This is a genomic window from Clostridium tanneri, assembly GCF_033659955.1.
GTDB lineage: Bacteria > Bacillota > Clostridia > Clostridiales > Clostridiaceae > Clostridium_AM > Clostridium_AM tanneri.
Map to the genome: position 1 here is coordinate 1 of NZ_JARUJP010000008.1, position 169,837 is coordinate 169,837.

Genomic DNA, 169,837 nt, shown 5'->3' on the forward strand with positions numbered 1-169,837 from the left:
TTAAAAACTTGATAGATATTTAGTCTATCATTACGATATATAGATAGTAGTAAATAAGCGGGAGTGGCTCAGTGGTAGAGCGTCACCTTGCCAAGGTGAACGTCGTGGGTTCGAATCCCATCTTCCGCTCCAATAACATGCGGGTGTAACTCAATGGTAGAGTGCTAGCCTTCCAAGCTAGTTACGAGGGTTCGATTCCCTTCACCCGCTCCATTTATATTTTTAAAAGTATTTTATACAGTATTAGTTGTAGAATAGTTCGAAGTATAGAAATGTACTAGTATCCTGTGAGCGCCCATAGCTCAGTTGGATAGAGTGATGGACTTCGAATCCAGAGGCCGCAGGTTCGACTCCTGCTGGGCGCACCAAAATTAATTTCAAATATTGCTATATAATTGTTTGGAGAGGTAAACAGTTTTTGGATTTTCTAAAAGCTGTTTTTTTATGCGCGTAGGTACTTTCTGTATAGTTTTATTATATTTTAATTAATGGTTACTGTACTAATAACATACATATTGGTATCAAAGAAAATAGCCTTTTATAATTTTATTCTGCAATAATTATTGCGAAAAGTGAATGTAATACGTCAATATACCCGAAAAAGTGTTAAAAAAACAACAAATTCAGCACAAAATTGAATTGTATAAATTTTATATATGTGCTAAAATGTAATCGAAAGTTGAAGAAATTATATAATATTATTATATAATTTGATATAAATTGTGGATTTAATGTATTATTATGTATGAATTTAATTGTGAATTTTTTTTCATCACCTGTAAACGTTTCTTTATGTCGAAATTTATCAGCGTATAAATATTGGCAGCTTTTAGGTGTGTAATGTTAAATTCATGATGTTTTAAATAAACACATTAATAAGGTCAAATAATGTATATAATTATAAATATGAGTAGGGGGAAACAATTATGGAATTAAATTTAGAAAGAATTAAGAAAGCGCAAGAAAACATCAAAGGAGTGGCAAGAAAAACACCTTTATTCTATACAAGTACTTTCTCAAATCAATGTGATTGCAATTTATACTTAAAGTGCGAAAATAAGCAAAAAACTGGAGCGTTCAAATTAAGAGGTGCTTACAATAAACTAGTTAACTTAACAGAGGAAGAAAAGCAAAAAGGAGTTATAGCTTCTTCAGCAGGAAACCATGCACAAGGAGTTGCTTATGCTGCAACAGCATTTGGTGTTAAGGCTACAATTGTTATGCCAGTTACAGCTCCACAAGCTAAAGTAACCGCTACTAAAGGATATGGCGCTGAAGTAGTACAAGCTGGACAAGTATATGATGAGTGCTATGCAAAAGCCGTAGAATTACAAAAAGAGACAGGAGCAACTTTCTTACATCCTTTCAATGATTTAGATGTAATGGCTGGTCAAGGAACAGCAGGTCTTGAAATGTTAGAAGAATTACCAGAAGCAGATGTTATAGTAGTTCCAATAGGTGGGGGCGGATTAATAGCTGGTATTGCAACTGCTGTTAAATCTATAAAGCCTTCAATTAGAGTAGTAGGTGTTCAGCCAGAAATAGTAGCATCAACTAAAGCTTCTTTAGAAAAAGGACAGGTTGTAACATTACCAGGAGCTAAATCATTAGCAGATGGTATATCTGTTAGTACACCAGGAGATGAGTGCTTCAAGTATATACAAAAATACGTAGATGAGGTTGTTACTGTAAGTGAAGATGAAATTGCTTTAGGTATGTTCTCATTAATGGAAAGAAATAAATTAATAGCAGAGGGAGCAGGAGCTTCAACTATGGCAGCTTTATTAGCTGGTAAAATAGATGGAATTAAAGGTAAAAATGTAGTTGCTTTAATTAGTGGTGGAAATGTAGATATAGCTACTGTTTCTAAAATAATAGAAAGAGAATTAGTTCTTTTAAATAGAAGAATAAGATTTACAGTTGAGCTTCAAGATAAAGCAGGAACATTAGGTGCTTTAATATCTGAAGTAGGAAACATGGGCGGAAACGTTGTTACTGCAAGACAAAACAACAACTGGAATAAAAAAGGATTAGACTTTGCAGATGTATGTTTCGAGGTTACTGTACAGTCTCAAGAACATGGCGAAGAAATAATTAAGAGTTTAAAAGAAAATGGATACCTAGTTGAGGTTCATAAGTAATTTTTACATGTATCTTCCTATATAGATTAAATAGTTTATATAGAATGATAAAATTATTGGATAGATGCCAGTGCTTTTGCACTGGCATCTATCTTTTTTCGTTATTTGTTTAAGTTATAGATGGACTTCAAAGAATAATATATTAAAATAACCTGTTCAGTTCCTCTTATGTTAAAATTATACTGTACAAAACAATGGAGGGATAACAATGGGAGATTATAGAAAGTTATGGTCAGATTTAGGAATGGACTTAGAAAAACATGATCAGTTATGTGCAGTTTTACCAGGACTATTTTCAGATACATATTTAAATCAAGAAAATAGACCAGATGGAATGAACTATTTTAATTTTGTGTTTTCAGAGGTACATGGTTTAAGAATTCAAGAATTAGATGAACATAAGAAAAAGGGTGGTAAGGTAATAGGTACCTTCTGCGTATTTGTTCCAGATGAAGTTATATTTGCTGCAAATGCTATTGCAGTAGGACTTTGTGCTGGTTCACAGTTTTGGGTTGAAGATGGAGAAAAGGTTCTTCCAAGAAATTTATGTCCACTAATAAAAGCATTTATGGGTGCTAAGTTGAGTGGTACATGCCCTTATTTCGAATCCTGTGACATGGTTATTGGAGAAACAACCTGTGATGGTAAGAAAAAGGCTTGGGAAATTTTAGATGAATATGTACCAGTTCATGTTATGGACCTTCCACAAATGAAGAGAGAAAAAGACTATAAAATGTGGATGGATGAAATAAAGATTTTCATTAGCAAGATGGAAGAGTTAACAGGAAACAAAGTTACTGTAGAATCATTAAAAGAAGGAATAAAAATTGCAAATGCTAAGAGAAGAGCATTAAAAAGGTTATCTGATTTAAGAAAACATAAACCATCACCAATAAGTGGACTAGATGTTCTTTTAATATCACAAATTGCCTTTAATGATGATCCTATTAGATTTACAGAGAAGCTAAATGAACTTTGCGATGAATTAGATGAAAGAGTAAAAAATTCAAGTACTAGTGATAAAAAGAGAATATTAATAACAGGAACTCCGATGGCAATACCTAATTGGAAGCTTCATTCAATAATTGAAAGCTTAAATGCAGATGTAGTTGTTGAAGAGACATGTACTGGAACAAGATATTTTGAAAATGAAGTGTCTGAAGAGGGAGATACTATCGAAGATTTAATTAAAAATCTTGCAGATAGATATTTAAATATAAACTGTGCTTGTTTTACACCAAATCACGGAAGAACAGATGATATAATTAGATATTCTAAGGAATATGATGCAGATGGAGTAATAGATTGCAATCTATCTTTCTGTCATACTTATGCTATTGAACACAATGAAGTTGAAAAGGCACTTAGGGAAAATAATATACCTAATATTCATATAGAAACAGATTACTCAACAGAGGATTCAGGGCAGATTAAGACAAGAGTAGAAGCATTTTTAGAAATGATTTAAAGTGAAAAGGCTGCAATTATTAAGCTGTGCTTAGTAAGCAGCCTTGTTTTATGGGAGTATTTAATAAAATAAGGAATAAGGGTGAGTAGAATGGAACAGGTCAGATACTATGTACTTTTTCCTTCTCATACAGAAGGTATGAAGTTAGAAGGGTTGCTTAAAAAGGAAAAAATAAAATATACAATAGTACCAACTCCAAGAGAGCTCTCAGCATCCTGTGGCATATCAATAATGTATGATATTCAAGATGAAGAAAAAATAAAGTGTATAATAAATAATAACAGTGTGAATACTTTGGGGCTTCACTCTGTGAATAAAAAATTTACTAATCCATATTTAGGTTAACAAGGTGGTGTTATTATGTTTTACGTAGGAATAGATATAGGTTCCACTGCTTCAAAGGTATGCATTTTGGAAAATGATGAAATAACAGATACTTTCGTGCTGCCTACAGGATGGAGTAGTGTAAAAACATCAGAGGAAATAAAAGAAAGATTAGAGGAACTCGGTATAAATGTGTCAAATTCTAAGGTTGTTGCTACGGGATACGGTAGGGTATCCGTTCCTTATGCTGATAAAACTCTAACAGAGATAACCTGTCATGGGAAGGGTGCATATTACCTTTTTGGCAAGGACTGCACAATCATAGATATAGGAGGACAGGACACAAAAGTTATTACTGTGCAAAATGGTAACGTAACTAATTTTACAATGAATGATAAGTGCGCGGCAGGCACTGGAAGGTTTTTGGAATTAATGGCTAATACTCTAGGACTAGACATAACTGAACTTTGTAGGATGGCAAAAGAAGGGAAAGAAACCACTATAAGCTCTATGTGTACTGTATTCGCAGAATCAGAGGTGATAAGCTTAATTGGAAAGGGTAAAAAACGAGAAGATATAGCTTATGGAGTAGTAGACTCTATAACAAGTAAGGTGAAAACCTTATGTCAAAAACATTCAGATAGCTTTGGATATTTTCTAACTGGCGGTTTAAGTGAGAATGACTATATAATTGAAAAGCTATCTGAAAAGCTTGGCACCACGGTAAAAACCAGTCCATTAGGCAGATATGCAGGAGCTATAGGTGCAGCAATTATGGCAAAAGGGGTAAGATAATTATTGACTTATTACAAAACTCATGGTATGATTAAAATAATAAAAATCAAATAAATTTTGTATTGTACCTTTAAAATAGTCCTGTGAGACTAAGAAGGCAGTGAGAGTTAGTATATATTTTATACTATTTATTAGTGTATTCATGCCTTCCTTTTTAAGGAAGGCATTTTTTATACCTTTAAATTTAGCCCAGAGAGGCTAAGAAGGAGGAAGCTATATGTTAAAAGGAACACATTTAATAGATCCTATGGACTACTCCATAGAAGAACTTGATGAAATTTTTCAGTTATCAAATCAAATTATTGCAAACCCAGAAGAGTTTTCAAATCTGTGCCATGGCAAAATACTAGCCACACTATTTTATGAACCTAGCACTAGGACAAGACTTAGCTTTGAAGCTGCGATGCTAAGACTTGGAGGACAGGTCATAGGTTTTTCAGAAGCAAATTCCAGTTCAGTTTCAAAAGGAGAAAGTGTAGCAGATACTGTAAGAACAGTAGCGTGCTATGCAGATATAATAGCTATGAGACACCCAAAGGAGGGTGCTCCAAAGGTTGCTTCAATATATTCTTCCATACCGATAATAAATGCAGGAGATGGTGGACATCAACATCCCACTCAAACCCTTACGGATCTTCTGACAATTAAAAGAATAAAGGGAAGGTTATCTAATCTAAAAGTGGGTTTTTGTGGAGACTTAAAGTTTGGAAGAACTGTACATTCACTTATAAAAGCTTTATCTAGGTATGAAGATAACAAATTCATTTTGGTATCGCCGGATGAATTGAGAGTGCCAGAATACACAAGAAAAGATCTTGTGAAAAGTAACTCTGAGTTTATGGAATGTGAAAAGTTGGAAGAAGTTATAGGGCAACTGGATATACTATATATGACAAGAGTTCAAAGAGAAAGATTTTTTAATGAGGAAGACTATATAAGACTTAAGGATAGCTATATATTAGATAAAAATAAAATAAATAAGGGAACTAGTGAACTAGTGATTCTTCACCCTCTGCCAAGGGTTAATGAAATATCTTACGAAATTGATGAGGATCCGAGAGCATGTTATTTTAAACAGGCTAAGTATGGAATGTACGTAAGGATGGCATTAATTGCTAAGCTTTTAGGACTTAGATAATAAGTTAAGGGGGAAGAACTGGTGTTAACAATAAATAGTATTAAGAATGGCATAGTAATAGATCATATAAAAGCAGGACAGGGTATTAAGCTCTTTAATTACTTAGGACTTCATGAGGTAGGGTATTCCGTTGCACTTATTATGAATGTGGAAAGTAAAAAGATGGGAAGAAAAGACATAATAAAGATAGATAACATTTTAGATTTAGAGTTTAATGTACTAGGGTTCATAGATCCTAATATAACTATAAATTTAATAGAAAATGAAAATATAAAGAGGAAGATTAAGCTAGAATTACCTGATAAGGTTGAAAATATTATAAAGTGCAAAAATCCAAGATGTATTACCTCTATGGAAAGGGATATATCCCATATATTCTATCTTGTAGATGACAAAAATGGAGAATATAGGTGCATATACTGTGATGAAATATATAAAGTTTCATTATAAGCCTACAAGAAGAGGAGGGAAATATATTTATGGAATTACTAATAAAGAATGGAAGAATAGTTGATTGGTCACAGGATTTTAATGGCGATATTTATATAAATAACGGTAAAATAGTTGAAATTGGAGAAAATTTAGATAAAAGTTGCAGCACTATAGATGCTAAAGGTTCCATAGTGTTACCATCTTTCCTAGACCTCCATAGTCATTTTAGAGAACCTGGTTTTACTAATAAAGAAGATATATATAGTGGAAGTGGAGCAGCAGTTCGAGGTGGATATACCATGGTAAACTTGATGGCAAATACTGATCCTGTATGCAGTGATATGGATACTATAAATTATGTTTTAGACAAAGTTAAAGAAGTAGGTCTTATAGATGCTCATCAGGTTGCCTCTATTACCAATAACCTTGCTGGAGATGATTTAACACACTTGGATAAACTAGATTCAAAGGTGAAAATGATATCTGATGACGGACGAGATATTATGAACAGCAAAGTAATGCTTGAAGCTATGGTAAAGGCAGGAAAAAGCGGAAGAATAGTAATCTGTCACTCTGAAGAGCATTCTCTTACAAGCGTAGATACTAGATTAGCAGAGAATACAATGGCATGGAGAAATATTACTCTAGCGCAGTTTACAGGTTGTCCGGTTCATATGGCACATGTTAGTACAAAAGAGACTATGGAATATATCATACAAGCTAAGAATAAGGGACATAACTTAAGCTGTGAGGTTACTCCCCATCATATAGCACTTGTAGACAATGACTACAGTGTTAACCCGCCAATTAGAACAGAAAGTGATGTTGATTTTTTAATAAAGTCAATAAAAGAAGGCTGGGTAGATGCAATAGCTACAGATCATGCACCACACACAATAGAGGATAAAAAAAGAGGAGCTCCTGGTATATCAGGAATAGAAACAGCTTTTGCTGTATGCTATACAAGTTTAGTGAAAAAAGGACATATAACACTAAGTAAACTTTCGGAATTAATGTCGAGAAATCCAGCTTATATAATGGGAGTTAACAAAGGACAAATAAAAATTGGCTATGATGGAGATATAGTTCTTGTAGACACAGATAAAGGCTACACTATATGTTCTAGTGAATTTAAATCAAAAGGAAAAAATACTCCTTTCGATGGAGCATCTGTTTATGGAAGAATTAAAAAAACAATTAAAGGTGGGAAAGTTGTTTTTTCACGGGAGTAAACTTGTAACAGGACTTGAAAATAAATAAGAATGGAGCTGCCTTGATTATGATTATAGATAAGTTATTTGAAAGTGTGCGAGAAAAAGGGCATGTCTGTGTTGGTTTGGATACTGCTTTAGATTATATACCCAATGAATTTTTAAATAAATATACTTCAATTGAGGATGGAGTATTTGAATATAATAGAACAATAGTAGATGCTACTTTAGATGTAGCAGCCTGCTATAAAATTCAAATAGCATATTATGAAGCATTAGGGCTTGAAGGTCTAAGAGCCTATAAAAAAACTCTAGATTACTTAAAGAGTAGGAAAGGCATCGTTATAGCAGACATAAAAAGAGGAGATATAGCTAAAACAGCTGAAATGTACGCAAAGGCACATTTTGAAGGAGACTTTGAAAGTGACTTTATAACGCTAAATCCCTATATGGGGCTTGACGGATTAGAACCATATTTACCTTATGTTAGTAATAAAGAAAAGGGGTTATTTGTCTTAGTAAGAACTTCAAATGAAGGGGCAAAGGATATACAGTATTTAGACACTAATAAAAACAAAAAGTTATATACTGTAGTCGGTGAAAAGATTCAGCAATTAGGAGATAAGTATATGGGAAGCTGCGGATTCAGCTCCTTAGGCGGAGTAGTAGGTTGTACCAATACTGAAGAGGCAATTGAGTTAAGGAATAAATTAAATAAGATGTTTTTCCTAATACCTGGTTATGGAGCTCAGGGAGGAAAAGCAGAAGATGTAGCACTCTATTTAAAAGATGGAAATGGTGGCGTAGTTAACTCATCTAGGGGAATACTACTTGCCTATAGAGATAAGGATAATGGAGAAAGAGATTTTGGAGACTACGCAAGAAAAGAAGTTATAAGAATGAAGGATGATATACTAAAAAGTCTTACTAAGTATTAATAAAATCTCTCAATATAAGGGTGGATAGGAGTTTATGAAGAAACTTAAGATTGATTATATAGATGGAATAGTTTATGAAAATGTCCAAATAACTGATGGAATATATAGATTAGTAGTGAAGGGAAACTTTAACGGAAATCCAGGTCAATTTTATATGTTAAGAAGCTGGGAAAATGAACCGCTTCTAGGTAGGCCAATAAGTATAAATGAAATTAGTGAAGAAAAGATAACATTCTTATATCAGGTTTATGGCGAAGGTACCAAACTTTTAAGTGAAGTAACAGAGGGGAATAAGATACAGTTAATGGGGCCTTTAGGAAATGGATTTGATATAGAAAAGATAAAGGGGAAAGTTGCAATTGTTACAGGAGGCATAGGAGTTGCGCCTATGTTATATGCAGCGGAGAGATTAGAGGATTGTGAAATAGACCTTTATGCTGGTTTTAGAGAAGAGACCTATGGTCTACAGGAATTTAAGAAATACGTGAAAAGCATACAGGTATCTACTGAGAATGGAAAAGAAGGACATAGGGGGTATATAACAGAAGTATTTTCCCCAGGAAATTATGATATGGTGTTATGTTGTGGACCAGAAATTATGATGAATAAAGTGGTGAAGGTCTGTAATGAAGCAAATGTAACCTCGTATGTTTCCATGGAAAAACATATGGCTTGTGGTATTGGAGCCTGCCTTGTTTGTACCTGTAAGACTAGAAATGGAAATAAGAGAACATGCAAGGATGGACCAGTATTCTTAGGAAGCGATTTAGAAATAGATTAATATTTTATATTAAAGTTTGATAATTATAGAATTATTTTCATTATTCAGCACATAAGAAGGAGGCATATTTAATGCTTGAAGTTGATATATGTGGTGTAAAGTTTAAAAATCCAGTTATTGCTGCTTCTGGCACATTTGGATTTGGACAAGAGTACAGGGAGTTATATGACGTATCTAAGCTTGGGGGAATAAGCTCAAAGGGACTTACTTTAAATCCAAAGGAAGGAAATGAGGGCATTAGAGTTTACGAAACAAGAGGTGGAATGTTAAATAGCGTAGGACTTCAAAACCCAGGGATAGACTATTTTATACAAAATGAACTCCCAAAAATGAAGGAACTGGATACTGTTGTTATAGCCAACTTAGGTGGAGGAACTATTGAGGATTACATAAAAGGGGCAGAAAAGTTAAGTTCTTCAGAGGTTGATGTAATAGAGCTTAATATATCTTGTCCAAATGTAAAATCAGGAGGGGTAGCCTTTGGAATAAAATCTGAAGTTGCCTATAAAGTTACAGAAGAAGTAAAGAAGTTTTGTAGGAAGCCGCTAATTGTTAAGTTATCACCTAATGCGGAGGATATTGTAGATATGGCTTATAGCTGTTGCGAGGCAGGAGCAGATGGAATATCTCTTATAAACACTTTTAAGGGAATGGCCATAGATATAAAAAGAAGACAACCTATATTTAATAATATAACAGCAGGACTTTCAGGGCCTGCAATAAAACCTATTGCACTTAGAATGGTTTATGAAGTATCAAGGGTTGTAAATATTCCCGTAATAGGTCTAGGGGGAATATGTTCTTGGCAGGATGCAATAGAATTTATAATGGCAGGTGCCCATGCAGTTCAAGTTGGTACTGCAAACTTTATTAAGCCAGACATATGTGTAGATATAATCCAGGGAATAGAGAGATACATGGAAAAGGAAGGCATAAGCAACATAAGTGAGATTAAAGGGATAATTTAAGTTAACTTATACACTTTTAGTAGAAATACAAGGAAAAGGACTAAATAAGTCGTTAACTGAAAAATTCGGAGGTAAGTATTATGGAAAATAATCAAAAGTTTATTATAGATATTTTTAAAGAATGTGAGGCATTATTAGAAGGTCACTTTCTACTGTCCTCAGGAAGACACAGCGATATGTACTGCCAATGTGCAAAGCTTTTACAGTATCCTGATAAGGCTGAAAAAGTTTTAAATATAGTTGCACAAAAGCTTAAAAATATAGATTTTGACATAATAGTTGGCCCTGCTATGGGTGGGGTAGTTGTTTCCTATGAATTAGCAAGACAAACAGGAAAGCCTGGAATATTTGCTGAAAGACAGGATAACATAATGACTATAAGAAGAGGTTTTGAAATTAAAAAAGGACAAAAGGTTATAATATCAGAGGATGTTATAACTACAGGAAAGTCTTCTCTAGAGGTTGCTAAGGTTATAGAAGCTCAGGGAGGAGAAGTAGTTGGAATCTGTTGTTTGGTTGATAGAAGAGGAGAGGGAAATGAACTTCCTTATCCTGTATATGATGCAATGAAGCTTCATATAAAAAGCTATGACAAAGAAGATTGTCCTCTATGTAAAGAGGGAATACCATACGTTAAGCCAGGCAGCAGAAAAATTAATTAATGTTAGCTACAAATTTTATATAGATTTATAGCTGAGTATTTTTCTTAAAGTTTTATTTGTGTTTTATTTGTGTTTTATTTGTATTTTATTTTATTTTTATTTTGGTCTCAAGTCTTAGGACTTGAGACATTTTTTTATGTTTTTGAAATAACAACTTTTACTTAATCACTAAATGAGTAAAAAGCTGAATTTAGAAAAATTTATTATTATTTTTCATTTTTTTGAGTTATAATAAATAATGAATTATTGGAAATAGTGTTAATATAGAGAAGTTAGAGAAGTAAATTCTTATATAGAACTTATGTTGAATTAATATATTTAAATGTATATAGGAGGAATTAGTTGTGGTGAAGCCAAGTATATTTAGTAAAGATTATGAAAAGCAGATGAAAAGAAGGAAAAGAAGAATAGTTTTTATAGGCTGTCTATCTATTATTATAATTGTTTTTGCTGTTATGTCTGTGAAGGGCATATTTGAAGAGGTAAGAAAAGATATGACAAAGAACTTAACCACAACGGATAAAAAGGATGTAAAAACTATAGACCCTAAGAATTCCGAAAAGGAAGAGCCTAAAAAAACAGAGACAAAGGAAAATGGTAAAGATAAGAAGCCAGAGGGCTATGATATACACCTAAGTGATGGGAAGACTATAACTGCAGTATATGAGGTTAAAGATAATAACAAGCTATTTAAAGAAATAGCACCAGCAGAGAATAATGTTAGTTACAGTATGAGTCCCTCAAAACAAAGCATGGTTGTGTTCGATAACAAGGTTCAAAGTATTATTTTAATAGATGTAAATGGTAATAAGCAGGATGTAACGAATCCACAATATACTTCAACTAGTGGAACGGTAATATCAAAGGATTCTCAGTTATCTAGTCAACCAGATTACATTTGGTGTTCTTCGCCCAAATTCATAGACGAAGATAACATTGCATATATAAGTCAACTGCCTTGGTTAGGAAAGACTACTAAATATATTTGGATTGAAAATTTAAAGGATAAAAGTCATATTCTTGTACAGGGGATAGAGGGCGAGGATATCACTCTAGGTGATTTGACAGATAAGGGAGTAACAGTTACTTCAGATGGGAGAACAGTTTTCTTAGATGCATCTGGGAATATAAGTGAATAAATGACTAAATATTTAGGGGACTTGGAGGATTTAATGGAGATAGGTTTATCATCAGCTAGTTTTTATCCCAATGTTAAAACTGAAGATAGTATACATTTAATGAAGGACTTAGGTTTTCATTGTGGGGAAATATTTTTAAATAGTCCTAGTGAGTATGAAGAGGACTTTATAAAGCAGCTTTTGCAAGAAAAGAATGAACAAAATTTTAATATTCATTCTGTACATGGATTTTCATCTTCTTTTGAACCTTACCTCTTTGATAGTTATAAAAGAAGGCGAGATGACATGTTTATATACTTTAAGAAGATATGTAAGGCAGCAAGGCTTTTAGGTGCAGAATGTTATACCTTCCACGGCATGAGACTGCAAAAGTTTGATTTCATAAATAAGGAGTTTATATCAGAAGTATATAATAAGCTAGTATACACTGCTAACGAGGAAGGAATTAAGCTTGCACAGGAAAATGTTTCTTGGTGCATGTCTTCAGAATTAGATTTTTTATATAGGATAAAAGAAAGTTGTAAGTATCCGATTCATTTTACTTTAGATATAAAGCAGGCATATAAAGCAGGTAATAATCCTGAAAAATACCTAGAAATTATGGGGGGGAATTTGATTAATTTCCACATAAATGATAGGGATAAAGATAACATTTGTTTATTGCCTGGAAAAGGGGATGTAGATTACAAAAAAATCTGTTGTAAATTAAAGGAAATAGGTTATAATAGAGTAGGAATTATTGAGGTTTACAGCGATAATTACTCTAGTTATGATGAGCTAATTTCGGCGAAAAATTTTTTGCATCAATCCATTATAAAATAAAAAAATAATTGTAAAAATTATGTTTTTTGGTATATAATTATTAATACAGAAATTTTAATTTACACTGAAAAAAGCCGCATATACTAAAAATTGTATAAGATTAAGTAGCATATGTTAATACTTTTAAATATATGTTATAATAATATGGTTAACATAAGCACGGACGATTAGGAGGAAAGTATAATGAACACTAAAATGGAAAAAATAGAAAATAATATTGTTAAACTAGAAATAACAGTAGGATCAGACAAATTCAATGAGGCTATGAAAAAGGCCTTCGCTAAGAATGGAAAACAATTCAATATACCAGGCTTTAGAAAAGGTAAAGCCCCAATGAACATAATAAAGAAATACTATGGTGAAGGAGTATTTTACGAAGATGCCATAAATTTCTGCTGCGATGATACATATCCAGAAGCATTAAAAGAACATAACATAAAACCAGTTGATTATCCTCAAATTGACATAGTTGAAGTAGGAGAGGGTAAGGACTTTGTTTATACTGCCACAGTTACAGTTCTTCCAGAAGTGCAACTAGGAGAATATAAAGCTGTAGAAGTAAAGAAACCTGTATATGAAGTAAAAGATGAAGAAATAGAAAATGAATTAAAAGCAATGCAAGAAAAGAATGCAAGAGTGGAAACCAAGGAAGAAGGAAGCATAGAAAAAGGCGACATGGCAGTAATAGATTTTAAAGGTTTTGTTGGCGATGTAGCTTTCGAAGGCGGAGAAGGAACTGACTATCAATTAGAAATAGGATCAGGTACTTTCATAGATAACTTTGAAGATCAATTAGTAGGTTTAAATAAAGGTGACGAAAAAGACGTTGTAGTTACTTTCCCACAAGAATATGGTAGAGAAGACTTAAACGGCAAAGAAGCTGTGTTCAAAGTTGCTGTTAAGGATATAAAGAAAAAAGAATTACCAACATTAGATGATGAGTTTGCTAAAGAAGTTTCAGAATTTGATACTTTAGAAGAATTAAAAGCTGATATGAAAAAGAAGATGGAAGAAGCAAATGAATTAAAAGCAAAGAGAGAATATGAAGAAGCAGTTGTTGATGCAGTTTCTTCAAATGCAAAAATTGATATCCCAGCTGTTATGATAGACAAAGAAATAGATAATATGCTTAAGGATTTAGAAATGAGATTACAATATCAAGGATTAGACCTAAAAACATATTATCAATACACAAATAACACTGAGGAAAAAGTTAGAGATTACATGAAAGAAACAGCTGAAAAGAGAGTAAGAACAGATTTAGTACTTGAAGAAATAGCTAAGGTAGAAAATATAGATGCTTCTGAAGAAGAGCTCTTAGCTAAGGCTACAGAAATGGCTAAACAATATGGAAGTAAGGATCTTGAAAAGACTGCTAAGTTAGTTCTTGAATCCCAAAAGAATTACTTAAAGCTAGATGTAGTTAATGAAAAAGTAATAAAAATGTTAGTGGATAATAGCAAAGCAACAGCATAGAATATATTAAGGGTTAATTGCCAGGAGTTTTTCTGGCAATTAATTTTAAAATTAATACTTTATTGGGTTTTCATCCTTATATAGGTTGATATAAATAATTTTCAAATGGGTAAAATCACTTATGTGATCATAAAAAGGAGGAGAGAGATTTATGAGTTTAGTACCAGTAGTCGTTGAACAAACTAACAGGGGAGAGAGATCCTATGATATTTATTCTAGACTTTTAAAGGATAGAATAGTAATGTTAGGCGAGGAAGTTAACGATGTTACTGCGAGTCTTGTAGTAGCTCAGCTGTTATTTTTAGAGGCAGAGGATCCAGATAAGGATATATATTTATACATAAATAGCCCAGGAGGATCTATAACATCTGGAATGGCAATTTATGATACAATGCAGTATATTAAGCCAGATGTATCAACTATATGCATAGGCATGGCTGCTTCTATGGGTGCATTTTTACTTGCAGCAGGTGCAAAAGGAAAGAGATTTGCTCTTCCAAATGCAGAAATAATGATACATCAACCACTTGGTGGATTCCAAGGCCAGGCAACAGATATTGGAATCCATGCAGAAAGAATACTAAAAATAAAGAAAAACTTAAATACTATATTAAGTGAAAGAACAGGGCAACCAATGGAAGTAATTGAGAAAGATACAGATAGAGATAACTTTATGTCAGCAGAGGAAGCTAAAAACTATGGTTTAATTGATGAAGTTGTCATAAAAAAGAAATAACCTTTAGAGAGGTGTAAAGATGGCCAAAATTGATGAAAAAAAACAATTAAAATGTTCATTCTGCGGCAAAACTCAGGATCAGGTTAGAAGACTTATAGCAGGGCCAGGTGTGTATATTTGTGATGAATGTATAGAACTTTGTTCTGAAATAATTACTGATGAATTTGAAGAAGATGTTCAGGTAGATATGAGTTCTCTTCCAAAGCCTATGGAGATAAAAACTTATCTCGACCAATATGTAATAGGTCAAGATGGAGCAAAGAAATCCCTAGCTGTAGCAGTTTATAATCATTACAAAAGAATTAATTCTAATGCCAATAGTGATGATGTAGAGCTGCAAAAGAGTAATATTCTTTTACTTGGTCCAACTGGATCAGGAAAGACTTTATTAGCTCAAACTTTAGCTAAATTCTTAAATGTTCCATTCGCTATTGCAGATGCTACAACTCTTACTGAAGCAGGCTATGTTGGAGAAGATGTTGAAAATATACTTTTAAAATTAATACAAAATGCTGATTACGATATAGAAAGAGCTGAAAGAGGAATAGTATATATAGATGAGATTGATAAAATAGCTAGAAAATCAGAAAATCCATCTATAACAAGAGATGTATCTGGAGAAGGTGTTCAGCAAGCATTGTTAAAAATACTTGAAGGTACAGTAGCTTCAGTGCCACCTCAAGGTGGAAGAAAACATCCTCATCAAGAGTTCATACAAATAAATACAAGTAATATACTATTTATTTGTGGTGGTGCTTTTGATGGAATAGATAAAATAATAGAAAGTAGAACAAGAATAAGTACTTTAGGATTTGGGGCTGAAATTCAGTCTAAAAAAGAAAAAGATGTAGGTAGGCTTTTAAAGGATATAATGCCTGGAGATCTTTTGAAGTTTGGTCTTATTCCTGAGTTTGTTGGAAGACTTCCTATAGTAGTTACTCTTGAGGCTTTAGATAGAAAAGCACTTATAAGCATATTAAAGGAGCCAAAAAACGCCCTTGTAAAACAATACAAAAAACTTTTCGAAATTGATAATGTTGAACTTGACTTCTCAGAGGAAGCGCTAGAAGCTATAGCTGATGAGGCATTAAAAAGAAATACAGGTGCAAGAGGACTTAGAGCAATTATTGAAGATACTATGAAAGATATTATGTTCGAAATTCCTTCAAGAGAAGAAATAGCTAAAGTAGTTGTAAATAAAGAAACAATTACTACAAAGGAACCAGAGCTTATTAAGGCTGAAGGTGAAAAGAGAACACCTATAAAAGTAAAAAAGTCTAGAGCTAGAAAAGGCTCAGAATCAGCATAGAAAAAAGGGTACCGGGAAATCGGTACTCTTTTTTGCACTTTAATATGAAAATAATTACTGATGCTTAGCCTTAATCCTTAATTCCTAATTCTTAATTGATAACTGGAATATGTTGCCCAGAAGATGTGCATAATACTAAACAGATAAGTAATAAAGGGAATTTTGGAGGGAGGTTTTCAAGCATGATGTATACTTGGATGATTATCCAGTTTGTTGTAACTGTTGTTATGGGACTATACTTTTTTAATACATTGAAAGGTCAACAATCTAAGAAGATAGTAATAGATAAAGAAAATAAAAAAGAGATGGAGAAACTAAAAAAATTAAGAGAAATAAAGTTAACAGAACCCCTTACAGAAAGAAGCAGACCATCTTCTTTCAGTGAAATAATAGGTCAGGAGAAGGGAATAAAAGCGCTTCAAGCAGCATTGTGCGGTCCTAATCCACAGCATGTTATAATATATGGACCACCTGGAATTGGTAAAACTGCTGCAGCTAGGTTAGTATTAAATTATGCAAAGCAAAAGGACTTTTCACCCTTTAATGATAAATCAAAGTTTATTGAAATTGATGCTACGACTATAAGATTTGATGATAGGGGTATAGCAGATCCATTAATTGGTTCAGTGCATGATCCTATATACCAAGGAGCAGGACCTCTAGGGGTTGCAGGTATCCCACAGCCTAAAGCAGGAGCAGTTACAAAGGCTCATGGAGGAATTCTATTTATTGACGAAATAGGAGAACTTCATCCTATAGAGATGAATAAGTTGTTAAAGGTATTAGAAGATAGAAAGGTTTTTTTAGATAGTTCATACTATAATTCATCTGATGATAACATGCCGGCGTATATAAAAGACATTTTTGATAATGGACTTCCAGCAGATTTTAGGCTTGTTGGTGCCACAACTAGAAATCCAGAAGAAATTACTCCTGCTTTGAGGTCAAGATGTGTTGAAATTTTTTTCAGGGCCCTTCTTCCGGAAGAAATCCAGATTATAGCTAAGAATGCAGTAGATAAAATAGGTTTTACAATAGAAGAGAAAGCAGAAGAATTGGTAGGACGGTACTCGCAAAATGGTAGAGATGTAGTAAATTTAATTCAGTTATCATCAGGAATAGCTCTAAACGATGGTAGAAATGAGATTACACTGAGCGATGTAGAGTGGGTTATCGAAAATGGTCAATACTCGCCAAGGCCTGAAAAGAAAATAATTGAAAAACCAACTATAGGATATGTAAACGGATTAGCAGTCTATGGCGCTAATATAGGAGCAGTAATGGAAGTAGAGGCTACAGCAAAAAAGGTTAGTTCTAGAAAGGGCAATATAAGGATAACAGGTATAATAGAGGAAGAAGAGATAAGCAATCAGAATAGGAAGATGATAAGAAAAAGTACCGCAAGGTGTTCAGTGGAAAATGTAATAACTGTAATTGAAAAGTTATATAATTTAAATTGTGATGAGTATGACATACATATAAATTTTTCTGGAGGAGTGCCAGTAGATGGTCCTTCAGCAGGAATAAGTATAGCTACTGCAGTATATAGTGCTATAAAAAATATTCCAGTTAACAATGAGGTAGCTATGACTGGAGAACTATCAATACATGGAGATGTTAAACCTGTTGGTGGAGTAAATGCAAAAGTCCAAGCGGCCAAAAAGGCTGGTGCAAAAACTATCTTAATACCAAGTGAAAACTGGCAGGAGAGTTTCTCAAAAATTCAAGATGTGAAAGTTATTCCAGTTAAAACTATTTATGAGGTATTTACTTTAGGAATATTATCAAAAAATAAGGATAGTTCATCAATACAGATAGAAACAAATTTAGATGTTTTAGCTGCTGAATCCTTAGATATATAAATCTTATAGTTATACTTAAAGTAAGCTGTTTTCTATATCGAGAAAATAGCTTGCTTTAAAAAGTTAACATCAATTAATAGAAGAATTGAAAAAAGTCCATTTTATGGTTATAATATATTAGTCTAATTATATCCTGAACATGAATTTACTTTTATTAAATTATTATTTGAAGTGAGGGGAGAAATATGGATAATGTTGAAAAAGTTCTTCCTCTAATTCCGCTAAGAGGTATTACTATATTTCCACATATGGTTTTGCATTTCGATGTAGGTAGAGAGAAATCTATACTTGCCCTTGAGGAAGCAATGCTTAGAGAACAAAAAATATTTCTAGTGGCTCAAAAGCAAGCAAAAATAGAAGAACCTAATGAAGATGATATTTTTAAAATCGGAACCATTTGTAATATAAAGCAGATATTAAAGTTGCCGGGAGACACTGTACGTATATTAGTGGAAGGTGAAAGCAGAGGAAGATTAGCAGAATATATTAAAAAGGAGCCTTTCTTTGAAGCTAAAATTGAAGTTTTAAAAGATGAGTTAATTGTAGAGAATAAAGAGGATGAAGCACTTATTCGAGCAATAAGAAAAAGCTTTGATGAATATGTAAAGCTATCAGGAAATGTACCAGTAGAGACTATAATTACATTGGATGAATTAGAGGACCCTGGAAGAATGGCAGACATAGTCAGTTCTTATTTAATGCTTAAGCAAGAAGCTAAGCAGGAACTTTTAGAAGCATATACTATAAGCGAAAGGCTTAAGATGCTTTTTGATATATTAAATAATGAAGTGGATATTTTAAAGCTAGAGAGAAAACTAGGACTAAGAGTTAAGACTAAATTAGATAAGGTTCAGAAGGAATATTACTTGAGAGAGCAGCTTAAGGCCATACAAGAAGAACTAGGTGAGGATGACGAGGATAAAAAGGAAATAGCAAAATATAAGAGCAAAATTAATAAGGCAAAGCTTCCAAAACCAGTTAAAGAAAAGGCATTATATGAACTTGATAGGCTAAAGAATAGTGGAACTTATTCTTCAGAAGGCGGAGTTATAAGGACTTATCTAGATTGGATTTTAGATTTACCATGGAATAATACTACTAAAGATAACTTAGACATAAAGGATGCTAGAAAGGTTCTAGAGGAAGAGCATTATGGATTGGAAGATGTAAAAGACAGGATAATTGAATACTTAGCAGTGAAGCAAATGAGTAACTCCTTAAGAGGACCAATACTATGTCTTGTAGGACCGCCAGGAGTAGGTAAGACTTCCATAGCTAAGTCTATAGCACATGCTTTAAATAGAAATTTCGTAAGAATGTCTCTAGGTGGAGTTAGAGATGAAGCTGAGATAAGAGGTCATAGAAAAACTTATGTTGGGGCTATTCCAGGAAGAGTTATTTATGGAATGAAACAAGCCAAGTCTAAAAATCCATTATTTCTATTAGATGAAATAGATAAAATGAGTAGTGACTTTAGAGGCAATCCAGCAGATGCTCTTTTAGAGGTTTTAGATACAGAGCAAAATAGTACTTTTAGGGATCATTATCTTGAACTGGATTTTGACCTGTCTAATGTATTATTTATTACTACAGCTAATAGTTTAGATACTATACCAAGACCTTTACTTGATAGGATGGAAGTTATAGAGGTATCAGGGTATACAAGTGAAGAAAAGTTTCATATATGCAAAAAGCATTTAATACCTAAAAGATTAAAAGAGCATGAAGTAGATGAAAGTAAAATTAAGTTCTCGGATTCATCCATATATCATATTATTGATCGCTACACTAGAGAGTCAGGTGTTAGAACTCTTGAAAGAAAATGTTCTACTGTAATAAGAAAATCCATGGCTGAAATGATAGAAAAAAACAAAGACAATATAATGATTACTATAAATAAGGTTAAGACATATCTTGGACCAGAGATATATAGCTATGATAGGGCAGAGGAAGAGGACAAAATAGGCGTAGTAATGGGTATGGCATGGACAGGATACGGTGGAGATACTTTACCGATAGAAGTATCTGTTATGAAAGGAACGGGAAAGCTAGAGTTAACAGGCCAACTTGGTGATGTAATGAAGGAATCAGCAAGGGCAGGTTATAGTTACGTTAGAGCTAATGGACATAAATATGGAATAGAAGAAGAGTTCTATAAGAGCAAAGATATACATATACATGTTCCAGAGGGAGCTGTTCCTAAAGATGGCCCTTCAGCAGGTGTAACAATGATTACCGCTATGGTATCTGCTCTTGGCGGTAAAAAGGTAAGACATAATGTTGCAATGACTGGTGAGATTACTTTAACAGGTAGAGTACTGGCTATTGGAGGCCTTAAGGAGAAAAGTCTTGCAGCTTATAGAGCTGGAATTGATACTGTAATAGTACCAAAAGACAATGAGAAGGATATACTAAAAGTACCAAAGACTATTAAGAGTAAACTTAAATATATACTTGCAGATAATATTGATATTGTACTAGACAATGCTTTGGTTAAAGATGAATAGGATTTTTATTAAAAACAAGTTAACACTAAAGTAAAACTTGTAGACGGAGATGAATATATGGAGATAAAACAAGCAGAATTTATAACTTCAGCAGTAGTAAGAACTCAATACCCTGAAGATGGTAGAGCGGAGATAGCCTTTGTAGGAAGATCTAATGTTGGGAAGTCTTCACTGATAAATACCTTAACTAATAGAAGAAAATTGGTTAAAGTAAGTGGAACTCCAGGTAAGACAAGATTAGTGAATTTCTTTCTAATAAACAACGAATTTTACTTTGTAGATTTACCAGGCTATGGTTACGCGAAAGTATCTAAGACAGAAAAAGAAAGCTGGGGAAAGGTAATCGAGACATACTTAGTACAGCGAGAACAGCTAAAGAAGATAGTACTTCTTGTGGATTGTAGACACAAACCATCAGCAGACGATATAACAATGTATAAATGGATAAAGTATTATAACTATGATACTATTGTTGTTGCTACAAAGATTGACAAATTAACAAGAACTGAACTACAGAAAAATTTAAGATTAATAAAAGATACATTGGAGTTAAAGGATAATGATCAATTATTAACTTTTTCCTCCCTAAAAAAGCAGGGAAAAGAAGAACTTTTGGAAGTTATTCAAGAGACATTAGATAAAAGTGCAAGATAATATAAAGACTATATTATAATAAGTGTTACAACTTAAGCAGGGAGAAAATAAAATGAATGGAATTAGTTTAGTTAAGGATGCTCTTGTATTTTTGTTTGTTTATATTCCTCCACTTATTCTGTTTATAAGATTTTGGAGAGAGAGACATAGGAGCAAGGTATTAGCAGTACTGTTAAGTCTTTTATATATAATATTTTCATTTTTCACTCAGAACCTGCTTCCATTTATTCTTGTAATTTTTAATATTATGTATTTGAAATCTTCCAATAGAGAGTGGGACGTATTTAGAAATGATTATATGTCCATAAATAATATTCAGTATAGTAGAAGGAGCATAAGCAGCAGAGTTAGAGAAGATTATGAAAGATTCAAGTTTAGTTTAAAGGAGTTTAGACTATTCTCAGCTATAAGACTAACAGCGATTTCATACTTGATAACAATTTTTATATCTATTTTTGAATCAATAATGTTGTCCAATTATAAGGTTGAAGCAGAACAGCAGGAAATAGTTACATGGATGGCAAACATGCCTTTAGGAAAGTTTTTAATTATAGTTCCTATTGTCATAATATTTGCCCCAGTTCTTGAAGAGTTTGTCTTTAGATGGTTATTCTTTGAGAAGATATTTAGACCAAGAATAGGAGTATATTTTGCAGCAATACTAAGCAGCCTAATTTTCGGATTTATTCATTTTAACTTAAAGGCATTTCCACTATTAATATGGATTGGAGTATATAATTGTTATTTAATTCATAAAAAAGGATATTGGTACTCTGTGTTTAACCATTTCGTGTTTAATGCTATAACTACCACGATGCTATTACTAGAAAAGTTAGGAACAATGAATTTATAAATAGAGTTAAAAAGAGTAAAGACATGTCAATATTATTATGACATGTCTTTAATTTATGGATAAAAACTATATTGCACTACTTATTTTTTACTTTTCTTATCTCTTTTGTGGTCTTTTTCATCGGAATTATTTCTAGCACTATCTAGGTTAGATTTTAAGAAGTCATATATTGCATCGTTATCATCAGAAGATAACTGTAGGTTTTTAACAGCTTTTAGTAATTCGTCTTGGATGTTTCCATTTTTTCCGCCATCTACTTCATCAAGCTTATCTGCTAAAGCTGAAAGTTGGGATTTAAGTTTATTTTCATCAAATTTATTTCCACCATTTTCATTAGCTATGTCATTTAAATCATAATTACGGAGCATAGAACTTAGTTGATTTACATTCATGTTATTTGCTCCTACCAATGTAGAAACTAATGATATAATTTGATTTATATCTATGCTTTTTAATAGTTCACCAAGATTTAGGTTGTCAACAAAGCTTTTGCTGCGATGTTTTCCCATTTTATCACTCCTTTATATTAAGGAGAGCTATCTAAGCTCTCCTATCAAGTAATTATACTATCTCCATCCAAATCTTCCTGCAGCACCTATTACTATTAAAACAGCAAGAACTATTAAGATAGATAGACGAGCAGCTCTAGTTCTTCTGAAAGCTAATAGTATTATGCCTATTATAGCAACTAATGCTAATAATTGATTTCTACGCATATCCTAACCCCCCTTTCTGGGCATTGGCTTTATTTAAGTCTCTTTACTTTATATCTTCTGTTTTTATTACTCTAGAACCTTTGTTTATATCCATACACTAATTTTATATTTTTAGCCTAACATCTTCTTCTTCTTCTTCCTTCTCCAGTTGTACCTGCAATAATTAAAATAGCAAGAACGATTAATAGAGCAAGATAAGCTCCTCTTCTTCTACCGAATAATAATAGAAGTAATGCTATTAAAGCAGCTAATGCTAGTAATTGTTGATCACGCATACTTTACCCCCCTTTCTGGGCATTGGTTTTATTTGAGTCTTTTTACTTTACATCATAGGTTTGATTAATCTTTTATCTTAGGCTTAGGTACCTGCTTGTCTTTTGTTTGCCTTATACTACATAGTATTCATCATTAAGAAAGTTGACACAGATTCTATGAAATTTTGTGTTAAAACATTTGTTGTATCTTTTGTATATAAAATACCTGTACTTTAGTTACTTCACAGTATATATTATGAAGTTTAGTAATACTTGACACAAAAAATGTTTTAAAACTGGTATAAAGTATATTGGTACATTAATTCTTTATTATTGATTAGTTATCTTCTTCCGGTTGTACCAGCTACGATCAAGATAGCAAGAACAATTAATAGAGCAAGATAAGCTCCTTTTCTTCTACAGAATATTAATAGCAATAATGCTATTAAAGCAGCTAATGCTAGTAATTGATGATCATGCATGCTCTAACCCCCCTTTCTGGGCATTGGTTTTATTTAACTCTTTTTACTTTACATCTTAAGTTTTAATTAATTTTTTAGCTTAAGGTACAGGTAATCGCTTGTCCTTTGCTCATAGTACATAATATTCAGTTTTAGGAAATTTGACACATATAATTATGGAATTTGCACTTGAAAATTTTTATCATATTTTCTTCAATTGCTGGAATCAAAAATATCGTCAGGTTATACTTTGAATAACTAGTAAAAAGTGTCTTAAAATTTATACAATAATATACTAAAAAAAACGACAAATAAAACGATATAAATATAGATTAGTATAATAATTACGCTGGGGGTAAAGCATTATGTCTAAGATATCTCATTTGATGGAAATGATAATTACACTTCAATATAAGGGTCTTACAACTGCATCAGAATTAGCAGATACTCTAGAAGTAGATAAAAAGACTATATATAGATATATAAGTAGCTTAAATAAGGCTAATATACCTGTTCATACTAGAAAGGGAAGATACGGTGGCTTCTTCATAGATGAAGAATTTTATATGAAACCATCAAAACTTAGTGAAGATGAACTGCAAAGTCTATTAATGGCTTCGGAAATACTTACAGAGGAAAATGGGTTTACAGGAGAAAAGCAGTTAAAAAGTGCTGTAGCCAAGATAAAGAATTTGTGTATAAATAAAGATAGTAATTTACAGCATTTAAATAATAGTGGAGATTTTAAGATAAGCGAAATCGGAAGTTTACAGGGCCTTGAGGATAAAATTTCAAAGATTAATTACGCAATGAGTAGAGGACGTACTTTAAGCCTTCAGTATTTGTCCATGAGCAAAAATAATTTAACCATTGAAAAGTTAGATTGTTATAATTTAATATTTAGAGAGGGAGGATGGCATGTAATTGGATATTGCCATAAAAAAGATTCTGTAGAAACTTTTAGACTGTCAAGGATTAAGAGCATAGAAATAACAAATGAAATATATATGAGACCTTACAATTTTTCATTAAAAGACTATTTAAAAGATAACGAAAAATTATTTAAGGGAGAAAAGATAAAGGTAACTGTAAAATTTCACAGGGAAGCTGCAGACTTTATAAAGAATGGAAGCTGGCACGTTAGTGAAGAACTACAGTCCTTAGAAGAGGACGATATACTATTTAATTTATATGTAGATGAAACTGATGAGTTAAAAAAGTGGATAATGGGTTTTGGGAAAAATGCAGAAATTATAGAACCTCAGTATCTTAGAGAGGAAATAAGAGAAGAATTAGAAGAAATGTGCAAAAAATATTAAAATTTTTGTATGAAGGTGAATAATTTTTAAGGAACGGGACAATATAATAAATGTAATTGGAGATAAAATCTCCATAAACATCAAATGATAAAAATCTTCATTTGATGTAATAACCCCCCATCCCCCTTGGGACCGTAAAACGGTCCCTTTTTATTTTTTACATTATTTAAAATACATGGAAGTAATTTTAAAGTAGAAATTATCTTTGCTATTTTCATCCTTAGTTAACAGGAGATTTATTGTGTAATTTTTTACTGTGTTACTATTTAGGTTAGAGACACCCTTAAAACTTAGAGTCCAGAGAACTTCAGATACTTCGCCATCTTGATTGCACTTATTCTCTGTAAAAATGCCATCTTGAAATACGTAACTATTGTTATCACCAGCTAACTTATCAATTACAGACAAACTTGATTTATCTAGTGTTGGCACAAATATATCTTTAGGCCTGTAGGATTCATTATGGGGAAGACCTTGTACAAATTTGACAAAGGAACAAATAGTATCTTTACCCATAAATACGTTATTAGTTTCATAATTATAATTCTTAAATTTATAATTAAGAAATATATAGTTTGATAGTGTTATATCGTCATTTTGGAGTTTTCCAGAGATAACTTTAGGCGTTTTGTTATTTTTACAGTCTATAAAGCCCAGTATGTTATTTGTGTTTGAAAATAGGTTTTCAAATTTGCCGTCATTCCAAATAAAAATATGTTGAATGGGAGTATCCTTATTAGACGACTGAATAAAAATTTCAGGAATCTTATCTCTAGAAACATCCATGAGGGTAACTCTCATTGGCCAATAGCTAGAATAGTGACCGATTGGGGGAGAGTTTTTGTCTGTTTTAATAGAAAAACTTTTATCTTTAGTTTTTACCTCAAGGTCATACTTTTCACCAATTTTTTTTACAGATAGTATGTCCTCTTTTCCATCACCGTTAAGATCTGCTTTTATTGCTGTGTCGTTTAAGATTTTATTGAAAGTTGGTGAATAGTTTTTAGAAACTAACAAGATTAATAGCAGTATCAAAATAATCAGTGTTAATAGTAAAAAATAGATATATTTTTTCTTTAGAAAAATTACCCTAAATTTCATATATTTCACCTCCAGTTAATTATATGAAATTATTATATATTTAATTATTATGCACAAAATAAATTTACAATACTTATCAACATAAAAATAAGTAATTTAATTGACAGTTACTAGAAGCGAAAGGAGGAAAATATGATTGTTAGAAGAAGAGGATTAGCAATGCTTTTACTAATATTATTATTAATCAATATTAGTGGATGTGGTAAGGGAAAAGAGACAGCCAAAGAAAAACAATTGAACATATATATTGATACTAAAGATAAAGGATCCTTAGATATCCTTAAATTCATTACTGAAGAATATAAAAAGGATAATGGAAAGGTGAAAGTAAATGTTAACAACCCTATTGGCGGAAAGATAGAAGAAGATATAAGTAAAGGCGGAGAATCAGATATTGTTTTCACTTCTAGAAATAATATGATGAAGCTAAGTAAAAAGGGTCTTTTAAGTGATATGGATAGCTATTATGATGAAAATAAAATAAGTGAAAGATATTATACTGTTGTAAAGGCATATGGAAGATTCAATGATAAATACTATGGAGTACCATTAATACCTTATACAATTGAAATTCTATATAACCAAAAGGCACTTGATAAGTTAAATATTAAGCCGCCATCAAATATAACTGATTTTGGAAGTATGTTAAAAAAGTTAGGTGAATCAGGAAAAAGAATTCCAGTTATAATACCAGAAGACTTAGATATAAATAATGGGCTCTTTTCTATAATAGTAAATAATAAGGTGAGTATGAGAAAGTTAGAGAGTATATATGATAGTGGAGCATCTGCCTATAAATCCTTAAACGAGATGCAGCAAGCATTTGATACATTATCAGATTTAAGTAAAGCTGGAGGTATAAATAAGAATACTTTTGAAATTGGAAATGATAGTACTGTAGATAAATTTGTGAAAGGAGATATGCCATTAATAGTAGCTACATCCCACTATGCTAAAAGCTTTAAGGATGAAAATATAAAGGTAATAGGAGAGAATATGGGGGATTCCTCAATAAATTTCAATATACCAGTTGTAACAGAATCAATTATGTCTGTTCCTCTAAACCATAAGAATGGAGAAGAAGTGACTAATTTTATAAAGTTTGCTCTAAGTGATGATACTCAAAAGAAACTGGTGGAAAAGGGGTTTATAACTGGAAATAAGAAGGTTAACAATTCTAAGGGTGGAGGCGTAAAAGGTAGTGTCATACAGCACTTACAGGAGAGTACTGAGGATGGTGTTGCATTTGTATATAACATACCAGAAAAGTTAAAGGGCAGCATATCTTCTAAGGTCGATGAAATATTATCAGGAAAACAAAGCAAAAAGGAATGGGAAGAAGCAGTAGATGAAGCTTATAGATAAAGAGCAGTTTATACACTAAACTGCTCTTTATCTATATAAACATATTTTTAGTTTTCTTTAGCGTCTTGTTTGCAAGAACTACAAATACCGTAAAAATATATTTGATTAGCTATTATATCATAGTCTGTAAGATCTTTAACTTTATCATTTAGGTCAGTAAAGCAAATACCTTCTACATCATTTACTTTTCCGCAATTTAGACATTGTATGTGAGAATGAGGACATACATTTCCATCATATCTAAAGTTACCTTCACCTACATTTAACTCTTGAACCAGGTTTACTTCAACTAAGGTTTTAAGAGCTTTATAAACAGTAGCTAAGCTCATTGTAGGATACTCTGGTTGTAGAGCTTTATATATTGTTTCAGCAGATGGATGTTCATTTGTAGATTGTAAATATTTGTACACAGCGATACGTTGAGGAGTAAGTTTTAACTTTTTTTCTCTAAAGATATTAGCTAGGTTATCCATATACACCATCCTTACTATATAATTAATTATATCATATAATAAAAATTATTAATTGTCAAAAGTATTTTATTGGAATTAATTCATAAACATATTTTTTAGAGTTTTACAGAAAATAATTAGACAGGAGTAACATTCATCAGTTTTACATTAGAAAAGTAAGGAGATGAAATTATTGGAGGTCAAACCCATTGTAGTAGTAAGCAAATGTCTAGGGTTTCAGGCATGTAGATATAACGGACAAATTGAAAATGATGAGTTTGTAAATAAGTTAAATGACTATGTTAGATTTGTACCAGTATGTCCGGAAATAGAAATAGGATTAGAAATACCCAGGAACTCCATAAGAGTAGTAAATATTGATGGAGATTTTAAAATTATTGAAACTAAAACAGGAAGGGACTTATCAATAATGATGAATGATTTTTCTAACACATTTCTAAATAACCTGGAAGAAGTAGATGGGTTTCTATTAAAAACTAGGTCTCCTTCTTGTGGAATTAAAGACGTAAAAATATATAGCAGTATAGATAAGGGAGCAGCAGTTAGAAAGGGAAAGGGTTTTTTTGGGGGAGAGGTAACAAAAAGATATCCTAATCTAGCTGTTGAAGATGAAGGGAGGTTGAAAGATTATAAAATTAGAGAACACTTTTTAACAAAATTGTATACAATGGCTAGATTTAGAGAACTAAAAAAGACAAATTCCATTGTAGAGTTAAAGAAGTTTCATAAATATAATGAGCTGCTACTCATGTACTACAATAAAAAGGGATTTAGAAAGCTGTCCGATATAATAAAGAAAGAAAGTGAAGAAAGCACAGAAAGAATTATTAAGGAATATGAGTATTATTTGGGACTAGTCTTGGCAAGGGTGCCCAGATATACATCAAATATTAGCTTAATGCTAAGCATTATAAAAGTATTCCAGGATAAAATCTCAGAAAGAGAAACCGTATTTATATTAGATGCTTTAGAAAAATATAGAAGTGGAAATATACCTTTTTCAGTTCCTTTATACTTAATAAAAGGATATTTAATAAGATTTGAGGTTTTTAGTTTTATTAATCAAAGTTTTTTTGAACCATACCCTCACAGCCTTGTGGAAATGAGGGATTCTGGGAAAATATTAACATAAAAATTTATAAATAAAAGTTTATTAAAATAAATGAAACTATATTTGACTAAAAAGTCTTCAATATTTTACGCTTATTTAAAAAAATAATTGTGCTGAAAAAAATAGATTGTGATAAATTCAATTTTTAGAAATAAAATTATATTTATATGGCATAACAATAAGGTTATTAGGGAAAGTCTATTAATAGCTAAGCAATATTCTAATAATTTTTTACAAAATCTCAATAAAACCTAATAAAATTATGCTAGCTTTGTTAAAATAATGATTTTCCAAAGAGAAACTTTAATAATCCATATTACAATACAAAAACCGTTGTGAATAATTGAATTCATATTTAAAAATAGTTTTAATAAAAACAATGTTTAGTTTAAGTTTTATATTTAAAAAGTTACAATATTCGAGTTTTTTCTCTTCACAAAACGACTTTATACTTGTAATTTCATACTTATGATATCAGAATTATGATGATTAATACAACAATTAGGTATAAAAATAAAATTATTGCGAAAATTACACTTGATTTAAACTGTAAAACATGTTAAGATTTTATCGAAATAAAATATATTTAATAAAAAATTTTTGTAGGGAGGTAAATCGTATAATGAGCAAAAATGAATTAAAAAAAGAAATCGGTCTCGTACCCGCCCTTGCAATCGTTATCGGTATGGTTATAGGTGGAGGAGTATTCTTTAAGCCTACAGCTGTATTTACTGCGACAGGCGCACCAGGACTAGGTATGATGGCGTGGGTTCTAGGCGGAATAATATCCGTAGCTGGTGGACTTACAGCGGCTGAAGTATCTGCTGCAATTCCAAAAACAGGTGGTATGGTAGCTTACTTAAATGAGACATACGGAGATGTTTGGGGATATCTTTTAGGTTGGGCTCAGACAGTAATATATTTCCCAGCAAATATCGCAGCTCTTGGAATAATATTTGCAACACAAGCAGTTTCATTATTAGCATTAGGCGACGGAATGATAATTCCAATAGCAATTATAACTACTATATTCTTAATATGCATGAACTCATTAGGATCAAAAACAGGTGGAGCTATCCAAACTGTTGCAACTGTTGCTAAGTTAGTACCTTTATTTGCAATAATATTAGTTGGTTTAACAAAAGGTGATGGTGGAGTAGTAAGATTATTCCCAATGACTGCTGCTGATCATCCGATAGGTACAAGTCTTGGATCAGCACTTGTAGCTACAATGTTCGCTTATGATGGATGGATAAACGTTGGAGCTATAGCAGGAGAAATGAAAAACCCAGGTAAAGATTTACCTAAGGCAATTATTGGTGGTATATCAGTAGTTATGGCAATTTACCTATTAATAAACGTTGCTTATCTATTCGTATTACCAGCAACAACACTAGCTGCAACTAAGACACCAGCTGCAGACGTAGCATCAGTAATATTCGGACCAGGTGGTGGAAAGATTATTACTATAGGTATTCTAATCTCAATATTTGGATCATTAAACGGATATATAATGACAGGAATGAGAATTCCATATGCTATGGCAGTTGAAAATAAACTACCATTCAGTAACTGGTTAGGAAAATTACACCCAACTTTCAAAACTCCAATAAACAGTGGTATATTAATAGGTGTTATCTCAATACTATTAATATTCTCAGGTAAGTTTGACCAGTTAACAGACTTATTAATATTCGTAATTTGGATATTCTATGTTATGACATTCTGTGCTGTATTTACTCTTAGAAAGAACAGACCAGAATTACACAGACCATATAAAGTTCCTCTATATCCTGTAATACCAGCTATAGCTATAATAGGAGGTTTATATATAATATTAAACACTCTATTCACTCAACCTATGAATGCAGGATTAGGACTTGTAGCTACTTTAATAGGATACCCAGTTTATAAATCAAGAAAAGATAAGTTTATAAAATCTGATGAAGATATAGCTTAATTTTAGATAAGTAAGGCTGTAAGAAGATAATCTAGATAGATTTCTTCTTACAGCTTTTTTTACTATTAAAAATCTTAAATTATAGAGAATTCCTTTAAAAGTTCATAGCACTCAACATTTAATTCTTTTTTAGAAGCTATAGCATCATCAATATCTACATCAATCATGAAATTTCCTCTGATACCAATTGCTTTTGAGGTGCTCTCTTTTACTAATAAAGTTATGGATTTTGCACCCATTCTACTAGCAAGTATTCTATCAAAGGCAGAAGGGCTACCACCCCTTTGTATAAAGCCGAGCATTGTAACTCTTGTATTAATTCCTGTTTTTTCCTCTATCTCTTTTTTTAGTTGCAATGGATCATACAAATTTTCAGCTAGTATAATAATATTATTTAGATTTCCCTTAGCTTTATCCTCAAGGAGTTTTTGGCAAACTGAGTTAACTTCTATTCCCTTTTCTGGTATAAGTGTAATTTTAGCGCCTCCTGCTATCCCAGCATATAGGGCTATATCTCCGCAATATCTTCCCATAACTTCAATAATAGTAGCCTTTTCATGGGAGATAGTAGTATCTCGTACTTTACTTATACAGTCTATAACTATATTTAATGTGGTATCAAAACCAATTGAATAGTCTGTATAACCTAAGTCGTTATCTATTGTTGCAGGTATAGCTACTATTTTAACGCCTAATCTGTTTAATCTTGACGCGCCTTTGAAGGAGCCTTCGCCCCCTATAACTATCAAACCTTCTATTCCAAGTATATCTAAAACATTTAGTGCCTTTTTTTGGCCATCATCTGTCATAAACTCCTGGGACCTTGCCGTTTTGAGGATAGTTCCTCCTTTATCAATAATATCTTCAACTACTGAAGGAGTTAAATGTTTAAATTCCCCATTAATTAATCCCTTGTAACCCCTTTCTATACCTATTACCTTAATGTTATTGTAAGCTGCAGCTTTTACAACGGCTCTTATAGCCGCATTCATTCCTGGTGCATCTCCACCACTTGTTAAAACTCCTATAGTTTTCAATTACTATCCCTCCATAGTATAAAAGTTCTATATACCCTTTATTTATTATTAATGAAAAAATAACATATAATAAATGGCTAGTGCCAAAAGTTTTCTAGCCTCGGATTTTGAAGGTGTTTCTATACTGATTAGGCGAAATACCATATTTTTTCTTAAATGCAGTATAAAAATAATTACTATTACTAAAACCAACTTCAGTAGATATTTCAGAAACTGTTAGGCTAGTTGTTTCAAGTAAAACCTTTGCCTTGTTAAATCTCAACTCAGATATATAAGTAGATAAAGATTTATTCTCTGTAGTCTTAAATATTGCTCTTAGATAGCTAGATGAGATATTTACATAGTCGGATATAATATCTACAGATAAATTTGGGTTATTATAATTTTCATTTATATAAGCTATGGTATTTTTTATAATATCATTTTTTTTGTTTGATTTTTTCTCATCTAATTGAGTAATAGAGCTTGTATATAAATCAATAAACCAGCTTTTTACCTCGGTAAAGGTTTCTAGTTTATCTAAATTGTTTAAGAAACTTTTAAGGTTAATGTTTGAACTCTCATTATTAATGTTGTACAAAGTATCAATTAGTTTTTTTGAATGTAATGCTAATTGAGATATTCCAAGGAGCATATTGCTGTAAGAGTAAGAACTTATTTTTTCTAGTATTCTGTCCAGTTCCTTTTCCATGTTTTTTATATTTGCTAGCTTAACTGCACTAAATAAAGCGTTTTCAATCTCATCTGGATACTGATACTCACTATTTAAGTTTAGGATGATTTTATCATAATTTAATATAGAGCCTGAGCCAAATTTTAATGTGTAATTTAAATAGTTCATAGCAACTTCATAAGAAGTAGATATTTTGTATAAATTATCAGCACAACATCCTATAGCAGCAGATAGAGAAATATTATAAAACAACATAACGTAGTTCTGAATTTCTTTTATAAGATTTTCAACTAAGTCTAAATTTTCAAGGCTTCCTCTGTCTGATGTGTTTAAAATAAGAGAAATATGTTTTTTACCTATAGATATACATTCACTATTATAAGCCTTTGAAGAAACATCCTGACATATGTTGCATATTCCAAACCTTAGAAGTTTTCTGTCTTCATGAGAATATTTAGAGTAAAACTCAGAAATTTGATCAATCTTAAATAAGATAACTAAATTAGTTCCTTCTGATACTTTAATATTTAATTCATCTAACCTTTCTTTTATGTCTTTGAAATTTGTTAAATTATTTAGTAAGAGACTTTCTATTAACCGATTTCTTAAAAATTTTCTATCCTCAAAGGAAAGTTTTTTTAAGGAAATATTCTCATTAAATACTGAATCTATAGCTAAAGATAAAAAATCGAATTCATTTGATTGTATTTCGCCTATCAGATTATGTTTTATAATTTTATTTTCAACATCTTTTACAATTCTCCCTATAGGCGAATATATTTTTTTAGATATGAAGTAGGAAACTATAATACCTATAAAAAGCAAGCTTATAAAGATTATTAACATTAGATGATTCATTTCCTCCATACTTCCTAGTAACGTATGATATGGAGCTACTGCTATAAGCTTTAAACCAAGTTTATCTGAAGAATTATAAGATATTACACAAGGCTCACCATTTATGTCTGATAAAAAACTACCTTTAGAATTATGTTCATTAAGTATAGTTTTTACGTATTCAAGGGATGAAACATTTTTAAGAAACATACTTGAATTTGAGTGGAAAATTATATTTCCAGTGTTATCAATAGCGAATATATCACACTTATCCTTAGAAATAGTTTTAAAGTATTTTTCAATTTCATCTACAGATAAATTTAAAATTATAGCTCCATCCGGCAAGTTATTTTTAGAATTCTTAGTATTAGAAAATGTGATAGAAAGAATATTTCTATCATATTTCAAGTTGTCCTTAGATAAAAAACTTACTTTTCTTGGAGTTAAACCTGTACTAAAGCCGTCAGAAGAATCACTGATAAGGGGTAAAAGACCCTTATCATAAAAGTTGTTGATGTCTACAGTTTCACTTATAGAGCTATACACCTTTCCACTATTATTATTGTAGACATAGACTGAGTGAATAGATGGCAAAGGAAAATTCAATTGAAGTATCTTCGAATTTTCGTTAGAACTATAATAATTATTTTTACCGTAATACATTAGGCTATATATATCTTCGTTTAGGTATAACTGATATAAAAACAGCTTGGACCAATTTAATATGTAGTCTGTATAATAAATAGCTTGATTTAGTGTTTTTTCAGAACTTCCTATGGAGTTTTCTATTAGTTGATTTTTATAGCTATTATATAGAACTGTGGTTGTTATAGAAAGTATCAGCGAAGTAAGTATTATGTAAGATAGGATTAGTTTTATAAAGGTACTTTTTAAATTAATCTTTTTATTTATTAAAAAACCTTTCATTATCTCTTTCCTTTCCTAAGTATTATTTATATTTAGGACTAATTTATACACATATCCTATTCATTTTTAAATAAAAAGTCATAAATAAAAGTAATAGATTTATATCTATGTACATAGTAATTGGGAAAGTTAAAGAATGTCTGTCTCAAAAATAAAAGTAATAATAATAAACTATACATTGATAGAATAATTATATCAGAAAAGTTAAATAATGGAACGGTATTTATATTATTATTTTATTCAAAAAACAAAGAAAAAATTAAAAGTAAAAGTTTGAAGCTTTAAAAAAATGAATTATTATAAACATGCAGAGGGAAAAAATGGCGTTTTTCTACGGTTGTACTAAATATCTTTCACATAAATTAATATATAGTTTCGATAGGAGGAGGGTAGTACAGCTTATAAATTGCATTTATAAATTGAAACTTAATTAAATAAGGGGGAATTTTAATGAAGAGGTATGGAAAAATTTTAGGAATACTTGCTATTACAGCGGTATTATCATCAACTTTTGCTGGTTGTGGAAATAAGGCAGCAGATAACAGTCAGCAGACATCAGGTAGTAAGGATGGAAAGACTAATGTAGCAGTTGTATTAAAAGCGTTAAATAGTGATTACTGGAAAATAGTTCAGGCTGGAGCAATGGATGCTGGTAAGGCTTTAGGAGTAGAAGTAAAGGTGCTTGGTCCAAATGATGAAACTGATATAGCAGGGCAAACATCTATTATGGAAGACCAAATAACTAAAAAAGTATCCGTATTGGTGGTAGCACCATCTCAACCAAGTGCAGCATTAGCTACCTTTGATAAGGCTGATGAGGCTAAAATCCCTGTTGTACTTATAGATACTGATGCAAAGTGGGATAAGAAGAAATCTTTTGTAGGAACAGGAAACTTAGCTGGTGGTAAACTTGGTGGTAAATTCTTAGCTGATAAAATTGGAAAGGGAGCAGAAGTAGTTATTATAAGAGGAGCATTAGGTGATGCAACTCATGATGAACGTGTAAACGGTGCCAAGACAGAACTTGAAGCTGCTGGAGTAAAAGTAGTAGAAGTACAACCTGCAAATAGTGATAGAAACAAAGCTATGTCCGTAATGGAAAACTTATTACAAACTCATCCTAATGTAAAAGGCGTTTTCTGTTCAAATGACGAGATGGCTTTAGGTGCTGAAAGAGCTCTTAAGCAAGCTAATAAAGCTAACGTAGCTGTAGTAGGATTTGACGGTTCTCCAGATGCTTTAAAATCAATAAAAGCAGGAGAACTTACAGCATCAGTTGCACAAAGTCCATATAATATAGGAAAACTAGGTGTTGAAACTGCAGTTAAGGCTGCAAAGGGTGAAAAGGTTGATGTTAGAGTTGATACTGGAACAAGTGTAATATCAAAGGAAAACGTAGACCAAGCTCAAGCAGACTTAGATAAGATTTTGAAAAAATAAGAATAACATAGCCATATTATAGCTTTTATAAAGCAAAGCAATTAAATTGAAAGATGAGCCCAACTAGTAAAAACTCCAACGGAGTTACAAAATGAAATTGCATCAAAATACTATGTTGGGCCCATTAAATAAGTTTTATAGCTTACAAAAATTGAGGTGGTTTGAATAATGGAAAAACCGTTTATTGAGCTAAGAGGTGTTTCTAAGATTTTTCCGGGAGTACGGGCCTTAAATAACATAGACTTAGATGTATATCCAGGAGAGGTACTAGGACTAGTTGGGGAAAATGGTGCAGGTAAATCTACATTAATTAAAATTTTAACAGGAGCTCATAAAAATGATGAGGGGCAGATATTAATAGAGGGAAAAGAAACTAAAATTAATGGACCTAAGCATGCCATGGAATTAGGTATAACAGCTATCTATCAAGAATTAAATATTGTTAAACAGCTTACTGTGGCAGAGAATGTATTTCTAGGCAGAGAGTTAAAGAATAATGGTAGATCTGGATTGCTTAATATAAAAGAAATGAGGAAAAGATCCTCAGAATTATTGAGAGAATTAGGTCAGGAGATTGATCCTAGAATAGGTATAGATAGATTGGGAATGGGAAAGCAGCAAATGGTGGAAATTGCTAAAGCCCTTAGTGTTAAAACAAAACTTCTTATAATGGATGAGCCTACCTCCAGTTTAAGTAACAGAGAGGTAAGAGAATTGTTAAGAACTGTAAAAAATTTAAAAAGTAAGGGTATAGCTATAATATTTATATCTCATAGACTTGATGAAATAATGGAGATATGCGATAGAGTTACCGTAATGAGAGATGGAGAAAAGGTAAAGACTCTTCCTATTAGTGAGGTTACTACTGATGAGTTAATTAAGCTAATGGTTGGAAGAAATTTAGAGCATCAATTTCCAAAGGTGAACACAACCTTAGGAGAAGAAGTTTTAAGAGTTGAAAATTTGAAAAGTACAGGAGTATTTGAGAGCATAAGCTTTAGTGTTAGAAGAGGGGAAATTTTAGGTCTAGCAGGACTTGTAGGGGCAGGAAGAACAGAGGTTGCTAGAGCAATATTTGGTGCAGACCGGATAAACTCAGGTGACGTATATATTCATGGTAGAAAAGTAAGAATAAAGTCTCCTGAGGATGCTATGAAATCAGGAATTGCATTTCTTACGGAGGACAGAAAGGGACAAGGTTTGATTCTTGGCAATACTGTTTCCTTCAATATGAACATTTCTTCATACGATAAAATAAAATCTAGGTTTCTATTGAACATGAAAAAGTCTAAAGAAAGATGCAAAGAAAATATCAAAAAGCTAAATATAAATCCTCCGTCAGAAAAGTTTATAGTAAGACAGTTAAGTGGAGGAAATCAACAAAAGGTTGTTATAGCAAAGTGGCTGAATACAAAGGCAGACATATTTATCTTTGATGAGCCTACTAGAGGAATAGATGTAGGGGCAAAGGTAGAGGTTTACAACGTTATGAATGAGCTAGTCTCTAATGGTTCAGCAATAATAATGATATCTTCTGAAATGCCAGAGATACTAGGCATGAGTGATAGAGTTATTGTTATGCATGAGGGAAGGATTACTGGAGAATTTGCTAGAGAAAATGCAAACCAAGAAAATATTATGAAAGCAGCTTCAGGGGGGGTGTAATTAATGGAACAAGAGAGAAAAAAGGATAGGTTTAACGTATCAGAAGATAAATCCTTAAGAGCAATTTTATCTAAATTTGGGTCTTTACTAGGATTACTATTGCTCTGTGTTATTTTAACTTTTGCTTCAGATCAATTTTTAACTTTTAAAAATATCATGAACATAGCAAATCAATCAGCACTGAATAGTTTAATCTCAGTAGGTATGCTGTTAACTATACTAACAGCAGGGATAGACTTGTCTGTTGGTTCTGTATTAGCTTTATCTATTTGCGTAATGGCAGTAGCAATAACAAAATGGCACCTTAATGCTATGATGGCAATTATACTATGTCTAGTAGTTGGCTCTTTTCTAGGGTTTATCAATGGGATACTGCTTACAAAATTGAAATTACCTCATCCATTTATATCTACGTTAGCTATGAAAAATGTGGCAGCAGGCTTGGCACTTATAGTTACAGGAGCATCACCGATATCAGGTTTTTCTAAATCTGTTCAATTCTTAGGTTCAGAGAAAATAGGTCTAATTCCAGTTAGTTTTATATTAGTTATAGCTGTGTACGCTATATTTCACATATTTTTGAATAGAACTGCTCAAGGAAGATATATATATGCAGTTGGAGGTAATCCAGAAGCTGCAAAGTTATCAGGAGTTAATGTATCAAAAACTCTAGTTCTAGTCTATTCTCTAAGCGGTTTTATGGCAGCCCTTTGTGGAATAGTTTTAGTAGGAAGAGTTAACGCTGCTTTTCCGCTGGCAGGATTAAACTATGATGCGGATGCTATTGCAGCCTGTATCATAGGAGGGGCTTCCTTCATGGGTGGTTCCGGTACAGTATGGGGTACACTAATAGGTTCTATGATTATGGCTGTACTTAGAAATGGACTGAATCTTCTAGGGGTACCAGCAGACGTACAGACTGTTGCTATAGGATTAGTTATAATTGGTGCTGTTTATGTGGATGTTTTAAGAACTCAGGCTCAAAAGAAGGCTAAGACAAATTCAAATAGCAACACAAATACTAATACACCGGTTAATGTAAAAGCATAAAAATTGGAATATTATTCATACAATAAAGAGTTTCTATCTAAAATTGAAAATAGCAAGGACGGGAGGAAAAAACATTGGAATTAAGAGAAAGAGCATTAAAATTTCATAAAGATAACAAAGGAAAAATTGCCTTAAGGTGCAAGGTGCCGGTAAAGAATAAGGAGGACTTAACTCTTGCATATACTCCAGGGGTAGCAGAACCCTGCTTAGAGATTGAGAAAAACTATGATTGTATATATGACTATACAGCAAAGGGAAATTGGGTAGCTGTTGTTACTAATGGAACAGCTGTACTGGGACTTGGAGATATTGGTGCAGCAGCAGGGCTTCCAGTTATGGAGGGTAAAGCTGTTTTATTTAAATCCTTTGGAGGAGTGGATGCTTTTCCAATATGCTTAGAAACTAAAGACATAAATAAGATTGTAGAGACGGTAAAACTTATGGAATCTGCTTTTGGCGGCATAAACTTAGAGGATATTAAGGCACCGGAGTGTTTTGAAATAGAAGATAAATTAAAGGAAATATGTAATATACCAATATTTCATGACGATCAGCATGGAACTGCAGTGGTGTCTTCTGCCTGCCTAATTAATGCCCTAAAAATTACTAATAAAAAATTTGAAGATTTAAAAGTGGTTATTAATGGTGCTGGTTCTGCTGGAATTGCTATAACAAAGCTTCTGTTAAAGATGGGAACAAAAAATATAATACTTTGTGATACTAAGGGAGCTATATATAAAAGCAGAACAGAGGGCATGAACAAATATAAAGAGGAAATTGCTCAAATAACAAATCCTGACCAAGAACAAGGTAATCTTGAAAAGGTGTTAAAGGGAGCAGATGTATTTTTAGGAGTTTCAGCAGCAAACTGTGTAACACAGGAAATGGTTAAATCAATGAATAGTGACTCAATAATAATGGCGATGGCAAACCCAAACCCAGAAATACTTCCTAACTTAGCAAAGGAAGCAGGGGCTAGGGTTGTATGCACTGGAAGATCTGATTACCCAAATCAAGTTAACAATGTCTTAGCTTTTCCAGGAATATTTAGAGGGGCATTAGATGTTCGTGCTAGCGAAATTAATGATGAGATGAAGATTGCAGCAGCCTATGCAATAGCAGAACTTATAAATGAAGATCAGTTAAGAGAAGACTATGTTATTCCAGAGGCCTTTGATTTGAGAATAGCACCAAAGGTTGCTTTATATGTGGCGAAGGCTGCTATTGAAACAGGCGTTGCAAGAAGAAAGGATATTACTCCAGAAATGGTTGAAGAGCATACAATTGAACTTCTTAGACAAGGTCTATAAGAGATAGATTTGTCTAAAAAGAGTATAAGTATAATTTGAGTTTTAGGAGGAATTAAGAATGATAAAAGTAGGAGTTGCTGGATACGGCGTTATTGGACAAAGATTAGCAGATGGAGTTGCCCTGCAAAGGGATATGGAGCTTGTAGGGGTTGCTGATGTTTCGCCTACTTTAGCGGTAAGAGCTTTAAAGGAAAAGGGTATGCCTTATAACTTATATAATGCAATGGCTGGAAACGAAGGATTATTCAAGGAAGCTGAAATACCTATAAGTGGAACACTAGAAGATTTGATTCAAAAATGTGATGTAATTCTTGATGCTACCAGTGCTGGTATAGGTGCTAAAAATAAGGAGCTTTATAAAAAATACAATAAAAAAGCAATATTCCAAGGTGGAGAAAATAATGATGTAGCAGATGTGTTTTTCCATGGCTATGCAAACTATGAGAAAGGTATAGGAAAGCAATTTTTAAAGCTAACATCCTGTAATACTACTGGATTAATAAGAGCAGTAGACTGCATAGATAGAAAAGTTGGTGTAAAAAAGGTTGCAATTACCATAATAAGAAGAGTTGCAGATCCAGGAGATTACCACAGAGGGCTTACTAACGCACTTCAAGTAGATAAGGCTCCAAGCCATCAAGCCTTAGATCTTATGACTATAATGCCTCATGTAGATGCTACAGGGATACTTGTTCATACACCGGTAACTCACGGCCATATAATTACTGTTGTAGCTACGCCTAAGGAAGATATATCAAAAGAAGAGCTATTAGATATCTTTAGTCAGCATCCAAGAATAAGAAATGTAAGACTTGCTGATGGATTCTTAGGAAATGCGTCTTTATTCAGGTATGCAAGGGACCTTGGAAACCCAAGAGGAGATATGTATGAAATAGCTGTATTTGAAGAGTCTGTTGTTAAGTCTGGTAAGGATATAATGTTTGCTATAAATATTCCACAGGAAGCGGTAGTTATACCAGAAAATATAGATGCGATAAGAGCAGCTATGGAAATGCAAAGGGATAGAATTGAAGCAGTTACAGAAACAAATAAGTATTTGGGGTTGGGAAAATGGATGTCAAAGTAGATGTTGGAATAAGGTCTATGGAGGAGTTTGATTATAAGGATAAAAGAGTTTTATTAAGGCTTGATATAAACTCTCCTATAGACATAGAAACTAAAAAGATTGTAAGTGAAAATAGAATAAATAAGAGTATTCCTACAATTAAATACCTTATAGACAGGGGAGCAAAAGTAGCTACAATTGCTCACCAGGGAGATACACTGGACTATCACAATTTAATACCAATGAGAGAACATGCAGAAAAGTTATCACAAAAGCTAGGCAGAGAAGTTAAATATATTGACGATGTTTGTGGTCCTGCAGCACAGGATGCAGTTAAGAATTTAAAATCAGGAGAAGTAGTTCTCCTAGGAAATCTTAGATATCTAACAGAAGAAATATCAACCTTTGAGGATGCAGTAAAACTTGAGGCTAAGGATATGCTGAATACCTATTTAGTAAGAAGTCTTGCTCCAATAGTAGACTTCTATGTAAATGATGCCTTTGCAGCAGCTCACAGAAATGCTCCTTCAATGGTAGCCTTTCAGGAATTACTTCCTACGGCAACAGGTTTGCTTATGTTTCAAGAGCTAAGTGCGCTTACAAAGGTTATGGAATGCCCGATCAAGCCTTCTGTTTTTGTACTTGGTGGACTTAAGATATCTGATGCCTTTGGAATGATGAAACAAGTATTAGAAAATGGCACTGCAGACAAAATATTATGCTGTGGAGTTACAGGCAATATTATGTTGATGGCTAAGGGCTATAACATAGGAGAGGTTAATGAAAAATTTATTAAGGATAGAAAACTAGATGTATTTATAGGCTCTGCAAAGGAGTATTTAGAAAAGTATAGTGAAAAGATAGTTTATCCTCTAGATTTAGCCTATGAAGAAGGTGGTATGAGAAAAGAGACTTCTATTGATAAACTTCCTTTAAACCATATGTTTATGGATATAGGTTGTGAAACTATAGAGTTGTTTAAGAAAGAACTCTCTAAAGCAGGGACTATATTTGTCAATGGACCAGCAGGAGTTTATGAAAATAAAATCTTTGAAAATGGAACTAAGGGAATATGGACTGCTATAGCAGAAGCAAAAGGATATTCTGTTATAGGTGGAGGAGATACTGTTAGTGCCGCACAGCGTTTTATTGATACGTCAAGGATAAATTATGTTTGTACTGCTGGTGGTGCTATGGTTAGGTTCTTATCTGGAGTAAAATTACCTTTAATTGAAGCAATGAAAAAGGCTTATACACGGGAAGTGGAGGTATAGTATGTTAAGCTTAGAAAAAAAGAAGGAGCTAGAAGGACTGGCTCTTAAAATAAGGATTGAGACTATAAGAACCATTGGCACCTTAGGTTTTGGACATATGGGAGGAGCTATGTCAGTAGTTGATACATTAGCAGTTCTTTATGGTGACGTAATGAATATAGACCCGAAAAATCCAAGCTGGGAGGAAAGAGATTGGCTTGTATGCTCAAAGGGACATGCCGGCCCTGCGGTATACTCTACCTTAGCATTAAAGGGCTACTTTCCTAAAGAAGACCTACTTACCCTAAATAAACCAGCTACTCATTTACCAAGCCACTGTGATAGAAATCTTACTACAGGTATAGATATGACTACAGGCTCTCTAGGTCAAGGTGCATCAACAGCTCTAGGAGTAACAATTGGAAACAGACTAAAAGGAAGAAGCAATTATATTTATCTAATTCTTGGCGATGGAGAAATTCAGGAAGGTCAGGTATGGGAAATGGTTATGTGTGCTGCCCAACAAAAGGCAGACCATCTTATAGCCTTTGTTGACTATAATAAGCAGCAATTAGATGGATTTACAAAGGATATAAATGATTTAGGGGATATAGTGGCTAAATTCCAAAGCTTTGGATGGTTTTCGCAAGAGGTTTGTGGCCATGATGTTGAGGAAATATACAATGCAGTTATTAAAGCTAAGGAGAATAAGGGAAAACCTTCGGTTATAGTGCTTAACACTATAAAAAGTAAAGGTTATTGTTTTGGTGAAGGCATTGTAAGTAACCACCATATTACAGTAAGCGAAGAACAGATGAAAGAAGCTATAAGACTTTTAGAAGATAAGCTGAAGGAGGTGGAGAAATAGTGGTTGTAAAATTAGCTGAAAAAAGAGTAAAAGAAGAAAAAGAAATGAGAACTATGTACTGTGAGACTCTTATGGAGTTGGCTGAAAAAGATGAGAATGTAGTTGTACTTGATGCTGATTTAATGAGTTCTATGGGAATGGTGTCTTTCCAGAAGAAATATCCTGAAAGAACCTTTAATGTTGGAATACAGGAAGCTAATATGATGGGAACAGCAGCAGGCATGTCTGCAGTGGGGCTGATTCCCTTTGCCCACAGCTTTGGTCCTTTTGCTACAAGAAGGTGCTTTGATCAAATATTTTTATCCTGTGGTTATGGAAAGTTAAATGTGAAAATAACCGGTAGTGATCCAGGAGTAACTGCTGCTTACAATGGAGGCACTCATATGCCTTTTGAGGATATGGGAATATTAAGAAACGTTCCTAATATAACCATTATTGAACCTGTAGATAGTACCATGCTTAAAGATATAATAGGACAGATTGCTTATAAATATGGTGTGTTTTATACAAGACTTCTGAGAAAAAGTGCCACAAAGATTTATGCAGAAGGATCTACCTTTGAAATCGGAAAGGCTATACCGCTAAGAGACGGCAAGGATGTAACAGTCTTTGCTACGGGCATAATGGTGGAAGAGGCCCTTAAAGCGGCTGAAGAGTTGGACAAAGAAGGAATTTCCGTAAGAGTTGAAAATATATTTACCTTAAAGCCTATAGACAAAGAAGCAATAATAAAATGCGCTGAGGAGACAGGAGCAATTGTAACTGCTGAAAATCACAGTATTCTTAACGGATTAGGTTCGGCAGTGGCGGAGGTTGTTGTAGAGAGTGTACCAGTACCTGTTGAAAGGGTAGGTGTAGAAGATAGATTTGGTCAAGTTGGACCGGTAGATTATTTAAAAGAAGAGTATGGACTTACCTACAACCACATAATTACAAAGGTTAGAAGAGTGCTAGAAAGAAAGTGTAGCAAATAGCTTATATTTAAAATTTATAGAGAGGTGACGTAAGGTGTTGAGAATTAGACAAAAGGAAGCTTTTAGTTATGGCTATAACTCTATAGCTGCAATTGATGAAAAAGAGCATAATACTATGATGGACTTTGGCATATTGAGAATTGCTAAAGGACAGGTAGAAATAGACAAAGACAGTAAAGAAAGGGCATTTCTTTTAATAAAAGGTGAAGTGGTTTTTGAATATAAAGAAAAAAAAGAAATAGCTGCAAGAAAATCTTGTTTTGATGAGGATCCATGGGTGCTTCATGTACCGAAGGATGTAGAGGTAAAAATTACTGGTCTTTCGGAAGATACGGAAATCTCTGTTACGAAAACCACTAATGACAAGGTATTTCAATCTAAATTATATACAAATAAAGAATGTAGAAGTGAAAATCGTGGAGCTGGAACAATGAAGGAGGCATCCACAAGAATTGTAAGAACTGTTTTTGATTATTCAAATGCAGATTATTCAAACCTAGTAGTAGGGGAAGTAGTAGATTATCCAGGAAAATGGTCGAGCTACCCTCCGCATTATCATCCACAGCCAGAGATATACTTCTATAAGTTTAACCCTGAAAATGGATATGGCTTCTCTGAACTAGGAGAGGACGTAGTAAAAATAAAAAATAATGATACTGTAAAAATATTAGATAACGCTACTCATCCTCAAACTACAGCACCAGGGTATGCAATGTACTACATCTGGGTTATAAGACACTTAGATGGAAACCCATATATAACTCCAACCTTTGTTCCTGAACATTTATGGGTTACAGAAAAGGACGCTAAAATTTGGCCGGATAAATAGAATTCAGTTAATAATATAAAGTGAATTTTAAAAAAATCAGCTTAAGTAATATACTCGTAAGAGTTTTTAAGAGGTGAAAATATGAAAACTATAAGACTTACAATGGCTCAGGCTCTTGTTAAGTTTCTTGATAACCAGTATATAGAGTTTGATGGCACTGTAACTAAATTTGTTAAGGGGATATTTACAGTCTTTGGACATGGAAATGTACTTGGACTAGGTCAAGCCTTAGAAGAAGATCCAGGAGACTTAATAGTTCATCAAGGTAGAAATGAGCAGGGAATGGCTCATGCAGCTATGGGGTTTGCAAAGCAAATGCACAGAAAGCAGATATATGCCTGCACCTCCTCCGTAGGACCAGGAGCAGCTAATATGGTGACAGCAGCAGCAACTGCAACTGCAAACAGAATTCCTGTACTTTTCTTACCGGGAGATGTATATGCAGCAAGGCAGCCAGACCCTGTATTGCAGCAGGTAGAGCATTTTCATAATTTAAATATAAGCACAAACGATGCCTTTAAAGCAGTAAGTAAGTACTGGGATAGAATAAGCAGACCGGAGCAGCTAATGACAGCAGCTATAAATGCTATGAGGGTGCTGACAAACCCTGCAGATACAGGAGCTGTTACATTAGCACTTCCACAGGATGTTCAGGGTGAAGCCTATGATTATCCAGAGTATTTCTTTAAAAAGAGAATTCACAGAATAGAAAGAAGGCCTGCAACAAAGGAAATGATTAAAGAGGCAGCAGAGCTAATTCTTAGGAAGAAAAAGCCTATACTAATCTGCGGTGGTGGGGTAAGGTATTCTGAAGCTGCAGAAGTATTTAAAGGTTTTGCAGAGAGATTTAACATTCCTTTTGGAGAAACACAGGCGGGAAAAAGTGCTGTTTTGTGGAGTGATAAATTAAATTTAGGAGGAATAGGAGCTACAGGAAACTTAGCAGCGAACACTATTGCTAAGGAGGCAGATCTTATAATAGGTGTTGGAACTAGATATACAGATTTTACAACCTCCTCTAAGTGGTTATTTCAAAATCCAGAGGTTGAATTTTTAAATATAAACATAGCTGAATTTGATTCCTATAAACTAGATGCAATTAAAGTTATTGCAGATGCTAAAGTAGCCTTGGAAGCTATAGGTGATGAATTAGGTAAGGTTGGATATAAATCATGCTATAAAGAGGAAATAAAAGAAGCTAAAGATAAGTGGCAGGCTGAATTAGATAGATTGTTTAATTTAGAATATACCGGTGAAACTTTTAAGCCGGAAGTGGCTGGTCACTTAGATCATGTACTAGAAGAGTTTGGAAAGAAAACAGGAGCTTATCTTACTCAAACTAAAGTATTAGGGATGCTAGATGAAATGCTGGATGATGACGCAATAGTGGTAGGTTCTTCAGGAAGTCTTCCAGGGGATCTGCAGAGGGTATGGAGACCAAAGACAGTTAACAGCTACCATATGGAATACGGTTATTCCTGTATGGGCTATGAAGTAAATGCAGCTTTAGGAGTTAAGATTGCAGCTCCAGAAAAAGAAGTGTATTCCCTATTAGGGGATGGTTCATATATGATGCTTCATTCAGAATTACCAACATCTATTCAGGAGAAAAAGAAAATAAATATTATAGTCTTTGACAACATGTCCTTTGGATGTATAAATAATTTGCAAATGGGTAAGGGCATGGGAAGCTTTGGAACTGAGTTTAGATTTAGAAATGAGGAAACAGGCAAGCTGGATGGTGATTTAGTTCCAATAGATTTTGCTATGAGTGCCACTGCCTATGGGTGCAAAACCTATAGGGTTAAAACTGTAGAAGAACTAAGGACAGCCATTGAGAATTCTAAAAAACAAACTGTATCCACCTTAATTGACATTAAGATACTACCAAAAACTATGACTCATGATTATGAATCCTGGTGGCGGGTAGGTATTGCAGAGGTATCCAATAAGGAAAGTATAAAGAAAGCCCGTGAAGAATTAGAAGAAGAAATGAAAAAAGCTAGAGAATATTAGGGAGATGGGTGGAGGAATAGTATGTTAGATAAAAATAAAGTAAGACTTGGGATAGCTCCTATAGCATGGACAAATGATGATATGCCTGAGCTTGGGAGAGAAAATACCTTTCAGCAATGTATAAGTGAAATGGCACTTGCAGGATTTACAGGAAGTGAGGTGGGGAATAAGTACCCTAGAGATATTCAAGTATTAAAAAAAGCTTTAGAACTAAGGGGTATAAGTATAGCCAGCGCTTGGTTTAGTTCCTTTTTAACTACTAAACCCTTTGAAGAAACTGCTGAAGCCTTTATAAAGCATAGAGATTTTCTAAAGGAAATGGGAGCAGAGGTAATTGTTGTAGCGGAACAGGGCCATAGTATTCAGGGAATGATAGATGTGCCTGTTATAAGTAGGAAGCCTCATTTTTCAGAGGAGGAATGGGTTAAGCTTGCAAGAGGCTTAGAGGAGCTTGGAAAACTTGCTAAAGAGCAAGATATGAATATTGTTTATCACCATCATATGGGTACAGGAGTACAGACTCTAGAAGAAATAGATAAGCTGATGGCAATGACAGACCCAGAGTTAGTTTATTTACTATTTGATACAGGGCATCTTACTTTTTCACAGGTAAATCCAGAGGTGGTTTTAAATAAGTATATAAATAGAATAAAACATGTACATTTAAAGGATATAAGAGAAGAAGTATTAGATAAAGTTTACAAGGAACAGATGAGCTTTCTTAATGCAGTTAAGCATGGAGTCTTTACTGTTCCAGGTGATGGAATGATTAGTTATGCCACTCTTTTTAAAATCTTAGACAAAAATAATTATGAAGGATGGTTTATTGTTGAGGCTGAACAAGACCCAGCCAAAGCGAATCCTTTAGAATATGCAATTAAGGCAAGAAAATTTATAAAAGAGCAAACTGGCTTATAGATAAAAGTACTGGGAGTTAATCCGAAAAAGATCTGATAAAAAATACCAGTAGCATTAGATGGGAGAGGTTAAAAATGTCAAATAACATTGTCCTTGGAATAATCGGTGCAGGAAGAATAGGAAAACTACATGGGGAGAATATAGTCAATAATTTTCCAGATATAAGGCTTAAGGCAATTGCTGATATATACGCAGATAAGATAATTGAATGGGCACAGGGAATAGGAATAGAAGAGGTTTATGAAGACTATAGGGATATATTAAAAGATCCTGAGATAAATACAGTTCTCATATGTTCTTCAACCAATACCCATTCAACTATAACTATAGAAGCTGCTGAAGCAGGAAAGCATATTTTTTGTGAAAAGCCTATAGATTTTGATCTTGAAAAGATAGTTGCTGCTCTCGATGCCGTTAAAAAGGCAGGAGTTAAGTTTCAGGTAGGTTTTAACAGGAGATTTGATCACAACTTTAGAAAGGTACATGAGCTTATAAAAGAAGGAAAAATAGGTGACCCTCATATCATTAAGGTTACTTCTAGAGACCCAGAGCCGCCACCAATTGAGTATGTTAAGGTTTCTGGTGGAATGTTCATGGATATGACTATCCACGATTTTGATATGGTACGATATCTATCTGGAAGTGAGGTAGAAGAGGTATATACAAATGCAGCAGTGCTTGTAGATCCTGCCATTGGGGAAGCTGGAGATGTAGATACAGCCTTAATTACACTAAAATTCAAAAATGGGGCTATAGGTGTTATAGATAACAGCAGGAGAGCTGCCTACGGATATGATCAAAGAGTTGAAGTATTCGGTTCTAAGGGAGGGGTAACGGTAAGTAATGATACTCCATCTTCAGCTGTCCTTAGCACTTCAGAAGGAGTGTTTGCTGATAAGCCTAAATATTTCTTCTTAGAAAGATATAAGGATTCCTTTGTGGAGGAACTAAGACAGTTCTTTAATGCAATCAAAAATGATACCAAAACTCCTGTTGAAGGCATAGATGGATTAAAGCCAATTATAATTGCAATGGCTGCAAGAAAGTCCTATGAAGAGAAAAGACCAATAAAAATAATAGAGTAATTCAAAAGTTAAATAAAACAGTAGATTAGCATAAAGTCCTTTATTCTAATTCTACTGTTTTTATTTAAAAATAAGGGGGAAATTGGGGATGGAATATAGTTTTGGATTTGGAAAGGGAAAGATGAACTTTGGCATAGATAGTGAAAATATTTTGGGCATATTAGAGCCTAACGAGGTAAAAATAGAGCTAACTGGTGCAGATGAGGTCAGAAGGGCGATGGAAAACCCTATTGCGTGCAGCAGATTAAAGAACATAGTAAAACCAGGAGAGAAAGTAGTAATAGTTACTAGTGATATAACCAGACCTATGCCAAGTAAAATAGTTCTACCTGTAGTAATAGAAGAACTAAATAGTGCTGGAATTAAGGATCAGGATATTACCATAGTATTTGCTCTTGGTAGTCATAGATCTCACACAGAGGAAGAAAAAAAATATTTAGTTGGTAAAGAGATATATGAAAAAATAAACTGCATAGACAGCAGTTCAACAGAGTTTGTGCATCTTGGAGTAACATCAGAGGGAACGCCGGTGGACATTAGTAAAATTGTTGTTAAAGCTGACAGAAGAATTTGCTTAGGAAATATAGAATATCATTATTTTGCAGGATACAGCGGAGGTGCCAAGGCCATAATGCCGGGAGTTTCAACAAGGGCAGCTATTCAGGCAAATCATAGCAAAATGGTGCATGAAAAAGCAACAACGGGGAATGTAAAAGATAATCCTGTAAGAATGGATATAGAAACTGTAGAAAAGTTTGTACCTATAGACTTTATAGTAAATGTAGTACTAGATAGTAACAAACAAATAATTAAAGCAGTAGCCGGTCACTATATAAAGGCTCATAGAGAAGGCTGTAAGTTTTTAGATAGTTTTTATAAGATAAGAATAAAAGAAAAAGCGGATATTGTTATCACAACACCGGGAGGATACCCTAAGGATTTAAACTTATATCAAGCCCAAAAAGCGTTGGACAACTCCAAGCATGCGGTAAAAGAAGGTGGGATAATAATATTAGTTGCCTCCTGCAAGGAAGGATTAGGAGAAAAGGTATTTGAGAACTGGATGTTAGAAGCAGAAAAACCTGAAGATATGATAGAACAAATAAAAAAGAATTTTCAATTAGGAGGTCATAAAGCAGCAGCAATTGCTATGATATTAAAAAGGTGTAAGGTATACCTAGTTTCTGAACTTGAAGAAGGATTTGTGAGAAGTATATTTATGGAGCCTTTTAGCGATGCACAAAGTGCTGTGGAAGCTGCTTTCAAAGAAACTGGGGAAGATTCTAAGGTAATTCTCATGCCTTTCGGAGGCTCAACCTTACCAAGTTTAGATTAAGTAGAAAAGGATAGGTTTAAAGAAATTTAAAAGTTACAGGCTATAGGTTAGTGTAGTCTGTAACTTTTATTTTAAGAGTATTTGTTGTAGAGTAGGATATTTTACACTATAGAGGATTAGGATGAAGTGAAAAATTTTACTAATTGTATTATAATGTAAGGGGTGTAGAAGTAGTATTTAGTTTTAATAAATTAAATAATTGGGGGAGAAATTAAATGAATTTATATTTTGTAAGACATGGGGAAACTAAGGAAAATCAGGGCGGAAGTTACTATGGAAGCCTTGATGTAGAACTTACAGAGCAGGGTATATTACAATCACATAGAGCAGAAGAGATACTAAGAGATATAAACTTTAAAACAGTATATATCAGTGAAAAAAAGAGAGCAGAGCAAACAGCTGATATTTTATTGAAAAATAAGCATTGCAATTTAATCAGAGATAGTAGAATAAATGAAACAAACTTTGGAGAGTTTGAAGGAAAAGCTTATGATAAAATAAAAGAGCTGTACCCTGCAGAATGGAAGCTCTGGTGTGAAAATTGGAGGGACTTTGCACCACCAGGGGGAGAGAGTTATTTACAGGTTTATGGTAGAGTTAAAAGCTTCATGGATGACATTTTAAAGCTTGATGAAGAAAATATTCTAATCGTAACTCACGGTGGAGTTATAAGGTCTATTTATTGTTACATATTAGGAGGCAACTTAGACTTCTTCTGGAGTTTTGGCTCTAAGAATTGTGATATAACTTTAATAAAATATGAGTATGGAAACCTATTTATAGATAGTATAACTCATGTGTAAGTTTTTTAAATCAAAAGACAAGCTTAAAAAATGATGGGGGAAACAAAAAATGAAAAGAATAATACAAAATCTATTATTAATGGTTCAATTTTTAACCAGAATTCCAGTTAACCTAAATTTACCTTGTGAGAAAGAAGATTTTAAAAGAGGAGCTATATTTCTTCCTGTAGTTGGATTTATAATAGGAGCTATTCAATGGGGTATATATGAGCTCTTTATAAGGATTTTACCATTAGAACCTACTATTGTAATAATACTGTTAGCTGGAATCATAGTAACAGGAGCGCTACATTTAGATGGGGTAGGAGATACCTGTGATGGTTTTTTCGCCTTTAAAGGCAATGATAGAATAATTGAGATAATGAAGGACAGTAGAATAGGAAGCTATGCTTGTATTTCAGTAATATTTGACTTGCTCTTTAAGTATGCTTTATTCTCATCAATAGCTCCAAGTTTTCCTATAGGAATTATAGTTGTACCTATTATATCAAGATTCACCACGGTTTTTATAATTACTATAGGTAAAAATGCTAAAAAGACGGGATCTGGCAACCTTTTTGTGGAGAATGTTGGAAAGCTTCAACTTTTTATCAGCTTTTTATTAACTACAGGAATTTTAATCTTAATGATGAATGCTATACATGTAATAATACTACTATTTGCTGGAGTGGTTTTCACTGCAATATTTAATGAGTTTTCTAAGAGTAAAATTGGGGGAATTACAGGAGATATTTTAGGAGCAAATAACGAATTGGTGGAAATACTAACATTAATTTTAATAGCAGTTATTTTAAGATAGTTACATATTCAATAGAAAATTAAGAGGATAAAAGCAGACTAAGAAATATAATAAAATGGTCTTGCAATTATTAAATAGTATTATAAGGAGATATGGACATGGGAAAGATAATCTTGGTTACTGGCGGCAGCAGAAGTGGAAAAAGTACCTTTGCAGAAAAGTTATTAGAGAACAAAAATGATGTGTTATATATTGCAACGGCTATAGTAACAGACAAGGAAATGGAAAAAAGAATTGAAAAGCACAAAAAACAGAGAAATCAAAAATGGGCAACCTATGAAGGCTTTAAAAATTTAGCGGAAGTTATAAAAAAAGATAGCCATAAATATATAATGATTGAATGTATAGGCACTATGGTAACAAACTTTATGTTTGACAAAGAGTACAACTTTGATACTATGTCACAGGAAGATATATCAGAGCTTAGTAAGAAGATAAAATCAGAGGTAGAAACACTGCTTTTAGCGGCAAAGGACAGTGACAAAGAAGTAGTTATTGTTACTAACGAAGTAGGTTGGAGTTTAGTGCCTGAATATAGACTTGGAAGAATATTTAGTGATATTTTAGGACATGTAAATCAATATATAGGAAGCTTCAGTGATGAAGCGTATTTGGTGGCCTGTGGGTTTCCTTTAAAGTTAAAGTAATAAGAAGGAGTTATACTATGTTGCGTATAACTCCTTCTTATTTTCTAAAGATTTGCTTATTGGGATAATATGTGGTCTTCCATTTGAAGGATTTTTTAATAAATGTACATCCATATTATAAACTTCTTTTATATTTTTTTTAGTTATTACTTCTTCAGGAGACCCTTGAGAAATAATTCTACCTTTGCTCATTAACAGTATTTCATCACTGTATTGAGCAGCTAGATTCAAATCATGAAGTACAGTTATGATGGTAATGTCTCTATTTAGAAACTTGATAGTATCTAGCAATTCTACCTGATGATATAAATCAAGGTGAGAAATTGGTTCATCTAACAGAATTATTTTTGTATCTTGAGCAAGTGCTCTAGCTATTAAAACTCTCTGCTGTTCGCCTCCACTTAGGGAGGAAATATTTTTTTCTCTTAACTGCCAGGTATTGGTCATCTCCATTGCATTTTTTACTAATTCCATATCCTTGTCATTTTCTGATTGAAGTCTGGATATGTATGGTGATCTTCCCATTAAAACTATATCCAAAGCAGAAAAGTCAAAGTCTAAAATAGTATTTTGAGGAACAGTGGAGACTTTTTTAGCTAACTCTTTATTTTTGTAACTTATAATATCTTTGTCCTCAATTAATATAGAATTCTTTTTAGGCTCTAAAATTTTAGATAAGTTCTTTATAAAAGTAGTTTTACCAGAGCCGTTAGGACCTATAATACTATAAAACTTATTTTCTTTAAAATTGATATTTATATCCTGAAGAATTTTCTTGTCTTCATAGCTATAATCTAGATTTTGAACCTGTACTGAATAAGCCTTAGGTTTAGTCACCTATTACACCTTCCTTTTATTTTTTATTAAAAGATAGATAAAGTAAGGGGCCCCAATTACTGAGGTAATAGCTCCTACGGGGATTTCAGCGGGTGATGCTAAAGTTCTAGCTAAAGTATCTGATAGTATCATAAACAGAGCTCCACCTACAGCTGAAAATGGAATTAGAATTCTATGATCAGGTCCTAAGAGTATTCTTATTATGTGAGGTATTATTAAACCTACAAAGCCTATAACTCCGCTAACAGATACGCAGGCTGCAACAACTAAAGAAGATATAATTAGCGTTATTTTCTTCAAGTTTTCAACTTCAATGCCTAAACTTTTTGCAGTTTCATCGCCAGTGAGCATTATATTTAGGTCTCTTGAAAAAATCATAAAAATTAATAAGCCTATAATTACAAATATAGAGAGCATTATAACTTGATTCCAACTTGCAGTTGAAACACTTCCCATAGTCCAAAATATTATTTTTTCAATGCTTTCACGATTAAATACCATTAGTAAGGATATTAGCGAAGACAAAAGAAAGCTTACAGATATACCAGAAAGCAATAAGGTATTTATAGGAACTTTATTACCAACTTTAGCAATGCTATATACTATTATAGTGGTTATAATTGCACCAGCAAAAGCCAGAAGGGTAGTAATGCCCAGTCCGCTGAAAGAGTTATCCATACCTGTAACTATTGCTAATGCAGCACCAAGAGCAGAGCCTGAGGATACACCTAATACATAAGGATCTGCCATTGGGTTTTTAAACATTGCCTGAAATGCCGCACCTACAATAGATAATCCCATGCCCACAATACCGGATAGTATAATACGGGGCAATCTTATGTTAAGTATTATTACAGTATGAGTAGATGAAAAGCTATCTACTGAAATCAAGTTACTTATAAAGGGAATGTTATGTAAAATAATTTGTAGAGATTCTAAAAAGGATATATTTGCAGTACCTAAGGTACTGCAAAGAATTGAAGAAGCAAAAAGTATAATAATTAATAATGTAAGATAAAGTTTGTAGTGTTTATTATTTGTTGATGATACCATAATAAAGCCTCTCATCGATAAAATTATTTAAATGCTTCTGGATGTATTATCTTAGCTAGCTGCTCGAAGCCTTCTGCCAGTCTAGGACCTTGTCTTTCTAAAATATCAGGGTTAATATCAAATAATTTATTATTTTTTACAGCTGTTAAGTCTTTATATCCGTTAGTATTTTTAATTCCAGTCTTAATATCATCAGGACTTCCTGCGATATAAGTAGAGCAAACTAAAATATCAGGATTTTTTTCTATGAGTTTTTCCAGGCTGTAAGCCCATCCTTCAGCATCATCAGCAGCATTTTTACCGCCAGCCATACTTATCATTTTGCTGATAAAGGTATTTTTTCCTGCAGTAAAATCTCCATCTTTACCATAGGATATAACGTAATATACGCTAGGAGTATTTTTACCAGTAACTTTTTCTTTAACTTCAGCAATCTTCTTTTCCATATTAGTTACAATTTCAGCTGCCTTTTCATTAGCATTTGCGATTTGTCCTACTTTTTTTATTGTAGTATAAGTTCCTTCAAAGCTTTCATCGCCTTGGATTATAACAACCTTAACATTTAAAGCTTCTAATTTTTCTACTGCTTCCTTTGGAAAGATTGATGAAGCGATAAGAATATCTGGCTTTAGCTCTACTATTTTTTCTATATTAGGATTTTGAATTCCTCCGATAGATTGAATACTTTTAGTTTCTTGAGGAAAATTACAAAAATCAGTCCTTCCAACTAGCTTATCCTTTTCACCTAAAGCAAATAATGTTTCTGTAATATTAGGTGCGCCTGAAACTATCCTTTGAGGTTCTTTGTCTATTTTTACATCTCTTCCATAGAAGTCTTTGAAGGTTAGTGGGTAAGAGGTAATTTTAGAGTTGTTATTACTAGAACCATTACTATTTTCTGAAGAGGAACTTTTATTTGAACAAGCACTTAGAGATATAACAAAAATGGAGCAAATTAGAAACGTAACAATCTTTTTAAAGTTTATCATATGTCATCCTCCTGAAATAAATTAAAAATTCTATCAGACAGAAATATACTACCTGAATATAATTATCTTAATAATAAAACCGCTATCAGCTAGATAACGGTTTACAAACAAAACTATTTGTTCACCAGCTTATCCACGTAAGCATGCTCAGTGAAAAATTTAGGCAGGTCTCCTGGCTCTGATTCATCGCATATTGATGCCTTCCCTGTTACCAAGTGACATAATATCAATATACTCCTCATTACAGTGGCGGGACCGCACGAGGCTTTAACTCGTTTCCCTTTTAAACTTATGATTTGCTCCATAAGTACCTAAATCCATATTATTTACTTTTAACTGAATTATAACATTGGGTTAAGTAATTATCAATAATATTTTACCAGCACCAATACTTTAATTCCTTGACGAAAGTTATAGAGTAATGTAATATCAAAATTAGGCAATAGAAAATATGGTAATTATAGAAAAAAGTTATAAAGCTTGATATATAAAATAATTAACATTAAACTTATATTAGGTAACAAAAATGTAACTAATAGACTTTAAAGTGCTATCTTGAATTTATTATAAAATAAAAATATAATAAATTTATAGTTAAAGTATATAATAAAAATGTTCTTATAAAAATGGTAAAGAGAGGTATATGCTATGGAAAAAGTAACAAAGGACATGACAATAGGAGAAATAATCAGAATGAACCCTAGATACGCAGAAGTTCTAATGACATTTGGAATGGGATGTGTAGGATGCCCAGCATCTCAAGCTGAAACTTTAGAGCAGGCTGCTCAAGTTCATGGTTTAGAGTTAGATAACTTATTAAGAGCTCTAAATGCACTATAGTAACAGTATTTAATTTCAGAAGAGTACTAACCTCCATTATTATTGATGGAGGTTTTATTTATTTCTATAGTTTTTTGCATTTAAAGTCATACTGGTTTACACATTGTTACTATATTACATAAAAGTAACTACTTGAATATAACTACATTAATATTTAGTATTTTAATTGTGGTATTTTCTAGAAATAAAAGAAGCTATTATAAAATATAAAGGGGATGACTATCTATGACAAGTAATGTATACTTTGCTAATCTTAGAGCTAGAAGTGAAAAAGAAAATAAAATAACTAAAATTCAAAGATTATTTGATAGAGCAGGATTTTCAAAGCTTTTAAATGAAGGGGACTTAACAGCGATTAAAATTCACTTTGGGGAATTAGGAAATGATTCTTTTATAAGTCCTGTTTATGTTAGACAAGTTGTTAACAAAATAAAAGAAAGTAAGGCTAAGCCATACCTTACAGATACAAACACATTATACTCTGGAAGCAGACATAATGCAGTAGACCATTTAGAAACTGCAGTAATGCATGGTTTTGACTACGCTGTGACAGGGGCTCCAGTAGTTATTGCTGATGGAATCTTAGGGGAAGATGTTAAAGAGATAGAAATTAATAAAAAGCATTTTAAAAATGCTAAAATAGCAGGGGGAATAACCGCTGCAGACAGTATGATTGTTATGTCTCACTTTAAAGGACATGAAATGGCTGGTTTTGGCGGTTCAATTAAGAATTTAGCTATGGGTTGTGCTCCAGCGTCAGGAAAAAGAGAACAACACTCTACAAGACCTTTTGTAAATGCTGATAATTGTGTAGGTTGTGAAAAGTGTGCAAAGGTATGCCCTCAAGCAGCTGCAATTATTGAAAATAAAAAATCTTATATAGATAGACAAAAGTGCATAGGCTGTGGTGAGTGTATGACAGTATGTTCTGTAAAAGCTATTGAATTGAACTGGGATGTGGAAATGAAAGAGTTCACAGAGAAACTTACCGAGTATGCTTATGGAGCGGTGAAAGGCAAGGAGGGCAAGGTAGGATATATTAATTTCCTTATAAACATAACACCAGACTGTGATTGCGTTCCATGGAGTGACGCACCTATAGTTTCTGATATAGGGATTCTTGCATCTGAAGATCCTATAGCCCTTGATCAAGCATGCTTAGATTTAGTAAACAAGGCAAAGGCGTTAAATAACTCATTATTAGAAAATGAACATCATCATCATGATGAAAATTGTGAGCATGATAAGTTTAAGTCAATGAGAAGCAATACCTGTGGAGATATTCAACTATCTTATGGAGAAGAATTAGGATTAGGAAGCAGAGAATATAATTTAATAGAAATATAATCTTAGCAAATAAGAATTGGGAGTGAAGTGAACTTTTTACCACTCCCAATTCTTATTTTTATGAAAAGTATTATCAGAAAGCATTTAACCCCAAATTTAATGTTAAGTAATAAAAATAATAAAATTCTAGTTTTTATGTATGATAATTTTTCTATTTCAAATAATAAGTTAGAGAAAAATCTGAACTTTAAATTTAGTAACCGCTAGGAGGGTTAATCTTATGGCTAAAGTTATGAAAACTATGGATGGAAATCAGGCAGCAACCTATGCATCCTATGCATTTACAGATGTTGCAGCCATATTCCCCATTACTCCATCAACCCCAATGGGAGAATTAGCTGATGACTGGTCCGCTCATGGCAAGAAGAATTTGTTTGGGCAGACAGTTAGAGTTTCAGAATTACAGTCAGAAGCAGGTGCTTCTGGAGCAGTGCATGGTTCTATTATAGCAGGAGCTCTAACTACCACTTATACAGCATCACAAGGATTGCTATTAATGATTCCTAATATGTATAAGATGGCTGGAGAACTTCTTCCAGCAGTTTTCCACGTAAGTGCTCGTGCTATTGCAACCCACGCACTATCAATATTTGGAGATCACCAAGACGTAATGGCTACTAGGCAAACTGGTTTTGCATTATTAGCTTCATCAAGTGTGCAGGAGGTTATGGATATTGCCCCTATAGCTCATCTTGCTGCTATTAAATCAAGAGTACCATTTTTACATTTCTTCGATGGATTTAGAACTTCTCATGAATATCAAAAAATAGAGGTTATAGATTATGAGGATTTAGGCAAGTTAGTAGATTATGATGCCATAAAGGAGTTTAGGGATAGAGCATTAAATCCAGAACGCCCAACTGTAGCAGGAACTGCACAAAATCCAGATATATACTTCCAAGGAAGAGAGTCATCAAATAGATTTTTTGATGCTGTTCCTGATGTAGTAGAAAATTATATGAGAGAAATAGAAAAAATTACAGGAAGAGTATATCATCCTTTTGACTACTATGGAGCAGAGAATGCAGAATACATAATTGTAGCAATGGGATCAGTATGTGATACCATAGATGAAACAATAGATTATCTTATGAAAAAGGGAGAGAAAGTAGGACGTATTAAAGTACATTTATACAGACCTTTCTCACCAAAATATTTCTTTGATGTTTTGCCTAAAAGTGTAAAGAAAATATCTGTTTTAGATAGAACAAAGGAGCCGGGATCAGTAGGAGAGCCATTATATCTTGATGTAACCAACCTATTCTATAATAGAGAAGATAAGCCTGTAATTGTAGGCGGAAGATATGGATTAGGTTCTAAGGATACAAGACCATCACAAATACTTTCAGTATTTGATAACTTGAAAAAAGATAACCCTAAGAATGGGTTTACTATTGGTATAGTAGATGATGTTACAAACACTTCACTGAAAGAAGAAGAAATTATAGATACTACACCGGAAGGAACAATAAGCTGTAGATTCTGGGGCTTAGGTTCTGACGGTACAGTAGGGGCTAATAAATCTGCTATTAAGATAATTGGAGATAACACAAATCTCTATGCTCAAGCATATTTTTCCTACGATAGTAAAAAATCAGGAGGAAGTACTGTTTCACATTTAAGATTTGGAAAGCAGCCAATAAAATCTCCTTATTTAGTTTATGATGCAGACTATGTGGCATGCCATAATAAATCTTTTGTATATCAATTCGATTTAGTAAAGGGACTTAAAAAGGGTGGAATATTTGTATTAAACTGTCCATGGACTGAAAAAGAATTAGAGGAAAAGCTTCCAGGAACCTTTAAGAAATATATTGCTGAAAATAATATTAATTTCTATACTGTAGATGCTGTGAAAATTGCTAGTGAAATAGGTTTAGGCGGAAGAATTAATATGATAATGCAAACTGCCTTCTTTAAATTAGCAAATGTAATTCCTATTGAAGATGCTATTAGATATCTAAAGGATTCCATTGAAAAGACCTATGGAAAGAAAGGTCCAAAAATAGTAGATATGAATAAGGCAGCAGTAGATAGGGCAATAGAGGCTCTTGTAAAAGTGAAAGTGCCAGATTCATGGAAAAATGCTGAGGATAGGGAAGTTGTAGGTGAAATCAAAAATGAATTCGTTAGAAATATTCAAAAACCTATGGCTAGAGCTGAAGGTGATGAGCTTCCAGTAAGTGCTTTCAAAGGAATGGAAGATGGAAGACATCCAATGGGAACTACTGCTTATGAAAAGAGAGGTATTGCAGTAATGTTGCCTCAGTGGCAACCGGAAAAATGTATTCAGTGTAACCAATGCGCCTACGTATGTCCACATGCTACTATAAGAGCCTTCTTATTAGATGAGGAAGAAATGAAAAATGCACCGGAAGGATTTGTAACTAAGAAAGCTATAGGAAAGGGGTTAGAGGGCTTAGGCTTCCGTATTCAAGTAGCTCCATTAGATTGTACAGGATGCGGAAACTGTGCAGACGTATGTCCTGCTCCAGGAAAGGCTCTAGTTATGCAGACTGCAGAACAGGAAATAGAAGCTCAGGCAGATAATTGGGAATATGTAAGCAGCAAAGTTACCAATAAAGATAATTTAATGGATAAGAAGACTTTAAAAGGAAGTCAATTTGCTAGACCTCTATTAGAGTTCAACGGAGCATGTCCAGGATGCGGTGAAACACCTTATATAAGATTACTTACTCAGCTATTTGGCGATAGAATGATGATAGCTAATGCTACTGGATGCTCCTCTATCTGGGGTGCAAGTTCTCCATCAATAGCATATACTGTAAATGCTGAAGGAAAGGGGCCATCTTGGGCTAACTCTCTATTCGAGGATAATGCAGAGTTTGGATATGGAATGTACTTAGCTGTCGGTCAAATGAGAAATAGAATAGCGGATTTAATGAGGCAGTACATGGATGGCGACGCAAAGGATAACATTAGGGAAGCTTTTGATGAATGGCTTAAGTGTAAGGAAGATGGAGAGGCATCTGCATCAGCTTCTACTAGAGTTATAGAGGCCCTACAATCTGAAAACTACAATGTTAATCCAATACTAAAAGAAATAATGGAGAAAAAGGATTTCTTAATTAAAAAGTCTCACTGGTTAATAGGTGGAGATGGTTGGGCTTACGATATAGGATACGGCGGACTAGACCATGTTCTTGCCTCTGGTGAAGATGTAAATATCTTTGTAATGGATACAGAGATATACTCAAATACTGGAGGACAGTCATCTAAGGCTACTCCAACTGCAGCAGTAGCAAAATTTGCAGCTTCAGGTAAAAAGGTAAGAAAGAAAGATTTAGGACTTATGGCTATGACTTATGGATATGTATACGTTGCTCAAATTGCTATGGGAGCAAATATGAATCATACAATGAAGGCAATACTTGAAGCAGAGAAGTACAAAGGACCATCATTAATAATAGCTTATGCTCCATGTATCAGTCACGGTATAAAATCAGGCATGGGAACTAGTCAAAGACAAGAAAAGAAGGCTGTAGAGTCAGGATATTGGCATTTATACAGATATAATCCAGTACTAAAAGAGGAAGGAAAAAATCCATTTGTCCTTGATTCTAAAGAGCCAACTGCTCCATTTAGAGAGTTTATAAATAGCGAAATAAGATACAGCTCATTAGCAACTGTATTCCCTGATATTGCAGAAGAAATGTTTACAACTGCTGAAAAGCACGCTAAGGATAAGTATCAAACTTATAGAAGATTGGCTGATATGCAGTACTAGTTTTAAAAGTTAATAAAATGTAGAAAAATAAGCATTATGTGAGAAAATAAATCATATAATGCTTATTTTAATTATACCAATACAATTATGTTTCAGTATCTTGTAGGTAATTTAAGCTTAAATATAAAAGTCCTTCAATGAACAGAAGGACTTTTAAAAAATCACTACAAGATTTATTTTTGATTATCATCAACATAGTCTTTTGCATTTCTCACTTCGTTATCACTAGGTATAGTAACATTTGAAACAGGCTTTGTTTCTTCAATATTTGCCCAAGAAGCAGTTTCATGTCTTTCTATAGGTGTTTCAAAAGAACAACTTTTAATTGTTTTTTTAGTCATTTATAACACTCCTTATTATCATTATTTTTACTTATCTTTCATCTAATAGTATTTTCAAAGTTTGCTAAAGCTATAAGTAAAATAATTAATAATATTTAATAGTTGTATGAGATATACAGTTGATTTTTGTAAAATAATATTACTAAATCTTAGTTAAGGGGGTCATTGTAAATGATAGTAATTTACCATGATGTTGGAGGAACACATTCTACTGCCACGGCAGCAAATATTCATATAAACAACTTACCTGTAGATAGAATACCAAATAAGAGTGAACTATTAGCATTACCGACCTTTGATAAAATACATAAGAATCAGCTAGGACACATGATATATATCGGAAAGGATGAATTTGGGAGCAAGGTATATACTGTAGGCCGTAAATATAGTCCTGAGCTATTGATACCAGCTATAAAAGATATTTTTAATATAGCAGGAGGAGAAGAAGAACTAAAAATAGTTGATACGCACCCAACGGTAAACATGTGGATGAAGATTGGAGGTTTTACTTCTAGGAAATTGGGTATAGTAAGCATAGGAAGGCCTATAGTAACCTACGGAACATTAAAAGCCTATAACAGTATTGCTGAAATAGTTAAGGGAGTAAAGAGCTCGATAAAAAAGGGCAAATAGTATAGGATAGAAAAAGCAGGTATGGTTTTGATTCTACCTGCTGAAAACTTACCTTAGTTATGTAAGGGATTAACCCCCTAATGTAACATCCTGTTTATCATACCATTTCAGAGCGTCATATATATGTGAAGGCTTAAAGTCTGGCCAATAATCATCTATTATGTAGAAATCAGAGTACACAGACTGTACTGGTAGAAAACCACTAAGTCTTCTTCTTCCTCCCCATCTTACTATCAAGTCTACTCTGGTTATATCCGACGATTTTAAGGTGCCCATTATATATTTTCTATTGGTAGTCTCTAAATCCATCACATCACTTAAATCCCACTCCCAGCCATAGTTAACTAAAAAGTTTACTTTCATAGATCCGTCGCCAAAAGTCTTTCTTTCGGTGAAAGGCAGTAGTTCTTTAGGAAACATAGGTGAGTCAGTATTTCCAACAACTAAGAGAGAAGCATCCTCTTTTGCAAGTATTTTAACTGCCTCTATACATGCTATTGTAAAGGCTCTAGTTTGAACTGAGGGACGTTTAGTATTGTCAGTAGTAAAACCATAATAGGTTAACTCCTTTACGCCGAGTCCTTTACAAATTTTAAAAAGTTCTAATCCGGGGTTTAATCCAGGGCCATAACCCTGTTCTTTATTTAAGCCATTTTTTACGGCCCAACGTCTATTTCCGTCTGGTATAATTCCAATATGATTTGGAATTCTCATATCAAGACACCTCCTCTAAATACAGCACTAATCACAGTATTACCATTAGTTAGAAAAATTATTCCAGTAATCACCAAGAGATAAATAGATAAGACTAATTAGGTTTAGGAAATCTTTACTAGCTATAATTAAGGTGACTTATTTAAATAATATTTGTATGGAGGTGTTATATTAATGTTTAAACACGATAAAAGCTTATTGCAAGATGTTAAAGTTGAAAGAGTAAACCCACAATATGCAGTATTACTGCAGGAACAACTAGGCGGTGCCAATGGTGAATTAAAGGCTGCCCTTCAATATATGTCTCAAAGCTTTAGAATAAAAGACCCAGCTATAAAGGATTTATTCTTAGATATAGCTGCAGAGGAAATGAGCCACATGGAGATGGTAGCACAAACTATTAATCTTCTTAATGGGCATGAAGTAAATGCTAGCCAAGTATCCGCAGGTAATATTGAAGCTCATGTACTTAGTGGCTTATCACCTATGTTAATAAACTCATCCGGTGATCCATGGACAGCACATTACGTAAATGTAACTGGAGATATCACGGCAGACTTACTATCAGATATTGCAGCAGAACAAAGAGCAAAGGTGGTTTACGAGTACTTATACCGTCAGATAAATGATAAGGAAGTAAGAAAAACTATAGATTTCTTACTAAATCGTGAAGAAGCACATAATGCTTTATTTAGAGAAGCTTTAAATAAAATGAAAAATGAAGCATCAAATAAGGATTTTGGAGTAACAGAAGATTCAAGACTATACTTTGATTTATCAACACCAGGAAAATTCTTTGAAAATCCAAATCCAACACCACCAAGCTTTGCAGAGCCAAGGAGGAATTAAGGGTTTATTTTAATCTCTGAATAATATAAATGGCGATTACATAAACTTTTACAGTATTACTTTTAGATCAAAATAACTATGTTAAAAGGAGAGATTTTTATGACAAAATATTTATGTATTGCATGTGGATATATTTATGATCCAGAAGTAGGAGACCCAGATAACGGTGTAGAACCAGGCACATCCTTTGAAGATGTACCAGATGATTGGGTATGTCCATTATGTGGAGTAGGTAAGGATCAGTTTGAGCCAACAGATTAGAATTGCTATTTTAAAAAAGTAAATAAAAAATATAATATTAATTATTTAAAGGCTCTTTATAATCTAAAGTAAAGAGCCTTTAAGCAGTTTTTTATAAGTATAGGTAGAATTAATGAATATCTTGATGATACTAGAGATATTTTTGTAAAGAGGATATAAAAGGTTCCAGTTTCTCTACAAAGGGTATGTGCCCGCAGTTGTCTATAACTAGCAATTTACTGTTTTTAATCTTTCTATTTAATGATTCACCTTGTTTTAAAGGGACTATTCTATCATCCCTACCCCAAATTATAAGGGTATCTGTGTCTATAAGCGGAATTTTATCTTTTATCAGCATTCTATCTCCTTGTATACCGAACTTATATAAGGTTTTAATAGGTATCCGAAGAAGGATGGAATATATTCTATCAAATAATTTTTTATCAAAGTTTTTTTGGTCATAGAAGCCTAGCCTAAAGCAGAATTTTAAAAAATAATAGTTTCTAAAGGAAATTTTCAATAGAAAAATCCCCAAAAAGCTGAACTTTTTCATAAAGTTAGGAAGCTTAAGTATGTCTGTACAACCAGTAGCATCTATTAAAATTAATTTAGTTATATTTTCAGGGTGATAGTATGACATATTTAAGGCAACTTCGCCTCCCATTGAATGACCCATTAAAGCAAATTTATCAAAGCCCTGGGATACCATGAATTTCACTGCTAGTTCTGCCATGTTTTTTCTAGTATAGGTCAAGTTTAGATGTTTATCGGAAAATCCGAAGCCAATCAGATCTAGAGCAAAGATAGTATAGTTTTTTGAGAGAATATTAATTAACTTATCAAACATTAATAAGGAATTAATAAAGCCGTGTACAAGAAGTAAAGGCTTACCTTTACCTTTTTTAACATAGTTTATTCTTATTCCATTAATGTAAATATAATTAATCTGCTGTATCTCATCCGCATGCTGTCCCAGGAATTGGTTGTTAATGGTAATGACCATGATAATATAGGATACAAGGGCTATAACTATTAGTAAAACCAATAACATATATTGAGCCAAATATATCACCATCTTTTAATATAATATAAGTCTAGTTGACCCAAAACTAAGGATAAATATTCGTTAACTTTAGATTAAAGTAATTAATCTACTTACAGTAGAGATTTATTTTATAGCATATAAGAGAAAAAAAAGGAAAAACTATAATGGGAGGGATTGATATGGATGCTATAGATTTAATGAAAGAAGAACATAAAAATATAAAAAGAGGATTAGCTGTTATTAGAAAAATGTGTATATCTATAATAGAGACTGGTGAAGTAGCTCAGGATGATTTCTATGAAATGATTGATTTTATAAGAAACTATGCTGACAAACATCATCATAATAAAGAAGAATCTATTCTTTTTAAGAGAATGGAAGAGGTAATAGGAGATATGGTAAAGGCGCCTCTTTCAGGGATGCTTGTTGAGCATGATTTAGGAAGACTTTTTACCACAAACCTTGAAGAGGCCTTAAAGAGAGTTAAAGAAGGAGATAAGGATTCAAGGGTAGATGTTATTGCAAATGCAGTAGGCTATACAGACTTACTTAATAGACATATAGAAAAAGAAGATAAGGCAATATATTCCTTTGCAAGAAGAGCTTTAAGTCCAGAAATACTGGAGGAAGTAAATAGTGAAGCAGGTGAAGTGGAGAAAATAGGGGAGGGAAAAAATACACAAGGCAATTACATGAGAATGTTAGATGAGTTAGAATCTAAGTGGAGTAAAAAAGGCTCCTAAAGACAGTGATATTTTTTAATACTGAAGAAATTGTACCATAAAGAATAGAAGTTTAATTCACTTATTAAAGCATAATTTAAAGCCGGAGAGGTACTATCATCCGGCTCAATAATTATTTTCTTACAATTTCAAAAGTAGATTCATTACGATTTGCATTATAAACAAAGTTATCATTAGCATCTTCTACGAAGGATTTAATCCAAGCATCTCTTAATTCATAGAAAAAGCTTATATCTCCACTTACAGCATCCCAATAACCTCTATGAAGACACATTTCATTTTTCCATTCTAACTTGTCTTCAGTATTTACAGTTGTAACATTAACTCTGTCACAAGGCATTCCTTCTAAGATATAGTTATTTAAGGCCTGGTAAAGTTCAGGAGCACTATTAACTTCATATTTTGCAGCTGCATCCCTGCCGCATTCACTACCCTGGCTAGAATAATGGTTAAGAGCTATATTTTTAACCTCTTCACCATGCTTATTTGTTAACTCAGTAAGTAATGCTGCCTGTCTTGTTTCAGCAATAGATATCTTGTTTTGAAGCCATCCATGAATATTTGAAACATCAATTAACTCTTCAATAGGCTTATCTTCTAAAGGGTGACCATGTCTTTCTTGTATTTGATTATATAAAGCTTCTACATCCTTGCCGTATTTTTCTGTATAGTTTTTTACTAAACCTGCCTCTAAGTTTTCATATAATCTTATTTTGTTAAATAACCAAGTATGAATTGGTGCTAAAAATCTACTCATAATTATGTTCTCCTCTCTTTTTTACTTAACTATAAGCTTTGTTTTTCTTATTTTATGAAATTCATTATACTATTAAACATTTATTTTTTCTGTAACAGAAGTTACCGATTATTTAATTTATTTCTAGTAAAATTAAGAGACGGATAAAAACTTTAGGTTTTAGATGATTACTATTTTCTAGTTTTAATTATTAAAAAATATTTTGCATTGGTAACACAGGTTACAGAAAATAGGAATCAAATCTATTAAAATAAAACTATAAGTAGTACATAAGAGAAATTAAAAATTATGATATAAGGTGTTTTTAAATATAAGGAGGGTTATAAATGAAAATAACAGGTAGTACATTAATAGGTGAAGTTTTAAGAATGAGCGATAAAGCAGCTGAGATATTAATGAATCATGGAATGGGATGTGTAGGATGCCCATCTTCACAAGCAGAATCAATTGAACAAGCAGTAGCAATTCATGGAATAAGCTTAGATGCTTTATTGGCAGATTTAAACAAGGAAATCTTAGGAGAGTAACCATAGGAAAATTTAAAATAAATGTTTAATAAAACCCTGTTGGGGATATATCTAAATAGGATATATCCCCAACAGGGTTTTAATTTATGATGCAGCTTAGGTGTAAGTAATAGAATTATGGTTATTGATATAATGGAATGATTAGGTTATACTTTTAAAAGTATATTAAGGTTATAGAATAGAGGAGGCTTTTGTAAATGAACGCAATAGTTGAAAACATCAAAAATAGAAGAAGTATTAGAAGATATCTACCAGAGCAGATAAGGGATGAGGAGCTAAATACCATAATAGAGGCAGGTATCTATGCACCTACTGCTCATAACGAACAGCCATGGCATTTTACTGTTATACAGAATAAAGAATTGCTTGATCATATCAGTATAACAACTAAAGGCTTTATGACTAATTGTGGTGTAGATTGGATAGAGAAGATGGGAACCAATGAAAAGCTTCACCTTTTTTACAATGCACCTACAGTTATCATTGTTTCAGGAAAAAAGGAGGCCTATTCATCATTAACAGATTGCTCAGCAGCAATTGAAAACATGATGCTTGCAGCTGAAAGTTTAAATATAGGTTCCTGCTGGATTGGTCTTGTAAGCTTCTTTTTTGAACAGGAAGAAGAAATGAAAAAACTAAACATACCGGAAGGATACACTCCTTATTATGCTGTTACCTTTGGATATAAGCAGGTGAGACCAACTAGAATTCCAGAAAGAAATAGAGACGTAGTAACCTACATAAAGTAGATTTAAAATTATATATAAAATCTTTTTAACAATAAAAAAGGAGCAGAATAAAAACTGCTCCTTTAAGTTTATAAAAACTAAGCCATTTCAGCAAAACCTTCACCAAGGACTTCATTTACTTCATTTACTGTAATAAAAGCTCTGCTATCGATGTTTCCTATATAATCCTTTAACTTTAGAAATTGCTTTCTATCAACTACGGTAGTTATAACTTCGCTCTCATCATTTTTATAAGCACCTTTTGCGTAGTATATAGTAGCACTTCTATCTAATTCCTGCATTATATAATTTTTGATAACTTCTCCTTCTTTGCTGATTATTGCTACCTGTTTATAAGTGTTAAGGCTTGCAATAACCTTGTCTATAACTGTAGAAGTAACAATAACACCTAATATTGCATAAAGACCTTTATCTACTCCCAATATTGCTGTAGCAGCCATAGTAATGACAATATCCGCAGCTAAAAGGGATTTACCTATGCTTACTTTAAAGTATTTATTTATTATTTTAGCAATTATGTCTGTTCCGCCTGTTGAAGCATTTTGATTAAATACAATAGCCATACCTAAGCCGCATATCAATATGCCAAAGATTAGCTGAACTAAAATATCATTACTTAATGGTTTAACATTAGGATGTACCTTTTCTAATAGTAAAACCATTCCAGAGATTGAAAAACTACAAAAAATAGTTCTTCCGCCGAAAACAGGACCAATTACTATAATTCCAATTGTAAATAATATAATCTCCATAACCATCATTAATCCACCTATTGGTAATTGAGGGAAGATGCTATTAATAATTATTGCAGCTCCACTTATTCCACCAGCAGCAATTTTGTTTGGAGCAAGAAAGAAATAGGTACCAATTGCAACTAATAATCCACCAAGTAAAATTAAAAAATAACTCCTTAAGTTTTTCATCATATAACATTCCTCCTTATTATATTTATTCATTAAAAAAGAGCATATGAATCCAAGAGAATAATCTCATCAGATTTATATGCTCTCATTACACACACAATAATAGGCCATTATGTGTGAATGTCTTTTCAAAAATTAAATATAACTTCATATATAAATATGTTACCACATGGAGTATTTACCTGTCAATAGCTTTAATTCTATTATGTTTGATTATTAACTTTTATCAGACTACTTGTATGAAATTATGTACTAGTCTAATATCTTTATAACTTCTACATCGTACTCTCCGTCTGGTGAAGCTACTGTTCTCTTTTGACCTACCTTTAATTTATATAGCGTACTTCCTAAAGGAGACTCGATGCTTATTTTCATGTTTTTAGCGTCTGCTTCAACAGAACTTACTAATGTAACTTCTTCTTCATCATCTATATCATAAAACTTAACTACTGCAGTTTTGTTTATACCAAAGACATCTGCTTCCTCTGAGTCCTCTATTATAACTGCATTTTTTAACTGCTCTTCTAACTCCATTATTCTAGTTTCATTCATGGACTGATCATCCTTAGCAGCAGAATAATCGGCATTCTCACTTAAGTCACCTTGAGCACGAGCATGTTTTAAAGCAGTTTTAATTTCTACCCTTTTAACTGTTTTTAAGTATTCTAACTCTTCTTCTAGTTTTTTCTTGCCAGCTTCTGTTAACATTACATTTTTCATAAAAACCACCTACAATCTTATATTTTAAACTTTTATAGTATATGTCATTTTTCGCTACTACATAATTATAATATTACTAAGCAAATAACACAATAAAATAGCTAAAAGTTGTATCTTTTAGCAGGCTAGTTTTAAGTAGTAATTTATTATTATATAAATTAATTATAGACAGTTTATGCCAAATTAATACTTTAAGCTAATATGTAAGTAATTTTAAATAGCTATATTTTAGTAAGCCTATAAAAATATAGCTGTAATACTCAGAAGCCTATAGTATATATTAAACTCTATAGGCTTCATATTATTTTATAAAATAAAGGCTAATTACTTGTTGTTAGTGAGTACTACCTAAAAGTTCGCCAACTATGAATTAATTGATCATTTTGTCCACGGGCAAATACATCTATACGGTTAGATGACCAAGAAACTGAAGCAGGTTCTGAGTTTAGATTTCCACCAAGGTTTTCCCAATTGCTCCACCTGGTTCCGTTCCAACTCTTGTATATCAATTGATTGTTTCTGCCTCTAGCAAAACAGTCTATTGTATTAGCTCCTCTAGAAGAGGCCGCTGGATCAGAAGTTAAGTTGCCGCCAAGATCTTCCCAGTTGCTCCATCTTGAACCATCCCACCAAATATGCCACATTGCATTATTTTGACCACGAGCAAATACATCTATACGATTAGGTCCCCAAGATACTGCTGCCGGAGCAGATGTTAGGACTCCACCTAATGCTTCCCAGTTGCTCCACTTAGAACCGTCCCACCATTTGTGGTATAGTTGATTGTCAGTTCCTCTGACAAAGGTGTCTAGCCTATTAGAAGCCCAAGATGCTACAGCCGGAGCAGAAGTTAGAACACCGCCTAGGCTTTCCCATTGGCTCCACCTTGAACCATCCCACCAAATGTGCCACATTGCGTTATCAGTTCCTCTGGCAAATACATCTATTCTATTTCTTCCCCAGGATACAGCATCTGGTGATGAGGTTAAAACGCCGCCAAGGTTTTCGAAATCACTCCATCTTGAGCCATCCCACCACTTATGATATAAAGCATTGTCAGTTCCTCTAACAAATACATCCAATCTATTAGCCTGCCAGGAGGCAGCGCCAGGACCAGAAGTTAATTTGCCACCAAGATTTTCCCATCTGCTCCAACCATCTGTTGGAGTTGGTCTAGGGGTTGGTCTAGGTGTAGGACGAGGACCTGGTCTTAGGTTATTTAACGCAAATCTTATAACAGTTCTTAAAATATTATTTAAACTATTGCGAGGTACCCCTCTAGCAATATAAGTTGCTAGAACTGTTCTATATCTTCTCTCGAAGTCTGTTAAAAGGGCATCTACTTTTTGATTCTGAGTTCCTGTCAAATTTGCTTCATTATCCAATACATAACCTATAACTAGCCTAAATAAGAAGGTTGAGGTTCTTCGGTCTATACCATACCTGTTTAGCTCGTTAAAGACATTAGGCTGCCTGGCAGCTAATAAACCTAATATTCTATTTATTTCTCCCTGTGGAGCTCGAACTCCATCTAAGTAATATTCTTCTTCAATATAATCTAGCTCATCTTCTGGTAATATTTCTTCAGGAATATAGGGTAGATCATCGTATAAATCATCATATAGATCTTCCGTAGTGTTCCTAAATTGATTTTTTAAAGGGTAATTATGTTGTGGATAGCCGAAGGCACAGTATTCACCGCATAGACGATGCATAGAGAAGGGGCAGCGATAACATTGGTTACATAACATTATTATACCTCCAAACATTGATAATTTTATATTATTCAAGAGATTACGAAATGTTACTGTTGTTTCTGTTATAGCACAAGAGGTTATTCAAGCTATTTTATATCTTATGTATATTAAAATAATCTCAATAATTAGTATAAACATTAAGGTGAACAATAGCTTTTTAAAAGTTGACATAAAATATCCCTCCTAACATAAGTCTATGTAGGAGGGACATGTTACAGGATTATTTTTTCAACTTGCTCTTGCTTTTTTTTCTTTTTTGAACAGAGTAACCGAACTTGCCTAAAGGTTTAGAAGGTAATGAAAAATACTCTCCATGAGAATAAGCTATTAAATCTGCTTTTTCCAGGCGAATTTTACCGTTGTCATCGATTAAGGTATCTTCTACATTAACTGCTAATACCTCCGCCAGGAAAAGATCATGACTTCCTAGTGGAGTTATATTTTTAACCCTGCATTCTATTGTTACAGGACATTCCTTTATACCAGGAACCTGAACCTTTTCACTATCCTCCAATGTTAAATCACATTCCTTAATTTTGTCTATATTCTTACCAGATCTAACTCCACAAAAATCAACAGTTTTAACTAGGTCTTTTGAAGGGAGATTTATTACGAATTCACCAAGTTCTTTAATATAAGCATAGGACAACCTTTCTGGTCTTATAGCCACTGTCACCATAGGAGGTCTTGTACAGGCAGTTCCAACCCAGCCTACAGTAAAAACATTTACTTTGCCTTCACTGTTTTTAGAAGTTATAAGTACGGCAGGTACAGGATTTAACATAGCACTACCCTTAAAGTTTATTTTTGTCATTTGTTTTCTTCCTTTCCCTAGTTTTTTAATCAAATATATTATACCAAAGAAGGTTGGAAAGTGTTATATAAAAGTTTTATACCAACCAAGTGACATATATTGTATTTTAAGTTATAATATGTTTATTATGTTTTTGGGGGGAGTTTATGGTAGTTAACGAGAAATCTAAGTTGATTTTAATGGTTCAAAGCTCAAAGAAGATATTTTGTTATTTTAACGTTTCACCTATGACTGTAAAAGAATTTGAAGATAGATATGGAGAGAATTCATGGAAAAATTCTAAACCTGTTCTTAAAGTTTATTCTGTGGAAAATGGTATTCCTAGAGAAATAAAAACAATTTTTATAGATGCCTTTGCAAACAATTGGTATATAGATATGGACAAAGGTGATTTGGATATATTTATAAAGATGGGGAGGGTGCTTCCAGACAATACTTTTGCAGCTTTCGCAGTATCTAATACTGTCACAACTCCTAGAGATTTAGAATCTGCAGATACCTCTGTATATTTCGTTGATCTTTCTCAAAAGGTTAACTTTAATTCAGAAGTAGCTCTTCCAAGATATGAAGAAGATAAAATAGATCATATTGAACATAAGGAACCTAAACCTTATCCATTTTCAAATATAAAAAAAAACACTTCTACTATCCTGAAATAATAATAGGAGAGAGGCACTACAAGAATAGTTTCTTCGATGATTACTTTGATGAAATGATGAAAAAGTATAAATTAAATTCTTCAGGAAACAAATAGTATATGTTCTTTGAGAAAATATAGACAAATTGTATAATGATATGGGGGTAAAATATGGTTAAAGGATATGTTTCAATAGTGCTTCACAGTCATATGCCTTTTGTAAGGCATCCAGAAATAGATGATGCCATGGAAGAAAGGTGGCTTTTTGAAGCTATCAGTGAGTGTTATATACCTTTAATAGATGTATATGATAACTTAATAAAAGACAATATTAAATTTCAAATTACTATGTCTATAACTCCGACTCTTATGAGCATGCTGCAAGATGAATATCTTCAGAGGAGGTATTTAGAATATCTAAATAAATCTATAGAACTCTCAGAAAAAGAGATAGTCAGAACTAATAGTAATAGTGAACTAAATAGATTGTCTTTATTTTATAATGATAGGTTTAATAAATTACTAACTATATATAAACAATATGATTATAATTTAATGAATGCATTTAAAAAGTTTGATAAATTAGGGTATCTAGAAATAATAACTTGTGCCGCTACCCACGGATTATTACCATTGTTGACAATTAATCAAGAAACGGTTAAAGCACAGATAGCTACAGGTGTGCAATCCTACATAGATTGTATAGGGCATGCTCCTAAAGGGATATGGTTACCAGAATGTGCATATAGTTATTCTTTAGACTCTATACTTAAGGAATTTGGAATACAGTATTTCATATCGGAAAACAAAGCAGTACTTAATGGATCTCCTAAACCTAAGTATGGAACACATGCACCAATTTCTACCCCTAATGGAATTTGTGCTTTTGCAAGGGACATGGAATCTTCTTATCAAGTGTGGAGTAATTTTACAGGGTATCCAGGTGACTTTAACTATAGAGAATTTTATAGGGACATAGGGTATGAACTACCAAATGAATATATTAAGCCATATATAAACAAGAGTGGTATAAGACTAGATACTGGCATAAAGTATTATAAGATTACTGGAAAAACCGATGATAAGGAATACTACAATAGGGAGAATGCTTTAATTAAAGTTAAAGAGCATGCAGATCATTTTGCATCCAGCAGACATAACCAAATTGACTATATTAGTAAACATATGGAGCAGCCTCCAACAATAACATGTCCTTATGATACAGAGCTTTTTGGACATTGGTGGTTTGAGGGACCAGATTTCATAGACAATTTCATAAGAAGGTCTTCAGAAAATTGGACTAACTATAGCCTAATAACTCCATCACAGTATCTAGATAAATATCCAATAGTACAGTGCAGCAGTCCCAATCCCTCCAGTTGGGGAGAGAATGGAGATTTTTCTGTATGGATAAATCCATCTAATCACTGGATATATAGGGAACTCCACAAATGTGCAGAGGCAATGATAAGACTTGCCAATACTTATTCTAGTCCTACGGACACTCAAAGAAGAGCACTTAACCAGGCTGCCAGAGAATTGATGTTAGCGGAATCATCTGACTGGCCATTTATTATTAAAAATAATACAACTGTAGAGTATGCAGTAAAAAGAGTTAATACTCATTTAGAGAGATTTAATAAGTTATATGAAGACATAACTAAAGATAGTATTGACATTAAATACGTTGCTAGTTTAGAGGAATTAGATAACATATTTAAAAATATAGACTATGAGGTTTATAGGGGAAATATTTATTAACATTATTACAAAAGGCATGCAGACCGTAGTCTGTATGCCTTTTGTAAGTTTGAATTGATTTATATTTAGTGTTTGAATTGAGAATACTTCATCATAATTATTTATTTTTTACTTTTTGCTACTTCGATATTTAATTTTCTTCCTTGGAATCTCTTTCCACTAACCTTATCTATAATAGGAGTTACAAATTTTTCAGGAACGTCCATGAATGTAAATTTATCGAATATATCTATATCACCTATTTCTCCAACATCTAAACCGGAATTGGTTCTCATGAATTGTAATAAAGTCTTAGGTGAAATTCTATCTATTCTACCTACAGATAAGAATAGTCTAACATTACCATTAGTAGATGCTAAAGCATTCTCGCTATAGTCAAAGCTGAGTTCTTTTTCAAACATCATCTTCATAAGAGCTGCAGCTACATCAACTAAATTATACTCCTCATCTAGCTCAGTTGCTACTGGAATAAAATTCTTGTAGTCATCTTCTTCTAGAGTTTGCTTAATATTTTTTATTATATTTTTATACTTTGTTTCAAAAATTTCATCAACAGTTGGTATTTCTTTTCTCTTTATCTTGCTCTTAGTAGCTTTTTCTATTTGTTTTAAGAACATATACTCTCTAGGAGTAACAAGAGAATAAGCAGTACCTTCCTTATTTGCTCTTCCAGTTCTTCCTATTCTATGAACATAGGATTCTATATCTTGAGGCAGTTCATAGTTTATTACGTGAGATACATCATCTACATCAATACCTCTTGCGGCAACATCTGTAGCTACTAAATAGTCTAAAGTACCTTCTTTGAATTTTCTAAGAGTGTTAAGTCTTTGATTTTGGTTCATATCTCCATGCATACCTTCAACATTATATCCTCTTGATTGCATAGATTCAACTAACTCATCTACACCTTTTTTTGTTTTACAGAAGACTATGGCACTGGAAGGTTCATCTACATCTAAGATTCTGCAAAGAGATTCAAATCTGTCTTTAGCTTTTACTTCATAATAATGTTGTTTTATTTTTTCAACAGTTAAAGCACTTTTTACTATTTTAATATGCTTTACATCTTTTTTCATATATTTAGAAGCTAATCTCTTTATCTGATCTGGCATAGTAGCTGAGAAAAGTAAGGTCTGTCTTTCACTATTTGAAGCCTTGATAATTTCTTCTATATCATCTATGAAACCCATGTTAAGCATTTCATCTGCCTCATCAAGTATTAAAAATTTTATTTCTGATAAATCTATGGTGTTTCTTTTGATATGATCTAATATTCTGCCAGGTGTTCCTACAACTATTTCTACACCTCTTCTTAAGGCTTTAATTTGTCTTTCAATTGGTTGACCGCCGTAGACAGGAAGAAGTTGAAGCCTTTTAAACTTTGCAATACGTGATAATTCGTCATTTACTTGAATTGCTAATTCACGAGTTGGAGTAAGAACTAAAGCTGATGTTTTATTATCTTTTTCTATTCCACTTACTACTGGAGCACCAAAGGCTAAAGTTTTTCCCGTACCAGTTTGAGCCTGACCTATCATATCATGACCTTCTAGCACTACTGGAATCGCTTCAGCTTGAATTTGGGAAGGTTCTTCGAATCCCATAGCATCTATAGCCTGTAGTACTTTAGTATGAAGCTGTAATTCATTAAATTTTATATTTTCCATTAAAATTCCTCTTTCTTTTTTATAATACAAAAACAAATTCTATCATAACATAGTATGTATATATTAGCAAATTTTATTTAAAAATCTTTAAGAAATTTTTGAGATTTATTGTAAGCTTTAGATATCTTTTTATTTTTAATGATATAAATTATAATAATGATATACTATCTATAAGGTAAGTGATTTGAAAAGTTCTCAAATAACATTAATATAGATTTTTATAATACATTTTGAAGGAGATAATTATATGTTTGATGCTAGACAGAAGGTTCTGCCTAATGGAATAAAATTAGTTACTATAAAGAAGGATACTCAATTAGCAGCTATACATGCAGGTATAAAAATTGGGTCTATTTATGAAGATATAAATTCAAAAGGAATTTCTCATTTTATTGAGCATATGCTTTTCAAGGGAACTAAAAATAGAACTAATGAAAAACTTAACGAAGAGCTTGAGGCTTTAGGAGGAGAGTATAATGCTTATACTGATAACACATCTACAGTATATAGTATAACAGCTTTAAATGAAGAACTTAAAAAGTCATTGGAACTGTTGTCAGACATGCTTATAAATTCTATATTTCCTGAGGAGGAAATTGAGAAGGAGAGAGATGTCATACTAGCGGAGATTAGAACAAGCAGAGATGATGTGGAAGACTACAGCTTTAAGAGAATAAATGAAATAGCTTTCAATAAAAGCCCTTTAAGATATGAAACTATAGGAGATGAAAAGACAGTAAGAAGGTTTAATAAGGAAAAACTTATGAAGTTTTATCATGAAAACTACGCTCCAAACAATTGTTATATATCTGTAGTGTCTTCCTTTGACCATGAAGAGGTATTAGATATTGTTTTAAAGTATTTTAAAGATTGGGAATGTAAGGAATTTAAGAGACAGCAAGTAATTGTTGAAAATAATATACCTTGTAAGAGAATTTCTTATAAAAAGGACATAGAGCAAAGTACCATAATATATCTTTTTACTTTTCATAACGTAAGTAAGGAAGAGGAGTTAGCTCTTAGGATACTGAATCACAAATTTGGCGAGAGCGCTAATTCTATATTATTTAGAGAGCTTCGAGAAGAAAGAGGACTTGCCTACGATGTTTATACTGATTTAGATTTAACTAATCAGGTTAAAACCTTATATATTTACACAGCAGTAAGCGAAGAAAATATCGATGAGACCTTAAATACTATTGATGATTGCATTCAAAGAATAAAAAAAGAAGAAATAGTTTTTGATGATAGCACCATAGCACTTATGAAAAAGGTTTTGAGAACGGCAGTTGCATTTACCCTAGAGGACGCTACAGATATAGGTAACTATGTATTGCATCAGATCATAGATGATGAGAATATATATAAGTTTTCAGTGGACATGGAAGATATAGAAAAGATTAAAAAAGAAGACATATATAATGTAGCTAAATTAGTGTTTAAGGATCCTACAATACACATACTTAAAAATGAATAATAAATGGAGATTATAAGTATGAATAAAAAAGTCATTACAAAAATTGAACTACAAAAGAGAGATAAGGAAAGAGTAAATGTTTATATAAACGATGAATTTTCCTTTGCCTGTAGTGCAGAGCTTATTTATGCTCATAACCTTTCAAAAGGAAAAATTGCTGATATGGAATACCTTCAAGAAATAATAGATGAAGATAACTACTTAAAGTGTAAAAATAGTGCACTTAAGAGCGTAGAGAGGGCTTATAAAACAGAGCAGCAAGTATATGACAAGCTTATAGAAAAGGGCTATGAGGAGAAGATAGTAAAACGAGCTATGAACTTTTTAAAAGAATATAAGTTTATTGATGATGAAAAGTTTATAAAGATGTATGTAAATGATAAGAGTCATTCCTATGGGAGGAATAGAATAAAGTATGAACTTGTAAAGAAAGGAATTAGTGAAAAGTTAATAAATGAAGCGTTGAGTGATTTTGATAAAGATTTGGAAGAAGAGGCAGCCTTAAAACTAGCTGAGAAGAAGTACAAAATACTCATTAAAAGCGAAACTAACTACAAGAAACTTTATAAAAAGGTATGGGATTATTTGTCTAGAAATGGATATAATTTAGAAGTGATTCAAAAGGTAGTAAAAAAGATAGTAAGGGAAGACTTCCAAGAGCAAGATGAATCGGAGAGGTTAAAGGAAAACGATGGATTAAGCTCAATAAGAGAACTAGCAGAAAAAAGATATAGAATAATAACAAAATCAGAAAGTGACCATAAAAAGATCTATAAGAAACTAAGTGATTATCTATTACGTAGAGGATATTCATGGGAAAGTATAAAAACAGTGCTTAAAGACATTTTGACTTATCAAGATCTTTAAATAAAATATCGCTATTAAATTTAAGAGGTGATAACTATAAATACTAATATTAATCCTGTAACGCTAATGTTAGTTTTAATATTTTCATATCCTCTATTAAGGGGATTTCTATTTAAGTTCTCCTCACAGGATTTAAAAGGGGACATTGATGAAGTAAATAGGAATATATCTTTTATAGTATCTATTTTTTTAGGTGTCTATTGTGGGAAAAGAATTTTTATAACCCATGATTATGGCATATATAAAGAAATATATAACAGAATACCGACAGACATACTTCAATATATAGAAAGTAACAGTTTTATTGTTTACGCTTTAATAATACCGTTAATGGTATTAATATGCTATAAGATAATAAAGCTTGTTTTTGAATTAATTAACTATTTAACTTTCTACCCTATTTTAGATAGCATAGAAAGATATCTAAGCTCAAAAAATAGTCTTTTTAAAAGAATAACAGGGCTATTTTTCGGAGTTCCTAAGGCTATATGCTATATACTTATAGTAACATTTGTACTAAACGTAGTATCTATGTTTAGTACAAATGGCAGATTAAATAAATATTTAGAGAACTCAAAGATATACAGTCGTATTTGCAAAGAGGTAGTTATACCTGTTACCAATTCCAATATAGCTAGACAGCTGCCAGACATAATTAATAATTCATTCAAGATAGTGGTTAGGGAAAATGATTCTAAGGAAACATCTCCAGGTAAAGCTATAAGCAAAGGAAGGACTATAGTTTATTATAATGGAGTTACCTTGGATCAGGGGGTAAAATCTAATAGTCAAGTAGATAAGCTTGCCAGAAGTGTTGTACAAGAAGATGGTAACACTAAAATCAAAGCTAGAGCACTATATAACTGGGTAGGTAGCAATATATCTTATGATCATGACAAGGCCAATAAAGTTTTAAATAATGATTTTGATGTTGAATCCGGTGCAATATCTGCTTTTAACTCTAGAAAAGGGATTTGTTTTGATTATTCTTGTTTATATGTTGCCATGTGCAGAGCCAATGGTATAAAGGTAAGACTTATAACAGGTGAAGGTTTTAATGGAGTAAGTTGGGTAAGCCATGCCTGGAATCAGGTTTATATACCAGAGGAGGATAAGTGGATTAACGTAGATACTACCTTCTATAAAGGAGGAAATTATTTTAACAGTAAGAGATTTGAATTAGATCATAAAGGTGCACAAATAGCAGGAGAATGGTAAAAAAATAAGCATGAAGATGGGAGTCTTCATGCTTATTTCTAATTTGACTTTAGCAAGTAGTTTTTTAATATGATGTTTATAGCTTTCTCACAATCACTGTCGTTATTATCCAAGCACCAGGCTGTATTAAAGTATACCAAAGCTTTTCTGTTATCCTTTAACATAGTATAGCAGTATGCAAGATTAAAAAAATATTTACTATCCATTTTTAAGTTAATAGCTGACTTTAGCAGAGGAATGGCTTTTTTATACTCTTTAAGCTTAATAAAACATACAGCAGAATTATAAAAGGAAGAAGCTTCATTATCCTTATATTTAATAGCTTTTTCATACATATCTATAGCTTTTTTATAATCTTTAGTATTATAGTAATCATTAGCCTTCTGAAAATAGCTCATTTAAATCCTCCTTGAGTGTCTTATATTCTTCTGTTAGATTTCCGTGAAAATCTTATAAAATATAAGATTTAATATTAAGATATTAACCACATTTTGGATTTTTATTCAACAAGTAGTAATCTGTTTCTATATAGCTAATATGAATAAATGAGCTAAGAGAGTAAGTTTACAAAGATATATTATCTAGGTTATATACTTAATTTAATGTTGAGCTTTTACTCTTACCCGTTTTTCAATAAATTCTACAGCTTCATACATTATATAAGCTAGGATAGCTAGTATTATTATACTAAGCATAACTGTGTCCAATTGAGAAATTTGACCTCCAAAGATTATTAGGAAGCCTAGACCATCCTTTGCTACCAAGAATTCTCCCATTATAACTCCGACCCAAGAGAGACCTACGTTTATCTTTAATGCTGAAACTAGAGTAGGGATAGAAGCTGGAAGTATAAGATGATTTAAAATTTGTAATTTGGAAGCCCCAAAGGTTTGAAGAAGCTTTATTTTATCTATATCTACTTCCTTAAATCCGGTTAACACAGTTAGAATTGTTACTACTATAGAAATTAATAGAGCTACCAAAATTATAGCTGCAGCACCGTTGCCAACCCAGAATATAATAATAGGGGCTAGAGCTACTTTTGGAAGAGCGTTAAGGACAACAATATATGGATCTAGAACTTGAGAAACAAAGTCAGACCACCATAAGATAATGGCAATTATAGTTCCTAGAATAGTTCCAAGTACAAAGCCAACTATAGTTTCCCAGCAAGTTATCCAAATGTGCTTGAATAAAGCTCCTTCAGCATATAACTTAATGAGAGCCTTCCACATTCTTGATGGAGTACTGGTGAGGAAAGGATCTACCCATCTAAGGTCTCCAGCGATTTCCCAAAGTGCAAAGAATAGTATTAGTATTATAAATCTTGTTGCTATAATCTTTCTTTTTCTTTTAGTTACTCCTTGAATATATAAATCATGTTCTCTAATTTCATCTTTCATTAAGTATTCAACTCCTTCCATATGTCATTAAAGTAAACTCTAAATTCAGGTTCTTCTCTACACTTTAATGGCGAATCGTGATTATTTGCAAACTGGATGTCAAAAATTTTTCGTATTTCTGCAGGTCTCTTAGATAAGACAATTATTCTATTTGACATTGCTATTGCCTCTGAAATATCATGGGTAACCATTATGGCAGTTTTACCCTCTTTTTTTATTATCTTAAATATTTCATCACTTATATTAAGTCTAGTCTGATAGTCTAAAGCGGAGAAAGGTTCATCTAACAATAGTACTTCTGGATTCAGTGCAAGGGTTCTTATCAAAGCCACTTTCTGACGCATTCCACCAGAAAGTTCATCAGGATAATGAGACTTAAAATCCCACAGACCATAGTCTTTAAGAAGTGTGTCTAAATTTTCTTTGTAATCCTTTATAGATTTATGCTGAATTTTAAGCCCTAAAACTATATTGTCCCACACAGTGAGCCATTCAAATAATTGATCTCTTTGGAACATATAACCCATTTTTGTTGAAACAGAGGATAGTTTTTCATTATCAACATGGATTTCACCAAAAGATGGTTTTAAAAGACCAGCAATTATATTTAGAAGCGTTGATTTCCCACAACCAGAAGGACCAACAATAGTTAAAAATTCTCCTTCTTTTACGTCAAAGGATATATTATTTAATGCCTTAGTCCAAGTTTTCAAGGAGTGATAGTTCATATGAATATTATTAATTGATACCTTGTTCAAAAGATCATCCCCTATCAAATTTTATTTAAAAATATTCTAGTTCATTATATGAATTAGGAGGATATATTGCTAATTTATAATTGTACAGTGTATAACCAAAAATTTGAAATAGACAAAGGCAGATATATGTTATAATATTAATATACAGGGTAATTTTAACAGGTCCTAATAGGAGAAAGCATATAGATTTAAATAAAAATTAATAAAAAGTTAGTTGAATCTTAATTAAAAGTTAATTAAATCTATAGGCTTACATAATAACCGTATATTTAAAAGGTATGGTTATTTTTTTCACTAAAAATTATATATTTAATAGTAAACAAGACATTTAACAAATGGTCTCAGGATTAATATAATGTTGTGATAGGTTTATACTTTCAATCGAACTGTTTTTATTAATTTGTAAAAAGGTGATAAGATTTATGAGAAAGTTATTTCATATAGGACTTGATATTGGGTCAACTACAGTAAAAATCATTGTGTCAGACAATAAAGATAGTATAGTATATAGCAGTTATCAAAGACATTTTTCTGATATAAGAAGCACTATAATCAGCGTTATAAAAGAAGCCTATAAGCATATTAAAGATGCGAATATCACGATAATGGCTACAGGTTCAGGTGGGCTATCTGTATCTAAATGGTTGGATATACCATTTATACAGGAGGTAATAGCATGCACAAATACCATAGAAAGATTTATTCCAATTACTGATGTTGCAATAGAACTTGGTGGTGAGGATGCCAAGATAACCTTTTTTGACGATGGAATAGATCAAAGGATGAATGGAACCTGTGCTGGAGGAACTGGGGCATTTATTGATCAAATGTCATCTCTTCTGCAAACAGATGCTCAGGGTTTAAATGATCTGGCAAAGGGGTATAAGGTGATTTACCCTATTGCTGCAAGGTGTGGAGTTTTTGCTAAAACTGATATTCAACCTTTATTAAATGAAGGGGCGGCCAAAGAAGATATAGCAGCATCAATATTTCAGGCAGTAGTAAATCAAACAATTGGTGGACTTGCTTGTGGCAAATCAATAAAGGGTAATGTAGCTTTTCTAGGGGGGCCTCTTTATTTTTTATCTGAGCTTAGAAAGAGATTTATTGAAACTTTAAAACTAACAGAGAAGCAAGTGATATTTCCTAGGAATTCTCAGTTATTTGTGGCTATGGGAGCAGCACTAGCTTCAAAAAAAGAATCTACTATCTCTTCTAGTGCCTTGGTAGAAAGGCTACCTAAACTAGAACTTGTTACCACTGGGGAAGTACAGTCCTTAAGACCTCTTTTTAAAGACGAAGAGGAGTTAGCAGAGTTTAGAAAACGTCATAGTAAATATGCTGTTAACAAAAAACGCTTAGAAGATTTTGAAGGAAATTGTTTTTTAGGAATAGATGCAGGGTCTACAACTACAAAGGCAGCACTTGTAGATGAGGTGGGAAATCTTCTCTATTCTTTTTACGGAAGTAATGAAGGGAGTCCGTTAAAGTCTGCAATAAATATATTAAAGGACTTATATGGCAGATTAACCTCAAAAGCAAAAATAGTTAACTCAGCAGTTACCGGGTATGGAGAGGGGCTTATAAAATCTGGGCTTTTAGTGGATATAGGGGAAGTTGAAACGGTAGCTCATTACAAGGCAGCAGAGTTTTTTAGGCCAGGAGTAGATTTTATCTTAGATATTGGTGGACAGGATATGAAATGCCTAAAGATTAAAGAAGGTGTTATTGATAGTATCATGTTGAATGAGGCTTGCTCTTCAGGTTGTGGGTCTTTTATAGAAACCTTTGCTCACTCATTAAAAATGAATGTTAGGGAATTTGCGGAAACAGCAATAAGCTCAAAAAACCCTGTAGATTTAGGATCTAGATGTACAGTTTTTATGAATTCCAAGGTTAAACAAGCACAAAAGGAAGGAGCTACTGTAGGAGATATATCCGCAGGTCTTTCCTATTCAGTAATTAAAAATGCTCTCTTTAAGGTTATAAAGATAAGAAACCCTAAAGAACTTGGAGGCAAGATAATTGTACAAGGCGGAACTTTTTATAATGATTCTGTTTTAAGGGCTTTTGAACTTATATCAGAAAGAGAGGTAATAAGGCCGGATATAGCAGGTATCATGGGGGCTTTCGGTGCCGGATTAATTGCTAGAGAGAGGTATTTAGAGGGATATAAAAGCACACTGTTAAGTTCTGATGAGTTGGATAAGTTTACTACAGAAGTAGATATGAAGAGATGCGGAAAGTGTGCTAACAATTGTCTTCTTACTATAAATACATTTTCTGATGGAAGAGCCTTTATTTCAGGAAATAGATGCGAAAGGGGAACCGGGTTAGAAAAAGCTGATGTAGATATACCTAATTTATATGATTATAAATATAGGAGAATCTTTAAGTATACTCCTCTTAAAAAGGAGGATGCTAAAAGAGGCCAAGTAGGAATACCAAGGGTACTTAACATGTATGAGAATTACCCTTTCTGGTTTACTTTTTTTACCCAATTAGGATTTAGAGTAGAGTTGTCTCCAAGGTCATCTAAACAAGTATATGAACTTGGAATTGAAACTATACCTTCCGAGTCAGCCTGTTACCCTGCGAAGATAGTACATGGGCATATAGTAAGCTTAGTTAAGAAAGGGGTAAAGTTTATATTCTATCCATGTATTCCTTATGAACAAAAAGAACAGGTAGAGGCAGATAATAATTACAACTGTCCTATGGTTACTTCTTACCCTGAGGTAATAAAAAATAATATGGACATTCTAAAGGAAGAAAATATAAAATTTATGAGTCCATTTTTGCCTTTAGATAACAAAAATAGACTGATAAAAAGATTATTTGACGAACTAAGAGAGTTTAATATACCAAAAAGTGAAATCGCTGAAGCTGTTAGGAAGGCTTACGAGGAAGATAGAGTTGTAAAAGAAGATATAAGACAAAAGGGTAAAGAGGTTTTAGAGTATCTTAATGAAACGGGAAAAAGAGGAATAGTACTTGCAGGAAGACCATACCACATAGATCCAGAAATTAACCATGGTATTCCTGATATAATCAGTTCCTATGGAATGGCAGTGCTTACAGAGGACTCTGTAGCATATTTTGGGGAAATAGAAAGACCTCTAAGGGTTGTAGACCAATGGGTATATCACTCAAGATTATATGCTGCTGCAAGCTTTGTAGCTACTCAGGAGAATTTAGATATAATACAATTAAATTCTTTTGGTTGTGGTTTGGATGCAGTAACTACAGATCAAGTACAGGAAATACTAAATAGTTACGAAAAAATATTTACAGTATTAAAAATAGACGAGGGAAGTAATCTAGGTGCTGTAAAAATAAGAATACGATCCTTAAAGGCAGCTTTAGAAGAAAGAGATGCCAGAGAATTTAAACCACATAAGATTACTTTACTTGATGAAAGAGTTCCTTTTACAAAGGAAATGAAAAAAAATCACACTATTTTATGCCCTCAGATGTCACCAATACATTTTCAATTTTTAGAAGAGGCCTTTAAAGCCTGTGGGTATAATTTAGAAGTGCTTCCTTCAGTAGATAAAAAAGCTGTAGATGAAGGATTGAAATATGTAAATAATGATGCCTGTTATCCGTCAATAATTGTGGTTGGACAATTAATTGAGGCACTTAAATCTAATAAATATGATTTAAATAATATTTCAGTTATGATAAGTCAAACTGGAGGTGGCTGCAGAGCAACAAATTATATAGGCTTTTTAAGGAAGGCATTAAAAGATGCAGGCATGCCTCAAGTTCCGGTAATATCCTTAAATCTTGTAGGTATGGAAAAGAATCCTGGATTTAAAATCACGCCTAGTCTTTTAAATAAAGCAATCATAGGTATTTTATATGGGGACTTATTTATGAAAGTACTTTACAAAATAAGACCATATGAAAAAATTTCAGGATCTGCAAATGTTTTATATGAAAAATGGATTGAAAAATGCAAGGAAAATGTGAGAAACGGAAATCACAAGCAGTTTAAAGAAAATGTTTACTCTATAGTAGAAGATTTTGATACTCTAGAAATTAATAATATAGAAAAGCCAAGGGTTGGAGTAGTAGGAGAAATACTTGTTAAATTCCACCCAACAGCCAATAACAATATAGTTGATATAATTGAAAAAGAAGGTGCTGAAGCGGTAGTACCAGATTTGATGGATTTTTTCCTATACTGCGCTTATGATGCTAAATTTAAATATGAATATTTATCAGGAGACAGAGTAAGTAAGGCTATTCGAGGAGCCGTTATTAAAGTTATCGAGTTCTATAGAAGATATATGAGAGCTGCACTATTAAATAGTCATAGATTTGATCCTCCAGTGGATATAGAAAGATTAGCAGAAGGAGCATCACCTATAGTATCCCTAGGCAACCAGACAGGAGAAGGATGGTTCCTAACTGCAGAAATGGTTGAACTAATAGAAAGTGGTGCTAAAAATATTATATGTATGCAGCCCTTTGCCTGCCTGCCTAATCATGTAACTGGCAAAGGAATGATAAAAGAGCTTAGAAGAAGATATCCAGGAGCTAATATAGCAGCTATAGACTATGATCCAGGAGCTAGTGAAGTTAATCAACTTAATAGAATAAAACTTATGCTTTCAGTGGCATTTAAAGCTATGGAAAGTGAAGCTGCAAGATTGGATAGAGAAGCTAGAGAGCAAATTGCAGCAGAAAAGATAAAAAAATAGGTAGATATAAAATCCATAATGTCTCAAGTGTATGGAATATAGTTACATTAGGGCGAGAAAATATGAAATAAGGTTTTGTTATTTAATAAAAAAAGGCTACAGTAAAGTTTGGAAAATTCCAAAAACTTTATTGTAGTTTTTTTCATTGTAGAAGTATATCAATAAGCTCTTTTATTTAGTCCAAATCCATGTCTTTTGTGGCATTATAAACATTATTAAGTATTTTTTTCAATACCTTTAATACATAAACACTTTCCTCATCTGTAAAACCACTTGAGTAAATTGCCATTATTTCTTCGAGAGCTGGGGTGACCAAATGAGCAATTTTTGTACCTTCTTCTGTAAGATACAGTTTATAAAATCTTTTATCCTCTAAATCTTTTTCTCTTCTTACATATCCATTCTTCATAAGAACCTTAACTGCTTTTGCAGTTGTAGCTTTGCCTATTTCTAATCTCTCACTTAATTCCTTTTGACTTATCCCTTGATTTTGTGATATAAGGTAAAAAAATTCATACTGTCCACTTCCAATTTCAATTCCTTCGAGTTTTTTGTTTATCAAACTTTGAGATCTTCTATTAATCGCACCTATGTATTTTCCAAAGGATTCATTTTTCATATCAACATCTCCTTTAAGTTGGTTGCAAAGGAAACTAATTTGAGTATAGCAGATATTAGTTTCCTTTGCAACTATAATGGTTTAAATTGTTTTTACTTCTCTATTTATAAAATTCTTAATAAAAAAGTTCAATATTTATATTGACAATATTTCAATATTATATATAATTTTGTATTGTCGCTCTAATTCCAAAAGATATTCATTTTAGTAATTACAGGTTTATCAAATTTTTTCACAATCAACATATCTATCATTAAGTTACAGACTAAATTACTTTAGAACAATAAAATTTCTCTAAATTAATATAATCTCTCATTTAATTTTATAGGAAATCTTATCCTTAATCAAAAAAAGTTTTAAAACTATTATTTTGTTTAGGAGGTTTTTTATGAAAATTAGAAAAGTTACTGCATTATTATCATTAGTAATCATGGCAATTTTTTTTACTTCATGTACAAAGTTAACAGGAGATAAAATAATAAATAATGATAATAAGACTTTGACGGTCCAATCAAATGTATCAATGGAAAGTAACAATGTGAATTCTCAAACCGGAGGCCAAATTGAAACAGTATTTGTAAAAGAAGGTGATACTGTTAAAAAAGGTCAAGTTTTAGTATCAGTAAATAGCGATTCTTTGGCAGCAAGAAAATCTCAGATACAAGCTCAAATAGAAACTGTAACTGCACAGCTCAGTGCATCACAAGCTGCTAGAAATGTTGTGGATTCTCAGCTCCAGGAGGCGCAAAATGGCTCAAGAGAGGAAGAAATTAACCAAGCTAAAATAACTTGTGATCTTGCTGAAACGAATTACAATAGAACAAAACAGTTATTCGACTCAGGATATGCAGCTAAGGAAGTTCTAGATAATGCTCAGTCTCAATTTGAAATTGCAAAAAATAAATATGAGTTACTTAAAAAAGGGACAAGACCTGAGGCTATAGCAAGACTACAGGCACAGGTAGAACAGGCAAGTGCAGCAGTTAATGCTGTAGAAGGACAACTTAAACAGGCTCAAGCTGCATTAGAGGAGCTTAATGTTAACATGAAAAATACTACAATTACAGCTCCGGCAGATGGGGTAATCACTGAGCTTAACGTGAAATCCGGTGATCTTGTGTCCTCAGGAATGCCGCTGATTGTTATCACAAATACTAATGACCCTTCAATAATGTGCAACGTAAGAGAAACTGATATTTCAAAAGTTAAATTGGATCAAAAGGTTTCTATAAAAATTCCTGGCTATAAGGACAAGAAATTTACTGGTAAGGTTGCTAGAATTAACAAAAATGCTGACTTTGCAGTTAAAAGAGCAACAAATGATAACGGGGAATTTGACATATTATCCTATGGGGTTAAAATTCAATTTGATAACTTAGATGTACCTCTTCGTGCGGGAATGACAGCTTTTGTTGACTTTGGAAAGTAAAGAGGTACTTGTTATGAAAGAAAAGATATTTTATGTTTTCAGAAAGTTGGCAGGATTTAAGCATATATTGATCCCTATAATTATGCTTTTAGTAATACCTACTATGTCCAGCTTCATTCTGGGGTACGAATTTAGTGCCCATCAGGTTAGTCGTGTTCCAACTATCATTGTAAATCATGATAACTCTTCAACAACTCAAAACCTTGTAGAGCAAATAAGAACAAATGAAACCTTTAATGTTATAGCATACAGTAATAATGATGATGATATTAAAAGGTTAATAGATGAGGGAAGAGTAGCAGCAGGAATACTTATACCTGAGGGTTTTTCAAGAGACTTATTAAATGGCAAGTCTCCTAAAATTATGACCTTTTATGATGGAGCACAATCTTCATTAGCTAGTTCTGCAAAAGGAAAAATTTCAGAAGTTTTAAGTACTATAAAAACAGGATATTTAATTAGCATAGGCGAAGGAAAACTTGGTCTAAAACCAAACGTAGTTAAAGAAAATATTATTCCGATGACATATACTTCAAGATTTATAGGGAATCCTGCAAAAAATATGCCTAATTTCATGCTGCAGGGAGTTTTATTAGTCATTGCTCAAATGGGAATTGCTTTAGTAGGTGTTATGATAATGGAAAAGGAGAATTATATACGCCTCTTTTTTAAAGGAATCCTTTGTGCTTTAGTAGGAGCGGTTTCTATTTCGCTAACTATTGGGATTCAATATAAATATTTTGCTTTTCCTTATCGAGGCTCTATTATTGCAGCGGTTATATTAACTATACTTTTCAGTATTGGTATGACAAACTTTGGAATACTCATGAATTTGCTTAAAAAAGGGGATAAATTAGCAGCAACGTCCTCCTGCGGCATAATAGGAACAACGCTTATGCTTTCAGGTTATACATACCCATTAATAGCTATGCCCAATGTTTTTTCAACTATAGCAAAGTATATTCCGTTTACATACTTTGCTATACCTATGAGAGATTTATCACTTATAGGGGGCAACATACAAGATGTTTTACCTAGTATTTACTGGCTTTCTAAATTTGTAATTATTATGTGGGGCATTACATTTTTAATATTTATGCTTCAAAGATTACCTAGACGTAAAAAAGCTGAAAAGCCAGAATACAGTGAGGTGGTAGAAATATGAAGTTACTAAAGTTGCTAAAGGAAGAGAAAAATAATGTTATTAGCTTTATTATGACTCCTATAATCGGAATACTTCTTGTAAGCTTTGTTTATAGTAAGGTTTTCGTAGAAAATATTCCTTTCGGAGTTGTAGATCTTGACAATTCGTCCTTGTCAAGAAGCATTGTTCAACAACTTAAAAATCACCCTGGGCTAAAGGTTAACTATTACACAGATTCTCAGGCTGAACTAGAAAATGCAATTAAGAAAAAGCAAGTAAATGGAGGCATTATAATACCTGAAGATTTTAGTAAAAATTTAAGCTTAAAGAAAGCACCTAATGCACTTATATTAGTAGATGGAACTAATATGATTATTGGAGGTAATGCATTAGGATATAGCAGTGCAGTTCTAGGTACGCTAAGCGCAGGTATACAACTAAATGTTTTACAAGGAAATAATCTGTTGCCCTACATAGCGAAAAGTACTCTTGGGACTTTTTCATATGTGGAACGTACACTCTATGATCCTCAATCTAGTTACATTAGAAATTTAGCTTATACTGTTGTACCATTTTCAATACAAATGGTTTTTTTAACGCAATTTATAATACCGCTTCTAATAGAAAAGAAAAAGATTTTTTCTTCTATTAAATTACGGTCAAAAGAAGGTATAGAAAACATTTTTAATATTTTAGGAAGAATATTATTGATTTCTATTGTATCTATTATATCGAGCTTTACTGCATTAGGTATTATTGGAAAAATGTATAGGCTTCCTCTTCGGGGGGACATAGTGATATATATTGTATTGATGAGTTTGTTTTTTATTAATCTTACAGCTGTAGGATTAGTATTTTCATCCTTTATTAATAATAATGTTTACTTTTTTCAATTTTATCTTATGTCTAACTTGGTTATGATTATGACCTGTGGGGTTACATATCCTGAATATATGATGCCAGGTAGATTTTCACAGGTTGTTAGAGCTTTATGGCCATTTATACATGTTGCAATACCATTGAAGTATTTAAATCTAAAAGGAGTAGGATGGGAGGTTATACTTCCTTATATAAATAGTGGACTTAAATATACTTTATTCTGGCTTCCTATAGGATTGGTTTTATACTCCGTTAGCGTAATTCGCAATAAGAAGGGCAAACTGATGGATATTAATGAAAATGACAATGATGTTGATAATGAAGTTAACATAGCTGTGTAATATAGCGTTAAAAGAACCAAGCGTACTATTTATGCTTGGTTCTTTTAACGCTATATTTTATTGTAAACTGGTACTATAATTTAAAAAATGACATGAAAGGGCTGCTAAGAAGAATGCTAATTATTTTACTATATAGTAGTAAAGCAATTCTATTACTCATATTATGTTATGATGAGTAAATATATGGAGGTCTAATATGTTATCAAATAGCGAATTTGTAAGACAATCCCTGGAGTTAAACCTATTCTTTATGAGAATTGCTAAAGAACACTCTATATTTTTAGAGGCAGCATTTACTACAAGAGATCAACAGTACATTGAACAGTCAGAGGCACTAAAAAATATATTCAGCCAGCTTCTTGTAGAAACTATTAGAATGTCTGAGGGTATAATCAGTCCTGAAGTTGCAAACTCTGGTGAATTAGTAACTGACCTAACTTTAGATGCAGAAAGAGAAACTCAATTCTATACTAATATTAAAATTAATCCGAACATAACGAGAATGGAAGCATCTCTTGCTATGAGTAGTCCAGGACAGATTTCTATGAATACTGTAAGAATGGTAGAAAATCTAAACAATAGGGCTATAAGAGCGGCACAGCAAATCGCAAGTTTCAAAAGTAATATACTTCAGAATGTTTTATGCTGCAGGATGTTTACAACAAACTATCCACTACTTCTTGACCATATTCTAAGAGAGGCTAAATTTTACCTAAGAATGCTTACCATGCTTCAGAGAAGGGAAGAGTTTAACATAGCAAGAGAAGCCGCATATCAGGAGACCTTCTGGAACAGGATTATGGCTGAACACTCTAAGTTTATCAGAGGACTTTTAGATCCTACTGAGGAAAAATTGTTTGATACTGCAAATAACTTTGGGAAAAAGTTTGATGAGCTTACTCAAGAGGCTAGGAGTCTGTCTCAAGACATGGCACTGCTACCAGAAGTAACTAACAGAAGCCTTAAGAATGCAATAGATATTAGAGATTTTAAAAAACAAGGTACAGAAGGACTAGTACAATGTAAGATTAAGTCTATTGCGTATCCACTTTTAGGTGATCATGTAGTTAGAGAAGCAAACCATTATATAAGAATATTGAAAGATTTTAAAAGAGGTAAGATAGAATAAATCCCATAAAAAATTTAAATATTAGACTATTTAATAGCCCTCTCAAAAAATGAAGGAACCAAGCATAAAGGATATGCTTGGTTCCTAGTGTTGGATTTCGATGTAAATAATATTTGATTCTAGAATCAGAACTTCCCATTGGAATTGATACGTTTTTTACAAATTATTTTATTTAATATCTTTTATTACTTTTTCACCAAATGTATTGTTTACAATCTTATCGAAAGGTGGCCTTTGAGGAATTAACTCTGATTTATAAGATTGAATTATATCCATAAGCTTACTTAAGTTTTCTTCCTTTAATATAGGTGTTGTTGCAAAGGCATCAATAGCTCTATAGTTTTTAGTAACAGCTACAAGAATATCTTCATCAGTACCAGGGAAGAAGGATTTTATTGATTTAGCTACTTCTTCATCGCTATGCTTTTGAACCCAAAGCTGGCCTTTGTAGATAGCCCTAGTGAACTTTTCTATAGTTTCTGGATTTTTTTCCATATAGGACTTTGTAGAGAAGAAACAAGTATAAGGAATGTTACCAGCTTCCTTTCCTACAGAAGCTACAACGTATCCAGCATTATCTTTCTTAAGCATACTTGCATTTGGCTCGAATAAAGCTGCATAATCTCCAGTACCACCTTTAAATGCTCCGGTGGTAGCAGCAAAGGCTATATTGGTAATAACATTTAAATCTTTTCCTGGTTGAAGTCCATGATTCTTAAGTACATATTCAAGAGCCATTTCAGGTACGCCGCCAGGTCTTCCTCCAACTACATTTTTTCCTTTTAAGGATTCCCATTTAAAGTCTTTTTCATCTGTTCGTGAAACTAAGAAAGAACCATCCTTCTGAGTTAACTGTGCAAAGAGAATAGGATAGTCTTCTTTTTGTTGATTGTAGATGTAGATTACCTGTTCAGGACCACAAAAACCGATATCTACGCTTTTACTTAATACTTGCTGCATGGTCTTATCAGCACCTTGACCAGTAGTTAGCTCAATATTTATTCCTTCCTCTTTAAAGAAGCCCTGACTTATTGCAGCATACATAGGAGCATAAAATACTGAACGGGTAACCTCATTTAATTTAACTGTTACCATAGTCTTGTCTTCTTTTTTCTGTCCGCAGCCAGCAAAAATTGTAGTAATGAAGATTAGAATTGAAAGAATTGATAAAGGCAAAAATCTGCTTCTTTTCATAAAATACCTCCAGAGAAATTTTGATTAGTTTATATTATGAAAAGAAGAGTAATTGTGTTAATGTTTTTCTAAATAATACAGGGGAATTTCTATAGCAGGTAGTTACTTTTAAAAAAAACACTATATTAAAATTTTATAGAAGAGGCCTAAATTATTTGAATTTAATATGGTTATAGAAATTCTACTGTTACTAATGTTAGAATTTCAAATATGAAAGTAGAAGAGGGGATGTTTACAATTGATTAGAGAAGAAATGACACCGAAAGAAAGAATGGAGGCCTTTTCTAGAGGCGAAGAAATCGATAGAATATTATGTGTACCTGATATGGGGGTTACTATGGTGCCTTTTATTGGGGTAACAGCTAGGGAGTATTATCATTCAGCAGAGCTTATGGCAAATTTGGAAATAGCTTTATTTAAAAGACTCCGTCATGATGGCGTAAGTATATCTACTAGTCTTAGAGGAGTTGCTGAGGCTATGGGGGCAAAGGTAGGTTATCCTGATTATGGCGTTTCCTATTTAATAGAACCAGCCATTAAATCTGTAGATGAGATAGAGTCTCTTAAAGTTGTAAATCCCTTAAAAGATGGGAATTTGCCAACTTTAATTGAGGCAATAAGACTTACCAGGGATGCTCTTATGGATGAAGTAGATGTTGGTGCTGCTATGTCAGGACCTTTTAGTGTTGCGGCTTCAGTGGTAGGAACAGAAAATTTGTTAAAGTGGATGGTCAAATATCCTGAAAGAGTTCATACCTTGATGGAGATAGTAGCAGAATCTAACAATAGGTATATAGAGGAAGTAGCTAAATTAGGAGTGTCTATTGGATTTGCAGACCCAGTTTCATCTAATAGTCTTATAAGTCCAAAACAGTTTAGAGAATTTTCATTACCTGCTCTTAAGAAAAATATTAATAAGATAAAAGAAAAAACAGGAAGTGCTCCTGGTATACATATTTGCGGAAAGAGTAGGGGCATTTGGGAAGATGTCGTAAATGCAGGTGTTTCTAATTTCAGTATTGATAATGCAGAGGATTTAGAAGAAGCCAAAGAGATAATGGGTGACAGAGTAGTTATTACTGGAAATGTGCCACCGGTAGAGGCAGTATACTCAGGAAGTAAAGAAGATATTTTTAGGTCAGTTAAGGAATGTATTAGAAAGGGACATGATTCTAAAAAAGGCTATATTTTAAGTACAGGATGTCAAATTCCAATGCATACACCAATAGAAAAGGTTGAAATGTTTATGGAAGCAGGCAAAACCTACGGAAAATGTCCTGTAGATTTAAAATATTAAATATATAGACAACCTCCCCTTTATAGTAAATTTGAACTTATAAACAAATTTACTATAAAGGGAGAGATTAGTATTGAATTCAAGTTTCTATGTTTGTTTAATGTTATCCAAATTCCTGTTTTTTTATATACATTTTTAAATTCTTAAGCATAGGCTATTCTATTTTTGCATTTGCTGCAGTACCTTTGTCATTTTATGCACTATAGGTGGAGCATCCATCTGAGGAGCAAATATTTCAATTAGACATAATCTTTCATTACACTGAACTTCTGCCTTTTTTATTGCTTCATCAAGTTCTCTATTTGTATAAACCTTTGCTGTAAAAGAGTCTCCTCCAAAGGCTGTTGTGAGCTTTGAGTAGTCCCATGAAGGTAAATCATTGTAATGGGTATTTTTCTCAGCTACGTTAAGATATTTTTCTATGGTATATTCTTTGTTGTTAATCAAGAATATAATAGGCTTACAGTTATTATGCAGCATAGAGCTGATTTCTTGAACTGTCATTTGATTAGAGCCATCCCCCACAAAGAGGATTACACGTCTATTTTTTGCTGCTAAACAGGTACCAAAGGCTGCAGGGGTTCCATAACCTATACTGCCCCATCCGCTCTGGGATATATAAGTTGCGCCTTTTGGCAGTCTTAACTGGGCTATTCCAAAGCCTAAAGTGCCAGTATCTGCAATAAGTATGTCACCTTCTTTAAGCATTTTTTGAAATCTTGAATAATAATACTTTGAAGAAACATCCTCATCTAAGGATATATTGTCATCACTGTAGAAAGAAGCTGCAGTTTTAACATAGTCAACTCTTTTATTAATCTTTGTCAAAAGCTCCTTTAACATATCCTGTATTAATATATTTTCATATACTGACATGCCAACCTTCACACTATAAGGTTGAATTTCTATGATATTTAAAGGATTTAACTTTGCAGTAAAAGCACCAGTATTGTGATCGGACCAAATAGTACCAATAGCTAAAATACAGTCAGAAGCTTCTACTGTGTTTTGAATTTCCTTGCTTCCAAGGTCTCCAGCATATAAGCCAATAAAATTTTTATGACTTTCGTCAAAGGAACCTTTACCCATCATCATAGTAGCTACAGGAAGGTTAACTTTATCTACTAACTGCTGAACTTGTGCCTGAAGACTATATCTTGACACATAAACACCAGAAAGAAGAACTGGGCTTTGTGCTTTTTCTATCATTTTATCTATATGCTGCAATGCAGCTTGCAAGGAACTTTGATCTGTTTGCTTCTTTTCTAGGCTAATATCCCTGCTCATTATAGTCTGGGTGGCAACATCATCTGGAATAAGCAGATATACGGGCTTCTTTGTTTCCTTTGCCTTTTGAATAGCTGTATTAATTTCAAAGACTGCATTTTCAGCAGTTATTGTTGCTGTATACTCTGTCAAGTTAGCATAAACTTTTCTAAAGACATCAAAGTCTCCATTTAATAGGGTATGATGCATTGGTTTATGCTGCTGCTGAACCTTTGTTTTAGGGCCTCCAACTATATGAATAACAGGCACATTCTCGGAATAGGAGCCTGCAATAGCATTGCAAGCACTTAATTCACCTACTCCGAAAGTAGTTATTAAGGCACCTATTTCCTTAACCCTTCCGTAGGCATCCGCTGCATAGCCAGCATTTAATTCATTATGGCAGTTGATAAAATTTATGCCTTCATACTTTTCTAGAATATCTAGAAGCGAAAAATTATAATCTCCTGGAACTCCAAGGATTTCTGTGATGCCTTCTCTTTTTAAACAATCATATAAATAATAACCAACAGTTTGCTTTAAATCAGATGAATTTTGAATGTTCTCAGCCATTTTTCCCCTCCGCAATTTTAAAAATACTTAGTTCAACCTAATGTATAGTAATTTTATAAGTATCAATTTGAACCTTAATTTATTATTACCAGTATTATTGAAATATACCATAAGGGTATTAGTATAAAAATGTCTTGACAGTTGAATAATTAACGTTATAATAATATTTAATAGTTAAATATTGATATAAAATGGCTGTGAAAAAGAGGAGTAGAAGTAGTAAAGTATTAAGAGAGGAAAGTCTATTAGCTGAGAGATTTTCTATACGGATCACTTTGAAGGTAGCTTTGGAGCTTCTTTGCTGAAGGTTTTAGTAGGTAAAGACGGTTTTCTTAACCGTTAATTGTATTAAGAGCCTGTATTTTTGCAGGAAAAAAGGTGGTAACGCGGGTCTTCGTCCTTTTATAGGATGAAGGCTTTTTTTATTTTCATGGGTTATTTAAAAAGGGGGCTTTTAAATGAACGTTAATATAAGACCAGTAGACTCAAAAGATGCTAAAGGTATAAATGAAATAAGAGTAATGGATGGGGTAAGAGAAAATATTCTAGGAATAATCAGTGAAAGAGTTTCACAGTCTGAAGCATTCATAAACAGTTTGAGTGAACATGATCATCTGCTTGTAGCTGAGATAAATGACAATAATATTAAAAAGGTGGTAGGGGTTGTAGGACTTAATATAAATAGAAACCCTAGAACAAGGCACACAGCATCTATTGGAATTATGGTACACAAGGAGTATCAAAGTCAAGGAGTAGGCAAAGCCTTAATGAATAGCATTCTTAATTTAGCTGACAACTGGCTTATGCTGGTAAGAGTAGAATTAGGTGTGTTTACAGACAATGAAAAGGCTATAAACCTTTATAAGAGTTTTGGATTCGAAATTGAGGGAACAAGAAAGTATGCTGCTATTAGAAATGGCAAATATACTGATGAATATATAATGGCAAGATACAAGAATATATAAATTAAGGAGGAATAAACATGTCAGAAAAAAGAGAAATGGCTACTACCTACAGTCCAAAAGAATTTGAGAGCAGAATTTATAAGAATTGGGAGGAGAAAGGTTACTTTACTCCAGAAGTGGATGAAAATAAAACTCCATATACAATAGTATTACCTCCACCAAATATTACTGGAAAGCTTCATCTAGGTCATGCGTTAGATGATACTATCCAAGATGTGATTATAAGAACAAAGAGAATGCAAGGATACAGTACATTATGGCTTCCAGGACAGGATCATGCAAGTATTGCTACAGAAGTTAAGGTTGAAAATGAACTTTTAAAGCAAGGTCTTAAGAAGAAGGAAATGGGAAGAGAAGCCTTCCTAGAAAAAGTTTGGGATTGGGCTGATGAATACAGAGGCAGAATAATGGATCAGGTAAAACAGTTAGGTTGTTCTGTAGATTCAACAAGAGAATGTTTTACTATGGAAGAGAAGGCAAATAGAGCAGTAAGAGAATTCTTTGTAAGACTCTATAATGACGGATTAATCTACCAAGGAAACAGAATAATAAACTGGTGTCCAAAATGTCAAACTGCTTTATCAGATGCAGAAATTGAGTACAGTGAGCAGGCTGGTCATTTCTGGCATATTAAATATCCAGTAGTAGGAACTGATGAACACTTAGAAATAGCAACTACTAGACCAGAGACAATGCTTGGAGATACAGCTGTTGCTGTTAACCCTAGTGATGAAAGATATGCACATTTAGTTGGAAAAACTATAATGCTTCCGCTAGTTAATAGAGAAATTCCAATAGTAGCAGATGACTATGTTGATGTGGAATTCGGAACAGGAGCAGTTAAAATAACTCCAGCACATGACCCTAACGATTACCTAGTAGGAAAGAGACATAACTTACCAGAACTTAACGTTATGCATGAAGATGGAAGAATGAACTTCCCAGGAACTAAGTATGATGGACTAGACAGATATGAGGCTAGAAAACTTATAGTTAAGGATTTAGAAGAGCAAGGTTTCTTAGTAAAAACTAAAGACCACGTTCACAATGTAGGCTGTCACGATAGATGTAACACAACTATAGAACCAATAATCTCAAAGCAATGGTTTGTTAAAATGCAGCCTCTTGCAGAACCAGCTTTAGAAGTTGTAAGAAGTAAAAAGGTTAAGTTTGTACCAGAGAGATTTGAAAAAACTTACTTTAACTGGATGGAAAATATTCAAGATTGGTGTATTTCAAGACAGTTATGGTGGGGACACAGAATTCCAGTTTGGTACTGTAAGGACTGTGGAGAGGTTATAGTTTCTGTTGATGTACCAACTAACTGCAGTAAGTGCAGCAGTGATAAATTAGAGCAGGATAAGGATGTATTAGATACATGGTTCAGTTCAGCATTGTGGCCTTTCTCTACTCTTGGATGGCCAGAGAAAACACCAGACCTTAAATACTTCTATCCTAACAGTACATTAGTTACTGGTTATGATATAATTTTCTTCTGGGTTGCAAGAATGATATTCTCAGGTCTATATTGTTTAGATGATATACCATTTGAAAATGTATTAATCCACGGTATAGTAAGAGACTCAGAAGGAAGAAAGATGTCAAAGTCCTTAGGAAATGGTGTTGATCCACTAGATGTAATAGAGCAATATGGAGCAGATGCATTAAGATTTGCACTTATAACTGGAAATGCTCCTGGAAATGACATAAGGTACTATCCAGAAAGAGTTGAAGCTGCTAGAAACTTTGCAAATAAGATATGGAATGCATCAAGATTTGTTCTTATGAATTTAGATGAAGAAATAATGAACAAATACAAAGACTGTAAGAACTACAGCGGTGCAGATAGATGGATTTTATCAAGAATGAATACTCTTGTAAAAGAAGTAACAGATAACATAGAAAAATTTGAGTTAGGAATAGCATCACAAAAGGTTTATGACTTTATCTGGGGTGAATTCTGTGACTGGTATATTGAATTAGTTAAGCCAGTTATGTATGGTGAGGATGAGGAAGCTAAAGGTGTTGCCTTTAACGTATTAAATAAGGTTTTAACTACAAGCTTACAACTACTACATCCTATAATGCCATTTATAACAGAAGAAATATATACTCACTTATACACAGATTACGAATCTATAGCTATATCAAAGTGGCCTGAGTATAACGAAAGTTTAAAGGATGAAAAAGCAGAAAAAGATATGGACTATGTAATAGAAGCTATTAAGTCCTTAAGAAATGTAAGAACAGAAATGAATGTACCTCCTTCAAGAAAGGCTAAAGTATTAGCTTTTGTAACTGAAAATGAGGCTGTAGACGCATTTAAAAATGGAGAAACATACTTCCAGAAGCTTGCTTCAGCAAGTGAAGTAGAATTCCTAGATACTAAAGAAGCTGCACCAGAAAATGTAGTTTCAGTAGTTACAAGAGGGGCAGAAATGTTTATGCCATTACTTGATTTAGTAGACTTAGAAAAAGAACTAGAAAGATTAAATAAGGAAAAAGAAAAGCTAGAAAAGGAAATTGACAGAGTAGAGAAGAAGCTGGCAAATGAAAGGTTTGTAGCTAAAGCACCTAAAGAAGTTGTTGAAGAAGAAAAGGCAAAAGGTGAGAAATATAAAGAAATGCTTCAGGCAGTTATAGTAAGACTAGAAAGCTTGAAATAACTATAATTAGCTTTAAAGTTAGTATAGACTAGGTAAGGATATGCTCATATCAGTTGTATATTTATAACAATTAAGTATACAGAGGATATGGGCATATTTTTATATGTAAGATTAAGTTATTTAAACTATATATATAATAGAAAGTAAATTGATTAAATACTAAATTTTTGATAGAATAAAGGAAAAAAGTGGGGATGTGAGATTTATGAATTATGAACAAGCCATTGATTACATAACGAATACAGCTAAATTTGGTATGAATTTTGGGTTAGAGAGAACAAAAAAGATATTAGAACTTCTAGGAGACCCTCATAAGAAGATAAAGACTATACATATAGCAGGTACTAACGGAAAAGGTTCTACTACTGCTATGCTTACAAAGATATTAATGCAGTCTGGCTATAAAGTTGGAATGTACACTTCACCTTTTATCGAAGTATTTGAGGAAAGGATTCAGATAAATAATGAAAATATTTCAAAGGAAGATTTAAGCTTAGCAGTTACAGAAGTCTCAAAGGCAGTGGATAAGGTTATAGAGCTAGGTTATGAACATCCAACAGAATTTGAAATAATTACTTGTACTATGTTTTACTACTTTAGTAAAAATAAAGTTGACTTTGCAGTAGTAGAGGTTGGACTAGGGGGAAGACTTGACTCTACTAACGTAATGGAGGCTTATTCAGAAGATAACTCTGGTGGAGTAGTAGCTACGGTAATTACTTCAATAAGTTATGATCATATGCAAATTCTTGGAGATACTCTAGAAAAGATTGCATGGGAAAAGGCAGGGATAATAAAGGATGGTGTTCCTGTAATAATGTATCCTCAGGAAACAGAGGCGGAAAAGGTAATAGAAAAAATCTGTGAAGAAAGAGGATGTAATTTAGTAAGAGTATCAACTAATTCTGTTGAATATTTACAAGAAAATAATGAGAAAGTAGATAAGAATACTGATACATATACTCAAAATTTTAAACTTACAACGGCTAAGGATAATTATGATATAGCTTTATCTCTTTTAGGAAAACATCAGCTTTTAAACTGTGCTGTAGCAGTTTCTGTGGTGGAGCAGCTAATGGAGAGAGAGATAACCGTTGATAAGAAAGATATTGTTGGTGCGCTGAGGGAAGTTAAATGGATTGGCCGATTAGAGGTTATGAAAAGGAAACCTTTAGTGGTAATTGACGGAGCCCATAATATAGAAGGTATCAGCAAGCTAAGAGAAAATGTACAACAGTATTTTAAGTATAATAAAATGATTTTAATACTTGGAATATTAGCTGATAAGGAAGTAGACAAGATGATAGCCACAATTGCTCCTCTAGCAGATAGAATTATTGCAGTGACACCTAATAGTTATAGGGCAGAAAGCGCCGATGAACTTAAGAAGGCAGTAGAAAACTACCATATTAAGTGTGAAGCAATAGAAAATTATGAAGATGCGTATAAGCTAGCTCTTTCATACTGTGAAGAAGATGATCTTTTGTTAATTTCCGGATCTCTATATATGATAGGGGATATGAGAAAAATAATAAAGAATCTATAAAAAGGGAAAAAGCTGTTCTAAGGATGTGTATACCTTATAGAGCAGCTTTTTTTATTAGTAAATTTTTATTTATTGCTTACAAGTTTTTCAAGAGCAGCAGCGAACTGATCTGGACAAGAAGTGGATTTTCCACCGCAGCTTATGCCTTTTAATCTTTCAATAGCATCATCAACTTCCATACCTTCTAGAAGTCGGGATAGACCTTGTAAGTTTCCCTCACAACCTCCTAAAAATCTAACATTAGAGATTTTATTGTCTACCACATCGAAGTTTATTTCTTTAGAACAAACACCATTAGTTGAAAAAATATACATAAAAACACCTACCCTGTAAAAATTATTTAAGTCAACATGAATATTATATATAAAATATAAATCTTTGTCATTAATATAATTCTAAATTTTAGAGAAAGGTAAAATAGGTAAGCTTCTGGTATTATACAGCTTAGTTCTTAAACTAATTTAAAAAATCTTTACTAATTGTTATTACCCATTTTAACAAATATTCATATTATATTTGTAAGGGGGTGATAAGGTTGGGGCATTTGTATGTATGTAATACTTCTTCAGATTATATTTCAAAGGTCAACCTAGATAGCTTTGTTGAAGAAAATAGAATTCACCTAAAATCGAATAGTATGAATAATAGGGTAGGTCCCCATGGAGTATGTGCAAATAATAATAAAATATTGGTTGCTAATAATTATAGCAATAGCATATCAGTTATAAATATATTAAAGGAAACTGAAGAAAATAGCTATTATATAGGGTTACACTGTAATGACGTTGTAGTTTTTGAAAACAACGCTTATATAATATGCGGAGACCTTAATAGCCTACTGGTCTTTGACATACTAGAAAATAGGGTTGTTGAGGAAATCCCATGTGGAAATCTACCACATAGTATATGCTTGAATAAAGAAAAAAAGCTTTTATTAGTAACGAATATGGAAGATGATAGTATAACATTAATCGATTGTAAAAATAATGGAAGTATAAAGCATATAAGAGTAGGAGCATACCCAACTAAGGCACTTTTCACAGTAGATGGACATCATGCTTTAGTATGTGAGAGTAACATTGGCTCAGATTTTAGAGGAAGTATAGCAGTGGTATCACTAAAGAATTATAAAGTTATAAATAGAATAACAGCAGGAAATTCCCCAATAGATATGTGTAGCAATGAAAATTACTGCTTTGTATCAAATTTTGGAGATGGAAGCGTAAGTATTATTGATATAAACCATTATAGGGAAGATAAGAATATAATTGTTGGAGGAATGCCGAGAGGAATAATAAAATTTGGAGAAAATATTTATGTAGGAGATAACTATAATAACCTACTAATAAGAGTAAATATTAAAGATGAGAATAAAAAATATATACCTATAGGAGGAGAACCTACAGGTATGATTTTGATTTGATAGTATAAAGAATTAAACTAGTCTTCTATTAGCATGTGCATGATTTTTCCGTATAATTCTGAAGAATTACTTTTCCACTTTTCACATAAATTTTTTGCTTGTTTATTGGAGGCAACATTAATTTTAATGTCTATAAGTATTGAGTCATTCTCAAGGGCCTTTAGATTGACAATAAAATTATTGTTCTGTTCAATAGTATAGTCGGCAGTTACAGTAACTTCCTTCTTTATGCTATCGATTTCCTTATTCAAATAGTCGTCTACTATTTGGATTTTAGAATCAGAAATTCTGTTTTTAAATAGAGACAGAACCTTTACACCCTTTTCAGTTATTAAAAATCTATGACTTCCTGACTCACTTGTATATCTCAAAAACTTAGATGAAAGTAGTTCAGTTAAATACTGTTGTAGAGTGAAGTAGTTTATAAAGTTATTTTCTAAGATGATTTCTGTTATCTGGTTATTTGAAACGGGGAATTTAATTTTATCAAATATATAAAGAAGCAGTAATTTATTCTCTGCTAATTCTAAGGTATCCTCAAACATTATATATCCTCCCTATATGATAAGTTCTTGAGTATATTATAACATAAAATATATGAAAATAAATAAAGCACTGAAATAGCACAGTGCTTTATTTATTTTCATTTTCATAGAAATAAGGGTAGGACAATTACAAAATATTAATAATAAATTTACTTAATTTCTGTAATATTTAGCACCAAAATATACTATATAAGTTTATAGGGATAAATATTTTGGGGGGAATAACTTGGAACTAAGAATAAAAAGAAAAATATTATTAGTACTTATATTACTTTTCTTAGGAACTACAACAGCTATTTTTATGAATCAAAGTGATACCAGCGTATTATTAAGATTAGATAAAAAACTGCCAATTTATTGTGTAGATACAGAGGATAAGAAAATTTCATTAACTATTGATGTTAGTTGGGGAAATGATAATACAGAGAAAATTTTGGACATACTAGACAAGTATAATATTAAAGCTACATTTTTTGTTGTAGGTGGATGGGTAGATCAATACCCTGATAGATTAAAGGAAATTTATAAAAGGGGACATGAAATAGGAAATCATTCTAATAAACATCCAGATATGACTAAGCTGTCTAGGGAAAACATTATTAAAGATATGCATATAAATGACGCTAAAATAAGAAATCTAACTGGTGAAGGAACTAAGCTTTTTAGATGTCCAGAAGGGGCATATAATGATTTGGTAGTTAAAACAGTGGAGGAAGCAGGATATTACTGTATACAATGGGACGTAGATAGCATAGATTGGAAGGAACAGGGTGCAGATATAGAATATAACCGAGTTATAAAAAACACAAAGCCTGGTTCTATATTGCTATTTCATAATAATGCTAAATATACACCAGAAAATCTGCCTAGGATTATAGAAAAATTCCAAAGTGAGGGATATCAATTCGTTAAAACTGGTGATTTAATCTATAAAGATAACTATAAAGTAGATTATAGTGGAAAGCAAATCAGCAATTAGCAAAAAAGATAAAGGATTTAATGACAGATTTTTGTAATTAATAGCCTTTCAACTGTAAGAATTATTGAAACAAGTAGGAAATTTGTATATAATGGAAATATATAACTTTAGGGAGGAGATATTATAGAATAACAAATGATATGGTATAAAAAACTATATCCTGTTTAAAATAGTTTTAACAAATTATTTTATCGGGAGGGCAAAGAATGAAAACAATAGCGATTATAGGTGGTAACAAAGCTTTTTACTCATATTTAGTGAAAGTTCTCAAGCTGTTAGATGTAGAAGTAAAATTTTTCACCAAGTATGCAGTAAAAAATGAAACGTACTATGATTATGTAGTCTTTAACTCCAGTAGTAATATTAAAGATGTTCTAATAAACGGAGGTTATTGTTTTGTTAATATGGAATCAATAGGTTATAAAAATAACAATGTTAATATATATGGCAACTTAATTACTTATGGTTTGGGAAGTAAAAATACAGTTACAGTTTCTAGCATGGAGGATAATAATAGCTTTGTATACTGCTTACAAAGGGAACTTAATTATAATGCATTGGAAAGGCTCGAGCCACAAGAACTTCCTGTTACCATGAATTTTAATGGTGATGACGAAATATACGCAGCTATGGTTGGGATTACAATAGGTTTAATTGAAGGGAAAGATATAGGTAGTTTAAATAAAGGAAAAAAGTTAACTATCTTTAGCTAAGGATTTTAATTTAAATATTTGTTAGTATATTTTCTATATTTTTCGAATAATTATATGTTGATAAGATAATTTAAAAACTAAGGGAAAGAGGGGTTACGATGGATAATTTAATGTTAAATAATAAGATTTACCTTGAAGGAGAAATAGTATCAGAACTTCAGTTTAGTCATGAGATGTATGGAGAAGGATTTTATACCTTTAATATCGAGGTTCCAAGACTAAGTGACGCTAAAGATACACTGTTTGTTACTGTATCTGAAAGGCTAATTAGCGGAATGGATATTAAAATTGGCTCTCAGATTATTGTAGAGGGCCAATTAAGGTCTTACAATAAGTTTGTAGATGGAGCTAATAGACTAATATTGACTGTATTTGCTCGTAATATAAGTATATGTGAAGAAAGAAGTAAAAATCCTAATCAAATTTTCATGGATGGCTTCATATGCAAAGAGCCAGTGTATAGGACAACTCCTTTTGGAAGAGAAATCTCAGATATGCTCCTTGCGGTAAATAGAGCTTATAATAAGTCAGACTACATACCAACGATTGCATGGGGGAGAAACTCAAGGTTTTGCAAAAGCTTAAAAGTTGGTGATAACATTAAAGTATGGGGAAGGTTGCAAAGTAGAGAATATCAGAAAAAGATTTCAGAAACTGAAGTAATTAAGAAAATTGCCTATGAAGTATCAATATCAAAGATGGAGAGAGTTAGTAGGGATTCATCTGATAACGGTGATGAAAATATCTGTTTTGATGGTTTTGATGAATTAGAGGAAACTACTATAATGATGAATGAGGAATCCACCAGCAGTACAAAAGAAAATTTAGAGGATAAACAGATATCATAGTAAATGTAATAGGCAGTGAAGGTTCACTGCCTATTTATGATAACTATTTTCTTAAATCGTCAAGTATTTGAGTCTTATCCTTTGTTTTATCATCTACTTCTTTTATTATCTTAGCTGGAACACCGGCAACTACAACTCCTTCGGGAACATCTGCTACTACAACGGAGCCAGCGGCTACAACAGATCCTTTACCAATCTTTACTCCTTCAAGAATAACAGCATTTGCACCTATTAAAACATCGTCTCCTATCTCACAAGGTGACTTACTTGGTGGTTCTAAAACTCCAGCAACTACAGCACCAGCACCAAGGTGAACTCTTTTTCCTAATATACCTCTAGCACCAACAACTGCATTCATGTCTACCATAGTTGCCTCTCCAATTTCAGCGCCTATGTTTACAACAGCACCCATCATTATAACAGCATTTTTTCCTATGCTTACTTTATCTCTAATGATAGCACCAGGTTCAATTCTAGCATCTATCTTTGTTACATCAACAAGAGGAATAGCTGAGTTTCTTCTGTCATATTCAACTCTGAAGTGGTCTATTTTACTTTTGTTATCCTCTAAAAACTTAGTAACCTCTTCTGATTCTCCAAAAAGCACGTAGAAATTAGAACTATTATAACATTCTATATTTCCTAAATCACAATCTGAGATGTCACCTTTAAGGTACACCTTAACAGGAGTAGATTTTTTAGCTTCTTTTATGTATCTTGCAATTTCATATGGATCGGTTAAGTTGTAATTCATATGTAGAACCTCCTTAGTTAAGCATTTTTGATTATTAATAACATTATAATAAATATATTTTGTGAATTAAAGAGGTAAAGTATAATTTTTAGTAACAAAATGGCGATAGGAAAAATAATCTAATAGTAGAGTGCTTTAGGAGGTAGTTAAATGGATTATGAAATTAAGGATTGTATCGATGCGGGAAGTGCCTATTGTCCTTGTCACTTAGCTGAAACTGGAGACTGTATACTTTGTTCACAGCTTTCAGGGAAGAATTTTTGTGATTGTATTAATTGGAAAGGCGTATGCATATATCAAGACTATATACTAAATAATGAAAAAGCAAAAAGCGGTAGAAAAAGTTATATGTGTAAGATAATGAAGAAGGAAGTTTATAAAGATAAATTATATATATTTACTATAAATGCACCTCACAGCCTAGTACAGGATTTAGTTCATCCTGGAAGTATAATTTTCATCAGAAATCCTCAAACATCAACCTACTATGATACACCTATATCTATCATGGAGGCAGATACGTCAGAGAATATCTTGAAGGTTGCAATAGAGCTAAGGGGAGTAAAGACAAAAAGCATATGCAAACTTAAGGAAGATGAAAAAATACTTATAAGGGGACCTTTCTGGAATGGAATTTTAGGATTGAAAAATGTATATAAGGCAAAGGAAGGCGTTTCTATTGTTGTAGCAAGAGGTATAGGCATTGCTCCAGCAGCGCCTGTATTAAAGAAGCTGTATTCAAACGGAAATAAAGTCATATCTATAGTGGATAAAACTCCTTTCAGAAATATTTTTGGTAAAGAATATTTTCAGATGTGTAATTCAGACATTTTGAAATGTAAGATGATAGAGAATGGAGAGCTAAGTGAAGAGTTTAAAAATTTAATTGAACAAATTCTAAAGGTAGAGAATGTGAATCTAATTCATTGCGATGGACCGGATATACTGATATATAAACTGCTAGACTTTATAGGAGATAGGGTTAACTTCTCCTGCTGTAATAATTCTAAGATGTGTTGTGGAGAGGGAGTATGTGGTACTTGCAGTACTAGATATAAAAATAGGGTAGTTAAAAAGCTATGTAAGGTACAAGTAGATCCAAAACATGTATTCAGAGAGAGAAGACTTATTTAGCAGGAGGATTTAGGTTGAAAATAATTTTTTCAAGATATAGTTAACAGATTAATGAGGTTAAGGAGGACATTAAATGAAGGTTATAGTTATTGGTGGTGGATGGGCTGGTTGTGCAGCAGCTATATCCGCTAAAAAAGCTGGAGCCCAAGTAGCTCTTTACGAGAAGACGGATATGTTATTAGGCCTTGGAAATGTAGGAGGCATAATGAGAAACAATGGAAGATATACCGCTGCAGAAGAATTAATAGCACTTGGAGCTGGAGATTTGATAAACATTACAGATAGTAATACAAGGCATAAAAATATAGATTTTCCAGGTCATGAGCATGCTTGGCTTTATGATGTAAATAAAATTGAACCTGCAGTTAGAAGATATTTAAAGGATATGGGCATTGAGCTAAATATGATAGCGAGAGTAATAGACATACAAAGAGAGGGAGATATAATAAAGGGTTTATATTTGGCAGATGGAAGTTATCAAGAAGGAGATGTATTTATAGAGGCTACAGGTTCCACTGGACCTATGGGGAACTGCTTAAGATACGGAAATGGCTGTTCTATGTGCGTATTAAGATGTCCATCCTTTGGACCTAGAGTTAGTATAAGTATGAGAGCTGGTGTAGATGACCTTCAAGGAGAAAGAGATGATGATATACTTGGAGCATTTAGCGGTTCCTGTAAACTGTGTAAGGAAAGTCTTGATGAGGACTTAGTAAAGGAATTAAATGAAAAGGGCTCTGTAGTTATAAAGGTCCCACCAGAAGATATAAATATGGATAAATTAAAGGCAAAGGTATGTCAGCAGTATGCTTTAAAGGAATTTGCTGAAAATGTAGTTTTACTTGATACTGGACACGTAAAGCTTATGACTTCCTATTACCCTCTTGATAAATTAAGAAAAATAAAGGGATTGGAAAATGCAAAGTATATAGACCCTTATGCAGGAGGAAAAGGAAATTCTATTAGATATCTTTCCGTTGCTCCAAGAACTGACGATATGAAGGTTAAGGGCATAAGTAACCTTTTCTGCGGCGGAGAGAAGAGTGGTCTTTTTGTAGGCCATACTGAAGCTATCTGTACAGGAAGTTTGGCAGGACACAATGCAGTAAGACATTTCCTGGGAATGCCTCCTCTAGTTCTCCCTAAAGCTACAGTTATAGGTGATATAATAGCCTTTGCAAATTATAAGATGATGACGAAGGAAGGCAGAAGAAATAGATATACCTTTGCAGGAGCGGAATACTTTAAGAGAATGAAAGAAATAGGACTATATTCCATAGACAAAAATGAAATAAGAGCAAGAATTGAAAAATTGAATTTGCTAGATATAATGAACCAAAAACTTGTTTAGGGTGATATATTATATAAAGAAGAGGTTTGAAATTTTAAAGTTCAAGCCTCTTCTTTATACTAGCACTTTAGAGTGAAAAATTATATAATTATAATAATTAATTTTTGGTATAGTAATATAAGAGATAACAGTAATGTTAGAAGGGGTGCGTAAAAATTATGGATAACGTTGAAAATGTAGTTTCAAGAAATGTTCAAAGTATAGAAATATCGGGAATAAGAAAGTTTTTTAATAAGGTTGCTAAGTATCCAGATGCTATATCACTAACACTAGGGCAGCCAGACTTTAATGTACCTGTTAAAATAAAGGAAGCTATGATTAATGCTATAGAGGATAACAAAACTACATATACCTCAAATGCAGGGATTGTAGAGCTCAGAAAAGAAATATCTTCATATTTAAAAACTCAACATATAAACTACCACCAAGATGAGATTTGTCTTACAATAGGTGGAAGCGAAGGATTAATGGATGTATTTACAGCGTTATTAAATCCTAATGATAAAGTTTTAATACCTACACCAGCCTATCCTGCTTATGAAAGTTGTGTAAAATTACTAGGTGGTCAAATCTTAAACTATAATTTAAACAAGGACTTCTCTATTGATTTTGAACAATTAGAAACTTTAATAAAGACCGAAAATCCTAAAGTAATGGTAGTATCTTATCCATCTAATCCTACAGGAGCCATCATATCGAAGGAGGATAACGATAAGTTATATAAAATTCTTAAGAATAATGAAATCATTATTATAAGCGATGAAATGTATAGTGCTCTTTGTTTTGATGATAATTATTACTCAATAGCACAATTTGATGATATAAGAAACAGGATAATAGTAGTAGGTGGATTTTCTAAGATGTTTTCTATGACAGGACTTAGATTAGGTTATGTATGTGCTGATTATAAACTTATGGAAGCCATAATGAAGGTTCATCAATACAATGTATCCTGTGCACCGTCAATAGTTCAGTGGGGAGCTTATGAGGGACTTAAGAGCTGTATGGAAGATGTAGATTATATGAAGAGCCAGTTTATTAGAAGAAGAGATTATTTATATGAAAGACTTATAAGTATGGGATTTGAAACAAATTTACCAATGGGGGCTTTTTATATCTTTCCATCTATAAAGAAATTTAACATGGAAAGCGAAGAGTTTTGTGAAAGGCTTTTGAAGGAAGCAGGAGTTGCAGCTGTTCCAGGTTCTGCCTTTGGAATAGGTGGAGAAGGCTACATGAGAATATCCTATGCTTACAGCATGGAGCAGTTAAAGGAAGCAGCAGATAGAATGGAAAGCTGGATAAAAAAAGTGGGAGTATAATCCCACTTTTTTCATTACTTAACTACATCATCCATGGAGTAGAAGCCTTTTCCTTTTCCATACATAAATTCACAAGCCTTAAGAGCTCCTACAGCAAATACTTCTCTAGAAATAGCCTTGTGGCTGATTTCGATAACCTCGCCTTGGCCAGCAAAGATAACGTCGTGGTCACCAACTATGCTGCCGCCTCTTATAGCATGTATTCCAATTTCTTTATGCTCTCTCTTAGCAATTCCTTCTCTTCCGTAGGTGAACTGAGTTTCTTCAGGAATAGAATCTTTTATTGTATTCGCAAGAAGAAGTGCTGTTCCGCTTGGAGCATCAACCTTTTGATTATGATGTTTTTCTATTATTTCTATGTCAAAGTTATTATATAATAATGCACTGATACTTCTTAATACCTTATTTACTACATTAATACCAATGGACATATTAGCTGAGCGAAACACTGGTATTTCTTTAGATGCTTCAGTAATTTGAGATAGTTGTTCATCGGTAAATCCAGTTGTGCATAAAACTACTCCAACATTTTTTTCTTTAGCGTACTTTAGTAAAGAATCTAATGCATCTGGTCTTGAAAAATCCAGGATTACATCAGCATCTACAGTACATTCGCCTATGCTGGAGAATACAGGATAACTAGAACCGTCAGTATTTTTATCTATTCCAGCAACTATACTTAAGTTGGAGAAATTATTTGCTAGACCGGATATAACTTTTCCCATTTTTCCATTACATCCACTTAATATAATTCTAACCATTCGAAAAACTCCTTTTTGATTTACTTTAATAGTCCGTAACTTTTCATTTCTTTCTTTAATACTTCAAGGTTTCCATCACTCATGTCGCATAATGGAAGTCTTAAATGTCCAACCTCCATACCCATTAAATTCATAGCGGTTTTTACAGGAATAGGGTTTGTTTCTATAAACAATGCATTTGTTAATGCTAAAGAATCTAACTGAACCTTTAAACCTTCTTTAACCTTGCCGGAAAGATATAATTCACATAAATCATGAACGTCCTTAGGAATTATATTTGCAAGAACAGATATAACACCTGCACCACCTAGGGATAGAATAGGAATTATTTGATCATCGTTTCCTGAATATATATCAAGTCTATCTCCGCATAAAGCTTTAATTTCAGCTATTTGACTTATATTTCCACTAGCTTCCTTAATAGCGATAATATTATCAAATGCACATAATTCTTTTAAGGTTTTTGGCAGAATGTTCATGCCAGTTCTTCCAGGAACATTATAAATAATTATTGGAGTTTTAACACTGGTAGCTATAGCTTTAAAATGCTCTATAAGTCCCTTTTGTGTAGTTTTATTATAATAAGGAGTTATTACTAAAAGTCCATCTACCCCTATGCTTTCAGCCCATTTGCTCATATTTATTGAAGCAGCAGTATTATTAGTACCTGTACCTGCTATTACAGGAATTCTCTTTTTAACTACATCTACTGTGAATTTAATAGTTTCTTTTCTTTCCTGTTCTGACATTGTTGAAGCTTCACCAGTAGTTCCGCATATTATTATAGCATCTGTACTAGACTTAATGTGCCACTCAAGCAGTTCTTCCAATTTTTTAAAATCTACACCTTGATCATTGAATGGGGTAATGATAGCAACACCTGAACCTTTAAATAAACTCATACAAACACCTCGTTCTTAATATTTTTATTTATAAATAATTTTATAAATTATTTACTTTCTTTAATTATATACTCGGCAATTTGAACTGCATTAGAAGCAGCACCTTTTCTTATGTTGTCTGCAACTACCCATAAATTTAAACCATTGTCTAAACTAAAGTCTCTTCTAATTCTTCCAACAAAAACTTCATCACGGCCGGCAGCGTCTACAGGCATAGGATAAACTAGGTTTTGAACATCGTCCTTCAGAATTATTCCTTCGGCATTACTGTATAGCTTGAATATGTCCTCTATTTCAAAGCTATTTTTTAGTTCTACATTTATACTTTCACTATGACCATATATTACAGGAACTCTAACTGTAGTAGCTGTAATTCTTAAAGTATCATCATGAAGAATTTTTTTTGTTTCATTAACCATTTTTATTTCTTCTTTTGTATATCCGTTATCTAGAAAAACATCTATATGAGGAAGTAGGTTTCCTGCTATAGGATAAGGAAATTTCTTTGGAGCAGTTCCTTTATAACCTTCTACTAAATCATTATATCCTCCTAGACCAGCGCCAGATACGGCTTGATATGTCGAATATATAATTCTATCTATACCGTATTTATCATGAAGTGGTTTTAATGCCACTACCGCTTGAATTGTAGAACAATTTGGATTAGCTATTATTCCTTTATTCCATTTAATGTCCTCTGGATTTACCTCTGGAACAACTAAAGGCACATTAGGATCCATTCTCCAGGCACTGCTGTTATCTATAACTGTAGCTCCATATCTTGCGAAAATAGGAGCATATTCCTTACTTACATCTCCACCTGCAGAAAATAGTGCAAAATCTATTTTTTTATTCTTTATATTATCTTCCTTTAATTCTTCGATAATCTCATCTTTATTTTTAAACTTTAAAGATTTACCAGCAGACCTTGCTGAAGCAAAGAAGTAAATTTTATCTATTGGAAAGTTTCTCTCTTCTAATACTTCAATAAATTTTCTTCCTACCATTCCAGTGGATCCAACCACTGCTACATTATAGTTCATTTAAATCCCTCCTGAAATTTTACTTGATTATATTATATAACTGCTTAGAGCAAAAATATATAGCTTTTTTATTAATACATTATTTGTGAATATATATAAGTAATAAATTTACCTAATCTATATAGGTATTAGTGCTTGTTTAATGCAAAATAGAAAGGATTAAAGGTGGGCTTCATTCTAAAATCAGAATATTGCGCATGAGTTCCCCTTGATCATGATACCTAAAGCTCATATACAAGACTTATTTGTTAAATTAATAATGTTACTAAATACAGTGAAATTAGTAATAAGCAAACCTATATGTATAAGTAGAATAATTCTATAAAAAAACTCTGGTTAGAATATATATTGGGTTTCAACTATTAAGTTATTAAATAGTTGAAGGTAAAAAATCTAAAGCTTAAATATTTAAAAAATTTTATATTTTACTCTACATTATAGTTTATAAATAATTAATGCAAAAAGTTCTATATTTAGTGAATAAAATTTGGACAAAATATCAGAATATTATATGATGTTATTTCGCAATTTATACAAATATGGTTATATTAGTAATAATTTGGCTTTCGAATTTTTAGTAAGTTGCTTGCGTAGTGAATCAATCATAATTTAAGGAGAGATTTATGTGAAATTAAAGAGAAGAATATCTATAATAATTATATTTTTTATGCTTGAGACTTTAACTTTATCTGGATGTAGAAGCAGTAGTGTACAAAGTAATTCTATTGAAAATGATAAATCCCAGTATTTAAATATGGCTTTATATGAAGATCCAAAGACTTTAGACCAGTCTAAGGCAGTAGACATATCTTCCTGTCAGGTTCTTGCAGAGGTAAATGAAGCATTGACAAGAGTTGAAAAAAATAAAGATGGTATAGATGAAACTAAGCCTGCAGGAGCAGAGCGTTGGGATATATCTTCAGATGGTTTAAAGTGGATGTTTTATATAAGAGACAACTACTGGTCTGATGGAAAAAAGGTTACAGCTAAAGATTATGAATACGGAATTAAAAGAACCTTAGATCCTAACACTCAGTCAGAAAACGCATTCTTATTGTATCCCATAAAAGGAGCTAAAAGTTATAATGAGGGAGGCAAGGGGAAAAAAGTATCTTCAAGCACAGTAGGAGTAAAAGCTTTAGATGAGAAAAAGTTAGAGATAACCTTGGAAGCTCCTAATGCATATTTCTTGAATCTAACAAGCTTAAATATAATGCAGCCACAGCGGAAAGATATAGTAGATATTAATGGAGAAAAATATGGATCAGAAACTAATACAATGGTTTTTTGTGGACCTTTTTTAATAAAAGAATGGAACCACAATGATAAAGTAGAATTAGTAAAAAATGAGGACTATTGGGATGCTAAATCTGTGAAGCTGGAAAAGGTTACGATGCAGATTGTTAAGTCGGAAGATTATTCACTTGATGAGCTAGCAAATGGATCTATAGATATAGCAAAGGTTACCAAGAGCCAGTGGAAGGATAAGCTTAATAAGACAGGAAAATTTGATAATATAAAGGCTCCAAAGCCAACTATTAATTATGAGCTTTTTAATCAAAAGGATAAGCTATTTAGCAATATTAAAGTAAGGAAGGCTTTTTCATCAGCAATAGACAGAGAAGAGATATCGAGAAAGTTGTGGAATGAGATTTATAGCCCAGCTTATGGATGGGTACCACCTTCACTTAAGATTGGTAACGATATTTTTAGACAAAAAGCCAATGAAGAACCAGTGAAGATCTTAAAAGAAGATATAAAAGATCCGAGAGCCCTGTTAATAGAGGGTCTAAGAGAGCTGGGGTTAGGAAAAGAACCAGAAAAAATCACAGTTAGATATTTACAACCAGGTATAGATGGAGCACAAAAGGAAATGGCGGAATTTTTTCAGCAGATGTACAATAAAAAGCTTGGTATAAATGTGAAGATAGAATATGTCCAATGGGAGGATTTTCAGAAAAAAGTAGCAGCAGGTGATTATCAAATCGCTAGCATGGTGTGGTCTGCAGACTACAATGACCCTATGTCAATGTTTGAGCCGTGGGTAAAAGGAACAAATATTATCTCTACAGGATGGTCTAATTCAAAATACGACACATTAGTAAAAGAATCCGCTTCATTAGGAAATGACAAGAATGAAGAAAGGTTTAAGTATTTTAGAGAAGCGGAAGACATATTGCTTTTAGAAGACGTTGTAATAGCACCTACAGTATATAAGAATAAGCAGTTATATAAGCAGAAATATATTAAAGGATTAATGTTCCCTTTGTTTGGCCCAGAAGTGGAACTAAAATATGCCTACATACAAGGCAGATGGAAATAATCTTTTCCTATGTATAAATGATCCTTACGCTGTAAAAGATAATAAAATATAAATAGTGGAGGGGTGGATCAATATGGGAAATACACCATTAAAAAAGGTAATAAAAGCAAAGCTAAAGTCCCATAGAGAACTTTCAGAGGTAGAAAAGTTAAGGGAAAAGCTTAAGTATGAAATTGCAGAAGAACTAGGACTTAGGGAAAAGGTAGATGAATATGGATGGAGTGGACTCACAGCAGAAGAAACAGGCAGAATAGGAGGGATGATGACAAGAAGAAAGAAAGAGTTAAATATCCCTAAAAATGAGGTTATTTTAAATAATTTAAAAAAGAATAAATAGAAAATATAACGAACTGTAAATATAAACTATACTAATTAAGCAAATTCCATATGGTGTAATTTGCTTAATTAGTAAATGCAAATTATTGACTTATTAATTAAAAATATATAATATTAATTGATGAATATAATTAGACAGTAAATTTATTGTTTTTGAAAGGGCATAAACATGGATTGTTATAAAGAATTTGCACATATTTATGACGAGCTTATAAATAATGATATTGATTATGAAAAATGGTCAGATGTAATATTAAGTATAAGTGATGAATTGGCAGTTGATAGAAAAAACTACTTAGATTTAGGTTGTGGCACTGGCAATATAACGGAAAAAATTGCGCCTAAGTTTGCTAATGCATGGGCGGTGGATTTATCCTATGATATGCTTACTGAGGCAGAAAATAAGCTTAGAGGTAAGGGCTTAAAGGTTAAGTTTCTTTGCCAAGATATAACAGAGCTTAACTTAAATAAAAAGTTCAACCTTATAACTTGTTGTCTAGATTCTACAAACTATATACTAGATAAAAATGACCTGAAAAAATATTTCTATAGTGTATTTAATCATCTAGAAGAGAATGGGGTTTTTATATTTGATATAAATTCCTACTATAAGCTTACTAACATATTAGGAAATAATGTGTATAACTATGATGATGAAAAAGTGACATACATATGGGAAAACTTCCTTCAGGATGAAATTGTGGACATGTATTTAACTTTTTTTGTAAAAGAAAATGAGCTATATAGAAGATTTGATGAGCATCACTCCGAAAGAGCTTACAGCTGTGAGGAAATTGAAAAGTTTTTAGAAGAAACAGGTTTTCAGGTTATAAGAAAAATGGATAGTTATCAGTCTGAAAATGTAGTAGAAGACACTGAAAGAATAGTTTATATAGTTAAAAAGAAAAGTGGGAAAGCTTTAGATTAAGTTACTTAATGTTAAGGAGGAAGATAATTATGGCAGATAAATTAGTAAAGGCTACTGCTAGTGATGGAAATATTAGAATAATAGCAGCAATAACTACTGAACTTGTAAACGAGGCAGTTAAAATTCACGATTGTGCACCAACTGCTGCCGCTGCCCTTGGTAGGATGGTTACAGCAGGAAGTATTATGGGCTCAATGCTTAAGTCGGAAAAGGATTCTTTAACTCTTAAAATATCCGGTGGAGGAGAAGCTAAAGGGGTAGTAGTTACATCCTACGCTGATTCTACTGTAAAAGGGTATATAGGAAATCCCTCTGTAGATTTACCTGCGAATAGTAAAGGAAAGCTTGATGTTGGTGGAGCTATAGGGAAAAATGGTAATTTAGTTATTATAAGAGACATGGGACTAAAGGAACCTTATATAGGTCAGGTACCTATATATACAGGAGAAATAGGAGATGACTTAGCTTATTATTTCACCGTTTCTGAGCAAACACCATCAGCAGTAGGCTTGGGGGTGCTTGTAGACACAGACTTAAGTATAAAAGCTGCTGGTGGATTTATAATTCAAATGATGCCTGGAGCTAATGACTTAGTTGCAGATTTAGTGACATACAGACTTCAAGAAATACCATCTGTAACAGAAATGATAGTAAAAGGAATGTCTGTAGAAGATATGCTTAATTATATATTCGAAGATATGGATTTAAAAATACATGAAACTATGACACCTGCTTATAAATGCGATTGTTCAAGAGAAAGAGTAGAAAGAGCTTTAATAAGTATAGGTAAAAAAGATTTAGAAGAACTATATAATGAAGGAAAAACAGAAGAGTTAAAATGTCACTTTTGCAATAAATCCTATGAGTTTACTAGTGAACAAATAGGTAATATACTTAAGGGCGTTAAATAGGAAAAATTGATATATTATAATGGTAAAATGAAAGTTAAATGCTTTAATTTTCAAGTAATAGACCCTTAAGACTTATTATTGTTGTCATATAGCAAAGGAATAACTTATAACAAATAAATAGAGATTATAAGTTATTCCTTTTTAAGTTGTCCATTAAAACTATTATTATAGATTTTAATTAATAAGTTTGTAGTAAAAGTGAGAAAAAAGCTGAAACACTAAGGAAATTAAGAATAAATTCAATGAAATGTAAAATGTGACGTTGACAATACTTAATTATTTTTGTATTATAATATTCGTCAGCAGCGACAGAGCAGCATCAAATAATAACTTTAATAAGTTTTAAAAAAGGTGTTGACAAAGTCGAAAGATGATTATATAATAATAAATGTCTTAAAGACAAAGCGTATGGGCGCATAGCTCAGCTGGGAGAGCACCTGCCTTACAAGCAGGGGGTCACAGGTTCGATCCCTGTTGTGCCCACCATACGCGGCCCAGTGGCTCAGTTGGTTAGAGTGCCGGCCTGTCACGCCGGAGGTCGAGGGTTCGAGTCCCTTCTGGGTCGCCAAATTTAGGCTGGATAGCTCAGTCGGTAGAGCAGAGGACTGAAAATCCTCGTGTCCCTGGTTCGATTCCTGGTCCAGCCACCACTACGCGGGAGTGGCTCAGTGGTAGAGCGTCACCTTGCCAAGGTGAACGTCGCGGGTTCGAATCCCGTCTTCCGCTCCAGATGGCGCTATAGCCAAGTGGTAAGGCAGAGGTCTGCAAAACCTTTATCCCCAGTTCAAATCTGGGTGGCGCCTCCAAAAAACACTGTTTAGTAATTCTAAACAGTGTTTTTGTTTTTTTTTTGTATAAAATGTAAATTATAAGAGGCATAAGTTAACTTATGCCTCTTATAATTTACTGTTGGGAGTATAACCTTTTGATTAATTCTTCTAATTTATTAGCTAAAATCTTAAGAGAGTCAGCTAGATTAGAATTCTCCTTTACAGAAGCTATTTGTTGGTTAGTGATTGTAAGCACCTGCTCAGAGTTTAGAGAGGATTTTTTTGCTGTTCCCACCATCTGATCTATATAAGCAGAAATCTCCTCAGATTCAGCTGCCATTTCTTCAGTTAAGGCTGTTAGGTCTTCTATATCCTCTACAACTTTATTAGTGGCTTGTAAAATATCTTTAAATATATAACCGGATTTATCTACTATGTCCTTACCATTTAATACCTCTTTAGTCTGTAAGGCAAAGGATTCTACAGCAAGATTAGTATCTTCTTGAATTTGTTTTATTAAAACCTCAATTTCGGCAGCAGATTGAGAAGATTGCTCTGCTAGTTTTCTGACTTCATCTGATACTACTGAGAAGCCCTTACCGTGCTCTCCAGCCCTAGCAGCCTCTATAGCGGCATTAAGGGCTAGCAAATTTGTATCTGCTGATATTTTTGTAATGACTTCTACAATCTGTCCTATTTTTCTAGAATGTTCGTCTAATTTTTTTACAACATCTGCAGAAATTTGTGCAGATGAAATTACAGAATCCATTTGCGAAATAGCTTGATTTATAAAGCTGTATCCTTCATTAGCCTGTTCAGACATATCCCTTGAGCTTTCGGATACCTTAGAAAAGGTCTCTGCTATTTGCTGTACTGCAAGGGACATTTCACTCATTGATTTAGAAGTTTCTTCTGCTCCTATTAATTGGGATCTAGCGCCATTAGCTACTTCTAGCATAGATGTTACAATTTCATCATTGGTTTTTACTGATGTATTAGTGCTATTTGATAATGTGGTTGAAGAGTTTAAAATCAGTTGTGAGTTCTCTGACAGTTGTTGGATTAAATCTTTTATAAGTGAATCAGTTTTCTTTTTTTCATTTTCCATTATTAAAGTGTATTTTTTCTTGCTCATTATTTGCAAGATAGTTGCCCCAGAAGTAAAAACTAGAAAGGAAGCATGCAGCGCTACCATACCGGAGGAATAATGTTTTTCTCCAAATATTACGTCTGGAATTAGGTAAAGACCAGTTATATGCTGTATTGCAAATAATATAGTCATAGTAACAATAAGGTTGATATCTTCATAATAAGCCAGTATGGCTATAACCATAAAAATAGAGAAATGATACTCAACCATTCCTATTCCGCCAGCGATTATAGACATACTTGAAAAAGTAAGGGTAAGCATATTAAAAAATGGAATTCTCCCATCGTTCTTTTTTCTATTATATAGATATAGGGTTATAACAAAGGTTAAAATAGGAATTACTAAAAATATGTTTAATATTATTTCGTGATTCTCTAGCATTGGATGATTAAAGATATTTAGTACCCTGTTGAAAAAATGTATAAAGAAAGATATTAACATTGATGAAAAGGATAGAAAGGTCATTAACGCATTTTTTTGTTTAATCATATAGTCCTCCTTTTGTAATTTCGGGTTCCTTAAAGTTTTGTTATTTACAAAGGATATTATTAAAAAGACGATATAATATCCTTGTAAATAATTATCGAATTTTGTCTAATTAACTTTAAGGTTAATTCTCTATTACAAAAAGACTTCCTCTATCTATTAGCTTGTCCTTTCTTAAATAAACTGGTTTTACATTATGCTTTTTTAAAAAACTTAAAACTTCATTTCCATAAGCATAGTAATTTAAATCTCCGTAAAAAGCTAAAGTATTTTCATTAAGAAGACCACAACAACCTCCAATAAATCCATAATTCAAATTAGGCAGCTCAATATCTCCGGGAGGGAGAAGAAGTACGTCTATATTTTCAGTTATTAATGCTTTTGCTATAGACTTATCACTAGTCATAACTGCCCTCTCTGTTACAATAGCTGTTGAACATTTGCTATATCCTTGTTTTACATTTATCAGCTTTTTACTAGTCATCAGTTTCAAAAGTTCAGGATCAGTGTATTTTATATTATGCATAAATAAATTTGATAAGGATACACTATTTAAAATAATGTCGTAAGGATAAATATCTTTCAACTCATTTCCCGATAACAATACAGAAAATCCTAAATTTTTTAGCAGAGCTATAAAGTTTTTATCTACATCCTTATGAACCATTATTTTGTTTTTACTAATAATATGTAAAAGCATATCAGGATGCCCGCAAACTGCCTCATAAAGGGCTTGTGAAGGAGGGCATATTATAATTTTATAACCTAAACTTGTAATATTATATTTTTCTTCTTCTGTTATTCTAAAATCTACAATCGCATATTTCATTATAGTATCCTTCCTTATGTTTCACGCTAATTTACTTAAAAATTTAATGTTAATTAGTGAGGAGTTCTATTGGCTAGAAAAACCCTTTTTTCTATTCTATATTTTTGTCATATAAGTTTCAAGTACAGAGGTTACATGTCGGGATTTGACAAAAAGATTTTGTATATAGATTTAGTTTAGACACATACTATTTTTAGAAGGGAGTGTGAGGGATGCTATTACTTACAGTAGTATATGATAGAGAAAAAGAAGATATAATACATGGAATAAATGATATAAAAGAGTATTTTAAAAGTAAAAATATAGTTATTGGTATTTCGGAAAGCATAGAGTCAAATACTCACTTCGTAAAAATATTTTGTGAAGAAGAAATCAGCGCAAAACTTCGTAACATGTTTAATATACATGTAGCAAATATTTTATATAATGTTGTAATAGATGAATTCTATAGAAAAGATATGATGAGTTTTTTATCGGATACATACTTTTTTCTTAAGTATGATGAATTAAAAGAGATAAAAGACAGTAGTGTGGAAATATTAAAAGGCGAAGGCGGCATAGTTGATGAGAGTTCAATCTATTGCATGAATAAAAGAAATAACATAATAGATAAGATAGTTGAGTGTATAGGTGAGAATAAAGAGATTAATATAAAGGGATTTATTACCTTTAGAATGAAAGACCTAAAAGATGATTTGGAAGCTATAATAGATAAAGTAGTAGAAAAGTATATGGTTGAAAAGGAATATAATGAATTTATTAAACTCTTAAAATACTTCGTAGAAATTCAGGAAAGTAAAATTGATTTAGTGAACATAGAAATTGATAGTCAAGGAAAGTATGTGGTAAAAGATAAGAACTCAAATGATATAACTGAAATGTTATTTAGTGACCTTAATGACTTAAGATACAGAGAAAATACCAATGCGGAGGATATGATAATAAGCATTCTTATTACTAACTCTCCAGAAAAAATAGTAATTCACTGTGTTGAAAACTGTAGGAATAATGAGCTAATAGACACAGTTAAAAAGGTATTTACCGATAGAGTAGAGTTTTGTGACAATTGTAAAAGTTGCAAACAAATAAGGCAAAGTATTCATAGAGTGTAATATTTTAATTTAAAAATATTCATTATTTTTAGTTAATGTGTTGACAGTTAGAAAATTTAATACTATAATTTAAGAAAATAATTCAAGAAAGCAATTAAGCAGAATAATTAAAGACTATGATAAGGAAAAGTAAATAGAATACTGCTCTAAGAGAGAAGGATCCATTGGGTGAGAGGTCCTTTGAGTAAGATTTATTGAAAACCACCTTTAAGTTGTATACTGAATTTTAGTAAGTATTTCCGTAAGCCTGCGTTAAAGGTTCAGAGATAATAGTTATACTTATTATCTGCTAACTTAAATTATATTTCTAAACATTTGTATTTAGAATATAGTTTTATTAGTCAAAGATATATTTACTATTAAATTTGGGTGGAACCGCGATATACACTCGTCCCATGTACTGGGATGAGTGTTTTTTATTTGCAAGTAATTAAATTACAATAAGTAACAGAAAAGGGAGGAAAAAACCATGGTAAAGATTACTTTAAAAGATGGAAGCATAGTTGAAGTAGAAAAAGGATCAAAAGTAGCAGAAGTAGCTGCTAAACTAAGTACCTCATTAGCTAAAAAAGCTTTAGGAGCTAAAATAAACGGAGAAGCAGCAGAGCTAATGACAGAAATAAATGATGATTGTAAGTTAGAGATTCTAACTTTTGAGGATGAGGACGGTAAGAAGACTTTAAGACATACTGCATCTCATATACTTGCTCAAGCAATTAAAAGATTATATCCAGAAGTTAAGTTAGCTATAGGACCAGCGATTGATAACGGATTCTATTATGACTTCGATGCTGATTTTTCATTTACTCCAGAAATGCTTGAAAAAGTAGAAGCTGAAATGAACAAGATAGTTAAAGAAGATCACAAGCTTGAAAAATTCGAACTTTCAAGAGAAGAAGCTATAAAGCTTATGGAAGAAAAGGGAGAAAGTTATAAGGTTGAATTAATAAAGGACTTAGAAGAAGGAGCAGTAATATCCTTCTATAAAGAGGGAGAATTCGTAGACCTATGTGCAGGACCTCACGTACCATCTACAGGAAAAGTAAAGGCTGTTAAACTTCTTTCAATAGCTGGTGCTTACTGGAGAGGCGATGAGAAAAATAAAATGCTTCAAAGAATTTACGGAACAGCCTTTGAAAAGAAAGCTGAACTTGATGAGCACTTAAAGATGCTTGAAGAAGCAAAAAAGAGAGATCACAGAAAGATTGGTAAAGAATTAGATCTATTTAGTATTCATGAAGAAGGACCTGGATTCCCATTCTTCCATCCAAAGGGAATGGTAGTAAGAAATACACTACAAAACTTCTGGAGAGAAATGCACAGAAAAGCTGCTTATGATGAAATAATGACTCCTATAATCCTAAATGAAGCATTATGGCATCAATCTGGACACTGGGATCACTATAAAGACAATATGTACTTCACAAAGATAGATGAAGGAGATTATGCTATAAAGCCAATGAACTGCCCAGGTTCAATACTTGTTTACAAAAACGATATACACTCTTACAGAGATCTTCCTTTAAGATATGCTGAAATGGGAGTTGTTCACAGACATGAAAAATCTGGAGCATTACATGGACTAATGAGAGTTAGATGCTTTACTCAAGATGATGCTCATATATTTATCACTAAGGAACAAATAAGAGAAGAAGTACTTGGTGTTATAAGTCTTATAGATAACTTCTATAAAGTATTTGGATTTGAGTACTTTGTTGAGCTTTCAACAAGACCAGAAGATTCAATGGGAACTGATGAAGAGTGGGAAGCAGCAACTAACGGCTTAAGAGACGCTTTAGAGGATATAGGACTTAAGTATAAAGTTAATGAAGGTGATGGAGCATTCTACGGACCTAAAATAGACTTCCACTTAAGAGACTGCATAGGTAGAACATGGCAGTGTGGAACTGTACAGCTTGATTTCCAAATGCCAGAAAGATTTGACTTAAATTATGTGGGAGCAGATGGAGAAAGACATAGACCAGTTATGATTCACAGAGTTGTATTTGGATCTATTGAAAGATTTATAGGAATATTAACTGAGCATTATGCAGGGGCATTCCCAGCTTGGCTTGCACCAGTTCAAGTTAAGGTTATGAATATAACTGATGGTCAAGTTGAATATGTAAAGAAAATTGCAGATGAGTTAAAGAAAAATGATATAAGAGTTGAACTAGACTTAAGAAATGAAAAAATCGGATATAAGATTAGAGAAGCTCAACTTCAGAAGGTACCATACATGCTTGTTATTGGAGACAAAGAAATGAACGAAGGAAACGTAGCAATAAGAAGCAGAAAACAAGGTGATATTGGTACAATGAGCTTAGAAGGATTTATTTCAAAAATAAAAGAAGAAATAGATAAAAAAATAAGCATAGTTGACTAATAAAATATTGACAATTTAATATTATAGGTTTATAATACTATTTGTTAAGAAGAAACAGCCGTTTCTCACCTTGCAGCACAGCTAGTAGGGTTATTGGAAGCATTTATTTACTAGTGTATTCTAAGGACGGCTTTGCCGTCCTTTTTTATGTTTAAATAAATTAATGTCTATAAATTCACTGGAGGTGAAAGTTATTAGTAAAGATCTTCTTTTAAATGAGGAAATAAGAGAAAAAGAAATTAGGGTTATTGGGGATGATGGCTCTCAGTTAGGTATCCTAGCATCTAGAGACGCACTTAGAATGGCAGAAGAAAAAGAGTTAGATTTAGTTATGATATCACCAAATGCTAACCCACCAGTTTGCAAAATAATGGATTATGGTAAATTCATTTATGAGCAAGCTAAAAAAGATAAAGAGGCTAAGAAGAAACAAAAAGTTATTAGTGTAAAAGAAATTAGACTTAGTCCAACTATCGAAGAACATGATATTTCAATAAAAGCTAACAATGCAAGAAAATTTTTGATTGCAGGAGATAAAGTTAAAGTAACTGTTAGGTTTAGAGGTAGAGAAGCTGATTATTCACATATAGGTAAAAAAATACTAGCTGATTTTTATACTAAAGTTGAAGATGTCTGCATTCTAGAAAAAGAAGCAAAATTAGAAGGTAGAAACATGATAATGATTTTATCATCAAAGAAAGCATAATTGAGAGGAGGAATTTATTATGCCAAAAATGAAAACTAAAAAAAGTGTTGCAAAAAGATTCAAAGTTACAGGAACAGGTAAGCTTAAAAGAGCAAAAGCTTTCAAGAGCCATATATTAACTAAGAAGAGCACAAAAACTAAGAGAAATCTTAGAAAGACTGGATATGTTTCAGAAACTCAAGAAAAAACAATGAAAACATTAATGCCTTACGCTAAGTAGTAGGCTCTAGAAGGAGGATTTTTAAATGGCAAGAGTAAAAAGAGCCGTAAACGCTCGTAAATATCATAAAAAAATATTAAAACTTGCAAAAGGATACTATGGTGGAAAAAGCAAGTTATTTAAAACAGCTAATGAAACTGTTATAAGAGCATTAAGAAATGCTTATGTTGGAAGAAGATTAAAGAAGAGAGACTTCAGAAAACTTTGGATAGCTAGAATAAACGCAGCTACAAGAATGAATGGTCTTTCATATTCTAAATTCATGAATGGTATAAAAACTGCAGGTATCGATATAAACAGAAAGATGCTTTCAGAAATAGCTATAAATGACCCTAAAGCATTCACTGAATTAGTTGAAATAGCTAAAAAGCAATTAAACGCTTAATATACATAAAAGATGCAGCGATGACGCTGCATTTTTTATATTTATGGACATATAAATTATGTAAACTCATCAAATATAGAAGTTTTTCAAATAACCAGCAATTATACTAGCTTTTACTTATAATATTATTAAACTTTTAATATGTAGACAAGTATTACCTATAGGATATACTTGTCATAAATAATTATTTTAGAACTACAGATAATATTTAATAAATAAAAATTATCATTAAATAAGGAAGGTATCTTAAGATGAAGGTAGCAATCAATCGGTGGTGCAAGGTCAACGAAATTCAAATATTAGTGTTAGGTTTTGCCGCAGTAATTTTTATCGGAGCAATTTTGTTATCCCTGCCAGTGTCCTCAAGAAGTGGACAGTACACTAATTTTATTGATTGTCTTTTTGTATCTACGTCAGCAACCTGTGTAACAGGATTAGTAACAGTAGATACAGGAACCCATTGGAGTAATTTTGGCCAGTTTGTAATCTTATGTTTAATTCAAGTTGGTGGACTAGGTTTCATGTCAATAGCTACGTTGTTTGCATTACTTATGGGAAAAAGAATTACTTTAAAGGAGAGGCTTGTTATTCAGCAGTCTCTTAATTCTTTTTCAATACAGGGCCTTGTAAAGATGTCAAAATATCTATTGAAATTTACTATATTAGTAGAAATTATTGGGGCTACTTTACTAGCAACGCAATTCATACCGGAATTTGGAGTAGCTAAAGGTATATATTATGGAATTTTTCACTCTATATCTGCTTATTGTAATGCAGGAATAGATTTAATAGGAGAATTTAGAAGTGTAACTCCATATGCAGATAATCCATTAATATTAATGACTATAGCATCATTAATTACAATAGGAGGTCTTGGATTCTTTGTTTGGCAGGAAATATATAGCTTTAGAACTACTAAAAAGTTATCTTTACATTCAAAAATAGTAATAATATCTACAGTAATTTTAATTGTAGGTGGGGCAATTTTAATGTTTATATTCGAAATGAATAATGTTAAAACAATAGCTAATATGCCTTTAAGAGATAAGATAGTAAACTCCATATTTGCCTCAGTGGTTCCAAGAACTGCTGGATTCAACTCAGTTCCTACGGCAGATATGACAGAGGGCGGAAAGTTCTTAACAATAGTACTTATGTTCATTGGTGGATCTCCAGGATCTACAGCAGGAGGAATAAAAACCACTACAGCAGCTTTACTTGCTATTACAGTAGTTTCTATTATAAGAGGAAGAGAAGACGCTGAAATATATGAAAGAAGAATAGGAAAAGAAATTGTGTATAGAGCGTTAGTTGTAGCAACTTTAGGAATGTGTATTGTCTTAGTAGCTACCATCATATTGTGTATAACAGAAAAGACTACCTTAGACTATATCGTGTACGAAGTTGTATCTGCTTTTGGAACTGTAGGTTTGACCCTTGGGTTAACACCGGAGCTTAGTACACCGGGAAAGCTTTTAATTGCTTTTATTATGTATTGTGGAAGGTTAGGTCCTTTAACAGTGGCATTGTCTCTTGCACAAAAGAGCATGCCTGGTTCTATAAAATATCCTGAAGATAAAATTATAATTGGATAGAGGTGGGTTTTATGAATAAAAAACAATTTCTTGTAATAGGTTTGGGGAGATTTGGAACATCTGTAGCTAGAACCCTATATCAGCTAGGTCATGATGTATTAGCAGTGGATACTAATGAGGAAAGAGTTCAAAATGTAGCAGAGGATGTAACACATGCTATTCATACGGATGCTACAGACGAAGAAAATTTAAAGTCATTAGGTATAAATAATTTTGATGTGGCAATAGTTGGAATAGGGGTAGATATACAAGACAGTGTTATGATAACTCTTTTGTTAAAGGAAGTTGGCATTAAGTATGTTATTGCAAAGGCAAATACAGAACTTCATGCAAAAATTTTATATAAAATTGGAGCAGATAAAGTAGTTTTCCCAGAAAGAGATACCGGTGTAAGAGTTGCTCACGACCTTGTAGGTGATAATGTACTAGATTATATTGAACTTTCATCAGAGTATAGTATTGCAGAAATTATGTCTGAGGAGAGTTGGTATGGTAGAACCCTAGGAGAATTAGATATGAGGTCAAGATACGGAATAAATGTAGTGGCTGTAAAGAGAGCAGATGACATAGATATATCTCCTACTTCAGATTATACCATCCAAAAAGGTGATGTAATTGTAGCAATTGGTAAGTACAAGTGCTTAAATAAGCTAGAGGTTATCAAAGGATAAGGGTGAATTATAATTGGAAACTATTCAAAGCAAGGACAATTTATTAATTAAAGAAATAAAAAAGCTAAAAGACAAAAAACATAGAACGGAAAGCGGAAGGTTTATAATTGAAGGTTTTAGGTTTGTTTCTGAAGCATTAGAGTCTGACTTTGAAGTTCCTATGGTTTTTATAAGTGAAAAAGCTAAAGATAGATGGAATAACTTCAATGTTGAAGCTAAACTTCAGAAAAATACTAAAGTATATGTTGTAACAGAGCAAATTTTAAAAGTTATCAGCAGCACAGATACACCTCAAGGAATTGTAGCTGTAGTTAATAATAAGAATATGGTTTTACAGAATAAATCAGGTTTTTATATATTAGTTGACAAAGTCCAAGACCCTGGCAATATGGGAACTATAATAAGAACTGCTCATGCAGCAGGGGCGCTAGGTATTTTAGTAACTAAGGGAACTGTAGATATTTATAATGAAAAGACTTTAAGATCTACAATGGGATCAATTTTTCATATACCTATTATACAGGATGATAACTTAGAGCAGTTACGTTTTTTAAGAGAGAATGATTTTAGGTTAGTTGTAAGTTCATTGGATACGAAAAGTAATTTCTATGATGCAAATTTAAAAGATAAGGTAATAATAGCAGTGGGCAACGAGGGAAATGGTGTAAGTGATGAAATAATCAGCTTATCGGATATTAAGGTGAAGATACCTATGCCTGGAGGAGCTGAATCCCTAAATGTGTCAGTGGCGGCATCAATTATGATGTTTGAAGTAGTAAGGCAAAAGCTAAGCTAACTTTTTATTGACAATTTATGAATGTATATGTAAAATAAAAAAATACGATATATAAAATTACATATATTAACTATGATAGAGAGAGTAAATATATAGTTTCTTTAAGAGAGTGAAGGTCATGGCTGGAAGCCTTCTCAGAATACTTTATGTTGAAGTTCACTCTGGAGTTCTGATTGTGAAATAATAGTAGCAGTTGGCGGTATAACCGATAAATTTACAAAGAGGATATTGTTTATTACAGTATCAATTTGGGTGGTAACGCGGATTTAAGAGTTCGTCCCTTATTTGGGATGAACTTTTTTTATTTGTTATAGTATTTTTTAAAAATAGAAAGGAGCAGATCAAATGAAAGAAAAATTACAGGCTATAGGTAATAGTGCTCTTGAAGAATTAAAGAGTGCTGAAAATAGCGCTCAGCTTGAAAACATAAGAGTTAAGTACCTTGGTAAAAAGGGAGAATTAACACAAATACTTAGAGGTATGGGAGCATTGTCTTCTGAAGAAAGACCTTTGGTAGGAAAAATAGCTAACGAGGTAAGAGCTTCTATTGAAAATGCTTTAGATGAATACGCAAGAGAAATAAAAAATAAAGAAAAAAATGAAAGACTTCAAAATGAAGTAATTGATATCTCAATGCCTGGCATAAAACAAAACTTAGGTAAGAGACATCCACTTGAGCAAACTCTAAATGAGATGAAGGAAATATTCATATCTATGGGATTCTCAATAGAAGAAGGCCCTGAGGTAGAGCTTGACTACTATAACTTCGAAGCATTAAATATACCTAAAAATCACCCAGCAAGAGGTGAGCAGGATACCTTCTACATAAATGATAATTTAGTTTTAAGAACACAAACATCACCACTACAAGTTAGAACTATGGAAAATCAAAAGCCTCCAATAAAAATGATAGCACCAGGAAAGGTTTATCGTTCAGATGCAGTAGATGCTACACATTCACCAATATTCTATCAAATGGAAGGCTTGGTAGTGGATAAGGGAATAACTTTTGCAGATTTAAAAGGTACTCTTGAGTTATTTGCTAAAAAGATGTTCGGTGATAAGCTAAAAACTAAGTTTAGACCACACCATTTCCCATTTACAGAGCCTTCAGCAGAAATGGATGCTACTTGCTTCGTATGTAATGGAGAGGGTTGTAGAGTATGTAAGGGTGAAGGTTGGATGGAACTTTTAGGCTGCGGTATGGTTCATCCAGATGTCTTAAGAAATTGTGGAATAGACCCTGAAGTATATAGCGGATTTGCCTTTGGTTTCGGAGTAGACAGAATGGTTATGCTTAAATATGGCATAGATGATATAAGACAACTGTATGAAAGTGATATGAGATTTTTAAATCAGTTTTAATTGAGGGCTATAGATAGGTTATAACTGAGTTAGCAGTTAAGCTTATCACCTATAAGGAAATTTTACTAGTTAATTAAATAAGGAGGATTTGGAAATGAAAGTTCCTGTTAAATGGTTAAAGGACTATGTTAATATAGATATTTCACCAAAGGAGTTAGGAGATAGACTAACTTTAAGTGGTTCTAAGGTTGAGGAAGTTGTAACTACCGGTGATGAGATAGAAAATGTTGTTACAGCTAAATTAGTAAAAATAGAGCAACATCCTGACGCAGATAAGTTATCTGTTTGTTTTGCAGATATAGGAGAGGCAGAGCCAATACAAATAGTTACTGGAGCAACTAACATGAAAGAGGGAGATGTAGTTCCAGCAGCCCTTCACGGCTCAACAATCCATAAAGGAGTAAAAATTAAAAAGGGTAAGCTAAGAGGAGTTGTATCGAACGGTATGTTCTGCTCAGAAGAGGAGCTAGGCATAGCTGGAGATGAGCCAGTTCACGGACTTATGATACTTCCTTCTGATACTCCTGTTGGAAAAGATATAAAAGAAGTTTTAGACATGACAAGTTCTGTAATAGACTTAGAGATAACTTCAAATAGACCAGATTGCTTAAGTATTGTAGGAATGGCGAGAGAAACTGCAGCAACATTAAATACAACTTATAAAATGCCTCCTTTAGATTATAAGGCTTTATGTAAGGATAATATTCAAGAGCAATTAAAAGTAGAAGTGAGAGATAACCTATGTAGAAGATACATGGCTAGAGGAGTAAAGAACATAAAAATACAGCCATCACCAGGCTGGATGCAGGATAGACTTTTAGAGGCTGGCGTTAGACCAATAAACAACATAGTAGATATAACAAACTTTGTTATGATAGAGCTTGGTCAGCCAATGCACGCCTTTGATGTTAGGGAAATAACTACAAAAACTATAGTGGTAGAGAGAGCTAAAGAAGGAGAGAAATTCACTACTTTAGACGGTGAGGAGAGAACGTTAAATTCAGATGTTCTTAACATAAAAAATGGAGAAACTACTATAGGCCTTGCAGGAATAATGGGAGGCTTAGACTCAGAAGTTAAGGAAGATACTACAGAGATTATCTTTGAAAGTGCCAATTTTGATGGCACCAACATAAGAGTATCTTCACAAAGACTAGGGCTTAGAACAGAGGCTTCATCAAAATTTGAAAAAGATTTAGATCCTAATTTAGCTGAAATAGCTATAGACAGAGCTTGTCACCTAGTTGAAGAGTTAGGTGCAGGGGAAGTTATGGAGGGAACTATTGATATATATCCTGAAAAGCTTCAGTCTCATACTGTAGAAGTAGATAGTAACTGGGTAAATAGATTCCTAGGAACAGAAATCTCAAAGGAAGATATGAAGGACTACCTAAACAGATTAGACTTAGTTACAGGAATAAAAGATGATATACTAGTCATTGCAGTTCCAACTTTCAGATCAGATGTAAATATAAAAGAAGATGTAGCTGAAGAAATAGCAAGAATATATGGATACAACAATGTTCCTACTACCCTTGAAAAGAGTGCCAGCACTAGAGGCGGAAAAAATAGAAAGCAAAGATTAGATGATAAAGTAATAGAAGCTTTAATAGGAAGCGGACTTAATCAATCTATCAGTTATTCCTTTGTAAGCCGTAAGGTTTTTGATAGAATACTTTTACCAGAAGATAACAGCTTAAGAAATGCTGTAGTTATAAGAAATCCTTTAGGAGAAGACTACAGCATAATGAGAACTACTACTATACCGTCTATGATGGAATCTCTTGCTAGAAATTATTCAAGAAATAATGAGTATGCAAGATTATTTGAAATGGGAAAAGTATATATACCTAATGAAGATTCAAATAAGCTTCCAGAGGAAAGAAACCTAGCTACAATAGGCCTATATGGTGATGTTGACTACTTTAATATAAAGGGAGTAGTTGAAAATATGTTAGAAGCTTTAGGAATTGAAAAGTTCTCCTTTAAGAGAGAAAGTGAAAACCCTAGCTTCCACCCAGGAAAAACTGCAGCTCTTTATATAAAGAAAGATTTAGTAGGAATTTTAGGAGAAATTCATCCAGATGTAGCTGAGAACTATGGAATAGATGAAAGATGCTACATTGCTGAGTTGAATCTAGATGTATTATATAGTAATGCAAATTTAGATAAAAAGTATAAGGCTCTTCCTAAGTATCCAGCAGTTACAAGAGATATGGCAATTTTAGTAGATGACAATGTACTTGTACAGGAAATAGAAGATATAATGTGGAAGCAGGGCGGAAACATAGTTGAAAGTATTAAGCTTTTTGACGTATATAAAGGGGAACAAGTACCACAAGGAAAGAAGAGTATAGCTTATGCCCTAGTTTACAGAGCAGAAAATAGAACTTTAACAGATGCAGATGTAAATAAGGTTCATGATAAAATTTTAAGAACTTTAGAGAATAGACTAGGAGCACAACTTAGATAATAGGGAAAAATCAGTAGGGCATTAGGTACCTACTGATTTTTTTATATTACTTAATTTGAATTTTTCTTTAATATTGTAATAAGGTAAAATAAATAGTTTAATATATGCAAACTTTATGGTAGAATAGTGGTAAGTAACTTGGAGTAAAGAGTAATTATCTAAGAGGGTGTTCACATGAATATTGTAACAGTTAAGATAAATGGTGTGGAATATAACTTAAAAGGTGAAGAACAAGAAGAATACTTGCATAAGGTAGCAGGCTATGTAGATAAAAAGGTAAGAAATATATTAGAGAATAATAAAAAACTAAGTACTTCTTCTGCGGCTATTCTTTCTGCTGTAAATATAGTTGATGATATGTTTAAAAAGCAAAAAGAATATGAGAGTTTTTTAGAGAAGCTTGAGGATATTGAAAAAATCAGGAAGAACTATGAAGCAGATATAGAATCTTTAAAGAAGCAGTTAAAACATATGGAAGAGTATAATTTAGAGCTTCAACAAAAATTAAAGAACAGTACCAATATTCAAGAGTTAGAGAGAAAAGAAGAAAAGATACGTAAGATTACAAATGAAATGGAGATAATGCAGGAGACTGCCCAAAGTTATATGAAGGCAAATACAGAACTTAAATCTGAAAATAAAGAGCTTAAGTTCCAGCTTCAATCGGCTAAGTATAAGGTAATAGACCTGCAGCACAAGCTTATGGAAAATCAAATAAGTCTTGTAAAAGAAAAAAAACAGAATAATCCTCTTTTAAATAGCAATGCAAAATAAACCCTGAACTAATTGTATCTTAATTAGTTCAGGGTTTATTTTATTTAAAGCATGAACACTTACATAAAGGTTGTAATACTATATACTATGTAAATTTAAAAAAAATTGTATCTTATGGTACTTGATATAATGTTTTTGTCTATAGTTTGTTAATGATCTAAAACTAACTGTAACTTATTATAAAAAAAACTAAACATTAGAGAGTGTGAATTGATATGAAAAAAGCGTTAATAACAGGTATAACCGGACAAGATGGTTCTTATCTAACAGAATTCTTGTTAAATAAAGACTATGAGGTTCATGGCATTATAAGGAGAGCAAGTAATTTTAATACAAAGAGAATAGATCATTTATTTGAAAACCCGGAGATAGGCAATAAGAGATTATTTCTTCATCATGGAGATTTAATTGATTCAAGTAACTTAAATCGATTGTTAGAAAAAATTCAACCAGAAGAAATATACAATCTTGCGGCACAAAGTCATGTTCAGGTATCCTTTGAAGTTCCGGAATATACCACAGATACCAATGCTACAGGTACTCTTAGAATATTAGATGCTATAAGAAAAAGTGGACTGTATTGTAAGTTCTATCAGGCATCTACTTCTGAACTTTTTGGAGGATTAGTAGATACTGCACCACAAAGCGAAAGAACTCCCTTTTATCCTAGAAGTCCCTATGCAGTAGCAAAGCAGTACGCCTATTGGATTACTGTTAATTATAGAGAGGCTTATGACCTATTTGCTTGTAATGGTATTTTATTTAACCACGAATCACCAAGAAGAGGAGAAACCTTTGTTACAAGAAAAATAACTAGGGCAGTAGCAAATATAGTGGCTGGAAATCAGGAAAGGCTTTCCCTGGGAAATATAGATGCTAAAAGAGACTGGGGATATGCAGGGGACTATGTGGAAGCTATGTGGTTAATACTGCAGCAGATTAAGCCTAGAGATTATGTCATTGCCACAGGAGAGGCCCATACAGTAAGAGAGTTTGTGGAACTAGCCTTTAAGGAAGTAGGTATAGATATAGAATGGAAAGATAACGGCATAGACGAAAAGGGAATAGATAAAAAGACAGGAAAGATTCTTGTAGATATAGATGAAAGATATTTTAGACCTACAGAGGTTGACTTATTATTGGGGAATCCATCGAAAGCGGAAAGAGAATTAGGCTGGAAGAGAAAGGTTGATTTTAAAGCTCTAGTGCATATGATGGTAAAAGCGGATTTAAAGGAAATAGCAGGTCTAAATTTATAGAGTTAGCAAGCAATTAATATAGGAGAGTATGTTAATGAATAAAGATAGTAAAATCTATGTAGCAGGACATAAGGGACTTGTAGGCTCAGCCATAGTCAGAAATCTAAGAGCTAGAGGATACGAAAATATAATTGGAAGAAGTCACAGCGAGCTGGATTTAACAAATGCTGATAAGGTAAGAGAGTTCTTTAAGGAGCAAAAACCAGAATATGTCTTTCTAGCAGCAGCAAAAGTTGGCGGTATAAATGCTAATAATAAAGCTCCAGCAGACTTTATTTATGAAAATTTAATGATAGAGTGTAATGTAATAAAGGCGGCTCATGACTCCAAGATTAAAAAGCTTCTATTTTTAGGAAGTTCATGTATATATCCTAAAATGTGTCCACAGCCAATAAAGGAAGAATATTTGTTATCTGGATATCTTGAAGAAACAAACGAGGGATATGCACTTGCCAAAATATCAGGATTAAAAATGTGCCAGTTCTTTAAAAAACAATATAGGGATAATTTCATAAGCGTTATGCCAACTAATCTTTACGGACCTAATGATAACTTTGACTTGCAGACATCTCATGTAATGCCGGCCCTTATAAGGAAATTCCATGAAGCTAAGATTAATAATAAACCTTATGTAGAGATATGGGGTACAGGCAAACCTCTTAGGGAGTTTTTACATGTAGATGATATGGCTGATGCCTGTGTTTACCTTATGGAGAATTATGATGGTGAAGAGCATGTGAATATTGGCACAGGAAGAGAAGTTACAATAAGAAAGCTAGCAAAAATAATTGCAAATATAGTTGGATATAAAGGTGAACTAAAATTTGATGACAGCAAACCTGATGGAACACCTAGAAAATTATTAGATGTTAATAAACTAAATAGTCTTGGTTGGAGATATAAAATAGAACTGGAAGAAGGAATAAAAGAAGTATACCAATGGTTTATTAAAAATTATCCAAAAGATAATTAGAAGAGACGCTAGAAAGGAGAAAACTACAAATGATTATAGTGCCAGTAGGTGGAGGGCTAGGCAATCAGTTTTTTCAATATGCCTTAGGAAGAAGATTAGCAATAGTAAATAAAGCGGATGTTAAATTCCAGATTCCAGTGTATAAACAGAATTACTATAGAAACTACTGCTTAAAATATTTTAATACAATAGAAAATATAGCAGACGAAAAAGAAATAGAAGAGATGAAAAAGCGATGTTATATATCTGAAAAATATTTTCATTTTAATAAAGAAATATTAAATCTGCAGGGAGATGCTTATCTACAGGGGTATTGGCAAAGTGAAAAATACTTTAAGGATATTGAAGAGGTAATAAGACAAGAGCTTACACTAAAAAATAAATCAAGTTTACCCAATGTGGAAATGGCTACTAAAATCCAAAACTGTAATTCCATAAGTCTTCATATTAGACGAGGAGACTATTTGTGGGTACCAAACTCTATAATTAAAGAACTTTATTCTTTAGAGTATTACCATAATGCCGCAAATATAGTTGCAAGTTCAATAGATGAACCTCAGTTCTTTATTTTTTCTGATGATATGGAGTGGGTAAAACAAAATCTTAAGTTAAAATATAAAATGACCTTTGTTGATATAAATGATAATGATAAGAATTATGAAGATTTGAATTTAATGAGTTTATGTAAACATCATATAATAGCTAACAGTACCTTTAGCTGGTGGGGAGCATGGCTTGGAAAAAATAATAGTAAAATCGTAATTGCCCCTAGAAACTGGTTTAATAATAAAGACATGAATACTTCGGATTTAATACCAGAATCATGGATAAGGATTTGATATATTTAAATATAAATATGAAAGGATGCTTTACTATGTTTGATGAAAAAATTTCGGTACTCATACCTTTTAAATCTGATGGTGGGTACCGTGAAAAAAACTGGCAATGGATAAAAAGAAGATATGAGGCTTTGCTACCTAATGCTGAAATATGTATAGGTAACTCAGATATAGAACCCTTTTCTAGATCTGCTGCAATAAATGATGCTGCAAGAAAAGCAACTAGAGAAACATTTATGATTGCTGATGCAGATATATCCTTTGACACAAAACAAATAGAACTTGGCATTGGTGCACTAAAAGATTATGTTTGGGTATTGCCTTTCGTGCATTCAAATTTTCTAAAGGAAGATCAAACAACTTGGCTGCTAAATCAAGAACCTTCTATAACTATGAGTGATATTGATTTTACTGGGTGTCATACTTGTACTGGTATAAATAGTCAGATAGTTATAGTACCTAGGCAATATTTTGAGAAGGTTGGAGGATTTGATGAACGGTTTAAGGGATGGGGATGTGAAGACGATGCATTCTTAATGGCCATGTATAAACATTGTGGTGCCAATACACGGCTAGATGGATTCAGTACATGGCACTTACATCATCCTCATGCATCTATGGATAACTACGGTAATAACTTGAGTATTTTACAGGATTTTTATCTAAAATAGTCTACCAAAAGTAGTAGTACCCTAGCAAGTAAAAAGATAATTTAGAATTTATAGGGTTCCAAACAGAAAAGTAAATATTTATTATTTAAAACCTAAGGATTTAAACTATATAAGGAAATGTATAAGGTAATTTTCTGACTTGGAACCTCTATATACACTATAGATTTTTTATGGTTAAAAGTAGATATCAACTTCTTTAAAGTTGATATCTCAAATAGAATATTCTAATAATTCGTGATATTGATTAAAAGTATTGCATAATAATATTTTAAGACTATAGTAATATATAAGCTTTTAGGGGGATTTGCTTATGAAGATACTACTTTGCGTAAGAGGAGATTATTATAGAAACTTTGCAGGGGATTCTGTGCAAGTCATAAAAACAGCAGAACACCTGAAGAAAATGGGAGTAAGTGTAGAGATAAATAATGGCCATATAGTGGATTACTCTGGTTATGATATAGTACATTTATTTAACTTGACCATGATAGGAGAAACATATAAATATTTTAAAATAGCTAAGTCCTATAAAAAAAATATAGTACTGTCTTCTGTATACTGGGATTTTAAAAAATACTATAATCATATTAATGATTTAGAAAGCATTAAGTTATGGGATAGGTGCAAGGTATATAGAACGGAGATATTAAGAGGATGTAAGATGGTATTTCCTAACAGTAAGGCTGAAGGAGAATTAATACAAAAAGAATTTGGGGGATGGGTTCCCTGTACTGTAGTTTACAATGGAGTAGAAGTGGAAAACGATGATGTACCCCTTTATAATTTCAAAGGAAGACATAATTTAAATAATTATGTCCTATGCGTTGGCACAATAGATAAAAGAAAAAACCAGTTGCTTCTAGCTAAAGTGTGCAGCGATTTGGGAGCTCAATTAGTTTTAGTTGGAAACATAGGAGATAAAAATTATTTTAATGAATGCATGAAATTTAAAAATGTAGTGTATCTAGGATTTATGGATAATTATAATGTGTATAATGCCTACAGGTTTGCTAAACTTCACGTACTGCCATCCTTTCTAGAGACTCCAGGTTTATCATCATTAGAAGCTGCAGCAAGTGGATGTAATATAGTATCAACAATTGAAGGTTGTGCTGAAGAGTACTTTAAGAAAATGGCACTTTACTGCAATCCCTATGATATAGACAGTGTCTACGAATCAGTTAGACTTGGAATGAAGCAAAATAAGAATTGTAGTCTAAAGTCCTATGTTACAGAAAATTATAATTGGGATAAATGTATAAAAGTACTCTATGAAAGCTATTTAAAAATAGGGGGAAACTAATACTATGCTTAGTAAAGTAATTTATTCTAAGGAAGAAAGCATTATTGATAACGATAACAGTGGCTTTTATGCCTCAGTTATAGTTCCTTGTAAAAATGAGGTTGACAGCATAAAATGGACAATAGATTCTATAAAAAACTCCCAAAATAATCTGTCCTATGAAATCATCATAGTTGATGATGGTTCTACAGATAGAAGCTGTAATTTTATAGATGAAAATAAAGAAGCTTATAAAAATATAAGAATTATAAGAACCGAAAATGGGGGAACAGCCGGTGCCAGAAACATAGGTGCAGAAGCGGCAGAAGGGAAATATCTATTTTTTTGTGATGCACATGTAAAAGTGCCAGATTATTGGATTGATAACCTAATAGAAACCCTGGAAAAGAATGATGCTGATGCTGTAGCTGCAACTATAAAGGTTATGGATGGAGAGGCTAGAGGATATGGTGGAACCTGGAATAATAAGCTTCAATTTACGTGGTTAGGAAAGCCTGAAGAAACAGTTGCAGAGATACCTTTTTTATCTGGTGGAGCTTTAGCAATTAAAAGAGATGTTTTTCAGGAGATTGGTGGATTTGATAAAAACTTTGAAGTTTATGGTGTTGAAGATCAAGAAATATCCTTAAAGCTATGGTTATTTGGTTATAAAGTGGTGATTAACTGCTCTGTTGAAGTAGAGCACCTCTATAAAGAGAAACGGTGTTACGAGGTAACCTATCTTAATGTACAATATAACTTCTTATGTATGGTGTATTCACACTTTGGTTATGATAATTTAGTTAAAGCAATAAGGGCAGCAAAAGAACTTCCAAGCTTTGATGAAGCCATGGCAAAGGTGATAGTAAATGATAATATATTTAAACAAAGAAGAGATTATTTTAGTAGAAGAAAATATGATGAAAATTATTTTATACAAAAATTCAATATACAATTTTAATGTTGAGTAGTGAAATTCTCCCTTTGTATAGGTGGGTAAGTTTTATCCGATGACTACCCGCTCTAATACTCCCTCTTCTCTAAGAGGGAGTATTAGAGCGGCCACGTCCCTGGATTCGTTCAACTAAGAATCAGATGGAGTTGAAACTCCATCTGATTCAAGTTTCCACTTCATTAAAAATATATTTTAAAATAGAATTATAAATTTATAAATGGGCTGTTGAACTAATTTGAACCGCCCCCTGTCAAGTAGACAGTTAGTGGTTCACTATTTTAGTGCGACAGCCCATTTTACTCTATGACTATAGTAGCTTTGTATAGCTTATGCCTTTTTCATTTGTGAACACTCCCAACTATATCCTAAATAAGCTAACACCAGTCGCGTAGTTATATTTAACTCTAATAAAAAGAGCTTAGCTTAACTGGTGCTCTTACAATATAATTTTGTAACCAATTCAATCCCAGTACATATATTATTATTGGGGATAACCTAATAATATATACAAAAGAGGGGATTTTTATGGCAACAGTTTTAAGTAAAGAACTAGATTTAACCTTAAATCAGACTAGTGAAGGCACAGAAGTTACTTCAATAGTGACTGCAACAGGAGTAGAACCAGATTATGATTTTGTGGTATTGGTAGATGTTTCTCTTGTTAGAAAAAGTGCACCAGAAGTAACTGAACACTATTTTGTAGCTCATAAGTACCCTGCAGGAAGTTGGACTGGCACTGATACTTTTCAACTTGCAATTACTCCTGCTATGTTAGATGCTGATACAGCAACTGCGAAGGCATATGGATCATATGCGAAAACAAGCTAGCTAAATATAAAGGGTTTGAAGATTTATACTTCAAACCTGAACATAAATTTTTCTAGGGGTGTTGTATATGCCATGTTTAGACATTCCAGCAACTAAAAGCTTAACAGTATCAAGTAAATATCCAAATAGTAATATTAATAATAAGTATATATATATTGGAAATGAATGTTCAGTCAAATATATATGTTATTTATACAATGATAAGTGCATATATGCGAGAAATGAATGTTTAGCTAAATATATAAGTTACTTATATTTTGATATATCTTCGATACCAGGAAATATAAAAAATATATATGCTACTTTAGTTTTATTTAAAAAACCTATATTATGTGATGAAATATTATATGATGAAGATGATGATTATGATTACAGCTCTAACAATTATGACAAGCATAAGTTTAATAATAGGTATATAATATATCCCTTATCAGAATATTTCAGTGACTATACAACTTATAAAAATAGACCTAAATATGATTGCTCACTTGAAAAAAGTTTTTTTATAAATGAAAAAAATATATGTGAAGAAATTGATATAACCCCTATTGTATCTAATTGGATAAGTGGAAAAATTCCTAATAAAGGACTAATGTTTAAGGGAGAAAAGAAAATCAAAAACTTAACAAAATTTTTTTCTGTACTAAATAGGGATATTAAGGAAATACCTTTTATTAAAATATATTTTGAAACAGAAAAGTGTTTTATTCCCTTTACTGAACTGAGCTGTACCTACTCCTTATTTCCTCAGATAAAAGAAAAAGAAACTTAATCTTATATTAAGTTTTTCAGAGGGGCTGTCCCACTAAAATAATTAGTGGGACAGCTTTTTGTGTAAAAAAAATAAATCTCCCACTGGGAAGAGATTTATATAGGGTACAAAGATAGAGGCACATAATATAAACAACCTACATAATAAAATTCAGTCATCTTCAGCCTAAAGAGACATAGAGTATTGGTTGAGAAAGATTAAAATCAGTTTGAAAAGCTAATAATATAAAGGTATAATAAAGAACGTATCATAAAACTTTTAAAGATAAATTTACATAGAAATTACTTAATAAAAAGCATATGACTAATATTAGGAGAGATAAATAATGAAAAAAATAGAACTTTTAGCACCTGCAGGTAGCATGGAAAGCTTATATGCAGCAGTGCAGGCTGGGGCAGATGCAGTATATCTAGGTGGAAATAAGTTTTCTGCTAGAGCATATGCATCAAATTTTGATAATGAAAACATGACTAAGGCATTGGAATACTGCCATTTATATAATGTAAAAATGTATGTTACTATAAATACAATTTTGAAGGAAGATGAAGTAAAGGAAGCATTAGAATATGCTAAGTTTCTATATAAGATAGGTGTAGATGCACTTATAATTCAAGACTTAGGATTTGCAAATTTAATAAGAAAAAACTTGCCTAATTTCGAACTACATGCCTCCACTCAGATGACTATACATAATGCTGAGGGGGCTTTATTTTTAAGGGAATTAGGATTTAAAAGAATAGTACTTTCAAGGGAATTGTCTTTAAAGGAGATATCCCACATATCCAGGGAACTAGGAGTAGAGACTGAAATATTTGTTCATGGTGCTCTTTGTGTGTGTTACTCAGGTCAGTGTCTAATGAGCAGCATGATTGGAGGAAGAAGTGGAAATAGAGGAAGATGTGCTCAATCCTGTAGACTTCCAAATACTATTATAGATAAAAGGACTATGACAGAAAGAAAGGGATATTTACTAAGCCCTAAGGATATATGTACAATTGAAGATGTAAAAGATATAGTAGAAAGTGGTACTTCTTCACTAAAAATAGAAGGAAGAATGAAAAGACCGGAATATGTGGTAGGTGTTGTTCAGGCCTATAGAAGGGCTATAGACAATGCTTTAGGTATTGAAAGAAAGTCAATGGAAGAGATAAACTTTAAGGTAGAGAAAGAAAAGAAGAAGCTTCTTCAGCTCTTTAATAGAGAAGGTTTTTCAAAGGCATATCTCTATGGTAATGTAGGAAGAGATATGATGGCATATACTTTCCCTAAAAACACAGGAGTAGAGCTTGGTAAAGTACAGAAGGACTTAACAGTTGTATTAAAAGAGAATATATCTATTAAAGACGGTATAAGAACTGAAGAAGAGGGCTTTACTGTATCTAAGATAATAAAAAATGGTAAAGAAGTAGAAGATGCCTTTAAAGGGGATAAGGTAAAGCTAATGCCACTGCAGTATAAAAGCGGTAGCATACTTTATAAAACTTCTGATGTGAAGCTATTAAATGAACTAGAAGAGGTTTATAAAAAGCCTTTTGAAAGAAAAGTTCAATTAAATTTATCAGTAAGGTTTAGAGTAGAGGAACCAATAGAATTGAGTTGCTGCTATGAAGGTGAGAGTTTAAAGGTCACAGGAGAGGTTGTACAAAAGGCATTAAAGAAGCCTTTGGATAAAAAAAGAGTTATAGATAGCTTAAGTAAGGCTGGAGATACACCTTTTAAATTTACAGATATTAGCTTTCAAGAATTTGATAATGGTTTTTTACCTATATCTGCCTTAAATGAGGTAAGAAGAAGCTTAGTGGAAAAGTTAAGTAAACATATACTAGATAAAAATAGTAGTAACATGGATTATAGCTATGAAAAACAGACTATTAAAAATGATATTGTAAGCAGCAAAAGTTTGAATGAAGATAATTTGAACAAAGCAGTAGAAATTAATAGCTATTCGCTGCCAGAAACTATCGTTTATGTAAGCAATGAAGAACAACTTAGAGCATTTATAGAATCTGACTTTAGATTTGTGGCAGTAAATCCCTTTAGTCTTTTAGACTTTAGTTCTTTAGACAAATTAAAAGAAAGAAAGGTATTTATAAAAATACCTAATATAATAAGAACTGAATTTGAACACTTAATTAAGCAAGTACAAGAAAACTTGGATAGAGTAGAGGGCGTAATTACAGCTAACCTAGGAGCTATAAGTAGATTAAGAGGTAAAACCAACATAATAGGAGACTATAAACTAAATATATTTAATAGTGAGGCTTTAGATTTCTACAAAGATTTTCTTATTGGCAGCTGTTTAAGTGTAGAGTTAAATAAAAAAGAAACGAGAAGCTTGGTTAAAAAGGCCAAATTACCTACGCAGACATTGGTTTATGGAAAAATTGAATTAATGGTCAGTGAGTATTGTCCTATAGGAAGTACTTTTGGTGGCAAATGTTCAACTAACAGTTGTAACAATGCTTGTAAAAGGGGAGAATTTGTGTTAAAAGATAGAAAGGGAGAAGAATTTGTACTTGGAACAGATAGATTTTGTAGAAGTTATATTTATAATAATGTGCCTATCAATTTAATTGACAATATAGGTGAATTAAGAGATATGAATATAAATTCTTTTAGAGTTGATTTTATAGATGAAAGCTATGAAAGAACTAAAAAAATCCTAGAAACCTTAAAAAATGAGGAATGGAAGGATGATTTTAGTCAGTTTACAAGGGGACATTACAAAAGAGGCGTAGAGTAAAAATCAGGGACTTTATAGCTTAAAGATAAAATGGAATGATTTAAATTACACAGGCAATCTGTATAAAGGTGGTAGAATAAATGAACGAAAAATCTCTGAAAATTTTAGAGTTCGGTAAGATTAAAGAAGGACTGAAAAGATACACAGTTACAAAGGCAGGTAAGGATTTAATAGATGAATTAAAGCCTTATGATAACATATATGAAGCAAGGGAACACTTGGAAGAAACAAAGGAAGCATTGAGATTGCTTGTGACAAAGGGAGCACCTCCTTTTGAAGGAGTTTACGATGTAAGAGAAGGAATAAGCAGGGCAGAAAAGGGATCTTCTCTTATGCCAGCACAGCTTTTAAGAATAGCGGCAATGCTTAGATCTGCAAGAAGATTTAAGGAATATGTAAGTCATAAAGAAGAAGAAGAAGCTTTCAGAGTAATTGAGGATATTTGTGAAGGCATTGTTCCACTTAAAAAGTTAGAAGATGAAATATTTTTAGCTATAGAATCAGAGGAGGAAATTTCAGATAGGGCCAGCTCAACTCTACATAATATAAGAAAATCTTTAAAAGATAAGAATTCCTCTGTAAGAGACAAGGTTAACTCTCTTATAAGAAGCTATTCTGCTTATCTTCAAGATACTCTATATACAATGAGAGGAGACAGATATGTTCTTCCTGTAAGAGCAGAGCATAAAGGAGCTGTACCAGGACTTGTTCATGACCAAAGCTCCAGCGGGGCTACCTTATACATAGAGCCTATGAGCCTTGTTAACTTAAACAATGAAATAAAGGAGCTTATGCTTAAGGAAAAGGCAGAAGTAGAGAGAATACTTGCAGAGCTTTCTGGTAAGGTTTATGAGAATAGAGTAGTAGTAAGAAACAACGCAAGCATTATATGGGAGCTAGACTTTATATTTGCAAAAGCCAAGTATGCCAGTGATACAAACTGCACAGCTCCGATAATAAATGATGAAGGTATAATTGATATAATAGAAGCAAAACACCCACTTATAGATAGAAAAATAGCTGTTCCAATGAGTATGTATTTAGGCAGAGAATTTACTTCTTTAGTTATAACAGGACCTAACACTGGAGGAAAAACTGTTACCCTAAAGACAGTGGGACTGCTGCATATTATGGCTTTAAGTGGACTTATGATTCCAGCTAGAGAACACTCTACTGTAAGCTTTTTTAAAGAGGTATTTGCAGATATTGGAGATGAACAGAGCATAGAACAGAGTCTATCAACCTTTTCATCTCACATGACTAACATAGTAAACATAATTGAAAAGGCAGATGAAAAGTCCTTAATATTATTCGATGAATTAGGAGCTGGGACAGATCCTACAGAGGGAGCAGCACTAGCAGTATCAATTCTTGAGCATTTAAGAAAAAGAGGCTGTAGAATAGTAGCTACAACCCACTATAGTGAACTTAAAGCCTATGCATTAAAAACAGAAGAAGTAGAAAATGCTTCTGTTGAATTTGATGTGGAAACCCTTAGACCTACTTATAGATTGCTAATAGGTGTTCCAGGTAAATCAAATGCCTTTGAAATATCTAGAAGATTAGGACTTCCTGACTTTATAATTGGAGACGCGAAGGAAAGCATAGCAAGTGAAACTCTTAAATTTGAAGATTTAATTCAAAGTCTGCAGGATAAGAGTATTAAAGCTGAAAACTATGCTAGAGAAGCAGAGGTTTTAAAGCTTGAAGCAGCAAAACTTAAGGAAAAATATGAAGAAAAGCTATATAGTCTTAATAATGCTAGAGAAAAGGCTATAATTGATGCACAAAGAGATGCAAAGAGAATATTAAAAGAAGCAAAAGAAGATGCAGATAAAATAATTAAAGATATGAGAGAATTAGAAAAGATGGGCTACGGCTCTGACGCAAGACAAAAGCTTGAAGAGAAGAGAAGAAATCTTAAAGATAAACTTGAAAATGCAGAAGAAAAGGCAAACAGGGTTAAAGAGGAAGATGGAGAGGAACTTAAAACTGTTGGCGAAGGTCAGGAGGTTTTTCTACCTTCTTTAAACCAAAAGGTTATTGTTCTATCTAAACCTGATAGCAAGGGAGAAGTTCAAGTTCAAGCTGGAATTATGAAGATTAATGTTAAGCTTAAGGATCTAAGAGCCACAAAAGGTCCTTCTAAGGAAGAAAAGAAAATAGCAAAAAGAGAAGCTAAGTTAAATTTAAGATCTGTTGCAAGCTCCGTGGATTTAAGAGGAATGGATTCTATGGAAGCTGCCTATACTGCAGATAAGTATTTAGACGATGCTTATATGGCAGGGCTTGCGGAGGTGAGCATTATTCATGGAAAAGGAACAGGGGTACTTAGAAATGCAATTAATGATATGCTTAAGAGACATGCCCATGTTAAGAGATATAGACTTGGAGAGTATGGTGAAGGTGGAACTGGGGTTACTGTGGTAGAATTAAAATAATTTAAGAGAGAGTAACTAATAGTTTATTAAGGATACCTTATATAAAAGTTGCCAAAAGTTTTTCATTACAAAAACTTTTCAATTGAATTTGTAGAGTTAAGTGAGGTGAGTTTATGATTATAGTAAGTGCCTGTTTATGTGGAATGAACACAAAGTATAACGGCGGCAATAATTTAAATGAAAAAGTATTGAAACTTGTTCGTGAAGGCAAAGCAATACCAGTTTGTCCAGAGCAACTAGGGGGACAGAGTACTCCAAGAGCTGCCCACGAAATATTTAAGGCTACAGGAGCAGAGGTATTAGATGGGAAGGCAAGAGTAGTTGGACCAGAAGGTGACGATGCAACAGAGGAATTTTTAAAGGGAGCTTATGAGACTCTAAAGATATCTAAAGAATGCAGTGCAAAGGTAGCTATACTAAAGGCTAGAAGTCCTTCCTGTGGACATGGAAAGATTTATGATGGAAGCTTTAGTGGCGACAAGATTGATGGTAATGGTGTTACTGCAGAGCTTTTAGAGAGAAATGGCATTAAGGTTTATACTGAGGAAGATAACCTAGAAGATATTATAAAGACATTGTAAAGAAATTATGAAGAAATTATTTTTAATTGTTATAAAAGGATGCTTCAGATAAACTGAGGCATCCTCTTTTACTATTAATCCCTAGTTAATTCTAAATAGTTAGCAACAATTCTTACGGTAAAAGTACGAGGTGGAGGACAAGGATCATCATCAAATACGAAGCAGAATTTACCAGCGTTTAAGCTAGGAATACAGTTTGGACCGTCACCAGTAAATAGTCTGCAAACCTTAATAGATATAAGTCTCTTTTGATCATCATAAACTAATACTCCAATACTAACGTGTTTGTTTGGACAAACATTTACTAGAGTAACATTTACATCTAAGAATCTACCTGTGCAGTTTAAAGTTATATTGTCAAAAGCTTCTGATTTCTCTAATTCACAATCAGCATATACTACAGACTTTTGGTTTACAAAACAGCAAGGACAAGGTGTAGGAGTAGGAGCCGCTGTTGTAGGTGCAGCAGTAGTTGGAGCAGCTGTAGTCGGAGCTGCAGTGGTAGGTGCTGCTGTAGTAGGAGCTGCAGTGGTAGGTGCTGCTGTAGTAGGAGCTGCAGTGGTAGGTGCTGCTGTAGTAGGAGCTGCAGTAGTAGGAGCCGCTGTAGTCGGTGCAGCAGTAGTTGGAGCAGCCGTAGTTGGTGCTGCAGTAGTAGGAGCAGCAGTAGTTGGTGTTATTAGAGTACAGCTTGGTCCTGTTATAACTCCAATAAAACATGTCTCTGGTGATGGGTCTCCTCCGCCAGTTTTTACAGCTACATTAACATCAGCTTGTTGAAAACATCCATTTATGGTGAAGGTATAGATTCCTGTAACGTTATTATTGTTAACTCCATTATATTTGATTCCATTAAAAGTTGTAATAGGAGGTGGTGGAACAGTATTAGATAAACATGATCTAAAAGTTCCAGTTTCTGCTGTAATACCAGCAGGTGCGGAAAAGCTAACTACGTCTTGCACAGGATTAGAACAAAGTTGAAGAACCCAATTACTAATTTCCCCTCCTGGTGGTGATGTTGTAGTTATAGAAACTGCATATCTCCAAGTTTGAGTATTATTTGAATTACAAACGGCATCAATAAAAGTTATTGTATAACCGGCAAGTGTAACACTATTTGCCATATAAACATCTCCTCTATAAAAGTTTTTTCAATTTTATTAATTGTATATCATCTTTTCAATATAATTTTGCTGAGGATATTAATATTAAATTATAAATATCCTCTTAGGATCATTAAGCTGTCATATCGTAGTGTTTAAATTAAAAAAGTCTAATTTTTGAGCTTGTACATTATTAGCTTTGTTTGGTAATGTCATCTGATGAGGAACTGCAAGATTGTCTGTGCCTAATGTAGTAATACTTCTTAGAGTTTATTCGCATACAATCTAGAAATTTTTTCATAAATGGGAAATTAAAAATCACCTCATTGTAACTTTTAAAGTATATTTCATAGATTTCTTAGTTCATTTTGAACATCAGTATATGCGTAAAGTAACTAAGAAACATCTATGTAATTAGATTTGAGAGGTAAATATATACTAAAATAAAAATGAATTAAAAATTAGTAGATTATCTCTACTTTAATATATGTAATATTTTATAAAGTGCTAATAAAATAAGTAGAATATTTTAGATAAATATCATTAAAATTTTAAAAAATAACCTTTAAAAATTTTTGGAGGTAGGCCTGATTCCTATGGAGTGGTAAACAATATGAATCAGGCAAATAGCATACTATCCTTCTAGATAGTTAGCAACAACTCTAACTGTAAGAGTACGGGCTGGAGGACAAGGATCATCATCAAATACGAAGCAGAATTTACCAGAGTTTAAGCTAGGAATACAGTTTGGACCGTCACCAGTAAATAGTCTGCAAACCTTAATAGATATAAGTCTCTTTTGATCATCATAAACTAATACCCCAATACTAACTTGCTTGTTTGGACAAAGGTTTCTTAGAGTAACATTTACATCTAAGAATCTACCTGTGCAGTTTAAAGTTATATTATCAAAGGTTTCTGATTTCTCCAATTCACATCTAGCATATACTACAGCTTTTTCATCTACAAAGCAACAAGGACAAGGTGTAGGGGTAGGAGCTGCAGTACTTGGAGCAGCAGTAGTCGGAGCAGCCGTTGTTGGAGCTGTGGTAGTTGGAGCTGCAGTAGTCGGTGCAGTCGTTGTTGGAGCTGTGGTAGTTGGAGCAGCAGTAGTTGGTGCAGTCGTTGTTGGAGCTGTGGTAGTCGGTGCAGGTATGCATTCTGTTTGAATAAAGAATACATCTGGATTTTGATTTCCATTTAAAACAAAACGGTTATCGCTCCAGCCATGATATAGCGTATTTCTAGGCCCAGCGATTATCTGATTATAGTCACCCATATAACATCCTGAAACAGCAGTATCAAAATTAGGATTAGTAATTGGTACTGGTGAAAATACTGTGCTAACCTGACTTTCAGCACTTAAACCCTCTGTGATAGAAAAACTCTTTTTAAATAATGCAAAGGTATCATTTCCAGTGTCGCCTACATTATTGGGATCATTAAAGCGATTGTAGTGTATATGAGCTCTGCCGCAATTAAAAGCAACAGATGGGAAGAATTCAGTAGATATACTATTAGTAACTGGAGTTGTAGTCCAGCTATTACCACCATTAGTGCTGTAAGCTAGGAATATATTCGACTGAAACTCTTCTAAACTAACGCTAGCATTCCATACCGCGTAAAGTGTACCATCAGGGGCAACAGCAGCATGTGGGAACTCATTTATTCTAATGGATCTATTAAAATCTGGTGGAACAGCAATTACAAGTGTGTTACAGGCTACAGCATTTCCAGCCTGAACAAAAGGACCTGAAACTAGCATTGGAGAACTAAAGTTAACACCTCCGTCTGTTGACTTAACCATATAGATGAAGCCATCTAAAGAATTTAAATCAATTTGTTCATAGAATACATATATATTCCCACTATGATCTATTACTGGAAAAGAACCGGAAACATAGGTTGTTAAAGGATTTAGAGTAGTATGAGCTATAGTTTTACTTCCGATTATTTCTGTGGGAGTTGCACCTGTTGTAAATTTAGAGAACCTGATTGTTGTTAATTCCTGTGAACCCTGTTGTAGAAAATCACTCCAAGTAATATAGAGGGCCTGTGAGTCAGTTTGATTTTTATCAATACCAACGGTTATCCATTCTTTATCTTGAAGCCTATTTGGCAGAGATTGTCCCCTACCTACTACAATAGGATTATTAAATTGTAATGTTCTATTTGTATTATTTACTTGGGCAGTGTTAACAATTATTACAGATTCACCTGATGATAGCGTTCCAAGATGTCCATAGTAGAAAATTCCTTGATTATCTATTGCTATAACAGGATCTCCACCATTGTCTATAATATCTCCTCCTATAGGTACGGAGCCGCAATCACACCAGGTAACCCCACTATCGCTTGAAAATCCATATCCTGAAAAACCTGTGGGAGCATCATTGGAGTCATTAAATCCAAAAAGAATAAATTCGCCAAAGTAAGCTAAGCTTGTTTCACTTTGGGTTATATTTGGATACTCATTAGCATCTATGGAAGATGCGTTAACCTGTCTTTCACCAGGAGAACCTGGACCTGAGTTGCCATTTCCGCAGTTAGGGCAAACATCGCCTGTAGGAACTATGTCTTTCGTTATTTTGGGGATTAAAGCACCTTTTTTAAAAGCTAAAGATGTTTCTGGTTCCAGTTTACTTAAAAGTTCAATGGCAAGTTTCTTTGGTACAATATTATCTGGCAATTTAATTCACTCCTTTAAAACTATGTGCATCTGTTTATTAGCTAAAGCCTATCCGATATAACATTTTTCAGGTTTTTAGAATACCGATCGTGACCGGATAGGCAATGTATAAGTTCCATATAAAGCTTGAGTTTAATATACAGAAGCTAGTAGTTAATATATTAAACTCCTTTATCTTTCTAAGTAGTTAGCAACAATTCTAACAGTAAGGGTGCGAGCTGGAGGACAAGGGTCATCGTCAAATACAAAGCAGAATCTGCCAGCATTTAGAGTTGGTATGCAGTTAGAACCGTCACCAGAAAATAATCTACAAACCTTCAAGGATAGTAGGGTGCTGCCTTCGTAAACTAATACTGCTACAGCAATACGCTTATTTGGACAAACATTTCTTAAGGTAACATTTACATCTAATAGTCTACCTGTGCAATCTAAGGTTACATTATTGAAGGTTTCTGTTTTTTCCAATTCGCATTTATCATATGTTATAGGTCTTTGCTCTGCAGAGCAACATGTGCAAGGTGCCTGAGTTGGTGCGGCAGTTGTTGGTCTGACAGTAGTAGGTCTGGAGGTTGTTGGTCTAGCAGTAGTCGGCCTAGCGGTGGTTGGGCAACAGCATTCTGAAGAGGTACTTATCTCCTCAAATCCTTCGTATAAAGGAGAATCGATATTTATTGCTTTACTATTTTCATCCATAACGACATTATCCTTTCTTTAATTTTTTAGTGATATATTAGGCAATAAGACTTGCCTAATATATCATATGGCCAATAAATAATAATGTTCACAAATTGTATAGGATTTACGTTTTTATTTACACAACATTAAAAGCTTATATTTAACTTAGCACTGCTAATTTTAAAATTTAATATCAAATTTATTAAAAAAGTAGTTTTCATCAAATTTCCGTCTACTAAAATAATCTCTTCTTTGTCTTAATAAATCTTCATTCAGCATTACTCGTGCTAAGGCTTCAGGAAACCCTGGAGTATCTTTTACCATGTCAAAGGCCCTAATTAGGTTTTCGATACCAAAATGGGAAAAGGCCATGCATAAGAAGTTGTGCATGAAATCTATGTGTGTCACACCATAGTTGTTAGTTAGTTTAAATAAGTGAATTACTTCAACAGAGGAGTCAACAACAATTTTATAGCCAAAGAGCCATAATTTTAATGAAATTTCCTCATCCTCTTTTCCCCAAACTTCAAAATGCCTTTCAAAGCCGCCAATAGTATCAAAAGCAGTTTTACGTAGTCCGAAAGCCCCGCCAGGAGCCAGGGCAACTTCTTCACCGTCCCGTTTAGGTTTACCTAGCCAAGTAACTTGGAGCTTTTCACGCCAGGTTTCTCCGTAGCCTACGCCACCGCCTACGTTATCTTTAATTGCAGGAACTACAACATCAGCGTTGTTTTCTTCAAGAGTTTTTATAAGCTTGTCAAGCCAATAATCGGGAACTGTTACATGGGCATCACAGAAAAAGATATATTTACCGAGAGCATTGTCGCCACCCAAATTTCGTGCTGCTGATGGCCCTAAATCTTTTGATGTGAAAAGTCTTAGATTTGGGTAAACATCTCTATTATTGTTTATAAAATCACAGCTTCCGTCCGTTGAACCATCATCAACTACAATAATCTCAAAAGATAGCTGATTTTTTGAATTCGTTATAGACTCCACCGTGTTTTTTAAGTTTACTGACTCATCCCTACAGGGAATAACTATAGAAACATCATAAGTATAGGTGTTTTCAGCATTCAAAACATTGATTTTATCAAGCTCATTATCATAAAACATTTCTGAACTCATAAAAATAAATTCCTCCAGTTATATTTCTAAAATCTTAAACAGAAAACATACTATTTAGGATAGACTTAGAAAGTACTATTTAATGCTATTTTCATAATTTGCTGTTTACCTAGATTTATAGGTTAGCAACTAAAATTCAATATTGAATTTATCAAAGAACCAGTAATCATCGTATTTTCTTCTGGAGAGATAATCCTTTCTTTGCTTCATTAAATTTTCATTAGTCAGTGCTTTAGCAGCAGCTGTAGTAAAAAGTTTGTTTTGGCTTAAGGCAATTATAGCTTTAGAGAAGTTCTTATCACTGAAATGAAAATAGCAAAGGCATAAATAATTGTACATGATATCTGCATAGGTGACTTTATAGGAATTGTTAACTTTAAAGAGATGAGCAATTTCCACGGAGGAGTCTACCACGATTTTATAACCGAACAACCATAGTTTTAGTGAAAGTTCTTGATCTTCAACACCATAAATTTGTAAATTATTATCAAAACCTTGCACAGATTCAAATACGTCTCGTTTTATTCCAAAAGCACATCCGGGAGCTAGGGGTATTTCTGCAGTATCTTCTGAGGGCTTATCAAGCCAAATAAAATTGAGTTTATTATTCCAGGTGCCACCATAACCCTTATAATCACTGCCTATGGACTTTACTGCTGGAACTATAGCTTGAGCATTTAGGTCATTTAGTGTTTTTACAAGTGTGTCCAGCCAATTGTCAGGAACTTCAATATGAGCATCACAAAAAAATAAATATTTGCCTTTTGAATTTATAGCACCTATATTTTTGCACTTTGCAGCTCCTATGGTATCTGAATATATAACAGTGATATTTCTATTAAGCTCTTCATTTTGTTTTAAAAAATCGCAGCTTCCATCAATTGACCCATCATCAACTATAATTATCTCAAATGTAAGATTATTTTTCGATTTAACAATAGATTGTATTGTCTTTTCTAAGTTATTAACTTCATTTCTTAATGCGATTATGATTGAAACATCAGGGGAAGCAAGAGTATCTTTAGGTAAGTTATTTATATTTTCTATCTGATAGTCTTCGTTAACTTCAACTGGAGTTGATTTTTTTCTATAGTCTAGAGATAACTTGTTTGAGAACATCAGAGTATTTCCTCCAATCATAATAAACTTATATTGTGATTTAATATAGTTGCTTATTAAAAGTCTGAGGCATTAAGCTCCAGACTTTCAAATATCGTATTAAATATAGAGGTGCTTATATTTCTAGGTATTATCTTTCTAGGTAGTTTGAGACAACTCTTACAGTAAAAGTACGGGGGCCAGGGCAGGAGTAATTCTCATCAAATACAAAGCAAAATCTTCCGGCACTTAGACTTGGTATACAGTTAGGTCCATTTCCGGTAAACAGTCTACAAACTTTGAAAGACAGAAGTCTATTCTGTTCATCATAAACTAATACTCCTATGGCAACTAATTTATTTGGACAAATATTTCTTAAAGTAACGGCAACATCTAAGAACCTTCCAACACAATTTACTGTAGCCTCAATATTTTCTTCTGCAACTAGTTCACACTTATCATAGTCAACTCTTCTTTCTGTTGAGAAACAACATGGACAAGGAGTTGGTGTTGGTACAGCAGTAGTTATAACTTCCGAAATATATTCATCTGCAGCAAATTCTTCATATAATGGTGAGTTAACCTTTATTATTTTTTCACTTCCGTCCATTAACATTCACTATCCTCTTATTTAATATTTAGTAGGCTTATAACTTTGCCTAATAATATAATATTAAAATCAGCTGCATTATGTTCAACATATAATGAAATTTTATAGAAAAGTTCCAAGGGACGATACAAAGGGTATGGTTATCAACAACAGATCTAGAAATTTAATACTCATTTAGCCTTCTAATTAGTTCGAATATGGATATTATAATTACATCATTTATATTATACTTGATAAGGTTATTCTGGTCATGATGTCTATTGTGACTACGATGTTTGCGATGTCTATCATGTCTACGATGTCTGTGACCTTTAATAGATTTATCAGTTGTATCACTTTCATCTTTTATAATCAGATTAGATTCATTTTGAGTAATTTCCTCCTTGGAGCAATTTTTTAAGAACATATCTATGAGGTTGGTTAACACTGCCAAAATCAAATGAGAATTAGGTTTCATATTTATCCCCTCTTTTTTTCTTTTTTTCCTGTGGGAGAGATTTATTACACTAACGTCTTCTACTATCTCAGCATTGTCTGTGGTTATAGTGTTATCATCTGTTGTAACAAAGCAACTTTTTTTATCTTCTTCACTTACACTAGAAGTTAGTTCAATGAAATTTGAAGAATTTTGCTCATCCTTATGGCATTCAGGTAAATCTATGAATATGTCTTCAATAGGTTGGCATGGCAAAGCTAAAGAGGCACCATCATTAGGTATAGGGCTATCACAGCAGTTGTAGCAGCCTTCGTCAGAGATACAATAAGGAGCTGAAGATATTAATGAATCTATGTAGCTGCAATTGAAGGGGCTGCAACTTACTTGTGCATTTATATTTATTTTTTTCTCTACTTCACAGGAAGAAAAGGACACATCATAAGTATTGCAGTCTGGTAAATATGAACACATATTAACAGATACATCTATTTTTTTATATGTTTCACAGTTAAGTAAGTTAACTGACTTCTCATTATATTGACTTGGTTTATTACAGTTTGGTGATTTGTTTTTCATTTTAAATCTCCTTTATCAATCACTTAAAACAAAAGAACTTATAATTACAGTATATGAATATATATTGCATTAAGTTACTCACTAATATAATTTTTATAAGTATGCGATATTATATTTAGTATCTTATATAGTAATAGGGCGCTGAAATTGGTATGGTGGTAACTGCGTATAAAAATAAGGGCTATATCCAAAGATGAATTTCATGAAGACTTTTGAAATCCATCTTGATACAGCCCTACTAAGAATATATAGCTATATTACTTATACATTAACCCTTCTAGATTAGAATAAGCTCGTCTATGAGCATATATAATTTGATTAGGATTCATATTAATACCTCGCCATTCTCCATATATATAAATATCCTGTCTAGGAACCCTGTTTCTGCAGCAAAGAATGGAGTAAATACTTTGATCATGTCTGTGATTTGTATGATTACCGAAAACAGCATCTTTAAGCTTTGAGAACTTAAAGGCCTCATCTACATAGGAACTTTGATATTTTCCATTAACCTTATAGCCTTGCATTCCTGCCCAAATTTGAAGATATTGTTTTTCTTCTTCTGTGGCATTCATTATTTCAAAACACTTATCGTGGGTATAAACATAGTTTGGATGGTAGTCGCCTACAATGAGAATATCGTCATTTTCAATAATATCATATAGGCATTTAATATTTTTTACGGTTACAGCACCGGAATCCATGTATAGTATTAGGTTACCATAGTTTCCGGCATCCTTAATAACATAAGGCTTCCAGGCAAATTGCTTTGGAGTTAAATATTCCTGAAAATAAGAATCATCTAAATTAAATTCCATAACCTGAACCTTCTGTAAACTGTTAAGCTGCTCTTTTTCATCCTCAGTAAGACCTAAATTATATACAAGTATTTTATCAACATCATTAAAGCTTAGTCGATGAATACTAGCTATTAAGGTTAAACAAGCATTAAAATATGCTGAGTTACAGGCAGTGGCTAAAACATTCATTACTATAGTTCACCTCTAATTATTTTATAAATAATGTTCAATGGATTCAGTTCATTCATTAATTTTTCTTTTTCTTTTTTTATAAAAGGGATTCTCTTTTCATATTCATTATTTTCAATGCTCCATTTTATAGTTTCAAGAGATTCATCTGGTTTTTTTAAATTGATTTTTATATAGGCTCTTGAATCAATAAACTCTTCAATATTTGGACATCCATCGTAAAAGCATAAGCACTCACAAAGTATAGGATCTATTATTTTCTCTGTAAAGTAATTTTTTTCATAAACATTCTCTGCATTAAAGTGGTACCTATATGAAACTAGACCATCTTCTTTATTAGGTAAATATCCTTTAAAGGATTTTAAAAAACCTAAATCTCCCTTACCGAAGTGTTCATAAAATGGAAGCCTATCCAAGTATTTAAGGAAATTAAATCTATCTACATGACCTTCTAAGTTATATATTCCAGATACTATCCCGGACATTACTTTATTTTTGGAGAAATTACCATTTAGCAGTTGCTGGTAGTTTAGTCCTATAAACCATTTGTCCACATTGTGATTATGCTCGGTATCGTAAACTCTAAAAAAAGCTTTGGAATCTGGTTTATAAAAATTACCCCAGCACATTCTAGTAGATTCAGGTTCACATTGAAATACTATTGTTTTAGAGGGAGGAAAATTATTATGCTGTGGATGATTCATAATTACGAAAAAATCATAATCATCATCTAAAGTTATAAATAAGTTTTTCCATGTATAGTCATTATTAATAGTACACCTGTTAAAGTGCTCCCTGATTTCATAATCAGAACACCAATTAGCATGGAATTTTATTTTTATCATTAATAAATAGACACCTCACTTAACAGTAAAGTAGAGCTAACATATTGCTACATTATAATTTATAATATACGGACAATAAGCCTATTAAGTGACAGTATTATACTTAACAAAGGTAATTTACAGCCAACTGCCGGCCCAGTGGTGAACTGCATAAGCATTAGGAAACTTATCATTTTTTTTATTTTTTTCGTCATATAGATAGGGATAAAACAGTGCAGAATCAAAAATTTTAATATCATGTCTATCTACTAGTTTTTCAGTAGCATAGGCTTGACCTAACCTGTAGTTTATAGTCCTGCATTTCCTGAATTTTAGTGCCTTAGGGATACCATCTATTAAAGTTTTTGTAACAGGATTTTTGGGGCTGCATCCCATGATTGCTGTAGAGATCATATCATAACTTTCATAAGCGGCAAAAAAGTTTCTATCTGTTATTAAAGCTTCAATATTTCTTAAACATTCAAAATCACAATCTATATATACCCCTCCGAAGTTATATAAAATTTCTAACTTGGCAATATCTGATTTTAAAACTGGATGAAATGCATTATCAAAAGCTTTTTGATTTTGAAGCGGTATCATATTTTTATCAGTCCAAAGCTTTATTCCCCAACTTGGATGCTTTCTACACCATGTCCTTCCGTAGTTTATAAAATCTATAGGCATAGGCTTGTCACCTAACCAGATACGGTGAAAGGTTCTCGGTATAAATAGATGAGACATATTTTCATCTCCCATAGAATTTATAATCTCTAATATATGCTAAGTGCAGTTCAGGTGTGAATTAAATCTCATTACCTCCCTTTTATTGAACTAAGGTATTAAATAAACTATAATAAAAGATAGGTTTAATGTAATTTGTACCTGTAATATATCCTTTATGTTACAGGTAGAAGTTACGTAATAATTTAAGGCATTACTGACTTCAAGTAGTAAGACTTGGATTTGATAATGAACAAAATGGGGAGGAATTAAAATGGATTACAAAGAGGTATTGAAAAGTGCACGTGAAAATTTGAATGGAAGCTGTAGGGTTTGTCCAGTATGCAATGGAAAAGCTTGCTCAGGAGAAGTGCCAGGTATGGGAGGGAAAGGTACAGGAGATGCCTTTTTAGGTAATATAGAAGCATTAAATTCATATAAGTTAAATATGAGAGTTATACATGATGCTAAAAATCCAGATACTTCAATTGAGTTGTTTGGAAAGAAGATGGAAGTTCCTGTTTTCGCAGCACCTGTTTCTGGAACAACCTTAAATATGGGTGGTAAGTTTACAGAAGAAGAATATATTTCTTGGGTCATAGGAGGATGTCTAGATGCAGGAATTTACCCAATGGTAGGAGATACTGCGGTAGACTCATTTTTAATTACAAACTTAGAACAATTAAAGCAATTTAACGGAGAAGGAATTGCTATAATAAAGCCTTGGGAAAATAGCAATGTTATTAAAAAAATAAAGCTTGCTGAAGAAGCAGGTGCTTTTGCTGTTGGAATGGATATCGATGCAGCAGGACTTATAACTTTAGCACTTCATGGAAAGCCAGTTGGACCTAAGACTGTAGAAGATATAAAAGAAATAGTAGAGAGTACAAAGCTACCATTTATATTAAAGGGTATAATGACTGCTGATGAAGCAGAATTAGCGGTAAAAGCTGGTGTTGATGCTATAGTAGTTTCAAATCACGGCGGAAGAGTACTTGACCAAACTCCAGGGGTAGCAGACGTACTTCCTGAGATTGCAGAAGCAGTTAAAGGAAAAGTTACTATACTTGCTGATGGTGGAGTTAGAAACGGAGTAGATGTACTAAAAATGTTAGCATTAGGTGCTGATGCTGTATTAATTGGAAGACCTTTCGTAACCGCTTCCTTTGGAGGACAAAGAGAAGGTGTTAAGGTTTATATGGAAAACTTAAAGAGTGAATTAAAATCAGCTATGGTACTTACTGGATGTAAAAACGTGAAGGAAATTACAGATAGAATTATTTACTAAATATAATATCAAATAAAGTTTAAAGGCTCCAATTTTTTATGTTTTTTACAAGACTATAAAAATTGAGGGCCTTTAAATTTTAAATAAAATATAAGATAACATAAAGTTTCGTTGTAACTAAATAAAGCTCCTATAAATAGAATATACCAAAATAAGCTATAATTATAAAAATTATGTATAATTTAATAATCAGTAAGTTATGTTGAAGCAATGGAAAAGATAAATAGGAGATAGGTGATTTTATGAGTAATATTATAGATGGACAGATTACTAAGTCTATTGAAATGTCAGACATTAAATTTCCCATATCATATAGACCGGATACAACAGATACTATATTATTAAATAGTATTTTTTTAAATAACCAATATAAAATTCCTTTTGAAATAAACCCTAAGTTTATCATTGATGGAGGTGGCAATGTAGGATTTACTGCAGTATATTTTGCTAACAAGTATCCTGATGCTACTATAATTTCTATTGAACCAGAAAGCTCAAATTATAAGATATTAAAACACAATACTAGTTTTTATAAAAATATAAAGACCATTCAATCAGCACTATGGAATGATGATGCTGAAGTAAAAGTAGTAGATATCGGGCATAGGGAATGGGGGTTTATTGTTGAACCATGTGTAAAAGAGGTGGAAGACACCATTAGAGCAATAACAATTAGTAGCATACTAAAGAATTCAGGTTTCAATGAAATTGATATTTTAAAATTAGATATTGAAGGTTCTGAAAGAGAAGTATTTTCTTCAAATTATGATCAATGGCTTTCTAAAGTTAAAATTTTGATTATTGAGATTCATGATGATATGAAAATAGGAAGTAAAGAAAATGTCTTTAACGCAATTTCACAGTATAACTTTGAGATGTCAAGTCTAGGAGAAAACTTAATCTTCATAAGAAAATAAGTTATTAGTGGATAAAAAGTAAGATGACATTTTATGTAGAGACAATTAGGGAGGTGTAACTTTGATTATACCTCTTTTTTTCTTAGCCACTATTGGATATACCGATACTGCTTTAAAACTAATGCTTTTCCAATAATATGAATAGATGATATAATTATAAAGGGTTAAAAGGATTACAATATAAAAGGAGGAGATGTTTTATGATAAAAAAGCTTGATGAATTATTAAATTTAGCAAGAGAAAAGGGGAAAAAGACTTTATCAGTAGCTGTTGCTCAGGATAAAGAGGTTTTAACTGCTGTTACAGAAGCTGTTAAGCTAGGTATAGTAGATGCAATTTTAGTTGGCGATGAGGAAAAAATAAAGAAAATAGCAGAAGAAGATAATCTACATATGGATAACATAAAGATAGTAGATGAGAAGAATATATTAAAGGCTGCAGCAAAGGCTGTGGAGTTTGTTTCAAATGGACAGGCTCATTTTATTATGAAAGGTATGCTGGGAACTGCTGATTTGTTAAGAGCAGTTTTAAATAAGGAAGCGGGACTTAGAGGCAGCGGATTATTATCTCATGTTATGGTTTATGACGTACCTGCTTATCACAAGCTTATACTATTAACAGATGGAGGTATGGTGCCATACCCTACATTGGAAGACAAGATAGGTATAGTAAATAATGCTGTAAAGGTAGCACATAAGTTGGAGATTGAAATGCCTAAGGTAGCACCAATTTGTGCTGTAGAGGTAGTGAATCCTTCAATGCAGGCTACTATGGACGCTTCAGTACTTAGCCAAATGAATAAAAGGGGACAAATAAAGGGATGCATTATTGATGGACCGCTAGGTTTAGATAATGCCATATCAAAACTAGCTGCAGAGCATAAGGGAATTGTTAGTGATGTTGCAGGTGATGCAGATGTTCTTTTAGTTCCGAATATAGAGTCTGGTAACTTCCTAGGAAAATCAATGACTTATTTTGCAAATTCAGAGAGTGCAGGAGTTATTATGGGAGCTAAGTGCCCTGTAGTTCTTGTATCAAGAGCTGATTCTGCTAAGTCAAAGCTTTATTCAATAGCACTAGGTTCAGTGATATCTTAGTTTATCAGTAAGAAAAATTTATAATAAAGGTCAATTAGGTTTTAACACTAAATTTTAACCATAAGCAAAAGAGAGGTACTTTAGCATATTACTAAAATACCTCTCTTTCAGTTTTCAGCTATTAAAGCTTGATGAAAGTCTATTTGCATATAGGCTTTACCTTACGACCTTAATATTTTCTACCTCTGGATCTTCAGTTCCTTGAACATATAATCCAGTATCTTTAAGTTTTTGAACATAATCTACAATTTCTTGTGTAATCTCTTCCCCAGGGCATAATACTGGTATTCCAGGTGGATATGCCATTAGGAATTCTGCACTTACTTCACCAATACTGTCTTTTAGAGCTACACGAGTTTTAGCGCTGTTAAAAGCTTCTCTTGGTAACTTTAATAGTTTTGGTATAGCAGGCATATCTATGAAATCAGATTTCTTGTTATCATTTCCATAGTATTCTTCACTTATTTCCTTTAAAGCAACTAATAATGCATCTATACTTTCTTTAGTATCACCAAAGGAACCAACAGCTAAAACGTTATATAAATCTGATAACTCCATTTGTATATGATACTTACTTGATAATATCATATCTAAATCATAACCTGTTATACCAAGGTCTCTGCAGGTTATTGTTATTTTAGTCGGGTCTAGAGCATAAACTCCTTCGTTTCCAAGAATTTCTTCGCCGAAGCAGTAGAACCCTGGGATTTTATTTATTTCACTTCTAGCATAATTTGCAAGCTCAATAGTTTTATCTAAAAGCTCTTCTCCGTTAAGAGCAATTTGTCTTCTTGCACAGTCTAAAGAAGCCATTAATATATATGAAGGAGATGTTGTTTGTAAAAGAGATAAAATTTGCTGAACTCTATTTATATCAACACGTTCTGAGCGAACCTGTAATAGTGAGCATTGAGTTAAAGCTCCAATTATCTTATGAGTGCTTTGAGCACAAATATCAGCTCCAGCTTCCATTGCTGATACTGGCAATTTATCATTAAAACCAAGGTGTGGTCCATGAGCCTCATCCACAATTAAAGGAATATCGTAGCTGTGAACTATGTCTGCTATTTTCTTTAAATCAGTAGCCACTCCATAATAAGTAGGATTTATAACTAAAACTGCTTTTGCGTCAGGATTTTCCTTCAGAGTTCTTTCTACAGTCTCAGGAGTAACTCCATGAGCTATACCTACGTTTTTATCAAGGGCTGGTTGCATGTAAACTGGTATTGCACCACTTAAAATAATTCCAGCAGTAACAGATTTGTGTACATTTCTTGGAATTATTATTTTATCCCCAGCAGATACCACGGACATAATCATTGCCTGTATGGCACCTGAAGTACCATGAATTGAGAAGAAAGCAGCATCAGAACCATAAGCGTCAGCAGCTAACTTTTGGGCTTTTTTTATTGGCCCTGTAGGATGATGAAGACTATCAACTAATTTAAAAACAGTAACATCAATTTTAAATGGATTTTGACCAATAAAGTTTTTAAATTCCTCATCTATACCTATTCCTTTTTTGTGACCAGGAACGTGGAAAGGAATCGTTTCTCTATTTACATACTCCATTAATGCGTCAAATAAAGGAGTTTCATTTTGATCTAATTTATACACCTTGATAGAGCACCTTCTTTCATGAAAATATACCCTTTAAACACCGATGGTTAAAGGGTTGGCCTAGGTTTTCTCTTAAACCAATATAATTATATGTTAATTGTATTGTAAATGCAACAATATGAATTGATTTTATAAAATAAATATTTTATACCCAGAGTTATGAATAATATAACAGACTTTGTAAATAATGAATAATGTGAAAAAACATAAGGTTGGGAGGAATATAACATGGAAAATCTTATATTACATAAAAGGGAAAAGAAAACCCTACACGATGCTAAAAAAGGAAGAAGATCAGGTATCATACCTGGAGTTATCTATGGAAAACATATGAACAACATAATGTTTGAAATTGGTGAGCTAGAGTTAAGTAAGGAAATTGCAAAGAATGGAGAACATGCAGTATTAAATGTTGATGTAGATGGAGAAACTCATAGAACTTTAATTAAAGAGATACAAAGAGATCCAGTACATAATAAGATAATTCATTTAGACTTGGAAGAATTAAAAGAAAATGAGACAGTAGTTACAGAAATACCAATTTTATTTAGTGGTGAAGAATTAATAATGAAAAAGGGTGGAGCTGTTCAGAAGGAGAAGAGCAGCGTCAAAGCAATATGTAAAAGTGACAACATACCTAAATGTATTAATGTAGGTCTTGCTTCTTTAAATGTAGGAGATGCATATAGATTAGCAGATGTAGAAATGGCACAGGATATCACTTTTATGGAAGGATTAGATACAATTATTGCTACTATAACAGTGAATAAAAAACCATCAGATATACCTGAAGAAAATTCTTAATATAATTAATATATTTCTAAGCTATGGGAATAATTTTAATGATTATTCTCATAGCTTTTTATATGTTTGAAAATATAATATAATTATATTATAATTGTTTTTATTTTACAGATTAAGTATAATAGTAAATATTGGATATTACTGATTGGGAGGTTGGACATGTATTATAAGGAAAGATATTATTCATGGCTAGATTCGGAGCTTGTTGATGATAAGGCAAAAGAGGAACTAAGAAACTTAGAAGACGAAAAAGAAATAGAAGATAGATTTTATAAAGACCTAGAGTTTGGAACTGGTGGCCTTAGAGGGGTCATAGGTATGGGAACTAATAGGATGAATATATATACTGTTGGTAAGGCTACTCAGGGATTAGGAGAATATTTACTGAATAAGTATAACCAAGAGGTTTCTGTAGCTATAGCCTATGATTCTAGAATAATGTCAAAGGAATTCGCAGAAGCAGCTGCCTGCAACCTATGTGCCAATAATATAAAAGTATATCTGTTTGAGGATTTAAGACCAACACCTATGCTTTCATATACAGTAAGGCATTTAAAATGTAAGGCTGGTATTGTAATAACTGCTTCTCATAACCCAAAGCAATACAACGGGTATAAGGTGTACGGAGAAGACGGTGGACAGGTTACTGATAAGTCTGCAAAGGAGATTTTATCCTATATAAAAAATATATTAGATTTTTCAGAGATTAAAACTATGAATATAGAGGAAGCTAAAGAAAGCGGTCTTCTTAACATAATAGGAGAGGAAATAGATAAAGCTTATATAGAAAAGGTAAAGGACTTAACTATAAGAAAGGACCTAGTAAATAACCGTGCTGAGGACTTAAAAATAATATATACACCAATCCATGGAACCGGAAATATGCCAATAAGAAGAGTTCTTAAGGAGTTGGGATATAAAAACCTAAGTATAGTTAAAGAACAGGAACAGCCAGATGGAACTTTTCCTACAGCTGATTACCCTAATCCAGAAGAGCCAAAGGTATTTAACATAGCTTTAGATATGGCAAAGGAGATTCAACCGGACATAATATTTGGAACAGACCCTGACTGTGATAGAATAGGAATAGTAGTAAAAGACAGTTCGGGAGAGTACAGGGTGCTTACAGGAAATCAAACAGGGGCTCTTTTAACTCACTACATACTATCCTCTTTAAAGGAATTAAATCAATTACCTGAAAGTGGTGTAGTGGTTAAAACAATAGTTACTTCTGAAATAGCAGCAGATATTTCCAGAGAATATGGTGTGGAATTAATAGACGTTTTAACAGGTTTTAAATATATAGGAGAGAAAATAAAAGAGTTTGAAGAAGATAATAGAAAGTACTTATTTGGTTTTGAAGAAAGCTATGGATATCTTGCTGGTGACTTTGTTAGAGATAAGGATGCAGTTATTGCAGCAACCTTAATATGCGAAATGACTCTTTATTATAAAAATAAAGGTATGAGCCTATATGAAGCTTTAATGGGCCTCTATGAAAAATATGGATTTTATAAGGAAAAATTATTTTCACTAGAATTAAAAGGAAAAGAGGGTCAAGAAAAGATAGAAAAGGCTCTTGAGTTTTTAAGACATTCTATGAGTCATACCATCGGAGGCGTTAAAATCGTTAAAAAAGCAGATTATAAGCTAAGTATAGAGAAGGATTTAGTAGATATAAAGGAAAGCAAGATTGACCTACCTAAGTCAAATGTACTTAAATTTACTTTAGAAGATAACTCTTGGTTTGTTATCAGACCTTCTGGTACCGAGCCAAAGATGAAAATTTACCTATCAGTTATCGGAGAAAACTTGGAAAATGCAGAGAATAAGATGAAGTCATTTGAGCAGGATGTTAAAAATATTATAGATAAAGCCTGCAACTGCTAAGGATATTTTAAATCTAATTTAAATATAGGTATGTCTAGGTGATTACTTTGTATTGCATAGATATACCTATTACAAAATCAGGTCTATTTAGAAGCATAGCATAACATACTTGATTCAGGGAACCAGGGAAAAAGAAATAGAGGTACCTGTTTTTTGTTTGTCTTTATAATATTTGCTTATGTTTATAGTTTATAGTAAAATTCATAGTATTGGAAAAATGAAAATATAAAGTGGGTGTTCAATTTATGGATGTTAAATCACGTTTTGCAGATAAGCTAAATGAAATACTATTTTTAGAGGTAAAGAAAGAAAAGATTAAAAGAATATTTAATACGGAAATCCTAGAGGATATTTACTTACCAGTAAAGTCATCTAATATAGTGGATAACGTTAAATCACAAAAGGATATGGATCAAATACCACTAAGCTTTTTTATTGAAGGAATGGTCTATGTATTAGGAGCAGATGAAAATTTCAGATTTAATAATGAGTATAAGACAATGCTTCTTAATATAAAGGATGCAATTCTGTTCACTAAAAGTAAAATTGCGTTAAATGTAAAAGAAAAGAAATATGAAGATGCATATATTTTGCTTAAAGGACTACTAAATATAGATGACAGCGTAGAAGTCTACGATAAAATAATAATAATGGCTGAAGAGTTACGAAACAAGGATAAATCTTATAAAGAAGAGGAACTGGAAATTATAGAAAAGGCTAAGGTAAAGGAAGGATATCCATTACCATATTTTTATGAAGCAATTATAAGAAGAGAAGAGGGAGACTTTCAGAAGGCACTATTTTGCATAAACAACTATATTGCAAAGGGCGGCGAACAAACCGTTGAAGTTACTGAATTAAAGGAATCCTTAAAGCTGGTAATAGACTACGAAATGGGTAAGGAAATCTTATTTGAGCAGCCAAAGGAAGCCTTGAAATTGTTACTTCCATTACTTCAGGACTTTGGAAATGATGCCACTTTGTATTACTATATAGCAGTGGCCTATAGAATATTAGAGAATTTTGAAAAGGCTATATACTATCTAAATGAGGCACTAAGTATAGACAGCAATATTGTAGAAGTGGTAAATGAACTAGGTATAAACTACGCTTCTTTAGGAAATTTTGAAAATGCAATAGCATATCTTAGAAAGGCCTTTGAGGTTACTAAGTCTGTTGAAATATGTACTAATCTTATTATGTGCTATTTAAACAGTGGAGACGTTGAAAGTGCTAGAAAACACTTAGATATTGCAAAGAAGCTTGATCCTAAGGATGAAATAGTAGTTCAATTGGAAGGCATGATGGGGTAGTAAATAGATTTTTGTTTTTAGGGTAGTGAAAGGGGAGTTTTGTTATGAGAGTAAAAAAGGCTATAATACCAGCAGCGGGATTAGGCACTAGATTCTTACCAGCCACTAAGGCTCAACCGAAGGAAATGCTTCCCATAGTTGATAAGCCTACAATACAGTATATTATAGAAGAGGCTGTCGCTTCAGGCATAGAACAGATATTAATCATAACAGGAAGAAACAAAAGAGCTATAGAAGATCATTTTGATAAATCTGTTGAGCTTGAAAATGAACTAGAGAGTCATGGAAAAGAAGAATTGCTAACTTTAGTTAGAGGCATATCAAATATGGCAGATATATATTATATAAGACAAAAGGAACCAAGGGGGCTTGGACACGCCATAGCTTGCGCTAGAACCTTTGTTGGCAATGAGCCCTTTGCAGTAATGCTTGGAGATGATGTAGTTGATAGTAAGGTTCCCTGTTTAAAACAATTAATAGATTGTTTTAACGAATACAAAACTTCTATTATAGGAGTTCAAGAAGTACCGGATGATCAGGTGTATAAATACGGAATAGTCAAAGGAATGCATATAGAGGACAGAGTGTATAAGGTAAAGGACTTAATTGAAAAACCAAAAGTAGAAGAAGCACCTTCAAATATTGCTATTTTGGGAAGATATATAATTACTCCATCTATATTTGAAATACTAGAAAATACTGTTCCAGGAAAGGGCGGAGAAATTCAGCTTACAGATGCATTAAAAAGATTAATAAACAGCGAAGCAATGTATGCTTATAACTTTGAAGGAAGAAGATACGACGTTGGAGATAAATTAGGGTTTCTTCAGGCTACCGTTGAATATGCTTTAAAGAAAGAGGAAATCAGAAAGCCTTTTATGGAATATCTTATAACTTTGAAGGATACAGAACTGTTTAAAGAAGTTCATAGTAAAGTCTCATCACAGAAAGATATATAATAATATAAATTGCTGGGGCGGTGTACTACTACTGCCCCTTTAAATTTAAAAAAAATATTGAATAATTTTTTCTATGATGTACAATAGAAAAGAGAGTTTTTAATAAAACTTTTATAATAATCTTTGAGGAAGTGTTAACGTGCAAAAAGGTAAAAAGCTCATAGCATACGATATAATTTTCCTTATAGTGTCGCTATATTTTTCTTTATTGCTAAGATTTGATTTTAATATACCACAGGAATACATGGTATTTTTAAAGTTATCCATTATTCCTGTGGTAGTTATAACTTTAGTAGCTAATAGATTCTTTAACCTATATAATAGTATATGGAAGTACGCATCTGTAGAAGAATTAATTTCTATTATATATTCTCTATCCTTATCTAATGTTATTTTTATAATTTACAGCTATGTTGTAAACTATAAGTTCTTAGAGAATAGATACTTTAGATTTCCTTTCTCAGTGCATATAATCTTCTGGATTCTATCCGTTGTTGCCTTAGGGGGAACAAGATTTATATACAGAGTAATTGAGCATAATATGGGAGAAAAGACATCTAAAAATGAGGAAAAAAATCTTCTTATAATTGGTGCAGGAGACGCATCAGCTCTTCTCATAAAGGAAATTAGAAGAAATAAAGAAATGAACTATAACATAGTCGGCCTTATAGATGATGATGATGCTAAAAAGGGAAAGCTGATAAATGGTATAGAAGTTATAGGTGGAAGAGACAGAATAATTAGTACTAGTAAAGAAAAAAATGTAGAAGAAATAATACTGGCTATTCCTTCAGCAGATTTAGAGACTAAAAGGGAAATTGTAAACATATGTAAGCAAACTCAGTGTAAGCTTAAAACTCTTCCTGCTATAGATGAAATAATTGATGGAAGAATAAATATAGGTAAGCTTAGGGAAGTAAATATTGAAGACTTACTTGGAAGAGAAGAGGTAAAGCTTAATAACGAGAATATTAATAAATATATAAAGGATAAAGTAATACTTGTAACTGGCGGCGGTGGATCTATTGGATCTGAGCTGTGCAGACAAATAGCTAAGTTTAGTCCGAAAAAACTAGTTATATTAGACATATATGAGAACAATGTATATGATGTACAAATGGAGCTAAATAGAAATTATCCTGAACTAGAAAAGGAAATAATCATAGCTTCAATTAGAGATAACAAGCGTATTCGAGAAATATTTGATACTTACAAACCGGATGTAGTTTTCCACGCAGCTGCTCATAAGCATGTTCCTTTAATGGAAGGAAACCCAGCAGAGGCAATCAAGAACAATATTATTGGAACTTATAATGTGCTGAAATGTGCTGATGAATTTAAAGTTAAAAAATTTGTCCAAATAAGTACAGACAAAGCAGTTAATCCAACTAATATAATGGGAGCAACTAAGAGGTTCTGCGAGATTATGGTTCAAGCCTTTGATAAATCAAGCAGTACTGAGTATGTAGCAGTTAGATTTGGAAATGTTTTAGGAAGTAATGGTTCAGTTATTCCTTTATTTAAGAAACAGATTTCTCATGGAGGACCTGTTACTGTTACCCATCCAGAAATAAATAGATTCTTTATGACTATACCAGAAGCAGCTCAATTAGTTATTCAGGCTGGAGCCATAGCCCGTGGAGGAGAAATATTTGTACTAGATATGGGCAAACCTGTTAAAATAGTGGATTTAGCTAGAGATCTAATAACTTTATCTGGTTACAAGCCAGATGTAGATATAAAGATAGAGTATACAGGATTAAGACCAGGGGAAAAACTATATGAAGAGCTTTTAATGGATGAAATAGCATTAACATCTACAGAACATAATAAAATATTTGTTGAAAAACCTAATAACATAGAGATGGACTTTGTGGAAAAATCTATAGAAGAATTTAGCAAAGTATCATCTATGGATAAAGAGGATATATTCAAGCTTGTAGAAAAGAAAGTTCCTACTTATAAAAGAAAAAAGAATAACTAAAAGTCATACGGGAGACGTAATAGTCAATAACTATTACCAACTTCTAAGGAATACAGGAGGGAAAAAATGTCACAGTTAAAAGATGAATTAATGAAAAAA

149 protein-coding genes, 8 tRNA genes, 1 riboswitch and 4 other annotated features are annotated in these 169,837 nt (G+C 32.7%); of the genes, 112 read left to right on the forward strand and 45 right to left on the reverse strand.

Annotation, left to right across the window (positions count from 1 at the left end):
- The first annotated feature begins 57 nt into the window (after positions 1-57).
- The 23 genes from P8V03_RS08390 (at position 58) to P8V03_RS08500 (ending at position 22,216) form a co-directional block, all read left to right on the forward strand.
- Positions 58-132 (forward strand) — tRNA-Gly (locus P8V03_RS08390).
- A 7-nt stretch (positions 133-139) separates the two neighbouring features.
- Positions 140-213: transfer RNA gene (locus tag P8V03_RS08395), tRNA-Gly, on the forward strand.
- Between the two features lie 78 nt (positions 214-291).
- A tRNA-Arg gene (locus P8V03_RS08400) sits at positions 292-368 on the forward strand.
- Between the two features lie 558 nt (positions 369-926).
- On the forward strand, positions 927-2,141 hold the full coding sequence (gene ilvA, locus P8V03_RS08405) for a threonine ammonia-lyase (protein WP_318797849.1): 1,215 nt from the start codon (positions 927-929) through the stop codon (positions 2,139-2,141).
- A 208-nt stretch (positions 2,142-2,349) separates the two neighbouring features.
- Entirely contained in the window at positions 2,350-3,609 is a 1,260-nt protein-coding gene (locus tag P8V03_RS08410) for a double-cubane-cluster-containing anaerobic reductase (protein WP_318797850.1), read from the forward strand.
- A 90-nt stretch (positions 3,610-3,699) separates the two neighbouring features.
- A complete protein-coding gene (locus P8V03_RS08415) occupies positions 3,700-3,954 on the forward strand; it encodes a putative Se/S carrier protein (protein ID WP_318797851.1) in 255 nt (84 codons plus the stop codon).
- A gap of 15 nt (positions 3,955-3,969) precedes the next feature.
- Complete coding sequence (locus P8V03_RS08420) at positions 3,970-4,728, forward strand: acyl-CoA dehydratase activase (protein WP_318797852.1); 759 nt, start codon at positions 3,970-3,972, stop codon at positions 4,726-4,728.
- Positions 4,729-4,945: 217 nt separating this feature from the next.
- Entirely contained in the window at positions 4,946-5,866 is a 921-nt protein-coding gene (gene pyrB / locus P8V03_RS08425) for an aspartate carbamoyltransferase (RefSeq protein WP_261672960.1), read from the forward strand.
- 21 nt (positions 5,867-5,887) lie between these two features.
- On the forward strand, positions 5,888-6,316 hold the full coding sequence (locus tag P8V03_RS08430) for an aspartate carbamoyltransferase regulatory subunit (RefSeq protein WP_318797853.1): 429 nt from the start codon (positions 5,888-5,890) through the stop codon (positions 6,314-6,316).
- A gap of 29 nt (positions 6,317-6,345) precedes the next feature.
- Positions 6,346-7,530, forward strand: a complete 1,185-nt coding sequence (locus P8V03_RS08435; RefSeq protein WP_318797854.1) for a dihydroorotase — start codon at positions 6,346-6,348, stop codon at positions 7,528-7,530.
- A 47-nt stretch (positions 7,531-7,577) separates the two neighbouring features.
- Positions 7,578-8,447 carry an orotidine-5'-phosphate decarboxylase gene (gene pyrF / locus P8V03_RS08440; RefSeq protein ID WP_318797855.1) on the forward strand — a complete coding sequence of 290 codons (870 nt, stop codon included), beginning with the start codon at positions 7,578-7,580 and terminating at the stop codon, positions 8,445-8,447.
- Positions 8,448-8,481: 34 nt separating this feature from the next.
- Complete coding sequence (locus tag P8V03_RS08445) at positions 8,482-9,228, forward strand: dihydroorotate dehydrogenase electron transfer subunit (protein ID WP_318797856.1); 747 nt, start codon at positions 8,482-8,484, stop codon at positions 9,226-9,228.
- Positions 9,229-9,299: 71 nt separating this feature from the next.
- Positions 9,300-10,196: a dihydroorotate dehydrogenase gene (locus tag P8V03_RS08450; protein ID WP_318797857.1), complete on the forward strand. Its 897-nt coding sequence runs from the start codon at positions 9,300-9,302 to the stop codon at positions 10,194-10,196.
- A gap of 80 nt (positions 10,197-10,276) precedes the next feature.
- On the forward strand, positions 10,277-10,858 hold the full coding sequence (gene pyrE, locus P8V03_RS08455; RefSeq protein ID WP_261672955.1) for an orotate phosphoribosyltransferase: 582 nt from the start codon (positions 10,277-10,279) through the stop codon (positions 10,856-10,858).
- A 344-nt stretch (positions 10,859-11,202) separates the two neighbouring features.
- The gene (locus P8V03_RS08460; RefSeq protein WP_318797858.1) at positions 11,203-11,997 is read left to right on the forward strand and encodes a hypothetical protein; all 795 of its coding nucleotides are present in this window, start codon (positions 11,203-11,205) and stop codon (positions 11,995-11,997) included.
- Positions 11,998-12,030: 33 nt separating this feature from the next.
- Positions 12,031-12,819 (forward strand): sugar phosphate isomerase/epimerase family protein, encoded by a 789-nt coding sequence (locus P8V03_RS08465; RefSeq protein WP_318797859.1) that lies wholly within the window; start codon positions 12,031-12,033, stop codon positions 12,817-12,819.
- 183 nt (positions 12,820-13,002) lie between these two features.
- Positions 13,003-14,295: a trigger factor gene (gene tig, locus P8V03_RS08470; protein WP_318797860.1), complete on the forward strand. Its 1,293-nt coding sequence runs from the start codon at positions 13,003-13,005 to the stop codon at positions 14,293-14,295.
- 151 nt (positions 14,296-14,446) lie between these two features.
- Positions 14,447-15,031 carry an ATP-dependent Clp endopeptidase proteolytic subunit ClpP gene (gene clpP, locus P8V03_RS08475; RefSeq protein WP_261672952.1) on the forward strand — a complete coding sequence of 195 codons (585 nt, stop codon included), beginning with the start codon at positions 14,447-14,449 and terminating at the stop codon, positions 15,029-15,031.
- A gap of 19 nt (positions 15,032-15,050) precedes the next feature.
- A complete protein-coding gene (gene clpX / locus P8V03_RS08480; RefSeq protein WP_261672951.1) occupies positions 15,051-16,340 on the forward strand; it encodes an ATP-dependent Clp protease ATP-binding subunit ClpX in 1,290 nt (429 codons plus the stop codon).
- A 182-nt stretch (positions 16,341-16,522) separates the two neighbouring features.
- Complete coding sequence (gene lonB / locus P8V03_RS08485) at positions 16,523-18,202, forward strand: ATP-dependent protease LonB (RefSeq protein ID WP_318797861.1); 1,680 nt, start codon at positions 16,523-16,525, stop codon at positions 18,200-18,202.
- Positions 18,203-18,387: 185 nt separating this feature from the next.
- Positions 18,388-20,709 (forward strand): endopeptidase La, encoded by a 2,322-nt coding sequence (lon, locus tag P8V03_RS08490; RefSeq protein ID WP_318797862.1) that lies wholly within the window; start codon positions 18,388-18,390, stop codon positions 20,707-20,709.
- Positions 20,710-20,766: 57 nt separating this feature from the next.
- On the forward strand, positions 20,767-21,363 hold the full coding sequence (gene yihA / locus P8V03_RS08495; RefSeq protein ID WP_261672948.1) for a ribosome biogenesis GTP-binding protein YihA/YsxC: 597 nt from the start codon (positions 20,767-20,769) through the stop codon (positions 21,361-21,363).
- Between the two features lie 52 nt (positions 21,364-21,415).
- Positions 21,416-22,216, forward strand: a complete 801-nt coding sequence (locus tag P8V03_RS08500; RefSeq protein ID WP_261672947.1) for a CPBP family intramembrane glutamic endopeptidase — start codon at positions 21,416-21,418, stop codon at positions 22,214-22,216.
- An 80-nt stretch (positions 22,217-22,296) separates the two neighbouring features.
- Here P8V03_RS08500 and P8V03_RS08505 read toward each other — a convergent pair whose 3' ends face one another.
- The 4 genes from P8V03_RS08505 to P8V03_RS08520 form a co-directional block, all read right to left on the reverse strand.
- Positions 22,297-22,725 carry a hypothetical protein gene (locus P8V03_RS08505; RefSeq protein WP_261672946.1) on the reverse strand — a complete coding sequence of 143 codons (429 nt, stop codon included), beginning with the start codon at positions 22,723-22,725 and terminating at the stop codon, positions 22,297-22,299.
- A 57-nt stretch (positions 22,726-22,782) separates the two neighbouring features.
- On the reverse strand, positions 22,783-22,932 hold the full coding sequence (locus P8V03_RS08510) for a hypothetical protein (protein WP_261672945.1): 150 nt from the start codon (positions 22,930-22,932) through the stop codon (positions 22,783-22,785).
- A 116-nt stretch (positions 22,933-23,048) separates the two neighbouring features.
- The gene (locus P8V03_RS08515; RefSeq protein ID WP_261672944.1) at positions 23,049-23,207 is read right to left on the reverse strand and encodes a hypothetical protein; all 159 of its coding nucleotides are present in this window, start codon (positions 23,205-23,207) and stop codon (positions 23,049-23,051) included.
- Positions 23,208-23,527: 320 nt separating this feature from the next.
- Positions 23,528-23,668 (reverse strand): hypothetical protein, encoded by a 141-nt coding sequence (locus tag P8V03_RS08520; RefSeq protein WP_261672942.1) that lies wholly within the window; start codon positions 23,666-23,668, stop codon positions 23,528-23,530.
- A 344-nt stretch (positions 23,669-24,012) separates the two neighbouring features.
- Between P8V03_RS08520 and P8V03_RS08525 the strand changes: the two genes are divergently transcribed.
- Positions 24,013-24,966 (forward strand): helix-turn-helix transcriptional regulator, encoded by a 954-nt coding sequence (locus tag P8V03_RS08525; RefSeq protein ID WP_318797863.1) that lies wholly within the window; start codon positions 24,013-24,015, stop codon positions 24,964-24,966.
- A gap of 162 nt (positions 24,967-25,128) precedes the next feature.
- Here the strand turns inward: P8V03_RS08525 and P8V03_RS08530 are convergent, their stop codons facing one another.
- Positions 25,129-26,067 carry a VCBS repeat-containing protein gene (locus P8V03_RS08530; RefSeq protein WP_318797864.1) on the reverse strand — a complete coding sequence of 313 codons (939 nt, stop codon included), beginning with the start codon at positions 26,065-26,067 and terminating at the stop codon, positions 25,129-25,131.
- A 132-nt stretch (positions 26,068-26,199) separates the two neighbouring features.
- Between P8V03_RS08530 and P8V03_RS08535 the strand changes: the two genes are divergently transcribed.
- Positions 26,200-27,432 carry an ABC transporter substrate-binding protein gene (locus P8V03_RS08535; RefSeq protein WP_318797865.1) on the forward strand — a complete coding sequence of 411 codons (1,233 nt, stop codon included), beginning with the start codon at positions 26,200-26,202 and terminating at the stop codon, positions 27,430-27,432.
- Positions 27,433-27,479: 47 nt separating this feature from the next.
- Here P8V03_RS08535 and perR read toward each other — a convergent pair whose 3' ends face one another.
- Positions 27,480-27,905 carry a transcriptional regulator PerR gene (perR, locus tag P8V03_RS08540; RefSeq protein ID WP_318797866.1) on the reverse strand — a complete coding sequence of 142 codons (426 nt, stop codon included), beginning with the start codon at positions 27,903-27,905 and terminating at the stop codon, positions 27,480-27,482.
- A 172-nt stretch (positions 27,906-28,077) separates the two neighbouring features.
- On the opposite strand from perR, the gene P8V03_RS08545 reads away from it, so the two are divergent.
- Both P8V03_RS08545 and P8V03_RS08550 read left to right on the forward strand, forming a co-directional pair.
- Positions 28,078-29,037, forward strand: a complete 960-nt coding sequence (locus P8V03_RS08545) for a YbgA family protein (RefSeq protein WP_318797867.1) — start codon at positions 28,078-28,080, stop codon at positions 29,035-29,037.
- 601 nt (positions 29,038-29,638) lie between these two features.
- Complete coding sequence (locus P8V03_RS08550) at positions 29,639-30,976, forward strand: APC family permease (RefSeq protein ID WP_261672936.1); 1,338 nt, start codon at positions 29,639-29,641, stop codon at positions 30,974-30,976.
- Positions 30,977-31,050: 74 nt separating this feature from the next.
- Here the strand turns inward: P8V03_RS08550 and pfkA are convergent, their stop codons facing one another.
- Together pfkA and P8V03_RS08560 are read right to left on the reverse strand one after the other, a co-directional pair.
- The gene (gene pfkA, locus P8V03_RS08555) at positions 31,051-32,013 is read right to left on the reverse strand and encodes a 6-phosphofructokinase (protein ID WP_318797868.1); all 963 of its coding nucleotides are present in this window, start codon (positions 32,011-32,013) and stop codon (positions 31,051-31,053) included.
- A 94-nt stretch (positions 32,014-32,107) separates the two neighbouring features.
- Entirely contained in the window at positions 32,108-34,450 is a 2,343-nt protein-coding gene (locus tag P8V03_RS08560) for an AraC family transcriptional regulator (RefSeq protein ID WP_318797869.1), read from the reverse strand.
- A 450-nt stretch (positions 34,451-34,900) separates the two neighbouring features.
- Here P8V03_RS08560 and P8V03_RS08565 point away from each other — a divergent pair, with 450 nt between their 5' ends.
- The 16 genes from P8V03_RS08565 to cobU all read left to right on the forward strand — a co-directional run bounded on the left by P8V03_RS08565 (position 34,901) and on the right by cobU (position 52,509).
- On the forward strand, positions 34,901-35,890 hold the full coding sequence (locus P8V03_RS08565) for a sugar ABC transporter substrate-binding protein (RefSeq protein WP_261672932.1): 990 nt from the start codon (positions 34,901-34,903) through the stop codon (positions 35,888-35,890).
- Between the two features lie 168 nt (positions 35,891-36,058).
- On the forward strand, positions 36,059-37,555 hold the full coding sequence (locus P8V03_RS08570) for a sugar ABC transporter ATP-binding protein (protein WP_318797870.1): 1,497 nt from the start codon (positions 36,059-36,061) through the stop codon (positions 37,553-37,555).
- 3 nt (positions 37,556-37,558) lie between these two features.
- On the forward strand, positions 37,559-38,605 hold the full coding sequence (locus tag P8V03_RS08575) for an ABC transporter permease (protein ID WP_261672927.1): 1,047 nt from the start codon (positions 37,559-37,561) through the stop codon (positions 38,603-38,605).
- 74 nt (positions 38,606-38,679) lie between these two features.
- Positions 38,680-39,915 carry an NAD(P)-dependent malic enzyme gene (locus P8V03_RS08580; protein WP_261672926.1) on the forward strand — a complete coding sequence of 412 codons (1,236 nt, stop codon included), beginning with the start codon at positions 38,680-38,682 and terminating at the stop codon, positions 39,913-39,915.
- Between the two features lie 58 nt (positions 39,916-39,973).
- On the forward strand, positions 39,974-41,002 hold the full coding sequence (locus P8V03_RS08585; protein WP_318797871.1) for a type II glyceraldehyde-3-phosphate dehydrogenase: 1,029 nt from the start codon (positions 39,974-39,976) through the stop codon (positions 41,000-41,002).
- A complete protein-coding gene (locus tag P8V03_RS08590; RefSeq protein ID WP_318797872.1) occupies positions 40,987-42,255 on the forward strand; it encodes a phosphoglycerate kinase in 1,269 nt (422 codons plus the stop codon). The genes P8V03_RS08585 and P8V03_RS08590 overlap by 16 nt, the downstream gene beginning before the upstream one ends.
- 1 nt (position 42,256) lies before the next feature.
- The gene (locus P8V03_RS08595; RefSeq protein ID WP_318797873.1) at positions 42,257-43,102 is read left to right on the forward strand and encodes a transketolase; all 846 of its coding nucleotides are present in this window, start codon (positions 42,257-42,259) and stop codon (positions 43,100-43,102) included.
- 44 nt (positions 43,103-43,146) lie between these two features.
- Entirely contained in the window at positions 43,147-44,076 is a 930-nt protein-coding gene (locus P8V03_RS08600) for a transketolase family protein (protein ID WP_428978969.1), read from the forward strand.
- A 34-nt stretch (positions 44,077-44,110) separates the two neighbouring features.
- Complete coding sequence (locus tag P8V03_RS08605) at positions 44,111-44,905, forward strand: 5-deoxy-glucuronate isomerase (RefSeq protein WP_318797875.1); 795 nt, start codon at positions 44,111-44,113, stop codon at positions 44,903-44,905.
- Between the two features lie 81 nt (positions 44,906-44,986).
- On the forward strand, positions 44,987-46,921 hold the full coding sequence (gene iolD / locus P8V03_RS08610) for a 3D-(3,5/4)-trihydroxycyclohexane-1,2-dione acylhydrolase (decyclizing) (RefSeq protein ID WP_318797876.1): 1,935 nt from the start codon (positions 44,987-44,989) through the stop codon (positions 46,919-46,921).
- Positions 46,922-46,942: 21 nt separating this feature from the next.
- Complete coding sequence (gene iolE, locus P8V03_RS08615; protein WP_318797877.1) at positions 46,943-47,839, forward strand: myo-inosose-2 dehydratase; 897 nt, start codon at positions 46,943-46,945, stop codon at positions 47,837-47,839.
- 74 nt (positions 47,840-47,913) lie between these two features.
- Positions 47,914-48,924, forward strand: coding sequence for an inositol 2-dehydrogenase (gene iolG, locus P8V03_RS08620; protein WP_261672918.1), 1,011 nt, complete (start codon positions 47,914-47,916; stop codon positions 48,922-48,924).
- 88 nt (positions 48,925-49,012) lie between these two features.
- Positions 49,013-50,260, forward strand: coding sequence for a nickel-dependent malate racemase, LarAH6 family (larAH6, locus tag P8V03_RS08625; protein ID WP_318797878.1), 1,248 nt, complete (start codon positions 49,013-49,015; stop codon positions 50,258-50,260).
- 215 nt (positions 50,261-50,475) lie between these two features.
- Positions 50,476-51,063 carry an alpha-ribazole phosphatase gene (cobC, locus tag P8V03_RS08630; RefSeq protein WP_318797879.1) on the forward strand — a complete coding sequence of 196 codons (588 nt, stop codon included), beginning with the start codon at positions 50,476-50,478 and terminating at the stop codon, positions 51,061-51,063.
- Positions 51,064-51,112: 49 nt separating this feature from the next.
- On the forward strand, positions 51,113-51,862 hold the full coding sequence (gene cobS / locus P8V03_RS08635) for an adenosylcobinamide-GDP ribazoletransferase (protein WP_318797880.1): 750 nt from the start codon (positions 51,113-51,115) through the stop codon (positions 51,860-51,862).
- Between the two features lie 98 nt (positions 51,863-51,960).
- Entirely contained in the window at positions 51,961-52,509 is a 549-nt protein-coding gene (gene cobU / locus P8V03_RS08640) for a bifunctional adenosylcobinamide kinase/adenosylcobinamide-phosphate guanylyltransferase (protein WP_261672914.1), read from the forward strand.
- 15 nt (positions 52,510-52,524) lie between these two features.
- Here cobU and P8V03_RS08645 read toward each other — a convergent pair whose 3' ends face one another.
- From P8V03_RS08645 to P8V03_RS08655, 3 genes are read right to left on the reverse strand one after another with little or no spacing between them, the layout of a single operon-like run.
- Positions 52,525-53,346, reverse strand: a complete 822-nt coding sequence (locus P8V03_RS08645; protein WP_261672913.1) for a heme ABC transporter ATP-binding protein — start codon at positions 53,344-53,346, stop codon at positions 52,525-52,527.
- A 3-nt stretch (positions 53,347-53,349) separates the two neighbouring features.
- Positions 53,350-54,399, reverse strand: coding sequence for a FecCD family ABC transporter permease (locus P8V03_RS08650; RefSeq protein WP_261672912.1), 1,050 nt, complete (start codon positions 54,397-54,399; stop codon positions 53,350-53,352).
- A 23-nt stretch (positions 54,400-54,422) separates the two neighbouring features.
- Entirely contained in the window at positions 54,423-55,388 is a 966-nt protein-coding gene (locus P8V03_RS08655; protein WP_318797881.1) for an ABC transporter substrate-binding protein, read from the reverse strand.
- 145 nt (positions 55,389-55,533) lie between these two features.
- Positions 55,534-55,718: riboswitch (cobalamin riboswitch) on the reverse strand.
- A 318-nt stretch (positions 55,719-56,036) separates the two neighbouring features.
- On the opposite strand from P8V03_RS08655, the gene P8V03_RS08660 reads away from it, so the two are divergent.
- The 3 genes from P8V03_RS08660 to nifJ all read left to right on the forward strand — a co-directional run bounded on the left by P8V03_RS08660 (position 56,037) and on the right by nifJ (position 61,323).
- Positions 56,037-56,228, forward strand: coding sequence for a DUF1858 domain-containing protein (locus P8V03_RS08660; RefSeq protein ID WP_261672910.1), 192 nt, complete (start codon positions 56,037-56,039; stop codon positions 56,226-56,228).
- Between the two features lie 225 nt (positions 56,229-56,453).
- Positions 56,454-57,575, forward strand: a complete 1,122-nt coding sequence (locus P8V03_RS08665) for a DUF362 domain-containing protein (protein WP_261672909.1) — start codon at positions 56,454-56,456, stop codon at positions 57,573-57,575.
- Positions 57,576-57,795: 220 nt separating this feature from the next.
- Positions 57,796-61,323, forward strand: coding sequence for a pyruvate:ferredoxin (flavodoxin) oxidoreductase (gene nifJ / locus P8V03_RS08670; RefSeq protein WP_261672908.1), 3,528 nt, complete (start codon positions 57,796-57,798; stop codon positions 61,321-61,323).
- A gap of 173 nt (positions 61,324-61,496) precedes the next feature.
- On the opposite strand, the gene P8V03_RS08675 is transcribed toward nifJ, so the two are convergent.
- The gene (locus P8V03_RS08675) at positions 61,497-61,664 is read right to left on the reverse strand and encodes a CDIF630_02480 family spore surface protein (protein WP_261672907.1); all 168 of its coding nucleotides are present in this window, start codon (positions 61,662-61,664) and stop codon (positions 61,497-61,499) included.
- Between the two features lie 171 nt (positions 61,665-61,835).
- On the opposite strand from P8V03_RS08675, the gene P8V03_RS08680 reads away from it, so the two are divergent.
- Positions 61,836-62,297, forward strand: a complete 462-nt coding sequence (locus tag P8V03_RS08680; protein ID WP_261672906.1) for a DUF3189 family protein — start codon at positions 61,836-61,838, stop codon at positions 62,295-62,297.
- Between the two features lie 69 nt (positions 62,298-62,366).
- On the opposite strand, the gene P8V03_RS08685 is transcribed toward P8V03_RS08680, so the two are convergent.
- A complete protein-coding gene (locus P8V03_RS08685) occupies positions 62,367-63,011 on the reverse strand; it encodes an undecaprenyl diphosphate synthase family protein (protein WP_261672905.1) in 645 nt (214 codons plus the stop codon).
- Positions 63,012-63,185: 174 nt separating this feature from the next.
- Here P8V03_RS08685 and P8V03_RS08690 point away from each other — a divergent pair, with 174 nt between their 5' ends.
- The gene (locus P8V03_RS08690; protein ID WP_261672904.1) at positions 63,186-63,860 is read left to right on the forward strand and encodes a manganese catalase family protein; all 675 of its coding nucleotides are present in this window, start codon (positions 63,186-63,188) and stop codon (positions 63,858-63,860) included.
- Between the two features lie 99 nt (positions 63,861-63,959).
- Positions 63,960-64,121, forward strand: a complete 162-nt coding sequence (gene rd / locus P8V03_RS08695; protein WP_261672903.1) for a rubredoxin — start codon at positions 63,960-63,962, stop codon at positions 64,119-64,121.
- Between the two features lie 130 nt (positions 64,122-64,251).
- On the opposite strand, the gene P8V03_RS08700 is transcribed toward rd, so the two are convergent.
- A complete protein-coding gene (locus tag P8V03_RS08700; protein WP_318797882.1) occupies positions 64,252-65,163 on the reverse strand; it encodes an alpha/beta fold hydrolase in 912 nt (303 codons plus the stop codon).
- 161 nt (positions 65,164-65,324) lie between these two features.
- On the opposite strand from P8V03_RS08700, the gene P8V03_RS08705 reads away from it, so the two are divergent.
- Positions 65,325-65,888 (forward strand): hemerythrin domain-containing protein, encoded by a 564-nt coding sequence (locus tag P8V03_RS08705; protein ID WP_318797883.1) that lies wholly within the window; start codon positions 65,325-65,327, stop codon positions 65,886-65,888.
- A gap of 112 nt (positions 65,889-66,000) precedes the next feature.
- Here P8V03_RS08705 and P8V03_RS08710 read toward each other — a convergent pair whose 3' ends face one another.
- Positions 66,001-66,645 carry a hypothetical protein gene (locus P8V03_RS08710; protein ID WP_261672900.1) on the reverse strand — a complete coding sequence of 215 codons (645 nt, stop codon included), beginning with the start codon at positions 66,643-66,645 and terminating at the stop codon, positions 66,001-66,003.
- A gap of 326 nt (positions 66,646-66,971) precedes the next feature.
- Here P8V03_RS08710 and P8V03_RS08715 point away from each other — a divergent pair, with 326 nt between their 5' ends.
- Together P8V03_RS08715 and P8V03_RS08720 are read left to right on the forward strand one after the other, a co-directional pair.
- Positions 66,972-67,172: a DUF1858 domain-containing protein gene (locus tag P8V03_RS08715; RefSeq protein WP_261672899.1), complete on the forward strand. Its 201-nt coding sequence runs from the start codon at positions 66,972-66,974 to the stop codon at positions 67,170-67,172.
- Between the two features lie 197 nt (positions 67,173-67,369).
- Positions 67,370-67,921: a nitroreductase family protein gene (locus P8V03_RS08720; protein WP_318797884.1), complete on the forward strand. Its 552-nt coding sequence runs from the start codon at positions 67,370-67,372 to the stop codon at positions 67,919-67,921.
- A 77-nt stretch (positions 67,922-67,998) separates the two neighbouring features.
- On the opposite strand, the gene P8V03_RS08725 is transcribed toward P8V03_RS08720, so the two are convergent.
- The 4 genes from P8V03_RS08725 to P8V03_RS08740 form a co-directional block, all read right to left on the reverse strand.
- On the reverse strand, positions 67,999-68,847 hold the full coding sequence (locus tag P8V03_RS08725; RefSeq protein WP_318797885.1) for a YitT family protein: 849 nt from the start codon (positions 68,845-68,847) through the stop codon (positions 67,999-68,001).
- A gap of 249 nt (positions 68,848-69,096) precedes the next feature.
- Positions 69,097-69,564 carry a transcription elongation factor GreA gene (gene greA, locus P8V03_RS08730; protein ID WP_318797886.1) on the reverse strand — a complete coding sequence of 156 codons (468 nt, stop codon included), beginning with the start codon at positions 69,562-69,564 and terminating at the stop codon, positions 69,097-69,099.
- A gap of 344 nt (positions 69,565-69,908) precedes the next feature.
- A complete protein-coding gene (locus P8V03_RS08735; RefSeq protein ID WP_428978970.1) occupies positions 69,909-71,156 on the reverse strand; it encodes a PLL family lectin in 1,248 nt (415 codons plus the stop codon).
- A 385-nt stretch (positions 71,157-71,541) separates the two neighbouring features.
- Positions 71,542-72,135, reverse strand: a complete 594-nt coding sequence (locus tag P8V03_RS08740; protein ID WP_318797888.1) for a flavin reductase family protein — start codon at positions 72,133-72,135, stop codon at positions 71,542-71,544.
- Positions 72,136-72,281: 146 nt separating this feature from the next.
- On the opposite strand from P8V03_RS08740, the gene P8V03_RS08745 reads away from it, so the two are divergent.
- Together P8V03_RS08745 and P8V03_RS08750 are read left to right on the forward strand one after the other, a co-directional pair.
- A complete protein-coding gene (locus P8V03_RS08745; protein ID WP_318797889.1) occupies positions 72,282-72,794 on the forward strand; it encodes a DUF4912 domain-containing protein in 513 nt (170 codons plus the stop codon).
- 149 nt (positions 72,795-72,943) lie between these two features.
- A complete protein-coding gene (locus tag P8V03_RS08750; RefSeq protein ID WP_318797890.1) occupies positions 72,944-74,533 on the forward strand; it encodes a glycoside hydrolase family 57 protein in 1,590 nt (529 codons plus the stop codon).
- A 101-nt stretch (positions 74,534-74,634) separates the two neighbouring features.
- On the opposite strand, the gene P8V03_RS08755 is transcribed toward P8V03_RS08750, so the two are convergent.
- The gene (locus P8V03_RS08755; protein ID WP_261672890.1) at positions 74,635-76,203 is read right to left on the reverse strand and encodes a DEAD/DEAH box helicase; all 1,569 of its coding nucleotides are present in this window, start codon (positions 76,201-76,203) and stop codon (positions 74,635-74,637) included.
- A 247-nt stretch (positions 76,204-76,450) separates the two neighbouring features.
- Between P8V03_RS08755 and P8V03_RS08760 the strand changes: the two genes are divergently transcribed.
- The 3 genes from P8V03_RS08760 (at position 76,451) to P8V03_RS08770 (ending at position 79,765) form a co-directional block, all read left to right on the forward strand.
- Positions 76,451-77,680: a M16 family metallopeptidase gene (locus P8V03_RS08760; protein WP_318797891.1), complete on the forward strand. Its 1,230-nt coding sequence runs from the start codon at positions 76,451-76,453 to the stop codon at positions 77,678-77,680.
- Positions 77,681-77,698: 18 nt separating this feature from the next.
- Positions 77,699-78,547, forward strand: a complete 849-nt coding sequence (recX, locus tag P8V03_RS08765; protein WP_318797892.1) for a recombination regulator RecX — start codon at positions 77,699-77,701, stop codon at positions 78,545-78,547.
- A 66-nt stretch (positions 78,548-78,613) separates the two neighbouring features.
- Positions 78,614-79,765 carry a transglutaminase-like domain-containing protein gene (locus P8V03_RS08770; protein WP_318797893.1) on the forward strand — a complete coding sequence of 384 codons (1,152 nt, stop codon included), beginning with the start codon at positions 78,614-78,616 and terminating at the stop codon, positions 79,763-79,765.
- A 38-nt stretch (positions 79,766-79,803) separates the two neighbouring features.
- Here the strand turns inward: P8V03_RS08770 and P8V03_RS08775 are convergent, their stop codons facing one another.
- The 3 genes from P8V03_RS08775 to P8V03_RS08785 form a co-directional block, all read right to left on the reverse strand.
- The gene (locus tag P8V03_RS08775) at positions 79,804-80,163 is read right to left on the reverse strand and encodes a tetratricopeptide repeat protein (RefSeq protein WP_261672886.1); all 360 of its coding nucleotides are present in this window, start codon (positions 80,161-80,163) and stop codon (positions 79,804-79,806) included.
- A gap of 201 nt (positions 80,164-80,364) precedes the next feature.
- Positions 80,365-81,168: an ABC transporter permease gene (locus P8V03_RS08780; RefSeq protein WP_261672885.1), complete on the reverse strand. Its 804-nt coding sequence runs from the start codon at positions 81,166-81,168 to the stop codon at positions 80,365-80,367.
- Complete coding sequence (locus tag P8V03_RS08785) at positions 81,168-81,926, reverse strand: ABC transporter ATP-binding protein (protein ID WP_261672884.1); 759 nt, start codon at positions 81,924-81,926, stop codon at positions 81,168-81,170. Before P8V03_RS08785 ends, P8V03_RS08780 begins: the two co-directional genes overlap by 1 nt.
- A 422-nt stretch (positions 81,927-82,348) precedes the next feature.
- Here P8V03_RS08785 and P8V03_RS08790 point away from each other — a divergent pair, with 422 nt between their 5' ends.
- Entirely contained in the window at positions 82,349-86,635 is a 4,287-nt protein-coding gene (locus P8V03_RS08790; protein WP_318797894.1) for an acyl-CoA dehydratase activase-related protein, read from the forward strand.
- A 175-nt stretch (positions 86,636-86,810) separates the two neighbouring features.
- Here P8V03_RS08790 and P8V03_RS08795 read toward each other — a convergent pair whose 3' ends face one another.
- Entirely contained in the window at positions 86,811-87,254 is a 444-nt protein-coding gene (locus P8V03_RS08795) for a MarR family winged helix-turn-helix transcriptional regulator (RefSeq protein WP_261672882.1), read from the reverse strand.
- Between the two features lie 388 nt (positions 87,255-87,642).
- Between P8V03_RS08795 and P8V03_RS08800 the strand changes: the two genes are divergently transcribed.
- From P8V03_RS08800 to P8V03_RS08815, 4 genes are all read left to right on the forward strand, one after another.
- Positions 87,643-88,683, forward strand: a complete 1,041-nt coding sequence (locus P8V03_RS08800) for an HlyD family secretion protein (RefSeq protein ID WP_261672881.1) — start codon at positions 87,643-87,645, stop codon at positions 88,681-88,683.
- A 13-nt stretch (positions 88,684-88,696) separates the two neighbouring features.
- The gene (locus tag P8V03_RS08805) at positions 88,697-89,848 is read left to right on the forward strand and encodes an ABC transporter permease (protein WP_261672880.1); all 1,152 of its coding nucleotides are present in this window, start codon (positions 88,697-88,699) and stop codon (positions 89,846-89,848) included.
- Positions 89,845-91,047, forward strand: a complete 1,203-nt coding sequence (locus tag P8V03_RS08810) for an ABC transporter permease (RefSeq protein ID WP_318797895.1) — start codon at positions 89,845-89,847, stop codon at positions 91,045-91,047. The genes P8V03_RS08805 and P8V03_RS08810 overlap by 4 nt, the downstream gene beginning before the upstream one ends.
- Positions 91,048-91,243: 196 nt before the next feature.
- Positions 91,244-92,176: a DUF2935 domain-containing protein gene (locus P8V03_RS08815; RefSeq protein WP_318797896.1), complete on the forward strand. Its 933-nt coding sequence runs from the start codon at positions 91,244-91,246 to the stop codon at positions 92,174-92,176.
- Between the two features lie 168 nt (positions 92,177-92,344).
- On the opposite strand, the gene P8V03_RS08820 is transcribed toward P8V03_RS08815, so the two are convergent.
- Positions 92,345-93,370, reverse strand: a complete 1,026-nt coding sequence (locus P8V03_RS08820; protein WP_318797897.1) for an ABC transporter substrate-binding protein — start codon at positions 93,368-93,370, stop codon at positions 92,345-92,347.
- A 238-nt stretch (positions 93,371-93,608) separates the two neighbouring features.
- Between P8V03_RS08820 and P8V03_RS08825 the strand changes: the two genes are divergently transcribed.
- Positions 93,609-94,667, forward strand: a complete 1,059-nt coding sequence (locus tag P8V03_RS08825; protein WP_261672039.1) for a uroporphyrinogen decarboxylase family protein — start codon at positions 93,609-93,611, stop codon at positions 94,665-94,667.
- Positions 94,668-94,826: 159 nt separating this feature from the next.
- On the opposite strand, the gene P8V03_RS08830 is transcribed toward P8V03_RS08825, so the two are convergent.
- Positions 94,827-96,506, reverse strand: coding sequence for an alpha-keto acid decarboxylase family protein (locus P8V03_RS08830; RefSeq protein WP_318797898.1), 1,680 nt, complete (start codon positions 96,504-96,506; stop codon positions 94,827-94,829).
- A gap of 188 nt (positions 96,507-96,694) precedes the next feature.
- Positions 96,695-96,911: a binding site (T-box leader), on the forward strand.
- A 53-nt stretch (positions 96,912-96,964) separates the two neighbouring features.
- On the opposite strand from P8V03_RS08830, the gene P8V03_RS08835 reads away from it, so the two are divergent.
- The 3 genes from P8V03_RS08835 (at position 96,965) to P8V03_RS08845 (ending at position 101,683) form a co-directional block, all read left to right on the forward strand.
- Positions 96,965-97,471 carry a GNAT family N-acetyltransferase gene (locus tag P8V03_RS08835; protein ID WP_318797899.1) on the forward strand — a complete coding sequence of 169 codons (507 nt, stop codon included), beginning with the start codon at positions 96,965-96,967 and terminating at the stop codon, positions 97,469-97,471.
- A 17-nt stretch (positions 97,472-97,488) separates the two neighbouring features.
- Positions 97,489-100,137, forward strand: coding sequence for a valine--tRNA ligase (locus tag P8V03_RS08840; RefSeq protein WP_318797900.1), 2,649 nt, complete (start codon positions 97,489-97,491; stop codon positions 100,135-100,137).
- Positions 100,138-100,342: 205 nt separating this feature from the next.
- Positions 100,343-101,683 carry a bifunctional folylpolyglutamate synthase/dihydrofolate synthase gene (locus P8V03_RS08845; RefSeq protein ID WP_318797901.1) on the forward strand — a complete coding sequence of 447 codons (1,341 nt, stop codon included), beginning with the start codon at positions 100,343-100,345 and terminating at the stop codon, positions 101,681-101,683.
- A gap of 65 nt (positions 101,684-101,748) precedes the next feature.
- Here the strand turns inward: P8V03_RS08845 and P8V03_RS08850 are convergent, their stop codons facing one another.
- A complete protein-coding gene (locus tag P8V03_RS08850) occupies positions 101,749-101,997 on the reverse strand; it encodes a TIGR03905 family TSCPD domain-containing protein (protein ID WP_318797902.1) in 249 nt (82 codons plus the stop codon).
- 221 nt (positions 101,998-102,218) lie between these two features.
- Between P8V03_RS08850 and P8V03_RS08855 the strand changes: the two genes are divergently transcribed.
- A complete protein-coding gene (locus tag P8V03_RS08855; RefSeq protein WP_318797903.1) occupies positions 102,219-103,106 on the forward strand; it encodes a YncE family protein in 888 nt (295 codons plus the stop codon).
- Positions 103,107-103,123: 17 nt separating this feature from the next.
- Here P8V03_RS08855 and P8V03_RS08860 read toward each other — a convergent pair whose 3' ends face one another.
- Complete coding sequence (locus P8V03_RS08860; protein WP_318797904.1) at positions 103,124-103,651, reverse strand: DUF4364 family protein; 528 nt, start codon at positions 103,649-103,651, stop codon at positions 103,124-103,126.
- A gap of 226 nt (positions 103,652-103,877) precedes the next feature.
- Between P8V03_RS08860 and pdaB the strand changes: the two genes are divergently transcribed.
- The 3 genes from pdaB to P8V03_RS08875 all read left to right on the forward strand — a co-directional run bounded on the left by pdaB (position 103,878) and on the right by P8V03_RS08875 (position 106,191).
- On the forward strand, positions 103,878-104,630 hold the full coding sequence (pdaB, locus tag P8V03_RS08865) for a polysaccharide deacetylase family sporulation protein PdaB (RefSeq protein ID WP_318797905.1): 753 nt from the start codon (positions 103,878-103,880) through the stop codon (positions 104,628-104,630).
- A 206-nt stretch (positions 104,631-104,836) separates the two neighbouring features.
- A complete protein-coding gene (locus tag P8V03_RS08870) occupies positions 104,837-105,343 on the forward strand; it encodes a hypothetical protein (protein ID WP_261672030.1) in 507 nt (168 codons plus the stop codon).
- A gap of 98 nt (positions 105,344-105,441) precedes the next feature.
- Complete coding sequence (locus P8V03_RS08875; RefSeq protein WP_261672029.1) at positions 105,442-106,191, forward strand: single-stranded DNA-binding protein; 750 nt, start codon at positions 105,442-105,444, stop codon at positions 106,189-106,191.
- A 43-nt stretch (positions 106,192-106,234) separates the two neighbouring features.
- On the opposite strand, the gene dapD is transcribed toward P8V03_RS08875, so the two are convergent.
- Positions 106,235-106,945 carry a 2,3,4,5-tetrahydropyridine-2,6-dicarboxylate N-acetyltransferase gene (dapD, locus tag P8V03_RS08880; protein ID WP_318797906.1) on the reverse strand — a complete coding sequence of 237 codons (711 nt, stop codon included), beginning with the start codon at positions 106,943-106,945 and terminating at the stop codon, positions 106,235-106,237.
- Between the two features lie 150 nt (positions 106,946-107,095).
- Here dapD and P8V03_RS08885 point away from each other — a divergent pair, with 150 nt between their 5' ends.
- The 3 genes from P8V03_RS08885 to P8V03_RS08895 all read left to right on the forward strand — a co-directional run bounded on the left by P8V03_RS08885 (position 107,096) and on the right by P8V03_RS08895 (position 110,752).
- Positions 107,096-108,079, forward strand: coding sequence for a sulfide/dihydroorotate dehydrogenase-like FAD/NAD-binding protein (locus P8V03_RS08885; protein WP_318797907.1), 984 nt, complete (start codon positions 107,096-107,098; stop codon positions 108,077-108,079).
- A gap of 73 nt (positions 108,080-108,152) precedes the next feature.
- A complete protein-coding gene (locus tag P8V03_RS08890) occupies positions 108,153-109,430 on the forward strand; it encodes an FAD-dependent oxidoreductase (protein WP_318797908.1) in 1,278 nt (425 codons plus the stop codon).
- Positions 109,431-109,588: 158 nt separating this feature from the next.
- On the forward strand, positions 109,589-110,752 hold the full coding sequence (locus tag P8V03_RS08895; RefSeq protein ID WP_318797909.1) for a pyridoxal phosphate-dependent aminotransferase: 1,164 nt from the start codon (positions 109,589-109,591) through the stop codon (positions 110,750-110,752).
- A 14-nt stretch (positions 110,753-110,766) separates the two neighbouring features.
- On the opposite strand, the gene dapB is transcribed toward P8V03_RS08895, so the two are convergent.
- Genes dapB through P8V03_RS08910 form a run of 3 tightly spaced genes read right to left on the reverse strand, consistent with a single transcriptional unit; the run spans position 110,767 to position 113,458 of the window.
- On the reverse strand, positions 110,767-111,513 hold the full coding sequence (dapB, locus tag P8V03_RS08900; RefSeq protein ID WP_261672024.1) for a 4-hydroxy-tetrahydrodipicolinate reductase: 747 nt from the start codon (positions 111,511-111,513) through the stop codon (positions 110,767-110,769).
- A 20-nt stretch (positions 111,514-111,533) separates the two neighbouring features.
- On the reverse strand, positions 111,534-112,415 hold the full coding sequence (gene dapA, locus P8V03_RS08905) for a 4-hydroxy-tetrahydrodipicolinate synthase (protein WP_261672023.1): 882 nt from the start codon (positions 112,413-112,415) through the stop codon (positions 111,534-111,536).
- Between the two features lie 47 nt (positions 112,416-112,462).
- Entirely contained in the window at positions 112,463-113,458 is a 996-nt protein-coding gene (locus P8V03_RS08910) for an aspartate-semialdehyde dehydrogenase (RefSeq protein WP_318797910.1), read from the reverse strand.
- Between the two features lie 625 nt (positions 113,459-114,083).
- Here P8V03_RS08910 and P8V03_RS08915 point away from each other — a divergent pair.
- From P8V03_RS08915 to P8V03_RS08955, 9 genes are all read left to right on the forward strand, one after another.
- Complete coding sequence (locus P8V03_RS08915) at positions 114,084-115,781, forward strand: peptide ABC transporter substrate-binding protein (protein WP_318797911.1); 1,698 nt, start codon at positions 114,084-114,086, stop codon at positions 115,779-115,781.
- A gap of 73 nt (positions 115,782-115,854) precedes the next feature.
- Positions 115,855-116,118 carry an alpha/beta-type small acid-soluble spore protein gene (locus P8V03_RS08920; protein ID WP_261672020.1) on the forward strand — a complete coding sequence of 88 codons (264 nt, stop codon included), beginning with the start codon at positions 115,855-115,857 and terminating at the stop codon, positions 116,116-116,118.
- Positions 116,119-116,286: 168 nt separating this feature from the next.
- On the forward strand, positions 116,287-117,045 hold the full coding sequence (locus P8V03_RS08925) for a class I SAM-dependent DNA methyltransferase (RefSeq protein WP_261672019.1): 759 nt from the start codon (positions 116,287-116,289) through the stop codon (positions 117,043-117,045).
- 29 nt (positions 117,046-117,074) lie between these two features.
- Positions 117,075-117,956, forward strand: coding sequence for an Hsp33 family molecular chaperone HslO (gene hslO / locus P8V03_RS08930; protein ID WP_318797912.1), 882 nt, complete (start codon positions 117,075-117,077; stop codon positions 117,954-117,956).
- 410 nt (positions 117,957-118,366) lie between these two features.
- Positions 118,367-118,442, forward strand: a tRNA-Val gene (locus tag P8V03_RS08935).
- A gap of 5 nt (positions 118,443-118,447) precedes the next feature.
- Positions 118,448-118,524: transfer RNA gene (locus tag P8V03_RS08940), tRNA-Asp, on the forward strand.
- A gap of 6 nt (positions 118,525-118,530) precedes the next feature.
- Positions 118,531-118,606, forward strand: a tRNA-Phe gene (locus P8V03_RS08945).
- Between the two features lie 4 nt (positions 118,607-118,610).
- A tRNA-Gly gene (locus tag P8V03_RS08950) sits at positions 118,611-118,685 on the forward strand.
- 3 nt (positions 118,686-118,688) lie between these two features.
- Positions 118,689-118,762, forward strand: a tRNA-Cys gene (locus P8V03_RS08955).
- A gap of 97 nt (positions 118,763-118,859) precedes the next feature.
- Here P8V03_RS08955 and P8V03_RS08960 read toward each other — a convergent pair.
- Positions 118,860-120,365, reverse strand: a complete 1,506-nt coding sequence (locus P8V03_RS08960) for a methyl-accepting chemotaxis protein (RefSeq protein WP_318797913.1) — start codon at positions 120,363-120,365, stop codon at positions 118,860-118,862.
- A gap of 121 nt (positions 120,366-120,486) precedes the next feature.
- Positions 120,487-121,191, reverse strand: coding sequence for a DUF6873 family GME fold protein (locus tag P8V03_RS08965; protein WP_318797914.1), 705 nt, complete (start codon positions 121,189-121,191; stop codon positions 120,487-120,489).
- A 212-nt stretch (positions 121,192-121,403) separates the two neighbouring features.
- Here P8V03_RS08965 and ytxC point away from each other — a divergent pair, with 212 nt between their 5' ends.
- From ytxC to P8V03_RS09075, 22 genes are all read left to right on the forward strand, one after another.
- A complete protein-coding gene (gene ytxC, locus P8V03_RS08970) occupies positions 121,404-122,303 on the forward strand; it encodes a putative sporulation protein YtxC (RefSeq protein WP_318797915.1) in 900 nt (299 codons plus the stop codon).
- A gap of 107 nt (positions 122,304-122,410) precedes the next feature.
- Positions 122,411-122,702 (forward strand) — a binding site (T-box leader).
- 70 nt (positions 122,703-122,772) lie between these two features.
- Entirely contained in the window at positions 122,773-124,689 is a 1,917-nt protein-coding gene (gene thrS, locus P8V03_RS08975) for a threonine--tRNA ligase (RefSeq protein ID WP_318797916.1), read from the forward strand.
- A 40-nt stretch (positions 124,690-124,729) separates the two neighbouring features.
- Positions 124,730-124,842: a sequence feature (ribosomal protein L20 leader region), on the forward strand.
- 10 nt (positions 124,843-124,852) lie between these two features.
- Positions 124,853-125,395, forward strand: a complete 543-nt coding sequence (infC, locus tag P8V03_RS08980; RefSeq protein ID WP_261672013.1) for a translation initiation factor IF-3 — start codon at positions 124,853-124,855, stop codon at positions 125,393-125,395.
- Between the two features lie 19 nt (positions 125,396-125,414).
- Positions 125,415-125,615 carry a 50S ribosomal protein L35 gene (gene rpmI, locus P8V03_RS08985; protein ID WP_261672012.1) on the forward strand — a complete coding sequence of 67 codons (201 nt, stop codon included), beginning with the start codon at positions 125,415-125,417 and terminating at the stop codon, positions 125,613-125,615.
- 25 nt (positions 125,616-125,640) lie between these two features.
- Positions 125,641-126,000: a 50S ribosomal protein L20 gene (gene rplT / locus P8V03_RS08990; RefSeq protein ID WP_261672011.1), complete on the forward strand. Its 360-nt coding sequence runs from the start codon at positions 125,641-125,643 to the stop codon at positions 125,998-126,000.
- A 251-nt stretch (positions 126,001-126,251) separates the two neighbouring features.
- The gene (locus P8V03_RS08995; protein ID WP_318797917.1) at positions 126,252-127,595 is read left to right on the forward strand and encodes a TrkH family potassium uptake protein; all 1,344 of its coding nucleotides are present in this window, start codon (positions 126,252-126,254) and stop codon (positions 127,593-127,595) included.
- Positions 127,596-127,606: 11 nt separating this feature from the next.
- Positions 127,607-128,266: a potassium channel family protein gene (locus P8V03_RS09000; protein ID WP_318797918.1), complete on the forward strand. Its 660-nt coding sequence runs from the start codon at positions 127,607-127,609 to the stop codon at positions 128,264-128,266.
- 13 nt (positions 128,267-128,279) lie between these two features.
- Positions 128,280-129,062 (forward strand): TrmH family RNA methyltransferase, encoded by a 783-nt coding sequence (locus tag P8V03_RS09005; protein ID WP_318797919.1) that lies wholly within the window; start codon positions 128,280-128,282, stop codon positions 129,060-129,062.
- Positions 129,063-129,125: 63 nt separating this feature from the next.
- Positions 129,126-129,347 (forward strand) — a binding site (T-box leader).
- Between the two features lie 60 nt (positions 129,348-129,407).
- Positions 129,408-130,427: a phenylalanine--tRNA ligase subunit alpha gene (gene pheS / locus P8V03_RS09010; protein WP_261672007.1), complete on the forward strand. Its 1,020-nt coding sequence runs from the start codon at positions 129,408-129,410 to the stop codon at positions 130,425-130,427.
- A 94-nt stretch (positions 130,428-130,521) separates the two neighbouring features.
- Positions 130,522-132,900, forward strand: coding sequence for a phenylalanine--tRNA ligase subunit beta (gene pheT, locus P8V03_RS09015; protein WP_318797920.1), 2,379 nt, complete (start codon positions 130,522-130,524; stop codon positions 132,898-132,900).
- 174 nt (positions 132,901-133,074) lie between these two features.
- On the forward strand, positions 133,075-133,674 hold the full coding sequence (locus P8V03_RS09020; RefSeq protein ID WP_261672004.1) for a cell division protein ZapA: 600 nt from the start codon (positions 133,075-133,077) through the stop codon (positions 133,672-133,674).
- A 215-nt stretch (positions 133,675-133,889) separates the two neighbouring features.
- Positions 133,890-134,933 carry a GDP-mannose 4,6-dehydratase gene (gene gmd / locus P8V03_RS09025; RefSeq protein ID WP_261672003.1) on the forward strand — a complete coding sequence of 348 codons (1,044 nt, stop codon included), beginning with the start codon at positions 133,890-133,892 and terminating at the stop codon, positions 134,931-134,933.
- A gap of 34 nt (positions 134,934-134,967) precedes the next feature.
- A complete protein-coding gene (fcl, locus tag P8V03_RS09030; RefSeq protein WP_261672002.1) occupies positions 134,968-135,906 on the forward strand; it encodes a GDP-L-fucose synthase in 939 nt (312 codons plus the stop codon).
- 29 nt (positions 135,907-135,935) lie between these two features.
- Entirely contained in the window at positions 135,936-136,745 is an 810-nt protein-coding gene (locus tag P8V03_RS09035; RefSeq protein ID WP_318797921.1) for an alpha-1,2-fucosyltransferase, read from the forward strand.
- Positions 136,746-136,780: 35 nt separating this feature from the next.
- Complete coding sequence (locus P8V03_RS09040; protein ID WP_318797922.1) at positions 136,781-137,416, forward strand: galactosyltransferase-related protein; 636 nt, start codon at positions 136,781-136,783, stop codon at positions 137,414-137,416.
- Positions 137,417-137,726: 310 nt separating this feature from the next.
- On the forward strand, positions 137,727-138,719 hold the full coding sequence (locus P8V03_RS09045) for a glycosyltransferase family 4 protein (RefSeq protein WP_318797923.1): 993 nt from the start codon (positions 137,727-137,729) through the stop codon (positions 138,717-138,719).
- Positions 138,720-138,723: 4 nt separating this feature from the next.
- The gene (locus P8V03_RS09050; protein WP_318797924.1) at positions 138,724-139,659 is read left to right on the forward strand and encodes a glycosyltransferase family 2 protein; all 936 of its coding nucleotides are present in this window, start codon (positions 138,724-138,726) and stop codon (positions 139,657-139,659) included.
- A gap of 519 nt (positions 139,660-140,178) precedes the next feature.
- On the forward strand, positions 140,179-140,481 hold the full coding sequence (locus P8V03_RS09055) for a hypothetical protein (RefSeq protein ID WP_318797925.1): 303 nt from the start codon (positions 140,179-140,181) through the stop codon (positions 140,479-140,481).
- 67 nt (positions 140,482-140,548) lie between these two features.
- Entirely contained in the window at positions 140,549-141,253 is a 705-nt protein-coding gene (locus P8V03_RS09060; protein WP_318797926.1) for a DNRLRE domain-containing protein, read from the forward strand.
- Between the two features lie 325 nt (positions 141,254-141,578).
- Positions 141,579-143,996, forward strand: a complete 2,418-nt coding sequence (locus P8V03_RS09065; protein ID WP_318797927.1) for a U32 family peptidase — start codon at positions 141,579-141,581, stop codon at positions 143,994-143,996.
- 80 nt (positions 143,997-144,076) lie between these two features.
- Positions 144,077-146,437, forward strand: a complete 2,361-nt coding sequence (locus P8V03_RS09070) for an endonuclease MutS2 (protein ID WP_318797928.1) — start codon at positions 144,077-144,079, stop codon at positions 146,435-146,437.
- A gap of 113 nt (positions 146,438-146,550) precedes the next feature.
- The gene (locus P8V03_RS09075) at positions 146,551-147,018 is read left to right on the forward strand and encodes a 2-thiouracil desulfurase family protein (protein ID WP_318797929.1); all 468 of its coding nucleotides are present in this window, start codon (positions 146,551-146,553) and stop codon (positions 147,016-147,018) included.
- A gap of 74 nt (positions 147,019-147,092) precedes the next feature.
- Here P8V03_RS09075 and P8V03_RS09080 read toward each other — a convergent pair whose 3' ends face one another.
- The 10 genes from P8V03_RS09080 to P8V03_RS09125 form a co-directional block, all read right to left on the reverse strand.
- A complete protein-coding gene (locus P8V03_RS09080; RefSeq protein WP_318797930.1) occupies positions 147,093-148,139 on the reverse strand; it encodes a hypothetical protein in 1,047 nt (348 codons plus the stop codon).
- Between the two features lie 613 nt (positions 148,140-148,752).
- Positions 148,753-150,807 carry a hypothetical protein gene (locus P8V03_RS09085; protein ID WP_318797931.1) on the reverse strand — a complete coding sequence of 685 codons (2,055 nt, stop codon included), beginning with the start codon at positions 150,805-150,807 and terminating at the stop codon, positions 148,753-148,755.
- Between the two features lie 171 nt (positions 150,808-150,978).
- Positions 150,979-151,500, reverse strand: coding sequence for a hypothetical protein (locus P8V03_RS09090; RefSeq protein ID WP_318797932.1), 522 nt, complete (start codon positions 151,498-151,500; stop codon positions 150,979-150,981).
- A 162-nt stretch (positions 151,501-151,662) separates the two neighbouring features.
- A complete protein-coding gene (locus tag P8V03_RS09095; protein ID WP_318797933.1) occupies positions 151,663-152,610 on the reverse strand; it encodes a glycosyltransferase family 2 protein in 948 nt (315 codons plus the stop codon).
- A gap of 129 nt (positions 152,611-152,739) precedes the next feature.
- Complete coding sequence (locus P8V03_RS09100) at positions 152,740-153,729, reverse strand: glycosyltransferase family 2 protein (protein ID WP_318797934.1); 990 nt, start codon at positions 153,727-153,729, stop codon at positions 152,740-152,742.
- A gap of 130 nt (positions 153,730-153,859) precedes the next feature.
- Positions 153,860-154,324: a hypothetical protein gene (locus P8V03_RS09105; protein ID WP_318797935.1), complete on the reverse strand. Its 465-nt coding sequence runs from the start codon at positions 154,322-154,324 to the stop codon at positions 153,860-153,862.
- A gap of 157 nt (positions 154,325-154,481) precedes the next feature.
- Positions 154,482-155,330 (reverse strand): hypothetical protein, encoded by an 849-nt coding sequence (locus tag P8V03_RS09110; protein ID WP_318797936.1) that lies wholly within the window; start codon positions 155,328-155,330, stop codon positions 154,482-154,484.
- A gap of 257 nt (positions 155,331-155,587) precedes the next feature.
- Positions 155,588-156,319 carry a DUF1647 domain-containing protein gene (locus P8V03_RS09115; RefSeq protein ID WP_318797937.1) on the reverse strand — a complete coding sequence of 244 codons (732 nt, stop codon included), beginning with the start codon at positions 156,317-156,319 and terminating at the stop codon, positions 155,588-155,590.
- 2 nt (positions 156,320-156,321) lie between these two features.
- Positions 156,322-157,164, reverse strand: a complete 843-nt coding sequence (locus P8V03_RS09120) for a hypothetical protein (protein ID WP_318797938.1) — start codon at positions 157,162-157,164, stop codon at positions 156,322-156,324.
- 117 nt (positions 157,165-157,281) lie between these two features.
- A complete protein-coding gene (locus P8V03_RS09125; RefSeq protein ID WP_318797939.1) occupies positions 157,282-157,887 on the reverse strand; it encodes a glycosyltransferase family 32 protein in 606 nt (201 codons plus the stop codon).
- Between the two features lie 253 nt (positions 157,888-158,140).
- On the opposite strand from P8V03_RS09125, the gene P8V03_RS09130 reads away from it, so the two are divergent.
- The 3 genes from P8V03_RS09130 to P8V03_RS09140 all read left to right on the forward strand — a co-directional run bounded on the left by P8V03_RS09130 (position 158,141) and on the right by P8V03_RS09140 (position 161,168).
- Positions 158,141-159,154 (forward strand): alpha-hydroxy-acid oxidizing protein, encoded by a 1,014-nt coding sequence (locus tag P8V03_RS09130; RefSeq protein ID WP_318797940.1) that lies wholly within the window; start codon positions 158,141-158,143, stop codon positions 159,152-159,154.
- Between the two features lie 242 nt (positions 159,155-159,396).
- Positions 159,397-160,071, forward strand: coding sequence for an FkbM family methyltransferase (locus P8V03_RS09135; RefSeq protein WP_318797941.1), 675 nt, complete (start codon positions 159,397-159,399; stop codon positions 160,069-160,071).
- Positions 160,072-160,271: 200 nt separating this feature from the next.
- Positions 160,272-161,168, forward strand: a complete 897-nt coding sequence (locus tag P8V03_RS09140; RefSeq protein WP_261671982.1) for a phosphate butyryltransferase — start codon at positions 160,272-160,274, stop codon at positions 161,166-161,168.
- Between the two features lie 156 nt (positions 161,169-161,324).
- Here P8V03_RS09140 and P8V03_RS09145 read toward each other — a convergent pair whose 3' ends face one another.
- The gene (locus tag P8V03_RS09145) at positions 161,325-162,785 is read right to left on the reverse strand and encodes an aminotransferase class I/II-fold pyridoxal phosphate-dependent enzyme (RefSeq protein ID WP_318797942.1); all 1,461 of its coding nucleotides are present in this window, start codon (positions 162,783-162,785) and stop codon (positions 161,325-161,327) included.
- A gap of 231 nt (positions 162,786-163,016) precedes the next feature.
- Here P8V03_RS09145 and P8V03_RS09150 point away from each other — a divergent pair, with 231 nt between their 5' ends.
- The 5 genes from P8V03_RS09150 (at position 163,017) to P8V03_RS09170 (ending at position 169,738) form a co-directional block, all read left to right on the forward strand.
- Positions 163,017-163,592: a 50S ribosomal protein L25 gene (locus P8V03_RS09150; RefSeq protein ID WP_318797943.1), complete on the forward strand. Its 576-nt coding sequence runs from the start codon at positions 163,017-163,019 to the stop codon at positions 163,590-163,592.
- A gap of 159 nt (positions 163,593-163,751) precedes the next feature.
- Positions 163,752-165,482, forward strand: a complete 1,731-nt coding sequence (locus P8V03_RS09155; RefSeq protein WP_318797944.1) for a phospho-sugar mutase — start codon at positions 163,752-163,754, stop codon at positions 165,480-165,482.
- Between the two features lie 245 nt (positions 165,483-165,727).
- Positions 165,728-166,795, forward strand: coding sequence for a tetratricopeptide repeat protein (locus P8V03_RS09160; RefSeq protein WP_261671978.1), 1,068 nt, complete (start codon positions 165,728-165,730; stop codon positions 166,793-166,795).
- Positions 166,796-166,839: 44 nt separating this feature from the next.
- Complete coding sequence (galU, locus tag P8V03_RS09165; RefSeq protein WP_261671977.1) at positions 166,840-167,754, forward strand: UTP--glucose-1-phosphate uridylyltransferase GalU; 915 nt, start codon at positions 166,840-166,842, stop codon at positions 167,752-167,754.
- Between the two features lie 139 nt (positions 167,755-167,893).
- Complete coding sequence (locus P8V03_RS09170) at positions 167,894-169,738, forward strand: polysaccharide biosynthesis protein (protein ID WP_261671976.1); 1,845 nt, start codon at positions 167,894-167,896, stop codon at positions 169,736-169,738.
- Positions 169,739-169,837: the final 99 nt, after the last annotated feature.

Coding starts and splice junctions, on each gene's coding strand:
- ilvA (WP_318797849.1), top strand. CDS start 927: ATGGAATTAAATTTAGAAAGAATTAAGAAAGCGCAAGAAAACATCAAA.
- P8V03_RS08410 (WP_318797850.1), top strand. CDS start 2,350: ATGGGAGATTATAGAAAGTTATGGTCAGATTTAGGAATGGACTTAGAA.
- P8V03_RS08415 (WP_318797851.1), top strand. CDS start 3,700: ATGGAACAGGTCAGATACTATGTACTTTTTCCTTCTCATACAGAAGGT.
- P8V03_RS08420 (WP_318797852.1), top strand. CDS start 3,970: ATGTTTTACGTAGGAATAGATATAGGTTCCACTGCTTCAAAGGTATGC.
- pyrB (WP_261672960.1), top strand. CDS start 4,946: ATGTTAAAAGGAACACATTTAATAGATCCTATGGACTACTCCATAGAA.
- P8V03_RS08435 (WP_318797854.1), top strand. CDS start 6,346: ATGGAATTACTAATAAAGAATGGAAGAATAGTTGATTGGTCACAGGAT.
- pyrF (WP_318797855.1), top strand. CDS start 7,578: ATGATTATAGATAAGTTATTTGAAAGTGTGCGAGAAAAAGGGCATGTC.
- P8V03_RS08445 (WP_318797856.1), top strand. CDS start 8,482: ATGAAGAAACTTAAGATTGATTATATAGATGGAATAGTTTATGAAAAT.
- P8V03_RS08450 (WP_318797857.1), top strand. CDS start 9,300: ATGCTTGAAGTTGATATATGTGGTGTAAAGTTTAAAAATCCAGTTATT.
- pyrE (WP_261672955.1), top strand. CDS start 10,277: ATGGAAAATAATCAAAAGTTTATTATAGATATTTTTAAAGAATGTGAG.
- P8V03_RS08465 (WP_318797859.1), top strand. CDS start 12,031: ATGGAGATAGGTTTATCATCAGCTAGTTTTTATCCCAATGTTAAAACT.
- tig (WP_318797860.1), top strand. CDS start 13,003: ATGAACACTAAAATGGAAAAAATAGAAAATAATATTGTTAAACTAGAA.
- clpP (WP_261672952.1), top strand. CDS start 14,447: ATGAGTTTAGTACCAGTAGTCGTTGAACAAACTAACAGGGGAGAGAGA.
- clpX (WP_261672951.1), top strand. CDS start 15,051: ATGGCCAAAATTGATGAAAAAAAACAATTAAAATGTTCATTCTGCGGC.
- lonB (WP_318797861.1), top strand. CDS start 16,523: ATGATGTATACTTGGATGATTATCCAGTTTGTTGTAACTGTTGTTATG.
- lon (WP_318797862.1), top strand. CDS start 18,388: ATGGATAATGTTGAAAAAGTTCTTCCTCTAATTCCGCTAAGAGGTATT.
- yihA (WP_261672948.1), top strand. CDS start 20,767: ATGGAGATAAAACAAGCAGAATTTATAACTTCAGCAGTAGTAAGAACT.
- P8V03_RS08500 (WP_261672947.1), top strand. CDS start 21,416: ATGAATGGAATTAGTTTAGTTAAGGATGCTCTTGTATTTTTGTTTGTT.
- P8V03_RS08505 (WP_261672946.1), bottom strand. CDS start 22,725: ATGGGAAAACATCGCAGCAAAAGCTTTGTTGACAACCTAAATCTTGGT.
- P8V03_RS08510 (WP_261672945.1), bottom strand. CDS start 22,932: ATGCGTAGAAATCAATTATTAGCATTAGTTGCTATAATAGGCATAATA.
- P8V03_RS08515 (WP_261672944.1), bottom strand. CDS start 23,207: ATGCGTGATCAACAATTACTAGCATTAGCTGCTTTAATAGCATTACTT.
- P8V03_RS08520 (WP_261672942.1), bottom strand. CDS start 23,668: ATGCATGATCATCAATTACTAGCATTAGCTGCTTTAATAGCATTATTG.
- P8V03_RS08525 (WP_318797863.1), top strand. CDS start 24,013: ATGTCTAAGATATCTCATTTGATGGAAATGATAATTACACTTCAATAT.
- P8V03_RS08530 (WP_318797864.1), bottom strand. CDS start 26,067: ATGAAATTTAGGGTAATTTTTCTAAAGAAAAAATATATCTATTTTTTA.
- P8V03_RS08535 (WP_318797865.1), top strand. CDS start 26,200: ATGATTGTTAGAAGAAGAGGATTAGCAATGCTTTTACTAATATTATTA.
- perR (WP_318797866.1), bottom strand. CDS start 27,905: ATGGATAACCTAGCTAATATCTTTAGAGAAAAAAAGTTAAAACTTACT.
- P8V03_RS08550 (WP_261672936.1), top strand. CDS start 29,639: ATGAGCAAAAATGAATTAAAAAAAGAAATCGGTCTCGTACCCGCCCTT.
- P8V03_RS08560 (WP_318797869.1), bottom strand. CDS start 34,450: ATGAAAGGTTTTTTAATAAATAAAAAGATTAATTTAAAAAGTACCTTT.
- P8V03_RS08565 (WP_261672932.1), top strand. CDS start 34,901: ATGAAGAGGTATGGAAAAATTTTAGGAATACTTGCTATTACAGCGGTA.
- P8V03_RS08570 (WP_318797870.1), top strand. CDS start 36,059: ATGGAAAAACCGTTTATTGAGCTAAGAGGTGTTTCTAAGATTTTTCCG.
- P8V03_RS08575 (WP_261672927.1), top strand. CDS start 37,559: ATGGAACAAGAGAGAAAAAAGGATAGGTTTAACGTATCAGAAGATAAA.
- P8V03_RS08585 (WP_318797871.1), top strand. CDS start 39,974: ATGATAAAAGTAGGAGTTGCTGGATACGGCGTTATTGGACAAAGATTA.
- P8V03_RS08590 (WP_318797872.1), top strand. CDS start 40,987: ATGGATGTCAAAGTAGATGTTGGAATAAGGTCTATGGAGGAGTTTGAT.
- P8V03_RS08595 (WP_318797873.1), top strand. CDS start 42,257: ATGTTAAGCTTAGAAAAAAAGAAGGAGCTAGAAGGACTGGCTCTTAAA.
- P8V03_RS08600 (WP_428978969.1), top strand. CDS start 43,147: ATGAGAACTATGTACTGTGAGACTCTTATGGAGTTGGCTGAAAAAGAT.
- iolD (WP_318797876.1), top strand. CDS start 44,987: ATGAAAACTATAAGACTTACAATGGCTCAGGCTCTTGTTAAGTTTCTT.
- iolE (WP_318797877.1), top strand. CDS start 46,943: ATGTTAGATAAAAATAAAGTAAGACTTGGGATAGCTCCTATAGCATGG.
- iolG (WP_261672918.1), top strand. CDS start 47,914: ATGTCAAATAACATTGTCCTTGGAATAATCGGTGCAGGAAGAATAGGA.
- larAH6 (WP_318797878.1), top strand. CDS start 49,013: ATGGAATATAGTTTTGGATTTGGAAAGGGAAAGATGAACTTTGGCATA.
- cobC (WP_318797879.1), top strand. CDS start 50,476: ATGAATTTATATTTTGTAAGACATGGGGAAACTAAGGAAAATCAGGGC.
- cobS (WP_318797880.1), top strand. CDS start 51,113: ATGAAAAGAATAATACAAAATCTATTATTAATGGTTCAATTTTTAACC.
- cobU (WP_261672914.1), top strand. CDS start 51,961: ATGGGAAAGATAATCTTGGTTACTGGCGGCAGCAGAAGTGGAAAAAGT.
- P8V03_RS08650 (WP_261672912.1), bottom strand. CDS start 54,399: ATGGTATCATCAACAAATAATAAACACTACAAACTTTATCTTACATTA.
- P8V03_RS08655 (WP_318797881.1), bottom strand. CDS start 55,388: ATGATAAACTTTAAAAAGATTGTTACGTTTCTAATTTGCTCCATTTTT.
- P8V03_RS08660 (WP_261672910.1), top strand. CDS start 56,037: ATGGAAAAAGTAACAAAGGACATGACAATAGGAGAAATAATCAGAATG.
- P8V03_RS08665 (WP_261672909.1), top strand. CDS start 56,454: ATGACAAGTAATGTATACTTTGCTAATCTTAGAGCTAGAAGTGAAAAA.
- nifJ (WP_261672908.1), top strand. CDS start 57,796: ATGGCTAAAGTTATGAAAACTATGGATGGAAATCAGGCAGCAACCTAT.
- P8V03_RS08675 (WP_261672907.1), bottom strand. CDS start 61,664: ATGACTAAAAAAACAATTAAAAGTTGTTCTTTTGAAACACCTATAGAA.
- P8V03_RS08680 (WP_261672906.1), top strand. CDS start 61,836: ATGATAGTAATTTACCATGATGTTGGAGGAACACATTCTACTGCCACG.
- P8V03_RS08685 (WP_261672905.1), bottom strand. CDS start 63,011: ATGAGAATTCCAAATCATATTGGAATTATACCAGACGGAAATAGACGT.
- P8V03_RS08690 (WP_261672904.1), top strand. CDS start 63,186: ATGTTTAAACACGATAAAAGCTTATTGCAAGATGTTAAAGTTGAAAGA.
- rd (WP_261672903.1), top strand. CDS start 63,960: ATGACAAAATATTTATGTATTGCATGTGGATATATTTATGATCCAGAA.
- P8V03_RS08705 (WP_318797883.1), top strand. CDS start 65,325: ATGGATGCTATAGATTTAATGAAAGAAGAACATAAAAATATAAAAAGA.
- P8V03_RS08710 (WP_261672900.1), bottom strand. CDS start 66,645: ATGAGTAGATTTTTAGCACCAATTCATACTTGGTTATTTAACAAAATA.
- P8V03_RS08715 (WP_261672899.1), top strand. CDS start 66,972: ATGAAAATAACAGGTAGTACATTAATAGGTGAAGTTTTAAGAATGAGC.
- P8V03_RS08720 (WP_318797884.1), top strand. CDS start 67,370: ATGAACGCAATAGTTGAAAACATCAAAAATAGAAGAAGTATTAGAAGA.
- P8V03_RS08725 (WP_318797885.1), bottom strand. CDS start 68,847: ATGATGAAAAACTTAAGGAGTTATTTTTTAATTTTACTTGGTGGATTA.
- greA (WP_318797886.1), bottom strand. CDS start 69,564: ATGAAAAATGTAATGTTAACAGAAGCTGGCAAGAAAAAACTAGAAGAA.
- P8V03_RS08740 (WP_318797888.1), bottom strand. CDS start 72,135: ATGACAAAAATAAACTTTAAGGGTAGTGCTATGTTAAATCCTGTACCT.
- P8V03_RS08745 (WP_318797889.1), top strand. CDS start 72,282: ATGGTAGTTAACGAGAAATCTAAGTTGATTTTAATGGTTCAAAGCTCA.
- P8V03_RS08750 (WP_318797890.1), top strand. CDS start 72,944: ATGGTTAAAGGATATGTTTCAATAGTGCTTCACAGTCATATGCCTTTT.
- P8V03_RS08755 (WP_261672890.1), bottom strand. CDS start 76,203: ATGGAAAATATAAAATTTAATGAATTACAGCTTCATACTAAAGTACTA.
- P8V03_RS08760 (WP_318797891.1), top strand. CDS start 76,451: ATGTTTGATGCTAGACAGAAGGTTCTGCCTAATGGAATAAAATTAGTT.
- recX (WP_318797892.1), top strand. CDS start 77,699: ATGAATAAAAAAGTCATTACAAAAATTGAACTACAAAAGAGAGATAAG.
- P8V03_RS08770 (WP_318797893.1), top strand. CDS start 78,614: ATGTTAGTTTTAATATTTTCATATCCTCTATTAAGGGGATTTCTATTT.
- P8V03_RS08775 (WP_261672886.1), bottom strand. CDS start 80,163: ATGAGCTATTTTCAGAAGGCTAATGATTACTATAATACTAAAGATTAT.
- P8V03_RS08780 (WP_261672885.1), bottom strand. CDS start 81,168: ATGAAAGATGAAATTAGAGAACATGATTTATATATTCAAGGAGTAACT.
- P8V03_RS08790 (WP_318797894.1), top strand. CDS start 82,349: ATGAGAAAGTTATTTCATATAGGACTTGATATTGGGTCAACTACAGTA.
- P8V03_RS08795 (WP_261672882.1), bottom strand. CDS start 87,254: ATGAAAAATGAATCCTTTGGAAAATACATAGGTGCGATTAATAGAAGA.
- P8V03_RS08800 (WP_261672881.1), top strand. CDS start 87,643: ATGAAAATTAGAAAAGTTACTGCATTATTATCATTAGTAATCATGGCA.
- P8V03_RS08805 (WP_261672880.1), top strand. CDS start 88,697: ATGAAAGAAAAGATATTTTATGTTTTCAGAAAGTTGGCAGGATTTAAG.
- P8V03_RS08810 (WP_318797895.1), top strand. CDS start 89,845: ATGAAGTTACTAAAGTTGCTAAAGGAAGAGAAAAATAATGTTATTAGC.
- P8V03_RS08815 (WP_318797896.1), top strand. CDS start 91,244: ATGTTATCAAATAGCGAATTTGTAAGACAATCCCTGGAGTTAAACCTA.
- P8V03_RS08820 (WP_318797897.1), bottom strand. CDS start 93,370: ATGAAAAGAAGCAGATTTTTGCCTTTATCAATTCTTTCAATTCTAATC.
- P8V03_RS08830 (WP_318797898.1), bottom strand. CDS start 96,506: ATGGCTGAGAACATTCAAAATTCATCTGATTTAAAGCAAACTGTTGGT.
- P8V03_RS08835 (WP_318797899.1), top strand. CDS start 96,965: ATGAACGTTAATATAAGACCAGTAGACTCAAAAGATGCTAAAGGTATA.
- P8V03_RS08840 (WP_318797900.1), top strand. CDS start 97,489: ATGTCAGAAAAAAGAGAAATGGCTACTACCTACAGTCCAAAAGAATTT.
- P8V03_RS08845 (WP_318797901.1), top strand. CDS start 100,343: ATGAATTATGAACAAGCCATTGATTACATAACGAATACAGCTAAATTT.
- P8V03_RS08850 (WP_318797902.1), bottom strand. CDS start 101,997: ATGTATATTTTTTCAACTAATGGTGTTTGTTCTAAAGAAATAAACTTC.
- P8V03_RS08860 (WP_318797904.1), bottom strand. CDS start 103,651: ATGTTTGAGGATACCTTAGAATTAGCAGAGAATAAATTACTGCTTCTT.
- P8V03_RS08870 (WP_261672030.1), top strand. CDS start 104,837: ATGAAAACAATAGCGATTATAGGTGGTAACAAAGCTTTTTACTCATAT.
- P8V03_RS08875 (WP_261672029.1), top strand. CDS start 105,442: ATGGATAATTTAATGTTAAATAATAAGATTTACCTTGAAGGAGAAATA.
- dapD (WP_318797906.1), bottom strand. CDS start 106,945: ATGAATTACAACTTAACCGATCCATATGAAATTGCAAGATACATAAAA.
- P8V03_RS08885 (WP_318797907.1), top strand. CDS start 107,096: ATGGATTATGAAATTAAGGATTGTATCGATGCGGGAAGTGCCTATTGT.
- P8V03_RS08890 (WP_318797908.1), top strand. CDS start 108,153: ATGAAGGTTATAGTTATTGGTGGTGGATGGGCTGGTTGTGCAGCAGCT.
- P8V03_RS08895 (WP_318797909.1), top strand. CDS start 109,589: ATGGATAACGTTGAAAATGTAGTTTCAAGAAATGTTCAAAGTATAGAA.
- dapB (WP_261672024.1), bottom strand. CDS start 111,513: ATGGTTAGAATTATATTAAGTGGATGTAATGGAAAAATGGGAAAAGTT.
- dapA (WP_261672023.1), bottom strand. CDS start 112,415: ATGAGTTTATTTAAAGGTTCAGGTGTTGCTATCATTACCCCATTCAAT.
- P8V03_RS08910 (WP_318797910.1), bottom strand. CDS start 113,458: ATGAACTATAATGTAGCAGTGGTTGGATCCACTGGAATGGTAGGAAGA.
- P8V03_RS08920 (WP_261672020.1), top strand. CDS start 115,855: ATGGGAAATACACCATTAAAAAAGGTAATAAAAGCAAAGCTAAAGTCC.
- P8V03_RS08925 (WP_261672019.1), top strand. CDS start 116,287: ATGGATTGTTATAAAGAATTTGCACATATTTATGACGAGCTTATAAAT.
- hslO (WP_318797912.1), top strand. CDS start 117,075: ATGGCAGATAAATTAGTAAAGGCTACTGCTAGTGATGGAAATATTAGA.
- P8V03_RS08960 (WP_318797913.1), bottom strand. CDS start 120,365: ATGATTAAACAAAAAAATGCGTTAATGACCTTTCTATCCTTTTCATCA.
- P8V03_RS08965 (WP_318797914.1), bottom strand. CDS start 121,191: ATGAAATATGCGATTGTAGATTTTAGAATAACAGAAGAAGAAAAATAT.
- ytxC (WP_318797915.1), top strand. CDS start 121,404: ATGCTATTACTTACAGTAGTATATGATAGAGAAAAAGAAGATATAATA.
- thrS (WP_318797916.1), top strand. CDS start 122,773: ATGGTAAAGATTACTTTAAAAGATGGAAGCATAGTTGAAGTAGAAAAA.
- infC (WP_261672013.1), top strand. CDS start 124,853: ATGTCTATAAATTCACTGGAGGTGAAAGTTATTAGTAAAGATCTTCTT.
- rpmI (WP_261672012.1), top strand. CDS start 125,415: ATGCCAAAAATGAAAACTAAAAAAAGTGTTGCAAAAAGATTCAAAGTT.
- rplT (WP_261672011.1), top strand. CDS start 125,641: ATGGCAAGAGTAAAAAGAGCCGTAAACGCTCGTAAATATCATAAAAAA.
- P8V03_RS08995 (WP_318797917.1), top strand. CDS start 126,252: ATGAAGGTAGCAATCAATCGGTGGTGCAAGGTCAACGAAATTCAAATA.
- P8V03_RS09000 (WP_318797918.1), top strand. CDS start 127,607: ATGAATAAAAAACAATTTCTTGTAATAGGTTTGGGGAGATTTGGAACA.
- pheS (WP_261672007.1), top strand. CDS start 129,408: ATGAAAGAAAAATTACAGGCTATAGGTAATAGTGCTCTTGAAGAATTA.
- pheT (WP_318797920.1), top strand. CDS start 130,522: ATGAAAGTTCCTGTTAAATGGTTAAAGGACTATGTTAATATAGATATT.
- P8V03_RS09020 (WP_261672004.1), top strand. CDS start 133,075: ATGAATATTGTAACAGTTAAGATAAATGGTGTGGAATATAACTTAAAA.
- gmd (WP_261672003.1), top strand. CDS start 133,890: ATGAAAAAAGCGTTAATAACAGGTATAACCGGACAAGATGGTTCTTAT.
- fcl (WP_261672002.1), top strand. CDS start 134,968: ATGAATAAAGATAGTAAAATCTATGTAGCAGGACATAAGGGACTTGTA.
- P8V03_RS09035 (WP_318797921.1), top strand. CDS start 135,936: ATGATTATAGTGCCAGTAGGTGGAGGGCTAGGCAATCAGTTTTTTCAA.
- P8V03_RS09040 (WP_318797922.1), top strand. CDS start 136,781: ATGTTTGATGAAAAAATTTCGGTACTCATACCTTTTAAATCTGATGGT.
- P8V03_RS09045 (WP_318797923.1), top strand. CDS start 137,727: ATGAAGATACTACTTTGCGTAAGAGGAGATTATTATAGAAACTTTGCA.
- P8V03_RS09050 (WP_318797924.1), top strand. CDS start 138,724: ATGCTTAGTAAAGTAATTTATTCTAAGGAAGAAAGCATTATTGATAAC.
- P8V03_RS09055 (WP_318797925.1), top strand. CDS start 140,179: ATGGCAACAGTTTTAAGTAAAGAACTAGATTTAACCTTAAATCAGACT.
- P8V03_RS09060 (WP_318797926.1), top strand. CDS start 140,549: ATGCCATGTTTAGACATTCCAGCAACTAAAAGCTTAACAGTATCAAGT.
- P8V03_RS09065 (WP_318797927.1), top strand. CDS start 141,579: ATGAAAAAAATAGAACTTTTAGCACCTGCAGGTAGCATGGAAAGCTTA.
- P8V03_RS09070 (WP_318797928.1), top strand. CDS start 144,077: ATGAACGAAAAATCTCTGAAAATTTTAGAGTTCGGTAAGATTAAAGAA.
- P8V03_RS09075 (WP_318797929.1), top strand. CDS start 146,551: ATGATTATAGTAAGTGCCTGTTTATGTGGAATGAACACAAAGTATAAC.
- P8V03_RS09080 (WP_318797930.1), bottom strand. CDS start 148,139: ATGGCAAATAGTGTTACACTTGCCGGTTATACAATAACTTTTATTGAT.
- P8V03_RS09090 (WP_318797932.1), bottom strand. CDS start 151,500: ATGGATGAAAATAGTAAAGCAATAAATATCGATTCTCCTTTATACGAA.
- P8V03_RS09095 (WP_318797933.1), bottom strand. CDS start 152,610: ATGAGTTCAGAAATGTTTTATGATAATGAGCTTGATAAAATCAATGTT.
- P8V03_RS09100 (WP_318797934.1), bottom strand. CDS start 153,729: ATGTTCTCAAACAAGTTATCTCTAGACTATAGAAAAAAATCAACTCCA.
- P8V03_RS09105 (WP_318797935.1), bottom strand. CDS start 154,324: ATGTTAATGGACGGAAGTGAAAAAATAATAAAGGTTAACTCACCATTA.
- P8V03_RS09110 (WP_318797936.1), bottom strand. CDS start 155,330: ATGAAAAACAAATCACCAAACTGTAATAAACCAAGTCAATATAATGAG.
- P8V03_RS09115 (WP_318797937.1), bottom strand. CDS start 156,319: ATGAATGTTTTAGCCACTGCCTGTAACTCAGCATATTTTAATGCTTGT.
- P8V03_RS09120 (WP_318797938.1), bottom strand. CDS start 157,164: ATGATAAAAATAAAATTCCATGCTAATTGGTGTTCTGATTATGAAATC.
- P8V03_RS09125 (WP_318797939.1), bottom strand. CDS start 157,887: ATGTCTCATCTATTTATACCGAGAACCTTTCACCGTATCTGGTTAGGT.
- P8V03_RS09130 (WP_318797940.1), top strand. CDS start 158,141: ATGGATTACAAAGAGGTATTGAAAAGTGCACGTGAAAATTTGAATGGA.
- P8V03_RS09135 (WP_318797941.1), top strand. CDS start 159,397: ATGAGTAATATTATAGATGGACAGATTACTAAGTCTATTGAAATGTCA.
- P8V03_RS09140 (WP_261671982.1), top strand. CDS start 160,272: ATGATAAAAAAGCTTGATGAATTATTAAATTTAGCAAGAGAAAAGGGG.
- P8V03_RS09150 (WP_318797943.1), top strand. CDS start 163,017: ATGGAAAATCTTATATTACATAAAAGGGAAAAGAAAACCCTACACGAT.
- P8V03_RS09155 (WP_318797944.1), top strand. CDS start 163,752: ATGTATTATAAGGAAAGATATTATTCATGGCTAGATTCGGAGCTTGTT.
- P8V03_RS09160 (WP_261671978.1), top strand. CDS start 165,728: ATGGATGTTAAATCACGTTTTGCAGATAAGCTAAATGAAATACTATTT.
- galU (WP_261671977.1), top strand. CDS start 166,840: ATGAGAGTAAAAAAGGCTATAATACCAGCAGCGGGATTAGGCACTAGA.